Annotated in this window: 193 protein-coding genes, 1 tRNA gene, 2 rRNA genes, 1 other RNA gene, 2 pseudogenes and 3 riboswitches (1 of these 202 only partly in view); of the genes and pseudogenes, 102 read left to right on the forward strand and 97 right to left on the reverse strand. The window is 65.5% G+C overall.

The features are described 5' to 3' along the window. From AC5RWX_RS07620 to AC5RWX_RS07635, 4 genes are all read left to right on the forward strand, one after another. Positions 1–359, forward strand: a 23S ribosomal RNA gene (locus tag AC5RWX_RS07620); the annotation flags it as partial. Between the two features lie 179 nt (positions 360–538). After that, positions 539–655 (forward strand): 5S ribosomal RNA (rrf, locus tag AC5RWX_RS07625). Between the two features lie 108 nt (positions 656–763). Then, positions 764–2,155, forward strand: a complete 1,392-nt coding sequence (locus tag AC5RWX_RS07630) for a pyridoxal phosphate-dependent decarboxylase family protein (RefSeq protein ID WP_494097178.1) — start codon at positions 764–766, stop codon at positions 2,153–2,155. A gap of 192 nt (positions 2,156–2,347) precedes the next feature. Continuing rightward, complete coding sequence (locus tag AC5RWX_RS07635; protein WP_493945287.1) at positions 2,348–3,154, forward strand: carbon-nitrogen hydrolase family protein; 807 nt, start codon at positions 2,348–2,350, stop codon at positions 3,152–3,154. A 107-nt stretch (positions 3,155–3,261) separates the two neighbouring features. Here AC5RWX_RS07635 and AC5RWX_RS07640 read toward each other — a convergent pair whose 3' ends face one another. From AC5RWX_RS07640 to AC5RWX_RS07650, 3 genes are all read right to left on the reverse strand, one after another. Further along, the gene (locus AC5RWX_RS07640; protein ID WP_494097179.1) at positions 3,262–8,823 is read right to left on the reverse strand and encodes an Ig-like domain-containing protein; all 5,562 of its coding nucleotides are present in this window, start codon (positions 8,821–8,823) and stop codon (positions 3,262–3,264) included. Positions 8,824–9,045: 222 nt separating this feature from the next. Next, positions 9,046–9,543: a CoA-binding protein gene (locus tag AC5RWX_RS07645; RefSeq protein WP_493942070.1), complete on the reverse strand. Its 498-nt coding sequence runs from the start codon at positions 9,541–9,543 to the stop codon at positions 9,046–9,048. Beyond that, the gene (locus tag AC5RWX_RS07650) at positions 9,540–11,015 is read right to left on the reverse strand and encodes an O-acetylhomoserine aminocarboxypropyltransferase/cysteine synthase family protein (RefSeq protein WP_493942069.1); all 1,476 of its coding nucleotides are present in this window, start codon (positions 11,013–11,015) and stop codon (positions 9,540–9,542) included. Before AC5RWX_RS07650 ends, AC5RWX_RS07645 begins: the two co-directional genes overlap by 4 nt. 97 nt (positions 11,016–11,112) lie before the next feature. Beyond that, positions 11,113–11,205, reverse strand: a riboswitch (SAM riboswitch). A 263-nt stretch (positions 11,206–11,468) separates the two neighbouring features. Between AC5RWX_RS07650 and AC5RWX_RS07655 the strand changes: the two genes are divergently transcribed. Next, positions 11,469–11,810, forward strand: a complete 342-nt coding sequence (locus tag AC5RWX_RS07655) for a ParB N-terminal domain-containing protein (protein WP_494097180.1) — start codon at positions 11,469–11,471, stop codon at positions 11,808–11,810. A gap of 104 nt (positions 11,811–11,914) precedes the next feature. Further along, positions 11,915–14,029: a 4-alpha-glucanotransferase gene (malQ, locus tag AC5RWX_RS07660; protein ID WP_494097181.1), complete on the forward strand. Its 2,115-nt coding sequence runs from the start codon at positions 11,915–11,917 to the stop codon at positions 14,027–14,029. 42 nt (positions 14,030–14,071) lie between these two features. On the opposite strand, the gene AC5RWX_RS07665 is transcribed toward malQ, so the two are convergent. After that, on the reverse strand, positions 14,072–15,061 hold the full coding sequence (locus tag AC5RWX_RS07665) for an ArsR/SmtB family transcription factor (RefSeq protein WP_494097182.1): 990 nt from the start codon (positions 15,059–15,061) through the stop codon (positions 14,072–14,074). Positions 15,062–15,270: 209 nt separating this feature from the next. Here AC5RWX_RS07665 and AC5RWX_RS07670 point away from each other — a divergent pair, with 209 nt between their 5' ends. Together AC5RWX_RS07670 and AC5RWX_RS07675 are read left to right on the forward strand one after the other, a co-directional pair. Continuing rightward, on the forward strand, positions 15,271–15,591 hold the full coding sequence (locus AC5RWX_RS07670; RefSeq protein WP_493942065.1) for a hypothetical protein: 321 nt from the start codon (positions 15,271–15,273) through the stop codon (positions 15,589–15,591). Between the two features lie 153 nt (positions 15,592–15,744). Next, positions 15,745–16,572 (forward strand): endonuclease domain-containing protein, encoded by an 828-nt coding sequence (locus AC5RWX_RS07675; protein WP_494097183.1) that lies wholly within the window; start codon positions 15,745–15,747, stop codon positions 16,570–16,572. Between the two features lie 157 nt (positions 16,573–16,729). Here the strand turns inward: AC5RWX_RS07675 and acs are convergent, their stop codons facing one another. From acs to AC5RWX_RS07695, 4 genes are all read right to left on the reverse strand, one after another. Further along, positions 16,730–18,793, reverse strand: a complete 2,064-nt coding sequence (acs, locus tag AC5RWX_RS07680) for an acetate--CoA ligase (protein ID WP_494097184.1) — start codon at positions 18,791–18,793, stop codon at positions 16,730–16,732. Next, positions 18,769–19,695 carry an ABC transporter permease gene (locus tag AC5RWX_RS07685; RefSeq protein WP_494097185.1) on the reverse strand — a complete coding sequence of 309 codons (927 nt, stop codon included), beginning with the start codon at positions 19,693–19,695 and terminating at the stop codon, positions 18,769–18,771. The genes acs and AC5RWX_RS07685 overlap by 25 nt, the downstream gene beginning before the upstream one ends. Beyond that, positions 19,695–20,738 (reverse strand): aliphatic sulfonate ABC transporter substrate-binding protein, encoded by a 1,044-nt coding sequence (locus AC5RWX_RS07690; RefSeq protein ID WP_494097186.1) that lies wholly within the window; start codon positions 20,736–20,738, stop codon positions 19,695–19,697. The genes AC5RWX_RS07685 and AC5RWX_RS07690 overlap by 1 nt, the downstream gene beginning before the upstream one ends. A 102-nt stretch (positions 20,739–20,840) precedes the next feature. Further along, positions 20,841–21,680, reverse strand: coding sequence for an ABC transporter ATP-binding protein (locus tag AC5RWX_RS07695; RefSeq protein WP_494097187.1), 840 nt, complete (start codon positions 21,678–21,680; stop codon positions 20,841–20,843). Between the two features lie 325 nt (positions 21,681–22,005). Between AC5RWX_RS07695 and AC5RWX_RS07700 the strand changes: the two genes are divergently transcribed. Continuing rightward, on the forward strand, positions 22,006–22,374 hold the full coding sequence (locus AC5RWX_RS07700) for a VOC family protein (RefSeq protein WP_494097188.1): 369 nt from the start codon (positions 22,006–22,008) through the stop codon (positions 22,372–22,374). A gap of 159 nt (positions 22,375–22,533) precedes the next feature. On the opposite strand, the gene AC5RWX_RS07705 is transcribed toward AC5RWX_RS07700, so the two are convergent. Further along, complete coding sequence (locus AC5RWX_RS07705; RefSeq protein WP_494097189.1) at positions 22,534–23,076, reverse strand: helix-turn-helix domain-containing protein; 543 nt, start codon at positions 23,074–23,076, stop codon at positions 22,534–22,536. A gap of 120 nt (positions 23,077–23,196) precedes the next feature. Here AC5RWX_RS07705 and AC5RWX_RS07710 point away from each other — a divergent pair, with 120 nt between their 5' ends. Together AC5RWX_RS07710 and AC5RWX_RS07715 are read left to right on the forward strand one after the other, a co-directional pair. Then, complete coding sequence (locus tag AC5RWX_RS07710; RefSeq protein WP_494097190.1) at positions 23,197–24,516, forward strand: alpha/beta hydrolase; 1,320 nt, start codon at positions 23,197–23,199, stop codon at positions 24,514–24,516. Positions 24,517–24,661: 145 nt separating this feature from the next. Then, positions 24,662–25,078 (forward strand): CoA-binding protein, encoded by a 417-nt coding sequence (locus AC5RWX_RS07715; RefSeq protein WP_493941913.1) that lies wholly within the window; start codon positions 24,662–24,664, stop codon positions 25,076–25,078. A 95-nt stretch (positions 25,079–25,173) separates the two neighbouring features. Here the strand turns inward: AC5RWX_RS07715 and AC5RWX_RS07720 are convergent, their stop codons facing one another. After that, a complete protein-coding gene (locus AC5RWX_RS07720; protein ID WP_493941912.1) occupies positions 25,174–26,130 on the reverse strand; it encodes a zinc-binding dehydrogenase in 957 nt (318 codons plus the stop codon). A 295-nt stretch (positions 26,131–26,425) separates the two neighbouring features. Next, positions 26,426–26,541, forward strand: a riboswitch (SAM riboswitch). 72 nt (positions 26,542–26,613) lie between these two features. Here AC5RWX_RS07720 and AC5RWX_RS07725 point away from each other — a divergent pair. The 4 genes from AC5RWX_RS07725 to AC5RWX_RS07740 all read left to right on the forward strand — a co-directional run bounded on the left by AC5RWX_RS07725 (position 26,614) and on the right by AC5RWX_RS07740 (position 32,380). Beyond that, positions 26,614–27,852: an acyl-CoA dehydrogenase family protein gene (locus tag AC5RWX_RS07725; protein ID WP_494097191.1), complete on the forward strand. Its 1,239-nt coding sequence runs from the start codon at positions 26,614–26,616 to the stop codon at positions 27,850–27,852. A 66-nt stretch (positions 27,853–27,918) separates the two neighbouring features. Continuing rightward, positions 27,919–29,211 carry an acyl-CoA dehydrogenase family protein gene (locus AC5RWX_RS07730; protein WP_494097192.1) on the forward strand — a complete coding sequence of 431 codons (1,293 nt, stop codon included), beginning with the start codon at positions 27,919–27,921 and terminating at the stop codon, positions 29,209–29,211. 14 nt (positions 29,212–29,225) lie between these two features. After that, complete coding sequence (locus AC5RWX_RS07735) at positions 29,226–30,710, forward strand: APC family permease (protein WP_494097193.1); 1,485 nt, start codon at positions 29,226–29,228, stop codon at positions 30,708–30,710. Positions 30,711–30,797: 87 nt separating this feature from the next. After that, a riboswitch (SAM riboswitch) is annotated at positions 30,798–30,889 on the forward strand. Positions 30,890–30,976: 87 nt separating this feature from the next. After that, on the forward strand, positions 30,977–32,380 hold the full coding sequence (locus tag AC5RWX_RS07740) for an LLM class flavin-dependent oxidoreductase (RefSeq protein ID WP_494097194.1): 1,404 nt from the start codon (positions 30,977–30,979) through the stop codon (positions 32,378–32,380). A 176-nt stretch (positions 32,381–32,556) separates the two neighbouring features. Here AC5RWX_RS07740 and AC5RWX_RS07745 read toward each other — a convergent pair whose 3' ends face one another. Next, positions 32,557–33,402: a DUF1206 domain-containing protein gene (locus AC5RWX_RS07745; RefSeq protein ID WP_494077500.1), complete on the reverse strand. Its 846-nt coding sequence runs from the start codon at positions 33,400–33,402 to the stop codon at positions 32,557–32,559. Between the two features lie 202 nt (positions 33,403–33,604). Here AC5RWX_RS07745 and AC5RWX_RS07750 point away from each other — a divergent pair, with 202 nt between their 5' ends. After that, positions 33,605–33,853, forward strand: coding sequence for a hypothetical protein (locus tag AC5RWX_RS07750; protein WP_494077501.1), 249 nt, complete (start codon positions 33,605–33,607; stop codon positions 33,851–33,853). 240 nt (positions 33,854–34,093) lie between these two features. Here AC5RWX_RS07750 and AC5RWX_RS07755 read toward each other — a convergent pair whose 3' ends face one another. From AC5RWX_RS07755 to AC5RWX_RS07765, 3 genes are all read right to left on the reverse strand, one after another. Beyond that, the gene (locus tag AC5RWX_RS07755; RefSeq protein WP_494077502.1) at positions 34,094–36,013 is read right to left on the reverse strand and encodes an FAD-binding monooxygenase; all 1,920 of its coding nucleotides are present in this window, start codon (positions 36,011–36,013) and stop codon (positions 34,094–34,096) included. A gap of 112 nt (positions 36,014–36,125) precedes the next feature. After that, positions 36,126–36,914 (reverse strand): IclR family transcriptional regulator, encoded by a 789-nt coding sequence (locus AC5RWX_RS07760; protein WP_494077733.1) that lies wholly within the window; start codon positions 36,912–36,914, stop codon positions 36,126–36,128. Positions 36,915–37,050: 136 nt separating this feature from the next. Then, positions 37,051–37,365: a hypothetical protein gene (locus AC5RWX_RS07765; RefSeq protein ID WP_494077503.1), complete on the reverse strand. Its 315-nt coding sequence runs from the start codon at positions 37,363–37,365 to the stop codon at positions 37,051–37,053. Positions 37,366–37,775: 410 nt separating this feature from the next. Between AC5RWX_RS07765 and AC5RWX_RS07770 the strand changes: the two genes are divergently transcribed. From AC5RWX_RS07770 to AC5RWX_RS07790, 5 genes are all read left to right on the forward strand, one after another. Then, entirely contained in the window at positions 37,776–38,180 is a 405-nt protein-coding gene (locus tag AC5RWX_RS07770; RefSeq protein WP_494077504.1) for an MmcQ/YjbR family DNA-binding protein, read from the forward strand. Positions 38,181–38,184: 4 nt separating this feature from the next. After that, entirely contained in the window at positions 38,185–38,721 is a 537-nt protein-coding gene (locus tag AC5RWX_RS07775; protein WP_494077505.1) for a DUF1990 domain-containing protein, read from the forward strand. Between the two features lie 115 nt (positions 38,722–38,836). Continuing rightward, the gene (locus tag AC5RWX_RS07780) at positions 38,837–39,157 is read left to right on the forward strand and encodes a putative quinol monooxygenase (RefSeq protein WP_494077506.1); all 321 of its coding nucleotides are present in this window, start codon (positions 38,837–38,839) and stop codon (positions 39,155–39,157) included. Between the two features lie 87 nt (positions 39,158–39,244). After that, entirely contained in the window at positions 39,245–40,048 is an 804-nt protein-coding gene (locus AC5RWX_RS07785; protein WP_494097195.1) for a phosphotransferase, read from the forward strand. 133 nt (positions 40,049–40,181) lie between these two features. Further along, positions 40,182–40,982 carry an SDR family oxidoreductase gene (locus AC5RWX_RS07790; protein WP_493957599.1) on the forward strand — a complete coding sequence of 267 codons (801 nt, stop codon included), beginning with the start codon at positions 40,182–40,184 and terminating at the stop codon, positions 40,980–40,982. A gap of 74 nt (positions 40,983–41,056) precedes the next feature. Here AC5RWX_RS07790 and AC5RWX_RS07795 read toward each other — a convergent pair whose 3' ends face one another. Continuing rightward, positions 41,057–42,049 (reverse strand): LacI family DNA-binding transcriptional regulator, encoded by a 993-nt coding sequence (locus tag AC5RWX_RS07795; RefSeq protein WP_494077734.1) that lies wholly within the window; start codon positions 42,047–42,049, stop codon positions 41,057–41,059. A gap of 214 nt (positions 42,050–42,263) precedes the next feature. Between AC5RWX_RS07795 and uriH the strand changes: the two genes are divergently transcribed. Genes uriH through AC5RWX_RS07810 form a run of 3 tightly spaced genes read left to right on the forward strand, consistent with a single transcriptional unit; the run spans position 42,264 to position 45,687 of the window. Beyond that, positions 42,264–43,310: a uridine-preferring nucleoside hydrolase UriH gene (gene uriH, locus AC5RWX_RS07800; RefSeq protein WP_494077508.1), complete on the forward strand. Its 1,047-nt coding sequence runs from the start codon at positions 42,264–42,266 to the stop codon at positions 43,308–43,310. Continuing rightward, a complete protein-coding gene (gene uriT / locus AC5RWX_RS07805) occupies positions 43,307–44,731 on the forward strand; it encodes a uridine transporter UriT (RefSeq protein ID WP_494077509.1) in 1,425 nt (474 codons plus the stop codon). Before uriH ends, uriT begins: the two co-directional genes overlap by 4 nt. Further along, a complete protein-coding gene (locus AC5RWX_RS07810; protein ID WP_494077510.1) occupies positions 44,728–45,687 on the forward strand; it encodes a ribokinase in 960 nt (319 codons plus the stop codon). The genes uriT and AC5RWX_RS07810 overlap by 4 nt, the downstream gene beginning before the upstream one ends. A 163-nt stretch (positions 45,688–45,850) precedes the next feature. On the opposite strand, the gene AC5RWX_RS07815 is transcribed toward AC5RWX_RS07810, so the two are convergent. Genes AC5RWX_RS07815 through AC5RWX_RS07825 form a run of 3 tightly spaced genes read right to left on the reverse strand, consistent with a single transcriptional unit; the run spans position 45,851 to position 49,736 of the window. Continuing rightward, entirely contained in the window at positions 45,851–47,932 is a 2,082-nt protein-coding gene (locus tag AC5RWX_RS07815) for a xanthine dehydrogenase family protein molybdopterin-binding subunit (RefSeq protein ID WP_493957596.1), read from the reverse strand. Continuing rightward, on the reverse strand, positions 47,929–49,062 hold the full coding sequence (locus tag AC5RWX_RS07820) for an FAD binding domain-containing protein (RefSeq protein ID WP_493957595.1): 1,134 nt from the start codon (positions 49,060–49,062) through the stop codon (positions 47,929–47,931). The genes AC5RWX_RS07815 and AC5RWX_RS07820 overlap by 4 nt, the downstream gene beginning before the upstream one ends. After that, positions 49,059–49,736: a (2Fe-2S)-binding protein gene (locus tag AC5RWX_RS07825; RefSeq protein WP_493942386.1), complete on the reverse strand. Its 678-nt coding sequence runs from the start codon at positions 49,734–49,736 to the stop codon at positions 49,059–49,061. The genes AC5RWX_RS07820 and AC5RWX_RS07825 overlap by 4 nt, the downstream gene beginning before the upstream one ends. Before the next feature lie 746 nt (positions 49,737–50,482). Between AC5RWX_RS07825 and AC5RWX_RS07830 the strand changes: the two genes are divergently transcribed. Further along, entirely contained in the window at positions 50,483–51,055 is a 573-nt protein-coding gene (locus AC5RWX_RS07830; protein WP_493957594.1) for a putative endonuclease domain-containing protein, read from the forward strand. A gap of 137 nt (positions 51,056–51,192) precedes the next feature. Here AC5RWX_RS07830 and purL read toward each other — a convergent pair whose 3' ends face one another. From purL to purS, 3 genes are read right to left on the reverse strand one after another with little or no spacing between them, the layout of a single operon-like run. Next, a complete protein-coding gene (gene purL, locus AC5RWX_RS07835) occupies positions 51,193–53,637 on the reverse strand; it encodes a phosphoribosylformylglycinamidine synthase subunit PurL (RefSeq protein ID WP_494097196.1) in 2,445 nt (814 codons plus the stop codon). Next, positions 53,637–54,434 (reverse strand): phosphoribosylformylglycinamidine synthase subunit PurQ, encoded by a 798-nt coding sequence (gene purQ, locus AC5RWX_RS07840; RefSeq protein WP_494097197.1) that lies wholly within the window; start codon positions 54,432–54,434, stop codon positions 53,637–53,639. The genes purL and purQ overlap by 1 nt, the downstream gene beginning before the upstream one ends. 5 nt (positions 54,435–54,439) lie before the next feature. Beyond that, positions 54,440–54,712, reverse strand: a complete 273-nt coding sequence (purS, locus tag AC5RWX_RS07845) for a phosphoribosylformylglycinamidine synthase subunit PurS (RefSeq protein ID WP_493942420.1) — start codon at positions 54,710–54,712, stop codon at positions 54,440–54,442. A 223-nt stretch (positions 54,713–54,935) separates the two neighbouring features. On the opposite strand from purS, the gene AC5RWX_RS07850 reads away from it, so the two are divergent. Beyond that, on the forward strand, positions 54,936–55,103 hold the full coding sequence (locus tag AC5RWX_RS07850) for a hypothetical protein (RefSeq protein ID WP_493942659.1): 168 nt from the start codon (positions 54,936–54,938) through the stop codon (positions 55,101–55,103). 34 nt (positions 55,104–55,137) lie between these two features. Here the strand turns inward: AC5RWX_RS07850 and AC5RWX_RS07855 are convergent, their stop codons facing one another. The 3 genes from AC5RWX_RS07855 to AC5RWX_RS07865 all read right to left on the reverse strand — a co-directional run bounded on the left by AC5RWX_RS07855 (position 55,138) and on the right by AC5RWX_RS07865 (position 57,403). Beyond that, complete coding sequence (locus AC5RWX_RS07855) at positions 55,138–55,665, reverse strand: DUF3237 domain-containing protein (protein ID WP_493942660.1); 528 nt, start codon at positions 55,663–55,665, stop codon at positions 55,138–55,140. A 119-nt stretch (positions 55,666–55,784) separates the two neighbouring features. Beyond that, positions 55,785–56,126 carry an SSI family serine proteinase inhibitor gene (locus tag AC5RWX_RS07860; protein ID WP_493945266.1) on the reverse strand — a complete coding sequence of 114 codons (342 nt, stop codon included), beginning with the start codon at positions 56,124–56,126 and terminating at the stop codon, positions 55,785–55,787. A gap of 248 nt (positions 56,127–56,374) precedes the next feature. Continuing rightward, positions 56,375–57,403 (reverse strand): 3-methyladenine DNA glycosylase, encoded by a 1,029-nt coding sequence (locus AC5RWX_RS07865; RefSeq protein WP_494097198.1) that lies wholly within the window; start codon positions 57,401–57,403, stop codon positions 56,375–56,377. A 335-nt stretch (positions 57,404–57,738) separates the two neighbouring features. Here AC5RWX_RS07865 and AC5RWX_RS07870 point away from each other — a divergent pair, with 335 nt between their 5' ends. Continuing rightward, positions 57,739–60,918 carry a S8 family serine peptidase gene (locus tag AC5RWX_RS07870; RefSeq protein WP_494097199.1) on the forward strand — a complete coding sequence of 1,060 codons (3,180 nt, stop codon included), beginning with the start codon at positions 57,739–57,741 and terminating at the stop codon, positions 60,916–60,918. A 113-nt stretch (positions 60,919–61,031) separates the two neighbouring features. Here AC5RWX_RS07870 and AC5RWX_RS07875 read toward each other — a convergent pair whose 3' ends face one another. After that, positions 61,032–61,523 carry a MarR family winged helix-turn-helix transcriptional regulator gene (locus AC5RWX_RS07875; protein ID WP_494097200.1) on the reverse strand — a complete coding sequence of 164 codons (492 nt, stop codon included), beginning with the start codon at positions 61,521–61,523 and terminating at the stop codon, positions 61,032–61,034. A 101-nt stretch (positions 61,524–61,624) separates the two neighbouring features. Here AC5RWX_RS07875 and AC5RWX_RS07880 point away from each other — a divergent pair, with 101 nt between their 5' ends. After that, positions 61,625–61,837, forward strand: coding sequence for a hypothetical protein (locus AC5RWX_RS07880; protein WP_493942324.1), 213 nt, complete (start codon positions 61,625–61,627; stop codon positions 61,835–61,837). A gap of 150 nt (positions 61,838–61,987) precedes the next feature. Beyond that, a complete protein-coding gene (locus tag AC5RWX_RS07885) occupies positions 61,988–62,170 on the forward strand; it encodes a hypothetical protein (RefSeq protein WP_493942325.1) in 183 nt (60 codons plus the stop codon). 302 nt (positions 62,171–62,472) lie between these two features. Here the strand turns inward: AC5RWX_RS07885 and AC5RWX_RS07890 are convergent, their stop codons facing one another. From AC5RWX_RS07890 to AC5RWX_RS07910, 5 genes are all read right to left on the reverse strand, one after another. Next, positions 62,473–63,759, reverse strand: coding sequence for an aspartate kinase (locus AC5RWX_RS07890; RefSeq protein WP_493942326.1), 1,287 nt, complete (start codon positions 63,757–63,759; stop codon positions 62,473–62,475). 300 nt (positions 63,760–64,059) lie between these two features. Then, a complete protein-coding gene (recR, locus tag AC5RWX_RS07895; RefSeq protein ID WP_494097201.1) occupies positions 64,060–64,656 on the reverse strand; it encodes a recombination mediator RecR in 597 nt (198 codons plus the stop codon). A 24-nt stretch (positions 64,657–64,680) separates the two neighbouring features. Beyond that, positions 64,681–68,124, reverse strand: coding sequence for a DNA polymerase III subunit gamma and tau (locus AC5RWX_RS07900; protein ID WP_494097202.1), 3,444 nt, complete (start codon positions 68,122–68,124; stop codon positions 64,681–64,683). Between the two features lie 75 nt (positions 68,125–68,199). Next, positions 68,200–68,295, reverse strand: an RNA gene (gene ffs / locus AC5RWX_RS07905) — signal recognition particle sRNA small type. 7 nt (positions 68,296–68,302) lie between these two features. Continuing rightward, positions 68,303–69,307 (reverse strand): prenyltransferase/squalene oxidase repeat-containing protein, encoded by a 1,005-nt coding sequence (locus AC5RWX_RS07910; RefSeq protein WP_493945261.1) that lies wholly within the window; start codon positions 69,305–69,307, stop codon positions 68,303–68,305. A 315-nt stretch (positions 69,308–69,622) separates the two neighbouring features. Between AC5RWX_RS07910 and AC5RWX_RS07915 the strand changes: the two genes are divergently transcribed. Beyond that, positions 69,623–69,710, forward strand: a tRNA-Ser gene (locus tag AC5RWX_RS07915). Between the two features lie 465 nt (positions 69,711–70,175). On the opposite strand, the gene AC5RWX_RS07920 is transcribed toward AC5RWX_RS07915, so the two are convergent. The 3 genes from AC5RWX_RS07920 to AC5RWX_RS07930 form a co-directional block, all read right to left on the reverse strand. Next, on the reverse strand, positions 70,176–71,081 hold the full coding sequence (locus AC5RWX_RS07920) for an oxygenase MpaB family protein (RefSeq protein WP_494097203.1): 906 nt from the start codon (positions 71,079–71,081) through the stop codon (positions 70,176–70,178). Between the two features lie 192 nt (positions 71,082–71,273). Further along, on the reverse strand, positions 71,274–72,305 hold the full coding sequence (locus tag AC5RWX_RS07925) for an isopenicillin N synthase family dioxygenase (RefSeq protein WP_493944677.1): 1,032 nt from the start codon (positions 72,303–72,305) through the stop codon (positions 71,274–71,276). A gap of 122 nt (positions 72,306–72,427) precedes the next feature. After that, entirely contained in the window at positions 72,428–73,339 is a 912-nt protein-coding gene (locus AC5RWX_RS07930; protein ID WP_493942189.1) for a hypothetical protein, read from the reverse strand. Positions 73,340–73,450: 111 nt separating this feature from the next. On the opposite strand from AC5RWX_RS07930, the gene AC5RWX_RS07935 reads away from it, so the two are divergent. The 5 genes from AC5RWX_RS07935 (at position 73,451) to AC5RWX_RS07955 (ending at position 78,280) form a co-directional block, all read left to right on the forward strand. Beyond that, complete coding sequence (locus AC5RWX_RS07935) at positions 73,451–74,143, forward strand: DUF4352 domain-containing protein (protein ID WP_493944676.1); 693 nt, start codon at positions 73,451–73,453, stop codon at positions 74,141–74,143. Next, complete coding sequence (locus AC5RWX_RS07940) at positions 74,136–75,632, forward strand: multicopper oxidase domain-containing protein (RefSeq protein WP_493957582.1); 1,497 nt, start codon at positions 74,136–74,138, stop codon at positions 75,630–75,632. Before AC5RWX_RS07935 ends, AC5RWX_RS07940 begins: the two co-directional genes overlap by 8 nt. Next, a complete protein-coding gene (locus AC5RWX_RS07945; protein WP_493957581.1) occupies positions 75,629–77,188 on the forward strand; it encodes a PT domain-containing protein in 1,560 nt (519 codons plus the stop codon). Before AC5RWX_RS07940 ends, AC5RWX_RS07945 begins: the two co-directional genes overlap by 4 nt. A gap of 125 nt (positions 77,189–77,313) precedes the next feature. Next, entirely contained in the window at positions 77,314–77,613 is a 300-nt protein-coding gene (locus tag AC5RWX_RS07950) for a type II toxin-antitoxin system VapB family antitoxin (RefSeq protein ID WP_127514137.1), read from the forward strand. Then, a complete protein-coding gene (locus AC5RWX_RS07955; protein ID WP_493957580.1) occupies positions 77,606–78,280 on the forward strand; it encodes a LytR C-terminal domain-containing protein in 675 nt (224 codons plus the stop codon). The genes AC5RWX_RS07950 and AC5RWX_RS07955 overlap by 8 nt, the downstream gene beginning before the upstream one ends. Before the next feature lie 4 nt (positions 78,281–78,284). Here AC5RWX_RS07955 and AC5RWX_RS07960 read toward each other — a convergent pair whose 3' ends face one another. After that, positions 78,285–79,469: an MFS transporter gene (locus AC5RWX_RS07960; protein ID WP_493957579.1), complete on the reverse strand. Its 1,185-nt coding sequence runs from the start codon at positions 79,467–79,469 to the stop codon at positions 78,285–78,287. Positions 79,470–79,882: 413 nt separating this feature from the next. Here AC5RWX_RS07960 and AC5RWX_RS07965 point away from each other — a divergent pair, with 413 nt between their 5' ends. Beyond that, complete coding sequence (locus AC5RWX_RS07965) at positions 79,883–80,530, forward strand: dihydrofolate reductase family protein (RefSeq protein ID WP_493957578.1); 648 nt, start codon at positions 79,883–79,885, stop codon at positions 80,528–80,530. A 61-nt stretch (positions 80,531–80,591) separates the two neighbouring features. Here AC5RWX_RS07965 and AC5RWX_RS07970 read toward each other — a convergent pair whose 3' ends face one another. Further along, complete coding sequence (locus tag AC5RWX_RS07970) at positions 80,592–81,296, reverse strand: DsbA family oxidoreductase (RefSeq protein ID WP_493957577.1); 705 nt, start codon at positions 81,294–81,296, stop codon at positions 80,592–80,594. Between the two features lie 171 nt (positions 81,297–81,467). Here AC5RWX_RS07970 and AC5RWX_RS07975 point away from each other — a divergent pair, with 171 nt between their 5' ends. Continuing rightward, complete coding sequence (locus tag AC5RWX_RS07975) at positions 81,468–82,121, forward strand: SGNH/GDSL hydrolase family protein (protein WP_493957576.1); 654 nt, start codon at positions 81,468–81,470, stop codon at positions 82,119–82,121. Positions 82,122–82,142: 21 nt separating this feature from the next. Here AC5RWX_RS07975 and AC5RWX_RS07980 read toward each other — a convergent pair whose 3' ends face one another. Then, a complete protein-coding gene (locus AC5RWX_RS07980) occupies positions 82,143–83,579 on the reverse strand; it encodes an amino acid permease (protein ID WP_493957575.1) in 1,437 nt (478 codons plus the stop codon). Positions 83,580–83,887: 308 nt separating this feature from the next. Between AC5RWX_RS07980 and AC5RWX_RS07985 the strand changes: the two genes are divergently transcribed. The 5 genes from AC5RWX_RS07985 to AC5RWX_RS08005 all read left to right on the forward strand — a co-directional run bounded on the left by AC5RWX_RS07985 (position 83,888) and on the right by AC5RWX_RS08005 (position 88,280). Continuing rightward, positions 83,888–85,234: a hemolysin family protein gene (locus AC5RWX_RS07985; RefSeq protein ID WP_493957574.1), complete on the forward strand. Its 1,347-nt coding sequence runs from the start codon at positions 83,888–83,890 to the stop codon at positions 85,232–85,234. Then, positions 85,235–86,281 carry a hemolysin family protein gene (locus AC5RWX_RS07990; RefSeq protein ID WP_494097204.1) on the forward strand — a complete coding sequence of 349 codons (1,047 nt, stop codon included), beginning with the start codon at positions 85,235–85,237 and terminating at the stop codon, positions 86,279–86,281. A gap of 117 nt (positions 86,282–86,398) precedes the next feature. Next, on the forward strand, positions 86,399–86,728 hold the full coding sequence (locus AC5RWX_RS07995; RefSeq protein ID WP_493957568.1) for an ArsR/SmtB family transcription factor: 330 nt from the start codon (positions 86,399–86,401) through the stop codon (positions 86,726–86,728). 14 nt (positions 86,729–86,742) lie between these two features. Beyond that, positions 86,743–87,240 carry an SRPBCC family protein gene (locus tag AC5RWX_RS08000; protein WP_493941330.1) on the forward strand — a complete coding sequence of 166 codons (498 nt, stop codon included), beginning with the start codon at positions 86,743–86,745 and terminating at the stop codon, positions 87,238–87,240. Between the two features lie 137 nt (positions 87,241–87,377). Further along, positions 87,378–88,280, forward strand: coding sequence for a diacylglycerol/lipid kinase family protein (locus tag AC5RWX_RS08005; protein ID WP_494097205.1), 903 nt, complete (start codon positions 87,378–87,380; stop codon positions 88,278–88,280). Here the strand turns inward: AC5RWX_RS08005 and AC5RWX_RS08010 are convergent. Beyond that, positions 88,237–89,277, reverse strand: coding sequence for a GlxA family transcriptional regulator (locus AC5RWX_RS08010; RefSeq protein WP_494097206.1), 1,041 nt, complete (start codon positions 89,275–89,277; stop codon positions 88,237–88,239). The two genes, AC5RWX_RS08005 and AC5RWX_RS08010, sit on opposite strands and share 44 nt — an antisense overlap. A gap of 98 nt (positions 89,278–89,375) precedes the next feature. Between AC5RWX_RS08010 and AC5RWX_RS08015 the strand changes: the two genes are divergently transcribed. The 4 genes from AC5RWX_RS08015 to AC5RWX_RS08030 all read left to right on the forward strand — a co-directional run bounded on the left by AC5RWX_RS08015 (position 89,376) and on the right by AC5RWX_RS08030 (position 93,038). After that, a complete protein-coding gene (locus AC5RWX_RS08015) occupies positions 89,376–90,014 on the forward strand; it encodes an HD domain-containing protein (RefSeq protein ID WP_494077538.1) in 639 nt (212 codons plus the stop codon). Between the two features lie 61 nt (positions 90,015–90,075). After that, entirely contained in the window at positions 90,076–91,029 is a 954-nt protein-coding gene (locus tag AC5RWX_RS08020) for an acyl-CoA thioesterase (protein ID WP_494077539.1), read from the forward strand. A 54-nt stretch (positions 91,030–91,083) separates the two neighbouring features. Beyond that, the gene (locus AC5RWX_RS08025; RefSeq protein WP_494077540.1) at positions 91,084–91,713 is read left to right on the forward strand and encodes a CG0192-related protein; all 630 of its coding nucleotides are present in this window, start codon (positions 91,084–91,086) and stop codon (positions 91,711–91,713) included. Continuing rightward, positions 91,710–93,038, forward strand: a complete 1,329-nt coding sequence (locus AC5RWX_RS08030; protein ID WP_494077541.1) for a DUF2254 domain-containing protein — start codon at positions 91,710–91,712, stop codon at positions 93,036–93,038. Before AC5RWX_RS08025 ends, AC5RWX_RS08030 begins: the two co-directional genes overlap by 4 nt. 29 nt (positions 93,039–93,067) lie before the next feature. Here the strand turns inward: AC5RWX_RS08030 and AC5RWX_RS08035 are convergent, their stop codons facing one another. Then, positions 93,068–95,077 carry a vWA domain-containing protein gene (locus tag AC5RWX_RS08035; protein WP_494077542.1) on the reverse strand — a complete coding sequence of 670 codons (2,010 nt, stop codon included), beginning with the start codon at positions 95,075–95,077 and terminating at the stop codon, positions 93,068–93,070. Between the two features lie 329 nt (positions 95,078–95,406). Here AC5RWX_RS08035 and cycA point away from each other — a divergent pair, with 329 nt between their 5' ends. The 3 genes from cycA (at position 95,407) to AC5RWX_RS08050 (ending at position 98,507) form a co-directional block, all read left to right on the forward strand. Next, complete coding sequence (cycA, locus tag AC5RWX_RS08040; protein ID WP_494097207.1) at positions 95,407–96,864, forward strand: D-serine/D-alanine/glycine transporter; 1,458 nt, start codon at positions 95,407–95,409, stop codon at positions 96,862–96,864. Positions 96,865–97,040: 176 nt separating this feature from the next. After that, positions 97,041–97,478: a VOC family protein gene (locus tag AC5RWX_RS08045; RefSeq protein WP_493944654.1), complete on the forward strand. Its 438-nt coding sequence runs from the start codon at positions 97,041–97,043 to the stop codon at positions 97,476–97,478. 6 nt (positions 97,479–97,484) lie between these two features. Further along, entirely contained in the window at positions 97,485–98,507 is a 1,023-nt protein-coding gene (locus AC5RWX_RS08050; protein WP_494097208.1) for a 1-aminocyclopropane-1-carboxylate deaminase, read from the forward strand. Positions 98,508–98,594: 87 nt separating this feature from the next. On the opposite strand, the gene AC5RWX_RS08055 is transcribed toward AC5RWX_RS08050, so the two are convergent. From AC5RWX_RS08055 to AC5RWX_RS08065, 3 genes are all read right to left on the reverse strand, one after another. Then, positions 98,595–99,167 carry an MOSC domain-containing protein gene (locus AC5RWX_RS08055; protein WP_494097209.1) on the reverse strand — a complete coding sequence of 191 codons (573 nt, stop codon included), beginning with the start codon at positions 99,165–99,167 and terminating at the stop codon, positions 98,595–98,597. Between the two features lie 64 nt (positions 99,168–99,231). Beyond that, positions 99,232–99,561, reverse strand: coding sequence for a hypothetical protein (locus AC5RWX_RS08060; protein ID WP_494097210.1), 330 nt, complete (start codon positions 99,559–99,561; stop codon positions 99,232–99,234). Between the two features lie 48 nt (positions 99,562–99,609). Further along, positions 99,610–100,122 (reverse strand): hypothetical protein, encoded by a 513-nt coding sequence (locus AC5RWX_RS08065; protein ID WP_494097211.1) that lies wholly within the window; start codon positions 100,120–100,122, stop codon positions 99,610–99,612. 136 nt (positions 100,123–100,258) lie between these two features. On the opposite strand from AC5RWX_RS08065, the gene AC5RWX_RS08070 reads away from it, so the two are divergent. Beyond that, a complete protein-coding gene (locus tag AC5RWX_RS08070) occupies positions 100,259–100,573 on the forward strand; it encodes a hypothetical protein (protein WP_494097212.1) in 315 nt (104 codons plus the stop codon). A 14-nt stretch (positions 100,574–100,587) separates the two neighbouring features. On the opposite strand, the gene AC5RWX_RS08075 is transcribed toward AC5RWX_RS08070, so the two are convergent. Beyond that, a complete protein-coding gene (locus AC5RWX_RS08075; RefSeq protein ID WP_494097213.1) occupies positions 100,588–100,914 on the reverse strand; it encodes a 2Fe-2S iron-sulfur cluster-binding protein in 327 nt (108 codons plus the stop codon). Between the two features lie 12 nt (positions 100,915–100,926). Then, on the reverse strand, positions 100,927–102,249 hold the full coding sequence (locus AC5RWX_RS08080; protein ID WP_494097214.1) for a cytochrome P450: 1,323 nt from the start codon (positions 102,247–102,249) through the stop codon (positions 100,927–100,929). A 109-nt stretch (positions 102,250–102,358) separates the two neighbouring features. Here AC5RWX_RS08080 and AC5RWX_RS08085 point away from each other — a divergent pair, with 109 nt between their 5' ends. Then, complete coding sequence (locus AC5RWX_RS08085) at positions 102,359–103,273, forward strand: LysR substrate-binding domain-containing protein (RefSeq protein WP_494097215.1); 915 nt, start codon at positions 102,359–102,361, stop codon at positions 103,271–103,273. Between the two features lie 216 nt (positions 103,274–103,489). On the opposite strand, the gene AC5RWX_RS08090 is transcribed toward AC5RWX_RS08085, so the two are convergent. Continuing rightward, positions 103,490–103,657: a hypothetical protein gene (locus AC5RWX_RS08090; protein ID WP_494097290.1), complete on the reverse strand. Its 168-nt coding sequence runs from the start codon at positions 103,655–103,657 to the stop codon at positions 103,490–103,492. Here AC5RWX_RS08090 and AC5RWX_RS08095 point away from each other — a divergent pair. Beyond that, positions 103,620–103,961: a YciI family protein gene (locus tag AC5RWX_RS08095; RefSeq protein WP_494097216.1), complete on the forward strand. Its 342-nt coding sequence runs from the start codon at positions 103,620–103,622 to the stop codon at positions 103,959–103,961. The genes AC5RWX_RS08090 and AC5RWX_RS08095 overlap by 38 nt on opposite strands. 97 nt (positions 103,962–104,058) lie before the next feature. On the opposite strand, the gene mtr is transcribed toward AC5RWX_RS08095, so the two are convergent. The 4 genes from mtr to aceA all read right to left on the reverse strand — a co-directional run bounded on the left by mtr (position 104,059) and on the right by aceA (position 109,618). Continuing rightward, positions 104,059–105,468 (reverse strand): mycothione reductase, encoded by a 1,410-nt coding sequence (gene mtr / locus AC5RWX_RS08100; protein ID WP_494097217.1) that lies wholly within the window; start codon positions 105,466–105,468, stop codon positions 104,059–104,061. A gap of 93 nt (positions 105,469–105,561) precedes the next feature. Further along, positions 105,562–106,038, reverse strand: a complete 477-nt coding sequence (locus AC5RWX_RS08105; protein WP_494097218.1) for a MarR family winged helix-turn-helix transcriptional regulator — start codon at positions 106,036–106,038, stop codon at positions 105,562–105,564. A 403-nt stretch (positions 106,039–106,441) separates the two neighbouring features. Further along, the gene (gene aceB, locus AC5RWX_RS08110; protein WP_494097219.1) at positions 106,442–108,082 is read right to left on the reverse strand and encodes a malate synthase A; all 1,641 of its coding nucleotides are present in this window, start codon (positions 108,080–108,082) and stop codon (positions 106,442–106,444) included. A gap of 219 nt (positions 108,083–108,301) precedes the next feature. Further along, positions 108,302–109,618 (reverse strand): isocitrate lyase, encoded by a 1,317-nt coding sequence (gene aceA / locus AC5RWX_RS08115; protein WP_127514291.1) that lies wholly within the window; start codon positions 109,616–109,618, stop codon positions 108,302–108,304. 91 nt (positions 109,619–109,709) lie between these two features. On the opposite strand from aceA, the gene AC5RWX_RS08120 reads away from it, so the two are divergent. Continuing rightward, complete coding sequence (locus AC5RWX_RS08120) at positions 109,710–111,224, forward strand: helix-turn-helix domain-containing protein (RefSeq protein WP_494097220.1); 1,515 nt, start codon at positions 109,710–109,712, stop codon at positions 111,222–111,224. Positions 111,225–111,323: 99 nt separating this feature from the next. On the opposite strand, the gene AC5RWX_RS08125 is transcribed toward AC5RWX_RS08120, so the two are convergent. Continuing rightward, positions 111,324–111,995, reverse strand: coding sequence for a hypothetical protein (locus tag AC5RWX_RS08125; protein WP_494097221.1), 672 nt, complete (start codon positions 111,993–111,995; stop codon positions 111,324–111,326). A 300-nt stretch (positions 111,996–112,295) separates the two neighbouring features. Between AC5RWX_RS08125 and AC5RWX_RS08130 the strand changes: the two genes are divergently transcribed. Continuing rightward, positions 112,296–113,108 (forward strand): FRG domain-containing protein, encoded by an 813-nt coding sequence (locus tag AC5RWX_RS08130; RefSeq protein WP_494097222.1) that lies wholly within the window; start codon positions 112,296–112,298, stop codon positions 113,106–113,108. Between the two features lie 291 nt (positions 113,109–113,399). Here AC5RWX_RS08130 and dbpB (AC5RWX_RS08135) read toward each other — a convergent pair whose 3' ends face one another. The 4 genes from dbpB (AC5RWX_RS08135) to AC5RWX_RS08150 are packed head-to-tail and all read right to left on the reverse strand — an operon-like array spanning position 113,400 to position 117,397. Continuing rightward, the gene (gene dbpB / locus AC5RWX_RS08135; protein WP_494097223.1) at positions 113,400–114,506 is read right to left on the reverse strand and encodes a DGQHR domain-containing protein DpdB; all 1,107 of its coding nucleotides are present in this window, start codon (positions 114,504–114,506) and stop codon (positions 113,400–113,402) included. Continuing rightward, a complete protein-coding gene (gene dpdA, locus AC5RWX_RS08140) occupies positions 114,499–115,761 on the reverse strand; it encodes a tRNA-guanine transglycosylase DpdA (RefSeq protein WP_494097224.1) in 1,263 nt (420 codons plus the stop codon). The genes dbpB (AC5RWX_RS08135) and dpdA overlap by 8 nt, the downstream gene beginning before the upstream one ends. Then, a complete protein-coding gene (dbpB, locus tag AC5RWX_RS08145; protein ID WP_494097225.1) occupies positions 115,758–116,891 on the reverse strand; it encodes a DGQHR domain-containing protein DpdB in 1,134 nt (377 codons plus the stop codon). The genes dpdA and dbpB (AC5RWX_RS08145) overlap by 4 nt, the downstream gene beginning before the upstream one ends. Then, on the reverse strand, positions 116,888–117,397 hold the full coding sequence (locus AC5RWX_RS08150) for a hypothetical protein (RefSeq protein WP_494097226.1): 510 nt from the start codon (positions 117,395–117,397) through the stop codon (positions 116,888–116,890). Before AC5RWX_RS08150 ends, dbpB (AC5RWX_RS08145) begins: the two co-directional genes overlap by 4 nt. A gap of 489 nt (positions 117,398–117,886) precedes the next feature. Between AC5RWX_RS08150 and queC the strand changes: the two genes are divergently transcribed. The 13 genes from queC (at position 117,887) to AC5RWX_RS08215 (ending at position 138,809) form a co-directional block, all read left to right on the forward strand. Then, positions 117,887–118,576, forward strand: coding sequence for a 7-cyano-7-deazaguanine synthase QueC (queC, locus tag AC5RWX_RS08155; protein WP_494097227.1), 690 nt, complete (start codon positions 117,887–117,889; stop codon positions 118,574–118,576). 1 nt (position 118,577) lies between these two features. Next, on the forward strand, positions 118,578–119,213 hold the full coding sequence (gene queE / locus AC5RWX_RS08160; protein WP_494097228.1) for a 7-carboxy-7-deazaguanine synthase: 636 nt from the start codon (positions 118,578–118,580) through the stop codon (positions 119,211–119,213). Beyond that, the gene (queD, locus tag AC5RWX_RS08165; RefSeq protein ID WP_494097229.1) at positions 119,210–119,578 is read left to right on the forward strand and encodes a 6-carboxytetrahydropterin synthase QueD; all 369 of its coding nucleotides are present in this window, start codon (positions 119,210–119,212) and stop codon (positions 119,576–119,578) included. The genes queE and queD overlap by 4 nt, the downstream gene beginning before the upstream one ends. A 333-nt stretch (positions 119,579–119,911) precedes the next feature. After that, on the forward strand, positions 119,912–123,112 hold the full coding sequence (gene dpdE / locus AC5RWX_RS08170) for a protein DpdE (protein WP_494097230.1): 3,201 nt from the start codon (positions 119,912–119,914) through the stop codon (positions 123,110–123,112). Then, positions 123,105–125,684 (forward strand): protein DpdF, encoded by a 2,580-nt coding sequence (gene dpdF, locus AC5RWX_RS08175; protein ID WP_494097231.1) that lies wholly within the window; start codon positions 123,105–123,107, stop codon positions 125,682–125,684. Before dpdE ends, dpdF begins: the two co-directional genes overlap by 8 nt. Beyond that, positions 125,684–126,514 (forward strand): protein DpdG, encoded by an 831-nt coding sequence (dpdG, locus tag AC5RWX_RS08180; RefSeq protein ID WP_494097232.1) that lies wholly within the window; start codon positions 125,684–125,686, stop codon positions 126,512–126,514. The genes dpdF and dpdG overlap by 1 nt, the downstream gene beginning before the upstream one ends. Then, positions 126,514–129,531: a protein DpdH gene (gene dpdH, locus AC5RWX_RS08185; protein ID WP_494097233.1), complete on the forward strand. Its 3,018-nt coding sequence runs from the start codon at positions 126,514–126,516 to the stop codon at positions 129,529–129,531. Before dpdG ends, dpdH begins: the two co-directional genes overlap by 1 nt. Next, positions 129,521–130,198, forward strand: a complete 678-nt coding sequence (locus AC5RWX_RS08190; RefSeq protein ID WP_494097234.1) for a hypothetical protein — start codon at positions 129,521–129,523, stop codon at positions 130,196–130,198. The genes dpdH and AC5RWX_RS08190 overlap by 11 nt, the downstream gene beginning before the upstream one ends. Further along, positions 130,195–134,595: a protein DpdJ gene (gene dpdJ, locus AC5RWX_RS08195; RefSeq protein WP_494097235.1), complete on the forward strand. Its 4,401-nt coding sequence runs from the start codon at positions 130,195–130,197 to the stop codon at positions 134,593–134,595. The genes AC5RWX_RS08190 and dpdJ overlap by 4 nt, the downstream gene beginning before the upstream one ends. Then, positions 134,592–135,113, forward strand: coding sequence for a phospholipase D-like domain-containing protein DpdK (gene dpdK / locus AC5RWX_RS08200; protein WP_494097236.1), 522 nt, complete (start codon positions 134,592–134,594; stop codon positions 135,111–135,113). Before dpdJ ends, dpdK begins: the two co-directional genes overlap by 4 nt. Beyond that, positions 135,110–137,131, forward strand: coding sequence for a protein DpdD (gene dpdD, locus AC5RWX_RS08205; protein WP_494097237.1), 2,022 nt, complete (start codon positions 135,110–135,112; stop codon positions 137,129–137,131). Before dpdK ends, dpdD begins: the two co-directional genes overlap by 4 nt. A 149-nt stretch (positions 137,132–137,280) precedes the next feature. Continuing rightward, positions 137,281–137,838, forward strand: coding sequence for a VUT family protein (locus AC5RWX_RS08210; RefSeq protein WP_494097238.1), 558 nt, complete (start codon positions 137,281–137,283; stop codon positions 137,836–137,838). A gap of 152 nt (positions 137,839–137,990) precedes the next feature. Beyond that, positions 137,991–138,809, forward strand: coding sequence for a hypothetical protein (locus AC5RWX_RS08215; protein ID WP_494097239.1), 819 nt, complete (start codon positions 137,991–137,993; stop codon positions 138,807–138,809). A 266-nt stretch (positions 138,810–139,075) separates the two neighbouring features. Here AC5RWX_RS08215 and AC5RWX_RS08220 read toward each other — a convergent pair whose 3' ends face one another. After that, positions 139,076–139,999, reverse strand: a complete 924-nt coding sequence (locus AC5RWX_RS08220) for an Lrp/AsnC family transcriptional regulator (RefSeq protein ID WP_494097240.1) — start codon at positions 139,997–139,999, stop codon at positions 139,076–139,078. Between the two features lie 190 nt (positions 140,000–140,189). On the opposite strand from AC5RWX_RS08220, the gene AC5RWX_RS08225 reads away from it, so the two are divergent. The 4 genes from AC5RWX_RS08225 (at position 140,190) to AC5RWX_RS08240 (ending at position 146,731) form a co-directional block, all read left to right on the forward strand. Further along, on the forward strand, positions 140,190–141,551 hold the full coding sequence (locus AC5RWX_RS08225; RefSeq protein WP_494097241.1) for an MFS transporter: 1,362 nt from the start codon (positions 140,190–140,192) through the stop codon (positions 141,549–141,551). Beyond that, positions 141,551–143,269, forward strand: a complete 1,719-nt coding sequence (locus AC5RWX_RS08230) for an amidohydrolase (protein WP_494097242.1) — start codon at positions 141,551–141,553, stop codon at positions 143,267–143,269. The genes AC5RWX_RS08225 and AC5RWX_RS08230 overlap by 1 nt, the downstream gene beginning before the upstream one ends. Next, on the forward strand, positions 143,262–144,989 hold the full coding sequence (locus tag AC5RWX_RS08235) for a thiamine pyrophosphate-binding protein (protein ID WP_494097243.1): 1,728 nt from the start codon (positions 143,262–143,264) through the stop codon (positions 144,987–144,989). Before AC5RWX_RS08230 ends, AC5RWX_RS08235 begins: the two co-directional genes overlap by 8 nt. Positions 144,990–145,093: 104 nt before the next feature. Then, positions 145,094–146,731: a zinc-binding metallopeptidase family protein gene (locus AC5RWX_RS08240; RefSeq protein ID WP_494097244.1), complete on the forward strand. Its 1,638-nt coding sequence runs from the start codon at positions 145,094–145,096 to the stop codon at positions 146,729–146,731. A gap of 64 nt (positions 146,732–146,795) precedes the next feature. On the opposite strand, the gene AC5RWX_RS08245 is transcribed toward AC5RWX_RS08240, so the two are convergent. After that, positions 146,796–147,281 carry a hypothetical protein gene (locus tag AC5RWX_RS08245; RefSeq protein WP_494097245.1) on the reverse strand — a complete coding sequence of 162 codons (486 nt, stop codon included), beginning with the start codon at positions 147,279–147,281 and terminating at the stop codon, positions 146,796–146,798. A 592-nt stretch (positions 147,282–147,873) separates the two neighbouring features. Between AC5RWX_RS08245 and AC5RWX_RS08250 the strand changes: the two genes are divergently transcribed. Then, the gene (locus tag AC5RWX_RS08250; RefSeq protein WP_494097246.1) at positions 147,874–149,139 is read left to right on the forward strand and encodes a glycoside hydrolase family 26 protein; all 1,266 of its coding nucleotides are present in this window, start codon (positions 147,874–147,876) and stop codon (positions 149,137–149,139) included. Positions 149,140–149,206: 67 nt separating this feature from the next. Here AC5RWX_RS08250 and bioD read toward each other — a convergent pair whose 3' ends face one another. Genes bioD through bioB form a run of 5 tightly spaced genes read right to left on the reverse strand, consistent with a single transcriptional unit; the run spans position 149,207 to position 154,601 of the window. Beyond that, entirely contained in the window at positions 149,207–149,980 is a 774-nt protein-coding gene (gene bioD, locus AC5RWX_RS08255) for a dethiobiotin synthase (RefSeq protein ID WP_494097247.1), read from the reverse strand. After that, positions 149,977–151,068, reverse strand: a complete 1,092-nt coding sequence (locus AC5RWX_RS08260) for a cytochrome P450 (RefSeq protein WP_494097248.1) — start codon at positions 151,066–151,068, stop codon at positions 149,977–149,979. The genes bioD and AC5RWX_RS08260 overlap by 4 nt, the downstream gene beginning before the upstream one ends. Continuing rightward, entirely contained in the window at positions 151,065–152,195 is a 1,131-nt protein-coding gene (locus tag AC5RWX_RS08265) for an 8-amino-7-oxononanoate synthase (RefSeq protein WP_494097249.1), read from the reverse strand. The genes AC5RWX_RS08260 and AC5RWX_RS08265 overlap by 4 nt, the downstream gene beginning before the upstream one ends. Then, entirely contained in the window at positions 152,195–153,529 is a 1,335-nt protein-coding gene (locus tag AC5RWX_RS08270) for an adenosylmethionine--8-amino-7-oxononanoate transaminase (RefSeq protein ID WP_494097250.1), read from the reverse strand. The genes AC5RWX_RS08265 and AC5RWX_RS08270 overlap by 1 nt, the downstream gene beginning before the upstream one ends. Next, on the reverse strand, positions 153,522–154,601 hold the full coding sequence (gene bioB, locus AC5RWX_RS08275; protein WP_494097251.1) for a biotin synthase BioB: 1,080 nt from the start codon (positions 154,599–154,601) through the stop codon (positions 153,522–153,524). The genes AC5RWX_RS08270 and bioB overlap by 8 nt, the downstream gene beginning before the upstream one ends. Positions 154,602–154,662: 61 nt before the next feature. Between bioB and AC5RWX_RS08280 the strand changes: the two genes are divergently transcribed. Further along, positions 154,663–155,262 carry a TetR/AcrR family transcriptional regulator C-terminal domain-containing protein gene (locus AC5RWX_RS08280; protein ID WP_494097252.1) on the forward strand — a complete coding sequence of 200 codons (600 nt, stop codon included), beginning with the start codon at positions 154,663–154,665 and terminating at the stop codon, positions 155,260–155,262. A 215-nt stretch (positions 155,263–155,477) separates the two neighbouring features. Here AC5RWX_RS08280 and AC5RWX_RS08285 read toward each other — a convergent pair. Continuing rightward, positions 155,478–155,819, reverse strand: a pseudogene (locus AC5RWX_RS08285) (biotin transporter BioY); the annotation flags it as partial. 111 nt (positions 155,820–155,930) lie between these two features. Between AC5RWX_RS08285 and AC5RWX_RS08290 the strand changes: the two are divergent. Together AC5RWX_RS08290 and AC5RWX_RS08295 are read left to right on the forward strand one after the other, a co-directional pair. Next, positions 155,931–156,260, forward strand: coding sequence for a cupin domain-containing protein (locus AC5RWX_RS08290; protein WP_494097253.1), 330 nt, complete (start codon positions 155,931–155,933; stop codon positions 156,258–156,260). Positions 156,261–156,413: 153 nt separating this feature from the next. Beyond that, the gene (locus tag AC5RWX_RS08295; protein ID WP_494097254.1) at positions 156,414–156,710 is read left to right on the forward strand and encodes an antibiotic biosynthesis monooxygenase family protein; all 297 of its coding nucleotides are present in this window, start codon (positions 156,414–156,416) and stop codon (positions 156,708–156,710) included. On the opposite strand, the gene AC5RWX_RS08300 is transcribed toward AC5RWX_RS08295, so the two are convergent. Then, positions 156,707–157,939 carry an MFS transporter gene (locus AC5RWX_RS08300; RefSeq protein WP_494097255.1) on the reverse strand — a complete coding sequence of 411 codons (1,233 nt, stop codon included), beginning with the start codon at positions 157,937–157,939 and terminating at the stop codon, positions 156,707–156,709. The two genes, AC5RWX_RS08295 and AC5RWX_RS08300, sit on opposite strands and share 4 nt — an antisense overlap. Before the next feature lie 55 nt (positions 157,940–157,994). Between AC5RWX_RS08300 and AC5RWX_RS08305 the strand changes: the two genes are divergently transcribed. Further along, complete coding sequence (locus AC5RWX_RS08305) at positions 157,995–158,591, forward strand: TetR/AcrR family transcriptional regulator (RefSeq protein ID WP_494097256.1); 597 nt, start codon at positions 157,995–157,997, stop codon at positions 158,589–158,591. 76 nt (positions 158,592–158,667) lie between these two features. Here AC5RWX_RS08305 and AC5RWX_RS08310 read toward each other — a convergent pair whose 3' ends face one another. Then, positions 158,668–159,243: a hypothetical protein gene (locus AC5RWX_RS08310; protein ID WP_494097257.1), complete on the reverse strand. Its 576-nt coding sequence runs from the start codon at positions 159,241–159,243 to the stop codon at positions 158,668–158,670. A 15-nt stretch (positions 159,244–159,258) separates the two neighbouring features. Continuing rightward, on the reverse strand, positions 159,259–160,407 hold the full coding sequence (locus AC5RWX_RS08315; protein WP_494097258.1) for a zinc-dependent alcohol dehydrogenase: 1,149 nt from the start codon (positions 160,405–160,407) through the stop codon (positions 159,259–159,261). 313 nt (positions 160,408–160,720) lie between these two features. Between AC5RWX_RS08315 and AC5RWX_RS08320 the strand changes: the two genes are divergently transcribed. Continuing rightward, a complete protein-coding gene (locus AC5RWX_RS08320) occupies positions 160,721–160,978 on the forward strand; it encodes a glycerate kinase (protein WP_493964496.1) in 258 nt (85 codons plus the stop codon). Positions 160,979–161,453: 475 nt separating this feature from the next. Here AC5RWX_RS08320 and AC5RWX_RS08325 read toward each other — a convergent pair whose 3' ends face one another. The 3 genes from AC5RWX_RS08325 to AC5RWX_RS08335 all read right to left on the reverse strand — a co-directional run bounded on the left by AC5RWX_RS08325 (position 161,454) and on the right by AC5RWX_RS08335 (position 164,206). After that, complete coding sequence (locus tag AC5RWX_RS08325; RefSeq protein ID WP_493964418.1) at positions 161,454–162,278, reverse strand: CPBP family intramembrane glutamic endopeptidase; 825 nt, start codon at positions 162,276–162,278, stop codon at positions 161,454–161,456. Positions 162,279–162,845: 567 nt separating this feature from the next. After that, positions 162,846–164,015, reverse strand: a complete 1,170-nt coding sequence (locus tag AC5RWX_RS08330; protein ID WP_494097259.1) for an NAD(P)/FAD-dependent oxidoreductase — start codon at positions 164,013–164,015, stop codon at positions 162,846–162,848. Positions 164,016–164,017: 2 nt separating this feature from the next. Continuing rightward, positions 164,018–164,206: a ferredoxin gene (locus tag AC5RWX_RS08335; protein ID WP_494097260.1), complete on the reverse strand. Its 189-nt coding sequence runs from the start codon at positions 164,204–164,206 to the stop codon at positions 164,018–164,020. A 179-nt stretch (positions 164,207–164,385) separates the two neighbouring features. Here AC5RWX_RS08335 and AC5RWX_RS08340 point away from each other — a divergent pair, with 179 nt between their 5' ends. After that, a complete protein-coding gene (locus AC5RWX_RS08340) occupies positions 164,386–165,360 on the forward strand; it encodes a LysR family transcriptional regulator (RefSeq protein WP_494097261.1) in 975 nt (324 codons plus the stop codon). A gap of 116 nt (positions 165,361–165,476) precedes the next feature. Here the strand turns inward: AC5RWX_RS08340 and AC5RWX_RS08345 are convergent, their stop codons facing one another. Beyond that, a complete protein-coding gene (locus AC5RWX_RS08345) occupies positions 165,477–167,195 on the reverse strand; it encodes a CocE/NonD family hydrolase (protein ID WP_494097262.1) in 1,719 nt (572 codons plus the stop codon). 174 nt (positions 167,196–167,369) lie between these two features. On the opposite strand from AC5RWX_RS08345, the gene AC5RWX_RS08350 reads away from it, so the two are divergent. Further along, positions 167,370–168,311, forward strand: coding sequence for an MBL fold metallo-hydrolase (locus AC5RWX_RS08350; protein ID WP_494097263.1), 942 nt, complete (start codon positions 167,370–167,372; stop codon positions 168,309–168,311). Between the two features lie 296 nt (positions 168,312–168,607). Here the strand turns inward: AC5RWX_RS08350 and AC5RWX_RS08355 are convergent, their stop codons facing one another. The 10 genes from AC5RWX_RS08355 to betT form a co-directional block, all read right to left on the reverse strand. Further along, the gene (locus tag AC5RWX_RS08355) at positions 168,608–169,963 is read right to left on the reverse strand and encodes an MFS transporter (RefSeq protein ID WP_494062716.1); all 1,356 of its coding nucleotides are present in this window, start codon (positions 169,961–169,963) and stop codon (positions 168,608–168,610) included. 121 nt (positions 169,964–170,084) lie between these two features. Next, entirely contained in the window at positions 170,085–171,011 is a 927-nt protein-coding gene (locus tag AC5RWX_RS08360; RefSeq protein WP_494062717.1) for an alpha/beta hydrolase, read from the reverse strand. Then, a complete protein-coding gene (locus AC5RWX_RS08365) occupies positions 171,008–172,129 on the reverse strand; it encodes an FAD-dependent oxidoreductase (protein ID WP_494062718.1) in 1,122 nt (373 codons plus the stop codon). Before AC5RWX_RS08365 ends, AC5RWX_RS08360 begins: the two co-directional genes overlap by 4 nt. Positions 172,130–172,238: 109 nt before the next feature. Beyond that, complete coding sequence (locus tag AC5RWX_RS08370; RefSeq protein ID WP_494062719.1) at positions 172,239–173,201, reverse strand: phosphotriesterase family protein; 963 nt, start codon at positions 173,199–173,201, stop codon at positions 172,239–172,241. A 55-nt stretch (positions 173,202–173,256) separates the two neighbouring features. Next, the gene (locus AC5RWX_RS08375; protein WP_494062720.1) at positions 173,257–174,240 is read right to left on the reverse strand and encodes a phosphotriesterase family protein; all 984 of its coding nucleotides are present in this window, start codon (positions 174,238–174,240) and stop codon (positions 173,257–173,259) included. Between the two features lie 277 nt (positions 174,241–174,517). Next, a complete protein-coding gene (locus AC5RWX_RS08380) occupies positions 174,518–175,255 on the reverse strand; it encodes a GntR family transcriptional regulator (RefSeq protein ID WP_494062721.1) in 738 nt (245 codons plus the stop codon). 88 nt (positions 175,256–175,343) lie between these two features. After that, complete coding sequence (locus AC5RWX_RS08385; protein ID WP_494062722.1) at positions 175,344–177,371, reverse strand: transglycosylase domain-containing protein; 2,028 nt, start codon at positions 177,369–177,371, stop codon at positions 175,344–175,346. A gap of 404 nt (positions 177,372–177,775) precedes the next feature. Further along, a complete protein-coding gene (locus AC5RWX_RS08390) occupies positions 177,776–179,410 on the reverse strand; it encodes a GMC family oxidoreductase (protein WP_494062723.1) in 1,635 nt (544 codons plus the stop codon). Continuing rightward, positions 179,411–180,907, reverse strand: coding sequence for an aldehyde dehydrogenase family protein (locus AC5RWX_RS08395; protein ID WP_494062724.1), 1,497 nt, complete (start codon positions 180,905–180,907; stop codon positions 179,411–179,413). Continuing rightward, positions 180,904–183,111, reverse strand: coding sequence for a choline BCCT transporter BetT (gene betT, locus AC5RWX_RS08400; protein ID WP_494062725.1), 2,208 nt, complete (start codon positions 183,109–183,111; stop codon positions 180,904–180,906). The genes AC5RWX_RS08395 and betT overlap by 4 nt, the downstream gene beginning before the upstream one ends. A gap of 281 nt (positions 183,112–183,392) precedes the next feature. Between betT and AC5RWX_RS08405 the strand changes: the two genes are divergently transcribed. After that, positions 183,393–184,274, forward strand: a complete 882-nt coding sequence (locus AC5RWX_RS08405; RefSeq protein WP_494062726.1) for a DNA-formamidopyrimidine glycosylase family protein — start codon at positions 183,393–183,395, stop codon at positions 184,272–184,274. A gap of 108 nt (positions 184,275–184,382) precedes the next feature. Here the strand turns inward: AC5RWX_RS08405 and AC5RWX_RS08410 are convergent, their stop codons facing one another. Then, positions 184,383–185,168, reverse strand: a complete 786-nt coding sequence (locus tag AC5RWX_RS08410) for an acetoin reductase (RefSeq protein ID WP_494062727.1) — start codon at positions 185,166–185,168, stop codon at positions 184,383–184,385. Between the two features lie 185 nt (positions 185,169–185,353). Here AC5RWX_RS08410 and AC5RWX_RS08415 point away from each other — a divergent pair. Then, positions 185,354–185,701 (forward strand): annotated as a pseudogene (locus AC5RWX_RS08415) (zinc finger domain-containing protein); the annotation flags it as partial. A 163-nt stretch (positions 185,702–185,864) separates the two neighbouring features. Here AC5RWX_RS08415 and AC5RWX_RS08420 read toward each other — a convergent pair. Further along, positions 185,865–187,163, reverse strand: a complete 1,299-nt coding sequence (locus AC5RWX_RS08420; RefSeq protein WP_493939460.1) for an MFS transporter — start codon at positions 187,161–187,163, stop codon at positions 185,865–185,867. Between the two features lie 110 nt (positions 187,164–187,273). After that, a complete protein-coding gene (locus AC5RWX_RS08425) occupies positions 187,274–188,191 on the reverse strand; it encodes a LysR family transcriptional regulator (RefSeq protein WP_493939459.1) in 918 nt (305 codons plus the stop codon). Positions 188,192–188,314: 123 nt separating this feature from the next. Between AC5RWX_RS08425 and AC5RWX_RS08430 the strand changes: the two genes are divergently transcribed. The 8 genes from AC5RWX_RS08430 (at position 188,315) to AC5RWX_RS08465 (ending at position 196,679) form a co-directional block, all read left to right on the forward strand. Further along, positions 188,315–189,190 (forward strand): ABC transporter permease, encoded by an 876-nt coding sequence (locus AC5RWX_RS08430; protein ID WP_494062728.1) that lies wholly within the window; start codon positions 188,315–188,317, stop codon positions 189,188–189,190. Beyond that, positions 189,187–189,972, forward strand: coding sequence for an ABC transporter permease (locus AC5RWX_RS08435; protein WP_493939457.1), 786 nt, complete (start codon positions 189,187–189,189; stop codon positions 189,970–189,972). Before AC5RWX_RS08430 ends, AC5RWX_RS08435 begins: the two co-directional genes overlap by 4 nt. Position 189,973: 1 nt before the next feature. Continuing rightward, entirely contained in the window at positions 189,974–190,819 is an 846-nt protein-coding gene (locus tag AC5RWX_RS08440) for an ABC transporter ATP-binding protein (protein WP_493939456.1), read from the forward strand. 33 nt (positions 190,820–190,852) lie between these two features. Continuing rightward, positions 190,853–191,839 carry an ABC transporter substrate-binding protein gene (locus AC5RWX_RS08445; protein ID WP_493939455.1) on the forward strand — a complete coding sequence of 329 codons (987 nt, stop codon included), beginning with the start codon at positions 190,853–190,855 and terminating at the stop codon, positions 191,837–191,839. 89 nt (positions 191,840–191,928) lie between these two features. Beyond that, positions 191,929–192,723, forward strand: coding sequence for an IclR family transcriptional regulator (locus AC5RWX_RS08450; RefSeq protein WP_493939454.1), 795 nt, complete (start codon positions 191,929–191,931; stop codon positions 192,721–192,723). A gap of 151 nt (positions 192,724–192,874) precedes the next feature. Then, entirely contained in the window at positions 192,875–193,855 is a 981-nt protein-coding gene (locus AC5RWX_RS08455; protein WP_493939453.1) for a PDR/VanB family oxidoreductase, read from the forward strand. 17 nt (positions 193,856–193,872) lie between these two features. After that, on the forward strand, positions 193,873–195,072 hold the full coding sequence (locus AC5RWX_RS08460; protein WP_493939452.1) for a cytochrome P450: 1,200 nt from the start codon (positions 193,873–193,875) through the stop codon (positions 195,070–195,072). Between the two features lie 221 nt (positions 195,073–195,293). Beyond that, positions 195,294–196,679: an MFS transporter gene (locus AC5RWX_RS08465; protein WP_493939451.1), complete on the forward strand. Its 1,386-nt coding sequence runs from the start codon at positions 195,294–195,296 to the stop codon at positions 196,677–196,679. Between the two features lie 141 nt (positions 196,680–196,820). On the opposite strand, the gene AC5RWX_RS08470 is transcribed toward AC5RWX_RS08465, so the two are convergent. Beyond that, on the reverse strand, positions 196,821–197,762 hold the full coding sequence (locus tag AC5RWX_RS08470; protein WP_493939450.1) for an MBL fold metallo-hydrolase: 942 nt from the start codon (positions 197,760–197,762) through the stop codon (positions 196,821–196,823). A 28-nt stretch (positions 197,763–197,790) separates the two neighbouring features. Further along, positions 197,791–199,170 carry an aldehyde dehydrogenase family protein gene (locus AC5RWX_RS08475; RefSeq protein ID WP_494097264.1) on the reverse strand — a complete coding sequence of 460 codons (1,380 nt, stop codon included), beginning with the start codon at positions 199,168–199,170 and terminating at the stop codon, positions 197,791–197,793. Positions 199,171–199,347: 177 nt separating this feature from the next. On the opposite strand from AC5RWX_RS08475, the gene AC5RWX_RS08480 reads away from it, so the two are divergent. Then, complete coding sequence (locus AC5RWX_RS08480) at positions 199,348–200,145, forward strand: SDR family oxidoreductase (RefSeq protein ID WP_493939448.1); 798 nt, start codon at positions 199,348–199,350, stop codon at positions 200,143–200,145. A 152-nt stretch (positions 200,146–200,297) separates the two neighbouring features. Here the strand turns inward: AC5RWX_RS08480 and AC5RWX_RS08485 are convergent, their stop codons facing one another. The 6 genes from AC5RWX_RS08485 to AC5RWX_RS08510 form a co-directional block, all read right to left on the reverse strand. After that, entirely contained in the window at positions 200,298–200,801 is a 504-nt protein-coding gene (locus AC5RWX_RS08485) for a hypothetical protein (RefSeq protein ID WP_493939447.1), read from the reverse strand. Positions 200,802–200,944: 143 nt separating this feature from the next. Continuing rightward, complete coding sequence (locus AC5RWX_RS08490) at positions 200,945–202,933, reverse strand: alpha/beta hydrolase (RefSeq protein ID WP_493939446.1); 1,989 nt, start codon at positions 202,931–202,933, stop codon at positions 200,945–200,947. Continuing rightward, positions 202,930–203,298 carry a hypothetical protein gene (locus tag AC5RWX_RS08495; protein ID WP_493939445.1) on the reverse strand — a complete coding sequence of 123 codons (369 nt, stop codon included), beginning with the start codon at positions 203,296–203,298 and terminating at the stop codon, positions 202,930–202,932. Before AC5RWX_RS08495 ends, AC5RWX_RS08490 begins: the two co-directional genes overlap by 4 nt. Positions 203,299–203,514: 216 nt before the next feature. Continuing rightward, on the reverse strand, positions 203,515–204,123 hold the full coding sequence (locus AC5RWX_RS08500) for a dTMP kinase (protein ID WP_493939444.1): 609 nt from the start codon (positions 204,121–204,123) through the stop codon (positions 203,515–203,517). A 221-nt stretch (positions 204,124–204,344) separates the two neighbouring features. After that, the gene (locus AC5RWX_RS08505; RefSeq protein ID WP_493939443.1) at positions 204,345–205,487 is read right to left on the reverse strand and encodes a N(5)-(carboxyethyl)ornithine synthase; all 1,143 of its coding nucleotides are present in this window, start codon (positions 205,485–205,487) and stop codon (positions 204,345–204,347) included. A gap of 5 nt (positions 205,488–205,492) precedes the next feature. Further along, a complete protein-coding gene (locus tag AC5RWX_RS08510) occupies positions 205,493–205,627 on the reverse strand; it encodes a hypothetical protein (RefSeq protein WP_277883565.1) in 135 nt (44 codons plus the stop codon). 254 nt (positions 205,628–205,881) lie between these two features. On the opposite strand from AC5RWX_RS08510, the gene AC5RWX_RS08515 reads away from it, so the two are divergent. Both AC5RWX_RS08515 and AC5RWX_RS08520 read left to right on the forward strand, forming a co-directional pair. Continuing rightward, on the forward strand, positions 205,882–206,544 hold the full coding sequence (locus tag AC5RWX_RS08515; protein ID WP_493939442.1) for a DNA alkylation repair protein: 663 nt from the start codon (positions 205,882–205,884) through the stop codon (positions 206,542–206,544). Positions 206,545–206,636: 92 nt separating this feature from the next. After that, positions 206,637–207,209, forward strand: coding sequence for a GNAT family N-acetyltransferase (locus tag AC5RWX_RS08520; protein WP_493939441.1), 573 nt, complete (start codon positions 206,637–206,639; stop codon positions 207,207–207,209). Between the two features lie 229 nt (positions 207,210–207,438). On the opposite strand, the gene AC5RWX_RS08525 is transcribed toward AC5RWX_RS08520, so the two are convergent. Next, positions 207,439–208,194, reverse strand: a complete 756-nt coding sequence (locus AC5RWX_RS08525; RefSeq protein WP_493939440.1) for a FadR/GntR family transcriptional regulator — start codon at positions 208,192–208,194, stop codon at positions 207,439–207,441. Positions 208,195–208,389: 195 nt separating this feature from the next. Here AC5RWX_RS08525 and eat point away from each other — a divergent pair, with 195 nt between their 5' ends. From eat to AC5RWX_RS08550, 5 genes are all read left to right on the forward strand, one after another. Continuing rightward, a complete protein-coding gene (eat, locus tag AC5RWX_RS08530) occupies positions 208,390–209,826 on the forward strand; it encodes an ethanolamine permease (protein ID WP_493939439.1) in 1,437 nt (478 codons plus the stop codon). 41 nt (positions 209,827–209,867) lie between these two features. Next, positions 209,868–211,241, forward strand: a complete 1,374-nt coding sequence (locus tag AC5RWX_RS08535; RefSeq protein ID WP_493939438.1) for a glutamine synthetase family protein — start codon at positions 209,868–209,870, stop codon at positions 211,239–211,241. Beyond that, complete coding sequence (locus tag AC5RWX_RS08540; RefSeq protein ID WP_493939437.1) at positions 211,241–211,999, forward strand: gamma-glutamyl-gamma-aminobutyrate hydrolase family protein; 759 nt, start codon at positions 211,241–211,243, stop codon at positions 211,997–211,999. Before AC5RWX_RS08535 ends, AC5RWX_RS08540 begins: the two co-directional genes overlap by 1 nt. Continuing rightward, positions 211,978–213,354: an aldehyde dehydrogenase family protein gene (locus AC5RWX_RS08545; protein WP_493939436.1), complete on the forward strand. Its 1,377-nt coding sequence runs from the start codon at positions 211,978–211,980 to the stop codon at positions 213,352–213,354. Before AC5RWX_RS08540 ends, AC5RWX_RS08545 begins: the two co-directional genes overlap by 22 nt. Before the next feature lie 104 nt (positions 213,355–213,458). Continuing rightward, the gene (locus tag AC5RWX_RS08550; protein WP_493939435.1) at positions 213,459–214,265 is read left to right on the forward strand and encodes a 3-oxoacyl-ACP reductase; all 807 of its coding nucleotides are present in this window, start codon (positions 213,459–213,461) and stop codon (positions 214,263–214,265) included. A gap of 280 nt (positions 214,266–214,545) precedes the next feature. Here AC5RWX_RS08550 and AC5RWX_RS08555 read toward each other — a convergent pair whose 3' ends face one another. Then, a complete protein-coding gene (locus tag AC5RWX_RS08555) occupies positions 214,546–216,444 on the reverse strand; it encodes an FAD-binding monooxygenase (protein WP_493939434.1) in 1,899 nt (632 codons plus the stop codon). 420 nt (positions 216,445–216,864) lie between these two features. Between AC5RWX_RS08555 and AC5RWX_RS08560 the strand changes: the two genes are divergently transcribed. Then, positions 216,865–217,830 carry an ornithine cyclodeaminase family protein gene (locus tag AC5RWX_RS08560; RefSeq protein WP_494097265.1) on the forward strand — a complete coding sequence of 322 codons (966 nt, stop codon included), beginning with the start codon at positions 216,865–216,867 and terminating at the stop codon, positions 217,828–217,830. A gap of 352 nt (positions 217,831–218,182) precedes the next feature. Here the strand turns inward: AC5RWX_RS08560 and AC5RWX_RS08565 are convergent, their stop codons facing one another. From AC5RWX_RS08565 to AC5RWX_RS08575, 3 genes are all read right to left on the reverse strand, one after another. Next, positions 218,183–219,418 carry an MFS transporter gene (locus AC5RWX_RS08565; protein ID WP_494097266.1) on the reverse strand — a complete coding sequence of 412 codons (1,236 nt, stop codon included), beginning with the start codon at positions 219,416–219,418 and terminating at the stop codon, positions 218,183–218,185. A gap of 146 nt (positions 219,419–219,564) precedes the next feature. Next, entirely contained in the window at positions 219,565–220,263 is a 699-nt protein-coding gene (locus AC5RWX_RS08570) for a matrixin family metalloprotease (RefSeq protein WP_493939431.1), read from the reverse strand. Between the two features lie 426 nt (positions 220,264–220,689). After that, the gene (locus AC5RWX_RS08575) at positions 220,690–221,979 is read right to left on the reverse strand and encodes an MFS transporter (protein ID WP_493939430.1); all 1,290 of its coding nucleotides are present in this window, start codon (positions 221,977–221,979) and stop codon (positions 220,690–220,692) included. 302 nt (positions 221,980–222,281) lie between these two features. Between AC5RWX_RS08575 and AC5RWX_RS08580 the strand changes: the two genes are divergently transcribed. After that, positions 222,282–223,955 (forward strand): ribonuclease J, encoded by a 1,674-nt coding sequence (locus AC5RWX_RS08580; RefSeq protein WP_493939429.1) that lies wholly within the window; start codon positions 222,282–222,284, stop codon positions 223,953–223,955. 67 nt (positions 223,956–224,022) lie between these two features. Here the strand turns inward: AC5RWX_RS08580 and AC5RWX_RS08585 are convergent, their stop codons facing one another. Both AC5RWX_RS08585 and AC5RWX_RS08590 read right to left on the reverse strand, forming a co-directional pair. Next, entirely contained in the window at positions 224,023–225,219 is a 1,197-nt protein-coding gene (locus AC5RWX_RS08585; RefSeq protein WP_493939428.1) for a M14 family zinc carboxypeptidase, read from the reverse strand. A 186-nt stretch (positions 225,220–225,405) separates the two neighbouring features. Continuing rightward, positions 225,406–226,134 carry a TMEM175 family protein gene (locus AC5RWX_RS08590; protein ID WP_494097267.1) on the reverse strand — a complete coding sequence of 243 codons (729 nt, stop codon included), beginning with the start codon at positions 226,132–226,134 and terminating at the stop codon, positions 225,406–225,408. A 113-nt stretch (positions 226,135–226,247) separates the two neighbouring features. Here AC5RWX_RS08590 and AC5RWX_RS08595 point away from each other — a divergent pair, with 113 nt between their 5' ends. Continuing rightward, positions 226,248–226,688: a helix-turn-helix transcriptional regulator gene (locus AC5RWX_RS08595; RefSeq protein WP_493939426.1), complete on the forward strand. Its 441-nt coding sequence runs from the start codon at positions 226,248–226,250 to the stop codon at positions 226,686–226,688. 9 nt (positions 226,689–226,697) lie between these two features. Continuing rightward, a complete protein-coding gene (locus tag AC5RWX_RS08600) occupies positions 226,698–227,102 on the forward strand; it encodes a VOC family protein (RefSeq protein ID WP_493939425.1) in 405 nt (134 codons plus the stop codon). Positions 227,103–227,254: 152 nt separating this feature from the next. On the opposite strand, the gene AC5RWX_RS08605 is transcribed toward AC5RWX_RS08600, so the two are convergent. After that, complete coding sequence (locus tag AC5RWX_RS08605) at positions 227,255–228,310, reverse strand: LacI family DNA-binding transcriptional regulator (RefSeq protein ID WP_494097268.1); 1,056 nt, start codon at positions 228,308–228,310, stop codon at positions 227,255–227,257. 110 nt (positions 228,311–228,420) lie between these two features. Here AC5RWX_RS08605 and AC5RWX_RS08610 point away from each other — a divergent pair, with 110 nt between their 5' ends. Next, on the forward strand, positions 228,421–229,287 hold the 5' portion of the coding sequence (locus AC5RWX_RS08610) for an ABC transporter substrate-binding protein (protein ID WP_494097269.1). It continues 33 nt past the right edge of the window; the window shows 867 of its 900 coding nt (coding positions 1–867); the start codon lies at positions 228,421–228,423; its stop codon lies off the right edge, out of view.

A 229,287-nucleotide genomic window follows, 5' to 3' on the forward strand; every position in this document is an offset into this window, starting at 1 on the left:
GGGCTGTTCGCCCATTAAAGCGGTACGCGAGCTGGGTTTAGAACGTCGTGAGACAGTTCGGTCCCTATCCGCTGCGCGCGCAGGAAATTTGAGAAGGTCTGTCCTTAGTACGAGAGGACCGGGACGGACGAACCTCTGGTGTGTCAGTTGTACTGCCAAGTGCACCGCTGATTAGCTACGTTCGGATTGGATAACCGCTGAAAGCATCTAAGCGGGAAGCCGGCTTCAAGATGAGATTTCCATCCCCCTCGGGGGGAGAGGACCCCAGCCAGACCACTGGGTTGATAGGCCGGATGTGGAAGCGAGGACGAAAGACTCGTGAAGCTGACCGGTACTAATAGTCCGACAACTTACACCACACCACCCCTAAGGGGTGGGTGATCAAAACGAAGCTACGCGTCCGCTATGTGGTTCCCAGACAACAACCCTTTGTCCCGGGAACAAACAATTGAATACAGTTCCAAGCACAAGCTTGTAACCACCAGATTTGCCGCCCAGGCAACCCTCTCAACCGGGGGCCGGGGCGTGCACGAAGGGTTACGGCGGTCATAGCGTGGGGGAAACGCCCGGTCCCATTCCGAACCCGGAAGCTAAGGCCCACAGCGCCGATGGTACTGCACTCGGGAGGGTGTGGGAGAGTAGGTCACCGCCGGACACTCATTAAAGGGAAGGCCCCGCCAACGACGGCGGGGCCTTCCCCGTTTAACCACCAAAACACTACGCCCCTGTCGCAGGCATGGCCCGCGGGCGTAGCATGCACGTCATGGGCGACGACGAACTGCTCCGCCGCACGGCCGAACTTGCCGCGGACTACCTGCGGTCGCTGCCGGAACGCCCGGTCAAAACGGGCATGGACGTTGCCGGGCTGCGGCAGGAACTGGTCGGCCAACTGCCGCAACGGGGCGAGGACCCGCGGAAAGTCCTTGAGCAGCTGGCCGACGTCGGCGGGCGGGCCGCCGTGGCGATGGCCGGGCCGCGCTACTTCGGCTTCGTGATTGGCGGTGCCCAGCCTGCAGCCCTAGCCGCCGACTGGCTGACGTCCACGTGGGATCAGAACGCCGGACTGTACGTGGCCGGCCCGGCCGCCTCGGTGGTGGAAGAGGCTGTGGGCCAGTGGCTGCTGGACCTGTTCGGACTGCCGTCGGATTGCGGCTTCGGGCTGGTTACCGGGTGCCAGATGGCCCACTTCACGTGCCTGGCGGCGGCGCGCACGGCCGTCCTGGAACGTGCTAGCTGGGATGTGGTCAGCGACGGGCTCTTTGGCGCACCGGAGATCGCCGTCGTCGTCGGAGAAGAAGCCCACAGCACAGTGTTGTCGGCCCTGCAGTATCTGGGACTTGGGCGCCGCCGCATCCACTTGGCCGACACGGACGAGCAGGGCCGGATCACCCTGGAATCACTCGACGCGGTGCTGGAACGGATCCCCGAGAGTGTGCCACTGATTGTGAACCTGCAGGCTGGCAACGTGAACACCGGCTCCTTTGATCCCCTCCGGGCGGCGGTGGAACGCGTGCGACGGCGGGAGGGCGCCTGGGTGCACGTGGACGGGGCCTTCGGGCTGTGGGCCGCGGCCAGCCCAGAGTTCCGGCATCTGCTGGACGGTGTTGAACTGGCGGACTCGTGGGCCACCGACGCGCACAAGTGGCTCAACGTCCCCTACGACTCCGGGATCGCTATTGTCCGCGACTCCGATGTGCACCAGCGCACCATGTCCCCGCCACACGCCGCCTACCTGGAGTACGGGCAGGAGCGGGACGAGGTGGCCTGGGTGCCGGAGTTCTCCCGGCGGGCCCGTGGTTTCCCGGCCTACGCCGCGCTGCGGACGCTTGGTCGCGACGGAGTGGCGGACCTGGTCGGGCGGTGCTGCGCGCTGGCTCAACGGATGGCCGGACAACTGGCCGACGCCGAGGGCGTCCAGATCCTGAACGATGTGGTGCTCAACCAAGTCCTGGTCCGGTTCACGCCGGAAGACGGCTCCGATCCGGACGAATACACCCGGGGACTGGTTCACCGGGTACAGGACGAGGGCACGCTGTGGCTGTCCGGGACCACCTGGCACGGGCAGTCCGCGATGCGTATCAGTGTCAGTAACTGGTCCACCACTGAAGAAGACGCCGACCGTAGCGTGGAGGCCATCCTGCGCTGTGCCCGGTGAGGGTCGCCGCGGCGTTAGAGATCAGCCCGAGCCGGCATACCGCCGTCGTACCGGCGGAATCCGCGAGATGGCCACCGCACGTGAGCCGGCGCACCGGCGTCGTACTCTGAATGCAACGTTCCCACCTGCGCCGATGAGTTGACGTTAGGTAGGCTGGAAGTACACACGCCGCCAGCAAGACGGGAGCGCATCATGAAGATCAGCGTCGGACAGCTCAACCCGAGCGGTGACGTGTCGGAGAACCTCGCGACGGCGCGATCGCTTGCGGAAGAGGCCAAGGCCGACGGCGCGGAACTGCTCGTCCTGCCGGAAGAGTCGATGTTCACCGTGCGGCACGTGGAGGGCGATCTGGCCGCAGCGGTGGACTCCAACTGGACCACGTTCGTTCAGCAGTTGTCCTTCATTGCCGCCGAAGTCGGGATCGCGATCATCGCCGGCGGCTACGAATCCAGCGGCGAGGAGCGGCCGTACAACACGCTGGTGATCGTCGATTCCAGCGGCCGGATTGTGGACACCTACCGCAAGCTGCACCTGTACGACGCGTTCTCCTACCAGGAGTCCAAACGCATCAAGCCCGGCGACGGCGGCCTCAAGCTCGTGCAGATGGGGGAGCTGAACATCGGCGTGCTCACTTGCTACGACCTGCGCTTCCCCGAGTTGGCGCGGGCACTGGCCTCGCAGGGGGCGGACCTGCTGTGCGTGCCGGCCGCCTGGTTCAAGGGCGACCACAAGATCGAGCACTGGGAAACGCTGCTGCGTGCCCGCGCCATCGAGAACACCTGCTGGGTGGCTGCGGCCGGGACGTCGAGCACCAACACCGTGGGGCATTCGGCGATCCTGGATCCGATGGGGATTCCGGTGGCTTACCTGGACGACGAGCTGCGCGGCGTGGTCACCGTTGACGTGACCCGGCGACGGATCGACGAGGTGCGCGAGTTCCTGCCCGTGTTGAAAAACCGGCGGCTCGCCAGCACGGTGGAGATCGTCGCGGCGCACTGACGCCGAAGGACTGCACACCTTCCAACGGTGGGCAGTTCCCTGGCACGAGAAGAGCCCAGGCCCCGGATTTCTCCGGGGCCTGGGCTCTTTCTGGTTGAGGCGGCTATTTACCGTCCGGTCCGGAAGGACCAGCTGGTTGCAGACAGCCCGTTACCGGAGGCATCCTTGATGCTGCTGCTGAGCCGTACCTTATAGGTGGCGTTAGCCTTCAACTTGCTCGACGGATTCAGGGTCGCCGTCTTGGTGCGCGAGTTGTAGCTGACCTTGGCCGAAACCGTCTTGCCGTTGCTGTCGACCAGCTTGAAGCTGGACCGGCTGACTCCGGAGACTGCTTCGCTGAACTTCACGTAGACGTTGCCGCTCCGGCTGACCGACTTGGCTCCGGCTGCGGGGGTCCGCTTGGACACCGTGGGCCGGCTCTCCGTCTTGAAGCTCCAGCTGGAAGCTGTCAGGCGGTTGCCGTTGACGTCGGTGATGCCATTGCTGAGGCGCACCGTGAAGCGGGTGCTGCTCGGCAGGATCGCCTTCGGGTCCACCGTGGCCGTGCGCTTCGCAGCGTCGTACTTGACGGTGGCCGGTACCAGCTTGCCCGCGGAGGTCTTCAGCGTCACTGTGCTGGCGCTGACGCCCTTGACCGGTTCGCTGAACTTCACCGTCAGGTCCCGGTTGGTGGCCACGTTGGTGCCGTTCACCGCCGGGGTCCGCCCGGTGATGGCCGGTGGGACTTCGGTGGTGAAGTTCCAGGTGGTTGCTGGAAGGGCGTTGCCCTGCAGATCCCGGATGCCATTGGTCAACGTCACGGTGTACGTGCGGCCGGCCAACAGGTTGGCGTTCGGGTTGAGCGTGGCCGTCCGGGTTGTGGCGTCGTAGCTGACGACTGCGATTACTGCCGTGCCGGCCGAGTTGGTTACCCGGAACGTGGTGCCGCTGACGCCGGTGACTGGTTCGCTGAACGTAGCGGTGATGTTGCTGTTGGTGGCCACGTTGCTGGCGTTCGCCGCCGGGGTACGTCCAGTGACCGACGGAGCGGGTCCGGCAGTGGTGAAGTTCCAGGTGGTGGCCGGAAGGGCGTTGCCCTGCAGGTCCCGGATGCCGTTGGTCAACGTCACGGTGTACGTGCGGTCGGCCAGCAGGTTGGCGTTCGGGTTGAGCGTGGCCGTCCGGGTTGTGGCGTTGTAGCTGACGATTGCGCTTACTGCCGTGCCGGCCGAGTTGGTTACCCGGAACGTGGTGCCGTCGACGCCGGTGACCGGCTCGCTGAACGTAGCGGTGATGTTGCTGTTGGTGGCCACGTTCCTGGCGTTCGCCGCCGGGGTACGTCCAATCACCGACGGAGCGGGTCCGGTAGTAGTGAACGTCCACGTGGTAGGTGCGAGTGTGTTGATCGATCTGTCCCGGATGCCGTTGGTCAACGTCACGGTGTACGTGCGGTCGGCCAGCAGGTTGGCGTTCGGGTTGAGCGTGGCCGTCCGGGTTGTGGCGTCGTAGCTAACGACTGCGTTTACTGCCGTGCCGGCCGAGTTGGTTACCCGGAACGTGGTGCCGCTGACGCCGATGACCGGTTCGCTGAACGTAGCGGTGATGTTGCTGTTGGTGGCCACGTTGGTCGCCCCGGCAGCAGGAGCGCGGTCAGTCACCGTGGGTGCCGTGGTGTCCGTCAGGTCAACGGTCTGGTCGGTGAACCGGAGCTGCTCGACGTTGGTGATGGTGTCCGTGCCGTCGTCCCCGGTACCGCGGGTGTGGGCGACAGTAGTGACTCCCTTGGTGGTGGTGATGTCGTATTCATCCCGTGCGCCTGAGAAGTTGGCGGTATCGATGTCAGTCGACGCCGCGCTGTTGAGGATTTCCCTGACGATGACAACGTTGCCCGGGTCAATCTTGCCGGCCATGATGTCGGCCTGGATGTCCTTCAGGGTGGTGACGGACTTGATTTCCGTACCCTGAGCGTCGCGGACGCTCAGACGGACGTTCAGCCATTTGTCGCCATCGATGATGTCATCCGCGCCGTTGCCCCAGATCTGGTCGCTGCCGGATCCGCCGATGATGATGTTGCCTTCGCCGAAATCGGTGGCACCGGCGGGGAGCAGATCGGCCAAACCGGCAATCCGCTTGATTCCCTCAGCATCGAGCGTATTGCTCAGGCCGGGTACGGCGACCTCGTTGTCGGGGTCGGATGGAGCAACGTCATCACCGCGCAGGACGTCGTCCTTGTTCCAGCCGGAGAGGGCTTCGACCAGCAGGAACCTGTCTTTGAGGGCGTTGGGTCCTTCGACAACGATCATGCGCATGTCGGAGTCCGCGGCTTCGACGGACCGTGCATGGGTCACCCAGTCGAAGCCGTACACGCCGTGGTTGCGTTCAATGCCAGGACCGGCGACCATGATGTCGTCGCCGCCCTCGGCGTCGTAGTCGTCCTCGCCGCTGTCGCCAATGAGGACGTCGTGGCCGGGGTTGTTGATGTCGTCGAAGAACGGAGCACCGCTGTCGCCCTGAAGCAGGTCGTTGGCGTTGCCACCTTCCTGCCAGTCATCGCCGCCGCCGCCGAATACCGTGTCCGGGCCGTCGCCGGCAATGACCAGGTCGTCGCCCTCGCCGGCGAACGTCTGGTTGCCGTTGAGACCGCCGTTGGAGAAGTCGTCGCCGTCGCCGGACATGACGACATCCAGTCCGGGACCGGCGTCGATCGCGTCGTTCCCGGGCCCGCCCTTGAGCACGTCGTCCCCGTGGGAGTCGGTGATCCGGTCGTTGCCGGCGCCGCCAAGGATGGTGTCTGCGCCGTCGTTGCCTTCGATCACGTCGTCGCCGCCGTTGCCCCAGACGGTGTCATTGTCGATGCCGCCCCAGATCCGGTCGCTCCCGTCGGCGCCGTCGGCGTCGTCCTTGCCGTTGTAGGTCGCCTGGGCGTTGAGGCCCGGACGGTCCACGCTGTTGGAGACGCGGTAGCGGATGGTGCCGTCGGCCATGCGGAGCAGCAGCGCTGACTCGTCACAGGCGGAGGTGGGGTCATCGGCCACGTTGTTGCCCGAGGTGTGGACTATATTGCCCATCTCGAACTCGCAGTCCGCGACGCCGAAGACATCCGCCTTGAGAGCGGCGGCATCGGTATTGCGCATCACCAGCTCGGCCATGGAGTTGCCTTCAAGCTGGGTCCGCAGGTTCAGGCCGGAAGTGCGGGACAGGTAGTAGAGCCGGTCGCCGTCCTGCAGGTCCGTCATCTGGCGTTCGAAGATGTAGTTGAAGGTGGAACCGAGCAGGCCGCCGAAGAGGTTCTGCGCCTCGGCGAGGCCGCCCACCCACAGATCAACCGTGTCCAGGCCGGTCTTGGAAGCGGCGCCGTTGTTCTCCCATTCGCCGTTGCTGTTGACGAAGTCATAGGCATCGTCCGGGGTTTCCGCCGCCGGATCCGGGTTCATGTCGAAGAGCTTCTGCGCGGCCGCGCGCTTGGCGTCAATCGTCGTGGCCCCGGTGATGCTGGGGTGTGTGCCATAAGCGGCCATGAAGTTGACCACCGAATCCGGGTGCTTCAGCGCCTGTCCAAAGTCGACCCAGCTGCTGTAGGGCTTCAGCGACGACTCGCTTGTTTTCGCGTACAGGTCCTTGCGGAAATTGTTCAGCGAGGGAACGCCGGTGTCCCGTCCGCGGGCGATGTTGAGCGCAGCCAGGTCGAGAGGCAGGCCGAGCACGCTGTTGCGCAGCGTGTCGGTGACGAACTCGTCGAGCTCTGCGCCCACCTGGTCTGTCATGCCCATGGCAATCGCGCCGGCGGCCTGCTCTGGCGTCATCGTGCTCTCGCCGTTGGCGTAGTAGGCCGGCGGATTAAGGAAGGCGTCCAGCAGCGGGAGGCCAATATCGGCGCCGTTGTTGGTCTTCCGGTCCACCGTGTCAGTCAGCATTGAGTGTCCGAAACGGTAGGTCGCATGCGCGAACTCCGCATGGATCGCCGGGTCGATGCCGGTGTCGGACTGGGTGAAGACGTTGAACGGATTGATGCCGGGCTGGATCTTCCGAGCGAAGTCCTCGAAGACGATGTGCTGATATTCCATCTCCGTGACGAACCGGGCGGCCTGGAAGAGACGCTCACCGTTCCATTCACCGTTGGGCAGCTTCCACTCGTTCAGGTCCAGGTTCAGGGAGGTCAGCAGGTCTTCCATGTAGGTAACCAGTCGGTTGTGCTCCGAATGGAAGACCTGGTGGACGGCGGTGAGTCCGATGTTCTCGTTCACGCGTCCGTCACCGGCGATGAAGTGCGCGTTGAGCATTTCGTCGTCATAGGTGCCGGCGGCCTGCGTGCCGCTCGTGGGGGTGATGTCGGTGTCGCCGTCGGCAGACAGGGCCCCACCTCGTGAGTCGAACGGGGCCGCGTTGTGCGAAATGTCGTCCAAGAACGCAATGCCAATCCGCTGGACATTGGTTGGCGGCGCCACGGGAACTTCCAGATTTCCTTCTACGAACTGCTTGTCCTGGGTGATGTACTGCGGCAAGCCGTTAGGGCCACGCAGGAAGCGCCCGTACTGGTCAGTGGCCAGCATCGGGATGTTCACGACGTCCTTGTCGGAGAGCTTCAGGCCGAGCAGGGACGCGGCCTGGTCCTTGATATCTGCCCAGGTCGCCATACCGCCGGGGCCGCCCTCAAGCAGTTCGCCGGTCGAGACCGGGTCACCGTTTTCGTTCAGGTCGTACTCGCGCAGGAAAACGTGGTGAGAGGGGTTCGAGGAGTACGTCTGGCTCTGGTCAACCCACGGGGAATCCGTGTTTGTGGCTTCCTGGATATCGTCCGGCGTGCCGAGCACGCCGTCGGGCCCGGGCTGGTTCTCCGCCCGGTTGAGCATCATGAAATTCGGGCTTCCTGGTGCCGGGTTGTACAACGGATCGCCAGGTAGCAGGGGCATCATCACGACGTTGCTCGTCTTCTTGGTGAAATCGATGCCGTGGTCGAAGAACTGGCCGAACAGGGCAAAGAAGCCGTTGTATGGCGGCGAAAGCCCAAAGTCGGTGGTGACATTCGGGATGTCGAGTGTCTCGCCCTCGGGCACGCAGCCTTGGGGCAGGTTATCGGCTTCGCAGGGAACCGCCGTCGGACCGTCGTTCACCGTCCGGTGCGCCTTGCCGGCAGCAGCGATCGCGGCCGGGTTGCTGGAGGTCTGGTCAACGATGACATTGCTGATGAAGCGGGGGTCGGAGTCCTGCATCAGCGGCACGTTGACCGACTTGTACGACTTTCCCCCGGAAGCGGTCCGCCACTCCGGTTCTGCCAGCCGCGGGAACGGCAGGCTGGAGGAACCGTAGTGCCCCTGATTGGGCACCAGGTTGTTATCAGTTCCGTCCACGGTGCGCAGCCCATAAGGCAACAGGGGATTGGCGATCTGGTTGGGCCCGGGGCCGAGGAGCGGCTGGCCCGCCACGGGCTTACCCTCGGCATCTTCTTTGGTGGCGTGGTTCTCCGCGATCTTGATTTGCTTCAGGATGAACCGCATGTCCCCTGCATTGAGGGTCAGGCCCTGGCCCACCGGCGCTGCCAACGCGGCGGGAGCCAAGGCCGAGGGCAGCACGCCCGCGCCCAGCACCAGCGCAGCCAGCCCGGCTGTGACTTTTTGGGGGACGGATGGCTTCCCCCTTTGGGCACGTTCGGTGCCCCTCCTGTGTTTTGGATGGGCGGATTTCTTGAACATCATGACTCCCCTAGTCGTGTTGTGTGGCTGGCCACAGCATCTGACGAGGACCTTGGGGAAATCCTTGGAGGCGTCTACAGTCACCCCGGGGCAGGAATCAGGGCAGCAAAAAGCCCGCCTCAGGCCTCCGCTCTCCGACTGGAGGGCGGGGGACCAGGGGCGGGCTTTCAGCTGCCGGCGGCGGCGTGATTGCTGACCGGCGTGGCCTCAGACGAGCGTCCTCTAAGCGGTCAACTGCCGCTTGGAGGAGATGACGCCGGTGTCGAACCCAGCCAGATGCAGGCCGCCATGGAAGCGGGCGTGCTCAATCTTCACGCAACGGTCCATCACTACGTTCAGGCCGGCGGCCTCGGCCTTGGCCGCAACCTCCTCGTGCCAGGAGCCCAGCTGCAGCCAGATGGTCTTGGCACCGACGGCCAGGGTTTCCTCCAGCACGGTGGGCAGGTCATCGTGCTTACGGAACACGTCCACCAGGTCGGGCACCTCCGGCAGATCGGCCAGCGACTTGTACACCGGCTGGCCCAGGATCTCCTTGGCCACCGGGTTCACAAAGTAGACCTTGTACGGCGAGCTGGAGAGCAGGTAGGTGGAGACGAAGTAGCTGGCCCGGCTGGGCTTGTCCGAGGCGCCGACGATGGCGATCGACTTCGTGTTGCGCAGGATGTTCAGCCGTTCGGGGGCAGACGGTCCCACCCAGGTCCGTTCTGAGGTCGCGGTCACTTGGCGGCTCCTTCTTCGGCTTCAATCAGTTCTTCCACGGACTCAACTACGCGCGTTCCAGGTTCTGTCCGGGCGGCTCGCGCTGCCGGAATCGTGCAGGACTCACCGGCATAGCTGGGCGAGGCGAACTCGGAGGTGTCGAACGCGTCGTCCTCATGGTCGCGGCTGGGGCCGTGCTCGGTGCCGGCCTGCTGCGATGCCGTCAGCGCTTGGTCGAGGTCCCAGAGGATATCGTCCACGTCTTCCAGCCCCACGGAGATGCGGATCAAGTCCTCGGGCACGCCGGCGGCAACGAGCTGGTCGGCGGTGAGCTGCTGGTGCGTGGTTGATCCGGGGTGCAGCACCAGAGTGCGGGCATCGCCGATGTTGGCCAGGTGGCTGGCCAGCTGCAGCGACTCGATGAACTTCTGACCTGCCTCGCGGCCGCCCTTGACGCCGAAGCTGAACACGGAGCCCACGCCCTTGGGCAGGTACTTCCGGCCGCGCTCGTAGTGCGGGTGCGCGGGCAGGCCTGCGTAGCTGACCCAGGAGACCCGCTCGTCGGCTTCCAGCCACTCGGCCACCTTGCGGGCGTTGGCCAGGTGCTCGTCCATCCGCTGCGCCAGCGTTTCCACGCCCTGCAATAGCTGGAACGCGGACTGCGCGGACAGCGACGGTCCGATGTCGCGCAGCTGCTCGGAGCGCAGTTTGGTGAGGAATCCGTACTCGCCGAAGTTGCCCCACCAGGACACATTGCCGTAGCTGGGCACCGGCTCGGTCATCTGCGGGAACTTGCCGTTGCCCCAGTTGAAGCGACCGGATTCGACGACGACGCCGCCCAGCGTGGTGCCGTGCCCGCCCAGGAACTTGGTGGCGGAGTGGATCACGATGTCCGCGCCGTGCTCGATCGGCCGGATCAGGTAGGGAGTGCTCAAGGTGGCGTCCACCACCAGGGGGATGCCGGCGTCGTGCGCCACCGCCGCCAGGCCGGCCAGATCGGCGATGTCGCCGGACGGGTTCGCCACGATCTCGGTGTAGACCGCCTTGGTGTTCTCTCCGATGGCCGCGGCGAAGTCGGCCGGGTCGGTGGAGTCGACGAACGTGGTTTCCACGCCAAACCGGCGCAGCGTCACGTCCAGCTGGGTGATGGTGCCGCCGTAGAGCTTGGACGAGGCCACAATGTGGTCGCCCGCGCCGGCCAACGCCGCGAAGGTGATGAACTCGGCGGCCATGCCCGACGCTGTCGCCACTGCACCGATGCCGCCCTCGAGCGAGGCAATGCGCTCCTCGAACGCGGCCACCGTGGGGTTGCCGATGCGCGAGTAGATGTTGCCGTACTTCTGCAGCGCGAAGAGGTTCGCGGCGTCGTCGGTGTCCTTGAACACGAACGACGTGCTCTGGTAGATCGGTACGGCCCGGGCGCCGTGCTCGGCGTCGGGCGTGCCGCCGGCGTGCAGGGCACGGGTGCGGAAACCGAATGTGCGTTCAGCCATCAGGCAGCTCCTTCAAACTTAGGTTCCCGAGGCAATGACGGTCCTGCGGCGCGACCAGATGCGGCGGCGCCATCCGGATCAAAGATTGCTTGCGCTCTCTCCATCGCTTCTGGCGGTAGCACCTTTCCGGCGGGCCGGATGGTTGCTGCGGTGTCAAAGAGCCAGATCTCTCAACCGCTCGGGATGGTCCCGTCCATTCTCGCAACTTCCGCAGCCGCGGCCAAAATTGTTGAGCCGCGTTGCGTGCCGCCTTGCATTCCCAGTACGACGGCGGTGCGAGTGCCCGGTGGTCGACCAAGCGAGCGCCAGCGAGCGCGTGGAGACCCGGGTGCTGACCGGCCGAGCCTTGATGCTGGCCCCCTTCGTCGGTCTCCGGCGGTGCGCGGAACGGGCGCGCGAAGGACGCTGTGCCCTTTGATGGACGGCTGTGGGCGCCGACTGCATACTAACCTCATGGCAGTCATGGACGTTCCGGTTGCCGCCCTCGCTCAAGAATCCATAGAACGAGGCCGTCCGCATCTCGACCCTGACCGGGTGGCGTACTACCTCGAGCATCTCGATGAAGCCACGCCTGTTGTCATCTTTGATGTCGACGGAGTCCTGCTGCTCGCGGACGGGCACCATCGCGTTGCTGCCGCCCGGCAGTTGGGCCGATCGACGGTGAAAGCCGACGTGCGAAAGGGGCTGCGCGGCGAGGCCATGGAGTACGCCATCACCGTGGCGCAACGGCAACGCGGGCTCACGCGGCAGCAAGTGCTGGACGCCATTGCACGGCGTGTGCGCCCAGGGCAATGACCGCCGTCGCGGCTTCCGGCGAGTCCGCCACAACCGAGCCCGCGCGATCGACCGGTCTCGGCCGCGGCCCCACCGCCCAGCCCGGTCTCACGTAGATTGGAGTTATGGCTGACCTTACGGCGCTGCAGCGCCTCGCACAGGAACACGGCGTAGGCATTACCTTCCGCGGTTGGGACGGCGGCGAGAAGGAAGTCAGCCCTGCGACGCTGGTTTCCGTCCTCACCGCGCTGGGCGTTCCCTGCGCAACGGACGACGACGTCACTGCCTCCTTGCTGGCCGCGGAACTGGCTCCGTCACAGGCCACGCTGCCGCCCGCCGTCGTCATTCGCCGAGGTACTGCCACCGAGGTTCCGGTCAATGTCCGTGCCGGTGGCCGCCCGCAGGTGTGGGTTTTGTTGGAGGACGGATCGCGGCGCGCGGTGCAGGTGGTGGCCGCCGGGTCGGAGGACGAGCAAGGTGACCCGCATCTTCGTCTGGCCGCCGTTGTGCCGGCTGACCTCCCGCTGGGCTGGCACACTCTGGAACTGGCCCTGGATGTGGACGAGCAGGGCGCTGGCGGCGAGGTCGCGGAATCCTCCGGCAACTGGACGCGGTGCGCGCTCGTGGTCACTCCGCCGCGGCTCACCACCGCCGACCGGCTTCCCCGGACGTGGGGCGTGATGGCTCAGCTGTACTCCGTTCGCTCGCGGTCGTCTTGGGGCGTCGGCGACTTGGACGACCTCGCCCGCCTTGCCGAAACGGCCGCCGCCCAGGGTGCCGGCTTCGTGCTGATCAATCCGCTGCACGCAGCACAACCGAAGCCGCCGGTGGAGCCCTCGCCCTACCTGCCCGCGACGCGCCGGTTCTTCAATCCGCTGTATCTGCGGGTGGAGGACGTTCCCGAAGCCCGCGACGTCCCCTTGGTCAACATGTTCCAGGACGCCAACCTGGACGCCGGCATTCTGGACCGTGACCCCATTTTTGCCGCGAAGCTGCAAGCGCTGGAAGTGGTCTTCGCGGTGCCCAGATCCCGTGAACGGCAACAGCTATTCGAAGCCTTCCGCGCGCGGGAAGGCGACGGGCTGGAGCGCTTTGCCTTGTGGTGTGCCCTCACCGAGACTCTGCCGGCCGGCGCGCCCGAGTGGTCCGACCCGGCGTTCATCGAATCGCAGCGCACCGCGCTGAAAGACCGCATCGAGTTCCACCAGTGGCTGCAGTGGCTGTGCGACGAGCAACTCGAGACCGCGCAGCGCCGGGCCATCGACGCGGGAATGAACATCGGCATCGTGCATGATCTCGCGGTCGGCGTCCACCCCGCGGGGGCCGACGCATGGTACTTGCAGGATGTCTTGGCGCCCGGTGTATCGGTGGGCGCGCCGCCGGACATGTTCAACCAGCAGGGCCAGAATTGGTCCCAGCCGCCCTGGCATCCCCGCCGCCTCGCCGAAACCGGCTACGCCGCCTACCGGGACATGCTGCGGACCATCCTGCGGCACGCCGGAGGCATCCGCATAGACCACATCCTCGGGCTGTTCCGGCTGTGGTGGATTCCCGTCGGCGGCACGCCCGGCGAAGGCGCCTACGTCTATTACGACCACGAAGCTCTGATCGGCATCCTGGCGCTGGAAGCCGAACGGGCCGGCGTCGTCGTTGTTGGCGAAGACCTTGGTGTTTTCGAACCCGGGGTACAGGACTACCTGGCCGAGCGAGGCATCCTGGGCACCTCCATTCTGTGGTTCGAGTACGACGGCATCAGCCCGCGCCCGCCGGAGAGCTACCGCCGCTTCTGCCTCACCAGCGTCACCACCCACGACCTGCCGCCCACAGCCGGCTACCTCGCGGGCGAGCATGTGGCGCTGCGCGAATCACTGGGCCTGCTGAACCGGCCGGTGGAGGAGGAGCGCGCCCTGGACCAGGCAGCGCAGGACTCCGTGCTCTCGCTGGTGCGCTCGCGGGTTCCGGCTGCTGCAGGGAATGACGGCGGCGCCGGCAGCGCAGGCGTGCAACGCACCGTTGAGGCGCTGCACGAGTTCATCGCGCAGACCCCGTCGGTGTTGCTGGGAGTTGCCCTCACGGATGCAGTGGGGGAGCGGCGAACCCAGAACCAGCCGGGCACCGCCGACGAATACCCCAACTGGCGCATTCCGCTGGCCGGACCGAATGGCGAGCCCATCCTGATCGAGGACCTGGCCGGCAACCAGCGGTTCCAGTCGCTGGCCCGTATCATGCGGGAACTGTAGGCGGGCCGGCGCGCGGCGTGCAGGCGGGCTCAGCGCGCGCCGTCACAACCTTGCGAGCAGCGCCTCGCCGGTTTCGGCCCTTCGGTAGAACACTTCGCGGCCGGACCGCATGGTGGCCGCCAGACCGCTCTCGGACATCACCTTCAGATGCTCGTTGACCGTCCCGGCGGCGAGGTCCAAGCAGCGGGCGAGCTGCGTCGTCGTCATCGGTACATCAAGTTGCGCGAGGATCTGCGCGCGGGTCTTGCCGAGCAGCCGTGCGACCGGACTGTGCGTTGCCTCGCGGCTGGCTTCCCAGAGCCGGCCGACGCCGCGCGGCGCGTAGGTCAGCGTGGGCACGAACGGCCGGACGTTGAGCACCAACGTGTTGGGCCAGACGAACGCGTTCGGCACCAGCAGCAGCCCGCCGCCGGGTTCGGGCACGTCGTCCGCGTCGCAGCCGCGCATGATTTCCAGACCGGTGGGCGTGGGGCGGACGCTGGGGTGCAGGCTCTTGAACACCTCGAGGATGCCGTCGCGCGCCAGCTGGGCCAGGCGGCTGTCGATGTCCGCCAGCAGCAGGGAGCGCAGGCGCGGCCATACGGGTTCGATGGCGGTGCGCCAGTACCACTCGAGGGCGGTAGTGATGCGCGGGATGCCGGCGTCGATGTCTTCGGCGAGCCGCTGCAGTTCCTCGCGGGCGTAGTCGGCCGGGCTTTGGCTCAACAGGTGGGTGACATCGCGCTGCCACACCTCGGGTGGCACATTGGCGACGGCGGCGAGGCCCTCGGCGAACGTGCCTTGGTACTTCGGGGTAGGAGTGATGGAGTCAGCCAGGAAGCCCTTCGGAGGGACCAGCGCGGTGAGCAGGCGCAGGTGGTCGCGGGCCTGCGGGTCGGCCGACTCGGCGATGCGGCGCTTGGTAACCTCGATCCAAGGCCGGTGGATGGGCGTCCCAACCTGCAGCGCTCGCAGGCTGGCGACTGTTTCGCCCAGCGGCGCCGCCTCGAACCGGACCTTGGTCAGGTCCTCGCTGCTGAGCGTGATGTGCATGGGAACAGCGTAAGGTTGCCGGTCAGGTCCGTCGAGGATTCGGGGTGGACCGAATCGTGGTGGCGGCGGGTTTCGGGAAGTGCGCCGTCCGTCTTCCACATGGGGCTTATCCGAAGCTGGTCCGGTTCTTCACTGGGCGTCGGGTTTATTCCCGATTCGGGTTCTGCCGAATCGTGGCCCTTGTCAGCCAGTGCGCGGACTCTGAAGCCATGACTACTTCAACGCAAACCCGCCACCAGCTCGACGTCGCTGACCGTGCATACCGGTCCGGGGAGTCCTTGATCGGCGCATCCGTGCACCCGGCCAACGCAAGCTTGCGGTCGACCTCGCCGGCGCCGGCTAACGCACCTGGCGGCCCCGATGTCTTAAGCGGGATCCGTCGCGCGGCAAATGCCATGTTCCGTGTGCTTGCGGAAACGTCCCGCAGGCTCAACGCATCGTGGCAAGCCGGCGCCGCCAAAGACGCCCTGATTGAGGAGCACCGCGACAAGGTCCGTTCACAGATCCATCTCTTCGGCGGACGCTACTAACGCAGACCCTAAGGGTCCTTGCGTGCAAGGGCGCCCACAATGGCACGCTCGCTTTTCGTGATTTCTCATGGCCTGCCCCAGGCACTACGCACATTGTCCACAGGGACTGCGACAATCTAGAGATCTGCGTCCGGAGCCTTCATGCTCGTGGCTATGGACGAGGCGATAGCCGGGTACATTGAACGGCGCGGCGGAACGCTCCACATTAGCGAGCTGGCCAAATGCGGTTTTAGTCGAGACCAGCTCCAGTCGGCCATCAAGAGCGGCGCGATCACTGTGCTTCGTCAAGGTGTTGTCGGCACGGAGAACGCGGATGCGAACCTTCGTGTAGCGGTACTGGCCAACGGGTTGATCACCTGCGTCTCAGCGGCTCAGGAACTTGGGCTCTGGACGATCAAAGACCCGGATCGACTGCACCTGTGGACCCTTCATAGCCGGCAGCCTCCGTCCACCATCAAACACCGAGGGGATTTGGTGGGGCGACATCGGTCAGGGAATTACGTGAGCATCCTGGACTGCGTGCTGCATGCCATCCGATGCCGGCCCAGACTGGAGGCCTTGGTCATGGCGGAATCTGCGGTGCGAAGGCGTTCGGTCAACCAAGCCGAACTGCTGGAGTTGCTGCCGGGCAAGCGGAACGGTATTCGACGGGAAGTCGTATGGAGCATCGGCCACGACGCCGATTCACCGCTCGAGATTATCGCCCGTGACATGTTCCGTTCCGTCGGCCTGAAGGTGGAGACCCAGGTACATATTCAGGGGCTGGGGCGGGTGGACATGGTGGTGGAAGGACGGATCATCATAGAACTCGATGGGTTTGACTTCCACTGGAACCGGGAGACTTTCAAGAAAGACCGCAAAAGGAACAACGCCGCCATGCTTAGCGGGTTTCCGACCTTGCGCTACGTCTACGAGGATCTCGTCTTCACGCCCCACAACGTGGTCGCCGAGGTCATGACGATGCTGCGGCGGGTTGCCTGAGCGCCCAAAGTTTACCCCCGGGAGTGGCGCAGCCGGCCGGCTGTCCAAGTTCTGCAGGAACTGTCCATGTTTTGGGAAGGCGTCTGGCGCTGACTAGGGCAAACGCTTAGCGCTCCCCCAAAACATGGACAGCCCGGCTGGTGAAGGCAGTAGGTTCTTACCGTGGCTCGCAGATGGCCTGGATCTCCGCGATGCACGGCTCGTTCTGCAGGGAGGTGGTGTCGCCCAGCGTCGTCCCCTCAAACAACTGGGTCAGCAGTCGCCGCATGATCTTGCCACTCCGGGTCTTGGGCACGTCCGGCACAAAGACCACGTCCCGCGGCTTGGCAATCGGCCCGATCTGCGTGGCCACGTGCTCGCGCAGCGCGGCAACCGCGGCGGCCTGCGCCGGCCCCGCGTCCCCGATCAGCGACTTGTCGCGCGGCACCACAAACGCAGTTGCCGCGTGCCCGGTCTTCGCGTCGTACGTCGGGCACACCCCGGCTTCCACCACGGCCGGGTGCGAGACCAGCGCGGATTCGATCTCGATCGTGGACAGCCGGTGGCCCGAGATGTTGATGACGTCGTCGGTCCGGCCCAGGATCCACGTGTCGCCGTCGGCGTCGAACCGGGCGCCGTCGCCGGCCAGGAACCAGCCCTGCGCCGCGTACTTCTCCCAGTAGGAGCTGAAGTAGCGCTCCGGGTTTCCCCACACAGTCCGGGCCATCGACGGTCCGGTCTTGGTGACCACAATGTTGCCCTGCTGTTCGGCACCCACCCGGGCACCGCCGTCGTCCACAATGTCGGTGGCCAGCCCCGGCAGCGCGCGGGTGGCGCAGCCGGGCTTGAAGGACTCATCCGTCTGCCGCGGCGAGAGCACGGTGGCGCCGGTTTCGGACTGCCACCAGGTATCCACCATGGGAATGCCTGACGACGGGTCCCCGGCAACCAGCGAATCGCGGCCCACCTGGCTGCGCAGCCAGCGCCACGCCTCCGGGTTCACCGCCTCGCCCACGGTGCCGGCCAGGCGGATGGAGGACAGGTCGTATTCGACAGGAATGCCGTCCGGGAACCAGCCCATCAGCGAACGGACCAGCGTGGGCGCGGTGTAGTAGCTGGTCACGCCGTAGCGCTGGATGACCTCGAAGTGCCGGCCGGGGTGCGGGGCGTTCGGCACGCCCTCGTAGATCACCTGGCTGACGCCGTTGCTCAGCGGTCCGTAGATCTCGTAGGTGTGCGCGGTGACCCAGGCCAGGTCCGCGGTGCACCAGTGCACATCGTCGGCGCGCGCCTCCGGATCCGGGTTGCTGAACAGATACGAGTGGCTGAACGACGCCTGCGTCAGATACCCGCCGGTGGTGTGGACCAGGCCCTTGGGCTGGCCGGTGGTGCCGGAGGTGTACATGATGAACAGCGGCGTCTCGGCATCGAACGCCTCCGCCTGATGCTCGCGCGGCTGTGACTCCACCACGTCGTGCCACCAGACGTCGCGGCCTTCCACCCAGTTGATGTCCGTGTGGCCGGTCCGGTTGATCACCAGCACGTGCTCGATCGCGTTGTCGCCAGAAACGGCCTCGTCCGCATTGGCCTTGACTGGGACGGCGGTGCCGCGGCGGTACTGGCCGTCGGTGGTGACCAGCAGCTTGGCGCGCGTGTCCTCCACCCGGAACTTCAGCGCCTCCGCGGAGAAGCCGCCAAACACCAGCGAATGCACCGCGCCGATCCGCGCGCACGCCAGCGTGATGACGATGGTCTCCACCAACACCGGCAGGTAGATGACCACCCGGTCGCCTTTGCCCACGCCCAGCGCCAGCAGCGCGTTGGCGGCCTGTGAGACCAATTCCTGCAGCTCGCGGTAAGTCACGGTGCGGCGGTCGCCGGGTTCGCCCTCGAAGTGCAGCGCCACCTTGTCGCCCAGGCCGGCGGCCACGTGCCGGTCCGCGCAGTTGACCGCAGCGTTGAGCTTGCCGCCGTCGAACCAGCGCAGTTCGGGGCCGCGGCGCGCCTCGGTGTCCACCGGGGTGGCCGAGTGCGCAGTGTGCCACGGCTCGGCCCACTCCAGACGGGCGGCGGCGCGCTCCCAGAACGCAATCCGTTCGGCCTCGGTCTGCGGCTCCGGCCAGGCAGTGACATGGTCGCGGTACGGTGCCGTGCCTTCTTCAAGCACGACGGCGGTGCCTCCGGCGGTGGTCCGGCCGGCGGCGGTTTCGGCTACTTCTATGCCCATCTCTTGACTGCCCATTTCTCCGCGACGCCCAGGAGCGCGTCGGTGATTTTGCCGATGATGGCCAGCAGGACGATGGCCAGCAGCAGCCTGTCCGTGCGGCCGTTGTTCTGCGAGTCCGTGAGCAGGAAGCCCAGACCCATGGAGGAGGCGATCAGTTCCGCCGCGACCAGAAACAGCCAGGCCTGGGCCAGTGCCAGCCGCAGTCCGGAAAACACGGCGGGAACCACGGCCGGCAGCTGCACGGTGGTCAGCAGTTTGACGCCCTTCAGCCCGAATGCGCGGCCGGCTTCAACCAGGTTCTTGTCCACGTGGCGCAGCGCCAGCGAGACCGTGGTGAACACCGGGAAGAACGCGCCGATCATGATCAGCGTGACCTTGGAGTCCTCGCCGATCTTCATCCACAGGATCAGCAGCGGGACCCAGGCCAGCGACGGCACGGCACGCAGCGCGCCAATGGTGGGGGAGAGCAGCACATCGGCAACCTTGGACAGGCCGATCAGCGCGCCGAAGACCAGCCCGAGGGCCGCGCCGAAGGCGAAGCCGAGCAGCACGCGCTGGGTGGAGATGGCCACGTGCTGCGCCAGCTCGCCGCGCTGGAGCAGGTCAACCGCGGCCTCGATGACCGCCCCGGGCGCCGGCAGTTGGACGGAGCTGAACAGGCCGGCCGAGGTGCTCCACTGCCAGGCTGCCAGCACGGCGGCCGGCAGCAGCAGGCCCAGCAGCAGGCGGCTCCAGCCGTTGCCGAGGAGCCCGCCAGCCGCGGACCGGCCGCTGGTCGGGCGCTGGTCCGGCGAGGGATCATTCTGGTGCGGCCGGTCTGCCTCTGCCGTCTTGAGGACGCCGGAGGCTGCCAGGCCTTCCGGGCCGGTGGCGTCAATGCTGTTGCCGGTTGCGCCGGGGTTGCCGAGGTGCGTCATCAGGATTCCTTGATGGCCGACGGATCGGCCTTCTTCACCAGCGAGTCGTCCAGCAGGGTGGCCAGAGCGTCGTCAATGGCGGCCTGGCTCTTCACATCACCGGTCTCGACGAACGCCGGGCCGACCTTCTCCAGCACGGCGCGCTGCTTCTCGCCCGGAGCCGCTTCCACGTCCAGGTTGCTGCGCTCGGAGATCACCTTGGTGGCGACTTCGAGGTCCAGGCCGGCGACGTCGGCCAGAATCTGAGCGGTTTCCTCCGGGTTTTCGGCGGCCCAGGCGCGGGCCTTCTCGTAGGCGTTCACCACGGCCTGGGCGAGCTCCGGCTCTTCCTCCAGGAAGGACTCGGTGGCGTTCAGGAAGCCGTAGGTGCTGAAGTCAAGGTTCCGGTAGAACAGCTCGGCGCCGTCCTTCTCGGCACCGGCCATGATCGGGTCCAGGCCCGACCAGGCGTCGACCGAGCCCTGCTTCAGCGCGGTCAAGCCGTCCGCGTGCTGCAAGTTCTCCACGGTGACGTCGTCAGTGGAGAGGCCTGCTTCTTCCAGCGACTGCAGCAGGAAGAAGTAGGGGTCGGTGCCCTTGGTTGCGGCCACGGACTTGCCCTTGAGGTCCTCGACGGAGTCGATGCCGGAGTCGGGCAGCGAGACCAGTGCGGCCCATTCCGGCTGCGAGTAGAGGCTGATGGTCTTGATCGGCGAACCGTTGGCGCGGGCCAGCAGCGCGGCGGAACCGGCGGTGGAACCGACGTCGACGGCGCCCGAGCGCAGTGCCTCGTTGGCCTTGTTGGAACCAGCCGACTGCAGCCAGTTCACCTCGACGCCGTCGTCGGCCAAGGTAGCTTCCAACCAGCCCTTTTCCTTGATGATCAGGCTCAGCGGGTTGTACGTGGCGAAGTCGATGTTGAGCACACCGTCGCCGGTGCCCTCAGCCGCGCTGGCTTCGGAATCTTCGCCCGCAACGCAACCGGTCAGGGCCAGCGAGGCGGCGACGGCGACGGCGGCCGCGCCGAGGATCGAGCGGCGGGAGAAGCGGCTGGCTATAGACATGATGGTCCCTTCGAACGGTGCGCGGGAACAGGAGAAGCTCCGCGCTTACGGTGGTTACGGGCGCAGGCGGCCCGGGAAATGCTTGAGGGTGGAGACGCGGCCCTAATGGCCGTCGACGCCGAGGCTTTCGAGCAGCGAGCGGCGCATGCGGGCCAACTCCACCGAACCGCGGTCGCGCGGGCGGCTGCCGGGAACGTCCACGGTGCGCACAATCGTGGCGCCGTCGTGCTCACGGCCTTGCTCCTGGCCCAGCAGGATGATCCGGTCCGCCAGCTGCAGGGCTTCGTCCACATCATGGGTCACCAGCAGCACGGTGGTGGGTTCGGCTTGGTGGATGTCCAGCAGCAAATCCTGCATCTTGATCCGGGTCAGCGCATCCAGCGCACCGAACGGTTCGTCCAGCAGGAGTACCCCCGGGTTGCGGGCCAGAGCGCGTGCCAGCGAGGCGCGCTGTGCCATGCCGCCGGAGACTTCGCGCGGACGGTGCTTGGCAAAGGTAGCCAGGCCCACCAGTTCCAGCAGCCGGGCGACCTTGGACTTGCCCTGTTTGGCGCTGGAGGTCTTGGGCAGGCCGATGGCAACGTTGGCCTGCAGGGTGTGCCAGGGCAGCAGCCGCGGTTCCTGGAACGCGACGGCGCAGCGGGAGTCAATGCCCTGGACGGGAGTGCCGTCGATCTCCACGCTGCCGGCGCTGGGTGCGTCGAGCCCGGCGGTGGCCCGCAACAAGGTGGACTTGCCGCAGCCGGAGGGGCCCAGGATGGCGAGCACTTCGCCGGGGCGGACCTCGAAGTTCACGTCGCGGAGCACGGTGTGGACGTTCGCGCCGGTACCGAAGGTGCGGTTCAGCCCGCGGAAGGAGACCGCCAGGGCGGAACCGGATGCTGCTGAGGGTGCGGCGGAAGCGGGTGCCGTGTGGCGGGTCGACGACAGTACTGCAGTCATGGGATCACTCCATCGATCCTGGCAGTAGCACCCTACGGTTCAAGCCGTGCGACCGGCTTCCGCCGGCCGTACCCGTGGCTTGTCACCTCGTTATCACCGGCAGTCTGGGATGGCTTCCGGTGACCAGGGTTGCTGCGGCGTCGTCGATCCAGGTCTCTCGGCCGCTCGGGATGGTCACGACTAACTAAACGGCACTCCCGGCATCCGCGGCAAACGGCCCGTAATAATGGGGCGTAACAAACGGTGGCACAAAGATCGGACCGCGCGGACCGCCGGAGCGCGCGAATCCGTAGACGCTGAACTGTGCCGATGGCAGGATGGCCGCATGAAAATCAACCGGCACATCATCGTGTTCGACGCCGCCGACCTCGACGCGGAGAGCAGCTTCTGGGCAGGCCTGCTGGACGGGACGGTCAAGGCCGAGGACGACTGGCATACCGTTTCCGTAAACGGGGAGCCGCGGCTGGCATTCCAGCTGGCACCCGACCACACGCCGCCCGAATGGCCCCAGGGCGAGCCGCAGCAGATCCATCTGGACCTCTACATCGATGACTTGGCCGAGGCGCATGAGCAGGCAACGTCGCTCGGCGCCAAACTGCTGAAACCCGCCGACGACGCCGCGGCCGAGTCCGGATTCCAGGTTTACGCGGATCCGGCGGGCCACCCGTTCTGCTTGTGCTGGGGTGCCGGGTAGCGCTGGCCGGGTCCCTTGAAGCGCCGGTGTCGCCAAACGGCAGGCGGAACCGGCATCGCCCAACCGAAGGCGGCAGGGCGCACCGCCGTCGTGCTTCCGGAAGTGGGGCAAGAGGCTCCTTGCGCGCACTGAGGAGGCAGCGGCGTCGTTCTGGGGCCGTCAGGCGGGCGGATCCGCCGGGATCAGGACCGTGGAGAAGAGGCGGCGGTGCCGGCCTTCGCCGGGGCCGTTCGCCACTGCCTTCTCAGCGGCAGCCCGGATGGCGGCGCTGAACTCCGCCAGCTCCTCGTCCGTCATCCAGAGTGCGATCTGCCGGTAACCGGCGCCGTCGCGGAGGAGATCCAGGTCCCCCCGGCCGGTGTACTGGTCGAAGGCCTCCAGCAGTCCGGCAGCGAATGCCATAAAACCGCGTCGGTGATCCTCTGCCGTCATGGACGCCAGCTCGTCGCCGCTCACCGAACTCTTGGTGGCGTCCAGCCGGTAGGTGCGCTCCGTGGTGCCGCGGACCGGCCGCTCCTGAGCCACGGTCAGCACTCCGGCCTTGGCCAGCGTTCCGATGTGCCGATAGAGCGTCGCGGTCGGGATTTCCGGGAGTTCGGCGGAGATCTCTGCTGTGGTCAGTTCCCGCCCGCCCAGCAGCGCCTGCACAATGCGTAGCCGTACCGGGTGCAGGATCAGATCGGCGCTCGGTGAAGGGGACATGCCTCTATATTCTCATAGTTGACATTGTTCGCACAACTGAGAATAATGATTCTTGTCCGGCGCAGGTGCCGGAGTCGAACCGACTTACTGACAAGCAATAACGATCCGAGGGGAGGCGCAATGGCGGCGATACGGGTAGGGAACAACGAGGTTCTGCTGGAGTTGGACCGGATGGAGAAGTTGGCTGGGCTGATCGGCAATCAGGCGTTCCCGCTCTCGGCCGTGACGTCGGTCGAGTTGCTGGCGGATGCTTTCGACGGCGTGCACGGCCTGCGTTCTCCCGGTCTGGCGATTCCAGGCCGGACGCGCATCGGAACTTGGCGCGGCCGCGGCAAAACCCTCGCCGTCGCCCGCCAGGGGACTCCCGCCGTGCAGCTGGACCTGTCCGGCCAGAAGTACGCCCGGGTGGTCGTCTCGCTGCCGGACGCCGAGGACGTCGCGGTGCAGATCCGCGCGGCTGCGGGCCTGCCTGCCGAGCAGCAGGTCACCGAGGAAGAGGTCCGCTTCTCCTCCGGGACCGTGCAGCTGGTGGGCACCTGGGCCAAGCCGGCCGGAACGGTTCGCGGAGCTGCGCTGATCCTGCCCGGTTCCGGTCCCGTTGACCGCAACGCCGACCACAAGCGGATGCCGCTGGGCATCAGCCGCGACCTGGCCCGCGAGCTCGCCGACCATGGCATCGCCTCGCTGCGCTACGACAAACGGGGCACCGGCGCCTCGGACGGCACCTTCCTGGCGGCCGGCTTCCGGCAGAACACCGACGACGCCGCTGCCGCCCTGCGCTGGATGGTCGCCCAGAAAGCCGCCGGCCTGCCGGTGTTCCTGGTCGGCCACAGTGAGGGCAGTTATCACGCGGCTACCCTGGCAGCAGATCCCGGCACGCGGGTAGATGGCACCGTGCTGCTTTCAGCCTCGGCACAGACCGGCTTTGAGACAGGCAGATGGCAGACCGCCCAGATCAAGGACTCGCTGCCCGCCTTCCCTCGCTTGCTGCTCAAACTCTTCCGCCAGGACCTAGTCAAGCTGCAGGCAAAGTCGGTGGAAAAAATCCGGACTACCACCAAGGACATGGTGCGCATGCAGGGCCGCAAAGTGAACGCGCTTTGGCTGCGGGAGTTCATCGACTTCGACCCGGTTCCGTACCTGGAGCGCTTGCAGATGCCGGTGCTGGCCATCACCGGCACCAAGGACGTCCAGGTGAACCCAGAGGACCTGGACATCATTGCGGCCACCGTGCCGGGCCCAGTCACCACGCGGACAATCGAGGACCTCTCGCACCTGCTGCGCCGGGACCCGAAGGCTCCGTCCTTGTCCGACTACAAGCGGCAGATCCGCGAGCCCGTGGATGCCGAACTGCTGGAACTGGTAGGCAGCTGGGTGGAAGCACACGCCAACTCCGCCGGGGCTTCCGGAACGTCCGACACCCAGCAGCTGGCCCGCTAGCCTTACTGACCCTCCTCATTCACTGTTCAGATAACGCCCTTAAACCGCGGTTTAAGGGCGTTATCTGAATCCTCGATGGGGCTGCTGGCTGGGGGACCAGCAAGCGAAGGTACCGGTAGAGGGAACTCATGGGTAGGGTGGCGCCATGGCACACCAGAATGATCCTGAAGTGGTCAGCCGCCTGCTGAGCACGCCCGCCCGCTGGGCCGTCGTCGGCCTGTCCAAAAACCCGCACCGGGTCGCCATGCGCATTTCCCGATACCTGATGGACCAGCTGGACATGGAGGTGGTCCCGGTCAACCTGCGGGGCGAAGACGTCCACGGCCTGAAAGGCTATCGAAAGCTTGCGGACATTCCGGGCGAGGTCGACGTGGTGGACTGCTTCGTCAACTCGCAGAAAGTGGGCCCGGTGGTGGACCAGGCCATTGAAATCGGCGCGAAGGCGGTCTGGCTTCAGCTGGGCGTTGTCGACGAAGCCGCGGCGGAGCGGGCCAAGGCGGCCGGTCTCGACGTCGTCATGGACACCTGCCCGGCCATCGAAGCCCCGCACTTCGGCCTGTAGCTGCCGCTCGTGAGAGCGCTTGATCCCAGCCCGGTTTGTCAGGCGGTGGGCGGTCTTTCGGCGGATGAGCGGGCCGGAAGGCAGGGGCCAACGCATTATTCGTACATCGCGATAAAGCGGCCAACGACACCTCCGGCGCGCAGCTTGTCGATCGCGCTGGGGATGTCGGCATGCTTGATGTGGTTCATCGGTGGGTTGAGCTGACCGGTCTTCATGAGGTCGTAGATGCCGGCCAGATCCTCCTTGGTGCCGGACTTCGAGCCCCTGATGGTGAGCTGGTTGATGATGAGCGGGTAGGTGTTGATGGTTGATTCCAGCCGGCCCATGCCCACCTGAACCAGGGTGCCGAACTCACCGAGGGTCTCGATGGCGGCCGAGGTGGTGGTGCCGAAACCTGCGTAGTCGACGATTAGTTCCAGGTTCTTGTCCTTGAACTCTTCGATCGAGGCGGCCACGCCGGCCAATCCGATCTCGTCGGCCAGCTTCTGGGTTTCCGGATTGACCTCTGCGCCGTACACCTCGGCACCGACCAACGCAGCGGAGCGTGCGCCGATGTAGCCGAGGCCGCCGAGGCCGATGACACCGACCTTCATGCCATCCTTGGCGCCGCCGACCGCCATCATGGCATGGTAGGCGGTGAGGCCGGCATCGGTCGCCATCGCGCCGAGATCGAACGGCACTTCATCGGGCAGGGCGACGAGATTGTCGTCGGTCGCGCGAAGCTTGGCAGCAAAGCCTCCATCCCACTTGCCGTAACCCAGTGCGTCCCCGTCGGACATCACCGGAGACAGGCCCACGCGGTCGCCAACCTTCCAATGGTCCATGCCTTCGCCGACCTCACTGATGACGCCGGCGGATTCGTGGCCCATGGTGCGGGGCAGACCGTGCTGGAACAGCGCCATCCATCCTGCATCGTCGAGCGTCGTGACGTCCGAGTGACAAACACCGGAGGCCTTGACGTCGACAACTACCTCGCCGGGGCCAGCGTGCGGCTCCTCAACCTCGTTGAGCTCCAGGGGCTTGTTCGTTCCGACAAATTGCCATGCCTTCATGATGAACCTTCCGTGCGCCGACCACCTGGACGGTGCCCGCCCCGGCTTGGCCGATATTGGCAGTGCAACTCCACGGTAGTCCCGTCACTGTCACAGCAGTAGGGGTAGTCCGTTGGGATCGCGCACCCGGCTCAAAAGGCTGGGCCAACGCTTGGCGGGATGACTCCGCGGGGGGCGGGTTGGGGCGACCGGCCGCCGTCGAAATAAGACCCTCTCCGTAACAATCAGCAGCGTTACGTCATGGCCAGTCACATGCTTCACAGCGCCGGATTCTGCCCGGCAGACTCTTCCCCAAGATCAAGAGTCCCAACGACAAGCTCTGGCTGGTTGGGCGGCAACCCTCTTCCGTAGTGGGGTGCCCCAGATGAGGATCCGGCCGCGCACAGATCCCGTGCCCGGCAAGTACGGCCCCCTCCAGGCTGCGTCGTCGACCGTGATGGTTGCTGCGCGCCGCAGGCGGGAGCCCCACCCCGAGGAGGCGCCATGACCGCCGTCGTCATTGAAGAACACCAGCAGACCCGCCGTTCCCCGTGGACCGGACAGGCCAGCCGCGAAGAACTCGCCCATTGGCAGCAGGTCGCCGAGGGCGTGGCCGCCGTGCTGGGCGCGGACGTGCTGGAGCGCGACCGCCGGAACGCGGATCCCCTGGCCGAAGTGGAGCTGCTGCGCAGTTCCGGCCTGCTCAACCTGATCATCCCCAGCGAGTGGGGCGGCGAGGGCGGCCACTGGGAAAGCGCGCTGCACGCGGTGCGGATCCTGGCCCGCACGGACGCCTCGATCGCGCAGATCCTGGCCTACCACTACGCCAACCTCGGCGCCGTGGTCTTCTACGGCAACGCGGAAGTCCAGGAACGCTTGCTCCGCCGGTCGGCCCAGGGCCGCTGGTCCTGGGGCGACTCGGTCAACCCGGTGGACCCGAACCTGGAACTGATCCCGGACGGTGACGGCTTCCGGCTGACCGGCATCAAACACTTTTCCACCGGGGCGTCCGTGGGCGACGCGATCTTGGTCAACGCCGCGATCACGGCCGGTCCCGACCAGGGCACGTTCCTGGCCTTGGCCCTGGAACACGACAGCGCCGGGATTTCCTTCCTAGGCGACTGGGACGCGCTGGGCCAGCGCCTCTCCGCGAGTGGCTCGGTGAAGTACGACGGCGTGCTGGTCACCGCCGACGACATCATCGGCGAAGTGGGGGAGGAGCCTTTCTCCAGCCTAGTGACGCCGTACATCCAGTTGGCGTTCGGCAACCTCTACCTGGGCATCGCGCAGGGTGCGCTGGAACGCGGACGCCAGATCACCCTGGCACGCAAGAACTCCTGGTTCCTCAGCAGCGCCGAGACCTACGCCCAGGATCCGCTGACCCAGCGGGTCTACGGGGAACTGGCCTCCCGCGTGGCAGCCGTGGAAGCGCTGGCGGACCGGACCAACGAGCGCTTCGACGCCGCCATCGCCGCCGGCGGAGAACTCACGGCCGAGGCACGCGCTGACATCGAGATCGAGATCGCCCGGCTCAAAGTCGTCTCCACCGAGGTGGGCGTGGATGTGGCCAACCGCATCTTCGAAGTGACCGGTTCCTCCTCCGCGAGAAGCGAGGTCGGACTGGACATCTTCTGGCGCAATGTCCGCACGCACACGCTGCACGACCCGGTGGACTACAAGAAGGTCGAAGTCGGCGCCAACTTCCTGCTGGGCGAAATCCAGCCCATCTCGCTCTACACCTGATCCGCTCAAACAGCCCTACCCGTCCCGACATCGGCCGTGCATGGCCGAGACCCCAGGAGCACCACCATGACTGAAACCCTTGACCACGCAACGACGACCTTCCACGCCACCCCTTCCGTCCACGCAACGCCGGCCTTCGAAGCGGCGGCCGCGAAGTACCGGCCGATCTTCCAGCGCATCGCCGCAGGAGCGCTGGACCGCGAACTGGCCCGCGAGCTGCCGTTTGAGCAAATCGGCTGGCTGAAAGACGCCGGCTTCGGCGCCGCGCGGATCCCCGCCGACCTCGGCGGCGACGGGCTGGACTGGGAGGAGTTCACCGAACTGCTGATCGAACTGGCCGCCGCGGACAGCAACATCCCGCAAGCGCTGCGCTCGCACATAGCGCTGGTGGAGGAGAACCTGTACCAGCACGGCCGCAACGGGGACCGCAGCGTTTGGCTGCAGCGTTTCGCCTCCGGTCAGCAGGCCGGGAACGCGTGGACCGAACCGGGCGCCGGCGGAACCGCCACCGTGCTCTCCGAATCCGGCGGCAAGCTGGTGCTGAACGGACGCAAGTTCTACACCACGGGCACCATTTTCGCCGACTGGATCGACGTCACCGCGAAGCGGCCCGACGGCTCGGATGTCTCGGTGATCATCTCCACCCAGACACCCGGCGTGGAAACCTACAACGACTGGGACGGCTTCGGCCAGCGGCTCACCGGCAGCGGCACCACGGTGTTTACCGACGCCGAGGTGGACCCGGCGAACGTGTCCGCGTTCGCCGACCGCTTCCCGTACCAGACCGCGCTCTACCAGCACATCCTGCTGGTGGCCTTGGCCGGTATCGCTCAGGCGGCCGCCACCGACGCCGCCACCAACGTGCGGGAGCGCAAGCGGGTGTTCGGCCACGGCAACGCACCGCTGGTCCGACACGACGCGCAGATCCTGCAAGTGGTCGGCGGCATTAGCGCCAAGGCCTACGCCGCCAAGTCAACCACCCTAAGCGTGGCCCGCGCCCTGGACCGGGTCTTCGCGTCGCGACAGGGAGCCGCCGATGTGGAGAAGGAGGCCAACATCGCCGTCGAGCTGGAATCCGGCCAGGCACAGATTGTGCTCAGCACGCTGGTGCCGGAGGCGGCCGGCGAGCTGTTCAACACCCTCGGCGCCTCCTCCACCAGCACCGGCAAGGCACTGGACCGGCACTGGCGCAATGCCCGCACGGTGGCCACGCACAACCCGTACATCTACAAGGCCCGGATCGTGGGCGACTGGGAAGTCAACGCCGCCGAACCTCCGTTCGTCTGGACGATTGGCGAGGCCAATGCCGACGCCGGCCGCAAGCCACGCATCCCCGCCGCCGGTTCCGCGGCCGTCTAGGAAGAAGGCAAACCATGTCAGTTTCCAACCTCCAAACTCTCGCCGCGCCGCCAGCCGCCGCTCCCGCGGCCGGAACCGCGCCGCGGCTCTCCGGCCGGCTGGGCGTCGCCAGCATCGTGCTGATCGTGGTGGCCGCTGCGTCACCGCTGGGCGTAATCGGCGGAACGGTCCCGCTGGCCATCGCCAGCGGGAACGGCGCCGGCCTCCCGTTCATCTACCTGCTGGCCACAGCAATCCTGTTGCTGTTCGCCGTCGGCTTCACCACCATGACGCCGCATGTGCCGTCGGCGGGCGCGTTCTACAGCTACGTGGACAAGGGCCTGGGCCGGCGGGCTGGACTGGGGGCCGCCTTCGCGGCCTTGCTCTCCTACCTGGCGCTGGAAGCCGGCGTCTACGGGCTCTTTGCCCCGGCGGTCGATGAAGTGGTCCGCGCTTACGGCGGCCCCGCGCTGCCTTGGTGGGTGTGGGCGGCGGCGGCGCTGGTTGCCGTGGCATGGCTGGGTCACCGCAACATCGAGCTGTCCGGCAAGGTGCTGGCCGTGCTGCTGGTAGCCGAAGTACTGATCGTGCTGATCCTGGACGCCGCCATCGTCTTTGGCGGCGGCGGGTCCGAGGGGCTCTCCGCCGGGTTCCTTACCCCGTCCACCGTGCTGTCCGGGGCACCCGGGATCGCGTTGCTGTTCGCCATCCTGAGCTTCATCGGCTTCGAAGCCACCGCCGTGTTCCGGGACGAGGCCCGCGACCCGGACAAGACGATCCCGCGTGCCACCTACCTGGCCCTCCTGGTGGTGGGCGGCTTCTACGCCCTCTCCAGCTGGCTGCTGATCAGCGTCTGGGGCGACGGCGGGATAGTGCAAAAGGCCACTGACGCGCCCGGCACCCTGCTCTCCGAGACCACCGCGCTCTACCTGGGCACGGCCGGCAGCCACATTGTCCAGGTTCTGCTCGCCTCCAGCCTGTTCGCCTGCATCCTGTCCTTCCACAACATCAGCTCGCGCTATTTCTTCCAGCTGTCGGGGCAGGGCATCTTCCCCGCCAAGCTGGCCGGCACCCACACCCGGCACCGCTCTCCGCATTTGGCCTCCGCAGCGGCCACGGCCGTGGTGGCTCTGTTCCTGCTGGTCGCCGTGGTGGCCGGATGGGACCCTGTGGTGCAGTTCTACACGTGGTTCGCCGGATTCTCCTCCCTGGGCGTGGTGGTGCTGATGACGCTCACCAGCGTCGCCGTGTTGGTGTTCTTCCGCCGGCAGGGAGCGCCGGCCCGCAGCTGGAAGCGCTCCGTGGCCCCGGCGCTTGGACTCCTCGGGCTGCTGGGAATCCTGGGCCTGATCTTGCAGAACCTGCCCACATTGGTCGGCAACAGCGTACCGCTGGCCATCGCGGTCGTGGTGCTGATCCTGGCCAGCTTCGGCGCCGGAGCAGTGGTCGCCTCGAGGCGGCCGCAGACCAAAGTTGGTCCCGCGCCGTCGGCGTCAACCGGGGCCGCGCCGTCGTCGTAATTCCTCCCCCGCGTGGCGCGCAAGATTCTTACCCCGCGTGACGCGCACCATTTCCCTCCCGGCGCCTGCGGGTGTCCAATGGAGGGGTACCCATCCAGAGCGGCCGAGAGACCTGGCTTGTTGACGCCGCAGCAACCCCCTCCTTGTGAGGAAGGTGCTACCGCCAGGACCGATGGAGAAGCTCGATCTCTCGTTGGTTCCTCAGGGCCACTGCATGCCCGCCGGGGGACCGGCGCGGGCTCTTCTCATCAGTAAAGGAGCCTGACATGACCGTAAAAGACCCGCAGCGCCACGTCCGCCTCAACGCGTTCGACATGAACTGCGTTGTCCACCAGTCCCCGGGACTGTGGCGCCATCCGAAGGACCAGGCGGACCGCTACAACGATCTGGAGTACTGGACCCACCTGGCCCAGGTGCTGGAGAAGGGCAAGTTCGACAGCCTCTTCATCGCCGACGTGCTGGGCACCTACGACGTGTTCGGCAGCACGAACGAAATCCCGCTGTCGGCCGGCGCGCAGGTGCCGGTGAACGACCCGATCCTGCTGGTGTCCGCGATGGCCGCCGTGACCAAGAACCTGGGCTTCGGCATCACCGCCGGCACGGCCTATGAGCACCCGTACCCGTTCGCCCGCCGGCTGGCCACGCTGGACCACCTCACGAAGGGCCGTGTGGGCTGGAACGTGGTGACCGGCTACCTGCCCTCCGCGGCGCGGAACATGGGCCAGGAAGACCAACTGGAACACGACGAGCGCTACAACCACGCGGACGAATACCTCGAGGTGGTCTACAAGCTGCTGGAGGGCTCGTGGGAGGACGACGCCGTGGTCAAGGACCGCGCCTCCGGCGTGTACACCGACCCGGCGAAGGTCCACGAGATCCGTCACGAGGGCCAGCACTTCAAGGTGCCGGGCATCGCGATCACCGAGCCCAGCCCGCAGCGCACCCCGGTGATCTTCCAGGCCGGTGCCTCGGCCCGCGGCATGCGCTTTGCCGCCGAGAACGCCGAGGCCGTCTTCGTGAGCTCCCCGACCAAGGAAATCCTCACGTCCACCGTGGCCAAGATCCGCGACGCAGCCGAGGCTGCCGGCCGGGGCCGCTACGACATCCGCATCTACGCCATGCAGACGGTCATCACGGCAGCCACCACGGAGGAAGCGCGGGCCAAGTACCAGGACTACGCCTCCTACACGGACATCAACGGCGCGCTCGCGCTGCTCTCCGGCTGGACCGGCATCGACATGTCCCAGTTCGACCTGGACGACGTGATCGGCGAGGACGTAAAGTCCAACGCCATCCAGTCCTCGGTGGAGAACTTCAAGAAGGCCTCCGGCGACGCGGACAAGCCGTGGACCATCCGCCAGATGGCGCAGTGGATCGGCGTCGGCGGCTTCGGCCCGGTCACCGTCGGCTCCGGCGCCGAGGTGGCGGACAAGCTGATCGAGTGGGTGGACGACACCGATGTGGACGGCTTTAACCTGGCCTACGCCATCACCCCGGGCTCGTTCGAGGACGTCGTCGAGTTCGTGGTGCCGGAGCTGCAGGCCCGCGGTTCCTACCCCACCGACTACGCGCCGGGCACGCTGCGCAACAAGCTCTTTGGGCGCGGCGACAAGCTGCCGGAGAACCACAAGGCTGCCGGCTTTCGGCTGCAGAACTCCCTGATCCACTGACCCCGGCCTTTTCTGTCAGCCAGCGAACCACGGCACCAGCTGAACCACGACGGCGGTGCGACGCCCCTTCAAAGGGGCAGCGCGCCGCCGTCGCACTTTCCATTAACGGTACCGAAAACGCCCCTCCCCGCGGAGGGAAGGGGTGTTGCCGGGACAGTCGATGGAGGAGGCGTTAGCTACATCTTCGCGTAACGTGCCCGGGCCCCCAGATAGAGCCCGTAGCAAATCAGCCCGACGGCCACCACGGCCAGCGCCGCCGGCCCGAACGGTTGCTCGCGCAGCGCCTTGAGCGCGCCGTCGAGGCCTTTCACGTCCTGCGGGTCGTTCTGCACCGCGGCGACCGCCAGCAGCAGCCCGAGCACAAACAAGGCCAGCCCCTTGCCGACAAAGCCGACGATGCCCACCCACGTTACGGCGGTGCGGACGCCGCCGGGGGGCAGCGGCTTGAGGTCGGCGAGGAAGTTCCGGAACAGTCCTTTGACCACGTAGTAGATTCCGGCGCCGATGATCACCGCGCCGATCAGGAACAGCACCACGGCTCCGCCCGGCCACTGCATCAGCTTGGTGCTGGCGTCCTGCGATTTCTCGCTGCTGTTGCTGCCGGAGCCCAGGGCAAAGCTGCCGAAGCTCACCGCTATCGCTCCGTACACGATGGCCAGGCCCACGCACTTCGCCCGGTAGCCCCACTTTTTCTTCTTCTCCAGGCCACGGCCGCCGAACACCGCTTGGCTGATCTGCCACAGGGCCAGGGCGGCAGCGCCCAGCATGCCCGCCCAGAGCAGGAACAGTCCGCCCGGGTGCTTCGCCAGGCTGGAGGCTGCTCCAGACTGGTCCGCCTCGCCGCCTCCACCGAAGGCCAGCCGCAGCGCGATTGCGCCGATCAGCACGTGCAGCAGCCCGCTGGCCACGAAACCGCTGCGTGCCACCCATTCGAACTGCTTGGACTCCGCCGCCCGTTCTGTCTTGTCCACAGCCCTGTCGGCCGCTGGCTGCGGGTGCGGTTGCGTGCCGCCGTCTGTCATGGTGCTCCTCTCATGGGCGGGGCCCCATTGAACGCTCGACGGCACGCACATACCGCCGTCGTTCCCCGTGAAACATAAGTGAAACCATCCTCCCACCGAAGTCAGCGCCATGCACCGGGCGGCACCCTGATCGCCCGGGCCCAGCGGGAGGTCTCCGTGGTCGTGCTGAGGGCGCATCAGGCCGCATCAGGCCGGTCCTGCTGTGGCCCTCTCAGACGGGATTGGGGCTCCCCATCCCGATACGGCGTCGTGGTTCTGGCGAGCTTGCTGCACTGCTGCTGACACTGCTGAGGGCACGCAGGCGCTGGGCAGCGGGTTCTCGCTCGCGTACATCGTCTGCGCCCTGGCCGCGCTGGCGGCGGCCCTGTTGAGCCTCATCGGACTGCACGGCATCCGCGAAGAACACGACCACGCCGAGGAACCGGAGACCGGGGCTCTCGAACCTGCCTAAAGACAGACGAAACCGAAAGGGAGAGTTGACCGCCAGTCGAATCTCCCTTTCGGCTGATGAGCCCAAGCGGGGTGAACCCGACCGGCGCGGTCGGGAAAGCACGAGTATGACTAGTCACCGGAAGGGTGCTATTTCGCTCAGCAGGGTAAGGGTCTAGAAAACCCAACATTTCCCGGCTCAGAGAGCCCTTTCCTAATCTAAAACACACGCTTCTAGCGCCTCACTCATGAATACCCCGGGCTAGCCGAGCATGACCCCGGCGAAGAAGTCTGCCAGTTCTCGATGCGCGTCGAGCGGCAGCACGTGGGCGACGTACTGGTCCGGGCGGACCACCACCAGGGCACCCTGCAAGCGGTCGATGCCGCGCAGGTCGAAGATGTCCTGCCCGGATTTAAGGTCGGGAGTGAAGACCTTCTCGTAGTCCTTCAGTCCAAACGGAGCCTTCTGCGGGAACAGGAACGAGGGAACGTCGGTGACGTCCAGTTCCCGGTGGCCCTGCTGGAAGACGGCGCGGACGTCGAAGACCGCGTCGGCGTCGGCACCGGCGGGAGTGTAGCGCCGGACCGGTGACTCTTCGGCTTCGGCCAGGAACCGGCACAGTGCGGCCAGCCGGGAGTCTGCCGCACCCGGGTGGGCGGAGTCGGCGAAGGCGTAGAGCCGCCAGCGGCCGTCCGCCTGTGCAACGTGGCCCAACCCCACCGGTTTGGCGTCGGCCAGACGGACAACCGGGGCCGAGTAGAACCGCTCGCCGATCGGGAACCCCTTGGCCAGATGCTGGTGCGTGTCCTCACCGATGATCATCGACGGAGAGTAGTCGGTGGCGAAGCCGGCGGTAAAGCGGCCGGCCTCCACGAATTGCCGTTCCAGTTCGGCCGGTTCCAGGCCTTCGTCGTCGGGCCGGTTCGGGTCCTTCGGGCGGGAACTCACGGTCTTGGACCAGCGGATGTCGAAGTCGATCAGTTCTTGGGCGACGGCGTGGCGCTCGCCCGAGTACGTGTCCAGAAGGGATTCGGGGCTTCGGCCTTCCAAGACGGCCGCAAGCTTCCAGCCGAGGTTGAAACCGTCCTGCATGGAGACGTTCATGCCCTGGCCAGCCTTGGCACTGTGCGTGTGGCAGGCGTCGCCGGCAATGAAGACGCGCGGGGTGCGCCGGCCGCGCTCCTCCGGCGCGACGTCGTCGAAGCGGTCGGCAATGCGCTGGCCGACTTCGTAGACCGACCACCAGGCGACGTCCTTGACCTCCAGGGTGTACGGATGCAGGATTCGCTGGGCCGCCTCGATGATCATGTCTGAGGTGAACCGCTGCCGGGCCCCGCGGTCGGCAGGGTCAAGGTCGCCGAGGTCCACGTAGAGCCGGATCAGGTAGCCGCCTTCACGCGGGATCAGCAGGATGTTGCCATCCTGTGCCGACTGGATGGCTGCCTTAAAGCGGACGTCGGGGAAATCCGTGACGGCCAGAACGTCCGCCACTCCCCAAGCATGGTTGCGGGCGTCGCCGCGCAGTTCCAAGCCGATGGACCGGCGGACGCTGCTGCGGGCGCCGTCGCATCCCACCACGTACCGGGCGCGGACGGTTACCTCTTCCGACGGGTCGTCGGCGCCGGTCCGGCGCAGGGTCACCCGGACCGGGTGGTCACCGGAATCCTCGACCTCAACGCCGGTGACTTCCAGGCCGTAGTCCGGTTCCAGCCGACTGGGGGACTTGCGCATGCACTCCAGCAGGTAGTCCTGCATCCGGGCCTGGTTGACGATTACGTGCGGGTACTCGGACAGCCCGTCCGCCACGTCCTGAACCCGCCCGCTGCGGACGATCCGTGAGCGGTCCTTGTCATCGGGCCGCCAGAACACGGTTTCGTTGACCCAGTACCCTTCGCGGACCAGGCGCTCGGCCAGACCGAAGGCGTTGAACATTTCGACTGTCCGGCAGGCCACGCCGTCGGCCTGACCCAGCGCCAGCGGGCCTTCCCTCCGTTCGACCACGCGCGTGGTGATCCCTGGGAATTCGGCCAGCTGGGCGGCCAGCACAACACCGGCCGGTCCGGTGCCCACCACCAGAACATCCACTTCTTCCGGCAAGTCGCCTTGGCTGTCCGGGCGGCCAGCCGCGGCCCGCCGGAGCTCCGGATCGCCTGGATGGTAGCCGTCTAGATAAAACTGCATAATGCTCCTGGTCGTTTTCTTAGGCCGCGGTCCGGGCCGGGGCGCGTCTCGTCGCTCCACATCGTAGTGATCGGCGCCACGCGTCCGCTAAGACATTCTGACCAGCAGAAAACTAGGCGGAAGGCAGCACGCCTTCCGTCTGGAGGTCCCGCAAAACTGCTTCACAGGTGGCGTGCAGGGCCTGGATGACTGCAGGCTGCTGGATGGTCGCCGCCCGCGACAGCGGCGAGGTGATCGATACGGCCAGAGCCGCTGGCCTGTCCGCAGTAGCCAGAGGTGCGCCGACGGCCGCGAGATCAGTTTCGGTGCGCCCAAGGTTGACGGCATATCCCCGCGCGCGTGCTTCCGCCAGTTCGCGCTGCAGGTTTTTCAATTCCTCCCCGGCCAGGTTGTTGCCGCTCTGTTGTGCCGGCCGGCCCGTATAGAGTTGCGCGACCGACGGCTCCGGAAGCGTGGCCAGAATGGCCTTGCCGCCGGAGGAGAGGTGCGCGGGTAGAACCGTGCCAGTGCGGTTGCCGACGCGGAGCAACTGCGGGCCCTCGGCCGTGAACAAGTAGCGGGCCGTGACGCCGACACGTTCAACGAGGTTGACGGTCTCGCGCACGGCGAGGGCCAAGGCTTCAAGGTGCGGACGGGCGATCGAGACTGCGGCCCGCCCAGGATGGGCGGAGGCATCGGCGCTCAGCGCGGGGCCGACACAGTAGCGCCGCTGGTCATCCTGCAGGGCAAAACCCCGGTACACCAGCATGGCCATGAGCCTGTGGGCCGTGGACGGGGCGACGTCCAGCGCGTTGGCCGCATCGGTGATCCGCAGCCAATCCCGCTCCTGGAGAAGCATGATCAGCTGCAGCGCCCGGTCGACGGAATCCACGGCATAGTCCGGCTTCTTAACGATGCTCATGTTCTGCACAGCAGAAGTCTAGTGTGGTCCCGGCCGACAACGTTTAACTTCAGGGCTGCACAACTTTTAAGGAGTCACTGCCGCTCACGCTCGGGTACTGAATGCCGCATCCTCGGCACAGCGACTAGGTTCCTAATCAGGCCGGCCCCCGCTGAAGCCCGAGCACCAACAGGTTGGGATGCAAAAGCTCCCAACCATTGGCCATCTCACTGGTTGCGTCGTAACCGTCTCGGGTCAGCTTTGCCGAAACGCTGCTAGGGCCGCGAACGTTGACGATTGGGCTGAGCCCTGATCCTTTCAGATCGCTCGGCGGGGGCCCTCCGCAGCCTACAACCCAGTCAGATTCTTCTACCGTGCTGACGACAACGGCGCAAGCGCCGCCGCTTACTTCATCAGCGGCGTAGAAGGCGTATCCGCTCTTCTCAGCGAGGAGGACGATGTTGTTGCCCATTACCTCCGGTTTAATAACGTGGGCCGGCAGTTGCGCCGGGGCTGCGGGAGGCTTGGACAGCGCAGAAATTCCGGCTGGCCCCGGGGCGCAGCCAACCAGCGGCATCAACAGTGTCGCCCCGAGAACCGTCTTCGACCAAGCCCGCATGATTCCCCCGTCGGCAGTTGATCTCACGCTACCCCGCCTCCGTTGGGTGGGAACGAAAGGAAGGTTGCGAAGCTATAACTTCAGGACTTGATCGACGCACTGCAGCCGGTGCCGGCAACCGGGTGGCCGGGAGCGGCTGTGACCGCCGCAGGACGATGCGCGGGAGGATGTCCGTGAGCGGGCGGCGCGGTCCTGTGTGGGTCGGACTCCGGTCCCGTCCTGGCCCCGTGACCGAGCCCGCGGGTAGCAGTAGGCTCGTTCCTATGGACGCGACCGCGCTGCGTGAATTCTGCCTCTCTCTGCCCGGGGCGTTCGAGGATTTTCCGTTCGGTCCGGAGGCCTCGGTGTTCAAGGTCCGGGCGCCCGGGCGGGCAGCCAAAATGTTCGCGTTGTCGGAGCTGCAGGCGCCGCGGCTGAGCATCAGCCTTAAGTGCGAACCGGTGCTGGCCCAGCAGTTGCGGGCGGCGCACCCGGAGATTACCGGCGCCTATCACATGAACAAAACGCACTGGAACGGGGTGCGCTGCGACGGCGAGCTGCCCGACGACATGCTGCGCGACATGATCGAGGACTCGTACGACCTGGTGGTGGCGTCGCTGCCGCGCCGGGACCGCGAGTCGCTGGGCTGGATGGGCCTGGCCCGCGGCGACGACGTGCGGCAGGGCTAAAGCGGTGCAGGCCAAGGATCTTAGCGGTGCCGCTCTGACGTACGACGGCGTGGGGCTGGCCCGGGAGCGCAGCTCGCCGCCGGGCTACCGAACCACCGATGCACGAACTGCTGTTGGCGTCGGAGAGGACGCGTTCCGCCGGCTGGCCGAGGGCCTGATGGGCTGGGAGCTGCACCGGTTGACCGGCCTGCGGGTCGATGCCTCTACGCCCGCGGCCGCTGAGGGCGTGGACGTTGTGCCCGGTTTCGGAATCGGGCCGCTGCGGTTGTCCGCGCCCTGCCGAGTGGTGTGGACGGAGCGGAGCTCAACCCGGACGGGTTTTGGCTACGGCACGTTGCCGGGACATCCGGAGTCAGGCGAAGAGGGCTTCGTGGCGTCGCTGGAGGAGAACGGGTTGGTGGTCTTCGACCTGTTTGCGTTCAGCCGGCACTCCAACTGGTTTTACCGGGCCGGCGGGCCGGTGGCGGAAGCCGCCCAGCGGCTGGTCACCCGACGGTATATTGCGGCCGCCAAGGCGCTGGCCGGCGGCCTGGCCGGGTGACCTCTCCATCGACTGTTCAACAGGCGGCCTCTTCAAGGGTCAGAACGCCGCCTGTTGAGTAGTCGATTTTGCCCATGACAGGATTGATGGACACCGAGAGAAAGGCTGAATCCGCGTGATTTTTATTGTGGTCAAGTTCAAGGTCAAGAGCGAGCACGCCGATAACTTCCCCGAACTGGTGAGGGAGTTCACCGAAGCAACCCGGGCCGAGCCGGGCAACCTGTGGTTCGACTGGTCGCGCAGCGTGGAGGATCCAAACGAGTACGTCCTGGTGGAAGCCTTCAAGGATGACGCCGCCGAAGCGCACGTGAAGAGCGAGCACTTCAAGAAGGCCATGCAGGAGCAGCCGCAGTATTTGCAGGAGACTCCGCGCATCATCAGCCGCCAGATTAATGGCGACGGCTGGGACGAGATGGGCGAAATGACCGTCGCGTAGCAGTCCAGGTGGGGCAGGCAGCGGCCTGCCCTTCCCGCCTTTAAACCGCCCGTCCCAGCGACGCCTGCCCGCGGTAGGGTATGGCCCATGAACGACGGCGAGGCGCTAGCCGGCGGTGTGGCCAACGCCGGGGCGGTCATCAGAATTGGCGATGAGGTTCGCCGTCCCTCCTCGGCTCAGACGGACCTGGTTTTTAGCCTGCTTGACCATGCAAGGTCCAGGGGTTTTACCGGAGTTCCGGAACCCCTGGGGCGTGATGAACAAGGTAGGGAGCGGTTGCGCTACATTCCGGGAGAAGTGGCCCTTCCCCCTTTTCCTCGATGGTCGCTTGCCGGGGGACTGTTGGCCTCAGTTGCCCGCCTGCTGCGCGCGTTCCATGACGCCGTCGCCGACTTCGTTCCACCTGCGACCGCCAGCTGGAACACCGAGCTGGCCCATCCCGGCGGCGGCCGAATCATCGGGCACAACGACGTGTGTTTGGAGAACGTCATTGTGCGCCGGGGCCGTGCAGTGGCCCTGATCGACTTCGAATTCGCGGCCCCGACCCACCCCCTGCACGATCTCGCGGTCCTGGCCCGGCACTGGGTTCCGCTTGAAACCCCGGAGGACGCGGCGCGCGACGGCCGCTCGGGCCTCGACGTCGCCTCGCGGCTGCGGAATGTGGCCGACGCCTACGGGGTCCCTTTCGGCGCGCAGCGCGAAGAGTTCTTGGACTACATCGTCGCGGGCATCCACCGTTCAGGCCCCTTTGTTCTGGCTCGCATCGCGCGCGGAGAACAAGCTTTCATCGACATGTGGGAACGCAGCGGCGGACAGGACCGGATAGCACGGCGGATAGCCTGGATCGACTCGGTCCGACCCGAGCTGGCCGCGGCGCTCAACGCTGCCTAGCACTTGCCGCGGGCTGTCCGGCTCGGCTCGCAGGAAGCCACCGGATCTGGCACGCAAATTTTCCTGCGCCCCTCGGCCCGGAGCGGATCACGCAGGGGTGGCAATCGTCCGGTTCTTCGCCACAATGGGGCGCATGGAACAATTCACGCCACGCACCGCCATCGTTACAGGTTCCGATTCGGGCATCGGCCGGGCCACCGCGGTCGCCCTGGCGCAGGCCGGAATGGATGTGGGGATCACCTGGCATTCCGACCGGGACGGAGCGGAGGACACGGCGAAGGAAGTCCGCGCGCTCGGCCGCCATGCCGCCGTCGAGCAATTGGACACCACGGATCTGCCCGGTTGCGGGGACGTGGTCGATGCGCTGGCGGAGCAGCTCGGCGGGCTGGACGTGTTCGTCAACAACTCCGGTACCGGGGCCATGGAACCGTTTCTGGATCTGGACTATGAGACGTGGCGGAACGTGGTTGCCACCGATCTGGACGGCGCATTTGTCTGCATGCAGCGTGCGGCCCGGAAGATGGCGGCAGCAGGCACCGGCGGCCGGATTATCGCGGTGACCAGCGTGCATGAGCACCAGCCGATGGTCGGTGCCGCCCCGTACGACGCCGCCAAGCACGGGCTCGGCGGACTGGTGAAAAACATGGCGCTGGAGCTCGGCAGGCACGGCATCACGGTGAACGCCGTCGCGCCGGGTGAGATTGCCACCGCCATGACCGGCAACGAGGACCAGGACCCGCAGGGTATCGACCGGCCCGGCATCCCCCTGGCCCGGCCCGGCGATGCCCGGGAGGTGGCTGCCGTGATCGCCTTCCTGGCGTCCGCGGAGGCCGGCTACGTGACCGGGGCCTCCTGGGCGGTGGACGGCGGGATGCTGCAGATGGGGCCGCAGGCGGGGGCAGCCGTTACCGGCCACGATTGGCGCGAGGTGTAACGCTGGGCAACGCCCCGGGTGGGCAGGCAAGCCCAGGTGACGTTCGCCGATAAGGCGCGTGCCGCCGTCGTTAGTTAACTGGCGGCGGTGCGGTCCGTGGAGCCGCGCACAATCAGCGAGCTCTCCAAAGTGAGCTGGGGCTGCTCGAGGTCGCGGCCTTCGATCAGGCCGCGCAGCTGTTCTCCGGCCTTGAGGCCCAGTTGGGTGGCGGGAAGGTGGACGCTGGTGAGGCCGGGGTTACTAGTGGCGGAGTAGGGCAGGTCGTCGAAGCCGGCGACGGCGAGTTCGTCCGGGATCGGCACGCCATCAATGCGCGCTTGCTGCAGCGCGCCGTACGCCTGGGTGTCGGTGGCGCACACGACGGCGGTGACACCCGCCTGCTGCCACTGGGGCCACGCGGTGGCAAACGCCTCGGCCGACGCGCCGACGTCGATCGTGGTGCTGATCAGGTGGGCCGGGTCCACGCTCATGCCGCGCCCGGCCGCCTCCTCCAGGAAAGCCGTTCGGCGGATGGTGAAGGTGGCTGTGCCGGTCACGCTGTCCAGGTATGCCACTCGCCGGTGGCCGGAGGCGGCCAGATGCGCCGCGAGTTCGCGGGCGCCGTGGGCCACGTCGAGGTTGACGGACGGCGCATAAGCCTCCAGCCCGGGCGCGTCGAGCAGCACCAGGGGGCCGGTGGTTGAGAGGTCCTCGAGGAACGCGGCATCGGGGGCATCCACCAACAAACCTGCCGGGCGCAGGGCGAGGATTCGGCGGATGTCATCGGCGCGGGGAAATTCGCCGGCCTCGGTGACGGAGAGCAGCAGTTGGAAGTCCGCGCCGAGGGACTCTCGGACGCCGGCAACGACCTTGGCGAAGAACGGGTTGGAAATGTCCGGCGCCACCAGGACCACAATGGAGCTGACTCCCTTGGCCAGCGAACTGCCCACGCTGTCCACCACGTATCCGAGTTCGGCGATGGCCCGGCTGACTCGTGAGATGTTGTCCGCGGACACGCGCCCGCGCGTCTTGCCGTTGGCCACCAAAGAAACCGTCGCCGTGGAAACGCCGGCCCGTGCCGCCACCATCGCCGCGGTCACCCGCCCGCCGGGGCGCGGCGGGTGCGGTTGGGGAGGGCGGGTGGAATCCATGAGCCCCATAATAAGCATTCACAGCGACCACAAGGCATCAAGCGCTTGACGGCCTTTACGTCAAGCGTTTGACGTTGACCGGAAAGGGGTGTCAAACTTCCTGAGAATGAATCCCGCTACGGGCGGGCCCCCGATGACGTGGAGAGAAAACATGGACGCCACTTCCGCGACGCCTGGACCGAAGAAAATCATCCTGGACTGCGATCCGGGGCACGACGACGCCGTGGCGCTGCTCCTGGCACACGGCAATCCGGACATCGAGCTGCTCGCCGTGACTACCGTTGTCGGCAACCAGACCCTGGCTAAGGTCACCAAGAACGCTCTGGCCGTGGGGACCATCGCCGGCATCACCGGTGTCCCGTTCGCCGCCGGCTGCGACCGCCCGCTGGTGCGCACCATCGAAACCGCGCCGGACATCCACGGCGAGTCCGGTATGGACGGCCCCGCGCAGCCGGCGTCCGCCATCGAACTGGACCCGCGCCACGCCGTTGATCTCATCATCGACACGATCATGGCGCACGACCCCGGCACCGTGACCTTGGTCCCCACCGGCGGCCTGACCAACATCGCGATGGCCGCCCGCAAGGAGCCGCGCATCGTCGAGCGGGTCAAGGAAGTCGTGCTGATGGGCGGCGGCTACCACGTGGGCAACTGGTCGGCCGTGGCCGAATTCAACATCATGATCGACCCCGAGGCCGCCCACATCGTCTTCAACGAGAAGTGGCCCTTGGTCATGGTGGGACTGGACCTCACGCATCAGGCGCTGGCCACCCCCGAAGTTGTGAAGCAGATCGAAGCCGTCGGCACCGGTCCGGCCCGCTTTGTCCGCGAACTGATGGACTTCTTCGCCCAAACCTACAAGGACGCACAGGGCTTCGACTACCCGCCGGTCCACGATCCATGCGCCGTCGCCTACGTCATCGACCCCACCGTCATGACAACCCGCAAGGTCCCTGTCGACATCGAACTGCAGGGCAAGCTGACGCTCGGCATGACCGTGGCTGACTTCCGCGCCCCCGCACCGGCCGACTGCCACACCTCTGTGGCCGTGGATCTTGACCGCACCAAGTTCTGGAACCTGGTGACCGATGCGCTGGTCCGGATCGGCGAGGTAGACCTTGGAACCGCCGCGACCGCAACAACGACGGCGGCACCCGCCTCCGCGTCGCCCGAGACCTCAGGGAAGGCAACGAAATGAGCGCGGTTCTCGACGAAACCAAGGCAACCCGCGGCGGCACCACCGCCCTGATGGTTGCCCTGCTGACGGCCTGCGTGGCCTTCCAGCTCAATGCCTCCATGCTCAGCCCCGCCCTGGTCACCATGGGCGAGGAACTGCAGACCGACCAGGCCTCGATCGGCCTGTCCCAGACGTGGTTCTTCACCACCGCCGCGCTGTTTTCCCTGTTCCTGCCCCGGCTGAGCGATATTGTCGGCCGCAAGCGGATCCTCGTCGGCATGATGCTGCTGACGGCCGTCGGCTCTGTGATCGCGGCGCTGGCCCCGGACGTTACGTGGCTCTTCGTGGGCCGGATCATCCAGGGCGTCAGCGGCCCCACCGTGCCGCTGTGCCTGATCATGCTGCGCACCGCCGTGCCCAACCCGCGCACGTACGGCACGCTGATGGGCGTCATCCTCGCGGTCAACGGCGGCGTGGCCGGTGTCGATGCCTTCCTCGGCGGCTACATGGCCGAGCACTACGGCTTCCGCAGCATCTTCTGGTTCATGGTGGTGCTCGCCGTGATCGCCGCGGTTCTTGTCGCCGTCCTGACGCCCGAGAGCAAACCGCAGGCCGGGACGCGGATGGACTGGACCGGCGTCGTCTTTATTGTTGTCGCAGTCGGTGCCCTGCTCACCGCGCTGAACGAGGCCGCCAAGCTGGTCGGCGCGTTCTCCATGGAAACCCTGATCCTCTCGCTGGTGTTGATCGCCGTGGCTGCCGCAGCGTTCGCCGCCTTCTGGGTCACCGAAAAGCGTACGAAGCAGCCGATGGTCGAGATTGTCCATCTGCGCCAGCGCTCCACGTGGGCGCCGCTGCTGACCACAATCCTGACCATGACCGGCATCTTCGCCGTGATCAACGGGATTGTCCCCGCCTACGTACAGGCCGCCGCACCCGGCTTCGGTCTCGGCCCCACCGAAACGGCGCTGCTTATCCTGACCCCCTACGCGCTGCTGGGCTGGGTCTTCGGCCCGATCAGCGGGCGGCTCGCCCCGGTACTGGGCTACACCAATGTCCTGCGCATCGGCATGATCGGCAGCATCGTCTCCCTGGTGATCATTGCGCTGTTCGGCCTGAACAGCCTGCCGGTGATGGTCGCCGCCACTGCTCTGCTCGGCATCATGTACGCCGGCACCGCGAACATCATGCTCAACGGGCTCGGCGTGGTGCTCTCGCCCCCGGGCAACCCCGGCTTCCTGCCGGGCATGAACGCCGGAGCCTTCAACCTGGGCGCCGGACTGAGCTTCCTGGTGCTGCCGGCGGTGCTCGTGGGCACCTCGGCGCTGGGCGACCGCGGCTCTTACCTCACGGTGATCGTGGTCGGCCTGGTCATCACGGTCGCGGCCTTCGCCGCCTCGCTGCTGATCCCTAAGCCCGTTGAGGCCGAGGTGGAAAAGTGAGCCCGCAGGCCGGCCGCATCGTCGTCGTTGGTTCGCTGAACGCGGACCTGACCATCTACACCGAACGGCTGCCCAACCCGGGCGAAACCCTGCACGGCGAAGGCTTCGCCGTGAACCCGGGCGGCAAGAGCGCCAACCAAGCCGTGGCCGCTGGCCGGCTGGGCGGCAACGTCGCCCTGATCGGCGCCGTGGGCGAGGACTCCAACGGGGACATGCTGCTGGCCTCCGTTGCAGGGGCCGGCGTGGACGTTTCCCGCGTGCGCCGCGCCGCCGACGTCGAGACCGGCGTCGCCGTCATTACCGTTGACGCTGCGGGGGAGAACAGCATCGTTATTTCCCCTGGCGCTAACGGCACCGTAGTTCCGCACGACGTAGTCGCAGCCAGGGACACATTCGATGGTGCCGCCGTGGTTTGCCTTTGCCTCGAGGTCGGCCTGGACGCCGTGGAGGCGGCAGCAAGAACAGGGCACGACGCCGGAGCAACAGTGCTGCTCAACCTCTCGCCTTACGCGCCCGTGCAGCAAAGCCTGGCCGAACTCGTCGACGTCCTGCTGGTCAACGCGCACGAGGCTTCGCAGTTCCTCGGCGGCGCCGACATGCCCGGCGCCAATGCCGCCGTTGCCGACTGGGAGAAGGTGCGCTTGCAGTTTGCGGCCCAGGGGCTGGACCGCGCCGTCGTCACCCTGGGGGCCGACGGCTCCATCGTCCTCGATTCGCTTGCCGAGGAGGGGAGCCGGATCACCCCGATCGCACCCACCAAGGTTGACGCCGTGGACACCACGGGCGCCGGCGACGCCTTCACCGGGGCCATCGCGGCACGGCTTGCGGCAGGGGAGACCCTGGCCGAGGCGGCGGCGTTCGCTTCGGTCGCTGCCGCTCTAGCTGCCACGAAGAAGGGAACCCAGGCCGCGTATCCGCGGCGGGCTGACGTGGAGCGCCTGCGGCCGGGCGCCTGACGTTCAGGGGCCGGGTCTCAATGCGGCTGGGTCTCCGTGCGGCCGCAAGCGGCCTTAGTCGACCACCGAGGCGCGGGCGGGCTTAGTCGACGACCGAGGGCGCGGGCGGCCTTAGTCGACCAACCGAGGCGCAAGCGGCCTTAGTCGACCACCGGGGCGGCGACTAGACCAGGAACTTGTCCGCGGTCAGCGGCAGGTCCCGGACGCGGATGCCGGTGGCGTTGTAGGCCGCATTGGCGATCGCTGCGGCCGCCCCAACAATGCCGATCTCGCCGATCCCGCGGGCCCCCAGCGGGCCGGCGTGCTCGTCGACTTCCTCCAGCCAGAAGGCCTCGAGTTGCCGGATGTCCGCGTTGGACGGCACGTGGTACTCGGCGAAGTCGTGATTCACGATCATCCCGAACCGCTCGTCCATCACGCTCTGCTCGTGCAGCGCCATCCCGATGCCCATGGTCATGCCGCCAAGGAACTGGGACCGCGCGGTCCGCGGATTGATGATCCGGCCGGCGGAGTAGACCCCCAGCATCCGCGACACCCGGACCTCGCCGGTTTCCGCGTGCACCTGGACCTCGGCGAACTGGGCGCCAAAGGAATGCAGCGCGTAATTCTTGCTGGCGGGGTTTTTTTCGCCGTCGCCCTCCGACGTGTCCTCGGCGGCAGGAAATCCGCCGTGCTCCTTGCGAAACATCTGGGCCGCGCCGATGATCGCCGAGCCCCAACTGGCCGTTCCGGAGGAGCCGCCGGCAACCGTGGCCACCGGCAGGTCCGTGTCGCCGATCTGCAGCCGGACCTGTTCCGGGCCGCATTCCAGCGCCTCGGCAGCAATTTGGGTCAGCGCCGTCCACGCACCGGTGCCCAGGTCCACGGCACCGATCTGCACCTCGTAGAACCCGTCGCCGGTGAAACGGATGCGGGCGGTGTTCGCCGGCTGCCGCCGCGCCGGGTAGGTGGATGCTGCCACGCCCATCCCGGTCCGCCAGCCGTCCGCCAGCGACGTTCCCGGGTGCGGGTTGCGCCGCTCCCAGCCGAACCGGCGGGCCCCCTCGCGCAGGCACGCCAATAGGTGCCGGCTGGCGAACGGCTTGCCCGTCTCCGGATCGATGGCCGGTTCGTTCCGCACGCGCAGCTCGATCGGGTCAATCCCGCATGCCTCCGCCAGCTCGTCCATGGCCACTTCCAGGCCGAACGAGCCAGGGCACTCACCCGGCGCCCGCATCCAGGACGGGATCGGAACATCCAGCGATGCCAGCCGGTGGGTGGTGCGCCGGTGCTCGGCCGCGTACATCATCCGCGAGATCCCGGCGGTCTGCTCGGCGAATTCCTTGATCGCCGACGTCTGCTCCACGACGTCGTGCGTCAGCACGGAAATCCGCCCGTCCGGACTGGCGCCCAGCTGCAGCCGCTGGATGGTCGGCGTGCGGTAGCCGGCCAGGAAGAACATCTGTTGCCGGGTCAGCGCGTACTTGACCGGCCGACCGCCGGTCACTTTCGCGGCCAACGCGGTCAGCACAACGTGCGCATGTGGCAGCCCCTTGGAGCCGAAGCCACCGCCCACATGCGGCGCCACCACGCGGATCTGCTCCACCTCCATATCGAAGAGCGGCGCCAGCGTCTTGCGCGCGTTGTGCACTGCCTGCGTGGAGTCGAACACCAGCAGCCGGTCGCCGTCCCATTGCGCCACCGTGGTGTGCGGCTCCATCGGATTGTTGTGCTCGGCCGGGGTTGTGTAGGTGCGGTCAACAACGACGGCGGCGCTCGCCAGGGCGGCGTCCGGATCTCCCGTCTGGGTGTCGGTCTCGAGCCCGGCGTTGATCACTTCCGGTTTGTAAAGGTCATCGTCGTCCGCGCGAAGCGCTGCGTGGTGCTGCTCCCGGTGGTACTGCACGTGCACGTGGGCTGCCGCTTCGCGCGCCGCTTCCGGTGAGTTTGCCACCACGGCCGCAATGAACTGCCCGCGGAAGCCCACTTCGTCGGATTGCAGCACGGCCAGTTCCTTGTCCTCGGTGTTGGCCAGCCGCGGAGCATTCAGGTGCGTCAGCACCGCGACCACGCCGTCCATCGTTTCGGCCGCGGCGGTGTCGATGGCCGCGATCCGGCCGCGGGCAATGGTGGATTGTACGGGGTACAGATAGGTGGGGTTGTCCGTCGGGTGCTCATAGGCATAGGGGGCCAGACCGAGGACCTTGGCCCGTCCGTCGACCCGTTCCAGGTCCAGTCCGGTTGCCGCGGGCTGCCGCACGCTCATGGTCGGTCCTCTCGGCCGGATGCCGGGCTCCGCGTCCGGCTGCCGTCTCGGCCGCCGCTCTGGTCGCCTTGGCCGGTACTCGCGTCTCCAGTCCGGCCGCCGCCCTCGTCCAGGCCGCACAGATCCCGCAGCACGGACACCACGGTGTTGCGGACCATCGGCACCTTGAAGGCGTTGTCCGGCAGCGGGACCGCGTGCTGCAGTTCGGCGTCAATGGCCCGGCGGAACTTTGCCTCGGTGGCCGGCTGTCCGCGCAGCGCCTCCTCGGCGAAGGTGGCACGCCAGGGTTTGTGTGCGACCCCGCCCAACGCGAGCCGCACGTCGGCGACCGTCGGCGGGGAAGCCGGAGCGCCGCCGTCGTCCGTGTCCGTGGGATCTTCCAGCCGCACCACCGCGGCCACGGACACCAGGGCGAAGGCGTAGGACGCACGGTCGCGGACCTTGCGGTAGGCCGAGCGCGTCCCTTCCGGCAGCGCGGGCAGCACCACCGCGGTGATCAGCTCGCCGTGCTGCAGAATCGTGTCTCGCTGCGGCTGATCTTCGGGAAGCCGGTGGAAGGAGTGCAGGCCTACGGTGCGGTTGCCGGACGGCCCCAGGATCTCCACCCGGGCATTCAGCGCCGCCATCGCCACCGCCATGTCCGAAGGGTTTACGGCCACGCAGTCCAGCGAGGCGCCGAGGATGGCGTGGTAGTGAGTGTAGCCCTCCAGCGCCGAGCAGCCGGAACCGGGGTTGCGCTTGTTGCACGGGGTGGTGACGTCCTGGAAGTAGACGCAGCGGGTGCGCTGGAGCAGGTTGCCGCCGGTGGTCGCCGCATTGCGCAGCTGGCCCGAGGCACCGGAGAGCAGCGCCTGCGAGAGCACCGGGTAGTGCTGCCGGACCAGCGGGTGGGCGGCGAGGTTGCTGTTCGGGACGGTCGCGCCCAGCCGGAGGCCGCCGTCGTCGGTCTTTTCGATCATGTCCAGCGGCAGCTGCGAGATGTCCACCAATTGCTCAGGCGCGGCGACGCCCAGCTTCATGTGGTCCACCAGGTTGGTGCCGCCGGCCAGGAAGGCTGCTCTTGGATTGTTGGCGACGGCGGCGACCGCCTCGGGCGCGCTGGCGGCGCGGGCGTAGTCGAAGGGCTTCATCCGGGCTGCCCCGTTTCATCGGCACGCTGGCTCATTCCGTTGCCGGGTTGCGGAATGGCCGATTCGGTAGCGGGGCGGACGGAGTGGCCACCGACCTGGTCGCCTTCAAGGGCCTGGCGGATGGCGGCCACGATGTTGACGTAAGCCCCGCAGCGGCACAGGTTCCCGCTCATTCGCTCGCGGATCTCGTCGTCGGGCAGTTCGGGGGCCTCAGTGGGCTGGTAGCCGTTCGTCCGCCCGTCTGCACTGGCCTCCGGGCTCCCGGGCGGGATGGATCCATCAGTCAGGCCGGGGGTGACGAAGCTGGGATCACCGCGCGCGGCCTCGTCCAACATGCCGACGGCGGAGCAGATCTGTCCCGGGGTGCAGTAGCCGCACTGGAACCCGTCTTGGTCCAGGAACGCCTGCTGGACCGGATGCAGTTCGCCCTCCGAGGCGAGCCCGGCGGCGGTGACCACGCTTGCCCCGTCCTGAGCCACCGCGAAGACCAGGCAGGAGTTGATCCGCCGCCCGTTGAGCAGCACCGTGCAGGCCCCGCACTGGCCGTGATCGCAGCCCTTTTTGGGCGAGTAGTTGCCCAGCCGGTCGCGCAGTGCATCGAGCAGCGTGGTGCGCGTGTCCAGCGTGACCGTGGTGGCGCGGCCGTCCACCTGCAGTGAGATTTCGGCGTCCATCCGCTACCTCCGGCGTCCGGGACCTGCATCCGAATCCTGCTGCTCACCGGCATCGATTGTTCAACAGGCGGCGTTTCCAGCTCCCAGGAGGCCGCCTGTTGAGTAGTCGATTTTGAGAAGCAGGCCTTGCTGCTGGCAACTTATAAGAGTCCATCCCGTGCCACAACCCCTCGCCGCCCGCCGAGGATGGACGCAACGCGAATCTCCGCAGCCGGCTCATGGCGTTCAAGCGGTCCTGGCAATGACTTCGCAGATATGGCCCCTGTTCTGGCGGAAAGTGGGCCAGATCTGCGAAGTCGTTTGGTCCGAAGGAAAGTCCGGCGGTCACGGCCGGTGCTGTGGACAAGTACCCACAGGACAGCGGCAGGTCGGCCAAGATAAGGCATGGCCAATCCCCATCCACTGCCGCGCCGCCTCACCGGGTCATCATTCCTCAGGGACGAGGGACTGTCTGCTGGGCTGAGCCTTAAACAACTTCGAGGTAAACGCTTTGATGGGCCCAGCCGAGGCATTCGAATACCCGCTGTGGAAGGAATGACCCAGGCCAACGTGTCCGTGCCGTCTCGCTGATAACGGATGGCTCCGCGGTATCGCACGTCACCGCTGCAAGGCTGTGGGGGTTTCCATTGCCGTGGCACATGCAGGCTGACGAATCCGTCCATGTCACGCGTCCGGCAACCTCAACCGCTGTCCGCCGGAAGGGAGTAATCGGCCATAGCGCGGTGCTGGTGCCGGGTGAGGTGGTCATGCTCGACGGCGTCCGGCTCACCTCACGCGTCAAAACGTGGTTCGACCTGGCAGCCGAAACTTCCGTGGAGGACCTTGTAGTGATCGGCCATCATTTGGTCCGCGTTCCACGGCCGAAATTTGAATCGCGCTTTGAGGCCTATGCTCAAATCAGCGACTTGCGCGACATCATCACGGAGCACAAGGGCAAGCGCGGGATTGCACATGCCCGAGAAGCGGTTGAACTGATACGAGTCGGAGCAGATTCTGCACCTGAGACCCGTTTGCGGCTTGCGCTCCTCGGCGCTGGTCTGCCCGAACCTGAGTTGAACCAGCCGCTGATGGATGACCACGGCATAGCCTGGCACGAACCGGACATGCAGTACCGCCGGTACAAGATTGCGATTGAGTACGAGGGCGACCATCACCGCACGGCCGAGCAGTTGGCTAGTGATATCCGACGGGCAGAGAACGCGGCAGCTCTCGGCTGGCTTGAGCGGAGAGTGTCAAAGGCGGATATGCGCGATGGCGCGAAGGCGGCCATCGCCAAGGTTCGCCAAGCTTTGCTGGAGCGGGGCTGGGGCAAGGAATAGGGCACACCGAACAGGTAACTCCCACGTCCGCTCTCAACGATGACGCAGATATGGCCCCTCATCGGCGCGGGGAGGGGCCATATCTGCACAGCGGATTCAAAAGGGGGGCGAAGCGCCGCCTGGGAAGCGTGAGGGAATTACCCGAAGTACTTCGGCAGTGTTCCTTCGTGCGCTTCCTTCAGTTCGGCCAGCGGCACGGAGAATTCGCTCTGAAAGTCCAGTGCGCCGTTCTCGGCATCCACCACGCCGATGCGCATGAACGGGAAGCCGCGCGCGCCGCACATGTCCTTGAAACGGACCTCTTCGCTGCGCGCCACCGAGACAACGGCGCGCGCCTGGGACTCGCTGAAGAGCATCGTGAACAGGTCCACGCCGTCGCGCTCGCAGACCTCGCCGAGGCCGATTCGCGCACCGACGCCGAAGCGCAGGGCCATCTCGGACAGGGCAGCGGCCAGGCCGCCTTCGGAGACGTCATGCGCGGCGTCGATCATGCCGTCGCGGGAGGCGTTGATCAGCAGTTCACCCAACAGCTTCTCCGCCGCCAGGTCCACTGCCGGCGGCTTGCCGCCCAGGTGTCCGCGCAGGTTGGCCCATTCGGAGCCGTCCAGCTCGTCGCGGGTGGTGCCCATCAGGTAGATCGCCTGGCCGTCCTCGCGCCAGCCCGACGGCGTGCGGCGGGCGACGTCGTCGAACTTGCCGAGCATGGCGACCACCGGCGTCGGGTGGATCGGCGTGGAGCCGGTCTGGTTGTAGAGGGACACGTTGCCGCCGGTGACCGGGACGCCCAGTTCCATGCAGCCGTCGGAGAGGCCGCGGATCGCTTCGGCCAGCTGCCACATAACGTCCGGGTCTTCCGGGGAGCCGAAGTTCAGGCAGTCAGACACGGCCATCGGCACGGCACCCGTTGTGGCGACGTTCCGGTAGGCCTCGGCCAAGGCCAACTGCGCGCCCTGGTAGGGATCCAGGTAGGTGTAGCGGCCGTTCGCGTCGGTGGCCAGGGCGACCCCGAGGCCGGTCTGCTCGTCCACCCGGACCACGCCGGCGTCGTCGGGCATGGCCAGGGCGGTGTTGCCGCCCACGTAGCGGTCGTACTGGTTGGTCACCCAGTCCTTTGAGCACATGTTCGGCGAGGCCATCAGCTCCAGCACGGCTGCCTTCAGGTCCTCGGCGCTGGCCGGCAGGCCGGCACCGGCGGCGGAGGCCCGGAAGCTGTCTGCCTGGAGCTGGTCTTGCCATTCCGGCCGGGCGTAGGGGCGGTTGTAGACCGGGCCGTCGTGGGCGACGGTGCGCGGGTCGACGTCGACAATGGTTTCGCCGTCCCACTTGATCACCAGGCGGCCGGTGTCGGTGACCTCGCCGAGCCAGGAGTATTCCACGGCCCACTTGGCCATGACCGCCTCGAAGGCTTCGACGTTCTCGGGGGAGACCACGGCCATCATGCGTTCCTGCGACTCGGACATCAGGATTTCGCCCGGGGTCAGGGTCGGATCGCGCAGCAGCACCGAAGTCAGCTCAACGTCCATGCCGCCGTCGCCGTTGGAGGCAAGTTCCGAGGTGGCGCAGGAGATGCCGGCCGCGCCCAGGTCCTGGATGCCCTCGACCAGGGAATCCTTGAACAGCTCCAGGCAGCACTCGATCAGCACCTTCTCCGCGAACGGGTCGCCGACCTGGACAGCGGGGCGCTTGGAGGGCTTGGTGTCGTCGAAGGATTCCGAGGACAGGATGGAGGCTCCGCCGATGCCGTCGCCGCCGGTGCGTGCGCCGAACAGCACCACCTTGTTGCCCTTGCCGGAGGCGTTGGCCAGCCGGATGTCCTCGTGGCGCATGACGCCCACGGCCAGAGCGTTCACCAGCGGGTTGCCCTGATAGACGGAGTCGAAAACCACCTCGCCGCCGATGTTCGGCAGGCCCAGCGAGTTGCCGTAGCCGCCGATGCCGGCGACCGCCCCATGGACCACACGGGCGGTGTCCGGATGGTCGATCGCGCCGAAGCGCAGCGGGTCCATCACGGCCACCGGACGCGCGCCCATGGAAATGATGTCGCGCACGATGCCGCCGATGCCGGTCGCGGCACCCTGATAGGGCTCCACCATGGTCGGGGAGTTGTGCGACTCGATCTTGAAGGTCACGGCCCAGCCGTCACCCAAGTCGGTCACGCCGGCGTTCTCGCCGATGCCTACCAGCATGTGCTTCTTCATGTCCTCGGTGACCTTGTCGCCGAACTGGCGCAGGTGGACCTTCGAGGACTTGTAGGAGCAGTGCTCGGACCACATCACCGAGTACATGGCCAGCTCGGCCGCGGTCGGACGGCGGCCCAGCACCTTGACGACCTCGTCGAACTCGTTGCGCTTCAGACCTAGCTCGGCCCAGGGCATCTCCGTGTCAGGGGTCTGCGCGGCGTGCTCCACGGTGTCAATGTTGAACTGGCGACCCTCGACGCGTTCGACGGCGTCGGCTGCCTGGCCGAAGCTTTGGACGTGTTCATTGCGGGCCTCGGCCGGAGTCTCCAGCCTGGTGGCGGCGCCGGTCTCCACTCGCTCGCTGGCGCTCGCTTGGTCGACCACCGGGTTGTTGTTAGTCATTACTTGGCACCTGCAACAATCTTCGTCAAAACTGAGGTGAAAATTCCGAGGCCGTCGGTGCCGCCGCGCAGTGCGACGTCGCCGAAAGCGGAGGAATCGGGGCCGAAGCCGGCTTCCACGGCGTGCTCGGGGTGCGGCATCAGGCCCACCACGTTGCCGGCAGCGTTGCTGATGCCGGCAATGTCGCGCCGCGAGCCGTTCGGGTTCACGTCCACGTAGCGGAACACCACGCGGTTCTCCGCTTCCAGCTCGTCCAGTGTCTTCTCGTCCGCGACGTACTGGCCGTCCTGGTTCTTCAGCGGCACCACGATCTCGGCGCCGGCTTCATACTCGCTGGTCCAGGCGGTGGCGTTGTTTTCCACCCGCAGCCGCTGGTCGCGGCAGAGGAAATGCAGGTGGTTGTTCTTGATCATCGAGCCGGGCAGCAGGTGCGCCTCGGTCAACACCTGGAAGCCGTTGCAGATGCCCAGCACCGGCAGGCCGCCGTTGGCGCCGTCGATAATCTGGTCCATCAGCGGCGCGAAGCGGGAGATGGCGCCGGCGCGCAGGTAGTCGCCGTATGAGAAGCCACCGGGGATGATCACGCCGTCCACGCCCTGCAGGTCATGGTCGCCGTGCCACAGGCTGACGGCGGTGCCGCCGGCAATCCGAACCGCACGGGCCGCATCGCGGTCGTCCAGGGTGCCGGGGAAGGTCACGACGCCGATGCGCGCACCGGAGAGCCCGGCGTCCGGCGCCGGGGAAAAGTCGCCGATCAGGGGAGTCTCCGCGCGCTCGTTCCTCGCTTGGTCGACCACCGGTTTCATTCAGAGGCCCCGATGGTCGCCTCGGTAATGACCTCCACCCGCGTGACGTCTTCGATCACGGGGTTGGAGAGCAGCGTGGTGGCGGCGTGACGGGCCTGGTCCAGGATTTCCTGGGTGACTTCGCCGTCGACCACCAGTTCGAAGCGCTTGCCTTGGCGGACCTCGCTGAACCCGGTTTGGCCCAGGCGGTTTAATGCGCCGACAATGGCTTTGCCCTGCGGATCAAGGATTTCGGGCTTGGGCATGACATCAACAACGATCCGGGGCATCCGGCCACTCCTGTGCTTGGATTGTGCTCTTCAAACGAAGCGAGGCGCGCGGAATCTAGTGCAGTATCAGTCCAACAATTGGTGCCGTCTCACGCTGACCAGCGCTCCGCGAGCTTGCGGGATCCATTCTACCGGCATTCGCGGGCGCAAATTTTATGCGACGACGACGGCGAATGCGGCCAACACCGTGCCGTTGTTCCGCCGGACTCGTAGCATGAAAGACATGACTGACAAGCCGCAGTCCATGCTGTTGCCCATCCTGGCCGGCGTCGTGCTGGCCGGCCTGGGTCGGATGGTGATCCAGAAGGTCCGCCAGGACCGGCAGGCGGCGGGTGTCGCGCACGAGGACCTGAGCCGCAGAGTGAGCGACGTCATGCGCGGCCGCCGCTGACCAAGTATCCGGGGCCTGGTCGGCAACCAAGCGCCTAGTCGACTACCCAGATGTCCAGCCGGACCTGGGCGGGCAGTCTGGTGCCGCTGCCCACGAGGATCCTGGACGACAGCCAGCTCCATTCCGGCCCGCCGGCCAACGCACGGGGCGAGCAGCGGAAGTAAATGCGCTCCGGCGGGACGGGCTCATTGCGCACCAGCGCTGCGATGTCTTCGGGCGAACCGGTCCGGATGCCGAAGTTGTTGATGTAGATCCGTTCGCCGGAGTCGGTCTCGATGGCGTATTTTGCTTCGAGCTCGGTCATGGTGGGCGAGCGCAGCAGCTGGAAGTCGGCGCCGCCGGCCAGCACCCGACCGTTGAGCTTGGGGCCGGAAACGGTGCCGCCGGTGATCGGGATGATGCGGCGGGTGCCTTCGGCCGTGTCACCGACTTCTATCGGTTCGGATACTTCTACGGCAACGCTGGCTAGGAACGTCAGGCCCGGGGCGGACGGTACTGCCGGCGAGGCATCGGAGGCCGCGGCGGCGGGCACGACGGCGGGTCCGGACGGTTGCGTGATCATGGTCCGAGACTACCCCGTCCACTATTCAGTACCCTCCCTTTTCAGCGCTGAGAAGGCCGGGTGCTGAATAGCGGACGCAGGGGAAGAGGGGCGGGCGGGGCGGGAGCGGATCCCGCCGGTCAGGCCTCGCCGGCGCGGCTGCCGAGCAGGGCGTGCATGCTGTTCCACTCCGAGATCTTGCAGCCGTCCGTCAAGGAGAATTGCTTGTCCACCTGACGGCCGCTGATCGTGCCGGTGACCCGGGCCTGTTGGGGCCCGCCGTATTGCTGGGTGCAAATGCGGTTGCGGTCCGGCAGTTCGAAGAAGACCTTCTCGCCGAATTTGGCCAGCGCGGCGCACGCCGCCTCGGCGTCGCGGACGGTAGAGCCCTCGACTGGCTGGCTATCCTTGCAGACCAGCTTCCGCTCCAGCTTGGAATCGCTGCCGGCGGAGGTCAGCACGATGGTCAGATCGGCATCCACGGACGTTCCTTCCTTGGTGTTCGGCGCGGTCGACCCTGAGGGGGCAGGCCTGCCGGTCTCGGTGGCAGGGCCTCCGGGGGAACCAGTCCCGGGGGAAGCAGGAGTCGTTACCTCGGGTGAGGGAGCCGGTTGGTTGCCCTGGTTGCAGGCCGCGAGCGACGGTACAGCGAGCAGGCCGATGATGAGCGCGGCAGTTTGAAGCCCTGTGGCCCGCCGCGGAGCCGAACGTCTTGCTCTGACCGCCATGATCATTCCTCCGCTCTGATGTTCCCAGTGTCGCAGGCCCCATCATGGTGCTCCCCGTTACCCGCGTCCGCCCCGCCGGACCGCTCCACGAAACCCGCGTCCCCGCCGTCGAACAGGTCCAGCGCCGCCAGCAGCCTGCCGCGCAGCACCTGTGCCTCGGCGGCAAAGGCCCGCTGGGCTGCCACATACTGCGCCCGGCCTTCGGTAGTCTCGATCCGGACCGGCTCGTAGCCCCAGCCGGATAGGTCGTACGGGGAGGCCTTCATGTCCAGTTCGCGGATCCGCCAGGACAGCTCGAAGCAGTCCATCACCAGCTCGCTGGGCAGTGCGGGGGCCAGTTTGTACGCCCACTTGTACAGGTCCATGTTGGCGTGCAGGCAGCCGGGCTGTTCCAGTTGCCGCTGGTTCTCGCGGGTGGGCCGCAGCGTGTTCAGCGGAACGGCCTGCGGTGTGTAGAACCGGAAGGCGTCAAAGTGCGAGCAGTTGATTCGGCTGCCCTCCACCACGTGGTCCGTTCCCTCGGCGCCGAGCCGCAGTTCCAGATAGTCGTGCCGGACGCCGTTGACCCGCGACTTGTAGGCCATCGCCCACTCGTGCAGCCCGAAGCAGCCGAACCGCGCCGGCCGCGCTGCGGCACCGGCCAGGATCTCCCGCGAGAACGCCACCGCGGTTCCCCGCGCCGTAAGGAAAGAGTCCGCGTCGAAGGTGACGGCACCGCCGTCGTACTGCAAGCCTGCCAAGCGGCACTCGGCGGCGGTCAGTTCACGGTAGAACTTCCAGCCCCGGCGCTCGCCGGCTTCGGCGCCGGTCAACACCACGCCCGCCCCCGGATGCCAGCGCAGCAGTTGGCCCGGCTTGAGGCTGTAGTAGGTGAACAGGAAGTCTTCCACCGGGTGTTTCAGCCCGGCGGAGCGGCGCTGCAGGTACGGCTCGGTGAAACGCGAGGCCCGCTCGGCATGGGCCCGGGCGCGCGGCAGCCAGTGCTCCGGTGCAAGAACCCGGGGCCGGTCAAGGAGGACCTGCTGCGCCATGGCTCCATTGTCCCAGCAGCGGCGGCAGTTTGGCACCGGTTGAAGGGCCACCCCTTATAGCACTGCCGGCTGCTGCCGAAAAGCCCCGGCGACGCTATCGGACAAGGCGCACCCAAAAAAGTTGAAACAGTTCTTTCAGATCAGCGCTTGCGGTACTTTTAGTTTCACAGGTGCACCAAATGTGGCTGTTGTCACAGTTGGGGGAGGGGGCTGGCTTCGCACGCCGGTTCGTCCAATATCCTGCGCGGCCGTTCACCGCGCCGGGTACGGCATTCGGTTGCGCCTGGGGTTGGACCAAAGCGGTCGGGCTCACCGGATGAAAGGCTTTACCTCTCATGACCAAGCAAAGCAGCAGCTTTGTGCGCCGGCAGGGAATGCGATCTGCCGCAGCACTCGCACTGGGGATACCGTTGATACTCTCCGGGCTGGCCGGCCCGGCGGCGGCCGGACCCGCCAATCTCCCGCGCACCATCACGTCGAACCCCGATGGACAGCAGGCCATCTATGAGGACGGCCGCTACATTGTGATGCTGGATTCCGCTCCGCTGGCGACCTATGAAGGCGGCGTGGCCGGCATCGGAGCCACCAAGCCCGGCAAAGGCGAGAAGCTGGACGACAGCACCGCCCACGCCAAGAAGTACCGCGCGCACCTGACCACCAAGCAGGACGACGTCGCTGCCTCCGAGGGTGTGAAAATCCAGAAGAGCTTCACGACGGCGGTAAACGGCTTCGTGGCCGAGCTGACCGGACTGCAAGCGGCGGAGCTGGCCAAGAAGCCCGGCGTCGTGGCAGTGGCTCCGGACGAGCAGCACCACCCCGACTACTCCAGCACCGATTTCCTGAACCTGCCCGGCCCCGACGGCGTCTGGGCCAAGCAGTATGGTGGCGCCGAAAACGCCGGCAAGGGCACCGTGGTCGGCGTGATCGACACCGGCTACTACCCGGAGAGCGATTTCCTGGCCGGCGAGAAGGTCAAGCCGCTGCGCGGCAAGGCCAAGGTCGGCGAGCCGTACCTGACCGCCGACGGCAAGATCGCCATGCTTAAAGCAGACGGCAGCACCTTCCTGGGTGAGTGCCAGCCGGGCCAGGAGGGCTCCGGCTTCGACGGCACCGAATGCAACTCCAAGGTGCTCAGCGCCCGCTACTACGCCGATGACTTCCTGCGGACCGTTCCGGCAGAAAACCGGAACGCGAAGGAGTCCATCTCCCCGCTGGACATCGCCAGCCACGGCACCCACACCGCCAGCACCGCCGCCGGCAACACCGGCGTGACGCAGACGGTGGCCGGCCGCGACTTTGGCACCGGCAACGGCGTGGCGCCGGCCGCCAAGGTGGCCGTCTACAAGATCTGCTGGGAGGACAACGACGAGGCCACCGGCGGCTGCTACACCTCCGCCTCGGTGGACGCGATCGAACAGGCCATTAAGGACGGCGTGGACGTCCTTAACTACTCCATCTCCGGCAACAACAACTCGGTGCTGGACCCGGTGTCCGTGGCGTTCCTGAGCGCGGCCGAGGTGGGCATCTTCGTGGCCGCCTCCGCCGGCAACACCGGCCCGGCCGCCGCCACCGTCAACCACAGCGCGCCGTGGGTGACCACGGTGGCCGCCAGCACGTTCTCGAACGAACTGCAGGGCACGGTGGAACTTTCCGACGGCACCAAGTACCGCGGCACGTCCATCATGAACCGCGAGGTTCCGCAGACCAGCCTGGTCCTGTCCGCCGTCGCCGGCGCGGCAGGCGCCACCGCCGACGAGGCGAGGCTGTGCTACCCGGGCAAGCTCGATCCGACCAAGGTTGAAGGCAAGATCGTGGTCTGCGACCGCGGTATGAACCCGCGCGCCGAGAAGTCCGTGGCAGTGAAGCAGGCCGGCGGCGTCGGCATGGTGTTGGTCAACGTGGTGCCCGGATCGCTCGATCTGGACCTGCACGCGGTGCCCACCGTCCACATCGACGACCCGTCCATCAAGGACAAGGTGGCTGCCGATCCGGCGCTGACCGCTGCGCTGCGCAACAAGGACACCACCGGCCTGGCCCAGAGCCCGGTCCCGCAGGTCGCCGCGTTCTCCTCGCGTGGTCCGTCCATGGCGGTGGACTCGAACCTGCTCAAGCCGGACCTCGCCGCCCCGGGCGTGAATGTCCTGGCCGGGGTTTCCCCGGTCCTTGGCGGCGAGACCACCGGCTTCATGTCCGGTACCTCGATGGCCGCCCCGCACGTCGCCGGTCTCGGCGCGCTGCTGCTGGCCGAGAACCCCCAGTGGTCCCCGGCCACGGTGAAGTCGGCAATGATGACCACCGCCGGCGAGCTGGTGAACGAGGACGGCTCGGTGAACAAAGACCGTTTCGCCACCGGCGCCGGCCACGTGGACACAGCCCGGATGGGCGACCCGGGCCTGGCCTACGACGCCGGCGTCAAGGACTGGCTGGGCTTCATCCAGGGCACCGGGCTGGACCTGGGGCTGAAGAAAAAGGACAGCATCCAGTCCAAGGACCTTAACGTTCCGTCCTTCGCGCTCGGGAAACTGGCCGGCAAGGTCACCGTCGAGCGCACGCTCACCGCGCTGGAGCCGGGCACCTACACGGTTGATGTCGACCTGCCGGGTGTGGCCGTCAAGGTCTCGCCGCAGAAGCTGACCTTCACGAAGCCCGGCCAGGAACGCGAGTTCAAGGTCAGCTTCCGGAACGTGAATGCCCCGCTGGATGAATTCGCCATGGGCACGCTGGTCTGGACGGAAGAGGGCAAGCGCGGCAACGGCAAGGGCAGCGGCCGCAGCCAGCATGCGGTTGCATCACCCATCGCCGTCCGGCCGGTTACTGCGCTGGCCCCGGCCAGCGTGGCCTTCACGTCCGACGCCGGCGAAGGCACCGGCTCGTTCAAGGTCACCTCGGGCACCGACTCGCCTATTGAACTGGGGGTTGAGGGCCTGGCCAAGGCCAACGCCAGCCAGTTGGAGAAGACCCCCGGCCAGCCGGCGGTACTCGGTTCCAACGCCAGCACCGGCTTCGCCCCGCAGAACGTGCCCGAAGGGGCAACGCTGGCGCAGTTCGCCATCAACGCGGCGGACTCCGGAGCGGATTGGGATCTGCACGTCTTCACTCCTGCCGGCGAGGTGATCTCTGCCGCCACGGCTTCGGCCAGCGAGTCGTTGGTGATCAACAATCCGGCGCCGGGCACGTACTACGCGATTGCGCACCTGTACTCCAGCCCGGACGGCAAGGCCAGCAAGGGAACCATCAACACGGTGGCGCTCAGCGGTGATGCCGGCAACCTCACGGTCAGCCCGGATCCGCTGAAGCTGCGCAATGGCAACACTGGCACGGTGCAGGCAAGCTGGTCCGCTTTGGAGCCAGGCAGCTGGGTGGGCCTGGTGAAGTTCAGCGACGGCGCCTCCACCGCGGTAACCGTCAACGTCTCCGGCGACGGCGCCGTGACGCAGACTCCTGCGGCTGAAGTCGGCGCGGTGATTGTCGACGGCGGTGCCTCACCGCAGCCGGAGCAGCGGTCCGGACGGTAGGCCCAAAGGTTCCGCGCAACGGGCCCTGAGCAGATGAAGAAGGCGGCCGGTGGGCTAAACCACCGGCCGCCTTCGCTGTCAGCGGCGGGGGCACATCCGTTCGCCCCGGGCCTTCAGGCCTGGTCCTGGCCGGCGACGGCCTGCTGCTCGAGCGGCGCGACTCCGGCTTTGTGCGCCGCCGCGATCAGGGCATGCATCGAGGCGTTCAGTTCCCGCAGCTGCTCCCGTTCCAGACCCAGCCGCGAAAGCATGGTTCCCGGCACGGACAGTGCTTGCTCCCGCAGCGCAACACCGGCATCGGTCAGGCCCACGGCCAGCGCCCGCTCGTTGCCTTCCGCCCGCTCCCGGGTCACCAGCCCGGCTTGCTCCAGCCGCTTGAGCATGGGGGAGAGCGTGGCCGGGTCCTGCTGCAGCGCTTCGGACAGATCCTTGACCATCCGCGGACTCTGCTCCCACAGTGCCAGCATCACCAGGTACTGCGGGTGGGTGATGCCCAGCTTCTCGAGCACGGGCTTGTAAGAAGCCACCACGCTCCGCGAGGCTACCGACAGTGCGAAGCACAGCTGGTGTTCCAGCAGCAGGTCTTCAGTTGTTCCCGCTGTCACGGCTATCACTCCCGGTCGGTTAGTGCACTAATTGTTCGTCCCCTATTATGGATACGAACGCCCGCGGAGTCCATCGGGCACCGGAAGAAGGAACAACGCACATGGCCGAAAAGAAGTCCCGCGTCAACGCGTTCATGCGGGCCACCGGCAAGTTCCGCTGGGTCTTCGGCCCGGCGCAGAAGAGCGGCGTGGACCATCCCATGACCGAGGAAAACAAGGCCCTGCTCAAGCAGCGCGAGGCCGAAGCAGCCCAGTGGGAAACAGTCACCCGGGCCGACGGCAGCACCTACATCGTGCCGAAGAAACAGTCCTAGGAATCCGGCCTCCCGGGCAGGCCCAGGGCGGGTGTTCTCCTGCCCAAAACCCTGTTTTTCCGTACCGCTCCTCGTTACACTGATGCCACGGATTCTTCTGAGCAAGAGGTGATTCAGATGGCTGGGAATTCGCGCTTTATGAACCGATTCATGCGAGCCACGGAGAAGGCGGCAAAGGTGTGGGGCCCGGCGGACCGGATCGATTCGGATTCCCCGGTTGTCCACCGGCACGACGCCTCGGAGAAGGCGTCGGAGGAGCAACTGTCGCAGATCGAAGTGGAGCGGGGGGAAGCCGGTCACTCGTACGCGTACCGGCGGCCTCATAAGGCCTGACGCCGATCTGTCGTTGTCGGAAACGGCGCCCCGCACAATCCATCGCCCGAACGGGCGACGTGCCGACGGCGGGGTGCGCACCGCCGTCGTGCCTTTCAGCAGCGGGCGAAAGCAGCCTGCTGTGCCCCGCAGACCGCTGCCGGCGCCCACCACGCCCCCTCGCGCCATGTCCGATGCCCCGTTTCCATCGAAAAATCAGCAGGCGCCCTTCCCAAGGCCGGGAAGGGCGCCTGCTGATCAGTCGATGAGTGAGTCAGTCGATCCGCGGCTCAGTAGACCCGCGGTCAACCGGCAAGAGGCCGTCAGCGGCCGGTGCCGCCGTAGACCGTGGCTTCCTCGTCCGTGTCCAGGCCGAATGCGGCGTGGACCGCGCGGACGGCGGTGTCCAGCAGATCGGCGTGCGTGACAATCGAGATGCGGATCTCGGAGGTGGAGATCATGTCCACGTTCACGCCGGCCTTGTGCAGCGCTTCGAAGAACTTGTAGGAGACGCCCGGATTGGAGCGCATGCCCGCGCCGATCAGCGAGAGCTTGCCAACGTTCTCGTTGTAGAGGATGCCCTCGAAGCCCACCACGTCCTGGGCCGCCTTGAGCGCGTCCAGGGCCTCCTTGCCTTCCACCATGGGAAGCGTGAAGGAAATGTCCGTCTTGCCGGTGCCGCGGGTGGAGATGTTCTGCACGATCATGTCGATGTTCGAGTGCGCGCCGGCGACGATGCCGAAGATTTCCGCGGCCTTGCCGGGAATGTCCGGCACGCCGAGGATGGTGACCTTGGCTTCAGAGCGGTCGTGGGCGACGCCGGAGATGATGGGCTGTTCCAAGGGTTCTCCCTCTTGAATCTTGATCTTGTCATCGGGGCTGGGCAGCACCCATGTTCCTTCGTTGGTGCTGAAGGACGAGCGCACATGCAGCTTCACACCGAAGCGACGAGCGTACTCGACGCAGCGCAGGTGCAGGATCTTGGAGCCGGAAGCAGCCATCTCCAGCATCTCTTCGCTGGAGATGGTGTCGATCTTCTTGGCGGTGTGCACCACGCGCGGATCAGCGGTGTAAATGCCGTCCACGTCAGTGTAGATCTCGCAGACGTCGGCGCCTAGGGCCGCCGCCAGCGCCACTGCGGTGGTGTCGGAACCGCCGCGGCCCAGCGTGGTGATGTCGTTGCTCTCCCGGCTGATGCCCTGGAAGCCGGCCACAATGGCGATCTCACCGCGTTCGATGGTGGTCAGCACCCGGTGCGGCGAGACGTCGATGATCCGCGCCCTGCCATGGATGGCATCGGTGACCATGCCGGCCTGGCTGCCGGTGAAGGACTGCGCCCTGGAGCCGAACTCCTGGATCGCCATGGCCAGCAGGGACATGGAGATGCGTTCGCCGGCGGAGAGCAGCATGTCCATTTCGCGGGCGCTGCTGTGCGAGGACACTTGGTTGGCCAGGTCAAGCAGTTCGTCGGTGGTATCCCCCATCGCGGACACGACGACCACCACTTGGTTGCCAGCGGCCTGGGTATCGACCACGCGTTGGGCCACGCGCTTGATCCCCTCGGCGTCCGAGACTGAGGAACCGCCAAACTTCTGCACTATCAGGCTCATGTGGGCTCTAAACAACTCCTGGTTTGGGGCCCGGGCCGTGCCCCGCGAGGCGGGCGGCCGGGCTGATGGAATGCTGCCGCGGGCCCTGGCTGCGGACACGGCGCGGCAAGGGCAATTCTAACGCCGCAACAGGGGCGGCGGAGAATGCGGCCAGCCAGTGTGACTGGCCATGGTCATAACGACGCCGGTGCCGCACCAAAGTGCCACTTGGCACCGGCGGTGGATGTCCGCTTCCGGTTCCGTGCAGATCGAGCGTGCTGGAGCCGACGGCCGAACCAGATTCAGCGTCGGCCGCAGGCATCAAGTCAGGATGCGGCGGCCTTCAAACGCGCGGCCCAGCGTGACTTCGTCCGCGTACTCCAGGTCCCCGCCTACGGGCAGGCCCGAGGCCAGCCGGCTCACGGGGATGCCGATGGCCTTGAGCATGCGAGCCAGGTAGGTGGCGGTGGCTTCGCCTTCCAGGTTGGGATCCGTGGCGATAATGATTTCTTCGATCTGCTTGTCCAAAAGCCGGTTCAGCAGTTCCTTGATGCGAAGCTGCTCCGGGCCGACGCCGCCAATCGGGTTAATCGCGCCGCCGAGCACGTGGTAGCGGCCCTTGAAGGAACGGGTCCGTTCGATCGCAATGACGTCCTTGGACTCTTCCACCACGCAGATGGCCGTCGGGTCCCGGCGCGGGTCGCGGCAGATGTTGCAGGTCTCCTGTTCGGAGACGTTTCCGCAAATGGAGCAGAACTTCACCCGTTCTTTGACGTTGGTCACGGCGTCAACCAACCGCTTCATGTCGGCCGGATCGGCGTCCAGAATATGGAACGCGATCCGCTGGGCGGACTTCGGGCCGATTCCAGGCAAGCGGCCGAGCTCGTCGATCAGCTCCTGGACAGCACCTTCGTACACTGAACCTTCATTCTCCGCGTTCGGTTAGGAACCGTCGTGGCTTCGTTCTTCAATCAGGCGTCCGCCGAGCAAACGTTCGATGGCTGCTCGGCCCACAAGCCCGGAGTCCTCGATGGACTCGTCGTCGTCGCTGGGGATGTCCTCGACGTACTTCAAGTTTAGGTTACTGCCGGACGGGGACGGCGTTGCCGGAGTTGCCGCTGCCTGCGTCGCCTTCGCCTGATCCAACAGCTGCTGGTAGCGGCTACGCTTCTGGCCGGGCACTTGCCGATCCGGCGTCGTTTCCCACTCTTCAGCGGGCGGTTCGTCGTTGGCGTAGGGGATGTCGTCGTACGGCGAGGCCGGGGCCGACGGCGCTGGAGCGCCTTGGCCTGAAGCCGGGGCGCCGTGGAACTGCCTGGTGGGCTGGGCAGCTTCAGGGTCGCTTGGAGCCGGAGCGTCCGCACCCGCCACCGACTGGTTGGGATCCGACTTCAGGGCGACTGCGCCAGGGGCCCCGGTGACAGCAGCGGGCGACACCGAAGACATCCGCTCGGCCAGCTGCGCGAACACCGGCTTCTCGCCAGGCAGGGCGGGAGGCCGCTGGCCGTTGCCGGAAGCGCTGTTCGGTGAATCGGCCGACGGCGCAGAGGCCGCAGTGGCCCCGGACATCCCGCTGGCTGCTGACGCCCCCGATGCCGCGGAGAAGCCGGAAGCTGCTGAGATGCCGGAGGCTGCGGAGAAGCCGGTGTCCGCGGTAGCGGCCGTGGGCCCGGACATCCCGCTGGACGCGGAGTAGCCAGAAGCTGCCGAAGCACCGGATAAGGGGGATGGGCTCGAGATGCCGGACGGTGCCGAGACAGCCGACGGTGCCGAGACGGCAGACGACGCCGAACCGGCCGACGAACCCGACGTGGCCGACGAACCCGACGGAGCCGAGGGCTCGGAAGGTGCCGGGCCGGGGTTAGGCGTGAAGCCGACCGGCGGCACATGAGTCGCGGTGGTCGGCGCAGCACTCGGCGGAGTGTTGTACGCAGCGGGCTCCGGGACAGGCGCGGGCGCGTTTACCGTAGCGGTGTTGGCGGGCCATCCACCGTCTGCCGGCTGCTGCCGGCTAGTGGGTACTTTTGGGCTGGACTCACCCGCTGTCACCGAAGCATCTTCCACGGTAAGGATCCGCAGGTCCAGGCCGAGCACCTGCTGGATGGCCTGCCGCAGGTTCTCCGCGTGGTCGCCGTTGCCGAAGTTGGTTGCAGACCCCTGGTTCTTGAAACCAAGGGTGAGCGCTGTGCCGTCGAGGCTGAGCGGCGAGGCATTGGCGCTGACATTCATCCACGTCACCTTGCGGATGCCGCTGAGGGTGCTCAGAATCTCCGGCCAGGCACGGCGGATCATCTCGATCTGGCCGGATGCCTGGGGGGCAGGCTGGCTCGGCCGCGGAGCCGAGGCCTGCGGCGCTGTCTGGTCCTGGCGCGAAGGCTGCACCTGTGCTGCCGTCGGTTCCGGACGGGAAGGCTGCTGCTGGACCGGTGCTGCAGGCGCGGGCTGCTGAGCGATGGGCTGTCCCGGCGCTTGCGGCTGCCGCTGGCCGCGCGCATCGGCGGCTTGCGGAGCTCCGGACTGCTGGGCCGGCTGCTGGGCAGCAGGCGGCGCCGCCTGGTTCATCGGCGCCTGAGCAGGCGCCGGGGCAGTGGTCTTCTCCGGGGCCAGCGCCGGTTCCGGCATGGCGCCCCAGGTGCCGCCCCAGTCGGCCGATGTTCCAGCCACCGGGCTGGCGGCAGGTTCCTCCGGTCGGCCAGTGTTGGCCGTTCCCTTCACGCCAGCGTCCTGTCGGCCGGCATCCTGCGGGTTTCCGAAAACTGACGACGGAACGGCGGGGCCGGGTTCGACGTTCGCGGCGGAGCCGGCGGGAGCGTCAGCTGCCGGGGCCACAGGCGCCGGGGCAGCAGACGCAGCGGCACCGAATCCACCGGTGGCGTCTGAATCCGGAGTTCCGGAGCTTCCCGGAGCCACAGGCGCCATTTGACCGGAAGTGGCGGGAGCTCCGCCGTCGTGCTGTGGGGCAGGCTGCGCCACGGGCCGGGAAGCGGTGGCCGACCCCTGCTGGTCCTCGCGCGGCCAATCGGCGGTGCTCACTCGCGGGGGAGTGATGCGCTCGGGGTCCTGACGCGAAGTTTCTGCCGCGGCCGCGGCCGGGGCCTGCGCCTGGGCATTGGCTCCGCGGAGCGCCGCGCGCGCAGCCGCAGCGCCGGTGAGCGCCGGTTCAGCGGCAGCGTGGGCGACGGGCGCCTGGCCTTGGTCGAGCGGAGCGGACACCGGGGCTCCGCCGTAGCTGAGCCGGCGCTCGATGCGATCCACCCGGGCCGCGACGCCCTGCTCGCCCTGGTCGGCGGCGGGCAGCAGGATGCGCGCGCAGAGCAGTTCCAGATGCAGGCGCGGTGACGTTGCACCGGTCATCTCGGTCAGCGCCTGGTTGGTGATGTCCGCGGCGCGGGAGAGTTCGGAGGCGCCCAGCTGGTTGGCCTGTGTCTGCATCCGCGCGATCTGGTCCTCCGGCACGCCGCGCAGGATGGCGTGCGCGCTTTCCGGCATCGCCCGCACAATGATCAGGTCGCGGAAACGCTCCAGCAGGTCCTCGACGAAGCGGCGCGGGTCGTGGCCGGTCTGCACCACGCGGTCCACTGCGCTGAACACGGTGGACGCATCGGCCGCGGCGAAGGCGTCGACGACGTCGTCCAGCAGCGAAGCGTGGGTGTAGCCGAGCAGGGAAACGGCCAGTTCGTAATCCAGGCCGTTGGGGCCGGCACCGGCCATCAGCTGGTCCAGCACGGACAGCGAGTCGCGGACGGAACCGCCGCCGGCGCGGACCACCAGCGAGAGGACGCCCGGGGCCACCGGCACGTTCTCCTGCCGGCAGAGCAGCTCCAGGTACTGCATCAGCGGTTCCGGCGGGACCAGCCGGAACGGGTAGTGGTGGGTGCGCGAGCGGATGGTGCCGATGACCTTGTCAGGCTCCGTGGTGGCGAAAATGAACTTGATGTGTTCCGGCGGCTCTTCGACGATCTTCAGCAGCGCGTTGAAGCCGGCGGACGTGACCATGTGGGCCTCGTCGATGATGAAGATTTTGTAGCGGTCGCGGACCGGGGCGAAGGTGGCCCGTTCGCGGAGGTCGCGGGCGTCGTCCACACCGCCGTGGGAGGCGGCGTCGATCTCGATGACGTCCAAGCTGCCGGGACCGCCGCGGCCCAGTTCAACGCAGGAGTCGCACTTGCCGCATGGGGTGGGCGTGGGGCCTTCGGCGCAGTTCAGGCAGCGGGCCAGGATCCGGGCTGAGGTGGTCTTACCGCAGCCGCGCGGGCCCGAGAACAGGTAGGCGTGGTTGACACGGTTCTTCTGCAGCGCCGCCATCAGCGGATGGGTGACGTGTTCCTGCCCGATAACGTCCGCGAAAGTGTCCGGGCGGTAGCGACGGTAAAGGGCTGTACTCACGATGAAACCCTATCGGTTGGAACTGGGCCCGCGCACGCCGGAGCGCTCGGGCTGGGGATAGCCTGCAGGGGGTTAAGTAAAGACCCCTCATGCACCTGCCAGAGCCCGCTTACCCTTGCTACCTTCCGGTCCTGGGGGAGTTCACAGGATGACACCGCATGAGGGGCCGACGAACAGTCTACCCGACTCCCGACGGCGTGCCGAAATCACCGGCGGCGCTGCCGGCGGCCCCCCACCAGCGCAGCACGCGGGCGCAGCGGAGGGTGGCCCAGCGGCTGATGTCCTCGGGCGTCCAGCGGAACCACATCCGACCCGGGTACGGCCGATAGCCGCCCCAGTTGCCCGGGGTGCGCCGATGGGAGGCGATCGCCTTGACGGCCATCGACATCCGGTCATCCCGCGGGCAGTCCTCGGCGCGGAAGTACTCCAGCCCGCGCAGGATGTCGAAGTGCCACTGCGGCGGGAACCGGAACTGGGCCAGCGTCGGATGGGCGACGCCGCCGGTGCGGTGCGAGCGGTAGAGCGAATGCATCAGCAGGAATTCGCGGCCGCGGGCCTCGGCGGCGGCAACCGGGAGCGGTCCGCCGCTGTGTCGGTAGGCGGCCAGCGCCTCCAGCGTGCTGATGGTGGTGTGGAAAGAGCCATGCTTGTCCGGCGAGGTATGCGGCTCGCAGTTCCAGCCGCCGTCGTCCAGTTCTTCGGCAAGCAGCCAGGCCACCGCGTCGTCGATTCGGGAATCGCCGTCGAGCCGCTGGCCCAGCTCCGAACTGACCAGCACGGTCATTGCGGTGACGCAGTTTTCGGCCCGCTTCGGATGCCGCCCATAATCGATGCCGCCGTCGAAGTACTCCGCTCCGTCCAGCAGCCGCCGGCAGCCGGCCACTGCCTGCGGGTGCCCGGCCGGCAGGCCGAGCCAGTGCAGCAGCAGCAGGGTGAACATGGTGGAGGTCCACTTGGGGTTGTAGAGCCCGCCGTCCCAGCCGCCGTCCGGGTCTTGCGCCTCGAGCAGCAGCGCCCCCCAACCGCTGACCGGAATTTTGGCCTGCGCTTTGGCCACCTCAGGGTCGGGCGCGTCGCAGAGGTCGCGCAAGGTCTGGAACTGGATGGATGGGTCGCCGGCCAGCAGCCAGTCCACTATGCGCGCCGATGGAGCGCTGCCTTCTGCGGGCGGATCGCTGGCCACGGCGCATCATTCCCCTCGGGTGAAGGCTTCCCCTGAGCACTCCACCTTTTCTATGGCGACATTTTGCCACTGCCGGATTCGCGCTTCCAGAGCGGACGGTCCGATGCGTCCGGCCGGCGGGGAATTCGTTCCGGCGGGTCCCACCCCGCCCGTTCCGACGCCTGCGGATGCTGCCCGGACTCTCTGCGACGAGCACGTTAGCCTCCTACGGATGGTGCCCGGAACTCTCCGCCCCGAGCCCGTTGGCCTCCTGCCCGATTCGGCAGATCGGCCCGGTTCGGGTACTCTGGTATCTGCTCTTGTGAGCAAACATTTGGAGGATTCGCCTAGCGGCCTATGGCGCACGCCTGGAACGCGTGTTGGGTTCACGCCCTCGGGGGTTCAAATCCCCCATCCTCCGCCAAGAAACAGCGGCCCCGATCTGCACTGCAGACCGGGGCCGCTGTTTCTTTTAACGACGGCGACGGCGACGGCGACGGCGACGACGACGGCGGTGGCGAGCTGCTTGGGCGGACGGACCATGCCTAACGTCGACGATGGCGGTGGCGAGCTGCTTGGGTGGACGGACCACACCTGACGACGACGATGCCGGGCTGCGTGCGCCGGCGGACCACGCCTGGCGACGGTGGTGCCCGGCGCCGCCTAGGTAGCCTGTGGCGCGCAACCTTCCGCCGTAACTTCCCACGTATAGCAGTAACTTCCCACGTCTTGGAGGAGAAAAAGCCCCTGACCTGCGCGTTTATTTCAGTGAACGTTGAAACATGGGAAGTTGCGTCAGGAGTTCCGTCCGCGGCGGTGTACTGCAATCGGGCCTGCTGGCCGAGCCGGGCCGTCAGCCTGCTGGCGGCCCGCAGAGCCCGTGGAGCCCTCAGGCCTGCTGCCGGAGCCGGGCCAGGCGGCGGCGGGCAGCGGATTCGCTGGGACCGGTCTTGCTCAGGCCCAGCCGGACGACGCCGAGCACGATCTTGGTCGCGGGCTTGACCAGGATCCGCAGCGGCAGCGGAGTACTGGGCCGCAGCCCCAGCAGCCGGCGGTAGTCCGCGGGGAGGGTTTCGACCGCGGCGGCGAAAAGGATGCGGTAACCCAGCCGTTGGGACCGGGGCAGCGGCGGGTGGCGGACGAACGAGACCGTCTCGGCCGTGGCGGGCGAGGCCGCCAGCTCCGGCCCGAAGCTGGCCAGTTGGCTGCGCAGTTCCGCGTAACTCCGAGGCGGGTCGGCGATCTGCATGAGTTCACCGGCCTTGGCCCATTCGGCGACGTAACGGTCCGGCCCGCCGGGCAGTGGCCTGCCGTAGGTGAGATAGGACGTCACAAAAGCATCGGTGAACGTCAGGTGCACCCACCGCAGGAGATGCGGATCATTGGCGTAGTACGACTGCTGCTCGCCGGCCGCATTGGTGTACGTGCCGCGGACTCGTTCGTGCAGTTGCAGCACCATGTCGCAGGCGGACTTGGCCGCGGTGGTATCGCCGTAGGTAACGGTGAAGATCCAGCGGATGGTGTTGGCCAGCCGGGCCAGCGGAGCCTCGCGGTACGCGGAGAAGTCATCCACACCGGCCAGCGCCCCAGGGTGCAGTGTTTGCGTGAGCAAGGAACGGATGCCTGCCACCAGTGTGGTCATCGAGCGGTGGACCTCCCAGACCGCGGAATCCGGCGCGAAGTAGCCCTCGTCGTCGCCGTTCTCTAACTCCAGTTCCCAGTGCGGGACTGTCTTGCTCTGTCCGGAGAAGGTGCCGCGCAGTTCATCGCGCCAGCGGATCAGGATGTTGCCCACACAGCCATTATGAGTGTGCTGGCGGAGGTTGTGCAGGGGAGATGTGGTCTCCGCGCGTTCGCTGGGGCTCGCTTGGTTGACCACCGGGGCAGACCGCTGGCGCGGGTCTCCACGCGCTCGCTGGCGCTCGCTTGGTCGACCACCCACCGGCGTCGACCGGCCGCGCAACCGACCGCCGGTGGTCGGGCGCTGCTAGTTCTTGGCGAGCAGCTCCGGGTAGTACTTCTCGGTCACGTCCGGGTGGGCACGCAGCCGGCCCTTGAGCATATTGGCGCCGAAGCTGGAGAGCATCGGGTTGGTCGGGTCGTCGGTGCGACCGCGGGACTCGGCCTTGAGCTCGTCCGGCAGCGGGACCGGATCGATCACGGCGTCCAGGCGCGGCGACCAGAAGAACGGCACCGAGTAGCGGTCCACGCCGGGCGGCGGAGCCTGCACGCGGTGGATGGTGGCGGTGATGTAGCCGTCGGTGGCCACCTCCAGCATTTCGCCCAGGTTCACCACCAGGGCGCCCTCGATCGGCTCCACCGGCAGCCATTCCTCTGACTCCGGCGGCCGGACCTCCAGACCGCCGACCATGTCCTGCAGCAGCAGGGTGACAAAACCGTAGTCGGCGTGGACGCCCACTCCCTGGTCGCCGGCTTCTTCCACGACGCCGCCCACGTAATGCACCAGCTTGCCCATCCAGTGCGGGGTATCCGCGAACGGCTCGTCGAAGTAATCCTCCGGCAGGCCCAGCCCGACGCCGATGGCGGACAGCAAATCGTGTCCCACCGAGGACATCAGCTCGGCCCAGGCCATCGCCTTCTCGCGCAGGTCCGGCTGCACAGCGTCCGGCCACTGGTTCGGGCCGCGCAGCAGCCAGTACTTCTGGTCCTCGGAGTAGTCCGTAACCGGCTCACTCTCCGGCGAGTAGTCCAGCTGCTCGCGGGCATCGGCCCGGCCCTGGGTCCGCTCGGTGCCCATCCGGGTGTAGCCGCGGAAGTGCGGGGAATTCCGGTTGTCCAGCTTGAGCCGCTCCTCCAGTGGCAGCTCGAAGAAGCGCTTGATCGCGTCGAAGAGCTCGGCCACCTGGCCGTCGGCCGCGCCGTAGCCGACAATCTGGAAGAAACCGACGCGGTGCGCGGCGTCGCGCAGCTGGTCGATGAAGTCCGGATTGAAGCTGCCGTCCGCGAGCCGGGCGGTGCTCATGTCGAGTACTGGAATGGATCCCTCGAAAGCGTTCATGCTGGCAGGCTAGCACCGGCTCCGCTGTCAATTATTACGGACGTTACGATTTGCTGCGCCGGCAAAGTTTTCCTTGACTCCCGGGAGAATCAGGCGTGGAATACGCCCCGGGTTACGGCGTGTTACAGCGTCTGCGCAATCGCGGCCCAAGTCCGCAGGAACGCCGCGCCGGCCTCCTCGTGCACGGCCTTCGGGAAGCCCAGATGGGCCGCGGTCAGCACCGGATAGGGCTTCTGCGGCACGCCCTCCGCCGGCCGTACATCCACGTGCAGCACGGCATGGCCGTTGTGGTGCAGCAGGTCGGACATGGCATAGTCCGTGCGCGAATCGCCCATGGTCCGCCAGGCATGCGGCACCACGCCGTCGGCGGCCAGCATCTCCAGCGCCCGCTGCGCGCCCAGGTCCTTGCCCAGCTGCACCGATTCGATGTCCGTGGCGATAATGTTCGGATCCACCCGGTAGTCAATCCGGTCGTCGCTGTTCGGCAGGTGCTGATCCAGCCGGGTGGCACCCATGTCGAACCTGGCCATCAAAGCCAGGACCTCGGCGTCGAACTTTTCCTGCACCCGGCGGTACTCCCGGTTCTCGGTGCCCACCACCTGCTCCACGGACACCATGGCCTTTTTGGTTTCGTCGAAGAACATGAGGCTGGAGTAGCCCGAGCTGACCAGCTTGCGCACCTCGGCGGCGAACTCCTGCGGCGGGGCCAGCGAGTGGTCCACGTGGATGGTGCCGGGGCCTTCCGCGGTGAAGCTGAACCAGACGGCGCCCTTTTCGCAGACCGCATAGCAGCGCACCCCTGCGGGCATCCCCGCGGCCAGCATCGGCTCCATGACCTGCTCCCGGATGAAATGGTCCGAGCGGCCGGTGTTGAACACGATCGGCCAGCCTCGCTTGGCCATCACCAGCAGCGAGTAAATGATCTCCGGCGGAACCGTGCGCGTCACCGGGGAGGAAACCGGGCCGTCCACGTCCAGCAGCAGCCCGATGGGCGGCTGCTCGGGGCGGACGGGTGCACCGGCTGTGAGGGTCATGATCCCAGTATGGTCGCGTGCCCGGACGGTTGGCACCCCTTCAGTTTTTCCCAAGCCCGCCCGGCAAGGATGAGTCTGCAAGATCCATTGGGGAATGGAAGCGGTACCGCAATGACAACGCTAATTGGGGATAGCGCGGTCGCCTCGGAAGCGGAGGGCAGCGCGAGCCTGCCGTCCGGTCTTTCGCGCCGTGTTTTTGGAGTTCTGATTGGCGCCGGCGTCGCCGGCGTGGTGGGCGGCGCCGGTCTGCTCACGGCCAGCCATCAGCGGGCAGGCGGCCCGGGCGGCCTGGAAACCTCCTTCGGGAGCGTGCGGCTGGTGTCCGCGGAGCGCCAGCATCGGTTGGCGTACGACGGCGGTGTTCCCGCCGTGGGCACGGAATCCTCCGCTGCGGCGGGGCCAGCTGGATCCGGCGGGACGTCGGCCGGGTCGGGACACGCAGGCCACGGCACCATCCTGGCGACGGCGCCGCAGCCGGCGAACATGACCTGGGGCGACCACTTGCTGGTGGAGCTGGAGGTGCACAACGCCTCGGACGGCCACGTGCTGTTCGCGCCCGGACAGCTGCGGCTGAAGGTCGGCGACGGCGGTCCGACGGTGACCAACCGGGACTCGGGGGAAGCCGTGGTGCTGGCACCTGGGAGTACCGAACGTTTCTGGATCAGCTTCCTGGTGCCGGCGGATGCGCAGGGTTTCTCCGCGGAGTTCACCGATCCGTGGCAGCATTCCGCGCCGCTGCAGCTCCAGCTGCCGCAGGTGGCGCTGCGGCCCGGCTGGCTGGACGAAGGCGGCCACCATGACTGAACAAGTTCCGGAACCGGAGCACGGCGCCGCGGGCGTCACGGCCAGGGCCAGCGCTGCCGGTGCGGAATCCGGACTGCCGGAGGACCCGCCGGACGCAGCCAGTGTGGGGCGCTGGAACTTCCTCAAATACGGGGCCGCCGCCGGACTCGGCGCGCTGGCCCTGGGCGGACTGGGTGGCGCGGCACCGGCCCAGGCAAGGGCGCCTGGACTCAGGAACCCCGCCCAGTCCGCCACCCGGGCCTCCGCCGTCGTTCCCATCCCGGGCGTGCTGGACCTGTACATCAACGAGGGCTACCTGAAGATGGTGGACGACTCGCTGGTCTACCACCGGGGTTTCGGCGACCGGCCCACCGGGCTGCGCGATGGGTCGCCCAGCCTGGCGGTGGTGCCCAAGGTGTTTACCGCGGACGGCCGGCTGGTGGAATCGCGGACCTATCCGCTCGGTGCCGCGCTGCCTCCGCGCGGCACGCCGCTGCCGTACGGCCCGGATCCGGCGAACCCGGGTCAGTACTTCATCCGGCGCAACCACTGGGCCAGCTACTTCCCGGCGCGCACCATCATTGCCGAGGTCGGCTCGACGCTGCGCTTCCGGGTGCACAACCGGCTGGCCAAGGACCATGAGTTCGTCCTGCACGACGTCGGACCAGACCACGCGGACGCAGGCACCGGTCCGATTGCGCCGGGGGAGAGCGCCCTGCTGGAACTGCCCTGCCCGCCGGCCGGCACCTACATCTATTCCGACCCGACGAACGCGCCGGTGGAGCGGACGCTGGGGCTGTTCGGCGCGCTGGTGGTGATGGACCCGGTGCACCAGTGGGACATCACGCCCGGCAGGGCCAGCTTCGAACGGCAGTGGGTGTGGATCTGCCATGCGGTGGAGTCGAACTGGGCGGCGATCGAAGCCGCCGGCGGCACCGTCGACCCGCTGCAAACCAAGGCGGTGCCGCGGTACTTCACGTTGAACGGGCGCAGCGGCTACGAGTCGCTGGCGATGACCCGGAACGAGGCGCTGAACCTGGCCAGCGACGAGGAAACCCTCGTCTCCGGGTATCCGCGGCAGCTCGATGTGCGCCAGTTCGGCGAAGGCACCACCGCCGGCACGCTGCGCGGCGGCCAGTTGGTGCGGTTGATCAACCCCGGCATCGTTTACCACCAGATCCACTTCCACGGGAACCACCTCTGGACCGTGCGGCGGAACAACTACCACTGGCCGCGGAGTGAAGGTTACGTGGACAAGGAGGGCCACGTGGTGCTGCAGCAGTGGGAGGACGTAATGGAACTGAAGCCGATGGACCGCAAGGACTGCATCATCCCGGTCAAGCGGCCGCCGGACGCGCTGGACCCGGTCTGGTACGCCCGGACCACCGACTGGGAGTACCCGATGCACTGCCACGCCGAGCCGTCGCAAACCGCCGCGGGCGGCATGTACCCGGGCGGCCTGGTGGCGCACTGGAACCTGAAGGCACCGATTCCCGGGGAGGGAGCATGAGTCACGCGACCGTGCCGCTGCGGCGCGACCCGGACGAGAAGCGGGAGGCCGAAGACCGCAGGAAGAAGGAGGCGGAGGCCCGCAAGCGCGCCGAGGCCGAGGCACGCAAGCGGAAAGAGGCCGAAGACCGCAAGAAGAAGGAGGCGGAGGCCCGCAAGAAGAAGGACGACGACCGGAAGGGCCGCGGCAAGCCGACAACTGCTCCGGCACCGAAGCCGACGCCGACGCCGAAACCTAGCGCGACGCCTAAACCCAGCGCGACGCCTAAACCGACGGCAACCCCGAAGCCCACCGCGACGGCAGCGCCCACGGCTGCTCCGACCAGCTCGCCGACCAACAATCCCACCGTCGGCCCGACGCCGGAGCCGACGCATCAGCCCACGGAGGCACCGACGTCGTCCCCCACCCCCACCCAGCAGCCGACGCAGAGCCCGCGGCCGGACGACGATGACCGCCCGCGGCACAGGTTCCGCAGCCAGGTGGACTTCAGCTCCGACCAGCTGGACCTGGACCGCCCGGTCACGGAGTTCAAGCAGACGCCGCACTCGTCTGTCTACCTCGAGGTCTTCAACCGGGACCTCCGGTTCGACGACGGCGCGGAGTTCGAAATGTGGAGCTTCGACTCGCCGCAGTCCGGCCGCGGCTTCCCCGGCCCGCTGATCCGGCCGCTGGAAGGGCAGATCTTCCACGCCACCGTGCACCCGTCCATGGGGCCGCACACCATCCACTGGCACGGGCTGGAGCCGGACCCGCGCAACGACGGCGTGGGGCACACCTCGTTCGAGATCGGCGGCACCTACACGTACCAGTGGGCGCCGGAACCGGGCCGGCCGGGAGATCCCAACTACGGCGCGGCCGGCACCTACTTCTACCACTGCCACGTCAACACCGTGCTGCACGCGCAGATGGGCATGTTCGGCCCGGTGATCGTGGACCCGGTGGTCCACCCCGACTATCCCGTGACGCCGGGAGCGCGGCGGGCATTCGTCGACGGGCCGGAGTATGACATCGACACCGAATCGATCTTGATTCCGTACTCGCTGGATCCGCGCTGGCATGAAATGCACCACGCGGCCGGGCTGTCCGGCGAAGACGTGGGGCTGAACCGCTTCGAGCCCAAGCACTTCTACCTGATGGGCGGGGAACTGGCGCGCCGGCCCTCCGGCGACAACCGGGTGTGGAGTCTCTCGGCGTTGCGGGCCAACGTGGCCGGCGGCGCAAAGAAGCCCACGCTGCTGCGCATCCTGAACGCCAACTACCTGCCCAACCACATGCACTTCACGACGGCGGACGGCGAACCAATCCGGATGGCGGAGCTGATCGCCCATGACGGCCGGCCGTTCCGGGACACCTCCGTTCCGGGAGCGCCGTCGCCCACCTGCCGGGAAGCCGGCTACCCGCTGATGACCGACGTGCTGGCCTTCGGCGCCGCCGAGCGGTTCGACGTGATGCTGCATCCGCCGGAGCCAGGGAAGTACCGGCTGCGGGTCGAATGGGAGGACTGGATCACCGGCGAGATCGTGGGCGTCCGCGAAGTGCCGATCACCGCGGCCTGAAACACAGAAACGCCGCGGCATCCGGGCGGAGGCGACGGCGCCCCGCAGCGTAACCATTTGGCTACGGTCGGCGGCTCGCTGCGGTTTGCGTTTCATTCAGCGGCGGAGTTCCTTAGGCTGAGTCCGTGATCTTCAAAGCCGTCGGCGACCATCGTCCCTATCCCGAACATGGCCACGTCAGCCCCAAGGACTGGGCCGGCGTGCCGCCGCGGCAGGTGCGGCTCGACGAGCTGATCACCACCAAGTCCACGCTGGACCTGGATGCCCTGCTGGCCGAGGACTCAACGTTCTTCGGCGACTTGTTCCCGCATGTGGTGCAGTGGAAGGGCAACCTTTATCTGGAAGACGGACTGCACCGCGCGGTCCGCACGGCGCTCCACCAGAGGGCCGTCTTGCACGCCCGGGTCCTGGTGGTCGATGACTGATACCAGCCTCCCGCCGCCACCCCAACGCCAGCCCAAGGAGCCCTTGGACTGGCAGGGCCGCCGTGTCATCACCGAAGACGATCTGGATGTTGCCTTCGAAGACGACGGCAATGTGGAGAAGCCCCACGTTTACCACCGCCGAATCCTGCACGGTGTGGTGCTGGTGCTGCTGGTGGGCCTGGTCATCGCGGCGGGGCTGGCGGCGATGGCTGTGGCCCGCGGCGACCTAAAGATTCCCGGCTGGGGCCCGCCGCCCCCGCCCGAGCCCATCACGTGCCCGGCCGGCACCTACGACTATCCGGACAACGGTTCCTTCCGGCTCAACGTCTACAACGGCACGCAACTGGAGGGGCTGGGCAGCAAATTGGCCTCCCAACTGGCCGACCGCGGCTACGACATCGGCTCGGTGGGCAACAAGACGTTGAGCTTCTACGGGATGAGCGCCGTGGTCGTTTCCGGCAAGGCCGGCGAGGCCAACGCCTTTAACCTGCAGCGGAACATTCCGGACACGGAATATGTAGCTGACGACCGCGCCGACGACAGCGTGGATGTGGTGGTCGGCGCCGGTTACAAGGAACTGGTCCCCGCCAAGCGGGTGGACCAAACGCCCGGCCAGCTCAGCTGCCCGCGGCTCTCGCCCCCGCCCACCGACGAACCGGCAGAATAGCTGCTTAGGCGCGGACGGCGCGGCCACCGTTCCGGCCGTGCGCGAAAAAGTACAGCAGCGTGGCCAGCACCATGACCACGGCCAGCATCAGGTACATGCCCGGATAATCGAGCACCGGAATGAGTGCGCCCAGAACGATGGGTCCAAGCCCGCCGCCCACGTCCAGCATCAGGAAGAACGTGGAGGTGGCGGTGCCGATTCGCAGGGACGGCGACTCCTTGACCGCGATCGCCTGCGCGCCGGACAGCACGGTGCCGAAGCCGATGCCGCTGAAGATCGCCGATCCCACAATGGTCAGGATGGTGGGCTCCGGAATCAGCAGCAGCAGGCCCAGCACAAACGAGATCAGCGTGGGATACATGACGCTGTTGTCGCCCCGCCGGTCCTGGATCCGGCCGGCAAACAGGCGGGAGACCAGCACGGCCCCCGCGTAGACCATGAAGAACACGCTGGCCGCCGCCGCGGAGCCGCGTGTCTCCGCATAAGAGGTGAGGAAGGTGAGGATGCCGGAGTAGGCGACTCCCGCCAGCAGGATGACGCAGGAGATCGGCAGGGCGGCCGTCTCGAAGATATCGCTCAAGGTCATCCGGAACCGGCCGGGGCGTTTAGCGGCCGGCAGCTCCGGCACCCGCAGGAACAGCGCCACCACCAACGCGGCCACGGAAGCTGCGGCGCAGAAGTAGAACATGGCGTGGTAGTTGCCCAGCCCGGCCAGCAGCACCCCCACAAACGGGCCCACCGCCGTCGAAAGCGTGGTGGACAAGCCGAAGTATCCGGTTCCCTCGCCGCGCCGGGTGTGCGGGATCAGGGTCTGCGCCGAAGCGGCCACGGCGGTGGTGCCGGCACCAAAGGCCATCCCGTGCACAATGCGGAGCACCAGCAGCCCGGCCAGCGACCCGGTGGGGATGTAGAGCAGCGAGGCGACCACGAAGACGGCCATGGTCACCAGGATCAGCCTGCGGCGGCCGACAAGGTCCAGCAGCCGACCCGCGAAAATCCTGGCAATGACCGAGCCAAGCACGAACGCACTGGAGGCGAAACCGGCGGCGGTGTCGGACGCCTGGAACCTGGCCACGGCGTAGAGCGCCATGGTGGTCATCAGCAGGTAGAAAACCATCGAGATGAAGAGGTTGACGACGATCGCCAGGATGAAGTTCTTCGTCCAGAGTTTCGCCGGTTGCTGATCCATCCCGCTATCAGTCCTCTTCAAAGTCGGGCCGAAACGCCGGCCGTTGCCAATACGTACACGCGCAGTCATGCGGAATTGAACCGCACAGTCGCATTCGGGGTGCTTCGCCGCCCTCGCTCGGGGGACAGCGCACGATACCCCTCAGGGGAAGCAGTCCTCGCAGGACGCAGCAAAGCCGTCGGCGCAATGCACCGGGTCTGTGGCACCAGTCCTCCGCCATGAGGAGCGCCAAGCCTTTTCACTCTACTGGTGTGCGCACGTTCACCGGGTGGGCCGCACTATGAGCTTCGACACCGGCGCAGCATCTGGTTTGAGCGCCTTCGCACCCTTCAACAACCTATCGCCTCGGGGGTAGCATGTCGGCCAAGCGCCGCCGAAGAGCCCGGCGGCTGACGCAGATCGAGGAGAAGGCGATGGGCGAGGCGACTGCGGAAACGCCGTCAGCGGATCTGCTGGTGGACCTGATCATCTCCCTGGACGGGTATGCCTCGGCCGAGGGCTGGCCCGGCTGGTGGGGTTTGGAGGGGCCGGAATACCTGGCCTGGCTCGATCAGGAGGGGCAAAAGGACTACACCCTCCTGATGGGGGCGAACACCTACCGGCTGATGTCCGGCATGTCGCAGGAAGCTGCGGCACAGGACTCCGGCTTCTCCGCCGAGGAAGAGGCAAGCTTGAGCGGCCTCGCCGCCGTGCCGAAGGTGGTGTTTTCCTCCACCGTGAAGGAGCCCCTGGCGTGGCCGAACACGGAACTGGTCGCCGGGGACGCCGTCGAGGCCGTGCGGGAGATGAAACGGACCAGAACAGGGACCCTGAGCACGCTCGGCAGCCTCAGCCTCACCCGTTCGCTGCTGATTGCGGGCCTGGTGGACCGGTTCCGGCTGGTCGTCTTCCCGGTGATCACGGGCAAAACGGGATCCGAGCGGATCTATGACGGCTACCCCGACGTCGCACTGGAAATGGTGGACAGCAGGACCTTCGACGGCCGGCTCCAGCTGCTCGAGTATGTCCCCACCCTGCTCACGGCCCGCCGGTCCGCGGCCCGCAGTAAGTCGGGGAGCTAAGTGGTTTAACGGCAAACCGGCAGGCCGCCCGAAAGCGTCCTGCCGGTGCCGGTCGGAAAAGTCAGTTGCAGCCGTCCGGGCCGCACACCGCGCCGTCGGCGCTGGCCGACTGCGGCAGCACGGTCAGCGGGCTGCGCTCGTTCCATGCCTGCCGGATCGCCTGCGCGAACGCCTCGGCCGGCTGCGCGCCGGAGATCCCGTACTTGCGGTCCAGCACAAAGAACGGCACCCCGTTGACACCCAGCGCGCGGGCCTCGGCAATGTCGGCGCGGACCTCCGCGGCAAAGCGGTCGCCGGCCAGCGTTTCGCGGACCTCTTCTTCGGGCATCCCCAGCACGACGCCGGTGCTCACCAGGTACTCCACGTCGCCAATGTCCTTGCCCTGCTCGAAATGACCGGAGAGCAGGGCTTCCTTGGCCTGGTCCATCAGGCCGTGTTCCTTGGCCAGGTGCAGGAAGCGGTGCGCGGTGAAGCTGTTGGCCACCACGATCTTGTCGAAGTCGTAGTTCAGGCCCTCGCCCGCGGCCTGCGCGGTTACATGGCCGAACATCTGCTTGACCTGCTCCTGCGGCATGCCCTTGATCCGGGACAAGTATTCGGTCTCGGTGCCGTCGTAGTGCTCCGGCAGCGTGGGATCCAGCTGGTAGCTGCGCCACTCCACGTCAATCTGGTCCTTGTGCTCGAAGCCATCCAAGGCTGTCTCAAAGCGGCGCTTGCCAATGAAGCACCAGGGGCACGCAATGTCTGACCAGATCTCAATCTTCATGTTCGTTTCCAACAGCAACCGTCCTGAGGCTATTCCCCGCGAACCCGGGAGCGGACGCTGGGAGAACGGCACCCAGCCGCCCGTGCGCGCCACATGCATTCAACGCAAACCCTTCGGCCCGGACCGATCGGCGGTAGGGTGTGCTCACCGATCCATGCACTGGAGGCTGACATGGCAGTCGACCCACCACGCCCTGCTGGCCACGTTGTGCTGCTCGGCGATTCGGTGTTCGACAACGCTGCCTACGTCGCCGGAGGCCCCGACGTCGTGACGCAGCTTCGACGGCAGCTCCCGTCCGGGTGGCGGGCCACGCTCCTGGCCGTGGACGGCGGCGTCATCTCCGGCGTCGCTGGTCAGCTCCGCTCGCTGCCGGCAGACGCGACGCACCTTGTGGTCAGCGTCGGCGGGAACGATGCCTTGGGATTCGCTTACCTGCTTGATAACCCGGTCAAATCAGCGGCTCAGGCCTTCGCCACCTTCGCCGATGCCCAGGACAGCTTCGCGGCTGGCTACGGGGCGATGCTGGAAGCGGTGGCAGCGAAAGGCCTGCCCGCCGCCGCCTGCACCATCTACGACACCCCGCCGTCCGCCCCCAACCAGCGCGTCATCAAGGCAGCAGCGGCGCTTTTCAACGACCGTATCAGTCGCGAAGTCTTCGCCCGGGGGCTGTCGCTGCTGGACCTGCGGCTCGTCTGTTCCGAGGACGGCGACTATGCCAACCCGATTGAACCCTCTGTTCAAGGCGGCCAGAAGATTGCGCAGGCCATCTGCGCCTTCGTGTTCCCCAACACCGCTGCACCGCGCTCCACGGTCATCGGTGCCTGAAGGGTGCCGGTGCCTTCGAAGTTACCGGCCCGACGGCGTCTGTGCAGGTTCCGTTGGCGCGGCGACGCCGGTCTCGTCCGCCAGTTCCGCGCGGCGGCGGCCGGCGCCCTTGACGCCGAAGCGGTAGGCCAGGAACAGCAGCGCGATCCAGGCGCAGCCCACGATCAGCGCCACCCGGGTGTCCGGCATGATGCCCAGCAGCACCACAATGAACACCATGAACGCCAGCGCCAGATAGGACGCGACCGGCCAGAACGGCACCGGGAATTCCGACGCCGGCAGCGCCTTCCGCGCGATCTCCCGCTTCATCGCGATGTGCGAGAGCAGGATCATCAGCCACACCCAGACGGTGGCGAACGTGGCGATCGAGGCAACGATCAAGAACAGCGACTCGGGCAGCAGCGCATTGAGCACGACGCCGGCCAGCAGCACCGCGGCCATGGTCGCGACCGTCATCCACGGCACACCGTGGCGGGAGATCTTCGCGAAAGCCTTCGGCGCGTGGCCCTGCTCGGCCAGCCCGTACATCATCCGGCCCGCGCCGAAGGTGTCCGAGTTGATGGCGGAGATGGCGGCCGTGATCACCACGGCGTTGAGGATGTGCGCGGCCGCCGGGATGCCCAGCATGTCGAAGATCTGCACGAACGGACTGGTGGAACCATCGATCCGGTCCCACGGCGAGATCATCATCAGCACGGCCAGCGTGCACACGTAGAACAGCAGGATCCGCAGCGGCACGGTGTTGATCGCGCCCGGAATCGCCTTCTTCGGGTTCTCCGCCTCGCCGGCCGTGATGCCGATCGTCTCAATCCCGCCAAAGGCGAACATCACGATCGAGAAGGAGGCCAGCAGCCCCCAGAACCCGTTGGCGAAAAAGCCACCCGAGCCCAGCATGGTTTCCAGTCCGGGGTTGGACCCGGCGGGCAATCCGAAGCCGAAGATGATGATCGCCGCGCCTCCCAGAATCATGGCGATGATCGCCAGGACCTTGACCAGCGACAGCCAGAACTCGGTCTCGCCGAAGACCTTGACCTTGACCAGATTGATCGCGGCAATAAAGAAGACGACGGCGAGAATCCAGATCCAGCGCGGCACGTCGGGGAACCAAAAGCCCATGTAAATGCCGAACGCGGTCACGTCCGCTATTGCCACGATGGCCATCTCGAACGCGAACGTCCAGCCGGTGATGAAGCCGGCGAACGGGCCCAGATAGCGGCTGGCATACTGGCCGAACGAGCCGGAGACCGGGTGCCGCACCGCCATCTCGCCCAGCGCGCGCATCACCAGGAACACCGCGGCGCCGCCGATCGCATAGGCCAGCAGGACGGCCGGTCCGGCGGCCTGGATCGCGGCGGCCGAACCGTAGAACAGCCCGGTGCCGATGGCGGAGCCGAGGGCCATGAACCGGATGTGGCGTACGGTCAGGCCCCGCGCGAGCGCGGAAGCAAATTGCGGCATGGAAGAACAACCTTGCTGGAGGGGAAGCGGCGGCGCTGAAAATGCGGCCAATCAATTCTACGCCCCGCCGGCAATTTGCCCGTCCGCGCCGCTTCCCGGAACGGTCACCGGCGTCGTCCTGTCTTTTGCCGCCGACAGGGACGGAATGGCAGAATTAACGTGTCCACGGCGATCAGGCCGCGGGCTTTTTCTGTCTTTTGATCTTGAGAGGATCTGATGTCCACTCCCGGTGACAGTCCGGGGCATAGTCCATGCCCCCTGCTGATGCTCGAACACGCTCCGAGAAACGCAGCAGGGGGTGCCCCTAGGTGGAAGTAATCTCGATCCTCGGCGGCTTGCTGCTGGTCGCAGGCTGCGGCTTGTTCGTTGCGGCCGAGTTCTCCCTCATCACCGTCAACCGCAACGCGGTCAGGGATGCAGCCGATGCCGGCGACAAGAAGGCCGTCGGCGTCCTCAAGGCGATGAACTCGCTCTCCACCCAGCTGTCCGGCGCCCAATTGGGCATCACGCTGACCAATCTGGGCATCGGCTTCCTCGCCGAACCGGCGATCGCCGCGCTGGTACTGGGCCCGCTGCTGGATGCAGGGCTGGCCGAGCCGGCTGCCCGCTCGGTGTCCATCACGATCGCCTTGGTCCTGGCAACGGTGTTGACCATGGTCTTCGGCGAACTGGTCCCGAAGAACCTGGCCATCGCCAGACCGCTGGGCACCGCACGAGCCGTATCAGGCTTCCAGCGCGGATTCAGCGCTGTCACCAAACCACTGCTCGTGTTCTTCAATGGCACGGCCAACAAACTGGTTCGGGCCATGGGCATTGAGCCGCAGGAAGAGCTCGCGTCCGCCCGGTCCGCCGAGGAGCTGACCGTTCTGGTCCGGCATTCGGCCCGGCAGGGCGTGCTGGCAGAGGAGACCGCGGAACTGGTCCGCCGGTCGTTCGCGTTTGGCACCCGCCGCGGCCACGACGCGATGACCGCCCGGACCCGGATGGTTTCTGTCGCCCCCGGCCAGAGCGTCCAGGAGATGCTCGACACGGCCGCGGCCAGCGGCCACTCCCGCTTCCCGGTGATGGAACCGGGCGCCCATCAGGTGCTGGGCATCGTGCACATCCGCCGCGGTCTGGCCGTGCCCTTTGCCGACCGCCGCCTCCGCACCGTCACCGAGATCATGGATCCCCCGACGCTCATCCCGGACACCGTCGAACTCGACGACCTGATGGACACGCTGCGGGCCGGCGGTCTGCAGATGGCTGTCCTGATCGACGAAACCGGCGACGTCGCTGGCCTGATCACCTTGGAGGACCTTGTCGAGGAGCTCGTGGGTGAAGTGCTGGACGAACACGACCCCGATGACGGCAGCAGCGAACGTCTGCCGTTCGGTGTGTGGCGTCTGGACGGGGCACTGCGTCCCGACGAGGCGACCGAGATCCTGGGACATGCCGTTCCGGAGGGCACCGAGTACGACACCCTCGCAGGTCTGGTCACCCTCCGTTTGGGCCGCATCGCCGAACCCGGAGACGCCGTCGAACTGGTGACGGAGCATTCGCACGGCCACCCGGCTGCCAACGTGGAGCTGTGCGTCGAGGAGATGGACGGCGCTCGGATTGCAAAGATCCTGGCCACCGCCACGCCCCTCGTCACCGAAGAAGAGGTGCGCTAAATGGACGCCGCCGGAATCATCCTGACCATCGTCCTGCTCGCCGCGAACTTCTTCTTCGTGGGCGCTGAATTCTCCCTCATCGCCGCACGGCGAAGCATCGTCGAACCCCGGGCGGAGCAAGGCGGACGGGCCGCCAAAATGACCCTCTGGGCCATCGAAAACGTCTCGCTGATGATGGCCGGCGCGCAGCTGGGCATCACCGTGTGTTCGCTGGCGCTGGGTTACGTCACCAAACCCATGGTGGTCTACGCCTTGGAAGGACCCTTCAACGCGTGGGGAGTCCCCGCAGCGCTGGTCGACCCGATCGCCTACGCCGTTGCCTTGAGCGTGGTGACGTTTCTGCACGTGGTGCTCGGCGAGATGGTGCCGAAGAACATCGCCTTGGCAGGACCGGAGCGGATGGCCTTCATCCTGGGGCCAGTGCTGGTGGTGGTTGTCCGCATTCTGGAACCGCTGCTGTGGTGCATGAACGCCATCGGCAACAGCATCCTGCGCCTGTTCAAGGTCGAACCTAAAAACGAGGTCGCGAGCACCTTTACCCGGAACGAGGTGGCAGGGCTGGTCGAGGAATCACGCGAAGGCGGGTTGCTGGACAAGCAGGATGAACAGCTCCTGCTCGGCGCCCTGACCTTCGAGGAGCGGTCAGTCGAAAGCATCGTGATCCCGCTCAGCAGGGTCACCACGCTGCCGTCCGGATGCACTCCGGAGCAAATCGAACAGGTAGCCGCCAACGGGTTCTCCCGCTTCCCGGTTCAGTCCGCCGCCAGCGGAAGGTTGGATGGCTATGTCCACGTCAAGGACCTGCTTGGACTTGATGCCGCAGCCCGGGACCAGCCCGTGCCGGCCAGCCTTATCCGCGACCTGCCGCAGGTGAGCCTGACCGCCGCGCTGCGGTCCTCCTTGTACCGGATGCAACGCGAAGGGGCGCATCTGGCACTTGTCGTCGACGACGCCGGCCATCCGTACGGAATCGTGACGCTCGAGGACATGCTGGAAGAGCTCGTCGGCCAGATCCGCGACGACAGTCGAAGCACCAGCCGGGTTTAAGGGCTCTTCTCCAACTGAAGCCATGCTCGACGGCGGCGCCCCACCCGGGGCACCGCCGTCGAGCATTTTCGGAAAGCTCTTGACCACCTGCCCAGGCGAGGACTAATCTACAACCAAATGGTTGTAGATCAAGTTAGCGATACCGAGTTGGACCGCCTGTTCCAGGCGCTCGCCGATGCCACCCGGCGCGACATCGTGGTGAAGGTGCTCACCGGGGAGTTCTCGGTATCGGGGCTGGCAGAGGGCTACGCCATGAGTTTCGCCGCCGTGCAGAAACATGTGGCGGTGTTGGAGCGGGCTTCCCTGGTAGTTAAGGAGAAGCGCGGCAGGGAGCAGATGGTGCGGCCTCATCTTGAGGGAGTGCGGAGAGCGCGTCGGCTGCTCGATCAATACGAGGTGCTCTGGCAACAACGTATTGCGCGGATCCAGGACATTCTCGACGAATAGAAAAGGACGCCATCATGCCGGTTATCGATGTCATCAAGGACGAGGACGCGCTGAGGTTCACGATCGTGGCCGAGTTCGACGCCCCTGTGGAACGGGTGTGGCAGATCTGGGAAGACCCGCGCCAGCTTGAACGCTGGTGGGGCCCGCCCACCTGGCCCGCCACTTTCGACAAGCACGAATTCAGGCCGGGCGGCAAGGCCAGCTACTACATGACCGGGCCGGACGGCGAGAAGGCAGCCGGTTGGTGGAAGTTCACCTCCATCGAAGCGCCCAACCGGCTTTCCTTCGAGGACGGATTTGCCGACGACGACGGCGAGCCCGTGGCGGACATGGGCACCACCCATGCCACGGTGACGCTGGAGTCCGTCGACGGCCGTACCCGAATGACCACCGAGTCGCGGTTTGAATCCGCCGACCAGTTGCAGAAAATGCTGGAGATGGGCATGGCCGAAGGCATGCAGGAAGCCATGGGGCAGATTGACGCCATCCTCGCGGAAACCGCAGCGGTCTGACGGGAAACCGTCACCAAGTGGGGAAGTGAGGCGTCCCCCGATCAGCGCCCACTCCCGCCTGATCCGGTGGTTTCACCAGTCCGGGTGTTCGGTCAAGGGCCCATGACCGGCGGACTTTCTGGCTGCATACTGGGTGCATGAGCGATACCACGCGGACCTTCGCCGCGATTGTCATCATCTACAATCCCAACAGCACCGGTAACGCACCGAAGCTTGCTGAGGAGCTCCGCGACGAGCTGCAGGGCTTGCTTCCCGACGGACCAGAGATCGAACTGCAACCGACCGGCCATGCCGGCCACGCGGTGATGCTGGCCCGTGACGCGGCGGCCAATACCCGCGACGTTCTCATCGTGTCGGTCAGCGGCGACGGCGGGTATAACGAAGTAGTCAACGGCGTGATGCAAAGCGGCAACCGGAACGCCGTGTGCGCCGTCATGGCGGCAGGGAATGCGAACGACCACAGGCGGACCACGGGTACGATGCCGCTGGCTGAAGCCATCTCCTTGGGGCGGACGAGGCATATCGACTTGCTGCGCATCCACACCGGCCAGGGACCGGAAGCACCTGGAGAATACGCGCACTCCTATGTCGGATTCGGCCTGACGCCGGTGGTGGCAATTGACCTGGAAAAGGGGAGCAAAGGCGCGCTCAAGGAGATGATCTCCGTGGCGCGGACGTTTTCAAAGTTTCAGCCCTTCGAGATACGTCAAAGCGACGGAAAGCGCCGCAAATTTGACAGCATCGTCTTCGCCAACATTGCCGAGATGGCGAAGTACGCCACGCTCAGCGAGGCCGATGACAAACTTGCGGATGGAAAATTCGAAGTGGTGATCTTCCCCCACATGTCCAAGTGGCGGGTATTGCTGAAGGCTCTACGCGCCACCACCCAAGGGCTGGGGGACCAGCCAAGCGTGAGCAGCTACGAGTTCACCACGCTTAAGCCCCTGCCGTACCAGATCGACGGCGAGGTGAAATCTGTTGACGCAGGGACATTCGTCAAGGTCGAGAGCGCCCCGGCCGCCCTGCAGACTCTCGGCTGAGCCTTGATGGCCTCTCGCCCGGCCCTTTCTGCTTCAGGCGGGCGGGCGCGGGCTGGGTGGTTGTGAACCGCTGGCGGTACTCGGTGGGCGTGATGCCCAGATGACGGGCGAAAACGCGGCGAAGGGTCTCGTCGCTGCCGAACCCGCTGCACTGGGCGGCAGTCGTAATGCTGCAACCGTCGACCAAAAGTTGCTGCGCACGGTCCAGCCGCACCCGTTCCACCCAGCGGGCGGGCGTGGTGTTCAGTTCGGCTTGGAACAGACGGGTCAGGTGCCGGGGACTGACCGCCGCGGCCGCCGCCATCGAGGGAAGGCTGTACTCTGCCGTCGGGTCGGCTAGGATCGAGGCGGTCAGTGCCTCCAGCACGCTGTTCCGGGACGGCAGCGCCGGGAGGGTGGAGAACTGCGACTGCCCGCCGGGGCGCTGCATGAACACCACCAGTTCGCGGGCGATCGCGCGCGCCGCTGCCGGCCCATGGTCGTCCTCCACCAAGGACAGGGTGAGGTCGATGCCCGCGCTGATTCCGGCGGAGGTAATGTACCGGCCGTCGTGTACGTGGATGACATCCGGCTCCACCCGAACCTTCGGGTAGCGCAGGGCAAGGGTCTCGGCATGGCGCCAATGGGTGGTGGCCCTGCGTCCGTCCAGCAAACCGAGCTCGGCGAGCACAAAGGCTCCCGTGCACACGGAGGCGATCCGCTCCGCCCGCTTGGCGAGCGCGGCAACTGGGGCGAGCAGCCCGACGTCGAGCGGGTGCTGCGCGAGCAGGTCCCCGCCGGCCACGATCACTGTGTCGAGCGGTGCCGCGTCGGCCGCCGCCGTCGTGCCGGAGAGGGCCAGCCCGGAAGAGGTGGCGACCGTGCCGCCGGAGGGGGAGACCAGAACGGGTTCGTACGGGTGGCCGGCCAGCGCCGCTTGGTGCAGCACTTCCCCGGGGCCGGTCACATCGAGCATGGTCACCCCGTCGAAAACGATGATGCCGACCCGGTGCGTCATGGCCGGATCTGTGGTTTTCGTGGCTGAACAGACATGGCACCAGCGTACGCGACCGGGTGAGGATGGAAGGAACAATACCGAGAGAAAGGGTTACACCTATGGCTGAATCAATTGCCGGCGTGCAGATTCCGGACAGCGCCCTCGCCCGCGAGGCCACCGAACTGGTGCGCGAGGCCGCCTCCCCGCTGATCTTTGACCACTCCCGGCGCGTGTTCGTCTTCGGTGCCCTGCGCGGACGTGAGCAGGGCCTGGAGTTCGACCCGGAACTGCTCTATATCGGGGCCATGTTCCACGACCTGGGCCTGACTGAGCGCTTCCGCCGCACGGATCAGCGCTTCGAGATCGACGGCGCCGACGAGGCCCGCCGCTTCCTGCTGGCCCACGGCGTCACCGGGGAGTCCGCCGACCGGGTGTGGAACGCCATCGCGCTGCACACCACCCCGGAGATTCCGCTGCACATGGCGCCGGAGGTCGCCCTGGTCACACGCGGCGTGGAACTGGACGTGCTGGGCATCGGCTACAACGCCGTCACCGACGAACAGCGGGCCGCTGTGGTTGCCGCGCACCCGCGGCCCGACTTCAAGAACCAGATCCTCGCCGCTTTCACCGACGGGATCAAGGACCGCCCGGAGACCACGTTCGGCAACGTGAAGGCTGACGTCCTGGCCCACTTTGTGCCGGGCTTCCAGCGCGGCGACTTCGTCGAGGTCATCAAAAACAACGACTGGTCGGAGTAGGCACGGCGTCGCCGGGCCGCGCCGCGGCGCTCGCCCGCCGGCATCAGGCTACGATGCACCCATGAACGACCGGATCACCCTGCGCTTCCTGGCCTCCCCCACCGACGTATCGGAGGATGGCAGCACCGTGCAGGCCGGCCGGGTGCTGGAGTGGATCGATAAGGCGGGGTACGCCTGCGCCACCGGCTACAGCGGCACCTACTGCGTCACCGCCTACGTGGGCAACGTGCACTTCACCCGGCCCATCCGCAACGGCGACTTGATCGAGGTGGACGCCCGCATCGTCCACACCGGTCGGTCCAGCATGCAGGTGGTGGTGACCGTGGACGCGGCGGACGTCCGCGAGCGCGAGTTCCGGCCGGCGATGGACTGCATCCTGGTGTTCGTGGCAATGGGCGAGGACGGGCGCCCGAAACCGATCCCGCAGTGGTCGCCCGCGGATGACGAATCGGCCCGGCTGGCCGAAGGTGCCGCCGGCCGCGTCGCCGCCCGGGCGGAAATCCGGGATGCGATGCGCGCCCAGGCCTACACGGACGCCAGCACCACCCCACGGGAGCAGTTCCGCTTCCTGGCCGCGCCCTCGGACGTGAATTGGGGCGGCAACGCGCACGGCGGGATCGTGATGCGCTGGATCGACGAGGTCGCCCGCGCCTGCGCCATGTCCTGGTGCGGCCGGGACTCGGTGGCCGTCTACTCCGGCGGCATCCACTTCCTGAACCCCATCCACATCGGCGACCTGGTGGAACTTCAGGCCCGGCTCATCCACACCGGCCCGCACAGCATGCACATTGCCGTCCATGTGCGCGCCCGCGATCCCCGCGGCGGCGAGTGGCGGCCCACCACCCAGTGCATGACCATTTTCGTGACCCGCGGCGACGGCGGCCACGCCGCGGAAGTGCCGCAGCTGATGCTTCGCACCGATGAGGACCGCCGGCTCGATGAGCACGCCAAGGACCTGATGCGCCGGCGGGCCCAGCTGCCTCCGCTGCAGTTCGCCGCGGAACGGAAGTACTGACCCGCGCGCCAGCTTGCCCGCGCTTTGGCCGGGTTCAAGCCGTAGGCTACAGCCATGGCCATTATTTACGACGCTGTGCTGAATCCCTCCAAACAGGATCTTCTGAAGACGTGGCTGCCGAAGCAACCGTGGTTCCAGGAACTAGGAGTCGACGCGGCCGACCTGGAGCACCTTGGCGCCTTCCGCTTCGATGACCCGGCGGGCGAGGTCGGGATGGAAACCCACCTGCTTTCGGCCGGCGAGCAGATTGTGCATGTGCCGCTGACCTATCGCGGGGCGCCGCTGCCGGAGGCCGAGGACTTCCTCGCCGGAACCATGGAGCACTCGGTGCTCGGCGACCGCTGGGTCTACGACGCGTGCGCCGACCCCGTCTACGCCACCGCGCTCGCCACCGCCATCGTCCAGGGCGGCACCGGCGCCGACCTGTTCAAAGACGTGGACGGCAAGCTCGAACCCCTGCCGCACGGCCTCCCGGTGCGCGGCAGCGGCGGCTCCGGCGGCATCGTCCCCCAGATAACGACGGCGGTGCCCACCACCGCCGGTAGCGTCACCACCATCGACGCCAGTCCGCTCACGCTGACGGTCTACCGCGTCCTTGACCCCAATGAGCAGCCCGGCACGGCCCTGAAACTCACCTGCTCCCTTCCCGGCCAGCCCGCGCTGATCCTCGCCTCGGCCTGGTGAGTAGCGCCCGGGGGCAGGCAGTGGGCCTGCGTGTTGCAGCCTGGCGCTACCGCTTTAAGGAAAGTCTCTTCCTCTTCCCGGCGGTGGTGATGCTGGGCGGCATCGCGCTGGCCATCGCTGCCACCGCGGTCGACAACGCCCTCGGCCATGATGCTGCTATACCGCTCACGCTGGCGATGAGCAGCAATGCCGCCACCTGGCTGCTGTCTACCGTTGCCGGTGCCATGATCACCACCGTCGGCGTCGTTTTCTCGCTCACCGTGGTCAGCCTGCAGTTGGCCAGCGATCAGTTCTCGCCGCGTGTGATGCGCTCGTTCATCCGCGACCGACTGAGCCAAGTCGTCATCGGACTGCTGGTTGCCACGTTCTTCTACTGCGTCCTCATCCTGCCGAGCCTGAGCGGGGAACCCACCGATCCCGCGCCGCGCGTGTCCCTGACCGTCGCCGTCGTCCTTACCCTGGTGACCGTGGTGGGGATCATCGTCCATCTGGACCACCTCGCCCGCGGACTGCAGGTCGGCAACGTTGCCCGAGTCATCGCCGCGGAGGGCCAATCAGTCGTAGCCGCCCTTGACCGGGTGCCCGCTGGCCTGCAGCGCGTGGACTCCGAACACTCCCATGCCCCCAAGGACGCCGCCATCATCCGCTCCCCAACCAGCGGATGGATCAGCCAGATGGACAGCGGCCAGCTTCTGGGAGCCGTCCCCGCCGGAACGACGGTTCGCGTGGAGACCCGCGTGGGTGCTTACATCCACGCAGGCGAACCAATGGTCACGGCGTGGCCGCCACCGCCGGAGCGCAGCCGGGAGAGGCTTGCCGGCGCGATTGCCATAGCCGACTCGCGGACCATGCTGCAGGATGTCGACTTCGCTATCCGTCAGCTCGTTGACATAGGCCTGCGGGCCCTGAGCCCGGCCATCAATGACCCCACGACCGCCGTGGAGGTCATCCTGAGGCTAGGCAGCCTGCTGCGGACGGTCCTTGCCGCCCCGCTTGCTCCCGAAGCGCTGAAGGACGAAGCCGACCGGGTGCTGGTGCAGCCTTGGAACCTTGACCATCACGAATACGTCGACCATGCCTTCGACCAGCTCCGTCAGACGTGCCTGGACCAGCCGGAGGTGGTCGCCGCGCTTCTGCGAGTCCTGCGCATGCTCATCGCCCACGTTCACGCCGAGGGCCACCCCGAGCACGCGGCGCCCCTGCACCGGCAAATGCAATTACTCCTGGAGGCGATGCGGGACCAGCCCGGCCTGCACCCGGAGGATCTCCGGCGCCTGCAGTTGCTTTCCTCGGACGAGACGGACCCCGCCGACCACAGCCGGTAGGGCCCACAGCCACCTCTTGCCTTCTGCGGCTACGGCTGCCGCGCGCCGCGTTTCTTTCGCAGGATGAGCGCGACGGCGACTCCGGCGGCGATGACCAGGACCGAGCCGATACCCCAGGCGAGGGCCGGCGCCGGGCCGGAGCCGCCGTCGTCGTCCGCCACTGCCACCATGGTTGGCGCTGCCGCCTGGTTGTCCGCCGGTGCGGCCACCGCGGATCCGGTGGCCGCGGCCGTTGCCTTGGCCGTGCCGGGGCCGGGCTCGACGTCGCCGACCAGGTCCAGGGTCAGCGTGTAGGGGATCTCCGTTTCCTTCGCGTCCTCGAAGTTGAGCGGGTCCACCGCGACCTGCACGTAGTAATCGCCGGCCAGGTAGAGCGTGCGCACGTCGTGGATGCCCTCGGCGGCGTTACGGTAGCGTACCGGCGAGGTAAAGTTCGCCGCCACCTGGGTACCCGGATCGGCCATGGACGTCATACCGTAGGCCCCCGTGGAGGTGCCGTCGGTGATGCTCACCAGCTGCCGCAGCGGATTGGCAACGCCCACCTGCAGGTAGGACGGATTGTAGATGTCCTTTTTGTAGTCGCCGAGTTTGGCGACGGCGCGCAGTTGCTGCCCGTAGTCCACCGGGATCTTGTAGAAGTGCACCTCGCCCGGAATGAGCGTGGCCTTGTAGCTGCCCGCGGCCAGTTCGGGGGCGGAGTTGAAGCTGTTGCCCGGGGCAGTCTCCTGCGGCTTGGTGCCCGGTTTCAGCAGATCGAGCTTGGTCACGGCGTCGTAGGCCTCGGGCAGGCCGGTGGTGTCCGCCACCGGCTCGGTCAGGAAGAGCAGCTCCATGGGCAGCGGGTCCTTTTCCCAGCCGGGCCCGCTGCGGGTCACGCTGACCACCAGCTCGCCGCCGCCGGAGGGCTTCAGGCACTCCTTGTCGCCGCTGCCCATGGCGCCGGTGGAGAGCACCGCGGTGACCGGGCCGTCGGAGAGCCGGGCCTCGTCGCGGGATTCGCGGACCGAGGTCAGGCATTCCTGCCCGTCCGGACCGAGGACCTCCAGCTCCAGGCTGCTGTAGGTGGACATGCTGCCGGACCGGATCGGCATCACCATGGAGGCGCTGACGTGCAGTCGCTCGCCGTCGTCCACGTGCACCTTGTAGAACTTGCGCGTGCCGCCGTCGTAAATCCTGTTGCTGCCGGTGGCGAAGGTGTCCAAGTATTGGCCGGTGGACACGTCCGCGGCGCTGGCCGCACTCTTGCCGCCGGTCACCGGGATGCCGGCGAAGTCGTAGGGGTTCAGCGCGCGGACGGTCTTGATCACCATCTGCTCGCGCAGCGTGTCCGCGTTGTCCGCGTCGGCGTAGGTGCCGCCGGAGGCCTTGGCGATGCATTCGAGTTCCTTGCGTGCCTGTGCATCCACCTTGAACCCGATGGTGTGCATGGCCAGGTCCACGCCGTCCTTGGCCAGGTCCTTGGCGACCTCGCACGGCGGCGGCGGCGAGCAGGTGTCGATGCCGTCGGACACCAGCACAATGCTGCGCGGGCCGTCGTGGGGAAGTTCGGCGGCGGCCCGGCGCAGCGCCTCGCCCACCGGGGTGTAGCCGGCGGCCTTGATCTTGTCGATTTGGCCGAGCAGCTTGCCGGGATCGGCGGTGCCCAGTTCGGACAACACAGTCACGTCCTTGCAGCCCTCGGCGCGGGCCTCCGGGGAGCTGTCCGTGTTGGTGCCGTAGACCATCAGGCCCAGCTGCGACCCCGCCGGCAGGGTTTCCACCAGCTCTCTGGCCGCGGCTTTGGCGGCGTCCATCCGCAGCGTGCCCTTGGCGTCGGCGTCGGGGTTGAGCATGGAACCGGAAGCGTCCAGGATCAGCATCACCGGCGCTGCCTCTTCGGATCCGGCGGCGGGCGCCTGCGGAACCGAAACGTGCGCGACCGGCGCCTGCGGGACGGGCACGGCGGGCGCCTGCGAAACGGGCACATGCTGCGGCAGGAACACGCTCAGCGCGGCGGCAAGGCCCAGTGCGCTCTTCAGGACCATGGTGCTCGCAACCATGATCTACCCCCCGGATTTCCCTCGGTGAAACGTTGGTTTGTTCGACTATATCCAGCTTCAGGAACTTCCAGCGGAGCCCGCCCCGGCGTCGTTCCGTGTTCGCCAAAGTTCCCGAAGGCAACAGAAACCCGCACGCCTGCCCCCTTCTCGATTTGACCCGCGGGAGCCGAGGCAGATAAGTTTTCGTGGCGTAGGTCACCAGCCGGCCCCTCCGGGGCGAGCGGCGGGGGCTTGCAATCCTTTTGGTCGGATGGGCAATGGTGCCCTGTGTCCGGCCTGTTCGAACGGAAACTCCCGCAGCTACGCAGTCCCACCCCTAAGGAACATGCATGAGCACCACCAGTACCGAACCCCATCTGCGGCGGGCTCTGTCCAGCCGCCACATCCAGCTCATTGCCATCGGCGGGGCCATCGGCACCGGCCTCTTCATGGGCTCCGGCAAAACCATCTCCGTGGCCGGCCCGTCCGTCATCTTCGTCTACATGATCATCGGCTTCATGCTGTTCTTCGTCATGCGGGCGATGGGCGAGCTGCTGCTGAGCAACACCGAATACAAGAACTTCAGTGACTTTGCCGGCGACATCCTCGGCCCGTGGGCGGCCTTCTTCACCGGCTGGACCTACTGGTTCTGCTGGGTGGTCACCGGCATTGCGGACGTGGTGGCGATTGCGCACTACGTGGCCTTCTGGTGGCCGGACCTGCCGCTGTGGGTCCCGGCGCTGGCCTGCATCCTGCTGCTGCTGGCGCTGAACCTGCCCACCGTGCGGGCGTTCGGCGAGACCGAGTTCTGGTTTGCGCTGATCAAGATCGTGGCCATCGTGGCGCTGATCGTGGTCGGCCTGGTCATGATCATCACCGGTTTCGAGCACGACGGCGCCCGCGCCTCCTTCAGCAACCTGTGGGAGCACGGCGGCATGTTCCCCACCGGCTTCATGGGCTTCGTGGCCGGCTTCCAGATCGCAGTGTTCGCCTTCGTGGGCATCGAACTGGTGGGCACCACCGCCGCCGAGACCAAGGACCCGGAGAAGAACCTGCCGCGCGCGGTGAACTCCATCCCGATCCGCATCCTGATCTTCTACGTAGGCGCTCTGATCGTGCTGATGGCCGTGGAACCGTGGACGGCGTTCAGCGCCGACGCCTCGCCGTTCGTCGGGATGTTCGCCCTGGCCGGGCTGGTGGGTGCGGCCGGCGTGGTGAACTTCGTGGTGCTGACCTCGGCAACCTCGTCCGCGAACTCCGGAATCTACTCCACCTCGCGCATGATCTACGGACTGTCGCAGGAGGGCGACGCGCCGAAGCGGTTCGGCAAACTCTCGGGGCGCGGCGTCCCGCGCAACGCCCTGCTGTTCTCCTGCATGTTCCTGCTGGCCGGCGTCGTGCTGCTCTACGCCGAGGGCAGCGTGTCCGAGGCCTTCACCCTGGTCACCACCATCTCCGCGCTGTGCTTCATGTTCGTCTGGACCATCATCCTGCTCAGCTACGTGGTGTACCGCCGCCGCCGGCCGCAGCTGCACGAGGCCAGCAAGTTCAAGATGCCCGGCGGCTCCTTCATGCCCTACGTGGTCATGGCCTTCTTCGCCTTCATCCTCTGGGCCCTGACCACCCAGTCCGACACGCTGACGGCCCTGCTGTTCACCCCGCTTTGGTTCGTCGGGCTCGGCATCGGCTACCTGGTGCTGCGCCGCAACCCGGAGCACGCCCGGATCCGCGCCGCCCACGACGCCAAGGTGGCCGAGGAGAAAGCCGACCGCGACGGCCGTGAACGGGAGACCGTCGGCCAGCGGTAGAAGCTGCTCCACCATGGACCGAAAACGTCCGTTCCCCGGCTCCGGGGAACGGACGTTTCTCGTCTTCCGGGCCACCTTGCCGGAACGTCTTGCCGGTGCCTCTTCCCGCCCGCGCCCGAACACGCAAGAATGAACGCGGATCGGACCGAGCCGCATCCACGACGGAAGGCAAACCCATGGCACTGGACCTCAACCCGTACTTGCAGTTCAGCGGCAACGCCGCGGAGGCGATGGATTTCTACCACTCCGTGTTCGGCGGCGAGCTGAACAAGATGACCTACGCGGAGGGAATGAACGATGACAACCCCGAGACCGGAGCGAACATCATGCACTCCTCAGTCTCCGTGGACCGCGGCTTCCTGCTGATGGCCTCGGACGTGCCGTCCGGGATGTCCCCGGCCGCCAACGGCTACATCTGCCTCAGCTCCAGCGGCGAGGACCAGTCCGAGAACGACAAGCTGCGCAGCTACTGGGAGGGCCTGAGCGACGGCGCGAACATCAACCAGCCACTGGAACAGGCGCCCTGGGGCGACTACTTCGGCCAGCTGACGGACCGGTTCGGTGTGAACTGGATGGTCAACATCACCGGGCAGCAGAATAGCGGCGGGCAGTAGCACGGCATGGCCATCACGGACTTCGAGCGCTACCCGCTGACCTTCGGACCCAGCCCGGTCCACCACCTGCCCCGGCTCAGCCAGTACTTGGGCGGCGCGCAACTCTGGGCCAAGCGGGAGGACGTGAACTCCGGCCTGGCCTTCGGCGGCAACAAAACCCGCAAGCTGGAGTACATTGTCCCGGACATCCTCGCCGAGGGCGCGGACACCATCGTCTCGATAGGTGGCTTCCAGTCCAACCACACCCGGCAGGTGGCGGCCGTGGCCGCCAAGCTCGGGCTGAAGGCCCTGCTGGTGCAGGAGAGCTGGGTGGACTGGCCGGACCCGCTCAACGATCGGGTGGGCAACATCTTGCTCTCCCGGCTGATGGGCGCCGACGTGCGGCTGGACCCGTCCGGCTTCGACATCGGCATCCGCGACTCCTGGCAGAACGCCATCGCGGAGGTGGAGTCGGCCGGCGGCAAGCCCTACCCCATCCCGGCCGGCGCCTCGGAGCACAGGCTCGGCGGACTGGGTTTCGCCAACTGGGCCTACGAGGTGCAGCAGCAGGAGCAGGAGCTCGGCGTCTTCTTCGACACCATCGTGGTCTGCACCGTCACCGGCTCCACCCACGCCGGCATGATCGCCGGTTTCGCCGCGCTGGAGGACGCCGGCGGTCGTCCGCGCCGCGTGATCGGCATCGACGCCTCCGCCACCCTCGCCAAGACCCGCGAGCAGGTCGGCCGGATCGCCCGCAACACCGCCAAGCTCATCGGCCTCGAGCGGGACCTGCGCGACGACGAGATCACCGTGCTGGAAGGCTGGGCCGGCGACCTCTACGGCATCCCGGTCGACTCCACCCTGGAAGCCATGCGGCTCAGCGCGTCGCTCGAAGCGATGATCACCGACCCGGTCTACGAGGGCAAGTCCATGGCGGGCACGATCGACCTGGTCAGCAGCAAGCAGATCCCCGTCGACAGCAACGTGCTCTACGCCCACCTCGGCGGCCAACCCGCCCTCAACGCCTACAGCGGCCTGTTCCGGAGCTAGAAAACAACGACGGCGGTGCTCGCTTGTGCACCGCCGGCTTCGGAATCCGGGTGGCTGGCAGACCCGCGGACATCCATTGTCCCTTGGTTACGGCAGCCGCCCGGGTCTGGGCCGGACGGCCGCCCCGGCGTCTTCGGGCCTGAGCTCTACTGGGCTGAGCAGTACCGCGGGTCCGCGGTGCAAAAACCCGTCCGACAGCGGCTGGCAGCGTAAACCTCCGCGTCCGCGCATGGCGGCGTGGGCGCCGGGTGCGAGCATCCGGTCCATCCAGACGCAGGGGTGGGCGTGCCGGCCTCCGCGGAAGCGCGCCTGTTGGCCGCGGGATTCCACCGCGAACTCTTCTCCGATGAGTGGCGCCAGCTGGGCCCCCCGGAGCACCACGTTCCGCCGCGCCAGCAGCGGATTAAACGGTGGAACGTCCAAGTCCCGGGCGATGGCCTCGAGGGACTCCACGGCCATGAACGTCACCGCCGCGTCCATGTGCGCCGCCTTGCCGAAGAACCTGTCGCCCACGATGCCCTTGCCGGCCACCACCTCGGCCCGGTCGCGGTCCTCCGTGGGCACGTCCGCCGCACCATCCTTGGCCCGGCCAAAGTAGGCATGCCCCGGCGACACCAACAGGTGAAGGATTTCGACGGGATAGCTGTACGTAGTGCTCACGTCACCAGCATTCCGTTAATCGAGGATCGCCAGGTCCTCGGCGCTCTATTGAGAACGGCTACTTTCAGCGGGTCAGCTGGATCAAGCTGATGAAAAGAACGGTCACCGCCAGGACGGCCAGTCCCTGCCACAGCACCACGCTTTTCCGGGCAGCGGGCCTTCGGTGCACTTCGTGCTGGTACTCAACCGCATCCAGGGCCAGGCCGATGAGGACGGCCCCGCCGAGGTTGATCCACAGCCCGTTGCCGCCGAAATCGAAAAGAGTGATGAACAGAAAAATGAAGGCGGTCCAGAGCACGTCCCGGAAGACTTTACCGGCGCCGGAAAACTTCCACTGCAGGTAGTTTTTCGGCTTTTGCTGCGTTTCGGCGATGGTCTGGTCATTGGTGGTCATGCATTTTCCTCCGGGCTTGGCTTGCCGTCATTGTGCCACGGCCGTGGCTCACGTTGATGTTCGGGCGAGCTCTACGATCCATCCGGGTGTCCGGCGCCCTAGCTTTTGGTCTGTTACGGTGCGCAGCCTGGCTGCTTGCACCCTGATGATCTCCTGCTGGGAGGCCTCGGTAGCTCTGCTGGAGGGCCGCCCGGCCTCCACATCCTCAAGAATCGTGACCGGCTGGACCAAGTTGTCGTTCGAGGCGACCTGCAGGATCCGGGCCTCTTCTTCACCGGCCAGGTTGCTCTCGGCGAGAAGGGCCAGCACCCCAAGCCCGATCACTCTGCGATCCACGCTGGAGGACATGGCGGCATCCAGCGCCCATTCGGCCCGCTCCCACCATTGGGAACGGCGATGAGCCTCCGCCTGCGTCTGCATGCTGCGCCAACCAATGAAGGCAGCAATCAGCGCCGCCAAGAGGATGGCAAGCGGACCCAGCGAGGCCAGAACGTCCCACCCATCAGGGCCATCGCTGCGGACCACAACCTCCAGCGGATCGGGAACCTGCTGCGCAACCATGGCTACAATCTAGGCCACGCGTCGGCCATGAGGCAGGAACAGGACGGTGTCGGGGGACTCCGTCTACACAATTGCCCAACGGGACGCCCCGGCGGCGGGGAGTAGACTCCTGCGCGAAAGCTGGGATGATCGGGCCATGAGCAACAACCCACTGATGATTACCTCGGATCTGGCCCGCGCAGCACGTGCCCTCACTCAGGTTTCCGCAAAGGTCATTGCGAAGAACGCGGGCCTGGATAAACAGCAGGTGCGCGACTTCGAGAAGGGCAACCTCCCGTTGACGCCCGAAGAAAATCAGCAGCTGCGCCGGGCCCTGGGACAGTTCGGCGTGGTCTTCATCGAGGACGACGACCACGGCGGCTACGGCGTCCGCCGCAAGTTCAACGCCACCAAGGTCAAGCGCCTCGAGACCTGGGAAGGCGAAGGCGGAGCCGCCTCCGAGGACATCTAAGGCACTCCGCCTTTCTAGATCTGGTCGTCAGGGACGTCGACTTCGATCTGCTCCAGTCCGTCGCCGACCGTGATTTGGCAGCCGAGCCGGCTGCGGGCCTCGTCGCGGGGGCCGGCGGTGCACTCGAGCATTTCTTCTTCGTCGTCGCCGATTTCCGGCAGTCCGTCGAGGTATTCGGGCCGCACGTAGACGTGGCAGGTGGCGCACATCGCCTGGCCGCCGCATTCGCCGATGATACCGTCGACGCCGTTGGTGACCGCCGCCCGCATCAGCGAGGTGCCGGGGTCGACGTCCAGGACGTCAACGTTGCCGTCGGAGTGGTGGAAACTGATCTTTGCCATGGTTCTTCTTTCCTAGTTCCAAGTGACGGGGAGGCTGGTGATGCCGCGGAAGACCCAGCCGTCCCAGGTCTCGGCCCGGGTGTCGTCGGCGCGCAGCCCCGGGAAGCGCTTGTAAGCCAGCGGGACGGCGATCTGCCCGATCGAGCTCTTGGCTGCCCAGTGCCCTGCGCAGAGGTGGACGCCACTGCCGAAGGCCAGGTGGGATGTCTTCGGGCGGAAGATGTTGAACTCATCGGCCGTAGGCCCGAAGTGCGCCACATCCCGGTTGGCGGATCCCACCACAACACCGAGCCCCGCCCCGGCAGGCAGGCTGACACCTTCCAACGTGGTCTCCCGGGTGGTTTCCCGCGGGTACATGCCGATGGGGGACTGCCACCGCACGGTTTCGTCGAACACGGCGGGCCACAACGCATCGTCCTGGAGCACCTTCTCGAGCTGTTCGGGATGCTGGCTCAGGGCCCACACGATGTTGGTGACCATGTGCTGCGGTTCATTCATGCCGCCGGAGATGGTGAGCTTGATGTTGGCGGCCACGTTGTCGAAGGGGAGCCCGCTGTTGGCCAGTGCCGACGTCATCGAAGCGTCGGGATGCCGCTGGTAGAACGGGATGAGTTCGTCGAGGATGGCATCCAGTTCCGCCTGCGAGGCGTCGCAGCGGTCCCAGATGGCCTGGTCGTCCAGCACGTTTCCGGAGCCGGCAATGAAGTCGTGGGACCAGCGGCGCATCTGCTCTACGTGTACGTCCTTGAGGCCGAGCAGGTCGATCAGGTTCTGTGAGGCTACCGGTGCGGCGTAGTCACGGTTGAGGTCGGCATGTTGCGGTCCCTTGTCCGCCAGGACATCCAGATAGATGTTCGCGTTGCGTTCGAAAACCGGCGCCCAGGCCTCTTTGATGTTTTTCGGGCGGAGCACCGGGTTGATGGGGGCGCGGTCGGCGGCGTGTTCCGGATCGTCCTTGCGCAGCATCGGCTGCGCGCCCAGCGCCCGATTCATCGCGGCTCCGCTGACGTTGGCGCTAAAGATTTCTTGATCCATTTCGACGGCGTGGCAGCCGGCGTAGTTGGTCACCAGGAACTTCTTGATCGCCGGCACCCAAGCAACCGGTGACTCGCGGCGCAGACGCTCATACGTCGGGTACGGATTGGCCATGAGGGCCACCGGGTCCACCCAGTCCGCTACCGGGTAGGGAGTCGTCTCCGCTTCAGCAGCCGGCCGTGCTTCCGTGGCGGCTGCCGCCGCCGTTGGCGTTGCGGCAGCCAGCACTGTCATGGCGCTGGCGCCTGGAGACTCTGAACCGAAGCCGTAGGGGCACTGACCTTCGAGGGAGGCAGACATGTGTACTCGTACTCCTAAATCAATGAGACATCGTGACTAGTCTCACCCGCTTTCTTCTCCTAGTAAACTGTGGATATCCGCACAACTTCTTCGACTGAGTAAGGTTTAGATGCCTAAGTTCACGCTGCGCCAATTGGAGCTCTTCGCTGCCCTGCCTGATCACCTCACATTGAGCTCCGCGGCGGCGGAGCTGCATATCTCGGAGTCGGCGTTGTCCCATGCCATCAGCGAGTTGGAGGCAGCAGTGGGGGAGCAGTTGTGCGTACGGCGCAAGGCACGGGGCATGCGCCTCACCCAGGCGGGACAGTACCTTGCCGGCCGGGCGCGGACCATCCTGAAGGAAACCGACGGCCTGGTCAGTGAGCTTGCCGGCGTCGGAGGAGAGCTGCGAGGACCCGTAGCGCTGGGCTGCTACATCGGGCTGGCCAGCAACGTACTGCCGTCGGTAATGGAAGGCTTCGGGAAACTGCACCCCGGGGTGGACATCGGCATCACGGTGGGCGACCACGGCGACCTGCTGCCGAAGCTGGAAACAGGGGCCTTGGATGCGGCGATCGTCTATGGCATCGGCATGACCGCTGGACTGCAGCAGAAGGAAATCTACAAGACAGAAGTGATGGCCATACTCGCGGAGTCGCACCCGCTGGCCGCGAAGCCGGACGTCGACCTGGCAGAGCTCGCACCTGAACCGCTGATCATGCTTGAGTCGCAGCCCAGCACCGGTTACACCCAATTGATGTTCGACGAACGTGGACTCACTCCGACCTATGCGGCGCGCGTGCCGCAGATCGACCTGGTCCGCGCGCTGGTGGGCCGTGGCCTTGGCTACAGCCTGCTCATGTCACGCCCCAACCAGATCCCCGTGACCACCGAGGGGTTGCCCATTGTCTCCAGACCATTACGTCCCCGGGCGGGCCTAACCTCAGTTGTCGCTGTCTGGCCCGACGGAGTGGCCCTCAGCGCCCGAGCACATGCGGTCATGGACTACGCGGCTGAGGTTCTGGAAGGCGCCGAAGCGGTCTGATCCTCAGAGGCTGCCGGCGCCGCTTTGAACCAGCAGCGCAGTCTTCGACTGTTGCCTACAAATGAGGACTCGAGCCAGCGGTGACCCCCAATGGGCGGCGCACAGCTGCCTGAGGTCCGGTCCCGGAAACGACGACGGCGGTGCCCTGCTCTGCGGGAAGGTGCAGCAGCACTCTGTCTACTGGCACTCTCTTCAGAAGCCAGGAAGTAGCGCTTCCTACGGGAGAAGATCGAGCCGGGATACGCCATGGCTTTCGCAGCCTCGGAACCGGCCGAGACCCTTGCGCAGCGCGATGGCATCCGCAAGGATGCAGGTGGTCCCGGACCGCGAAGAAGGAGCCGACGCGATGACAAAGTATTTGATCTCGTTTCCGAGTGCCGCCATGGCCGTTTCTGAAGAGGAACTGCCAGCCGTTTCCGATGCGGCGCACGCGGTGGTGCAGGAGGCGAAGGACGCCGGAGTGTGGGTGTTCGGCGGCGGCATCGATGAGAGCATCCCGCCGGTGATGGTCGAGGGCGATGGAACCGTGAGCGAGGGAACTTACCCGCAGACCAAGCAGCTTGAAGGCGGCTACTCGGTGCTGGAGCTGCCCTCGTACGATGCGGCGTTGGAGTGGGCCGCTAAGATCGCTGTCGCCTGCCGATGCGCCCAGGAAGTGAGGGCCTTCGGGATCGACGCCGCCAGCTAGGTCCCGGCGGGGCGATTGGCCTCAGAACATGCAACGAACAGTGCCGGGTGCGGCTCTTGAGGTAGAGCCGCACCCATGAGGAAAGCTTTTCCTCGTTCTAATTGAACTCAAGGCCGAGTAGCGCGTTCTCGGTGACCTCGGGCAGCGCCGGATGAATCCAGTACTGCTTGGCCGCGAATTCGCGGAGGTCCAGGTCAAAGGCGAGGACGGTGATCATCTGCTGGATCAGGGTCGAGGCTTGCGGGCCCATGTAGTGCGCACCGAGCAGTTTCCCGGTATCGCGATCCGCAATCAGTTTGCAGATTCCCGTGGTGTCTTCCATTGCCCAGCCGTAGGCGACATCCCCGTACTTCTGCACCTTGACTGTGAGATTGTGGCCCTGTTCTCGGGCCTGGTCCTCGGTCAGCCCGACGGTGGCGACCTGCGGGTAGGTGAAGGTGGCGGAGGGAACGTGGTCGTGCGGCATTTTTTGCAGATTGTCCGGGTGGAGCAGGTTGTGGCGCACGGCGCGCATCTCCGCGTTGGCCACGTGCTTGAGCATGTAGGGCGAGGAGACGTCGCCAAGGGCCCAGACCCCCTTGGCGGTGGTCGAACGACCGTATTCGTCGACGCGGACACGTCCGTCGTCGGTCATTTCGATCCCGGCAGAGGCCAAGTCCAGTTGGTCTCCATTGGGTAGGCGCCCGGTGGCCACCAGCAGTACTTCCGCGGTGACGGAGGTGCCGTCGTCGAGCCTGACAGTCACTCCCTCGGTTGTCTCCTCGGCGCCGATGGCGGTTCGGCCGGACAGAAGCTCGTACCGCTGGGCGGCGATAGCGTTGAACTGCTCGCCCAGCTCGGTGTCCAGGCTGCGCAGCAGCGAAGAGCGAGAGATGATCGTTACCTCGGTGCCGAGGGCCTCAAAGACGTGGGCGAATTCCATGGCGATGAAGCCTCCACCGATGATCACCATGGACTTTGGCTGCTCCGGCAGGCGCATGATGTCCTCGTTGGTGTAGTACCGCACTCCGGAGGCAGCGATGGGGTTGGGAATGAAGGGGCGGGAGCCGGCGGCGATTACGATCTGGTCACCGGAAATGATCTTCTGCTGCTGGTCTTGGCCGGTGCGCAGCGTGCGTTCGCCGACGAAGACAGCATGCTGGTCGTAGACGTCGATGTTGGGAGTCTGCGGACCGCGGCGGTACGCTTCACCCCCGCCGGCGATCGGATCGATGCGGTTTTCGAAGATGCGGGTGACCATTCCAGACCAGTCCACGGAGTTGACGCGGGCATTCACGCCCAGCCGCCCTGCCTGGGCGGTCTCCAACGCTGCATCGGCTGCATAGACGTACATCTTCGTGGGGATGCAGCCGACATTGAGGCAGGTGCCGCCGAACGTCCCCTTCTCGATGATCGCAATTGATTTGTCCTCGAACTCCGGCCCGGGGATGGAGTTTCCGGATCCGGTGCCGATGATGATCAGGTCGTAGTGCGCATCGACAGCGATATCGCTGGCAGGGGTATCCATGGCAAGTCCTCACTAGGGGGTCGTTTTGGGGTGGGGGCGCGGAAAGGGGCGGGCCGGGCAGTGGGAGGCGGCCGGCTGGAGAGGCGGGTCGGGTTATTCGGCGGTGGCGATCTTCCACAGCAGGGTGCGCAGTTGCCGGACGTCGTCCTCGCCGAAGCCGGCAAGCGTCTGCTCGACTACCTGGTCGCGCGCGGCAAGGGCGCGGTTCAGCACCGCCTGGCCTTCGTCGGTGGTGCGTGGAATGCGGATGCGCCGGTTCGCAGGATCGGCGTCCCGCACCACGTAGCCCTGCTTTTCGAGCCGGTCGATAACCGACATCAGCGTGGACTTGTCGAAACCGAGCGTGGTGGCGATCTCGATCTGGGTGCGCGGCGTGCCATCTCCGGCCACCGCCAGCACCAGCGTGTCACGCATGTCGTGCAAACCGTTGTCCCGGCAAGCAGCGTCGAAGTTCCCGGTCAGCACTCCGACGGCACGATGCATCAGCCACGTCAGGTCGCTGGTGAAAGGACTGTCCACCGTCGCACACGGTTTGAGCGACGGGGTGTCGAGATTGACGTTCGGCAGCACGCTCCCATGCTATCGACGGACCCCAGATAGTCCAATTTCGGATAATCTTGCCTCAGACGATCTGCCTTGGAGAGAGCGAGTGGTCGAAGCTGTGCAGGTCGTCTGCTCCCTGTCGGTTCTGGGCGGGGGACCGATTTCGCGACAAAGAAACGCTGGGTGCAACTCCACGTGGAGTTGCACCCAGCGTTCGTTTCAAGTGTTTCCGCAGGACCGGCCCGGGCCGCCCGGCTTTCGGGCTGCCTGTGGCGAACGGCGTGGACCGGGCGGTCCCGCGGAGTGGGTGGTTTCCGATCGTTACACGGAAACCGAGGTGCGCCGGTGATTGGCACCGGCACGTGGTCCCGGCGGCGGGCCAGGGGCTGGCTATAGAACCCCGGCCCGCCGCCGGACGGATGGTGGCACCTTAGGCCGCGGCCACTACCTTGAGAGGCGACTTCTCCAGCAGGTAGTTCTGGTAGGCGGGGATGGTCAGGAAGGCCGGGAACTCTTCGCCGAGGGCACACTCTTCGAAGATCTCGCGGGCGTCGTCGAACCGGTCGCCGTCGAACCGCGGCAGGCCGGCGAACTCTTCCTCCAGCAGTTCGCGCACCCATTCGCGGGTGACAATCTCGCCGTCGTCGGTCAGGGCGTGGGCGTGGATCCACTGCCAGATCTGCGAGCGGGAGATCTCCGCGGTGGCGGCGTCTTCCATCAGGTTGTGGATGGCCACCGCGCCGTTGCCGCGCAGCCAGGACTCGATGTACTGGATGCCGACTTCCAGGTTGGTGCGGATGCCGGTCTCGGTGATGGTCCCTTCGGTGCCGGCGATGTTGAGGAGGGCACCGTCGTCGGGCATAACATCCTCGCGCTGGCGGTCCAGCTGGTTGGTCCGGTCACCCAGCACCGAGTCGAACACCTCGCGGCAGACCGGCACCAGGTCCGGGTGCGCCACCCAGGAGCCGTCGAACCCGTCGGAGGCCTCGCGGGTCTTGTCCGCGTGCACCTTCTCCATGGCGATGGCGTTGGCCTCCGGGTCGCGGCGGCTGGGGATGAACGCGGCCATCCCGCCGATGGCCATGGCGCCGCGGCGGTGGCAGGCGCGGACCAGCTGCTCGGTGTAGGAGCGCATGAACGGCGCGGTCATGGTCACCTGCGTCCGGTCCGGCAGCACGAACCGCGGTCCGCGGGCGCGGAAGTTCTTGATCACCGAGAAGATGTAGTCCCAGCGGCCGGCGTTCAGCCCGGAGGCGTGCTCGCGCAGCTCGTACAGGATCTCCTCCATCTCGAACGCGGCCGTGATGGTCTCGATCAGCACGGTGGCGCGGATGGTGCCCTGCGGGATGCCCAGCAGGTCCTGCGCCAGGATGAACACGTCGTTCCACAGCCGGGCTTCCAGGTGCGACTCGATCTTCGGCAGGTAGAAGTACGGTCCGCGGCCCTGGGCGATCAGCCGCTGGGCGTTGTGGAAGAAGTACAGGCCGAAGTCCACGATGCCGCCGGCCACCGGTTCGCCGCCGATCAGCATGTGCTTCTCCGGCAGGTGCCAGCCGCGGGGCCGGACCACGATGGTGGGCAGGTCGGTCAGCGTCTCACCCGTCAGCTTGTATTCCTTGCCGGTCTCCGAGGTGAAGTCGATCCGCCGCTCCAGCACATCGGTCAGGTTCAGCTGCCCGTTGATCACGTTGGACCAGCTGGGCGTGGAGGAGTCCTCCATGTCAGCCAGCCACACCTTGGCGCCGGAGTTCAGCGCGTTGATGGTCATCTTCTTCTCCACCGGCCCGGTGATCTCCACCCGGCGGTCCTCCAACCCGGGCGCCGGCGGAGCCACGCGCCAGCTGGAGTCCTCGCGGATGTTCCGGGTGCCGGGCAGGAATTTCGGATCATGCCCGCGGGCGATCGAGCGCCGCCGGTTTTCCCGCTGCACCAGCAGCTCGCGCCGCCGGTCGGCCGTGGCCTTGTGCAGCCTGGCCACGAACTCCAGCGCCTGCGGCGTCAGCACTTCCTCCTGCCGGCACACCGGCGGGGCCGTCAACGTAATCCCGTTCAAGGTAATCGGATCGTTCATCGCTCATTCACTCCTCAAGAAAACTTTTGTAGGTACGACGGGGGCGCCCGGCCTGGGTGCCAAAGGTGACCTTCGGATGAGGTGAGGTTCGGATGGAGCCGATTGGGGGTCCGGAAAGCGGCTAATAGATTCCGTAAGGCCGCCCACGGCCGTCGGAATGTCGTGCCGCGGCGGACCCCCAATCGGCGAAGCCGAGCACCGCCGTCGTGATCAAGCTGGTTAGTGGAACTGGCCCTCTTCGGTGGAGCCGACCAGTGCCAGGGTGCTGCCGTTGGGGTTGAGGGCAGTGGAGATGGTGTCGAAGTAGCCGGTGCCCACTTCGCGCTGGTGCTTGGTTGCGGTGTAGCCGCGGTCTTCGGCGCCGAACTCGCGCTCCTGCAGTTCCACGTAGGCGCTCATCCCGTCCCGGGCGTAGCCGTGGGCCAGGTCGAACATCGAGTAGTTCAGGGCGTGGAAGCCGGCCAGGGTGATGAACTGGAAGGTGAAGCCCATCGCCCCGAGCTCGCGCTGGAACTTGGCGATGGTCGCGTCGTCCAGGTGCTTCTTCCAGTTGAAGGACGGCGAGCAGTTGTAGGAGAGCATCTGGTCCGGGAACTCGGCCTTGACCGCCTCGGCGAACTTGCGGGCCAGCTCCAGGTCCGGGGTGCCGGTCTCCATCCAGATCAGGTCCGAGTACGGGGCGTAGGCCTTGGCCCGGGCGATGCACGGCTCAATCCCGTTGCGGACCTTGTAGAAGCCCTCGGGGGTGCGCTCGCCGGTGATGAACTCGCGGTCGCGCTCGTCCACGTCCGAGGTGATCAGCGTGGCGGCCTCGGCGTCGGTCCGGGCGATGATCACGCTCGGCGTGCCGGCGACGTCGGCGGCCAGCCGCGCCGCGTTCAGCGTGCGGATGTGCTGCGCGGTGGGGATCAGCACCTTGCCGCCCAGGTGGCCGCACTTCTTCTCCGAGGCCAGCTGGTCCTCCCAGTGCACGCCCGAGGCGCCGGAAGCGATCATCGACTTCATCAGCTCGTACGCATTCAGCGGCCCGCCGAAGCCGGCCTCGGCGTCGGCCACAATCGGCACCAGCCAGTCCTCAACGGTCTGGATGCCCTCGGAGAACTCGATCTGGTCGGCCCGCAGCAGCGCGTTGTTGATCCGGCGGACCACCTGCGGCACCGAGTTCGCCGGGTACAGCGACTGGTCCGGGTAAGTGTGGCCGGAGAGGTTGGCATCCGCGGCCACCTGCCAGCCGGAGAGGTAGATGGCGCGCAGCCCCGCCTTGACCTGCTGCACCGCCTGGTTGCCGGTCAGTGCGCCGAGCGCGTTGGTGTAGCGGCCCTCGGCGGCTTCCTCGGTGAGCTGCTTCCACAGCTTCTGCGCGCCGCGCTTGGCCAGCGTGTGCTCTTCCTGGACCCGGCCGCGGAGGCGGACGACATCCGCTGCGGTGTAGTCGCGAGTGATGCCCTCCCAGCGGGAATCGGCGGCCCACTCGAGCTCCAGTGCCTTGGCCGCTTCTTCAGCGTTCATCGGGGCCGGCTCAAATGATGCAGTCATTGCTGTTCTCCTTGGTAGCGGTCGAACTTCTTCGTGAAATCGACTATTCCGCAGGTCACAACAGGTAATCCATAAAAATTGCTGGAAAGATTTGCAGTTCTTCTCGTATCCTCAAGAAATGACAACCACCAGCTGGAATCGTCCCGCCAAGCACGACGACGGTGCCTCCTCAGAGCCCGAAGTCGACGTCATCAGCTTGGGCCGGCGGGTGCGGCACCTGCGGAAGGCCCAGGGCATGACGTTGGACGATCTCGGTGCCGCCGTCGGTGCCGCGCCGTCGCAGCTCTCGCTGATCGAGAACGGCAAGCGCGAGCCCAAGCTCGGCATGCTGCAGGCACTGGGCAAAGCCTTGGGTGTGGGCATCGACCAGCTGCTCGGGGCCGAGCCGCCCAGCCGCCGTGCAGCGCTGGAGATCGAGCTGGAACGCTACCAGCGCGGTCCGCTGTACGAATCGCTCGGACTGCCCAAAGTCCGCGTCACCTCGCGGCTTTCCATCGACGTGCTCGAGTCATTGGTAGGCCTGCAGCACGAGCTGGAACGCCGGCTGGACGAGCAGGCCGCCACACCGGAGGAGGCCCGCCGCGCCAACACCGAACTGCGGGCGGAAATGCGCGCCCGGAACAACCACTATGAAGACATTGAGGCGCAGGCCCAGGAGCTGCTCAAAGCGGTCGGCTTCAAGGGTGGCCCGCTGTCCCACCACGTGGCTGCTGACATCGCTGAGCACCTAGGTTTCAGCCTGCAGTACGTCAGTGACCTGCCGCATTCCACCCGGTCGGTGACGGATTTGAAGAACAACAGAATTTACCTGACTCAGGGGCACCGGTCCGAACACGACCCCCGCTCGGTACTGCTGCAGGCCGTAGGGCACTACGTCCTGGGGCACCAGACGCCCACGGACTACGCCGACTTCCTCCGTCAACGCGTCTACACCAACTACTTCGCCGCAGCCCTGCTGATGCCCGAGCACGCCACCGTCGATTTCCTGCAGAAAGCCAAGGCCGCCAAGGAACTGGCCATCGAAGACCTGCGCGACGCGTTTAGCGTCTCCTACGAGACCGCAGCCCACCGCTTCACCAACCTGGCCACACATCATCTGGGCATCCCGTGCCACTTCCAGAAGGTGCACGTCTCCGGCATCATCCACAAGGCCTACGAAAACGACGGCGTGAACTTCCCCGCCGACCACACCGGCGCCATCGAGGGCCAGCCGGTCTGCCGCAACTGGACCTCACGGGCAGTGTTCGACGTGCCGGACAAGTTCCGCGCCTTCAACCAGTACACGGACACGAAGGCCGGGACCTTCTGGTGCACCGCCATCACGGAGCGGCATTCGTCGGGGGAGTACTCGCTGAGCATCGGCATTCCCTACAAAGAGGTGAAGTGGTTCCGCGGCCGCGATACTCCCGAACGCTCCGTCTCCAACTGCCCCGACGAGTCCTGCTGCCGCCGCCCACCCGCCGACCTCGCCGCCCAGTGGGCCGGCAACGCGTGGCCCAGCGCCCGCGCCAACTCGCACCTCCTCGCAGCCCTCCCACCGGGCGCCTTCCCAGGGGTGGACGAGACGGAGGTTTACCAGTTCCTGGCCGCGCATGCGAGTTCGTGAACCTCGCCTCCGGTGACTTGACGACTCTTACATGCGCTGTTAACCGCGATTCGCGCGGAAGGATCCTCTCCCTGTTCCGCCGCGTGCACGAGACCCGTCTTAGCGGGCACCGAAGAGCTGATCGCTGTGTGCAGGGAGATTATTTGCGATGGAATGAAGCACCTCAGTCAGGTTCCGCGCTGCATAGACGTAGTCGAGGACCACGTCAGGCTCGACGATGAAATTCTCCTCATGAGCTGCCTGATTGCGGAGTTGTCGTAGTTTCGCGGCCGATGAAGCGACGTCCATATCGACGGAAGATATTCTACGGAGTGCCGGGATGGGATTACGGAGCATCATTTGGAGGTCTTTTCGATTACCTCCGGATCTTTCAACTAGATCGTAAGCGGCTTTCTCCAAAGGAATGTACGCCTCTAGAACTGCGTGGCGCGGAAATGTGTAAACCATTGATTCTGCAGCATTTGCCGTCCGATCCTGTTTTGAATCGTATCTCAAAGAATCGCTGGCCTGAGTTGGAACTTCTAGCTTGGAGGCAATTTCGGTGACTTCCCTGACTCGTTCTCCAAACTTCGCGTTGACGCTTCCTGGACCAGAAAACTCAGTCATATCTGCCATTCGCTGAGCGAGCGCGCCGATGACTTTACTGAGTTTCTTCCGGAACATCAGTGCCAGCGCCACCACTGCCGCCGGCCAGACTATCGACGAAATTAAGCTCGCAATAAACTCCAGCAGGTCCAAGCCGTACCTCTCACGTTGGGTAGCTAGTTTCACTAGCTAAGTCTTCCCTCGTCAAGATTAGTCTATGGACCAGAGTGTCCTTAAAGGCGCAAGTGATAGACGAGAGTACGGATAACCAAAAGTTCGAGCAGTTGATTGGTCACTTGCTGTCTTCGATCGGCTAAACAACTTAACCAGAAGGGGCTAACCGGCAGACCAACCCGAAAATTTACCTGTGGTGTCCCCGGAACATCACTCCTGCGCGGAAACTAGCATGACTGATTGCATACTCACCGACGTGGATGACCACGCTGTTAGCAGATGAACAGGAGTCGGACGGCTAAAGTGGTAGCCATGACGGAGACTACTCAAGTGCATTCGGTTGGCGAACTGGTCGAAGCCATTGAACGTATTAGAGTGGATCGCTCAGTTCCTCTGTGGTACCGCGGACAGCGGAATGCGTCTTGGACTGTTCAACCCGCGCTCTGGAGATCGGGCCCCCAGGGCAGCTATACCGGGCAAGACGAGCGGAACTTGACTCACAGATTTCGTACGCGTGCGGCAGTTCGATACCCGAGCACTCCGGCCTACGACGATCATTCTGCATGGTTAAGCCTGATGCAGCATTACGGTCTACCGACTCGCCTTCTCGATTGGAGTCGCTCACCGCTCGTGGCCGCATATTTCGCTGTTGAGACTTATCTCGACCGAACGGTCGAACCCGAGGATGCAGCGATCTGGGTCCTCTCACCGCATGAGTTGAACCGCCGCCATGCCTCCATCGATGTCACCCCGGCTATCAACTCCCGTGAATGCGACCATTTAGTTGAACCGGCATTCCGTAATCCGCGCAGAACGGGGCGACTGCGCGGTCAAATCATCGCAGCGATGGCGACAGAACTAGATTTGCGCATGTTCGTGCAACAAGGATGCTTCACTGTGCATTCTCCTGAGGCCCCTCCACTCGAGGTCCCTGAGTTCTCCAAGGACCTCTTGTGGCGCGTGGTCATACCAAGGGTTGCGGTGCAACGAATTGCGCAGCAAATGAATAATTTAGGCTTCCGTGGCGGTGATTTGTTCCCAGACTTGCAGAACCTTGCGATGGAGTTGACCCGTTCCTATCCTGCAGGATCAGTGGGGCCAATGAAGGGACAGCATGACTACTGAGGCTCAAATGGTACGACATGGCTGCGCTTCCATCCGGTCTTTGTCGCGGACAACAAACACTTCAATTCTCCACTGGCAGGCATGGAGTGACTTGTCAAACGCCGTGCTCCAACTAGTGGCTTCCTCAGCGATGCGACGCGGTCAGAGCCCAACTGCAAAAAGGAAGTTTCAGTGAAGTGAGTCCAGTTTGCGAAACATCAAATGAACGGGGTGCGGGTGATCACGTGAGGCCCCTCAGAACTGCCGAATCGCTAACTAAAGGGTATATGGGCCCGCACCCCAGGAGTTCTCCTAATGTCGAAGGACGCGCAACAGGTGGTTGGTCAGCAAACGTACATCTGAGGGGGTGTTCTGAAGTCCGTTCCAGCGCCGGGTATCGTCCGGTCCGAAGTTCCAGTTGCCGCTCGTCCAGGCTACTTCAGACTTGAGCTTGTCGATCTCCTTCTCAAGTCTGAGGCCTGGCAGCTCGGCTGCCGGCACACCTTCAGTAAGTGAATCCATCACGTACCCAAGAGATTGGATACCCACGCCGTGGGTCAGGCGGGACTTCAGCGGTGGCAGTTCCCATGCCTCTGGGAACGTACGCTGCACTAGGGCCCAGAAAAGATTGAGGTGCAGAAGGATCTGGTCGATGTCGCCCGTTCCGTCTGCGGGATCACGGTATTGATACAGCGCACCGTCGTAAAGGCTGTTCTCGATCATCTTCAGGACGCTGTTGTCCTTGATATAGCCATCCGGATTAGTAGGAGTGGCGATCCGACCGCCGAACGGCCTCTCAAACTGTTGGGCGCCGGCGTTGAGCCTCATCATGATTGAGGCGGGCAACTGCTTGCGGGCGTAGATTGCCGGCAAATGCCCGGCTGTGTCGGGCAGAAGTTCGTGGATGAGTCCCTTAGGCAAGGGTTTCGTATTGTTCACGAGGATGAACTGCGAACGTTGCTCGGCCTCCCCGCGGGCAATAAAGCCGACGGCTGCGATAGGGAACTCCGCCAAGTCCGCGTCCCGGATGGCAGCGCTTCGCTGCTGACCGTCGACTAACCAAGCCGGTTTCTGTTCTTCAGGCAAGGACTCGTCTATGGGAATGACGAGTTCGCCAACGGTCGAGTAGTCGATCTCCCCCACTGGAGTGGCCGGTACAAACGTCACCCGTTCGTCGAAGGCAAGAACTATCGCGTTCGGCAGCATTGGTGATTCCGACTCAAGGTACCGGCGAATGGCTCGAATATGGCTCAAGACTTCGGGGCGTTGGTATCCCTGCAGGGAGTCATCGTCGCGGTGAACACGTGAAACTGCCGCAAAGTCATGGATGCGTTTGCCGTCCACGCCAAAACAGAAAATGTACTGCTTTCCCTGCTGAAGCCGGATGGCTGGCAACCTCAACTCGTATTGGTCAGCCATGGTTACTCCTTGTCGTGGATGTGAGACTCTTGCTATTGATCTTCTTCATCTTGCTGGCGAGCACTGACATGTTGTGGAAGCCTCGACGCTTGTTCCGTTCAGTGCCACGGAAGATCGCGATTTCGATGCCGTGTTCCCGGCAGAGCGAGCATGGGCATGTATTCCACGGGGCGGCATCGAGGGTCCGCTCATACTCGGCTTTGTAGCTCTTCTTTTTGCTTTGGTTTTTGCCCTGACTGATTATTTCGTAGGCTTCGAGTTCCTCAAGAACTCTTTGGGTCGACTTGCCGCTGCCATCGTGTTCACGGAGGGCTCGCAGGCAGGCCCTTTCCTGTCTGATCGCGTCTTGCTGCGACACCTGGCCTGACAGTATCGCTCGTTTCAACGTTGGATTGCCGTCTACCTGTGGCACTCGTAGAGCAGCAAACGAGTTGTCCTCAGTGTGGAAGTTATTCCGATCATCCATGAAGGCCTGCCGGAAGGCGGAGGTGCTGTCGAAACTCGTTACGCCATAGTCGCCGAAGGTCTCCATAGATTCCACCCGGGTGATGCCCAGTAGGTGAAGTTCCGTACTAGGACGACGGACGGCGTCGATCGCTACGAGGCAGTCGAGGATGTCTTTGGTCTTCAAAGGAACCATACCGCCGAGCGCAATGCGCACATAGCCCATGTCCTGCAGTTGCCGCACGCTGTCCGCGAAGCTAGCCGGACTCCAGCCTTGAGCTGCTCCGACAGGTTGGAGGTTCAGACCCTGGTCCCTGACGTGCGAGATGAATTCCTCGGCGAGTCGCAGCGTGATCCGTCGACGTTCTGCCCAGGCCGGATCAACTTCCTTCTCTGTTGCCAGCGGTTCGTAGCCGAAGATAATGTGATCGACGCTAATGCCCGCGTCAAAACCGCAGTCCTCATAGAACGCCAAAGTCTCTTGTACGGTTACTGGCGGGATAAGTTCATCGACGTAATTAAACGCTCCATTATCGCCAAGCGTTTCAACCACGGCGGGGAGACGAAAGAATTTGCGGACTCCCAGTCTGTACAGTCGCGCCCGCTGCGCTCCTGTGTATTTTCCAGCTCCCTTCAATGTCCCGTCGACAATTGCCTTGCTTACGAGTATGCCGTTGTACGGTGCAGGACTGAGCACTTCATGTGCATAGAGATCGTCCCTCTGACGGACGCGCAGAGGCGAATACTCGTCGCGCAGAAAGTCATAGGTTGGGCTGACCAGATCTTGGCTGTCTGGGAAGAAGAACTTCACCTCATCGCCGCCCGGTTGGTCACGTATGTCCTCGCAAGGTAGTTGGAAAGGGCACTGATGTGTCTCGGTGTGTTCTGGAGTTCATCCCAGGGCAGGCCAAGTTCAGGCCACACGCCTTGAGTCCAGAAGCAGGCGCCCGAGATAGACGCGAGTTCCAATTCAGCGTCGCGGACAGCATCAGGACTTCCGACGTCAACGTGCGCCATGACCCTTTCCATCAGGCGCCCCATGCCCCTAATGCCGACCCCGCCCATCAATCGAGACTTGGTAGGAGGGAGCCCCCAGGCTTCCGGAAAGGTATTCTTCACGGCTGTCCAATATGTCAATAGAACCTCTCGGATGCCTTCCGTGTCAGTCGTGCCTGTAGCGATATTCCGGTAGGGAAACAGAACTCCCGACGGCGATTCCAGAGACTCCTTGAGTGCCTCTACAAGACCTGTGTCCGTCACGATCGCGGCCTTCTTCGCCTCCTCAGCCGTCGACGCACGTTTGATCATGCCCGCAAACGGAGACGCAGGGTCTTGGTTCAACATGTCAACCAAAGCCGACGGCAGTTTTCGCGTTGGCATCCGTCCGGATGGAATGCGCGTTATGTCCGGAAGAAGTTCTGTAACGAGGTTTACCGGCAACGGTTGGACGGTGTTCACCCTCAAAAACTGTTCCCGTTGAAGCTCGACCGTGTCTGCAACGAATCCTGCAATGGGCACAGGCAGGCGCCGGTTCTTGGTGCGGGATAAGGCCAAGCTGCGTTGCTGACCATCAACGATCCATGCGGGCCGTGGTCCGTCCGGACCGGTGCTGAGGGGAATTTCCAGAGTTCCGGCAACCACCAATCCGTCGTTGGTGGACGGTCCGCGGCTGGACCTGAAACGTACTTCAGGCGGAAGCGCGAGTATTAGACCATTGGGAAAGAGTACGTCTGCGCTGTCGAGATAGTCCTGAATCTGCTTGACATGCTTCTTTTTTTCAGGCCGTTGGTATCCGATCAGTTTGCCGGCTTCGTCACGCCCGATCCTTGCGACAGCGGCGATTAGGTCGACTTCCTCTGCGGCCAGGGCGAACAGGTATAGGGGTATGTCGTTATTCTGGAGCACCTTGAGGGCACGACGTTCCAACCACTGCTCACTCATGCCATCTCCACGGGTACCTGATTGAATAGTTCGCCAAATCGCTTCTGCTCGCAGGCTAGGCCCGAGTCCCGAAGCGCGCGCAGAGCCCGACTTTTCGAGATGTCTGGATGTGTTTCGCGCAGAACTCGAACAAAACTGAAGACCGCCTCGTCCGTAAGCGGGGTGCGTTTGGGCGGGGCCGGTGTTCGGGATCGTTCCACCCAGTCGTTCCAAGCTTGGTTGTCAAGGGCGCCTGCGATTTTAGGGACGTCCAGGTGCTCGATCCATCTGATTGCGGTCCGGAGATTGAGGCTGGTTGCCGTTCCTCCAAGAGCGTTCATCAAACTCCGGTCCGCAGGAATACGTATCTGCGCGGGTACGTGCTTTGAACCTCCGAAAACCACGACGTCATCACGGTCTTCGAGGTCGGCCAAGTCCGCAGACATCGCCGTGGCATAGGGCTCTGAGAGAACGAACAGCGTGGGCCCATTCAGTTGCTGATCAAGTGTTTCTTGATCCTCAGTCATAAGGTGCCACCAGGCCTTGATTTCGGCAGAGTCGTTGCTGATGGAGTCTGCATGTCGGGGCGAGAACGTGGCGGCGTAAGCTGGCCACTTTGTGTCTACGGAGACGAGACCGAGTCCAGCAGAAGCTACGAGTAGGTTGGGCTCGAAACCAGCGCGACGCGCTGCCGCCTCCAAACGTAAGGCTTGAGTCCATGCATCACCTCGGTATAGCTCTCGTAAGGGCCTCCGTTCGTCCGCCCCGTGAAGGGCGCGACGCCAATGGACTGCTCGTTTCTTCAACGGGCCGGGCGTCAGATGTCGAATTCGCAGTGCGTCGATGGGTTGCGACGACTTCCGTTCGGTGCAGGTGACAACCAACGTCAGTTTCTCCGTCATGCCTGTTGCCCTTGTCCTCGAAACTGTCCGTGTATCGCATCTACTGTATCGTGTAGTTTCAAACCGGCGCATCTCTAGGCGCCGAAATGTAAATTTCATGGGAGACGAGGACGCATGACACGCAAGGCAGTTGTTCTACTAAGCGGCGGACTGGACTCAACTACCGTACTCGCGCATGCAAAGAGTGAAGGCTTTGAACCCTACGCACTTAGCTTCCGCTATGGGCAACGGCACGCTGTAGAACTGGAGGCGGCAAAGCGGGTGGCCGCAGCGCAGGGCGTCGAAGGTCACGTCGTCTGCGACATCGACCTGCGTGTCTTCGGGGGGTCAGCCCTTACATCCGAAGTGGACGTCCCGAAGCATGAGTCCGTCGACCAGGTTGAAGAGAACATCCCGGTGACGTATGTGCCGGCACGTAACACGGTGTTCCTGTCCTTCGCTTTGGCCTATGCGGAATCAATCGAGGCAACCGACATTTTTATCGGTGTAAGCGCGCTTGACTACTCCGGATATCCGGATTGCCGCCCCGAGTACATCGAGGCGTTCGAGAACATGGCAAACCTGGCAACTCGGATCGGCGTCGAGGGTACGAGAATAAACATCCATGCGCCGCTCATCGACAAGACCAAAGCTGAGACAGTGAGAATGGGCCTCGCTCTTGGTGTGGACTACAGTCTGACATCTTCGTGCTACGACCCCGATGAAGCGGGCCGCTCATGCGGCCATTGCGACTCCTGCCTCCTGCGACTCAAAGGCTTTGCCGAGGCCGGCAGTCACGACCCCATCCCGTACCAGGAAGTTTGACTTGACATACAAGATCAAAGAAATCTTCTACACCCTGCAGGGCGAAGGTACTCATGCCGGACGCCCGGCGGTGTTCTGCCGGTTCAGTCTCTGCAATTTGTGGACCGGCCGGGAGCAAGACAGGGCCCGTGCTGTTTGTCAGTTCTGTGACACCGACTTCGTCGGAACGGATGGTGAAGGCGGCGGACGGTTTGAAACAGCAGAGGAACTGGCAGACGCTGTGGAGGCAGCCTGGCCGACAGATTGGCCTGAAAACCGCATGGTGGTCTGTACCGGAGGCGAACCATTGCTGCAGTTGGATGTCGCCGCAGTCGCAGCTCTCAAGAGCCGGGGTTTCTATGTGGCCGTCGAGACTAATGGAACCAGGACTCCTCCGGAGGGTATCGATTGGTTGTGCGTAAGTCCCAAGGTAGGTGCTGCACTTGCCGTCTCGGGTGGCAATGAGTTGAAGTTCGTCTTCCCACAGGGCGGTGTTGACCCCAGAGAGTTTGAGTTGTTGGACTTCGATTCTTACCGCGTGCAACCCATGGACGGGCCAGACATTGCTGAAAACACTGCACTCGCTGTGCGATTCTGCCTGGAGCACCCCAAATGGCAACTGAGTATGCAAACCCACAAGTACCTAGGGATTCCATGACGTTTACCGCAGAAATCTACCGCGAGTTCACCTTCGAGGCCGCCCACCGTCTTCCGTTCGTTCCCGATGGACACAAATGCAGTCGACTTCATGGGCATTCGTACCGCGTGCAAGTGCATGTGGCAGGAACTGTGGCTGACGACTCGGGATGGGTGCAGGACTTCGGCGACATTAAGGCCGCGTTCAAGCCCCTCGAGGAGCAACTGGACCACTACTATCTCAACGATATCCAGGGACTCGAGAACCCAACGAGTGAAGTCCTCGCCAGGTGGATTTGGCAGCGCCTTGAGAAGCAGTTGCCGTTGTTGGCAGCGGTCCAAGTTCGTGAAACCTGCACTTCTGGTTGTGTATACCGGGGCGAGTAGACGGACCTTCCTGATTCCCGTGAGCGCATCGTGCACGGGTACTCCAATGACTTCGCAGCGCGACCACTTGTCTTGATTGCATTTCCGAACGTGGAAGCGCACTAGATCGCAGAGGTTCGAGAGTCACGATGGCAGATGCATGGTTGCAAAATACGGGATGTGGATCGACCGGCGAGCATCGACGAATGTGAGTCAACCAGTCCTTACCAAATCCTATTGGCTGCCGATAGTGATGTGGGAAGGGTGCATCGTTTAGTGTCTAGCGCACCTTCGAGTATCCGGTCTGGGACCGCCGCGATGTGGGGTGTGAGCTTGTTTTCCGATCAACTGTCAGTGGGGGACTTCGTCACGTACGAAGGGGCCCCGGGCATCGGCCGGATTGTTGACTTCCACGAAGAGGCAACGGTTGAGTTCTTCGAGTCGGTCGCCGAAATCTCTGTAGGCCTTGCTGTTGTCCCGCGCCGTTCCTTGAAGCGCGTCTCCCTTGGACGTGAGAGCCGTGTCTTCTTCCAGGATAAAAACCTCGTGTGGCGTGCGGGTCGCGTAATTGCTCCGGCCACCGACTCGGAGGGAAGAGCAGCGTACTGGGTCCGATTACCCAATACGTTTCAAGACACTCTCGTGCCTGCTTCGAGCGTTCGCGTGCGGTGGGATAAACCGCCGCGAGACCCACTCCAGATTCTCTTAGCCGGGGGAAACGAGACGCCCAGATTCCGAGATGCTCGTCAGTCCGTGCGCGCACTGCTTCTTGAAGATCGCGCCTCCGCTGCGTCTGCGACCGGCATCGCATCTGCCGGTGTCCAGATGCACACGCATCAGGTTGCGGCTGCGTTCCGGATCCTCCGCGACCCCATCCAACGATATCTCTTGGCAGACGAAGTCGGCATGGGGAAGACGATCGAAGCGGGTTTTGTCATCCGACAGACGCTTATAGACGATCCGAGCCGCAAGGTGGGTATCATCTGCCCCGACGCGCTCGTGGAACAGTGGAGAGCAGAACTCCGCGACAAGTTCTTCATCGGCGATTTCGGCAGACGTGTGAAAGTTGTCAGCCATTCCGACACTCAAGGGTGGAGAAGCCTTGAAAGCGTCGACCTCCTAGTCGTAGACGAAGCGCATCTTCTGACTAGGGTCACTTCACCGGATGAACCTGCATACACCTTGCTGACGAGGATCGCTCACGGTTCGCCGAGATTGCTATTGCTTTCAGCGACACCGTTCGGACAGAAAAGCACGACGCACCTTGCGTTACTACACCTGCTGGATAGCCAACTCTTCACGTGGGATCGCCAGCAAGAGTTTGAGGAGCTCCTAGAGGCGCGAAGAGAACTCGCATACGCCGTTTACGTTCTCGACGAGGAACCTGATCCGGAGAATCCGGAATACCTCCAGTATCAACTTGAAGAACTCAAGGAAAAAATCCCGGTCGACGAACTGCTTGAGGCACGAATCGCAGCCGTGATGTCCACGTTCGAAGCTGAGTCGGTGGACGTCGACCTGTTGAATCGGCGTGTAGCGTCAGTCAGAGCACACATCTCGGAAACTTACCGTCTTCACCAACGAGTGATCCGGAACCGGCGTCACAATATCCAGCACGAGAGACTGGATGACGAAGGCATCATGACGCCTTTCTCCTTCACCGGCCGTGGGAAGCCGAAACTAGTTCGACTTCCCTCCAGCGAACTGGAAGATGCTGCGAACCTCGTCGAAGAGTGGCTCGCCGCCTGTAGCGCGTACCTCTTGGATAACGGTCTCGACTCGCGCCCTTACGGAGCGCTCGCTGGAGTCCTCACGTCCCGAATTGGCGGTCCAATGGCAGACCTCTTAGGGATCATTCGGTATCGCGTCGGACTATCAGAGGAACCACCTTCGCTGTCGCCTGAAGAGAGGGTGATAGTTGAATCGACACCGACTGTTCAATTTGAACACAGCATCCTGGAGAAGGTCGGAGAGGTTGAACATGATGCTGTCTCCTCACTTGCGGAACTTATCATCGCGCAATCTGCACCGGGCGAGAAGGTAATCGTCTTTTGTGGCCACGGTTCATTTGCGCTCGCCTTGAAAAAAGCCCTTCAAAATTCCATCCGCGGAAGGAAGTCAGCGTTCGCCCATTTCGTCACGCAATCGGACAGCGAACGGGAAGAGTCGGTCCGGGAATGGCGGAAGCGCGGCGGCGTTCTAGTCGCCGATGAATCAGGAGACGTCGGGCGCAACCTGCAGGACGCAAATTTGACTGTCCACGGGCGGCTTCCCTGGAATCCGAATCACTTGGAGCAGCGAATTGGCCGTGTCGATCGCTATGGATGGTCTGCGTCGTCGCGAGGAATTGTGGTCGTGGACACCAATTCATACGGCCTCCTTACCGCCTGGGCCAGGTTGTTGTCGCGCGGATTCGGTGTTTTCGAGCGCTCGATCTCGGCTGAGCAGGACGCCGTCGAGCAACTCGCCGAAGCTTCATGGGACGCGTTGGTGCGCGAGGGGGTCGAGGTGTTCGAATTGCGCGCTGAATTGACGAGCAAGGCAATCGCTGAAGAGACACGTCGCATCAACGAATTAGACGCGCTCGAGTCAAGTTGGGAAGTGACCGAGGAGTTAGGGTCACTAGCTGAGAGCATCTCGAAGTACGACGATCGCCACCAGAAAATTGGGCGCTACTTCCGTTCGTTAATAACGGGCGCGGAGGGTTTCAAATTCGAGGAGAAACCGTGGGATGGGTGCTTAAGATTTGCGGTTGACGAAAAACAAGATCCTCTCCTCAGCCCACAGTTGATTAAGCTCCTTCAGGTTAACGAGAAGGCACGAATCGGCAACTTCGACCGATGGAACGTACTTCCTGGCAAACGGTTGTTCCGACGGGGGAACCCCTTCATTGACGCAGTGGAGCGCGTTCTGGAACTTGATGATCGGGGGCAGGCCAGTGCGAGTTGGAGGTTAGATCCGGGTTGGTCTGGCGATGCCCTTGTGTACTTCGGCTTCGATATTGTCGTCGAAGCTGACCCGGGCCCACTAAGCCGGTTACTAGGAAGCGATAAGGGGAATATGGCGACGGCGATCCGTCGCTGCGATTGGGCTCTCCCTCCGTTCGCACGGCGCGTATGGGTAGCCACCAATAGTATGACAGCAGTGACGAGCGAGGCGGACCTTAAGTTCTTAAATGCACCGTTCAATGAAGTCAGGGACAGAAATTTGAATCCGTCAAGAATTGTTGCTCTGCATAACGTAGTCGGTTCCGGGAACTTGGAGTCTGTCGCCAAGACGGCGGCGAAGACTGCGCACGAGAAGCTATTGCAGACCACTGCGCTGAAAGAGGCATGTGCACGCGCGTCTGCCAGGGTTGTGGCTGAGACAGACGTGCTTATTGCCCGAAGCAACGCGAGGTCGTCGGCCATCAAGATGGTCGCTGATCCTGAGTCCCTTGCGATGGAAATTGAGATCGGACGGGCCGTGCAAACTGGAGTGGAGAACCCTATCGTGCGTGAAGTCGCAGTAGCGTGCCTAGTTCGCTCGGCGGAGGGATGGGAACAGTTTGTATAGCAAAGACTTGGTAACCGCCCAAGCGGCCATCGAAGCGTGGCCTGATGCCGCCGTCTCAGCCTTCTCGGTCGGAGATGCCTGCCGCAGACTCATCGACGCGTTGGCGGGTTTTGGAGTTAGACGCGCGGGTTCCGGTTGGCGGGATATCGCCGCCCTAGTTCGCCAAGTTCTTCTTGTCGACCGCTTCTCCTTTGAAGGATCGCCCGAACTGGTGGTGCCGGCCGCCTATCCTTGGCCAACAGCGTCTCAGTGGCAGGATCTGCATTGTCGGGTGTTCGCTGTTGACCAAGGGCGTTTCCGAGTAACGGCGACGCGTTGGGAGCCGAGTATTGGGGAAAGTTCTCTCGCGTCGGACATCGCACAGGTTAAACTCGCCGAGGTGTTCAGGGGCGATACCACTTATAACCCGCCGAGTATTCCCGCGGACCCATTCTGGGCTCAGGCCCATGAGTATTCGACATATCGTGGTGTCGCACAGCAGCAGGCGGCCCGCGCAGCCGTGATGAACGATGGAAATCCGTTGCTCGTCTCGCTTCCGACCGGTCGTGGAAAGACCGCCGTTGCATGGTCGAAAGCGCTCCTTTCTCACGAAGGTGTGACGGTTGTAATCGTTCCTACCATCGTGCTGGCGCTCGACATGGAGCGGAGGACACGAGAGCAGGCGCAGGCCAAGAAGAAGCAACTTAGTCCACTCGACCGCTACGCATACACCGGAAGTCTTAACGGCGAGGTAAAACGAGCCTTGAGACGTGGTGTTCGTGCCGGGACACAACGAATAATTTACACCAGTCCCGAGGCATTCGTATCGGGCCTCAGCGGTGCAGTTCTTGATTGCGCCCGGGCGGGTCTCCTCCAACAGATCGTCGTTGACGAAGCGCATCTGGTTGACCAGTGGGGAGATGACTTCCGACCCGAGTTTCAACTACTGCCAGGCTTGGCTCATGAGGCTTACGAGATCGCCCCTCGCGACCGCAAGCCGTCCATCCTGTTGATGAGCGCCACGATTGCGCAGAGGCAGGTCGACAAGTTGACTCGTCTCTTCTCGTCCGACCGCTCAGACGTAAATCTCCTCTGGGGCTCGGCGCTACGGACAGAACCGGCGTACTTCGCGCATCAGTTCGATGATGATCCCGCAAGGCGGGCTGCGGTGATTGACGCCGTTTCTATGCTGCCGAAACCCCTCATCCTATACACGACTACCGTAAGTGACGCCGATGAATGGGTAGACGAGCTTAGATCGCTGGGCATGTTCCGAGTCGGCGCCGTAACAGGCAAGTCGTCTGATGAAGATCGACAGTCCGCAGTGGAACGTTGGAGAGGACTTACCGCCAATGGAGCAACTGCTCCGACTCAATTTGACGTGATTGTCGGAACCTCTGCATTCGGACTCGGCATCGACGTCCCCAATGTGCGTAGTGTCGTGCACGCCTGCATGCCTGAATCCGTCGACCGGTACTATCAGGAAGTTGGACGAGCCGGACGAGACGGGCAAGCGACGGTGGCGGTTCTCTATTCAGGGCCTCGAGACAAACGCTTAGCAGTAAGTCTGGCAAGTGCGACCTTTATCGGTGCCGAGAAGGGCTGGACTCGTTGGAAAGCGCTTCTTGAAGCCGCCGAGGAAGTTGAGGGGCCAAGCAACCTGCGCTTCCGCGTTAAAAGGAGCACTCTGCCCACATATATGGATCGAGGGTATGGGCAGAGCGCACAGTGGAACATCAGGACCCTAACCCTTATGGCGCAAGCGGGCATCATCAAACTCCGAATACCGACTTGGCATGCGCCAGAGGGCGCGACTTCAGGGCAGATCCAAGCTCAGCGAGATGACTTTCTTGAACAGGCTCACGACCTCATCGACTTTGAGTTGGTCAATGGCTCGCTATTGTCCCAAGAGGGGTGGACTGAAGTCCTGGAAGCGGAGCGTGCACGTGCGCGCGTCGAAGCGGACGCCTCCCTTACTACCGTTTATAAGTTCATTACGGGCAGACACTGCGTTGGAGGACTTCTGGCGGCGCACTACCAAGTGCGAACCAAGGATGGCGGGCGTCTGACCACCTACCCGGTCTGCAGAAGTTGCCCATCATGCCGAGCCAATCCGAACAGCGCTACAGGGGTTGCGGACGATGAGTTCTGCTACCCACGCCTTCCAAGCCGGCCTGCACAAGTGGACCCACTCCGGCGGTGGAGAGGGAAGTCATCGGCGCTCTTCATCACCCTTTCGGAGGGTGATGATCCTTTTCCACTTCTGCGTAAATTGGCCGGGATCGGTGTTGAAGTGTACACCGGCGTCACCTTTGAGGAGGGATTGCGCCTGCAAAAAGCCGCTGGGAGTCGTCCGATTATCATCGACAATGATGGCGCAGACGACTTGCCTCTGGCCTACGTTTTAGAGGACAGCATGGTGGTCGTGCTCGGTGACACCGTCCCAGAGTTCGTTTCGCAACGGGTTGAACTCGGGTTGCCGACTTACTTGGTCGGAGCCCAACGCCTCAAAGATCCCGTACGTTCTGACTGGAAGTATGCCGCCCTGCAGGACGCGGTAATTGATGCCGGTGCCCTTCTGAAAGAGTTGTGATGGAATTACTAAACATCAGTCCCGTCCCGCTCCTGCCGCGAACTATGTGGGTGGCTTACCGCGCACTCCATGCGACACCGGGACTCACTCAACGTGAACTCGAGGACGTAGTGTGCCCCCCTGCGATGAGGGACGAGACGCCAGGAAAAGGCGCCCACGTTAGACGGGCAGTCGATGCGCTCATCAAATTCGGACTGGTCGACGTCGATGGTACGTCAGGGGCGGATGGGCCAGCTTTGTTCGCAAAGGGCGATTCTCCGTTGGAATCGTTTAGGAGGAATTTGCGGGATTGCGTCCTCAGTTCGGAAGTAGCTGAGGAATTGATGCCGCAGGATCTAAATCGGGCGGTTGTGTGGTTGCTTGCACAATCGCCATTGGAAGCATATGACCGTGTGCGGGCCGACAAGGAACTGGGCGGATTCTTCCTTAACGACACTCGATGGAACACGTTCAGGTATTGGGCCACCTTCCTTGGGTTCGGTCGTGAATGGCCGCTGGAAGAGGGAGGCCTAGCGGTTGACCCTACGGCAGCAGTGCAGGACGCGATCGACCACCCGAAGCTCAGCGATTTGGTGATCGGTACCTCTATTGAACTGCAGCAACTTGTGAGACACGTTCAGGCGGAGATCCCTGTGTTCTCCTTCGTTGAAACCAATCCAAGTGACGCCGCCCCAGCGTCTCTAGCGTATGCCTTCCAGTCGCTGCGTGACAGAGGTCGACTCAAACTTGAAAGCCGCTCTGATTCCCGATCATTTGTTCGATTCCCGGCCGGCTCGGGAGCCGCCAGCGATGTTTTGTTCTCGCACGTAACCATCGAGGCAGGAAAATGATGACCATTTCGATGAATCAGTATGTGTGCTGGCGACCGGAGGATGTCGCAAATACCATTCCGACCGAGGCCGCCAGCCCCTCTAAGGCGGTACTCCTTGCATCCCACACTCCATTGGAGATTCGCAAGGCTGTCCCAGGCGAACTTGGTGAATCAGTAACAGAGGAAGAGTTCCTCCACGAGTTCCTTAATAGCCCTCCCAAGGAAGGCGTCCGAATCACGCCTGTGCTTGGCCAGTCTGGCTCAGGTAAATCGCACCTCGTCCGCTGGGCCGAAGCCCGTATCCAGTCAATTCCAGGTCCCAAGCGGGTCATTTATCTGCCCAAGACCCGTACCAGTCTTCGGGATGTGATCGAGGAACTCCTGCAAGGTCAGACCGGTGGGGCATTTGACGAGATTCGTAGCCAATTAGGTGGCTTGCGAGAATCAGTTGACCCTGAAAAACTCGAGCGGCGAATTCTTGACGAATTGGCCGAGGCAATTCGAGAGGCAAAAGCTGATCACTTCCTTACGAGGGTGCTTGTAGGTGAGCGCGGACTCTATGTCCTGCTCCATGATCCACTCTTCCGCGAGTACCTTCTGCGACCTGGGGCGTTTGTGCCGAGACGAGCGGTGCATGCACTTCGGGGACGAGGTGACGACGAGGAGGACATCCCTCCGGCGTTTACGATCGATGATCTGCCGCTCTCCATCGCCGACATCCGAGATGCGGGTACCGCGGCGCGTACGATGTTTAAGCGTCTCTCAGCGGACACCAAGTTGCAGGCTGCGGCGATTGACATGCTCAATGAGCACCTCGACATTGCTGTGATGAGGGCCGCTGACTTGGGTGTAGGGAGTGTGCAACAAGCTTTCCTGACACTTCGCGAGCAACTCGTTGGGGAAGAAATCATTCTGCTTATTGAGGACTTCGCAGTCATTCAAGGCATCAAGCGTGATCTGCTCGACGCAATCATCGAGGTGGGTACTGTTGATGGGGTAGAAAAGTACGCCACTGTTCGAACGATGATGGCCGTCACGTCTGGTTACTACGACAAGTTGGACGACACCTTTCGTACCCGTGCCGAAGCGAGTTCCTCCAAATACTTCGTGGATGTGAGCATTGACGATTCCGAAGGAGGTGACGCTCAGCTTCTTGATTTTGTGGGACGCTACCTCAATGCGGCACGCCTCGGGAAAGCGAAGATCGAAGCGGCCAGCCCTTCCTTGGTCAATGCTTGTGAAGATTGTCCTTTCCGTGACGAGTGCCATGAGACCTTTGGTGCAACGCGAGATGGTTTCGGCCTTTATCCGTACAATGAACCGGCATTGCGTCGCGCGATCAAGATCACGGCGGACCCCAAGCATCGAAACCTGTTCAATCCACGAACGGTCCTGTCGAAGATGGTTCGTCCCGTACTCACAAACGAGGCGAGCGCAATCCGAGAGGGGCTGTTCCCATCACCGCAATTCCTTCGGGAAGACCTCGCACGCGAGACCAACGAGTCCGCGGCGAATCGTCTTCCGGATCTGCCACTCGCTGTCCGTCACATGCTTGATGAGCGCTATCAAGAGCCGGAGCAGACGAGGTATCGCACGACATTCCAGTTTTGGGGAAACGTCTCAACGAATGTCAATCCAGGGGTCTACACTGCATTTTCACTGCCTCCCGCGGACCTGGAGGCAGTCGAACCGGTGGTCGAACCGCAGCCCGAAGCGGCCCGGACGTCACCCGCCGTGGCCACGCCCCCGATCTCGGCGACGATTTCCGCGACGCTGCGCAGGCACCTCGATGATGTAGACAACTGGTCGAAAGGCAGTCCGCTGACGCAGGCTGCCGGGCGCGAGATTCGCAGCATCGTCCGCGAGGCTCTCGTCGCCGGCCTTGATTGGTCGGATCCAATCATGAAGGACGCGAATAGTTCTGTCCTCGCCAAGGCGGTGCCCGAAAAGCACCAGATCTCTCGGTCAATTTCTATCGAAGACGGTCGAGAGAACCGTGCGGCCGTCGTCGAACCTATCGTGAAATTTGCTCGAACGCCGGGTAACGCACTCCTCTTTCAAACGCTCCTGCAATTCCAGGACAATCCGGCGTCGGCACCTGAGGGCCTCCTGCGTCTCCGCGAACTGGCTGACCGGCACCGAGCCGAGATAATTGAACGAGTCATTGCCGCCAGCGATTTTGGGAAAGAGGAGTTGGTTGCGGTTGCTGCGTCACTGATCTCTGGCGCGGCGCTGTGCGGTCAGTTGCCGGCCAAACCTAAGGTCAGCGACTACGTCGCTGCAGTGCTATGGAGCGGTCGAGGCTACTCGAGAGGCGACGACTCCCGATCCGAATCTTGGCAGAAAGTTGAGACTGCCTACTTGACTGCTCGGAAGGATGCGGTTGAGGGGCTACGGGCTGCTATTGGATCCAGCCAGGGCTCAACAGGCGGGGTTCACGCAGTAGATGACCCGAGGGTTCGAAAACTTGTAGAATCTGCGCGAAAGTACGTTGATCCGCCTGAGCCGGATCAGATGCCGGGTTGGGCATTGGCAGCCGAAAGGGCCCGCAGGAATCTTGAAGCCTATGTTCCGTTTCAACTCGCCGAGTGGCGTAGTGCAGTGGCTGAGATTCGTGAACACGTACCGGACGGCGTTTCTTACTCTGGCACCGTAGAGGCCGTGGCCGCGGCAACCGAGGTGGGCCGAACACAAGGATATGTTAAGGCGATGCTCGCAGAGGTTCAGTCTGCCAACGCTAGCGCTAAGATACTGAACTTTAACTCTGTTGCCCGTCTTGAGGGGGCTCTATTGGAAGCGGACGGAAAGAGCGGACTCTCCTTGGCACTCATCGCAGGTGGGGTTGATGCACGCGATGTGTTTAGCATTCGTAGTTACCTTCGCTTCACAGCGGGGTGGTTGGACGCGGGCCTCTCCGCCGCCGAGTCACAACAGCGAGACAATGCCTTGGATGTTGACGAAGACATTGAAGCGGTACTGCGCAAGTGGGCCGGGGTTCTCGAAGGAGAGGGAGGGGTGGCGCCGGATGCCCACTGATCTTTTGGTTCGGGCGAATCGCCTTGAGAAACTCGCCAAACTAGCCCAGGACGGGGAGGGCAACAAGCAGAACCTCGAGCGGGTGAAACTCGCTGTAGATAAACTTTCCAGCACGCTGGAACAATTGGGGACCATAATGGCTACTCGGCGGGCACTTGATGAACTGCAAGTTCCGCGCGAGATCGAGCCCGATATAAAGACGGTTTACGTATCCCTTCGAGATTTTGTTGGAGTGCGTGGGCGCCCCACACCAGAGCGTCTCCAACGTGCCAATACAATAGTCATGCGGCAGATCGAGGAACTGGAAGTCGATGCCCGGAACCGTTGGATGAAATGGACCACATCCGCGTTAGATAGTCTGCCAGAACACAAGACGGCGGCGCTTTCGCGCCAAGACCAACGACGAGTCGACGGCTTCATCCGTGAACTCAAATCTAATGCGCGCCGTTCGCCAAGTGTTGAACTGGTTAGCACTTTCAAGAGTCTCCTTCGACTCGTCAACGAAGAACTCGGAGAAATCCAACTGAGCGAAGCCATCCTCAGGGTTCTTGAACGTTTTGCTTCCGCAGATGGTGTCTCCTTGAGTGACTTGACGGACGCTGATGTCGCCGCGCTCCGCTCGGATCCGTCCATCGAGGAACAGTTCTTCATCCGGCGGCAGGTTTGACGGGCGATCAATGGGCAGTCGTACCCGAACTGCTCACGGCGCTCGAGGATCTGGAACTTCCTCGTCTCTCTTGGGGCATTGTCGATGGGTTCTTGAGCGAGGTCGAGGTTCGAGAGGTGCTCGACCAACGGGTAATTGAAGATCTTCGTTCGGGAACCTCCGGGCCAACGACCGACGAATACCTGGACCACATGCTGGAGAGCGGCCTCCTGCACCGCGTACAAGGCATTATGCAACCGCGGTACCGCACTCGGCTTGCTGAGGGACTTCGCCTGTTCCGCAGGCTTCGACAACTGTGGGTACCGACTAACAGGGACACGGTCGGATGGTGGCGTTCTCGTTCATCGCTAGTTTCGGACTACCGCCTGCAGGTTGGGCCCCGCCGCTATCCACGCCGTGAGATGTCGGCATTCGATGTCATCGACCGACTTAGGCACACGAAGGATTGGAGCGCTGTTCAGGAGACAGTTGCAAAGGAGATCATCGGTGAGCGGCGGTTGGCGCGCTTCCAGTTCGATGCCTCGTTGAGCGTCGTCGAAGCTTTGCAGGCCGAGCGCTCCGTCGGACGCATCATTACTGCCGGGACCGGTTCAGGCAAGACTCTGGCCTTCTATCTGCCAACTCTACTCAACCTCTCTTCGAGGAGCACGTCTCCCGGCAAGACTCCCCATACGCTGGCCTTATACCCGCGTAACGAACTACTCCGCGACCAGGCGCGCGAGGCTCTTATCCAGTGCCGACGAGCGAACGGTGTTCTGCCGTCGAATTCACGCCCCATCAGGATAGGTCTCCTTTATTCGTCCACGCCGGGTAACGCGGGCGCTTTCCAAGGGAGCCACACCCCACGCGGGTGGCGGCAGACGACGTCGAAGGACGGTTGGGTTGCTCCCTATTTCCCCTGTCCCACAGACGGATGCCAGGGGGATCTCGTCTGGAGCGACGAAGATCGCCTGCGCCAAGTGGAACGGTTGGAGTGCACTAATTGTGGGGCGGTGATTGACGGCACGGAGCTTGCCCTCACGCGCAAGTCAATCACTGCATCACCGCCGGATATTTTGTTCAGCACTACTGAGATGCTCAATCGTAACTCTACAAACGGGGTTCTGGGGCGGGTATTGGGGTGGCGTGGAAGCAGTTCCATCCGCCTTGTCCTCCTGGACGAAGCGCACACCTATTCAGGCGTGCACGGCGCCCAAGTGGCGCTCATGTTGCGTCGCTGGCGTCATGCCAACGGCCAATTCGGGTCACCGGCGCCCGTATTTGTAGGATTGTCTGCGACGCTCAAGGACGCGGGGGAGTATTTCGCCACTTTGATCGGAACCAACCGATCGGATGTGGAGGTCATAGGCCCGAGCGAGAGCGAACTTGTTCCGGTGGGCCGGGAGTACGGTCTCGTGCTCCGCGGGGACCCAACTTCGGGCGCCGCTCTGCTTTCTACAACTATTCAGTCGGTCATGCTCGGTGCCCGACTACTCGATAGAGAGCCAGGGATTTTCGGCGCCTCTGCATTCGTGTTCACTGATGATCTCGACGTCACGAATCGTCTATTCGATGACCTACGGGATGCGGAAGGATACTTCAATGGACGCCCGAACAGTAGACCGCGGCTAGCGGACCTCCGCGTCTCCTCGGACCCGCAGGGGACCTCACGTTACGAGGACGGTCAATCGTGGGATGTGGCAGAGCAACTCGATCGCCTCCCCGGGGGGCTGAGAGTCGGTAGGACTTCGTCGCAGGACAAGGGCGTCGATGCGGCGGCCGACGTGATCGTCGCAACGGCATCGCTTGAGGTCGGCTTCAATGATCCCCGTGTCGGCCTCGTTGTTCAACACAAGGCGCCGCGCAACATGGCTTCCTTCTTGCAGCGTCGGGGCCGCGCCGGTCGCTCCCTGGACATGCGTCCCATCACGGTAGTAGTGCTGTCGGACTATGGCCGTGACCGGGTCCTCTACCAGTCCTACGAGCGACTACTTGACCCGGAAATCGATGCGCAGACGCTGCCGACGCGGAACCGCTTCGTGTCGAAGATTCAAGCCACCCATGCGATGCTTGATTGGCTACATCGCCGACTGGGAACTGACATTCGCTCGTTGCTCACAGCGTCGAGGAACCGGACTTTGGCCGCTTCGGAGTCCCGGGCGCTTTTACGCGAACTGGATTTACTGCTGAGGGATAGTTCAGCACAGGCGTCGCTTCAGGAGTTCATTCAGCGGGCACTGCGTGTGAGTAGGGACGATTCGACAGCAATCCTGTGGGACGAGCCGCGCTCGCTGCTGCTTGCGGCAGTGCCCACAGCTCTAAAACGCATCGAGTCAGGTTGGGTGAGCGCAAGTGGCGAACTCGATCCACCCGCGGAAATCCCGCTCCCGGAGTTCATGACGGGGGCCCTCTTCGAAGCACTTAACAGCCCTGACGTCGGATTCGACCTTCCATCTAATATGACGTCAGACGAGGATCCATCAATGCCAATTCGCCAGGCACTGACTGAGGCAGCGCCTGGGAGAGTCAGTCGCCGATTCGGCCACAAACACGCCTCGCATAGGTCCTGGGTGGCTGTTCCCAGAGAGGGGAGTGGCCTTCCCCTCACCAGTATGGTGTCAAAGGGCCAAAACCTCGGCGAATGGGCAGCGTCTGACGGGTCAACCTACATGGTTGTCCGCCCAATCCGACTCCGGTTGACGGCGCCGCCGGACGATATCCGTGATACGTCGAGTGCCGTACCTGTCTGGCGCAGTTCATTCATCTTCTCAGACGGTGGTATCTCCGAGGCGGACTTCCCCGAGAATACACCTTGGAATTTGCTGGCCGACTCGTGCGGATTTGCGCTCCACAGAGCCGGAAACCCGCTGACAGTTCGTCGACTCGCAATCGGTTCCGAAGGTGAAATCGTTCACACGGATGGAGTCCGCGCAGCCCATTCGACTCGTTTCAGCCATGAGGGGGTGCCTGCGGCTCTAGGATTCGAACTCGAGGTTGATGCGTTCGTCGTTGAGGGCGACCTCAGCAAGGTCCGTGGGGTTGATCTGACGGAGTTTGCCAAGGGGCCAGAGTGGCGCACCCTGGCCTTCAGGACTCGCATCGAGGAAGATAAGCGCCTTGATGGGGTGGCCAACCATTTCATGAGGCAGTGGCTCGCGGAGTTGTATCTGGTCGCTTACGAGCGAAACGGCATGGACGGCGGTGACCGCCATATAGCGCTCCGGGAAACGTTGAAAGGCGGTTGGCGCGCCCACATCGACGACTTTTTCCGCGCGATATACCGCTCTGATGAGGGCGGGCCTGATGCGGCGATGAAACGCGCCGCGGAACTCGAGCAACTGTCTCACAACTCCGAGGTGAACGACGTGCTTGACGAGCACGGGTACCTGCTTGTGGATGCGGACGTTACAACCGTGACAGGGGATCTGTCTACACGCACTGTGTTGGACACCTTTGCAGCCGCGATTCTGGCTGCGGTCCATAGGCGGGTTCCAGATGCCCAGGATGCGGACCTCATTGTCGATGTCGTGGTGGACGAGGTGAAGGGTGGCTTTCGGATCATTGTGTCCGAGACGGAATTGGGCGGCCTTGGCCTGCTCGAGGAGTTCCAACGTGACTACGCTGCTGATCCACGCCGTTTCTGGGAGGTTGTTGCGGAGGTATGCGGCCCGAGTGAGTACGAAGACGTCGATGCCTCTATGCAGTGGGTTGTGGACGAACTGACTCAACATGACTCGGGGCTTAGTGCTGCCGTTGCTCGGTACCGGGCCGCAGCGTCATCTGCGGAACTTGACGAAGCGATCGAAGAGATCCGCGCGACTCTAGACGACAATGATGGTCCGCCGTCCCATCTGCTCATGTCAACGATCGCCACACGTGCACTGCGACCCGGTTCGTCTCGAGCGACGGACATGGCCACGGCTTATCTGGCTCAGAGGTGGCAGGAGATTGAGTCGAACCTTGGCGTCGAGCTCGACGCTCGTGTTATCGCTTTCCATGGCTCCAGAGGAGGCCTTGGCCAGAGCATTGCACCCCTGAACGCAGACTCTGCTTTCGCAGCTCTATGGCTACGGGGAACCACTGCGCGCAACGCGGTGCTGAACGACTGGCAGCCATATGCCACGAACCGTTTGCGTGAGCGTCTCGTTCTAAGCCCTGTTGTCGCCGACAAATCAGTTCTTGTAGACGTGGCATCAAGCGACTGGGAGGCCCGTTATCTTGAGGCGATTGCTCGTGATGGGACGGTCCGGTTGTTGGCTGAGGTCTCTCACCGAGAACAACTCTCACGAGCCCTCAGAACTGTAACGAGCCTGCCGATCGACGCCGGTGCACTTCGCGTCTACGGCCAACTCAGGAAAATCATCCGACAGGGCCGGGAGTTGGTCGCATCCATCACACTCGCGGAGGGAAGCCAATGAGGCGAAGCCGAACAATCCGCACCCGCCCACGTAACGGCATCGCCGTGACCGAAATTCTGAGCACAGTGCTGGTGTCCGAACTTGTGCGACCAAGCAAGGAAATCTGGCTTGTGTCGGGCTGGGTGAGCGACGTCCCCGTGATCAAGAATGATATGGGTGCGTTTGACGCTATCCTTACTGATGCTGCAGGTGGGACGCTCACGTTGAGTGACGTGTTGGCTCGTCTCAGTCGGCTCGGAGCCCACATTAACGTGGCTGTGCGCGATGACCAGCACAATGAGCAGTTTCTAGAGTTGTTGAGACGGCGGTGCGCCTTGAGCCACCTTCACATCCATAAGAGCCCAGACCTTCATGAAAAGATCCTCGCCGGTGACGACTGGCTGCTCAAAGGATCGATGAATTTCACTTGGAACGGCCTTAACGTGCATGAGGAAAGCATGGAATTCGTGGTAGACACGGCCGAAGCTGCAAAGCACCGGCTTGAACTCAATATCCGGTGGGGAGGGACCAGTGCATGACCCTCTCCGACGACGAGTTCCTGGAGACTTTCTTCGCCGCGCCAAACGTAGTTTGGCCTCATCGGAATCCCCACCATCCTACTGCCGCTTACCTGGAAAATTTTCTTCGCGCGCTCCAGCAGAAGGGCGATGTACCGCTTGTGCTACCCCGCAAGGAGACAGGCTGGCCACTGTCCGAGACCTACGTTGTCTGTTGGTCGCGCAGCCACGCGGGTCGCATGCGAATGCTTCTAAGCGCATGGGTTGGGCACAATTGGTGCGAATTTGATGGCCGTCTTGCGCCTCTGCGTAGAGATGACCCCGTTGAATCAGCGATACTCAGTTTCGTTGGACCGGGTACTACTTACCGGCTGCGGCCACCGACTAAACAAGCGAACAATGGGATGTTTCGTGCACTGGGTCGAATGATCAATGCTATGGAGCAACAGCCTTCCCGAGTCACTCAGATGCCGCGGCCCATCGGTCGTTTGCTGCGTGACTTTGAGACCTCCCTCGCCTCCGGTCAGGCACTCACGTCCCTTGAACTACTAGAAACCATTGAGCAGAGTGGCGGAGTATCGCACGAGAACGTTGCATTTCTCCGACTGCGGCGGCTCAGTCAACTCGGATCTGACCAAGAACTGCTTAGCAGCCCTCTCGTGGGTGCCGTCGTCCCTACAGAACCGCCCCGACTCGTCCGAGAAGCGATTCTCGGCGCTTGGTACCGCAGTACACGGGCGAACGTTGCTCATGAGGTGCAATCCTTAATCGACGAGTTGCGTAACTTCGGAGTCGACATCGGGCTTTTGGTGGATGGCACGCTCGCTCGTACCACCGACCCTGACGCATGGGCTGCGAGTGCTATCGTCGCCATTGCCCGAGGTGATGCGGAACTCGCCGGCCTGCTGCTTGAGGCGGAGTTGGAAGTTCCCACGGAATTCCGTCAGGAGTTGGAGGTTCTCGTCCACGAGAGTTCGGTGCCGGCCACCGAAATCGTTGAGGAACCATTCGAGCAGGAGCCAGAACTCAAACCGGAACCGTCCGACGCGCAAGACTCGAACGAAGACGGCCAGGCTCAGGCAGATGCATCGCTGCTAGCGCCGGGCGAGCCAACTTCCTGGACTGAATGGCTCGATTTCATTTCGAAGGGTGACGAGACCGCCCTCCCAGCGGAACTCGTCGAAACATGGACCCCACCAGGTGAATGCGACGCGAAACTCGCGGAATCAATCCAAGGACTCCATGTCTCATTGACCGATCCACTCTTTAACGGGCTCGCAGCCTTCATCGATTCGGATGATCCGTCCAAGCCCGCGTGGCGAACGTCGGCTGAACTCGTCTTGAGACACCTTCTTGACGACCACCTTACGCCAAGCGACCTCGGCGCGATCAGCGCCTTGCTTGCCATCTTCCTGCGCGGTGCGCCCGACGCTGGCGTCTACGAGCAACTTCTCCAGGACCTGTCCGAGTTCAAGGGGCGATGGGCATCGGTCGACACAGCGGCGGCAACTATCGACATCGCTGACCTTGTCGTATGTGCGCCAGCGGCTAGCAACGAAGCCCGCCAAGGATTCGTAGCAAGTACGCTGGAACCGCTGTACGCTCTGCGCCATCGACTGTCGGAACCGCTCCGCATCGTGGCGGCCCTTGCCACCGCCGACCTCGACTTGGGCTGGGACTGGGCTGTCCCTGGAGCACAGCAGTTTGAAGTGATTGAGCCACCTTCGGTGTTGCCTAAGTCAATTCTTCTGTACAGCCTAGACACGGGAGTTCTAGCTCGGGCAAAGTCGGCTCTCGCTAGACTCCATCCTTCCGTCACGGTTAACGTGTCCGATGCCAAGGTTGGAAGTGATGCCCTGCGCACGCACGCACGTGCCGCAGAACTTATTGTTCTTGCAACCCGGAGGGCAACGCACGCGGCTACCCAGTTCATTCAAGCCCATGCCCCTGCGGGGGCTCGGGTGCGGTACGCCGACGGTTGCGGTTCTGGTTCCATGATGCGCGCGATAGAGGATGGCGTCAGGACGTTCAGTGCATAGCACTCGATATCAAGTTTGGCGAAACGGCTGAGTTCACTGTCGCTAAGCCTAGACTGCAGAGTTCGATGCGGTTCATGTCAGTGCGTGGTTGTAAAGTCGAGCAGTGCCGTCGGCAGCCCCATCGGCCGTGGCTTGTATAGGAGACACCCATGACCTTGACCCTTAACCACCAGGCTCGCTCTCGCAGCAGAAGGAACTTGATAGTGGCCTTCAGTTCGGCGGTTGGCCTGCTCGCTTGCATTCTGGCGGCGAATTTCGTGACCTCGCGATACGGTGTGGTTCCTGTCGGCTTCGGCTTGGTAGCAACCGCCGGTACCTACTTCGCCGGGCTTACATTCGTTTTGCGCGACGCCTTACAGGACTCTGCTGGCAAGATCTGGACGCTAGGCCTGATAGTTATGGGTGCCGTCCTGTCCCTCCTGCTGTCCGAGCCACTCATTGCCATCGCATCCGCCGTCGCTTTCTTGACGTCTGAGGTCGCAGATCTGGCCGTTTATACGCCTCTCAGGAAACGCGGCTACATCCGCGCTGCAGTTGCCTCTAATATCGTGGGATCATTCGTTGACACCATAATCTTCTTGACTATTGCGGGTTTTTCCGTGAGCCAGGCACTGGCGGGACAAATGGTTGGCAAGTTAGTGGTGACGGTTCTTGCGGTCGTTCTAGTTGTAGCTTTTCGTGCGTGGCGCAAAGCACGAATGGCGTGACCGACAGTGGAGTGGAGCGCTACACGTAACAGGACCGGTAAGCCGATAAATGATAGAGGAGGGCTAAGCTAATGCGCGCCTCAGGGTCGCCGAGCACCAATAGGGCTGCGTCCCTTGCTGACTTTAGCAGTGGGTCCAAATAGCATCCTCACATGAGCCAGGAACAGACCCGTCATCCAGCAGGTTATTCCGCGGAAGGTGTGTGCGTGCCGCCACTCTGGATCTTGTCGCTTCCGGTAGTCCAACTTTCAGAAGCGAAATCCTCAACTCCGCAGGCGTTTTCGATTGAGACCTACGAGACCCTGAGGGGCCGGGAAGAGCAGAAGTTCTTCGAGTGGTCCATCGGGATTTTGGAGGACGCTGGCATTGTCGGCATTTTGAAGAATGACTATGTCTATCAAGCAACGACCCTCCAGGGAGAGATCCACACCGGTGGAAGACCATGCTCGGTCACGCTCTCTAGGACTTCGATCGAGTTTGACGACGGAGAAACTGCTGGGGGACCTATCCAGTTCACGGATGGCGTGCTCGAAACTGATGGAGAGGAACTCGAAGCATCGCAAGTCGGTCTTGCGTACGATTCAGCCCGCAGACATTTCGCGTTACGGCGGGCGTGGGAAGAGTGCACAATGATGAGAAGCCGCCATGCAGTTGTGTTCAAAGACCTGCGTATCCTCTATTACTATCCAGAGTTCGCTCTGGACTTACTGACCGAGACAGCGGAGTACACTGTAGCCATACGCCGAACTCCCACCCCTAGTGTCTTCCGGTACTGGCTCACGGATGCGGCCACTTCAATCGTGCACAGTCCTCGGGTAGCTGACGCACTACTTTGCGATGCTGCCGAAGAGGCCAGCGGAGTTCCCGAACCGGCTACGATCCTCAATGCCATAATCGGTGCCACCGAACTGGCTCAAAGGGATCCTGAATGGCTCGCCATAGAGGCTCGGCGCCGACCGGGTCAGGTTTAGGGCAGGACTGTTCGACTGGATGTTGGGGTTTCCGCTAGTTGCGGATTCGCCATTGGGTTCCCTGCCGCTCGTGTCGCGTTGCGTCGTGTACTCATAATTGGTCCAAACTAGGTCTCGCCAAATGACGACTGGGTTCGACACGCTCGCCGGTGGCCTGCTGATCTGGGCATCCCTAGATATAAGGGCCAGCGCACATTCTCCCGCTAAGTCGGGATCAGGGTGAATGGTGATCGCTGAGGGTTGTACTTGCCTAAGGGATGCCAGTACTAAGAAATGCGTCGGGCATAGTCTTCCTTGATGACTTCGAGGTGGAGCCAGGAGTCGGTGCGGCGGACGCCGGGGAGGCTGCGGATTTCTTCGAGCTGGGCGAGGAGGTCGCGGGGGGACTGGGCGGCGAGGGTGGCGATGGCGTCGAAGCGGCCGACGGTCTGGGCGACGAACTCCACGTGGGATGAGGTGCGGAGGAGTTCGAGGACGGCGTCGTTGTCGCCGGACAGATTAAGGCCAACGCCCATGGAGAGCTGCCGGCCGCCGGCGCCGCGGGATTCCACCGCGCTGATCCGGATGATCCCTGCGTCCAGCAGCCGCTGCACCCGGGACCGAACGGCGGTGGGCGTGAGCCCCACGGCGGCGGCGAGGTCCCGGTAGCTGGTCCGGCCATCCTGCTGCAGGATCTCGATGAGCTGGGTGTCCACGTGGTCGATGGTGACCTCGCCGGCGTACTGCGAGAGGAAGAAGCCCTTGACCAGGCGGGTGTAGACCAGCGTGTCGATGTAGGCGACGTTGGGGTGTTCGCGGAGCTGGGTCAGCACGCCGTGCAGTTCGTCGTGCGTGGAAACGCGGATTTCGGCGACCAAGTCGTGCATGCCGCCTACCGCGGAGACCAGCACAGCCTCGGGCCATTCGGCCAGCCGCTCGGCGATCTGGCGGACCGGGCCGGACGCCACCACGGAGACGTGGGCGATCACGTGCTGGCCGAGGAACGCCGGGTCCACGGCGGCCACCACCCGCACGGTATAGGTGTCCAGCAGCTCCCGCAGCCGGGCGGAGACCGTGGCCCGGGGCAAGCCCAGGTCACGCGCCAGGTCCTGATAGCTGGCCCGGCCCTCCTGCTGGAGAGCGCGGACCAGCTTTGTGTCGATCGTTTCGCCGTTGTCCGCCAAAGTTTCCTTAACCTCCCAAGTGAGCACCGCCGTCGTCAATTATCCAGTGATCCAGCCCACATACAAGTGCTTCCGGAAAATACTGCGCGAGAACCTGCGCAAAACTGAATTCAACCGTCCGTAACGCAAAGTTTCTGCTCTTGTTGGATTGTGATTTGGGCCCTATGGTCGCATAGATCACAACGGCACTCATGCCCACACCTTAAGGTGGAAGACCATGTCACACACGTCAGCAACCCGGCCGCAGTTCAGCCACGCCCGGGCCCGCCGCGCGGGATTCGCGGCCTTCGTCGGCACCGCCATCGAGTGGTACGACTTCTACATCTACGCCACGGCCGCCGCCCTGGTGTTCGGCCCCATCTTCTTCCCGGAGGCGGACCGGCTGGCCGGCATCGCCGCGGCCTTCGCCACCTACGCGGTGGGCTTCCTGGTCCGGCCGCTGGGCGGCGTCATCTTCGGGCACATCGGCGACAAGTTCGGCCGGCGCCCGTCGCTGGTGATCACGCTGCTGGTGATGGGCCTGTCCACCGTGTTCGTGGGCCTGCTGCCCACCTACGAGAACATCGGTGCGCTGGCCCCCGTGCTGCTGGTGGTGCTGCGCGTGCTGCAGGGCCTGGCCGTGGGCGGCGAGTGGGGAGGCGCCGTGCTGATGGCGGTGGAGCACTCGCCGGAGAAGTACAAGACGTTCTACGGCGGCTTCGCGCAGCTGGGCAACCCGGCCGGCGCGCTGGGCGCCACGCTGATCTTCGGCATCCTGTCCGCGCAGGGCGAGACGTTCCTGGTGGACGGCGGCTGGCGCATCCCGTTCCTGCTCTCCGTGGTGCTGATCGCCGTGGGCTTCTGGGTCCGCTACCGGGTGGAGGAATCCCCGGTCTTCGAGGACAAGGTGGAAGGCAAGGAGCAGTCCGTCCCGATCAAGTACGCGCTGCGCAACAACTGGAAGCCGATCCTGATCGGCATCGGCCTGCTGCCCATCTCCACCGGCGGCTACTACCTGGCCACCACGTTCGCCACCGCCTACGGAACCGACCCGTCGGTGGGCCTGAACGAGACGCTGATCCTGAACGCCATGTCCGTGGCGGCCTTCTGCGAGCTGGTCACCTGTTTGGGCATCGCCTGGCTGGGCGACAAGTGGGGCCGCAAGCGCGTCATGGCCATCGGTCTGGTCGGCTCCGTGGTGTTCGTTGTACCGCAGTTTCTGCTGATGTCCACCGGACCGGAATGGCTGATCTTCGTGGCCTTCGCCGTGGTCCGCGTGGCGATGAACTTCACCTACGCCCCGGTGGCCACCATCCTGTCCCAGCTGTTCAAGCCGCAGGCGCGCTACACCTCCATCTCGCTCTCCTACGGCCTGGCCGCCGCCCTCTGGGCCGGCCTGTCCCCGCTGGCCGCCACGCTGCTGTGGGACGCGACCGGCACGGTGTGGTCGGTGATCGGGCTGTTCGCCGCGATGGGCGCGCTGGGCCTCGTCTGCCTGGCGATCGCGCCGCAGCACGTTGACGACGACGTGTACGGCGATGCTGCCGGGCCTGCTGGGACCGGCACCGAAGGTATGTGGAAGAAAGAGAGCTTTAAGTAATGCGCAAGCTGAAGACGTTCGACGACGGCGCCGATTTCCAGCCGCTGCTGGTCACCGCCGGCACCATCCACACCCTTGTTCCGTCCGGTAAGGGCGCGACGGCGATGCTGCTCGCCGCCGGGCGGGTGGCGGCCGTGGGCACCGAGGCCGAATGCCGCCAGACCGCTGCCGGGCTGGGGCTGCGCGAGCCGGAGCACCGGGACTTGGGCGACGCCGTCGTGGTGCCCGGGTTCGTGGACCCGCACGCGCACCCGCTGATGTACGGGCAGATGAAGACCTGGGTGGACTGCGGGCCGGATAAGGCCGGCAGCATCCCGGAGATCGTGGCGCTGCTGCGTGCGGCTGCGGAGACCGCGCCGGCCGGGCAGCCGGTGCGCGGCTACGGCTACGAGCACCGCAACCTGGCCGAGGGCCGGCACCCCACCCGGCAGGAGCTGGACCAGGTGGCCGCGGACCGCGAGGTCTACCTGATGAACGCCTCCGGCCACGGCGGCGTGGTCAACAGCTACACGCTGGAGCTCAACGGCATCACCCGGGACACCCCCAACCCGGCAGGCGGGGAGTTCTTCCGCGACGCCGACGGCGAGCTGACCGGCGAGCTCTCCGACGCGGCCTGCAACATCCTTACCGGACTGGGCGGCGTGAAGGTGGGCCACCACGGGCCCAACTTCCACCTGGCCGACGCGCCGGACGAGCACCTGCGCCAGCTGGCCGCGGCGCAGCAGGACTTCCTGGCCGGCGGCGTGACCACGGTGGGCGACGCCCAGGTCTCCCGCCGCGAGTTCGACATGTACCTGCGGCTGGCCGAGGCCGACCAGCTGAAGATCCGCTACAGCATGTACTTCCTCTCCCACCTGCTGGAGGAGGGGCTGGAGATCGGCATGACCGGGGCGTTCGGCAACGCGCACCTGAGCTTCGCCGGCTTCAAGTTCTACGCGGACGGCACGCTGGGCGGCTGGACCGCGTACTTCCCGGACGGCTACGTGGGCGACCCGTGCCGCACCGGCCAGCTGTACCACGACCCGGCCGACTACGCCGCGCTGATCCTGAAGGCGCACGCGGCCGGGCTGCAGACCGCCACGCATGCCCAGTCTCCCACCGCGCTGGAGATGGTGATCTCCGCGATCGAGGCCGCGCAGGCCGAGCACCCTGACTCCGACGCCCGGCACCGGATCGAGCACTGCGGGCTGCCCACGCCGGAGCAGATCCGTCGGATGGCCGACGCCGGCATCTTCCCGGTGAACCAGCCGCAGCACTACTACAACTGGGGCGAAGGCGTGACCGCCGCGGTCGGAACCCCGGGGGAGCGGTTCAACCCGCTGGGCGAGTTCATCAACGCCGGCGTGCCGGTGACCCTGAGCTCCGACGCACCGGTGGCCGAGCCGCGTCCGCTGGAAGCGATCCAGGCCGCGGTCACCCGCGTGACCCGGCGCGGCCACAAGCTGGGGCCGGACACGCTGAAGATCACCGCCGCGGAGGCGCTGGAGGGGCATACGCTCAACGGCGCCCGCGCGCTGGGCCGGGAGGACGACCTCGGCTCGCTGGCGGTGGGCAAGCGCGCGGACTTCGCCGTGCTCTCCGCCGACCCGCTGGCCGTGGATCCGGAGACCATCGCGCAGATTCAGGTGCTGCAGACCTGGGTGGGCGGCAAGGCTCAGTTTAAGGCCGAGCCCGGCAGGACCAGCGAACCGGCGCTCGCCGGAGGCGGCCATGTCTGAGCAGGCGCTGTCTGAACAAGCCGGATCGCTGCCGACCCAAGACGCAGCCGGGCCGGGCACCCAGCCCGCCCACGCCGTCGAACTTCCCGACGGCGTTGTGGCCGACAACGTGGGCCTGAGCCTGATGACGCTGCTACGCAACTACGGGATCGACGCGGTGTTCGGCATCCCCGGCACGCACAACCTGGAGTTCTACCGGCACTTGGTGCCGCTGGGCATCCGCGCTGTGACCAGCCGGCATGAACAAGGTGCCGGGTATGGCGCCGACGGCTGGTCGCAGCAGACCGGGCTGCCCGGCGTCGTGATCACCACCTCCGGGCCGGGCCTGCTCAACGCGCTCTCCGCAGCCGGCACCGCCTACTGCGAGTCGCGGCCGCTGATCATCCTGTCCCCGGGCGTGCCCGAGGGCGAGGAGTTCGCTGACGTCGGCGCGCTGCACGAAACCAAGGACGCCACCGGGGCCGCCGGCGCGATCGTGGAGTGGTCGCGCCGCGTCCACTCCGGGACCGAGGCCGCGCAGGCCATCCACGACGCGTTCGAGCTGTTCCGCTACGGGAGGCCGCGGCCGGTGCACATCGAGGTTCCGCTCAACGTGCTCGAAGGCCCGAGCGACTGCCCGGCGGACCTGCTGGAGGCGAAGCCGTCGCATGATCCGGTGGGCGCCTCGGCGCAGGCCATCTGCAATGCCGCCCAGCTGCTCGCGGAGGCGCGCCGCCCGGTGCTGCTGGCCGGCGGCGGTTCGCTGCGCGCCGGTAACGCGTTGCTGCAGTTGGCTGAAGCGCTGGATGCCCCCGTGCTGACCACGCTCAACGGCAAGGGCGCGGTGCCCGAATCGCATCCGCTGGCGCTGGGTTCGGACATCCGGCTGCCCGCCGCGCAGCAGCTCTGCGAGGAGGCCGACGTGCTGCTGGTCATCGGCTCCAAGGTGGGCGAGGCCGAACTCTGGTTCAACCAGCTGCAGCCGCGCGGCACGGTGGTCCGGGTGGACATCCTGCCCGGCCAGATGGCCAAGAACATCGCCGCTGACGTCCCGCTGGTCGGCGACAGCGCCGCCGTCGTGCCCCAATTGCTCGCCGCACTGCAGGAAAATTACGACGGCGGTGTCCCGCCGCGGGCGGAGAGCGGCGCCGACCGTGTGGCCCGGCTGCGTCCGGTGCTGCGCGAGGCCGCGCGCGAGCTGGCCCCGCCGCTGGCCGCGCTCGCCGAGCAGGTTGCCTCGGTGCTGCCGGCCGACGCCATCCTCGGCGGCGACTCCTCGCAGGTGACGTACTTTGGCACCGCCAGCTTTGTGCCGCAGGAGCGGGCCCACTCGTTCCTGTACACGCCCGCCTACGCCACGCTGGGCTACGGCCTGCCGGCGTCGATCGGCGCCAAGTTAGCCGCGCCGGACCGGTCGGTGGTCTGCGTGCTCGGCGACGGCGCGCTGATGTTCGCCGTCCAGGAGCTGGCCACCGCGGTGGAGCAGCGGCTGGACCTGGTGGTGGTCTGCGCGGACAACGGCGGCTACGGCGAGATCCGGCAGAACGAACTGGACCGCGGGATCGCGCCGGTGGGCGTGGACCTGGTCCAGCCCGACTGGGCCGCCCTGGCCACCGCCTTCGGCGGCCACGGCGAACGGATCTCTTCCGCCGAGGAGTTCGCGCCGGCGCTCGCGGCCGCCATCGACGCCGGGGGAGTACGGCTCCTGCACGTCCCCACGCACCTGTTCGAAGCTGCCTGACACCACCCATGCCACGACGGCGGTGCCGGCCTTCCCCCAGCCGAGCACCGCCGTCGTACTTTTCTCTGCACCTTATTAACAGCACCACCCGAAAGGACCTACCCGTGAGCACCACCCCGGAAGTCACCGCAACCGTCCCCGCAGGCCTCGCCGCCGAAGCCAAGGCGACGGCGCGGGAGTGGATTGACGCCAACATGGACCGGCTCTCCGACTGGCACCGTCACATCTGGGAGCTCGCCGAGCCGGCCTGGCGCGAATACCGCTCGGCCGCCTGGTACGTGGAGCGGCTGCGCGCCGAGGGTTTCGACGTGGAAGAGTGCAGCGGCGGCATGCCCACCGCGTTCAAGGCCGATTGGACGCAGGGCAGCGGCGGGCCGGTGCTGCTGACCTACGCCGAGTACGACGCGGTGCCCGGCAACTGCCAGGCCGCGACCACCGAGGAGACCCCGCGCGACGGGCTGAGCGCCTTCGCCCCGGGCCACACCGACCCGCACTCGGCGCTGGGCATCTCCACGCTGGCCGGCTTGCTCGGCACCAAGCACGCCATGGAGGTGCACGGGATCGCCGGCACTCTGCGCTACACCGGCGAACCGGCGGAGAAGGTGCAGGGCTCCAAGGTGGTGCACGGGCTGCGCGGCTACTACGACGGCGTGGACGCGATTGTCAGCTTCCACCCGTTCTACATGCTGCCGCTGTGCAACACCGCCCGCTGGGACACCCAGTGCGGCTCCTACTACTCCAAGGTCTACTCGTTCATCTGCGACGAGCCGGAGACCTGGCAGCTCTCGGCCAACCCGAACTCGCCGATCCCGGCGTCGCACTCGGCCGCCCGGGCCCCGGGGGCGAACGTGGCGCTGATGCAGATGTACACCAGCTCGCGGGTGATGCAGGACGCCATGCTGCCCAGCTTCGGCGGCTGGAGCCTCTCCGACGCGATCCTCGGCTCCGGGCAGGCGACCGCGGACAACCTGCCGGCGCGGATCGCGCAGATCCAGTACTCCTGGCGCTGCCCCACGCTGGAGATGGCCGAGCACGTGCTGGCCGTGCTGGATCGCAACGCCGAACACGCCGCCGCGATGGCACACTGCCGGGTGGAGACCACCTGGGTGGCCCGCAACCGCCCCGGCATTACCAACCATGTGCTGGCGCAGGCGCTGTACAACAACCTTGAGGAAGTCGGCGCTCCCTCATATGACGACGACGCCGTGGCCGCCGCGCGTGAGATCCAGTCAGGACTCGGGATCGAGCCGATGGAGAAGCCGTTCCTGGACGAGTGCGAATCGCTGATCTCCCCGCAGGACGCCGAGTCCGCGCTCCGCGAGCACCTGGCCCCGTGGCAGAAGAACTGGACCAGCGACGACTACGTGGAGATGACGCACTACGCCCCGACCGTCCGGTTCTACATCTCCCGGCCCGCGTTGAAGCCCGCCCCCGGCAAGGGCGCCTACCCCGGCTGGGTCATGAACGCCCTCGGCGGCATCCCCGCCGCCATCGACCCGACCATCGAAGTGGCCGGCAAGACCATCGCCGGCACCTTCGTGGACATGCTCACCTCGCCGGACTTGTTGGCCTCGGCCGCGGAGGAGTTCAAGCAGCGCAAGGCCGAGGACCCCACCGAAGCCCTGCTCCCCGCCGACTTCATGCCACCCACCGGCCTCGCCTGGCCCGATTACGCCCCGGCCGAGGGCACCGGCTTCGGCGCCGGCACTGGCCAAAGGACCTGGCACCCGCAATCGCTGTAGCATCCTGAAAAACATGAGGGGTGCCGCCCCCGGTGGGACGGCACCCCTCATGACTGTTCGCAGGTTATACGGCAGGTTCTTCGACGATGGGCTCTTCGATAACCGGCTGCGTGGCGGCGAGCTGCGCCTCGTAAGCGTCGGCAACGGACTGGAAGGCAGTACGGGCTTCGTTGACGATCACGCGGTTCTTGACGCGGAGGTCCTTCAGAGCAGCGGTCTGTGCCGCGCGCAGGTTCTTCACTTCCAGCTGGGCGGCTTTCACGACCTTACCCTTGGCGAGCTTCGCCTTTTTGGACACGGACTTCAGCTCGGCAGCCGCAGTGGCGCGGGCCTGCTGTTCGGTGGTGCGGGCATTATTCTGCGCTGCTTTGAACGCGGCCTTGGCGGCTTTGACATCGGCCTCGGTCACGGCCGGCTCGGCGCTGACGGGTGCGGTGATGACCGGGTCGGTGACGGGCTCAAGGTCAGCGGCGGACGCGGCGGTGGCGCTTCCGCCGGCCAGGAGGGCGGCTGCGAGGAAGCCAGCGGCGATCTTGCGGATTGCAGTCATGTGTACTCCTGTTTGGGTAGGGTGGCCGGCCCAGTGCCTGCCACCTCTCGAAACTAACGAGCGGCCCCGCCGCAAACGCCTGCCTTGCGGATAACCTGCCGAAAGCCTGTCGCAGCTTTCCAAAAGCTGCGTCTTTGCCGGTGCGAGACGTGTCAGGCAGTGCCTGAAGCCGCGGATTGATGGAGGTGGGCACCGCCGTCGTCCATCTTGTGGAGCACTATGAACACGTGGGGCGGACTGCACTGAGGATGCTTGCGGAGGAGGGCAGCTAGGAATTCACGCGCCGCATCACAGGGGGAGGGGCATGCCCTGCACCGGCGGTGGTGTAGCCCTCCCGCCGGAGGAGCTAGTTGACCGTGCCATTGCCTACGCCGGCATGAAGGGGCATGAGGACAACACAACCGTCGTCGCGCTCCGGCGCGAGTGAGAGGATGCCCGGCGGGGAATTCCACAGCCCGGATCGTCTCGACTTATGTGCCGTGAGTTGCATTTGTTCTGCTCTGACGATTCGGATAGCGTTGCGCCGCACCTGCGGATGCAAACCGCGCAGTTGCTCCCCCTTCTTCTTATTCCTGCACTGGAGAGTCCCCGCATGCGCCTGAGGGTAAACGTTCTAATAGTTCCGGTCCTGGTGGCACTCGCGCTGCTGACGGGAGGCATTGCCCCCGCGCATGCAGCCACAGCCGCCATAACACTCAGCCCCTCATCGGGGCCGGCAGGAACCTCGGTCACGGTTACTGGCACAGGCTTCCCCAAGAAGTCTTCCGGAACTCTCACCGGCGGAACTGAACCGGTGAAGTTTGTTGCCAGTGCCTCCGGATACTTCCAGACGACGCTGGTCATACCTCAGGCCGAGCAGGCAACTGTCTTGATCGAAGCCAGGGCAGCCACCGTCCGCGCATCGGCTCCCTTCACGCTCACCTACAGCAGCCCCTCGGTGACACAGGAGGAACCGGTACAGACCCAGTCATCTCCTGCCCCTTCGGCGCCTTCGATCAGCAAAGCGCCGCTTCGCTTCGGCCTGGGAACGCCGGGTGGCCCGTTGGCTTCGGCCGAACTCGACGCAGCCGCCGCTTTGGTCGGCGAAGCGCCATCGATCATCCTCTCCTACAAAGACTTCAACCAGGCCCCGCCGATCACCGAACTGGAAGCGGTCCGCTCCCGAGGCGCGGTCACCCTGCTCACCTGGGAGCCGTGGACCTGGGGCGGAGGCACCGAACAGCCCGGTTTCTCTTTGGACCGGATCACCGCCGGAGACTTTGACCCCTACCTTCGCGAGTGGGGCACAGAACTGGCCCGCTGGGGCCACCCGGTGATGCTGCGCTTCGGCCATGAGATGAACGGCAACTGGTACCCCTGGTCGGAAGGAATCAACGGCAATACCGCCGGCGACTATGCGGCGGCGTGGAGGCACGTTCACGACGTGGTCTCGTCCACCGGCGCCCGGAACATCACCTGGGTTTGGAACCCGAACGTGCCCTACGCCGGATCAACGCTGCTGGACGGACTTTACCCCGGCGCGGATTTCGTCGATGCGGTTGCCCTGGACGGCTACAACTGGGGAACCTCCGCCGCGTGGAGCACCTGGACCCCGCCGTGGGCGCTCTTCGCCGACGGGCTCGGGCAACTCCGCTCGCTGGCCCCGGGGAAACCGATCCTCATCGCCGAAACATCCTCCGCCGAAGCGGGCGGCTCCAAGGCGGCCTGGAACAAGGATCTGGTCTACTACCTGGCCCAGCAGCCCGACATCACCGCCCTGGTCTGGTTCCACTTCAACAAGGAAACCGACTGGCGCATCGACAGCAGCAAAGCCTCCGCCACGGCGCTCGCCGAAGCCCTCGCAGCCCGACCCAAATAACCGGCAACCGCCCTCTGGACGAACGGGGGGGGCGGGGTGGCTGAACACGCGAGCACTGCCACCGTGTTCAGCCCTCGTCGGATCCGCCGAACCATTCGGAAGCCAGGACGCGGAATTCTGCCGGAGGCAGCGTCGAGGCATCTGCAGGGATCATCCCCAGGAACGGAACGGGAAGGTCGCTCAGGTAGTGCTGGTTGTCCAGCTCAATGTCGGTGGGCTCCTGTGGCCAGGCGCCGACCACCAGCCCAGCGACCGGAAGTGACCGGCGCTGGAGTGCCTCCAGCGTGAGCAGGGTGTGGTTCAACGTCCCGAGCCCGCTGCGGCACACGACGACGATACCCGCCGGGTGCCCACTGTTGCCGCCGGCGCCCGCCGTCTTTGTCTCCTCGACGAGGTCAGCAGCCAGATCCGCGAGGCAATATCCCGGCTCGAGTTCGACGAGCAGCCCGCCGGCCCCCTCCACCAGCACGTGGTCAAAACCCTCGGCGAGCGTCCGGATGGTCTCGGCATGCTCAGCCCGCACTGGCAGGGAAGCGCCCTCGCGGGCGGCTGCGGGGACCGGGGCCATCGGTAACCGGAGCCGGGCGCCTTCGAGGACGTCGTCGATCCCGGCCAGCCGGCGGACCTCCTCGATGTCCCCGGCCTCCTCAGCCAGAACGCCGGTTTGGACGGGCTTGTAGACCGCGACCGAACGACGGCTGCTCAGGGAAGCCGCGCGGGAGCCCGCCGACAGCGCCGCGGCAAGCGCCGCCGTCGTCATGGTCTTGCCCACGCCGGTGTCCGTGCCGGTCACGAACAGGACCCGGGGCAGGGCGGGCAGGCCCGCGCCAGGGGGCCTCACCGGTTGCTCCCTTCCGGTGCCGCCGCTTCCACGGTGACGGACAGCGGCGCCTGGAAGGACAGCAGCCGCAGCCAGTCAGGTTCCGGCCCGCTCAGCCGTATGTTGGGCAGGGCGCGGGCTGTTTCCTCCAGGGCCAGGACGGTTTCTAGTTCGGCCAGCCTCGCGCCCAGGCAGCGATGCAGCCCGTAGCCGAAGGACAGCGAGTACGCCGTGGGGCCGGCATCGGGCGGGTGGTGGCCGGCCAGTTCCAGCAGGATTTCGGATCCCGCGGGCAGCGCCGTGCCGTCCAGGACGGTGTCGCGGGGGACGGCCCGGCGCCAGGTGTGCACGGACGGTTCCTCGGCCAGCACCCTGCGCACCAGCGATGTTCCGGAGCCGCCGGAGGCCAGCGACTGCCAGCCAACGGGATCCTGCAGCGCCCGGTACAGGGCGGTGCCGACCAGCAGCGCGGTCGTTTCCTGCCCGGCGATGAGTAGGAAGTAGCCCAGCGAGCAGACCTCGGCGGTCCGGAGCCCGGCCGTGTGCAGTGCGCCGAAGAGGTTGTCGCGTCCGTGGCTGGCGGTGACCTCCGCCCGCAGCCAGGTGTAGAACTCGGCGGCGGTTTCGGCGAGTTCCACCTGACGCTGCGGATCCGGCCAGCCCCAGAAAAGTTCTAGCGAATCCCGGCTCCAGCGCTTGAGCACTTCCGGGTCCGGCAGCTCGAAGCCGGTCAGTTCCTGCATGATCACCGGCGGGATGTGGGCGCCAACAGCCTGGGCAAGGTCCACCGGGCCGTGCGTAAGCTCCGCGGCGGCGGCTTCGGCATGTTTGCGGGTTAGTTCGCGCACCCGCGGGCCGATGGCGGCGACCTTGGCGGGGGTGAAGAAGCCCGCCACGACCGAACGCACCGTCCGGTGCAGCTCCCCGGTGGCCGAGGCCAGCACCGGCGGCAGGGCGAAGCGGCTGCGGCTCAGGATCCGCAGGGCCGCCGGACTCAGCGGCACCACCGAGGTCAGTGCGTTGGTGGGCAGGAAATCGTCCACCCGGCGCAGCACCTGCCGGACCTGTTCGGGGTCGCTGATGACCTGATAGCTCGTGCCCTGGCTCACGCGGGCACCTCCGTTCGGAAAAGCAGAGTATTGATGAGGCCAAAGGCGTAGCGCAGCTGCTCGGGGGCCAGATCCGCGCGGGCGGTTAGCCGCAGCCGCGAGATCCCGTCCGGCACACTCGGCGGACGGAAGCAGCCCACCAGTACACCGGCGTCCTCCAAACTGGCGGCCAGTTCCGCGGCGCGCTGCGGCGAACCGACGGGCACCGACTGCACAGCGCCCGCAGCCTGCTCGATGCCCAGGCCGGCGGCGATCAGCGCCGCGTTGCGTCCGACGGCGGCCACGCGCTCCGGCTCGTCGGCAATGATGCGGCAGGCCTGCGCGGCAGCAGCGGCCGCGGCCGGGGCCAGCCCGGTGTCGAAAATGAAGCTCCGCGCGGTATTGACCAGGTGCTCGCGCAGCGCGGGGGAGCCGAGCACGGCCCCGCCCTGGCTGCCCAAGGCCTTGGACAGCGTGGCGGTCACCGCCACATGCTCCGCTCCGGCCAGCCCCGCGGCGTAGACGGCGCCGCGGCCGTGGCCGGCAACGCCGATCCCGTGCGCCTCGTCCACCACCAGCAGCGCGTCGTGTTCGGCGCACAGCCGCGCAGCGGCGGACACATTCGCGGCGTCACCCAGCACCGAGTAGATCGATTCGATGACGACGACGGCGCGCGGCTGGCTGCGCGCGGCCAGCCGCCGCTCCAAGGCATCCAGGTCGCCGTGCGGGAAGACCTCGACTGGGGAGCGGGAGAGCCGGGCGGCGTCGATCAGCGAGGCGTGGATGTGCTCGTCGGTCAGCATCAGGGTGCCGGGGCCGCCGAGAGCGGTGAGGATGCCCAGGTTCGCCGCGTAGCCGCTGGAGAAGGCCAGCGCCGCGGGCGGGCCGGTGAGCGCGCACAGTTCGGCCTCGAGTTCCTCGTGCACCGCTTGCGTGCCGGTGACCACGCGGGAAGCGCGGGCGCCGGTGCCGTGATGTTCGATGGCGGCGACGGCGGCGGCCCGCAGCCGGGGGTCCGCGGCTAGGCCCAGATAATCATTGGAGGCCAGGTCCAGCACGGCGCCGGTCCGCGGTACCGTATGCCGGGTGATGCCGCGCCGCGCGCGCACCTTGGCCTGCTCTGTGAGCCAGTCCTGCATGGAACCCATCAGCCGTGCACCTCTTTAACGGCGGCACTGATGCCGGCGCCGATCGCCGCCACGTCAGCCGGCGTAGAGACGTACGGCGGCATGGTGTAAACGAGGTTGCGGAACGGGCGCACCCAGACCCCGTGCGCCAGGGCCGCGCGGGTGACCGCCGGGACGTCCACCGCATCGTGGAGTTCGACGACGCCGACGGCGCCGAGCACCCGCACGTCCCGGACGGATCCGAGTCCGGACGTCGGGGCCAGGGACGCGTGCAGGCCGGCTTCGACGCCGCGCACCTGCTCCTGCCAGCCGGCGGTTTCCAGCAGCTGCAGTGAGGCCGAGGCCACCGCGCAGGCCAACGGGTTGGCCATGAAGGTCGGCCCGTGCAGGAGGGCCCGGAATTCGGAGGTTGTGATGACGTCCGCGACCGTCGTCGAACACAGCACCGCGGCCAGGGTCAGGTAGCCGCCGGTCAGGGACTTGCCCACGCACATGACGTCCGGGACCACTCCTGCCCATTCGCCGGCGAAGAGCTTGCCGGTGCGGCCGAAGCCGGTAGCGATTTCATCGAAGATGAGCAGTAGCCCGTGCGCGTCGGCCACCCGGCGCAGGGCCTGCAGGCATTCGGGCGAGTAGGCGTGCATTCCGCCGGCGCCCTGCAGCACCGGTTCCACAATGATCCCGGCCAGCTCGTGTCCGTGGCGGGCGACGGCGGCCTCCAGCTCCGCGGTCCAGGCGGCAACCGCTGCGCCGTCGGAGACCAGGCTGCCGCCGTCGTCCAGCCGCGTGGCCGGCGGCCGGGGGAGGAAATGCTGGACCGGCAGGGAGGGGAAGGCCGAGTGCATGCCGTCCACCGGATCGCACACGCTCATCGCACCGAAGGTGTCCCCGTGATAGCCGCCGCGCAGCGCCAGGAACGCGTGCCGGCCCTGCCGTCCGGCTGCGGCCTGGTACTGGATGGCCAGCTTCAGCGCGACCTCCACGGAGACCGAACCGGAGTCCGCGAAGAACACGTGCCGCAGCGGGTCCGGGGCCAACTCCGCCAACTGCTCGGCCAGCCGGACGGCAGGCTCGTGCGTGAGCCCGCCGAACATCACGTGGCTGAACCGCTCCACTTGGCGGCCTATCGCATCGTCAAGAACGGGATGCCGGTAGCCGTGGATTGTGGACCACCAGGAGCTCATGGCGTCCACCGCCTCGAAACGCGCCCCGTCCGCGGCTTCCAACTGCAGCCGCACGCCGTCCGCTGCGGTAACCGCGTAGGGTGCCGGCCCATCCAGCGGGGCGTACGGATGCCAGAGCAGGCCACGGTCGCGCGCAAGCAGCACTGTGCCGGACAGCACTGCCTCAGGCATTGGGGGCAAGCTCCGTCCCGGCGCCGCGGCGCCGGATGGAAATCGGTGACGGTGCGCCGTCGTCGTCCGCGGCCGCAGAAGTTACCGGGCCGGCGGGCGCCAGGACGGTGAAGCCAGCGTCGGCAATCATCTCCAGGTCCGCCTTCGCGGCCTGGCCCTCGCTGGTCAGGTAGTCGCCGAGGAAGAGCGAGTTGGCCACGTGCAGGGCCAGCGGCTGCAGAGAGCGCAGGTGCATCTCGCGGCCGCCGGCCATCCGCAGTTCGGTGGAAGGGCAGGCGAAGCGCACCAGCGCCAGGATCCGCAGGCAGTGCGCCGGGGTGAGCAGCCAGGTGTCCTCCAGCGGGGTGCCCTCGAAGGGCATCAGGAAGTTGACCGGGATCGAGTCAGTCTCCAGCTCGCGCAGGGCGAAGACCGCGTCGATCAGCTCTTCGTCGCTCTCGCCCATGCCGACGATCAGGCCCGAGCAGGGGGAGAGGCCGGCGTCCTTGGCGTGGTTGACGGTGCGCACGCGGTCCGTGTATTCGTGGGTGGTGCAGATGTCGGCGTAGTTGGATTCGCTGGTGTTGAGATTGTGGTTGTAGGCGTCCACGCCGGCGGTCTTGAGCTTTTCCGCCTGCCCGTCCTTGAGGATGCCCAGGCAGGCGCAGACCTCCACCTGCGGGTGCTCGTCCTTGAGCCCGGCGACCATGGTGGCCACCCGATCCACGTCCCGGTCCGTGGGGCCCTTGCCGCTGGCCACCAGGCAGACCCGGGAGGCGCCGGCGCGAATTCCGCTGGCGGCCTGTTCGGCGGCCTCTTCCGGTTTGAGCCAGGTGTACTTAAGGATTTCGGCGGCCGAACCGAGGCGCTGCGAGCAGTAGGTGCAGTCCTCCGGGCAGAGGCCCGACTTGAGGTTCACCAGGTAGTTCACCTTGACGGAATTGCCGAAGTGGGCCCGCCGCAGCGTTGCTGCTGCCGCCGTTAGCTCCAGCAGCTGTGAGTCGTCGGAAGCGAGGATGGCACGCGCATCCTCGCGGGTCAGGGTGCCGCCGGCCAGCTGCCGGTCGGCCAGATCGTGGAAGGAATTGAACACCGTTCAATAGTCGGTGGGCCCGGAGTGCTTGTCAAGGATGGTGCATGATGGACGCGGTAACGTGACATCGCGGGAGACGGAGAGGACGGAGGTCGACGTGGCCCTGACGCGCCAGATTATCGTTGATACGGCCTTGGAGATCTTGCGCTCGTATGGTCTGGCCGACCTCTCGATGCGCAGGCTTGCGCGGGACCTCGGCGTTCAGCCCGGTGCGCTGTATTGGCATGTAAAGAACAAGCAGGAACTGCTGGTGGTGCTGGCTGAGCGAATCCTGGAGCCCGTGAAAGTGGGCGACGCCGGCGGCGACCCATCCGGCGCCGTGCGGCGGTCCGCCCAGAATCTGCGCGATGCGCTGCTTGCCGTACGCGACGGCGCGGACGTCGTTTCCCTCGCGCAGGCACTGGCGCCGGAGTCCCTCACCCCGCTCTATGGAATGACCGCGCTCTTGGCTGAGACTGGACTGAGCGAGCTGCACGCGCGCTGGGGGGCGAAGAGCCTGACGCACTACATTCTCGGCGCGGTGGCAGAGGAACAGACCCGGGCCGAGCTTGCCGGATCCGGCCTGCTGGAACCACACCCTGATCCTGACACCGATGGCGAAGCGTTCCTCTTCGGCGTCGATACGCTGCTTGAAGGGCTGCGGATGCACCGGGCGCGGTGATCCGCATCGAGGCAGCCGGCAAGTGCATAAGGTCTGCTATTGAGGTCGGGTGTCAAGACGATGGACAGATGGAAACCGGGTAGTACGAAAGCCACTGTGGGGTGATGGCTGAGCTTGCATCCCTTAGCGCGGCCGGTGGAGTCCTTGGGCAGCCGGGCGGCCAGCTTCCACGCGGCGGGCATGGCGGCTGCCGCGATCAGGGACTTCACGATGCCGCCGATGATGAACGGGTACAGGCCCCACTCGAGCGTCTGCTGCAGATCAGCGCCCAGCGAGATGGACAGCCACACCATGCCGAAGGCGAAAGTGATCACGGTGCCTGCGAGGAAGGAAACCGTGCGCCCAGGAACTTCTTGTCCCAGTTGCGCTTGGCCAGCCAGCCGGCAGGCCGCGGCGGCGACGAAGCCCACCAGGTAACCGCCGGTCGGGCCGACGGCAGCGGCCAGGCCAGAGGAGGCCTCGGAGAACACCGGCACGCCGGCGACACCGGCAACCCAATACAGCGCCATCGCCAGCATCCCGCGCACCGGGCCGAGGGTGCTGCCGACCAGCACCACGGCCAGGGTCTGGCCGGTGACCGGGACCGGCCAGAGCGGCCCGGCCAGGCACCGCCGTCGACGAACCGAATATTGTGGTCCACACGGCAAATACTTACCTGAAGGAGAAGCATGCAACGTGAGGAGCAGGCGGGTTTAGACAACCAAACAACAGGCGCGACACGCCCTGCCGCAACGCCTACCGTGCAGATAGACAACGAACGGGTGAAGGTTACCGAGTGGCGCTTTCCTCCGGGCTCGGAAACCGGTTGGCACCTGCATCCCATGGACTACGTTGTAGTACCAATGACCACCGGTGCACTGACCCTACAAACCCGAGACGGGGTCTCGGCCAGTGATCTGGTCGCCGGTGCGTCGTACACCCGCGAGGCGGGCAACGAACACAACGTTGTCAACGAATCCGCTGACGTCTTTGTATTCGTTGAGATCGAGCTGAAGTAGATCGGCCGATACCCTTGCAAGCCCGTGTAAGACCGCCCGGTGTAAGACCGCCCGGTTTTGAAAAGCATGAAGGTGGGTGCGTCTGCTCGCGATGCCACGGTAGCGTGGGAGCGTAGCCTGCGGGGGTGTTCCGGGGCTGAAAGGAGATGCATCGTGTCTATCGTCGTCATTAACGCGCTGAAGGTCCCGGAGGGTTCGGGTACGGAGTTGGAGTCCCGGTTCGCCGCCCGCAAGCATGCGGTTGATTCCGCTCCGGGCTTCGAGGGCTTCCAGCTGCTGCGTCCCGTCGCCGGCGAGGACCGCTACTTTGTGTACACGCAGTGGGCCACGCGCGAGGACTTTGAGAACTGGCGCGACAACCGGGCGCCGCGGGACCACAACAGTGTGCAGCAACCGGTCGCCAGCGGCGCGGAGCTGCTTGAGTTCGAGGTTGTCGAACTCGCAGACTAGGCGGCGGGCCGCCGTCGACGGATCAGCCCGATAAGGCCGCCGAGGACGAGGATGCCGGCGGCCAGAGTCGCGAGGGCAAAGGATGACGCGGCCCCGCGGGCCATCCCGAAGCCTGCCGACCCCAGCGCCTGGCCCGTTGCCAGCGCGATGAACAGCATGGAAGTGCCGGCTCCCGCGCTGCCAGGCCACACGTTGCGGGCCCAAAGGATGAGCACGCCGGAGAGGCCCATGTAGCCGGCGCCGAAGACGGCCATGCTGGCGTAAGCGATCCAAGCGCTGCCTGTCAGCACGGACACTGCGACGCCTGTGCTGGCGAGGGCCAATACGCCGGCGAAGAAGCACCATCCGCCCCGCGTGCCGAGGTGTTGGACGAGTGCTCCGGTGAGGACACCAAGGAAACCGCCCAAGCCTAGGGCGATCCACAGCCACCCTGCTCGCTCGGGCGCGACGGCTCCCGCTTCGGTGAGCAGCAGCGGTCCGAACGTCCAGACCAAGGCTGAACCGACACCGGCAATGACTGCTGCCACGCCGGGGACCGTCAGGAGACGCCACGTCCCGCTGCTGGCTTGGAGTATCGGCGCCGGTTCCCTGTCCCTGCTGGCCGGGAGCCTCGATGCCGGTCCTGCAGCAGCGCGGGCAGAGAGCCCAAGATCCGCGCGTGCCCGTGCGGAGTACCAGGCTGCCACCGCCGTCGTCGCGCAGATCACCGCCATGAACACCCAGGCCGAACCGACCGACGCGGCTGCCGAGGCCACCACTCCGGCGCCAATAACGCCGACCGCTGTGCCAGAGTTCACCAGCGACTGCGCCGTCGCGGAGGTGCTAGGTGGGACCGCCGCGTCAATCACAGGGACCAAGGCCGGAGAGGCGAAGCCCCCGCCCATTCCGCCGATAAAGACGGCCAGCACGAACATGGAGGGTGATGACGCCGCCGCGACCCCCACGCATCCAAGGGCAGCGGTGGCCCCGGCGAGCAGCAGGCCGGCACGAGGCGCGCGATCAACGAACCGCGCGGCGGCCAATGCAGCCAGTGAAAACGAGGAAAATTGTGCCGCGGCCGCCCATCCGAGGACCTCGGCTAGTTCCGGCCGCTGCACTGCCAAGAGCGGCGCGAAGAGGCCGACCCCAAAGCGGGCCATGCCGTAGGTTGCAGCGATCAACAGCATCCCGGCGAACGCCACCACGAGCCCGGGCGTCCGGGTCTTGCGACCGATAGTGTCCCTGCTCATCGAGCCTCCGAATGCATAACGACCGTTACACCATAACGAGCGTTATACTAGTCCCATGGCTGCCCCTTTGAATACCCGCGACCGCATCCTGAATGCGGCCGAGGAGTTGTTCTTCCAACAAGGAATCAGCGTGACCGGCGTGGACCGGGTGGCGGCAACGGCCGGAGTGGCGATCGTGACGCTCTACAAGCACTTCGGCTCCAAGGACAACCTGCTGCGCGAAGTACTCGCACGGCGGCTGGACAACTGGACCCAGCACTGGGACGACGCGATCGCGCGCGCCACCACCCCGGAGGAGCGGCTGCTGGCGGTCTTCGATGCCGTTGATACCTTCCGGGCCTCGGCCAATCCGACCCAATGGTGCAGCTTCCTGGCCACTGCTTCGGAGCGCCCCGCGCCGACGGACGGCCAAGATGACCCGGTGTTCGAGCTGATCGGTCAGGACACGCAGATGATCACCGAGCGGCTGGCGAGGCTGGCGAAGGAGGCAGGCTGCCCGGATGTGGCCTCCGTTGCCGCGGTCCTGCTGCTGCTCTACAACGGCGTGCTCGGCAGCCTGCTCCGCGGCGAACCCAGCAGCCCTGTGGAGCACGCGCGCAAGGCGGCACGCTTCATCATCCGGGCCGGCTCCGGCCAGCCACATCAGGTCTAGCCGCCCGCAAAAAACCGACGCCAAAGCGGCCCGAAAGCCAACAAGGTGACCGACGAGCCAGGGTGAGAACGACCGGCTACTTCCGGGACTTTGCTAGCGCGCGCAGGGCCACCGCGGCCGCGGCGCCGCCGGCGAGCAGCCAGGGGCCCGCGACGATCACTGGGTCCAGCCATTGGTGCTTGACGTCGGCGCGGTTGCGGCCGAAGCGCGAGCTGAAGGCTTTGCTCCCGATTTCGCCAAATACGCCGGTCTCGGTGACCGGGTTGTCCGGACGGAGCGAGGCGAAGGAGCGGAGGTGGCTTTCCCAGGCATCCACCCGGTCGGCCGCGAGCAGGATCAGCCAATGGGCGGCGCGGGCTTCGCTGAACCGGCGGTAGGCATATTTCCGCATCGCCCCGGAGAGGAGCTTCGGGGGAGCGGAGGTGCCGAACGCCGGAGTCAGCTGCTGGTGTTCGATGGAGCGCTCGCGCGGCCATTTCTCCGGCTGCCGCTCCGGGAAGTCCCAGTGCGCGCCGGAAGCGCCCGGGTCGAACCGCTCTCGGGGCACGGCCGGCCGGTCCTTGGGGTCCAGGTCGGCGCCCCAGCCGGGGATGCGGGCGCGGAGTTCTTCGCTGCTGGGCCGGGTGCCGGGTTTCTCGGCGCGGTAAGGCATCGCGTCTTCCTTTCCTTAGCCCGCGTTCGGGACGATGACGGGTTTGATGCAGTTATCCAGCTTGGCGGAGAAGATGTGGTATCCCTCGGCGATATGTTCCAGCGGGATGCGGTGCGTGATGATGTCGCTGGGCTTGAGGTAGCCGTTCCGGATGTGCTCGAGCAGCCGGGGCCACTGGCGTTTCACCGGGGCCTGGTTCATCCGCAGCGTCAGCCCCTTGTTGAACGCGTCGCCGAACTTCACCGCGCTGAACATGGGACCGTAGGCGCCCATGACGGAAACGGTGCCGCCCTTCCGCACCGAGTCGATGGCCCAGTTCAGCGCGATGGGCGAGCCGCCCTGCAGTTTCAGCTTGGCCGACGTGACGTGCTGGAGGAAGTTGCCGTCCGACTCCGCCCCCACGGCGTCGATCACCACGTCCGCGCCGAGGTAGTCGGTGGTCTTTTTCATGTGTACGACGACGTCGTCATGCTCGGCGAAGTTGACCGTCTCGGCCTGGGCAAAAGTTTTCGCCTTCTCCAGCCGGTAGTCCAAGTGGTCGATCACGATGACCCGCCCGGCGCCCATCAGCCAGGCCGACTTGGCCGCGAACAGACCCACCGGTCCGGCGCCGAAGACCGCCACGGTGTCGCCCTCCGCAATGTCGCCGAGCTGGGCACCGAAGTAGCCGGTGGCCAGCGCATCGGTCATCAGCAGGGCATCCTCGTCGTCGAGCCCTTCGGGGATAATGGAGGGCCCGACGTCAGCGAAGGGCACGCGCACAAACTCGGCCTGGCCGCCGTCGTACCCGCCGCAGGTATGGGAGTAGCCGTAGATTCCGCCCACGGCGGTGGCGTTCGGGTTGACGTTGTGGCAGTTGGAGTAGAGGCCGCGGGCACAGAAATAGCAGGATCCGCAGTACACGTTGAAGGGCACCATCACCCGGTCCCCGGCCTTGAGGTTCTGTACCGATGGGCCCACCTGCTCCACCTCGCCGATGAACTCGTGCCCGAATGTCATCCCCACCCGGGTGTCCGGCATCATGCCGTGGTAGAGGTGCAGGTCCGACCCGCAAATCGCCGCCCGCTGGACCCGCACGATCGCATCGTTTGGATGCTCGATCGCGGGCATGTCCTTCTCTTCGACGCGGACCTTATACGGGCCGCGGTACACCATCGCTTTCACTATCGCCGCCTAGGAGTGGGTTGCCGGTGACGGCAGGCCCTGCGGCAGATTCCCTCTGCCCGGCCTGCATGCCCTAAATACTAAGCATGCTTGCCTCTTGCCGTCGAGGCTTGAGGGGCCGAGGGGCGGGTGCGGCCGTCAACAGGTGAGGAGCCGGGGTTTGCGGTTCGCAGACAGGCGGGCGACTGGACGAGGGATGGGGAGCGCGGCCAACGCCCGTCGAAGGCTACGTCTACGAATGTCGTAAGCCGCCGGTCAGCGACTTAGGGCCCGGCAGCCACCTGCCGGTCGCGCAGGCAATCTGGGCGCCAACATCCTTGACGCGGTCGGCTTTGACCAACTCGCCGCCGAAGCGGACGCGATCATCGTGGGCGAAGGCCAGTTGGACTCGCAGACCGGACAGGGCAAGATCATCTCCGCCATCCTGGCCCGCAACCTTGGCAAGCCGGTGCATGCGGTGGTGGGCTCGGTCAGCCCGGATCTGGGCAGCTACTCGGAGAACTTCGCCAGCATCGTTGTTGCTTCTGACTCGGATGCCATGCGCGTGGCCCGAGCGGCATCGGCTTCGTGAACTTCGGCGCCATCGACCTGCTCGAGGTCAGGGACACCATCCGCACCACAGGCAAGGGCGCGAGAGGGTTCAACCTCTTCGATGGGTCGCTGCGCGAGGCCCGCTTCGCCTCGATCGAAACTACCGGCGACGGGTCGGTCGGCGTCCAGGTCAGTAAGCCGCTCGGATCCCTCAGTATCTCCGGTGACGTGACCACGACCGGGGGAGCGGGTATGAGTCTGGTCAAGGGAGTCCAGCTGCCGCTCAAGGCCGTCGCGCTGAGCATCAAGGCCGGCGGCAAGGTGGAGCGCATCGAGGTCGGCGGGAAGCTGGCCACGCAGGGCGATAACGTCACCACCCTCGAAGTCGAAGGAGAGCTCTCAGCGCTCCGGGTAGCGGGCTGGATCCATGCGGCCGGGCGCGGCTCGGATGCCGCCCGGGTGGCTGGCGGGCCGCTCGACGCTACGGATGCCGCCCATGGTGAAGTCATCCGTCTTCAGCTGCGGCGTTCAGGGGCCGCAGTCTCTGGAGGCGTGGAACGTGGGAGGTGTTCCTTAATTGGTTCCCGAGTCTTCCCACTTATACGTGAGGTCAAGGCGAGCACCAGCAGCAGCAGGACCGCATTGCCTGCGACGCCGACCCAACTGCTCCACCCACCCCAGCCCTCGGGGAGCGGACCCGTGAGCCGCAGCAGCGTAGGCTCGCCCTCACGGAGCAGATAGGCACCGGCATTCCATCCGGCGTGCAGTCCCAGCCCCAGCCACAACGAGCCGGTGCGCACGTAGGCGATGGCGAAGGCCAGCCCCGCCAACACCAGGTGCAGCGCGTACGGACCGCTCGCCAGTTCCTGCCACCGAGGGGCATGGAAGAGCACGAACACCCCGGTGGAAACGACGACCGCCGTCCGGATGGGCACGGACCGGGGCAACAGAGTGAAGACTGCCCCGCGGAAGACAACCTCCTCGGAGAATGCCTGGTATCCGGCGACGAGCAGGGCGGTCGCCACGACGAGGGGCACATCGGCGCCGTGCACTCCGGCCGCGAGTCCGCCCCCGCCCAGCCAACGGACGCTGAAAACGGCCAGATAGGTCAGCGAACCGGCAGCGAAACCGGTCAGAAGCAGGCGGCCCGCGGGGCGGGCCAGGGACAACCCCCACGAGGACCGGCGGTCCGGTGGTGTCCGCCGGACCGCCCAACACAACACGGCAATGAAAAGCACCACCCCGGCAACCGTTGCGGCCGGGCCGCCCGCCAGGCCTGCGAGCATCCACGGGGCCCACTGCGTGACGGCCAGCGCCGCGAAGAGGATGAGGCGTTGCACGCTGCCGGTCTCCGTTCGAATCGTCCTGCTGCGGTGCAGCCGCCGACCTGCGCATTTGAGGTTCCGAAGGGGACGGGTCTGCTTGACTGTTGGTGCTTGTTCTCACCGAGGGGAGGGCCGGTGCCTGGGCGGGACGGCGGGGTGTCCGTCCTTGCCTGGGCAGTGGGAAGGCAGAGGTGGAAGCCTGCCTGGAACGGTGCCGCTGAACCGTACCGCTGGCGAGATCGGCGGTACGGTCATTCCGGCAAAGAGTCATGACGGATGGTGCATTTTTTCAACCTTAGTACACCGGCAGCATCGGCTACGCGAAGGCATGCCCGGTCCCGAGACGGACTCCCGCCCATGTTCACTCTTTCAAACTTTGCACGCCGCGAAGACACGGGCGGGGCAGTGGCGCAGACGCACCGGCTTCACGGGTGGGGGGAGCGGTCGCGGGCCGGGTGGTTCACGCCGGCTACGAAAGAATTGCGGAAGGAGCGTGCTGGGGCAGCCGGCGCCTGTCAGGCGCAGGTCGTTGGCTTCGCCGGCCTCCAGCCGATGGTTGGGTTGTATCCGCCAAGCCGGCGGTCACGCGGGCGACGGTACCTGGGCGGGGGCTGGGTTGGCCAAGCGGCGCAGTTTGGGGATGGGGATGCGGTAATTGAGCGCGACGGCGGTGCCGGTGCCGTCCGGGTGCGTCCAGCGCATGAGCGCGGGGCCGCCGTCGGGGCCGCCTTCAAGGTACTCGGGTACGCCCTCGAGGGGGAGGTGGCCGATGGCTTTGAGGCTGAGCCCGAACTGCTCGGTCCAGAAGTAGGGGTTGAAGTTGAGTTCGGGGGCGTCGTCGCCGTTGAGCAGGGCGAGGGCGGCGGCTTTGCTTTGCTCGATGGCGCTGGTCCAGAGCGGGATCCGGGCGATGCCGCGGGAGGTGGGGAAGGCGGCCACGTCGCCGGCGGCAACGATGTCCGGGCGCAGGCGGCCATGGCTGTCGACTTCCAGCCGGCCGCCGGTCAGGAGTCCGCTGTCCGCCAGCCACTCGGTGTTCGGGATGTCGCCAATGGCGCTGACCACCAGGTCGGCGGCAAGCGTGGAACCGTCCGCCAGCTCCACCGACGGATGCCCGTCCGCTTCGCTCAGGCCCACGGCCCGGGACGGGGCGAGCTTGAGTCCGTGGCTCAGGCCGGCGCCGAGGAAGACCTCGGAAAGATAAGGGCCCAGTTGCTGGGACATCGGCTGGTGGTGCGAGGCGAGCGTGACGTCGCAGCCCACGGCCAGGCAGCCGGAGGCGACCTCCATGCCGAGGGCGCCGCCGCCGACGACTACAACCGCCGGCCGGTCGGCGATTCGACGCCGCAGTTCCAGTGCGTCCTCCAGCGTGCGCAGGGTCAGCTCATGCTTGCGGGCGGCCGGGTCGGCGCCGGCCAGGCGGCGTGCCCGTGATCCGCTGGCGATGACCAGACCGTCGTACGGAAGGATGCTGCCGTCGTCGAGCACTACGGTTTTGAGGTCCGGGTCCAGCTGCAGGGCCCGGCGGCCCAGGAGTTCGCGGGCCTCGTGGGTGGAAGCGGGCAGCTGGTGGGAGGTCATCTCCTCCGCGTCCAGCAGCGCTGCCTTGGAGAGCGCCGGCCGGCTGTAGGGTGCGTGGTGCTCGTCGCCGACAATGGTCAGCTCGCCGTCGAACCCCGCGGCGCGCAGGGAGTCGCTGGCCGTCAGGCCGGCAATGCCGTTGCCGACGACGACGATGCGTTCCAGCTGCACGGTCACGCCAAGCGGAGCGCGGCGACGGGGCAGACCCGGGCGGCTTGCTTGGCCGCCTCGAGCTGGTCCTCGTTGACGTGCACCACGTCCAGCACCAGTTCGCCTTCATCGTCCAGGTGCATCAGCTGCGGTGCGACTTCCTCGCACAGTCCGTGCCCTTCGCAGCGCGGCCGATCCAGGATGATTTCCATTGTGTCCTCCACTCGAATCTGTGTGGCTTGCTTCACAAACCGGGTTATTGAAAGCTTGGCAGCCCCGCTAGTGTTCGGCAAATGAATAGTTTTCATCCGTGGTGTGCATCGTGTGAATAGATGGCTAGACTGGTGAGACAGCGCCGGATGTGCCCGCGCTCACCCCTAAGGAGGTGGCGATGTCCTCACTCGATCTGTCGGCGGATCCCAGGCCGGAGACTGCGATGGATGCGGATCTGGCGCGGCTGGCCTCCATTGACCTGAACCTGCTGGTGCCGCTGCTGGCGCTGCTGGAGGAGCGGTCCGTCACCAAGGCCGCCGGCAAGGTGGGGCTGTCCCAGCCGGCGATGAGCCACGGGCTGAACCGGACCCGGCGCCTGCTCAACGACGAACTTCTGGTCCGCCAGGGCCGGGGGATGGTGCTCACGCCGCGCGCCGCGGAACTGATCGCACCGCTGCGGCAGGCGCTGCACCAGGCGGCGCGGATTGTCAGCGCCTCTTCCTTCGACCCCGCTGTTGATACCCGGCTGATTACGGTGGCGATGACCAACAGCACCGCCTTCGTGATCGGCAGCGAACTCAGCCGGCTGTTGGCGGAACGAGCGCCGAACACCGTGCTGCAACTCCGCACCACCAGCGTGGCCACCAGTGCGCCGTTTGTGGAAGACGCGGCCGACGTGGTGCTGTTGCCCGAGGCGTTTCCCTCGCCCCATCCCCGGGAGCGCCTGTACGACGACCGGTGGGTGGTGGTGGCGTCGTGGAACGAGCCCCGGGACGCCGACGCCCTGCAGCTGCTGGAGCAGGTGCCCCATGTGTTTCCCGACTCGCCCTCCGAGCGGCTGCGCCCGTACGAAATCCTGGACGAGAAGAGCATCCCCTACCGGGTGCGCCAGCGGGTGTCCGACCACCTGTTCGTGCCGCACCTGATCGCCCAGTCCGGCCGCGGCGTGGCGATCCACCGGTACCAGGTGGGGCTGGAGTTCGAGGGCCGATTCGACCTGCGGGTGGAGGAGTTCCCGTTCCCGGTGGAGCCGCTGGGCATCGACATGGTCTGGAACCCGTGGCTTGCCGACGGCGCCTTCAAGACCTGGCTGCGGGAAATCTTGCTCGAGGCGGCCGAGCCGCTGCGGGCCCGGTACCGGTTACCCAGCTAGCCCCTTCCGTCCCCGGGGCGCACGGACAACGACGACGGCGGTGCCCACCCGGGTGCGCAGAAACGGACGACGGCGATGCCCGCCAGGCGAGCACCGCCGTCGTAATCTCTGTGGGGTTAGCGCGTGGTTAAGGGCAGCACCAGCCGGGACTGGTGCTCGGCGTCGCGGTAGATCTTGTGCGTGACCGGGCGGCCCACCGGCAGGTGGAAGGCATCCGGCGGGAGCAGCGCGTTGTGCTCGTCTGCCAGCGGTTCGGCGTTGGACAGTTCCACGGTCAGCTTGTGGCCCGGCTTGAACGTGTTGGCGAACGGGTAGAGGCGCACCACGTACTCCTCGATGGTACCCGGTTCCACCGGCACGGAGCGGGTGTGCGGGTGGTACGGGTTGCCCTCGGTGGTCCGCTGCTCGTCCAGCTCGCGGTGCGAGGCCTTGAGGTAGCCGCTGGTGATCAGCTGGCGCTTGCCGTTGGGGGCGTAGTCCCAGAGGCGCAGGATGAAGTTGGTGTCCGGCTGGTCGATCTCGGCGAAGATGTGCGCGGCGCCGGTGCCGATCATTTCCGTGGCCTCTTCGAAGGTGTCGGTGCTCCAGTTGATGATCTGGACCTTGTCCGTCACCGTCAGCGGGGCCTGGTAGAAGCCGTCCGGGGCAGCGTACTCGGCGCCCATCAGCTCCGGCTCGGTGGAGAGCTTGTGGCGCGGGCGCAGGTACAGGGACTTGTACTCGATCTCCTTCGGCGGCCACGCCTCGGCGGTCACCACTTCGCGGGAGCCCTCGACGAAGACGCTCACCGCGGGCTCGTCCATCACGCCGTTGTCGATGCCCTTGATCCAATAGTCGTACCAGCGGAACATCTTGTCGTGTTCCTCGATGAACGGGCGCGACTGCATGGGCGGGTAGGGGCCGATGTCCAGCTTCTTGGGGCCCTTGAGCGCGTTGTAGAGCTCGATGGTGCCGTCCAGGGTCCAGCCGCGGCCCTGGTCCAACTGCAGCCAGACCGGGATGTCGATGTTCGGCGCCAGCGTGATCGGGTTGCGCTCCTCGTACCACTCCCCGTCCAGCTCGTTCATCACGATGTCGAACCAGGCCTCGTGGTTCTTCGGGTAGTTCAGCACGTGCACCAGGTTGGGCCAGGCGGCCACGTCCGGATCCTGCAGGCGCTGGGCGACGAGCTTCTTCAGTTCCTCGGGGGAGTACTTTTCGATCATCCGGGACTTCACGCCGTCGGTGAAGGCCCAGCCGGAGTCGCCGCCGCGGCCTTCGCGGGCGGCCCGCGGCATGAACCACATGACGCCGCCGTGGTAGGTGGTCTCGTAGAAGTCGTAGTGGCCGCCGGAGACGAAGATGGCCTTCAGATGCGGCGGGCGCTCGGCCGCGGCCAGCACCTGCATGGAGCCGAAGTAGGAGATGCCCACCATGCCGACGTTGCCGTCGCACCACGGCTGCTCGGCGACCCACTCGATGAAGTCGTAGGCATCCTGGCCCAGCGAGACGCCGCCGGCGTTGTAGTTGCCGATGTGCTCGCCGCCGGAATCGCCGGAACCGCGCAAGTCGCCGATGACGTGGACGTAGTCTTCCTTGACGATGCGGGCGATGTCACCGGCCTCGATGCAGCCGTCCCACATGGGGCTGGGGCGGCGCTGCGGCGGGGTGGTCAGCGCCAGCGCCTGCAGCTCCTTGCCGTAGGGGCTCAGCGCGACGAGCGCCGGGCGCGGCTTCTCGTCGATGCCCTGGTAGGCGTCCGCGGCGAGCTCAACGCCGTCGCGCATCGGGATCCGCAGGTCCTTGCGGATGGCGATCTTTTCCCCACCGGCATTCCACGTCGTGAAATCAGTCATGTGTGCAACTCCTTGTCAGCGGCCGAGTGCCCTCAAGACTCTTCGGGCGGGCATTCGCTCTAATCATATTATTATAATAAACTGGTTGTGGGCAAGGCCATATGCCTAGGGCACCCGGTTCACGGCCCACAATGGTTGAGAACCACAGCCGGTTTCGGAGTTGAGGAGATCAAGTTGACTAACGAAGTAAAGGTCCATCCGCTGGTGTCGCCGTGGGGGCGGTTCGGTCTCTACAGCTTCTTCATCGACGCCCCCGAGCCGGCTATTGTGGACACCGGGATCGCCTCGTCCCCGGTAGAGGGCATGATCCCCGAGCTCGAGAAGCTGGGGCGGCGGATCGAGGACGTGCGCTGGATCCTGCTGACCCACGGCCACATCGACCATTTGGGCGGGGCCCAGGCGCTGTGGGAGCTGACCGGACGCAAGGCCCAAGTAGTGATCCACGACGGCGACGCTCCGCTGCTGCGCTCCCGACGGGCACACGTGGACAACTACGTCCAGGTGCGCCAGCAGTACCTGGACAACCCGAATGCCGTCGAGGAGCAGACCCAGGCGGCCGAAAAGGTCATCTCCGGCGAGATGGAGCCGACGCTGCTAGTCAAAGGCGGTGAGAAGCTGGACCTCGGCGGCGGTGTGACCGTTTCCGTGCACCACATTCCCGGCCACACCGCCGGCTCGGTGGCCTATGTGATCGACGGGCAGAACGACGTCTTCGTGGGCGACGCGGTGCAGGCCCACGGTGCAGCCAACGGTTTCCCGGGCTACGAGGAGCCGGCCGCCTACCGGAAGAGCCTGGAGTACCTGCGCGATGAGGTCCGGCCCAACCGCCTCTTCCTGGGCCACCCGTACCGCGACGCGAACGGTGAGCCCTACGAGATCGGCCTCGACGCCGAGCGCGCCCGGGAGGCTCTGCAGTTCAGCATCGATCTGGAATCCCGCATCGCCGGCGCCGCCCTGGACTGCCTGCAGGCCGGGCTGCAGACAACCGACTCCGCGTACTCGCCGTTCCAGCCGGTGGCCGAAGCGATCGGCTACACCGGGAATCCGGCGCTGGAGCCCTCTCCGTTCTTCACCACCCTGCACGGCTACCGCCGGGAGTTCGAAGCGGCCCGCTGACCGTGTGGGTGCGGGGGATCCTGCTCCAGCTTCCACGCTCCGCCCCGCTCCCACCTCCCGCTCCCACGTCCCCACCTCCATCCAAAGCACTCCGCGGATATGGCCCCTTTTCACGTCGGTGAGGGGCCATATCCGCGGAGTCGTTTCGGCAGAGGGATGGCGATGAGGAGGGCGACGGCGGCGCCCACGACGGCGCGACGACGGTGCGACCACTGCGGGCGCGCACCCTTTGCGGGGCGCGCGCCGCTTTGGTGCGGCGCCCACAAGGGCGGGCACCGCCGTCGTACTTCTTATGGTCAGGAAGCGGAGGCTTTGGTTTCCTCTGGTGCAGCTTCGCCGCCCGCATCCTGGCGCTTCTTGGCGGCCAGCGGGACGAACAGGAACGCCAGCGCCGCGATGACGCCCGGAATGGCGAAGAACAGGAAGTTCATCTGCACCGGGAGGCTGAGCGTGAGCAGGATGCCGCCGAACGTCGGGCCGACAATGGCGCCCATCCGGCCGACGCCCGAAGCCAGGCCAATGGCCGTGGAGCGCATGAACGACGGGTAGTACTGGGACACGAAGGCGTAGGAAATGTTCTGCGCTCCCATGGTGGTGGCGCCGGTAATGGCCACCAGCACCAGCAGGATCGTCATGTTGTTGCCGAAGCCCAGCAGTGTCAGCGAGACCGCGGAGATCACGAACATGGGAACCAGCACCCGCTTCACGCCCCACTTGTCGGACAGCTTGCCCAACACCAGCGTGCCGATGATGGCGCCGACGTTGAGCACGATCATGAAGGTCAGGCTGGAGCCCAGCGGGTAGCCGGCCTCGACCATGAGTTTCGGCAGCCAGATGGTCAGGCCGTTGATCATCAACAGGCACATGAAGAAGGCCACCCAGATCATCAGCGTGCCAAGCGCCCGCCGGTTCTTGAACAGGGCGCCGACCGGGCTGCCCGCTTCCTGCTCCTGGATCCCGGTGAACTGGGTTCCGGCGGGGAGGTCCGCTGCGCTGTTCACCCTGGCCAGCACCGCGCGCAGGGCATCGAACTGCTTCTTTTCCAGCAGCGACTCCGGAGAGTCCACGAAGTACTTCACCATGAACGGCAGGAACAGCAGCGGCAGCACGGCCACCAGATAGACACTTTGCCAGCCGAACGCCGGCAGCAGGATCATGGCGACGAAGGCGGCCAGGATGCCGCCGACCGAGAAGAAGCACATCACGACGGCCACCAGGGTGTTGGCCCGGTTCTTCGGCGCATAGTCGGTCAGCATGGCGATCACGCTGGGCAGAATGCCGCCGATGCCCAGGCCGGCCAGCCCGCGGAGAACGGAAAAGACCACCGGCCCCGGAGCGACGGCGCAGAGGGCGGTGGCGGCGCTGAAGAGGATGATGCTGAGGATGAGCATCCGCTTGCGGCCGAACCGGTCGGCCAGGATGCCGAACAGAATGGCGCCGACCATCATGCCGACCAGCCCGTAGCTGCCGATGGCTCCTGCCTCGACCGGTCCCAGCGACCATTCCTGCATGAGGACGGGAAGGACGGAGCCGTAGACCACAAGGTCGTACATGTCGAAAGTGATGATGAAGCAAGCCCAGAACAACATGCCGGCGTGGAAGCGGCTGAAGCCGGCCTCGCTGACGAAGTCCTTGATGTTGATTGTTGGCATAGCGTTCGTTCCTGTATGGCCCGCGGGCGGGCGTGTGCAGATAAAGTGCCCGGACAGCAAACGGCGGCACCGTCCGAAGACGCGTGCCGCCGCTGACGTGCCGGAGGAGTCCCGAGCGGGCTTAGCCCTGGTTCAGGAACTCCGCTGTCTCCTGGAAGGCCCGGTAGAACTCCGGGATCCAGAAGAAGTTTTGGACGAAGCCGTGGTTGGCCCCTGCGTAGCGGCTGATCGTGGTGTCCACGCCGGCGTCCTGCAGGCGCTGGCCGTAGAGCTCGCCCTCGTCGCGCAGCGGATCGTACTCCGCGGTGATGACCAGGGCCTTCGGCAGGCCGGACAGGTCCTCGCGCTTGATCGGCGAGACCAACGGATCGGCCGGGTCCGCGCCGCTCTCGATGTAGAACGAGTTCCACGGTTTCAACGCCGGCGTCTCCAGGCCGTAGCCGGTGGCGTTCTCCCACAGCGAGTCGTAACGGTCCTCGTCGAAGTCCAGATCCACGGACGGGTAGTACAGGACCTGGTGCGTGATCCGGTGGAAGCCCTCGTCGTGCGCCATGGCCGTTACGGCTGCCACGAAGTTGGCCCCGGAGCTGTCACCGGCTAGAGCCAGGTTCTTGCCGTCCCAAGCCAGGTCCCCGCCCTGCTCGGCGGCCCAGCGGACCACGCCGTAGCACTCCTGCAGGCTGGTAGGGAAGGGCGCCTCCGGAGCCAACTGGAAGCCCACGGAGATGACCTTGTGGCCGGTCTCCTTGGCCAGCGCACGCGCCACGTGGTCGTGCGTCTCCAGGCTGCCGGAGAAGAACGCGCCGCCGTGGAAGTACACCAGCAGGCCGTAGGACTCCGCCTCGGCCGGGGTGTAGATCCGCACCGGAACGTCGCCCGCCGGGGTGGCGGCAACCGTGTCCTCGACTGAGTGCAGCGGCAGCCGGTCTTCCGGCGGGGCGACGAACTGCAGGTCACCCGCGCGCTTGCCTTCCGGGTCCGGCCGCGTGCTGTGGTCGAACGGCGGCAGCGTGGCGAGGAGTTTGCCGATCTCGGGGTGGATGGTCACTCGACACCCGCTCCCTTCTCGAAGGACGTGGTCTCCGGGAAGGAGTCGCCGATGTCGAACGGCTTGCGGGAGATGTCCTGCAGCACGTCGGTGATCGGCTTGCGCTTGGCCTGGTAGGTGCGCAGGGCATCCTGCAGATCGGCGCCGTCCTTGATGGCGTCGGCCAGCCAGGCGGCGTCCTGCATGGCGGAGTTGGCGCCCTGGCCCTGGTGGTGCAGCATGGCGTGCGCGGCGTCGCCGACCAGGGCAACGCTGTTGGTGTGCCAGTTCGGCTGCTTGTCGATGTCGTAGACGCCGCGGTTGGTCATCGCGGCGATGTCCAGCTCCTGGCCGATCTTCTGCAGCCGCTCATCGAAGCCTTCCAGCAGCTGGCCGATGTACTCGTGCGTGACCTCCGGCGCCCAAGCGGTGTCATCGCTGGGGGCGGTGATGTCGAAGGACACCTGGTTGCGGTGGCGCAGCGGCAGGAAGTACACGGTGGTGCCGTTCTGGCCCACGTAGACCCGGAAGTTATCGTTCTCCACCAGGCCGTAGGCGTCATCGGCGGAGATGACCGCACGCATGGCGATGGTGTGGCTGAACACCGGCTGGACCTCGCCGAAGATCTGGTTGCGGACGCTGGAGCGGATGCCGTCGGCGCCCAGCACCAGATCCGCCGTGACCTCGACGCCGTTCTCGAACTTCACGGTGGCGGAGTCGCCGTTGTCGGTGACGGTGATCATCTTGTGGCCGATGTGCACGCGCTCGGCCGGCAGCAGCCGCAGCAGGGTCTCGATGACGTCCCCGCGGTGCACCATGCGGCAGTGGTTGACCTGCTCGTACTCATTGATGCCCGGCCACGGATCGCGGGCGATCAGTTCGCCGTTGGCTTGGTAGACCTCGATGGCGTCGGAGGGCGCGGAGACCTTGGCGAACTCTTCGAACACGCCCCACTTGCGCAGCACCTCGACCGTCGGCGGGCGCAGGCCGATGCCGGCCCCGACTTCGCCAAGCTCGGGGGCCTGCTCGTAGACGTGCACGTCGGCGCCGAGCTGGAGCAGGGCCAGGGCGGCGGAAGCGCCGGCGTAGCCGCCACCAATGACGGCGACCTTCAGGTTCTGGATGTCGGAAGTCTTCATGATTCTGTTCCTTCGCTGGACGCCGCGCGGGCGACCTCGGGCTGAAATGGTTGGTGGCCCCGCCGCCGTCGTCCGTGGCGGGGCGGGGGTGCGGATGAATGGCTAGGGCTTAGGCCTTGATGGACAGGAAGTCGGCCGGGTTCGTTTCCAGCAGGAGCTTGATGGTTGCGTCGTCGATGCCGGCGGCGCGCATGTCGGGCAGCATGTCCTCGAAGATGTAGTTGATGGTGTGGCCCTTCACGCCCGGCCAGCCCAGCGGGCTGCAGTTGGCGTCGGCCGAAACCAGCAGCTTGTCCGCGTAGCCCTTGCTCACCAGGTTGACGAAGTGCTCCATCCGCTCGGCGCGCTTGCGGCCCCAGAACGGCGGATCGGGAAGCTCCAGGTCGTAGCCAAAGGTGTCGAAGCCAATCCGGCCGCCCTGCTCGTAGATCCAGTCGTGCGGGGTGATCGGTGCGTTCAGGCCGTCGTCGGCGTGGCCGAAGAGCACGCGGTCCAGGTCCAGGCCCTCTTCGTTGAAGATGTTCACGGCGGGCTCGGGGTCGATCGCCAGGTGGGTCAGGATCGGAACGCCGGTGAGGACGGCCGCGCGGGCGGCGGCGCGGTAGATCCGCTTGTCCAGCTCGGTCATCTTGCCGCCGCGGCTGACGCCCACCTTGATGACGCCGGCCTTGGCGCCGGTGTCGCCGATGCCCACGGTGATCTCGTGGATGAACACCTTGGCCAGGTAGTCCACCGACGCCCGGGAGAAGTGCGGCAGGGCGGTGTCGCCGCCGACAAAACCGGTGCAGGCCACAATGTGGACGCCGGTCTTCCGGGACAGCGACCGGTAGTAGTCGATGTCGCGGCCGTTGCAGATGCCGGTGGCGTCCACGAAGGTGCCGCCGCCGTACTCGCGGAACTTCCGCAGCTTGGGCACGGTTTCCTCGTAGGCCTGCTCCGGCGACTTCCACCACTTGGTGTCCAGCTCGGAGCCGGGCATGCCGTAGCCGATGTGTTCGTGGACCGCCACGATTTCCAGTTCTTCAGCCGGGATGGTCCCCAGCACGGTGTTTACTTTGGTCAAGACCTTCACCTCGTGATTAGAAAAGCTTCGTTGATGGACGACGGCGGTGCGCGCCTGAAGGCGGTCAGCGCACCGTCAGCAGGCGGCGCGGGTTGTCCACCAGAATGCGCTGCGCGTCGTCGTCGCTCAGGCCTTGGTCCTTGAGGAACGGCACGAAGGCGGCCAGCACGTGGCTGTACGGCAGGTTGTACTCCGGCAGCCCCTTGGCCACGCCGATCGAATTGCCGGAGAGAAGGATCTTGTCCGCATGGCCGGCCTTGACGAGTTCAAGCACCAGCTCGGCGCGCTCGCGGTCGGTGAGGTAGTCCTCGTCGTCGTCCAGACCAACGTGGTCGATGCCGAGGAAGGCTCCGCGGCCCGCGACCTCAAGCGCGAACTTGGCAGCGTCCTTCCGGTCCAGATCGCCGACCAGCACACGGTCGGCGCCGATCTGCTCGTCGAGGACCACGTCCAGATCGTGCAGGACGTCGGCGCCGAACCGGATGGAGACCGGCACGCCGGTGTTCTTGGCGGCGCGGGCGGAGCCGCGGAACAGGCTTTCCTCGGTGGGAGTCATGCCGGCACGGTCAGCCATGGTGGTGACGATCCCGGCCGCAGCGCGGCGTTCGACTCGGGGGACCACCATGCCTTCGGTGACCTCCTTGCCGAAAAGGTCCGCGAACTTCTCGGCCGGCCACGGCGTGGGCGGGTTGGTCTGCGGCGTCAGGAAGTAGCCGCCCAGTTCCTCCTCGGGGCCCAGGCCGGTGGAGGCGATGATGTGTACGCCGGTGGAACGGGACAGCGCCTCGTAGAGCTTAAGGTCGCGGCCGTGGAACATCCCGGTGCTGTCCACGATGGTCTTGCCGCCCTTGTCGCGGAAGTCGGTGAGTTTCGCGGCCAGCGCCTCGAAAATTTCGGCCCGGTCCATGGAGATGTCCGGGGCGTACTGCGCGCCCGGGAGGACGGAGAGCAGTGCTTCGTGGACCGCGGCCACGCCCAACTCGTGAGCGGGAACGGGGCCAAGGACCGTGTTGACGGTTTCGGTGGGAGAAGTCGTTGTATCCGTCATCGGCACAACCTTTCGTTCTACGTCACGCCTCAGGCGCCACGCGTTGGGAAGGATCATGCACCGCGACCTCTGGAGTAATTCCTCGCCGAACTCGGTGCAGGCGTCGGTAAGCGAAGGAAGCGGGCGCTCTCGGTTGGAGGCCGACTGCCCGTGGATGTGACTCCGATTACCTGTAAACTAGGTTTACACGATGTCGAGTGAAAGTCAATGGGATTACCGACCGGTTGTTCTGGGACAGGCGCACCCGCAAGCCGGGGCAGAAGGGCCCGGCGGAAAGCTACTGCGTGAAGCGGTACTTGAAGTTTTCGGCGTGGTGCAGGGCCGAACGCCAGCCGATCGGGCGCCCGCCGGCGGTGCGGAAGATGGTGTCGATGACCAGCAGGGGGCTTCCCACGCTGACACCCAGCGTTGCAGCGTGGTCGGCGGTTGCCGCCGTGGCCCAGGCTTCGTGTTCCGAGCGGCCCAGCGTGATGCCGTAGCCCTGCTCCAGCAGTTCGAAGGCCGAGCCGCTCTCTTCTAACTCCTGCGCCGTGGGGTTGAAGTCCCGGGGCGCACGGATGTACACGTTCGCCTCGGCCAGCGGCGCGCCCTCAACGGAAATCAGCCGGGTGAAATGCAGGAGCCGCTCGTGCTCTTCCGTGCCCAGCAACTGGCCGACTTCGACCGGCGGTTCCACCCATTCAGGTGCGGAGACTTTCGACGACGGGTGCATCCCGCTGTCCACCAGGAACTGATAAAAACGTCCGGACCTGACATCGGCCGGCCGGTGTACCCGCAGCCCGCGGGCGGGGAAGGTTCCTTTGCCCTGCTTGCGGTAGACGTACCCGTCATTGGTTAATTCCTGCAGCGCCTGCCGGATGGGCGCCCGGCTGACCTCGAACCGGCTGAGCAGTTGCGCCTCGGTGATCGGTTTCTGCAGGTCCACGATGCCCTCGGCGACCTCCCGGCGCAGGATCTCCTTGATCTGCCGGTACAGCGGGACCCCGGACGAGTAGTCGAGTTCGCCAGAAGCCATCGGTGGTCGGTCCTCCAGTTCATATGGGTCTCAAGCAACCCTATGCGGTGGACCGGCCAAAAGGCGCAACTTCGGCAGGCGGCGGTGTCTATTTGGTAAGCGAGCGGCTGGCTTCGGGCAACTGCACCTTCTTCTCACCCTTGAGCGCGCCGTCCATGGTTTCCTTCCACACCGGGGCTGCGACTTCGGAACCGGTCAGGTCTCTGTAGGTCTTGCCGTAGGCAGTGAGTTTGGTCAGCGGGTACTGGGCCCCGCCGCGGGGGTCACCCAGCCACACGGCGGTCATGAGCTGGGGCGTTCCGCCGACAATCCAGTTGGCTGTGAAGTCGTTGGTGGTTCCGGTCTTGGCTCCGGCCTCCCGGTTGCCCTTGAGTTCGATCCGCGGTCCCAAGGTTCCTCTGGGATTGAACGGTTCCTTGAGCACGGCGGCGACGGTGTCCGCGACAGCGGGTTTGATGGCGCGGTGGCAATCGGGGTCCGGAACGGGCAGCTTCTTTTGTGTGTCGGTAGCGACCGCCTTGATGACCATGACCGGTTTGCATACCGTGCCGTTGCTCATGAACGCGGCGTAGGCGCTGGCCATTTGCAGCGGCGTGACTTCGTAGGCGCCAAGGGCGAGGGATCCTTCCCTGCCGCTCAGCTTGTCGGGGTCGATGGAGGTAATGCCCAGCTTGTTGGCCATTTTCGCGGCATTGATGACACCGACGCGTTCCACAAGTTTGATGAAATAGATATTCACCGAGGCGCGGATGGCCTCCTTCGCGTTGATGACTCCATAGTCGACGTTGTCGTAGTTGATGTAGCCGCCCTTTGGATTGTCCAGTTTCGGTGAGCGGTAGGGGCCGTCGGCACGGAACTCCGTGGAGGTATGGATGCCCTGCGTAAGCGCCGTGGCCAGCACGATCGGCTTCATCGCCGAGCCGACCTGGAACGCATGGCGGACGTAGACGACCTGGGTCTTGCCTTCGCCCTTGCCCCAGGCGCGGTTCTGCGCGATGGCGGCCACGTGCCCGGTTCCCGGCACCACGACGGCGGTGCCAAGCGCGGCGCGATTGCCGTTGCCGAGCGCTCTCTCAACCGCTTTTTGTGCTGCGTCGGCCGCCTTCCGGTCCAGGGCGGTGGTCAGGGTCAGCCCGCCCTCATTGAAGCGCTGCTCTCGGATTTTTGCGGTTTTCCCGAAAGCCGGGTTGGCCAGTAGTTCTTCCCGGACCGCCTCACAGTAGAACGGATACTTGGACCCGGCGCAGCCGGACTGTTCGGAACCGCGCTTCACACCAAGCGGGGCCTCGCGGGCGGCCTGCGCCTTGTCCGCCGGCAAGACCCCCTGCCTTTCCAGCACATCCAGCACGGTGTTGCGCCGTTCCGTGGCGGCGTCCGGGTGGGCGAACGGGTCGAAGGCGGTCGGGGCCTTGAGCAGGCCGACCAGCAGGGCCGACTGTTCATAGTTGAGTTTCGCCGCCGAGGTGCTGAAGTAGAAGCGGGCCGCGGCCTCCACCCCATAGGCGCGGTTCCCGAAATAGACAGCGTTCATGTAGCGCCGCAGGATCTCATCCTTGGGCAGCTGTTTTTCCAGAGCGACGGCGTACTTCATCTCGCGGATTTTGGCGTTGTAGGTGTTGCCGACAGCCACCTTGTCTTCCTCTGCGTTCCGCGCATGGTTGACCAGGATGTTCTGGACCAGTTGCTGGGTGAGGGTGGATGCTCCTTGAACATCACTGCTGGTGATGTTGTGGAAGAGGGCCCGGGTGACGCCGAGCGGGTCGACGCCGCCGTGTTCGTAGAAGCGGGCGTCCTCGGTGCTGATCAGCGTCTTCTTGAAGGCCTCCGACACCTGGTTCAGCTCAACATCGACCCGGTTCTCGCTGTAGAACCGGGCGAATTCCTTGCCGTCCTTGTCAAGGAGGACGGTGTGCTGCGCCAGTGGGCGATTCACCGGCAGATCAGTGGGCAGGTTTTGCCACATGTCCAAGACGGAGTTTCCGACGACGGAGACCCCCACCGCCGCCGGTGCCACGAGTGCGCCCGCGGCAAAGGCCGCGACTGCCACGCTGACCAGCCACAAGTCGAGGCGACGACGGCGCCGGAGCTTTTGTTTCGGCCGCCGGGCAGTCGCCATCAGCTCATCAAACTCAACCTCTTCAGGGCTGGTGCGTCGAAAGGGCCACATGATTCGTTGTGCGGAAACGGCCGACGGATTCGTGTGAAATCCCTCCGGCGGAGCGTCGGGCAGGCATGCCAGACGCCGGCGGTTCCCACACCCCTCCTTCCACACAGACGGAGCAGTAAAGAAAAGCGTAGAAGCCTTCGGCGCCCCGCGGTAGGGGTTCGGGCACCCTGATTTTCCCAACCGGATCCCCTCCCTGAAGCCCCCGGGTCCGGCGGTCGAAAGCCGGCGCGGGCAGGGGGCCAAGCGCCGCCGTCGTGCTCCGCGCAGCAGGCAAAAGGCGGGGTGCCGTCATCCGACGACACCCCGCCTTCCGGCCAACAGGTGACTGCCAACAGGCAGCTAGCCGCAGGTAACTAGCCGCGCACCGAGCCTGCCGCCGCCGTCGCCGGCTCACCGGCCCGGCGGCCGCGGATCAGGTCCGCGCAGCGCTCGCCGATCATCATCACGGTGAGGTTGGGGTTGACGGTCACATGCTCGGGCATGACCGAGGCGTCGGCAACCCGGAGGCCGGTGACGCCCTTGACCCGCAGCTCGGGGTCCAGTGGCGACATCACGTCGTCCACCGGGCCCATCCGGACGGTACCGACCGGGTGGTAGACGGTGTTGTGCGTTTTGCGGATGTAGTCCTGCAACTCCTCGTCCGTCTGCGCCTCGATGCCCGGGGACAGCTCGCGCCCGGCCCATTCGGCCATCGCCGGCTGGGCGGCGATTTCGCGGGCCTTGCGGATGCCGGCCACCATCACGCGCATGTCGTGGCCCTCCGGATCGGTGAAGTACCGAGGGTCAACCATCGGCTTGTCCCGGAAGTCGCGGCTGCGCAGCCGGACGGTGCCGCGCGAGCGGGCGTGCGTGACGTTGGGCGTGAGGCTGAAGCCGTTCTCGGTGGTGGGGTAGCCGTGCCGGAGCGTGTTCATGTCGAACGGCACCGAGCCGTAGTGCATCATCAGGTCCGGGCGGTCCAGCCCCTCCTCGGTGGGCGTGAAGATGCCGATCTCCCACCACTGGGTGGATTCGGTGACCATCGGCTGCTTCGCCTCGAACTGGACCAGGCCCTCGGGGTGGTCCTGCAGGTGCTCGCCGACGCCGGGGGAGTCCACCACCACGTCAATGCCGTGCTCGGCCAGGTGCGCGGCCGGGCCGATGCCGGAGAGCATCAGCAGTTTCGGCGAATCGATCGCTCCGGTGGACAGCACCACCTCACGCCGGGCGGAGAGCGTGTGCGTGCGGCCGAAGGCGTTGTCCACGATCTCGACGCCGGTGCAGCGCTTGTCCGCGTCGAACACCAGCCGGCGGGCGCGCAGCCCGGTCAGCAGGGTGAAGTTCTCCCGCTCGATGATCGGGTGGATGTAGGAGACGGAGCTGGAGGAGCGGGTGCCGTCGGCGCGCCGGTTGATCTGGAAGAAGTTGGCGCCGTTGACCACGGTGCTGCCGTCGTTGAACTTGGCGCGCGGAATGCCCACCTGCTCGCAGGCATCCAGCAGTGCGACGCCGGTCGGGTCCACCGGGGGAACGTTCATCACGTGGACCGGGCCGGAGTCGCCGTGGTGCGGGGCGTCCGGGCCGGCATCTTCGTTGGTCTCCAGCCGCTGGTACAGCGGCCAAGCGGCCTCGGCGTTCCAGCCGGTGGCGCCGTGCTTGGACTCCCATTCGTCCAGGTCCTCGCGCGGGGCCCAGAAGGCGATGCAGGAGTTGTGGCTGGAGCAGCCGCCCATCACCTTGGCGCGGGAGTGGCGCATGAAGGAGTTGCCGTTCTCCTGCGGCTCAATCGGGTAGTCCCAGTCGTAGCCGGACTCCAAGAGTTCCATCCAGCGGTCCAGCTGCAGCACTTCGGGCACGCCGCGGTCGTCCGGGCCGGCCTCCACCAGTGCCACGGAGACGGCGGGGTCTTCGCTCAGCCGGGCGGCGACGGCGGCCCCGGCGGAACCGCCGCCAACCACAATGTAGTCAAACTCCCGGTCGGTCAGGTTCTCGATGTTGTCGGTGTGCATTCAGTTCTCCTTGCCGCGGTCAGCGAACCAGCCGGTTACCTGCGGGCTGGTGTTCTGGTAGATGTGCTTGGCCTCCTGGTACTCGGCCAGGCCGGTGGGGCCGAGCTCGCGGCCGACGCCGGACTGGCCGAAGCCGCCCCATTCGGCCTGCGGGAGGTAGGGATGGAAGTCGTTGATCCACACGGTGCCGTGCCGCAGCCGGCCCGCCACCCGCTGCGCCTTGCCGGCGTCCTGGGTCCAGACCGCTCCGGCCAGGCCGTAGACCGTGTCGTTGGCGGTGGCCACTGCCTCGTCCTCGGTGCGGAAGGTTTCCACCGTCACCACCGGGCCGAAGGCTTCGTCCACCACCACGGACATGCCGCGTTCGACGCGGTCCAGCACGGTCGGCAGGTAGTAGAAGCCGTCGTCGTACTCAGCGCCTTCCGGTGCGGAGCCGCCGCAGCGCAACCGTGCGCCCTCCTGCACGCCGCGCTGGACGTAGTCGTCCACCTTCTTCCGGTGCGCCTCGGAGATCAGCGGGCCGGTTTCCGCGGCCTCGTCGAAGGGGCCGCCCAGGCGGATGCCTTCGGCGCGGCGGACCAGTTCGTCGACGAAGCGTTCCGCGATGGACTCCTCGACCACCAGCCGTGCGCCGGCGGAGCAGACCTGGCCCGAGTGGACAAAGGCGCCGTTTAGCGCGTTGTCGACGGCGGCGTCGAAGTCCGCGTCGGCGAACACCACGTTGGGGTTCTTGCCGCCGAGTTCCAGCGCCACCTTCTTCACGGTGCCGGCAGCGGCCGCCGCGACCACCCGGCCGGTGACCAGTCCGCCGGTGAAGGAGACCAGGTCGACGTCGGGGTGCTCGGAGAGCGGTGCGCCCGCCTCCGCGCCGGGGCCGGTGACCAGGTTGGCGACGCCGTCGGGCAGGCCCAGTTCCTGGAGCAGCTTCATGGTCAGGATGGCCGTGGAGGGGGTCAGCTCGGCGGGCTTGAGCACAAAGGTGCAGCCGGCGGCCAGCGCGGGCGCGATCTTCCAGGCCGCCTGCAGCAGCGGGTAGTTCCAGGGCGTGATCATGCCGCAGACGCCCACCGGCTCATGCACAATGCGGCTGACGACGGCGGGGTCGCCAGCGTCGACCATCCGGCCTGCCTGCTGCCCGGCGATCTTGCCGAAGTAGTCGAAGCAAGCGGCGATGTCGTCCATGTCCATCCGGCTTTCGACCAGCCGCTTGCCGGTGTCCAGCGACTCGGCGCGGGCGAATTCTTCGCGGCGCTCGCGCAGCCCGGCGGCCACCTTGAGCAGGAAGTCGCCGCGCTCGGGCGCCGGGACGGAGGCCCAGATGCCGGAGTCGAAGGCAGCGCGGGCGGCGGCGATGGCCCGTTCGGTGTCCGAGCGGCCGGCCTCGGACACGGTGGCGACCAGCTCGCCGTCGGCCGGGTTGCGGATCTCGCGCACGTCGCCGGACGCGGCCGGCTCCCAGGCGCCGTTGATGAACAGGGTGGAGGCGGTGGGGGTCATGGTGTCTCCTTCGGAAGTGCGGCGACGGGTTCGTCGACCGTGTCGTAGTCGGTGTCCCAGTCCGCCTTGGCCGGGACGCTTTCGGCGGCCGTGGTGTACGGCAGGGTGGCGCGGTGCTGGTGCAGGAACTCCAGATGCACCTCGTAGTGGTCCAGCACGTCGGCGATGACCTCGTCCTTGCTGTACCCCATCAGGTCGTAGCCGTGGCTGCCCTCCAGCGAGAACACCTCGATCCGGTAGTACTTCCCGGCGGCCGCGGAGGAGCGGGCGTAGGACGGCACGTCGTTCTGTACCGGGAAGACCTGGTACTTGAAGGTCCGTTCGCCGTCGAGCTCCACGCAGAGGTCGGCGCTGTCGATGCCGAAGGCCTCGACGGTGGTGGTCTTCAAGGTGGCCTCCAGCCCGCGGGCGGCCAGGTCGGCGCGCACGTCGGACAGTGCGGGAACGGCGACCTCGGTCACGAAGCGCTGGGCCTGCCGGCGGCCCGGGTAGTTCATCGCCCGGGACAGGCGTTGGCGCCAGCCGCGGCGGCTGTCCGCGCCTGCCGGCACATTGGTGCGGGAGTTGAGCACGGCGTGCAGGCCGGCCTGGTAACTGTCCGCCAGGGCGGTCTCCAGCCGCAGCGCCTTGTAGAGGCCCAGCATGATGAAGACCAGCACCACCGAGAACGGCAGGCCCATGATGACGGTGGCGCTCTGCAGCGTGGGCACGCCGCCGACGAGCAGCATGCCAAGCGTCAGCAGGCCGGTGGCGACCGACCAGAAGACGCGCAGCCACTTGGGGCCGTCCGAGTCGGCGTCCTTGAGGTAGGAGGTGAAGTTGCTCATCACCAGGGCGCCGGAGTCGGCGCTGGTGACGTAGAACAGCAGGCCGGTGAAGGTGGCGATGGCGGCGCTGAGCGGGGCCATCGGGTACTGCTCCAGCAGCCCGTAGAAGGCGCGTTCCGGCTGGCTCATCGCCACTTCGCCGAAGGCCGCGTTGCCGCTCATCACGATTTCGAGCGCGCTGTTGCCGAAGATCGAGATCCACAGCAGGATGAACGCGAAGGGCACCACCAGCACGCCGATGACGAACTCGCGCAATGTGCGTCCCCGCGAGATGCGTGCCAGGAACAGGCCCACGAAGGGCGCCCAGGCGATCCACCAAGCCCAGAAGAACAGGGTCCAGCCGTTGAGCCAGTCGTCGGGCCGGTCGTAGGCGAAGGTGTCCAGCGCCATGGACGGGAAGCGGGAGAGCGTGTCGCCGATGTTGGTCACGATCCCGTCCAGCAGGAACCGGGTGGATCCGGTGATCAGGACGAAGACCATCAGGGAGATCGCCAGGACCACGTTGAGTTCGGAGAGCCGGCGGATGCCCTTCTCGACGCCGGTGAGCACCGAGATGGTCGCCATCACCACGGCAACGGCGATCAGCGCGATCTGCACCACCGTGTTCTCCGGGATGCCGAACTGGAAGCTCAGCCCGTAGTTGAGTTGCGCGACGCCGATGCCGAGGCTGGTCGCGATGCCGAAGATGGTGCCCAGCATGGCCGCGATGTCGACGGCGTGCCCCAGTGGCCCGTGGATCCGCTTGCCCAGGATCGGGTACAACGCCGAGCGGATGCTCAGCGGCAGGTTGTGCCGGAAGGCGAAGTAGCCCAGGGCCATGCCCATCAGGGCGTAGAGGCCCCAGCCGAGAATGCCGTAGTGGAACAGGGTCCAGACCATGGCCTGCCGCGCGGCCTCCACGGTGGAGCCGTCGCCGGTGGGCGGTGCCAGATACTGGGTCACCGGCTCCGCCACCGAGAAGAACATCAGGTCGATGCCGATACCGGCGGCAAACAGCATCGCGGTCCAGGTGAAAATGTTGAACGCGGGACGCGAATGGTCCGGCCCCAGCCGGGTCTTGCCTACTCGGGAGACAGCCACGAAGAGGACGAAGACGAGGACCGAGACGACAATCAGCGAGTACCACCAGCCGAAGGTCGACCCCACCCAGGTGACGGCGGCACCGATGACGGCGTCCGCCGATTCCCGGTCGAGAATGGCCCATAAGGCGATGCCCAGCACGCCAACAGCGGAGCCGATGAAAACGGTCTTGTTGACTCTGGTGCGCGGCTCCGGCTCGGGTGGGACCTCGCCCGTGGGCAGGACGGTCTCCGGCTCCGGGTGCCGGATGTTCCCGCTGTCGGGCCCGGGCGTGACGGGCTTGGGCGGCGTGCTCATATCGGTCTCGTACCTCGCATCGATGGTTCTGCTGGTCGCGGTCTCGCTGGTTGCAACGGCCCCTCGGGGCCAACCCTCGACGCTAGCAACGTCAGGAATTAACTCAACTTCGCGCGAGTAACACACTTATTAAGTGGGTGAGATCACGCGTGTCTTTGAGCAGCATCACCATGGAAAATCCTTGACGCGTGGTTGAATACCGGGTCGCGGTGGAGCAGGACGGAAAGAAAGCAGAGCGGTTTCCGGGCCCGGAACGGCCTTTTTTGCGTTACCGTGAGGGCATGCCGGAGATGCCTGAGGTGCAGGGACTGGTTGATTTCCTGCGGTCCAAGCTGCTGCCGCCGGACGGGCCGGCGGCCCGGATCGCCGACGTCGAGGTGCTCTCGTTCTCGGTCCTGAAGACCGCAGACCTTCCGCTCGACGTTCTGGGGGCCGAACCGGTGTCCGGAGTGGCCCGTTATGGCAAGTTCATCGCCATCAGCGCCGGCAGTGCGCACTTGGTGATGCATCTGGCCAAGGCCGGCTGGCTCCGCTGGTCCGATGCGCTCAAACCCGGCCGGCTCCGTCCCGGCAAGGGGGCGATGGCGCTGCGGGTCCGGTTCGCGGCCGACGACGAAGCGGCGCCCGGCTTCGACCTGACCGAGGCCGGGACCAAGAAGTCGCTGGCGGTCTATGTGGTTAAGGATCCCCTCGATGTGCCGGGCATCGCCCGGCTGGGACCTGACGCGCTCGACGTCGATGCGGCCGCTTTCGCGCACATCGTCGCCTCGCATAACGGCCAGATCAAGGGACTGCTGCGCGACCAGTCGGCAATTGCCGGCATCGGCAACGCCTACAGCGACGAAATCCTGCACGCGGCGAAACTTTCCCCCTTTGCCAACGCCGCCAAACTGGCCCCCGAGGACGTCGACCGGCTGTACTGGGCGATGCACCAGGTGCTTGAGTCCGCCATTGCCGCAGCCTCCGGCCGTCCGGCCAAGGAACTGAAGGACTCCAAGCGCAAAGCCATGCACGTGCACGGCCGCACCGGCGAAACCTGCCCTGTCTGCGGGGACACCGTCCGCGAAGTCTCCTTCGCCGACTCCTCGCTCCAGTACTGCCCCACCTGCCAAACCGGCGGCAAGCTGCTGGCGGACCGGAGGATGTCCCGCTTACTTAAGTAATCGATCTGGCTCCCGGTGACTCCGGCGGGCCGGTGCTTTCGCCGTGAACGGGGACGGCGTCCCTCCCGCGGAGGGGGAGGGACGCCGTCGTTGTTGAAGAAAGCGGTATTAGTTGTAAAGCATCCCGCCGTCGACCAGCAGGACCTGGCCGGTGACGTAGTCGGAGTCTGGGCCGGCGAAGAAGGAGACGATCTTGGCGACGTCTTCCGGGGTCTCGATCCGGCCGAGCGCGATCCCCTCGACGTTCTCCTTGAGGTTCTGGCCGATCGGCTTGCCGTTGATCTTGCTGAGCTCCTTGTCGATGAGCTCCCACATGCCGGTGCCGACGATGCCGGGGGCGTAGGCGTTGACGGTGATGCCCTTGGGTGCCAGTTCCTGGGCGGCGGCTTGGGTGAAACCGCGCACGGCGAACTTGGAGGCCGAGTAGGCGCTGAGGATCGGGAAGCCTTGAATGGCAGCGATCGATGCGGCGGAGATGATCTTGCCGCCGTGGCCGAGTTCGTCAAACTTGGCGGCCGCTGCCTGGATACCCCAGACAACGCTGTTGGCGTTCACGCTGAAGATTTGGTTGAGCTCTTCCTCGGTAATCTCCAGGACGGGCTTGATCTGCGCAATGCCGGCGTTGTTCACGATCACGTCAAAGCCACCTAGGGCTTCTGCGGCGGTGTCGACGGCTGCGACAACCTGGTCCTTCTTGGACACGTCGGCCGCCACGAAAACCGACTTGCGGCCGAGGGCTTGGATCTCGGCGGCGACTGCTTCGCCCTTCTCACGCTGCGGCTCGATGTCCGCAATGGCGACGTTGAAGCCGTCGTTGGCCAATCGAAGAGCGATGGCCCGGCCGATGCCCTGGCCTGCGCCGGTAACGAGTGCGACCTTGTCCTGAACAGTCATGTGTTGTCTCCTTTTCACTGCTCCAGCGGTCCGGGCCCGGTTCGATGGGCGCCATGGACCGCCTGTTTGTACACCGGCCCTCGTAGGGGTGTCACTTACTGGAACACCTCGGAGTCAGGTTTCATTCCTTTGCATATAAGTGGCCGGGGATGGAGCCTTCGCGGATCAGCAACCTCAGGCGGTTCGCCGGTCACGGCAACGCCTACAGCGACGAAATCCTGCACGCTGCCAAGCTCTCCCCCTTTGCCAACGCCGCCAGACTGGCCCCCGAGGACGTGGACCGGCTGTACTGGGCGATGCACCAGGTGCTTGAGTCCGCGGTTGCCGCAGCCTCCGGCCGTCCGGCCAAGGAACTGAAGGACTCCAAGCGCAAGGCCATGCACGTGCACGGCCGCACCGGCGAGACCTGCCCTGTCTGCGGGGACACCGTCCGCGAAGTCTCCTTCGCCGACTCCTCGCTCCAGTACTGCCCCACCTGCCAAACCGGCGGCAAGCTGCTGGCGGACCGGAGGATGTCCAAGTTCCTCAAGTGAGCTAAAGGAAACGTGGTGGAAGCAGTCGCCGCTACCGCCACCCAATCCGACCTGTCAGTCGGTAGCTACGCGGGAGTCATCCGCTCACGCCGTGGAATTATTGGCGCATCCCTCGTGGAGTGATACAGCGTTCGCCGGTGCTCGGACGATTCCCTCGTGCCCTCTAACAGCTACCGGGCGAGGCAGGGTCGCGTTTCCTCGATCGGTGGCTCGCGTTTCGTGTCAATTTGAGGGTCAGGATGGCGCCGAGCAGCCCGAAAGCGCATGTCATCCACCACGTTGAATTCCATCCTCCGGAGAGTGTGGCTATCCACGCCATGAGCGGCGGACCCGCGAAGTTGCCGACGTTGAAAATTTGCTGCATTAGACCGATAACGGTGGGAACAGATCCATCGGGCGGCGCCAGCCCCACCGCTACGCGCGTCAGGATGGCCGGGGCCATGCCACCGAACAACGAGAAGATCATGGCGAAAGTGAATTGCCCAGCGAGACCAGGAGCAACAGGTGGCCAAGGCACGGCAAAGATGGCCACGGAGGTGAACGCCATGGTTCCGAAAGTAACCATCAGCAGCCCTCTGGGACGGTATCCGCGTTGCATAAGCAGTCCTGAAGCCAGCGCGCCGATGGCGTTGACACCTCCCACTGCCGCAGACAGCAGGCCGGGCCATGGCATGTCGAGACCGGCCGCGCTGTAGACCGAGGGGAGGAACCCCATAATCGCCATCCACTGGATTGTGTAGCAAGCGAATACGGCTCCCGCCGTCCATGGGGCTGAATGACGCAAGGTAGCGCGCATTCGTCGGCCTGTTGCAGGAATGCTGCCCGCCGTCATTACGGTACGTGGATCCGCTGGAACCCAACGCAGCACCGGGAACACCGGTGCCAAGGCCAGGGCCGCCATGACAATCCACCACGCGCGCCAATCCATGACTTGCAGGGCCAGCGCAGCGGTGGAAAAGCCGAGCAACGCAGCGGTGCCCTGAAACGCACCCCAGCTTGCCATGGCGATATTCGTGCGTTCCGCGGCGCAAGAACGTTGGATCAGAGGAGGCGCCAATACCGTGCAGAGCAGGAACCCGACGCCTTCGACGGTTCGCGAGACCATGAGAACCGCGGCGCTGGGCGCCGCCGCACCGAGCAGGGAACCGCCGGCCAAGAGCAGGAGGCCGAGGATCAGCAGACGTCGCAGCCCGAAAACCTCGCCCGACCAGGCTACGAGAAGGCCCCCGAGCATGCTTGCCACCTGAATGATTCCGATCAGCACGCCAGCGAAGACGAGCGAAATGCCAAGTTCCGCTTGTATGGAAGCTAAGGCATTTGGCAGCTTCCAAATATGGGTAGCAGCCGCAATACCAGCCAGAACAATAACGATCCAGCCAAGGTTGCTTTCGGGGCGGACGTTCCCACCCACAGCTTGGCCGGAAGCCTGCAGTTGACCTGCTGGTACGGGCGGCTGCGGCACGTTGGAGCTCCTTGTGTGGTTTCGCACCAGTTTGCCGCAGGAGGAGCGACACCAGCCGCCGTTTTCCGTCCAATGGAAGGCGTCGTGGCGGCCTGGGCGGTGAAGCCGGGTCAGCTGCCGGTGCCGAGTCCTCCCTCGCGCAGGATGCTCACGAGCAATTCCACAACATGGCTGGGCTGGCGTTCGCTGGACCAGAGCGCGGCGGCCTGTAACGGGGGGATATCGTCTGACAACTCCCGGAGGACGACCGGCGTCGTGCCCATGCCGCGAACCGAATCGGGTACCAGGGACACGCCCAGGCCGGATGCCACCAAGGGAATGGCCGTCTGAAGCGTAGCCACCCTGCGCATCTGCGGCGGGGTCAGGCCCGCCCGGTCCCACAGCGTGTCGAAGAGTTCCGGTAATCCGCGGATCCGGAGCGACCTGCGCGGCATGATCCAGGTCTGGCCGTGCAGTTCGGCGAGACCAAGCCGCTTTGGCGCGTCCGAGAACGATGGCGGCAGGGCCAACAGCATCGGAAGATCTCCGGCGTGCAGAACGTGCAGCGACGAGCGATAGGACTCTTGCAATTGCTCACAGCTGAGCGTTGCGATCAGGCCGACGTCCGCCTCGTTGGACAGCACCATCTCGAGAACTCTGGCAGGTGGTGGATCTGCCACGGTGATGTCGGTGGTGGGGGAGTCTGCGACGAATTTGCGAAGCAGACGCGGCAGAAGGAACCACGTGATGGTGGGGACTGAAGCGATGGACAGTCGGCCACTCGTGCCGATGACTCCATTGCGCATGTCGTCCCGTAATTGGTACAGGTCCTGAAGAATTCGCTCGGCCTGCTCCGCGAAGTGGGAGCCCGCTTCCGTCAAGCGGACCCCTCTGGACTCGCGGGCCAGTAGCGGGCGGGTTAACTCTGCCTCCAGCTTGGCGATTGAAATGGACAGGGGCGGCTGGGTCATGTGAAGGGACTCGGCGGCGCGGGAGATCGATCCCTCGGTGGCGACCCGTAGGAAGTACTCAAGCTGGCGCAGTTCCATATACAAAATATATAACGCCCCGGCACAAAAAATATTAGACGAATGTTTGAGTGGCGAATCACACTTGGATTTGCAAGTCTCTGGAACTCTTGGGTTCCTTTCTTTGATCCTTAAGGACATGCCGTGACATTCTCAGTTGTCGACGCTTCCACGCGGCATCCGGCGAAAGGCCAGGCGGCCGGTGGACCGGAATCGGCCAAGCGCCGGCCGCGCATACTGCGGGGATCCTCCCGCCGAGTGCCGTGGCGCGGCGCCGCCACCGTTGCCGCCCTCCTCCTGGTTTGGGAGGTGGCTTCCCGCACCGGACTGATGCCGGCGACTTCGCTCCCGCCGGCCAGTGAAGTGCTGGCTGCCTGGCCGGTGCTCGCCGCCGCGCCCGCCTTTTGGGCGGCCGTAGGCCACACCCTGGCCAGCGCCCTCGGCGGATTGGGGATAGTGGTCCTCATTGCGGTGCCGCTCGCATTGGCCATTGGCCTCAGCCGCTTAGCGCGGGAATCGACCTGGCTCGTGATCGAGTTCTTAAAACCCATACCGCCCGTCGCGATGATCCCGCTGGGGCTGCTGCTCTGGGGGCCGTCGGAGACGATGAAGCTCACCCTCATTTGCTTCGGTGCGCTGTGGCCGTTCCTGACCCAGATGGTCTACGGCATCGGACAGGTCGACCACGTCGCGCTGGATATGGCCCGCAGTTACCGGCTGAAGGCATGGTTGACCACCAGCCGAATCGTAATTCCGAGCCTGCTGCCTTTCGCGGCCACCGGGTTGCGCGTTTCCGCTTCCATCGCCGTCGTGGTCTCGGTCGTGACTGAGTTGATCGGCGGCGCGGCCGGCCTCGGCCGCGACATCATGATCGCCCAATCCTCCGGAAGCCTGCCAGCCATGTATGCCCTCATCCTGACCACTGGCCTGCTCGGTTTGCTCATCAACTTCGCCTTCGCCGCGGCAGAACGTCCACTGCTCTTTTGGCACCCCTCCCAGCGAAAGGACGGCGAGCGATGAATCGCACCCTTCCAGTCCTGCGCACCGCCGCCCTGCGGCTGTGGCTCCCCATCCTGCTCCTTGCCGCGTGGTGGTTCACCTCTGCGGGCAGTCAGAACATCTATTTCCCGCCGTTGGCCACCATCATGGAGACCTTTGCCTATGACTGGCTGGGCAGCCGCGTCACCACCGATCTGTTGCCGTCGTTGGGAAAGTTCGGCTTGGGATTTCTGATTTCGGCGTTGGGCGGTGTTGCGCTGGGGACTTGGTTGGGCCTGTCGCCGGCGGCGCGTGAAGCCGCCGAACCCGTCGTCCAGTTCCTTCGATCGCTTCCGCCACCTGTCCTCCTGCCGATCGGACTGTTGTTCTTCGGCATTACCGGGACCATGAACGTTGCCATCATCGTCATGGGTGCCATCTGGCCCACGGTACTCAATACGGCCGACGGTGTCCGCAGCCTGGACGGCCAGATGGCGGACATGGCGCGCAGCTACCGGCTCACTTTCACGCAGCGGCTGCTGTCCGTGGTGCTTCCCAACGCTGCCCCGCAAATCTTTGCCGGGCTACGCACCACGCTTCAGCTTTCGATCATCCTCATCGTGGTCAGCGAGATGGTCGCGGCCGTCAGCGGAGTGGGCTATTACGTGCTCAATTCACAACAGACCTTTGCCGTGGCACAAACGTGGGCAGGCACCCTGGTTCTAGGCGTTATCGGCTACCTTTCCACCCTCGTATTTCTCGCAGTCGAGAAACGCGTTCTGAGCTGGCAGCACGGCATGCGCCGTGCCGCAGGAGGAGAATGAAATGCAACACGCAACCACTGACGCATCCATGGAGGTCGAGGGCCCGGCGGGGCAGGCCGTCGTCGAACTCCGCGACCTGCGTAAGTCCTACGGCTCGGGCAACGCGGCCGTCCCCATTCTCGACGGAGTCAACTTCGAGGTCCGCCGTGGCGAGTTTGTCTGCGTTGTCGGCCCGTCCGGTTCCGGCAAAACAACGCTGCTCAAATGCATTGCCGGCCTCCTTAAGCCCACCGCGGGCAGCACCGTCTTTGAGGGCGAAGAGGTCGTTGAACCGCCGGCCAAGCTCGCCGTCGTCTTCCAGGACTACAGTCGAAGCCTGCTGCCGTGGATGACCATTCGCCGCAACATTGCCTTGCCGCTGCGTAACAAGTTCCCGAAAGGGGAACGGGATGCCCGCATCGAGGAGGCGCTCGAAAGTGTGGGGCTGGCAGGCAAGGGCCACCTCTACCCGTGGCAGATGTCCGGCGGCATGCAGCAACGTGCAGCCATTGCACGCGGGCTCGCCTACCAGCCGGACGTGCTGCTGATGGACGAACCGTTCGCGGCGGTTGACGCCCAAACGCGGATCGACCTGGAAGACCTGGTCTTGGAGATCCGTGCTAAGTACAACACCACAGTCCTGTTTGTCACGCACGATATCGACGAGGCGGTCTACCTGGCGGACCGCGTCATCATCCTGTCGGGAGCCCCGACGAGTGTCAGCCACAACATAGCCGTCGATTTGCCCCGGCCCCGTCATCAGGTGGAGACGAAGAGGGAACCGCGCTTCGCAGAGCTTCGCTCCTTCGTCTTCGAACAAATCCAGGCCGCGAAGTCCAACGCCGTGCGCAACCGCGCCGACGCTTAGCGCCCATCCCACATCACGAGAGGATTTCATTCCATGCGAGTAACCAAGACATCCATCGCCGCGACATCCGCCGCGGCAGCCCTGGCACTGTTCCTGACTGGCTGTGGGGGTTCGGCACCAGCCGGCGGTTCCAGTGCAGCCGGGGAACCTACTGCCGCCGAGATCAAGGTCGGGCTGATTCCGGTCGCCGAATTTTTCCCGGTCTATGTTGCAGAAGACCAAGGGTTCTTCGATGAGGCAGGGCTGGACGTCAGCATCGAATCAATGTCGAATGCTGCCTCCATCGTTCCTTCTGTTCTCAACGGGCAGTTGAACATCGGAACTGCCGCTACGCCGCCCTTCCTCACCGCGATCGAGAAGAACATTCCCGTTACCGCCGTCGCCAACGCCGGCAACACGACGTCGGTAGCGGGCGAAGACACCGGGGCGTTCGTGGTGGGGGCCGACAGCGCCATCACGTCTCCGAGCGACCTCGAAGGCAAGACGGTCGCTGTGAATGCGCTGAGCTCGCTGCCTCACGTCGCCGCGGCCGCCCGTATCGCGGCCGACGGCGGGAACGTGGATGCGGTGAAGTTCGTCGCCATGCCGTTCACCGACATGCTGGCCGCACTGGAGCAGAAGAGGGTGGATGCCATCCTTCCGGTAGAGCCCTTTATGTCCCAGAGCCTCGAGGCCGGGGGTAAGAGCATCTCGCCCCTGTACACGGATGTTTACCCGGCTGGAACAACCCACACACTGTACTTTGCCTCCAAGCAATTCGCCGCGGAGAACGCCGAGGCCCTGACCGGCTTCCGGGAGGCTGTAGCCAAGGCAAACGACCTGATCTCCCAGGACGCGTCGGTACTCCGTGCCGCTCTGGTAAAGCACGGGGGCATGGCCGAGGCCATGGCGGAAACCGTCAATCTTCCCGCGTACGAGACGGACTTCAACATCGAAGGCATGAAGGTCTTGGCGGCTAAGATGAAGGAGAACGGCTTCCTGACCACCGACGTGGATGTCGAGGGTTCGATCCTGAAGTAAATCCGGTACTTTCCCGGCCGGGCGCCAGCGGCGCCCGGCCGGTGTGTGTTCGGGCCTTGATCGCAGGGACGCCGCCGGAGGAGGAGTTCTTGGCTAATCCATATCCGCGCAGGCCGAAGTCGGCGGAAGCCGAAGCGCCAGCGCAGCAAAATACGGTGACGGCCAAGGCCTTGTCGCTGCTGGCTACCTTCGACCCCGAAAACAGCCGGCATTCGCTGAGCGAGATGGCCCGACGTGCCGGCCTGCCGGTGGCTACCGCGCACCGGCTGGCGAACGAACTGGTCGCTTGGGGGGCGCTGGAACGAGTCGGCGGCGCGTATGTCGTCGGGCACCGCATCTGGAGGCTGGGCCTGCTGGCGCCGGTAAGGCAAAACATTACCGAATTGGCTTCCCCCTACATGCAGGATGTCCTGTTCGTCACCCAAAACGTGGTCAATCTCTTCATCCTCGACGGCGAAGAGGCGTTGCTCCTGGAGCGGATCTCGGGAACGAGGGCGGGTCTGCCTTTCCGCAGGGTCGGGGCTCGCATGCCGCTACATGCCAGCGCCGCGGGCAAGGTTTTTCTGGCCTTCGGACCCGAGCATGTACGGGAGATACCCAGCCGCCGCTTGGAGGCCCAGACCGCACACACCATCACCGATCCGATGGCGCTGAAAGCCGAAGTGGAACGGGTGCGCTCCCGCGGCTTCGCCACCACTAACGAAGAAGCCGGCCTGGATAACTATGCCGTGGCCGTTCCGGTCCTGATGTCCAATGGCACGTGCACCGCGGCCCTGGGCGTGGTCGCCCAGGGAGGACCGCCGTCGGTCGGATCCGTGGTTCCGGTGCTTCGGATCGCGGCGCGGAGCATCGCCCGTCGGCTTGCTGTCGGCAGCGGGTACTGACAGGCGCTTGCTGCCGCCTACTGCTCCAGGTTTTTCCATTGGCCGGAAAGGGCGCGGGGGACTGTGGCGCCGCGCACCTAGCATGGTGATCACTGCCTCACCCGCACAGCCGGGCCGGCGCGAATTACCAAAGATCTAGGAGCGGTACAGGATGACAACCACTGCCCCAGTGATGGCTCCAGCGGTCATTAACACCACCATAGAGGCCGTGGAACACGTTGCCGACGGCGTTGCCTCCTTGGTGCTGCGCCGCGCCGACGGCCAGCCCTTCTCCCCTTGGGAACCAGGAGCTCACATTGACGTGTATCTGGAGGAGGGGCTGATCCGGCAATACTCGCTGTGCTCCACACCGAACGACCTCAACACCCTGCGCATCGGAGTGCTCCGAGTGCCGAACTCCAGGGGTGGCTCACAGCATGTGCACGAAAAGCTCGTTCCCGGGGCACCGTTGGCCATCTCTGCCCCGCGCAACAATTTTCCCTTGGCAGATTCGCGCAAGTACTTGTTTCTCGCTGGCGGCATTGGCATCACACCCATCATCCCGATGATCGAGGCAGCAGAGGCTGCTGGCAGGGAATGGGTGCTCTACTACGGAGGGCGCAGCCGGGACACTATGGCCTTTGCCGACGGCTTGGTCGCTCAATACGGTGAGGAGCGCGTCCGCATAGTAGCCGAGGACACTGAAGGCCGCATGGACCTGCAGAAGATCCTGGGAATGCCGCGGGCCCACATGCTCGTCTACGCCTGCGGTCCCGGGGGGATGCTCACCGCGGTTGAAGACTTCTGCATGGGCTGGCCGCCGGGGGCACTGCACACCGAACGGTTTGTCGCGGATTCCCTCGGCGCCGGCGCCAACGCCGAGCCGTTCGACGTTGAGCTGGCCCGCAGCGGCGGTACCGTGACCGTCGCGGCCAACCAGACGATTCTGGAGGCAGTGGAGGAGGCCGGTGCCCGAGTGCTCTCGAGCTGCCGCGCGGGCTTATGCGGAACCTGCGAAACCCGGATCCTCTCCGGCGAGCCGGAGCACCGCGATGCCGTTCTCACCCAGGAAGACAAGGACGCCGGCGAGATCATGCTGGTTTGCGTCTCCCGTGCAGCAGCCGGCTGTAACCGGCTCGTCCTCGACCTCTGACCGATCCAGGAGCAAACATGACCATCACATCGCACGAACCTGCAGTCATCACTGAGGATCCGTTCAGCCCGGCAGTCATCACTGATCCGTACCCTTTCCTTGCCCGCCTGCGCGATGCCGGGGCAGTTACCTGGCTTGAGTCCGCCGGAAGCTACGCGGTCGCCGGCTACGAGGAGGTGTACGAGGTCCTCACCGATTTCGAGACGTACTGCTCCTCCGGAGGCCTCGGTCCGCGCGACATTCGCAAGGACGATGGGTGGCGCCCACCGAGCATTCTCGAGTCGGACCCGCCGATCCACACCGTGATGCGACGGGCGCTGACCGGCGTCATTAACCCCGGCACCGTGCGGGCGCTGCGCGCTCCCTTCACGCCCCCGGCAGAGGAGTTGGCCTCCGACCTGGCCCGGCGCCCGGGTTTCGATATTGTGAAGGATCTCGCCGAAAAGTACCCGTTGCGGGTTTTCCCCGACGCGGTCGGCATCCCGGAGGAAGGCCGTGAGCACCTGCTGCCATACGGCAACATGGTGTTCAACGCCTTTGGACCGGAAAACTACATCTTCCAGCAGGCATTTGCCCACGGTGACGAGCACGCGGCGGCCGTGATGAAGAACTGTGCTCGGGAATCCCTCGACGATGTTGGTTTCGGCGCCCGCATTTGGGACAAGGTCGGCGAAGGGCTGATCACAGAACAGCAAGCAACGCTGTTGGTGCGCGCACTCTTGTCCGCCGGAGTGGACACAACGGTGTTCGGCATCGGCAACACTCTGTCCGTACTGGCACGCAGCCCCGAGGTGTGGGCGAAGCTGCGCGAGAACCCGACGATGGCCAAGTTCGCCGTCGACGAAGCGCTGCGGCTGGAATCGCCATTCCAGAAGTTCCATCGAACCGTCACCGTGGACACCACGCTGGGCGGTGTGCGTATCCCGGCAGGTTCCAAGGTCCTGGTCTTCATTGGGGCAGCCAACCGAGACCCGCGTAAGTGGGGGGACGACGCCGACTCGTTCAGTTTCGAACGCAGTTCGTCCGGACACGTCGCTTTCGGCATGGGCCTGCACCAGTGCGTCGGCCAGCCGATTGCCCGGCTCGAGATGGAGATCGTCCTGCAGGAACTGCTCCAGCGGATTGCCACGATCGAACCGGCAGGAGCGCCGGTACCCATCGTGCACAACGTGCTCCGCGGCTTCGAGTCCTTGCCCGTGAGCATCACCGCGGCCTGACTCTGTCGCGCCGCGGCGGGCTGCCGCGGCCGCATGGCCGGCACAGTTTGCCAACGCCGGGCGCCCTGCCACTCCCTAGAGCGGGGCGTCCCGCCGCTCCCTACCCGCGGCGCGCCCCGCCGCTGACCAGACCCGGCGTGCCGCAACTTCCTGCTACCGGGAGCCCTCGCGAACACGTTCAGGCATCCCACGCGATTCCGTTCTTCCCAGAAGGAGCCACTATGGCTATCGATACATCAGCGCCGTCCGACGCAGCCGTCATGGACCAGCGGGACCCGGCCCGCTGGAGCCCACGGAAACGCACTGCATACGGTTGGATCGTTACCGGCATGCTGCTGGTGCTGATGATGATCAGTTGGGCCGATAAGGCGATTCTCGGCATCGTTGCGGTGCCCTTGATGACGGACCTCAATCTGACAACGGAGCAGTTCGGCCTGCTGGGCAGCGCCGTTTTTATGCTGTTCGGCGTGGCGCAGCTGATCGCCGCCCCGATCGCGAACCGGGTGAAGTCCAAGTGGATTCTGCTGGTCCTGTGCCTGACCTGGTCGGTGGCCCAAGTGCCGATCTTCGTTTTCGCCTCGCTGCCCGCCTTGTGGTTTAGTCGGCTGCTGCTAGGGCTGGGCGAGGGACCGTTGGCGCCGATCTCAATGCACGCCACCTACAAATGGTTTCCAGCGGCGCGCAGCGCCGCGCCTGCCGCTGTTACGGCTTCTGGGGTCACCCTGGGCATCGTTGCCTTCGCGCCGGTCCTGGCATGGATCGCGGCCGAATTCGGCTGGAAAGCCACGTTCGTCTTTCTGGCACTCATTGGCGTGGTGTGGGCGGCGGCGTGGACGCTGGTGGGCAAGGAAGGCCCCTATGTCTCCGCCCAAGCCGAACGAGAGATCGACGGCGGCGGCCAAGGGACCGACGACGACACCTCCGCTGCGGCTGCGGCCGCGGCCGACACTAAGGTTTCCTATCGTCGGTCCTTCGTGACGCCGACATGGCTGCTCGCGGTGCTCTGCTCCTTCCTCGGGTACTGGACCTTCACGGTGGCCACCACGTGGCTCCCGGCATACTTCGAAACAGTCCATGGTGCCAGCACGCAGGAGGCCGGTTCCCTCATCACGCTGCCGGCGCTTTGGGGCACGATCGCAACGATCGGGCTGGGTGTGCTGCCCCAAAGGTTGGCCGCCCGAGGCATTCCGACCAGGCGGTCGCGCGGGGTCGTCCTGGGTTGCGCTGCGGCTTTTGCCGGGACAATGGTGGTCTTTGGGACATTGGCTCCAGTCGCCTGGCTTGCGGTTCTCTGCTTCACGTTCGGATTCGGGACCGCTCCTGCCCTCTTTGCTCTGACCTACCTTGTCGCGTCCGAGACGACAACCGTCGGGCAGCGCGGCGCGGTGCTTCAGGTGACGAACGCGGTGCTGACTGCCGGCGGTCTCTTTGCCCCCGCCGTCGTGGGTTTCATTATCGGACGCGCGGCCAGCGCCCCGGTCGGATATGCCAACGCCTTCCTTCTCACAGGAGCAATGCTGGCCGCCGCGGGCATCCTCGGAGCCGTTTTCATTAATCAACAGCGTGACCGCCGCCGTCTGGGGCTGGACATCACCCAACCAGCCTGACCTCAAGGCTCCTCCTGACTGAAATCGGACAGCGCCGCCGCCCATAAGGGTGGCGGCGCTGTCTTTTTCGCAGCCTCCAGGCCCTGCCGGGAAGCGAAAGGGCCAACCCCGAAGGGTTGGCCCGGCCAGCGCACGGCTGAGTTAGTTCGCGGCCCGCGCCAAGGCGGGCGCCAGGGTGAAACGATCGCCGCTGGCCGCCACGTCCACCGGCCCGGCGAAGGTGCTGCGGGCGCGACGTTCCCATTCCTCGGCGCTGGCGACCCCCGCCAGGTGTGACAGCACCAGACGCTTGGCTCCCGACTCGGACGCGATGCGACCTGCACCTTCGGGGGAAGTATGCGACACCTTCTGGTGATTGAGGAAAGCCGGATCGAATCCCCGCCGGGCGAAGAAGTCAAGGTTAACCGCCTCATGCACCAGGAGGTCCGTACCCTCGGCCAGGCGGGCCAGCGCGGCGCACTCCGCGGTATCGCCTGAGAAGGTGATGGAACCTGCTGCGGTGTCGAAACGGAAGGCGAGGGCGGGCCGCACCGGAGGGTGGTCCACGAGGACCGCGCTGACCCGGACCAAGTGGTCCTCATAGACCGGAAACGGCGCCCCGGCTTCGACCGAGTCGTAGGCCGGGGTTTCGATTTCGGTGGCCTTGACCAAGCGTTTCAAATTCGGACGTGCCTCATCCGTCTCGCGGATGTCGACATCGTAGGAGAACGCCTCAAGCGTATGCTGCACCAATTCGCTGGTGCCCGCCAAACGGTGACCGTCGGGATGCGTGGCATCCCGGCCCGGACCGAATAATCCGATCTCGCGAGTAAACCCCTCCACGGGCTCGCCCCAGTTCCACAGGAGGAAACCGGGCAGCTCCACCACATGGTCGGAGTGCAGGTGGGTTATGAAGCCTGCAACGAAATCACGGCCGCGCAGCCCCGCCTGATGAGCTGCCCGGACACAGCCCAGGCCAAAATCCACCATGTAGAAAGAATCCCCGACGACGACGGCGCTGGCGATACCGTTTTCCGGGCCGCGGATTGCGGGCCCGGCCGCGGTGCCCAGCGTGACGAGTTCGGTGGTGGGAATGGATGTCATGGACTTTCCTTCGTCGTGTGCAGGATGGCTAAGCGTGGGGACGCATGTTGAGGGTGCGGGTCTCCAGATATTCGTTGAGGCCCCAGCGACCCCGTTCCCGGCCCACTCCTGACGCCTTCCAGCCGCCGAACGGTGCATCCGGTTCGACGACCGTGTGTTGGTTGATCCAAACAGTGCCGGCCTCGAGCCGGGAGGCTATGCCGTGGGCGCGGGCCGTGTCCGGTGACCACACCGAAGCACCCAGGCCGAATTCCCCGGCGTTGGCCGAGTCCACCGTGGCGTCTAGATCGTCATAGGCAATGATCGGAAGCGCGCTGCCGAACTGTTCCTCATCCACAAGGCGCATGCCGGGCTCGGCGTCAGTGACGACCGTGGGCGACAGGAAGTAGCCGGGGAGGTCACAGCCCCGGGAGCCGCCGGCGGCGATCCGGGCACCGGAGGCAACGGCTTCCTCCACCAGAGCGTGGACGGTCTGCAGTTGTGAAGCGTTGTGCATGGGGCCCATCGTCGTACCTTCGGCAACTCCGCGTCCGAGCACATGTTCCGACGCCACGGCGACGACTGCCTCGGTGAACTCGCTGGCGCGACTGCGCGGCACGTAGACGCGCTTCACTGCCATGCAGACCTGGCCGGCGTTGCGGAAGGCGCTGCCGACGATGCCGCGGGCCGTGGTCTCTGCATCGGCGTCGTCGAGGACGATGGCCGGATCGTTGCCGCCGAGTTCCAAAGTCACGCGCTTGACCGTGGCCGCCGCCTGCGCTGCGACGGAGGTGCCGACGTCCGTGGAACCCGTGAAGGAGATTTTCCGGACGCCGGGCAGGGAGCTGAGTGCCACGTTGACCGTGCGCCGGCTGCTCGTGCGCACCTGCAGTACACCCGCCGGGAGGACCGTGTTAAGGACCTCGGCGAGCGCCAAAGTCGAGAGGGGAGTGCTGGCCGAGGGTTTCGAGATGACCGTGCAGCCCGCGAGCAGCGCGGGGGCAAGTTTCACACAGAGAAGCGAGATCGGGAAGTTCCACGGTGTGATGGTTCCGACCAGCCCGACAGGGCGGTAATGGACTTCGAGCGAGCGGTCGCCGCGCGGTGGCAGCGGCTCCACCTCGTCCCACTGCAAGTCGGCGTAGTAGTCGAAGAGGCTAGCTGCGACGCGGAATTCTCCCACTGCTTCGGCCAGCACTTTGCCCTGTTCCAAGGACAGGATTCGTCCCAGGCGGTCTGCGTCCGCGCGGATGAGCTCGGCGATTCGCCGGATCGCTGTGCGCCGTGCGTCGCGGTCGGCGGCCCAGCTCGCGGCGGCCGACTGGGCCGTTTCGATGGCCTCTCGGACGTCGGCCTCTGAATGCTCCGGGGCTTGGCCCACGACTTCCAGGGTCGCGGGATCGAGGACGTCGTAGACGGCGTGCGGCATGGTGGTCCTTCCGTGTCGGGCATGCTTCCTCACAGCATCCCGCCCGGCGGCGCAACACGTATCCCAGGCTTCCATTGGGCGGAAAGAAGGTGTGGGCCGCCTCGTGAAGGGATGCACGATAGGAGCGAAGAGGAAACTAGCCGACGCGCCCCCACGGGGTTGAAGGAGTGGGATGAGATGGCCACTAATTTGCCGATCGCCGTCACCGGAGTTGCCTCCGGCATCGGTGCAGCCACCGCAAGACTGCTAAGCGAACAGGGTGCCACGCTGATCGGTATCGACAGGGCAGTGCCGACGTCGTTTGAGGGCCGCTTTATTCAGGCAGATCTCTCATCGCCGGAGGGAGCCCGCGAAGCCGCCGCACAAGTGTCAGCGGCAGCACCCGACGGAGTCCAGGGGCTGGCCAATATCGCCGGCGTTCCGGGAACCGCCCCGTGGCGCACAGTTCTCGGCGTGAACGTCTTCGGACTTCGTGAGCTGACACGGGGTCTGGCGCCCGCCCTCGTTGAGTGTGCCAGCGTTGTTAACCTGGCCTCGTCCGTGGCATTCCAGTGGCGCAGCCTGATCGACTCCTGTGCCCGCTTTGCCCTTGCCGCGGACACCGAGGCTGCCCTTGAAGCCGTCGCGGACGACCCACACGCCACCGGGGAGTCCTACCTCTTCTCGAAGCAGTGCGTCCGCTTCCTTACCGAGCAGCTCTCGGCCGAGCTGATGCCGCGCCGCATCCGGGTGAACTCGGTCAGCCCGGGTCCGGTGCAGACGCCCATTTTGGAGGACTTCAAGAACGACCACGGGCGGGACAAAGTCGAGGGGGCGGCCAAGCTCTTGGGCAGGTTCGGCGAGCCCGACGACATCGCGGCCGTTGTGGCCTTCCTTCTCTCAAGCGACGCAACTTGGGTCAATGGAGCCGATATTCGGGTCGACGGCGGGCTAACCGCATACCGTGCTTCGTCTGCTGCTAGCGCAGGAGTCTGACGGCGGCGATAAGCGGCCGAGCCGAAGGGGGACAAGCCAACGAAATGGCTTGTCCCCCTTTGCATCGCTGCCAAATGGGCCACTCGGTGAGTGGCTCCGCAGGGTAATTGGCTGGGCCCAAAGCCGCCCCTGCCGACCGCCCTTCCTGAGTCCTAGGCGCCGTCGTCGTAGTACTGGCTGTTCATCCCGAACTCAGGGTCCTGTTGGGAGCGGACCATGCGGTGGTCCTCGGGGTGGTCCAGGCAGGGGCTGCTGAAGGAGAGGACGACGGCGTTAACGCCGCCGGCGACGTGATGGGCGGCGGTGGCGCCGAGCTCGCCGTTGCGGAAGTAGAGGGTGCGGACGTTGCCTGTTGGGGCGGTGGCCTCGTTCTTTTGCTCCCAGCCCGATCCGGTCAGGTAGTCGGCAGTGGCGTCGAGGGCGGCGTTCGCCTGGTCAACGTCGGCGACTTTGCCGGTGGCACGGCCGATCCAGGCCGTCTGGGTCTGCGGTTGTTCGTCCTCGGGGCGCAGGCAGGTTTCCTCGCGGAGCAGGTCCACCGTCAGGTCGGCGGCGGAGGACGCCTCCGCTATCGCCTGGGGCAGCAGCTGCTCGAGCTGGCGGCCGTAGTCCTGCGATACCGATTGGTTCTCTTGCGGCTGGTTCTCCTGCGACACGGCGCAGCCTCCTAGGGTGGTGATGGCCAAAGCGGCAGCGGCGGTGAGCCGAGCAGCGTAGCCGCGCCTCCGCCGTCGTACTGTTCGGCGGTGCGGATGCGGAGCGCCTGCGGCGGGACGAAAGCGGAGCCGGGCCCGCACGCTCATTTCTCCAGACTTTCCACCGTCACGGTTTCCAGATTGCCATAGGCGTAGTCCTCGGGATTCTGCTCGAGCGGGCTGACGATGCGCGGGCCATAGGGGGAGTAGGTCTGGTGGACCTGGTCCTCGACGTACGGACTGACCTCGGTGCCTTCGATAACACCTTGGATGTTGGTGGCGGCGGTGGAATCCTGCCGGAAGTAGTCGGTGTGCCCGCCCATCAGCGAGTCGGGATCAGCGGCGGAGAGGAAACCGGTCTCCAGTCGGACCGGATTCATCACCGTGGGACTGCCGCCGCGCCAGAACGAGGGCCCGTGGTAGCCGCCGCCGAGGAGTTGCGCGGCAGAGATCGGGTCGTCGCGGGTCTGCAGCCAGTAGCGGTGGGCGTTGGGGTTGGCGGTGTCCTCGGGACTGCCGACATTGTGCCCGGTGCCGGCGGGAGCCACGTAGACGATGTTGGTGGAATCCAGGCCTTCGCGCTCGCCGGTGCCCAGCAGCGAGCCGCCGGCGCTGTAGCCGATGTAGGTGGTGCGGGCATCGGGCCTGACTTCCAGGTCCAGGGCATGGTCGAACGCCGCGAGCAGGGGACCGCCGTTTTCGTTGAACGAGGTGGTGATGTTGTCGCTGATCTCATCCGGCAGGTCGGTGCCTTGCCAGTAGAAAGAGACCGCGTTCGTGGCGGGCTCGCCGTTCACCGCGTCCAGCCGGCGCGTGTACGCTTCCAGCTGGCCCAGGTCCGCGCCGGTGCCCGGCACCAGCGTGGCGATGGTCCGGGTGCCCGGGCCCAGCGCGCCGTCCATGGTGACAATCCGGCCGTCGCCGTCCAGGCTGAGCATCACCACCTGCAGAGGATGCTCGACGGCGAAGTCCAGTCCCGTGCGCAGCGTCGCCAGCCGGTTGTGCTCGGCCTGCCATATTTCCAGGTCCTCGGTGTACTCCAGGTAGGCCCGCTGGTACTCCGCGCGGTGCTGGTTCCGGCCGGAGGACAGGTAGTCGTTGAGGACCGGCTCCGCGCCGAGCCGCTCCTGCTGGCTGGCCACCGTTTCGCGGTAGCCGGCGGCGGTGATGGTGTTGGCACGCACCCGGCCGGCAAACGGGATACCGTTCAGGGCACCGAACACCGCCGGATAGAGCAGCAGCAGGCGTTCCTGGTCTCCCGGCGCCAGCCCCTTCCAGGTGTCCCGGATGTTGCTGATCCCGGCTTCGGTCAGCGCGGCGTCGTTGGCCATCGCCCGCGCCATCACTGCCTCGGCGGAGCCGGGCATCCGCCAGGCCGGCAGCTTGTTGGCGGCCAGCACGGCCGCGCCTTCGGGGTTGGCCGCCGCCCACTCGCGCAGTTCCTGGTCGGTGAGCCCGGTGAGCGAGGCCAGGTACGCCTCAGGGGTCAGCGGACCGAAGCGCTCGTTCAAGCCAGTGGTGAAGCCGGCCCACGGCGGCGCGGCCGGGAGCGCTGCCGATGCGGCCAGCAGCGGGGTGGCCGGCAGCGAGTCGAGGGTGCCGCCGCTGATAGCCTGGAGCGCGGCCGCGGTTTCGGAGCTCAGCGCCTGCCAGTCCGCCCGCAGCGACGCTACCCGGCCGTTGAAGGCTTCGGCCCGGCGGATGGCACGCTCCGCTTGATTGTCGTCCAGCGGTTCGGCGCCGCCCAGCGCGGCGTTCAGAGCCGCCGCCAGGCCGGGCCGTGCCGCACGGAGTTCTTCCGCCTCCGCTTGGAGCGGCTGGCCTGCGGCGACGAAGGCTGCCACGGCATCGCGAGCGGCGGCCAGAGCCGCGGTCCATTCCTGCATCGGGCCGTCCAGCTCATCCAGCGCGGCGTGGACTTCCAGCTCGGTCTCCGGCTGCCGGTACGCGTCTTTCAGTCCCGACCACGCGGCTTGGGCATCCGACAGGTAGCTGGCCGTGGCAGCAGCTCGGCGCGACATTTCCTCCACCGCGTCCGACAGCTGGTCCCAGGGCACATCGAGCTCCGGGACACTGGCCAACCTGACGGTCACGGCTGCGGCACCGGGCCGAAACCGCGCGCTGCGAGGACCGGCGCGTCACCGGCGTTCAGGGTCTCGGCGAAGTCAGCGGCGGCAGCGGACATCTCCCCGTCCGCGTCGATGAACAGCTCGGCCGTCTCGGCGACCACCCGGGACTTGCCGTACACCAGTCCGGCGATCCGCTGGCCGACGTCGCTCCTCGGCGACCAGAACCCGACGAACGCCTCCGCCACATCGGCGGCGCTGCCAAACAACGACGACGCCGCCTCACCGGCCGCTGCCGCGTCGCCTGCGGCCTTGTCCAGCGATTGGCCGTCCGCGGCCACATCCACCAGTACCGCATGGAGCTGCCTGGGACTGATCCGCCAGCTACCCATGCCCGCCCCGCCTTCCGTGGTTAACCGTTCCTTGGGCTACTGTCCCACGGGAAGCTGCGGAACTGTATGGGGAGCACTCCCCATCGGGAGGCGGCTCGCTAGTCACTCCTCATCGCAGGAATGCTCGCTAGTCAGCCAATCGCAGGAGTGCTCGCTAATTACTCCCGATCTGAGGGCTGCTCCACAGCATTCCCTATGGGGACGAGGACGGCGCCGCTAGCTGGCCGGCGGCGAGGCGGCAGCCAGGATGCGGTGCAGCACGTCGCTGCGGGACCCGTCCGCGTCGATGACCTGCCAGTTCAACGACCCGGCCATTCGCAGGTAGGCGCAGCGGGCCGCCCGGAGATAGTCCACGGACTCGGAATCCTCGCCCCGCGCCGTAATCCGGGCGTGCGCCGTCTCCGCCGGAACATCCAGCAGCACCACCGCGTCGGGTCTCGGCAGGATGCGGACCAGCCAGGGCAGGACGCGTCCCGGCGGCAGGCCGCGCACAGTGCGGAGGACCTGCTGGCAGTGCAGGTGCCGGTCCATCACCGTGGTCCCGTGGAAGGTGGCGGCACGGATTTGGGACACCAACACGTTGAGGGTGCGCACAGTCGACTCGAACCGGTCGGCCCAGCGCGGTGTCACAGTGATGCCAAGGCGTGCACTGGCCCGGGCCAGCCAGCGCCGCCCGGCCGGATTGCGCAGCACCCGCGCCGGACGGCCCGCTGCCCGCTCGGCGGCGACCAGCGACGCGGCTGCCGTCGTCTTCCCGGCCCCGTCGATGCCGAGGACGAGGACAGTGCGCCCCGCTTTCGGCCGCGGGCGGGTCTCAGTGGACAAGGTTTCCTGCTCTCGGTCGGTGATCTCGCTTGGCACAACGAACACCAGGCCCGAATCGGTGCCCCGGTTCAGCTGTGATTTTGCTGAACTACGACCGCTATCCTTGCGGTGCCTTGCCCGCCCGGATCCGGCAGCAGCTCCCCATGCTTGCCAAACAGAAGGACGACGGCCGCCCGTAGGCAGTCGTCGCCCTTCCTCTGCAGCGGTAGGTGCCGCGACTCTCAAACAGCCGCGTGCGGATACTCTGCCGAGCGGTGCTGGAACGCAAGGACCGCCGGATTGACGATGACGCCGTCACGGATTTCGATGGCCCGGCTGATCGTGTCGTCCGCGCTCCAACTGCCGGGTCCGCTCATGACAGTGCGCAGGAACGGGATCAGGGCCGTGCTGATTTCCCAGGTCGCGGAATTCCACAGGTAGGACGGCGTGTGGTCCACCGCGTAGTAGCTCACGTGGTCGCCCACCTCGAAGGTGGGCTCGGCGAAGGTCGTCATCTTCGCCCAGCTGAAGCCCATGCCTTCATCGCAGGAGACATCGACGATCAGGCTGCCCGGCCGAAAGCCGTCCAGGTCAGCTTCGTCCAGGTAGATCAACGGGTTGTTCGGATCCTGCAACGTGCAGTTGACCACAATGTCGCGCTCCGCGAGGAACGGCGCCAGCGGCACCCGTCCGTCGTCGGTGATGACATGGCTGAGATGCGGGGCCGCAGCGTCGTGATCGAACTGAGTGATGCGCGCGGAGTGGATCGGCGATCCCACGGCGGCCGCCGCGCGGTTGGTCAGCACCTGAACATCATGGATGCCATGCGCGTTCAGGGCCGTGACTGCGCCGCGGGCGGTGGCGCCGAAACCAATGACGACGGCGGTGAGCGGGCGGCCGTAGTCGCCGGTAGATCCTGCCAGTTCCAGCGCATGCAGCACTGAACAGTAGCCTGCCATCTCGTTGTTCTTGTGGAAAACGTGGAGTGCGAATCTGCCGTCCTCAGCCCAATGGTTCATGGCTTCGAAGGCGATCAGGGTCAGCCGCTTGTCGATGGCCAATTGGGTAATGGCACGGTCCTGGACACAGTGCGGCCAACCCCAGAGGATTTGGCCGTCCCGGAACTCGGCAAGGTCTTCCGGCTGTGGCTTCGGCAGCAGCACCATATCCGCTGCTTCAATGAGCTCCTGGCGCGAGGCGATCCGCCCCACCAGTTGCGCCAGGTGCTCGTCGGACACACCGAAGCGCTCGCCGTAACCCTGCTCAAGGATGATCCGCTCGCGGAGGTCGGCGTCAAGGCGCTCGATGTGCGCAGGATGAATGGCCAGCCTGCGCTCATCGGCCTTGCGCGTCGTCGCCAGGACTCCGAGCGACAGCAGCGTCAAGCGGCTCAGCGCTTCTTAATGGTGGTCAGTGTCTCCGAGGCTGCCGCGCCGGCCGCCTTGGCCTTCTTGTCGCTGCGCTTTTCCTTGATGGACTTGCCCGATTTCTTGGATGCAGATTGTCGGGGAGATTTGTCGGCCATGAGTGCCTCCTCAGCGCCAGCAGAGAATGCTGCGCTTTAACGGGAACAAAAGATTTTGTTCCGTACCCCTGACCATACGGCATGGCACCTCCGCCGGGACATTGCGTCCGGCAAACAGTGCGGATGGTTAATTCGCACCACAAGCAGAGGGCCGCCAGGACGACGACGGGTGAGCGCCGCCGTCGTCGTTCTCTTAACCAGTCCGGGGCGACCCATATGCTGGAGGCTGACGTGTGAATGACCGGGAGGGTGAGATGGCGACGGTGGCCGAGGTGATGGCCGAACTGGCCGGGCTTGAGGATCCGAAGGTGCGCGAGGCGAACGAGAAGCGCGGCGACGACCACGGCGTGAACCTGTCCAAGCTGCGCGCGGTTGCGAAGCGGCTGAAGACCCAGCAGGAATTGGCGCGCGAGCTGTGGGCAACAGGCGATACGGCGGCGCGGCTGCTGGCACTGCTGATCTGCCGTCCGAAGGCCTTCGGACGCGACGAATTGGACACCATGCTGCGCGAGTCGCGGGCGCCCAAGGTGCACGACTGGCTGGTGAACTACGTGGTCAAGAAGAGCCCGCATGCCGAGGAGCTGCGCGTGGCCTGGACCGCGGATGCCGATCCGGTGGTGGCCAGTGCCGGCTGGGCGCTGACCACCGAACGGGTGGCGAAGAAGCCCGAGGGGCTGGACCTGCCGGGGCTGCTGGACACCGTCGAGGCGGAGATGAAACACGCGCCGGACCGGTTGCAGTGGGCGATGAACCACACCCTGGCCCAGATCGGGATTGAGCATGCCGAGCACCGCGCCCGCGCAATCGACATCGGCGAACGCCTGGAAGTGCTCAAGGACTACCCCACACCGCCGAACTGCACCTCGCCGTTCGCGCCCATCTGGATCAACGAAATGGTGAGCCGGCAGGGCGGTTAGCGCGCGCCCCGCCGGGGCCCGCCCGGGAGCCCCAGCAGGCCCGGCAGTCAACACCCATTGCAAGGGCCCGGTGATGCTGCCAGTGTGGGTGCATGGCGGTGGAGGTCCGGGCAGCAGACGTCTTCGAGGACGTGAAGGCAATCGTGGGGCCGAAGCGTGCCGACGCGACCGTCTGTTGGTGCCTGAGCTATCGCCTCCCGTCGAAAGACAACGTGGCCCTGCGCGGGACGGAGCGCGGCGAGATGGTGCAGCGCCTGTGCCGGCAGGATCCGCCACCCGGGGTGCTCGCCTACGACGGCGAGGAGGTGGTGGGCTGGGCGGCAGTGCACCCGCGGGCCGACACCAGCTTTGCCACCAGCCGGAAAATCCCGCAGGTTGACGACCTCGACGTGTGGTCGGTGTGGTGCATCCGGGTGCGGCCCGGGCACCGCGGCCAGGGCATCTCGCACCAGCTGCTGGCTGGCGCGGTGGAGTTCGCGCGCGGGTACGGCGCTCCCGCTGTCGAGGGTTACCCGGTGGACAACCGCGGCGAGAAGGTGGATCTCACCATGGCCTATGTGGGCACGCGGAGACTTTTCGAGCGGGCCGGCTTCAGCAAAGCGGCGGACACCGGCTCGGTGCTGAACGGATTTCCCCGCGTCCTCATGCGGCTGGATCTGCGCTGACCGCTCGATGCGATAAAGAGGAGGACGACGGCGGTGCTTGCGCGCCGCCGTCGTCCTCCTGATCCGCTGGTTAGTGCTGCGGCTGGCGGGCCGGCAGCAGCGGGGCGAAGAACTCTGCGAGTTCAGCGGTCGCGGTCAGCGGGACGTTGGCCACGTACTGGTCGACCATTCCTAGCCGAAGTCGATGAGGTTCTTCGCCACAGCCGGCTAATCAAGGCCTGATGTCGGGCTATGACCCACCGCCGACGTCCTGCCTTGACAGGAAGCCGCGGAGGAGCGAGGCCGTGCCCTCCAAGTGCTCGGTCATGAGATCGCGTGCGCGCGTCGGATTACCAGCAAGAATCGCGTCGATGATGGCCTGGTGTTGAATGTCTGAATGCTCGATGTTCGGCGTCAGGAAGGGAATTCTATCCAACAGGTCGCTCGTTGCCGCGCGGGCCTCTGCCACCGACGCGGTGAGCCGCGGGGATGGCGAAAGTCCAGCGATGGTGATGTGCAGTCGTGCATCCAGCGGGCGGTACTGCCCGGGATCCGCCGTACTGACGGCGCGTAGGGCATCCAGCAACCTTGTGCGTTGCGTCGCGGTCAGGGTCGCTGCCGCCGCAAGGGCTGCGGCGGCAGGCTCTACCACGGCTCGAAACGTGAGGACGTCCTCGACCATGTCCTGGTCCTCTTTGCTCAGAGCCGTTTCGCTCGTGGGCAACTCGGGCGCGACCACAGCGCCGCCATAACGGCCGCGCTGGATGGTGAGGTACCCCGCCCTCTGTAGCTCTGCTAGGGCATCGCGCAATGTTGCACGTGAGACCCCCAGTGCCTCGGCCAGTTCCCGTTCGGGCGGAAGCCGTCCGCCGGGAGGGAAAATCCCATTTTTAAAGCCGCGTAACAGATGTTCGACGGTCTCCTCGAAAGCGTTGCCCTTTCGAGCCCTGCCCAGCAGTTGATAAGTGGCGGGGGGCTGCGCCTCACGCTTGGCGGCCATGTCCATTGGACCAGCATGCCATGTCGGTAACTAATGCTCCATTGGGTCGGAAAGTGACCCTTGATCAAAGATTTCCTTTTCGCACTATTGACGTGACAACGTGTGGTGGCCCACAGTGAGAGACGTTAATGGACTAAAAATGCTCCATTGAATATTTCGGCCTTCCGAGCTACATCCTTCACAGACCAGCGAGGCGATCCCATGGCGCGAAAATCCCACATCGATTACGGAGTGGTGGACAAGGACTATCTCAAACACCGTCAACTGAAGCCCGGGGCGGCCGGCTGGGTGCTCCTTGCCGGCCTTGGCATCGCGTATGTCATCTCTGGGGACTTTTCCGGCTGGAATCTTGGCCTGGCTGTCGGGGGTTGGGGTGGTCTGCTCATTGCCTTTGTGCTCATGGGCCTGATGTATACCTGCATGGTGTTCGGACTGGCCGAAATGTCGTCGACGCTCCCGACCGCTGGAGCGGGCTATGGCTTCGCCCGCCGTGCTCTGGGGCCCTTGGGCGGCTTCGCCACCGGCATGGCGGTCCTGATTGAATACGCGGTGGCCCCGGCCGCGATCGCGACCTTCATTGGCGGCTACATCGAGGCGCTGGGGCTCTTCGGGCTGACCAACTCGTGGCCGGTCTACCTCGTCACGTACCTCGTCTTCATCGGCATCCACATGTGGGGTGTCGGCGAGGCCTTGAAGCTCATGTTCGCTATCACGGCCATCGCCATCGCGGCCTTGGTCATCACAGTCATAGCACTCATCCCGCACTTCGATGCTGCCAAGCTTTTCGACATCGTCCCCGACGGTTCGACAGGCTCCAGCGCATTCCTGCCCTTCGGAATCCCTGGCGTTCTCGCGGCGCTGGTGTTCGGCATTTGGTTCTTCCTCGCCGTAGAAGGCGTTCCACTGGCCGCCGAGGAAACGGCCGACCCCAAAAAGGACATGCCGCGCGGCATTATTTTCGCGGTGATGTTCCTCGTGGCTTCCGGCGCGGCCATGCTCATCCTGGTTCCAGGAACGGCGGGCGCGAGCGCCATGGGCGTTTCAGAGTCGCCGCTTCCCGAAGCGCTACGTGCCGCCTACGGCGAGAACGCACTGGTCGCCGACATCGTAAACTACGCCGGACTTGCCGGACTCGTCGCGAGCTTCTTCTCAATTGTCTACGCCTACTCGCGCCAACTCTTCGCCCTTTCACGGGCGGGTTATCTCCCGCGTTTCCTCTCCGTCACCTCAAATCGACACACTCCCTGGGTGGCACTCCTGGTCCCGGGCAGCATCGGGTTCATTCTGGCCGCCGTCACAGGTAATGGCGGACTGCTGATTAATATCGCTGTCTTCGGGGCGACACTCTCCTACGTGTTGTTGAACTTGAGCCACATCATGCTGCGGATCAAGGAACCGGACCTGCCCCGCGGCTACCGGACTCCGGGCGGCATTGCGACCACAGGCATTGCCCTCGTCCTTGCCGTCGTTGCACTCATCGCCACTTTCGTTCTGGATGCCGTGGCCGCCGGCGTCACCGCCGGAGTCTTCCTCGTCGCGATTGCCTACTTCTGGTTCTACAGCCGCCACCGGCTTGTGGCGAGTGCCCCCGAAGAGGAATTTGCCATGCTGGAGAACTCTGAGAAGGCCCTCAAATGAACCCCATCCGGACTTCCGACTCCACCGAGGAAAGCAGAGCCATGACTTCACATCCGCGCAGTGACAGGATGCTCACCGTCGAGCAGTTGCGGGAGACGATCAAGACCGGGGAGATCGACAGCGTCATCGTCGCATTCACCGACATGCAGGGGCGGCTGCAGGGCAAGGTCATCCATGGCGGGTTCTTCCTGGACTCCGCGCTTGAGGACGGTTCCGAAGCCTGCAACTACCTACTGGCGGTGGACACCGAAATGAGCACGGTGGGCGGCTACTCAATGACCAGCTGGGACAAGGGCTACGGCGACATGGAGTTCGAGCTGGATTTGGATACGATCCGTCGAGTTCCCTACCTGGAAAAAACGGCGATGATTCAGGCCGACCTCAATTACACCACCGGAGAGCCCGTGGCCGTTTCCCCGCGCAGCATCCTGCGTTCGCAGCAGGAGAAGGCGGCAGGGCTTGGCTTCAAGGCCCTTGCGGGCACCGAACTCGAGTTCATGATCTTCAACAACAGTTACGAGGACGCCCAGAACGGGCACTACCTCAACTTGACACCTGCGAACCTGTACAACGTGGACTATTCCATTCTCGGCTCCATGCGCGTGGAGCCCCTGCTGCGCGACATCCGCAACACGATGTTTGAGGCTGGGATGATCGTGGAGTCGGCCAAGGGTGAATGCAACTTCGGTCAGCACGAGATCGCGTTTCGCTACGACGACGTCATTACCACCGCGGACAACCACACCTTTTACAAGCTCTCCGCAAAGCACATGGCGGCCCAGCGTGGCCAGGCCGTGACCTTCATGGCCAAACCCAATGAACGCGATGGATCGTCCTGCCACATCCACATGTCTCTGCGTGGGCTCGACGGCGACCTCGCATTCTGGGACGAGGACCGGGGCGAGCGCAGCGCGCTCTATGACCACTTCATTGCGGGCGTGCTCGCGACCATGCGCGAATTCACCCTGTTCTATGCACCAAACATCAACTCTTACAAGCGATTCGCCAAGGGCTCATTCGCGCCAACCGCCGTCGCCTGGGGGCTGGATAATCGCAGCTGTTCGATACGTCTGGTCGGCAAGGGACGTTCGGCCCGGATGGAAAACCGGCTCCCCGGGGCGGATGCGAACCCGTACCTCGCGCTGTCGGCCATGCTGGCGGGCGGACTCTACGGAATCGAGCACCAGCTCGAGCTTGGGCCGATGACGTCCGGCAACGCGTACGATTCGGATGCGGAACACGTTCCGCACACCATGGCGGAGGCGTGCGAGCTGTTCGCGAACTCCTCGGTAGCTTACAAACTATTCGGCCAAGAGGTCGTGGAACACTACACGCACTACGCCGAAGTGGAAATCGATCAGTACAACGCGGCCGTCACGGACTGGGAAGTCCGCCGCGGATTCGAACGCCACTGATGGGACGCCCTGCACAGGTCAGACCAAGAATAGGCCTGACCACCTATTGGCAGGAGGCGTCCTGGGGTGTCTGGTCCAGTCCTGCCGCAATTGTTCCGGGCAAGTACGTGACAGGCGTCGCCGCCGCAGGTGGCACGCCGCTGCTCTTACCTCCCGTGGGCACCGACGAATCAGTCCTGGAGGTGCTGGATGGCCTCATCGTGATTGGCGGGGTGGACGTCGACCCGGCGATCTACGGGGCCGAGCCGCACCCCAGCACCGCATTCCAACCCGAACGCGACGACCACGACATCCGGCTGACGCGGACGGCACTGGACGCGGGACTGCCGCTGTTCGCGATCTGCCGCGGTGCCCAGATCCTCAATGTCGCCCTCGGCGGGACCCTTTACCAGCACGTTCCCGATCTGCTGCCCAAATCGAGGTACCAGCCCTCACCCGGCATATTCGGCACGGTGGAATTCACCACCGCCCCCGGATCGCTGATCGCGGAACTGCTAGGGGAATCCGCCACCTCACCGTGTTATCACCACCAGTCGGTGGACCGGCTGGGCGAGGGGCTAAAGGCGACCGCCTGGGCCCCGGACGGAACCATCGAGGCCGTCGAGTGCCCGCAGGCACCGGGCTGGGCGCTGGGCGTGCAGTTCCACCCCGAGGAGAACCCCGGCGATGCCCGGTTGTTTGCAGGATTCATCACCGCAGCCGCCACCTACCGGAGAAAACGACAGGAGAGCCACGCATGGGCACCGTCACCGTCCTGAACCCGGCAACCGGCCGGGGGATCCGCGAGGTATCGCTTGCCGAGGTTGGGGAGGCTGACCAGGCAATCGAACGGGCAGCCGCCGCCTTCGAGACCTGGCGCGCCGTGGCCCCGGCCGACCGCGCGCTGCTGCTGCGCCGGTTCGCTGCCGCGGTGGACGCGGATCTGGAGAACCTCGCGCGCCTCGAAGTCGCGAACGCGGGACACACGATCGGGAACGCGCGGTGGGAAGCAGGCAACGTGCGCGATGTCCTGACGTACTACGCCGCGGCGCCGGAACGGCATTTCGGCCAACAAATCCCCGTGGGTGGGGGAGTGAACATCACTTTCCACGAGCCGCTGGGCGTCGTGGGCGTCATTGTTCCGTGGAACTTTCCCATGCCCATCGCGGGTTGGGGGTTCGCGCCTGCCTTGGCAGCCGGAAACACAGTGGTCCTCAAGCCCGCCGAGCTCACCCCGTTGACAGCCATCCGGCTGGGCGAGTTGGCACTGGAAGCGGGGATACCACAAGGCGTCTTCACGGTGATCCCGGGCAAGGGATCGATAGTCGGCGAGCGCTTCGTCACGCATCCTGCGGTCCGCAAGGTTGTCTTCACCGGATCCACACGGGTCGGGAAGGGGGTCATGGCCGGATGCGCCGAGCAGGTCAAACGGGTCACCCTTGAGCTCGGAGGCAAGAGTGCCAATATCGTCTTTGCCGACGCAGACCTGGAACAGGCAGCCGCCAGCGCACCGGGCGGGGTCTTCGACAACGCAGGGCAGGACTGCTGCGCGCGGTCACGCATCCTGATCCAACGCAGTGTCTACGAGAAGTTCCTCGGACTGCTCGAACCTGCAGTGAAGGCTTTCCGGGTCGGAGATCCCGCAGATGAAACCACCGAGATGGGGCCCCTGATTTCCGCCGGACAGCGGGATAGCGTCGCGTCCTTCGTGTACGACGCCGATGGCGTCGCCGGTGCCGAAGTCGCCTTCCAGGGATCGGCGCCGCAGGACGGGGGCTTTTGGTTCCCGCCCACTGTGCTCACGCCCACCGACCCGGGGGCACGTTCCCTGCGGGAGGAAATCTTCGGGCCCGTGGTCGCCGTCGTGCCCTTCGACGACGAGGCGGATGCCATACGGATTGCCAATGATTCCGTATTCGGTCTGTCGGGATCGATCTGGACCTCCAATGTGGGCCGGGCACTGCGAGTCTCACGTGGCGTGGAAGCGGGAAACCTTTCGGTCAATTCCCACTCCTCGGTCCGCTACTCGACACCGTTCGGCGGTTTCAAGCAATCGGGCCTCGGGCGGGAACTGGGCCCGGACGCCTTGGACTCCTTCACCGAAGTGAAAAACGTCTTCATGTCCGCCCAATAGTGCCCTGATATACACCGACGGTGCCTGCCGTCACGTTAGTGCACCACCCGCGCGAAAGATCGCGAGGACTTATCCCAAGCGCGGAACAATCCAAGGAGCATCCCATGTCTGTCACGAACACGGCCCCCTACAACGGGCTTGTCAGCAATCGGCTGGAGGGCCGCAGCGCAGTCATTACCGGAGGAGCGTCAGGCATAGGCTTGGCGGCTGCCAAGCGGCTTGCCCATGAAGGTGCGAATGTGGTTATCGCGGACATCTGCTCCGATGAGGTGGGGACGGCAGCGGCTGAGTCCGTCGGCGGCATGTTCGTGCGCACCGACGTGACGAACGAGGCTGATGTCATCAACGTCTTCAAGACCACCAAAGACGCCCACGGCAGTGTGGACATCGCCTTCAACAACGCCGGCATTTCCCCGGCCGATGACGCTTCCATCCTAGACACCGGCATCGAGGCGTGGCGCAAGGTGCAGGAAGTGAACCTCACATCCGTCTACTACTGCTGCAAGCAGGTCATTCCGTACATGCAAGAGCAGGGCAGAGGCTCGATCATTAACACGGCATCCTTTGTCGCGGTCATGGGTGCCGCCACATCGCAGATTTCCTACTCCGCGTCCAAGGGCGGGGTACTGTCCATGAGCCGGGAACTCGGTGTGCAATTCGCCCGTCAAGGCATCCGTGTAAACGCGTTGTGCCCGGGGCCAGTGAATACCCCGCTACTCAAAGAGCTCTTCGCCAAGGACCCGGAGCGCGCCGCCCGTCGGTTGATTCATGTGCCACTGGGCCGCTTCGCGGAACCCGATGAATTGGCTGCCGCCGTGGCGTTCCTGGCCTCGGATGATTCGTCCTTCATTACGGCCAGCCAGTTTCTGGTAGACGGTGGAATCGCGGGAGCCTACGTCACTCCGCTGTAACGGGCAGAAACCGGTGAATGCTGCCACGGTCTGCTCGCCCAGGGCGGGCATACACCGCAACTTTGAATCGTTCCGCTGCCCGCGACAGTTTCTTCAGCCGCGCCACCGACGCCGCGATGGCCAAGGTTTTGCAGGCCGTCGTGGTGGGTAGCGGGTCAACGTCCGCGACTGCGGGGGTCTCCGGGCGCGGGCTTAGCCACAGTCCCTCCTCGGTCCTAGGATCGTCGACGAAGGACGACGGCGGCGCGTGCGCACCGACGTCGTCCTCCGGATCTGCTGGTTAGTGCTGCGGCTGGCGGGCCGGCAGCAGCGGGGCGAAGAACTCCGCGAGTTCAGCGGTCGCAGTCAGCGGCAGGACGTTGGCAACGTACTGGTCCGGGCGAACCACCACGATGGCGCCGTCGCGGGAGAGGCCGCGGACGTCGAAGATGTCCTCGTCCTTGGCGGTGCCGAAGACCTTCTCGAGGTTGGTCAGCTGGAAGGGGCCGACCTGGGGCTTGAACACGGCGGGCACGGCGTTGATGTCAACGTCCTCGTGGTTCTGCTGGTAGATGACCTTCACATCGAACCATGCGTCCAGGTCAGCGCCCTCCGGGGTGGCGGCCAGCGGCGAATCCTGCGCGGTGGCCAGCCACTCGCCCAGCTCTGCAACGGCGGCGGACTCTCCGGCCTTGGCCTGGTCAGCGAAGACGTAGATGCGCCAGCGGCCGTCGGCCTCGGCGAGGTGCCCCAGATGCAGCGGGTTGGTGTCGCAGACGCGGGAGACCTTGGCGGACTTGAAGCGCTTGCCGACCGGGAAGCCGGTTGCCAGGTCCTGGTGCTTGGCCTCGGCCGTGAGCAGCGAGGAGGTGTACTCGGTCATGAAGCCGGCCGGGAACTCGGCGGTGCGCACGTAAAAGTCCTCGAGTTCGGAGGGGTCGTTGAACTCCTCGGGCTTCTTCGCCATCATCGTCGACCATTCCTTGTCGAAGTCGATGAGGTTCTTGGCCACCACCTGGCGCTCGGCGGAGTAGGTGGAGAGCAGGCTCTCCGGGCTGCGGCCTTCGAGCACGTGGCCCAGCTTCCAGGCGATGTTGAAGCCGTCCTGCATGGAGACGTTCATGCCCTGGCCGGCCTTCGCGCTGTGCGTGTGGCAGGCATCGCCGGTGATGAAGACGCGCGGCGTGCGGGTGCCGACGTCCTCGGGCAGCAGGTCATCGAATCGGTCGGTGAGGCGGTGGCCCACCTCGTACACGCTGTGCCAGGCCACACTGCGCACGTCGACCGTGTACGGGGTCATGATCTCGTTCGCCTTGGCGATGATCTGCTCGATGGACGTCTGGCGGATCTTGCCGTTGTCATCCTCGGGTACCTCGCCGAGGTCCACGTACATGCGGAACAGGTAGCCGCCTTCGCGCGGGATCAGCAGGATGGAGCCGCCGTCGTGCGACTGGATGGCGCACTTGGTGCGGATGTCCGGAAAGTCGGTGTTGGCCAGCACGTCCATGACGCCCCAGGCGTGGTTGGCGCTGTCACCGGCCAGCTTGCTGCCGATCGAGGCGCGGACCTTGCTCCGGGCGCCGTCGCAGCCCACCACGTACTTGGCGTGGACGATGCGTTCGGTGCCTTCATCCGGGCCGGCGCTGCGGACCAGCGTCACCTTCACCGGGTAGTCGCCCTCGTCGGTCACTTCGAGGGTCTTGAATTCCCAGCCGTAGTCGGGCGTCAGACGGGTGGGGGAGTTGGCAGCGACTTCGGCGAAGTAGTCGAGCACGCGGGCCTGGTTGACAATCAGGTGCGGGAACTCGCTGATGCCCATCTCGTCGTCAACGGCACGGCCGCCGCGGACAATGTTCCGGGGGTTCTCGGTGTCCGGGCGCCAGAAGTTCATCTCGGTGAGCCAGAAGGCCTCGGCAGTGATCTGCTCGGCGAAGCCAAAGGCCTGGAAGGTCTCCACACTGCGGGCCTGGATGCCGTCGGCCTGGCCCAGCACCAGCCGGCCGTCCCGGCGCTCCACCAGACGGGTGGTGATGTTCGGGAACTGCGCCAGCTGGGCAGCCGCGAGCATGCCGGCAGGTCCGGAGCCCACGATGAGCACGTCGACTTCGTCCGGAAGCTCCTCGGGGCGGTCGATGCCGACGCCGGCGGCGGGCTTGACCCGGGGGTCGCCTGATACGTAACCGTGGTGGTGGAACTGCACGGGATGTCCTCACTTCGTTGGGCCGTTTGCGGGAGGCCTGTGTTCTATATTTGAACACCGGGTTCGATAACTGAATAACCGGACGGTTTAGCTACTGTACAAGAAACATGACGCAGCTAACAAGTAACGCAAATAACAGCGCGGGGTCCAGCACAGCGGCGAAGATGGGCTCCCGGGGTCTGCCCGGGATGGCGTTCGTCTGCCCGGAAGTGGGGCGGGTCTGCCGGGGTGGCAAGGGCCGGTGGCGCTGGCCGGCCCTGGGTGGCGCTGGTTGCGCCGCGCGGTGCTGATGACGTGGTTCCGGTCACGAAAGCTGAAACCGCGCAAGGATGGACGTAGACTCCGGCCAACTGGCACTCGGGCGGCCCGCCAACGGTTGTCCGCGCACGGGTCCGTTGACCGCCGCTGAAAGGAACCGCTGTGACTATTCCCTATTACGACGCCGGGGCCGTGCGCTCCGCCCTTCCCTTCGGCCGGGCGGTGCGCGCCATCGAGGAGGGCCTGCTGTCCGGCGTTGACCCGGAAATGGACAGCCCGAGGCTGTTCAGCCCCGCCCCGGACGGGGAATTCCTGCTCATGCCGACCGAGGGCGGTGGAGGTTATTCCGGCGTGAAGGTTGCAACGATCGCGCCATCCAACCCGGCCCGCGGACTGGAGAAGATCCAGGGCATCTACGTGCTATTCGATGCCGAGACGCTCGCCCCGCTGGCAACCATGGACGGCGCGGAACTCACGGCCATCCGCACACCGGCCACCACCTTGGCTGCGGTGAAGAACATCGCTGCCGCGGCTCCGGACGGCGAGGGTTTCGGGGACGCTCCGCAGGTGCTGGTCTTCGGTGCCGGAGTGCAGGCCCGGAGTCACATCCGTGCTGCCCGGGCCGTCTTCGCCCAAGCCAGCTTCGCCGTGGTCGGCCAGCGTCCGCACCGGGTGGCGGAACTGGTGGCCGCGCTGGCCGCCGAGGGGATCGCGGTGGCCGACGCGACCGGTGAGCCGGACGCGGCAGTGGCGAGCGCCGACGTCATACTGTGCGTGACGTCCTCGCCGGTGCCGCTGTTCGACGGAAAGCTGCCCAAGGACGGGTCGATCATCGCGTCGGTGGGGCAGCACGGGCTGGATGCCCGCGAGGTGGATGCGGCGCTGGTGCTGCGCAGCGACATTGTGGTGGAAGGCCGCGCGTCCTCGTGGCGGGAGAGCGGGGACCTGATCCCCGCACGCAGCGTGGAGGAGTGGCAGCAGATCCAACCGCCCAACCTGCGCGACCTGATGGAGGGCAAACTGGTCCGGCGGCCGCGCACCTGCTGCTTGTACACCGGCGTGGGCATGGCCTGGGAGGACCTGGTCACGGCCGCCGTGGTGTACGAAGAGGGCCGGCCGGAGCAGTAGCCCGCGGGAGAGGTTCCTTGCGGTGGCAACTGCGCTGCTGATAGACCGGCGGTCGGAGCATCAGGGGCCGTGGGCGGACACCGCCGTACAGTGGGCGCCACATTGGTCCTCCGAGGTGAAGGACTCCTGATGCTGAAGGCGCGGCGTACCTGGTAGTCAAAGGCTGGCAGCAGTCCGGAGGGTCAGCTCTTCTTGGGCTGCGGCAAGCAATGTGGCGCATCCTGTCCGGGGCGCGAGGCGGCAAGAGGTCGCCATCACCGGTCGGTCACAAGGACCACAAGCCGGCGGCAACGGGCGGCCCCGCCCGGCCCCGCCCGGCCCCGCCTCCGCGGCGCCAGTGGCTGGACCAGTGTTACGGCACAGCGACTTTTCGTGCCGCCCGGCCGTGCACCAGGTGATAGAGCGGAATGCAGGCGACCATCAGCCCGCCCAGCCAGACGTACATGCCGTTGAAGCCAGTCAGCGGCACGAGCAGGCCCAGCGCCACCGGGCCCAGACCGGTGCCGATGTCCAGCATCAAGTAATACGTGGCCAGCGCCGTGCCGAACCTGCGCTCCGGAACCAGCCCGACGGTGATGGCCTGGGTCCCGGGCAGCAGGGTGCCGAAGCCCAGTCCGCTCAGCACCGCGGAGGCGAGGACAACCCAGACCGCCGGCCCGAGCGCCAGCAGCGCCAGTCCGGCGGAGAACAGCGCCATGGCCGGGTAGATCACCACGTTGTCGCCCCGGCGGTCCTGGATCCTTCCGGCGGTCAGGCGCGACACCAGCACGGCGGCGGCAAACACGCCAAAGAACAGAGCGGCCGCATCCGCGGCACAGGCCGCGTCCGCGTACGAGGCCAAGAAGGAGAGCACGCCGGAGTAGGCTAGGCCAGCCACCAGCAGCACCGTGGTGATCGGCAGGACCGCCGGCTCGAAGACCTTCGCCAGCAGGCCGCCGGGACTCCGACGCCTCTTCTCCGGCTCGCCGCCGGAGGCGTGGTGATGGACGACGGCGGCGGGCGCTGGCGGTGCCTCGGGCAACCGCAGGATGAGGGTCACCAGCATCGCGGCCACGGAACAGGCCGCGCAGAAGAGGAAGACGCGGTCGTAGTTCCCGCCGACCACCAGCAGCACCGCCATCAGCGGGCCGATCGCGGTGGCCAGCGTGGTGGAGACCGCGAAATAGCCGGTGCCTTCACTGCGCCGGGTGGGCGGGATCAGTGCCTGCGCACCGGCCGTCACCGCAGTGTTGGCCAGGCCGAATGCCACCCCGTGGACCAGCCGCAGCACCAGCAGGACCGTCAGCGAGCCTGCCGGAACGTATAGCAGGGACACGGCCACGAAGGCGGCCAGGCTGATCAGCAGGATCCGCCGTCGGCCCACGTTGTCAATCAGTGGCCCGGCGAAGAACCGCGAGACCAGCGCCCCGACGATGAACGCGCTGGACGCGAAACCGGCCCCGGCGTCGGAAGCCAAGAACCGCTGCGCCGCATAGAGCGCCATGGACGTCATCAGCAGGTAAAACACTATGTAGATGAACAGGTTGGTGCCGATTGCCAGTACAAAGTTCCTGCTCCATAGCTTTTCCTGCACGCGGTCGGCCTCCATGCCTGCTTGGTCCCGGACATCGCAGCCGTGGCCGGACGCCACGGATGACCCTGCGTCCCAGACTATGCCGTGGCGGGGCGGCAGGGGGCGACCCACGACGGGCTGTAGGGCGCCGCCGTAGCTGAAAGAGCCTTCGAAAATGCAGCCTATAGTCCGGGGACGCACGGTCCGGTGCCCAGCTGTGCCAGACCGGCCCGGTCGCCGTCGGCCAGCGAGGTCACGCCGTTTGCCTCGGCATGCATTAATTGCTTCGGGTCATCAACGTGTGCCAGCCCCAGCACGTGCCCGAGCTCGTGAATGATGACGGACCGTACATGCTCTCGCCCGTCTGGATAACCAAGGGTTTTCTGGAGCGCCGGTGCGTCCAAGGCGATCTGGCCGGCAACGAGAACAAACGGAGTTCCGGGGGCACTAACCCAGGAACTGCCGCCCAACCCGGCAATATTTCCCGCCAGCCCGGACACCTCGCTGGGGTCCGACCAGGTGATCAGCACCGGCGCCCACCTCTTGCCGTACCGATCCGGCTGGAAGCGTTCACGTCCTTCCTCGGCGAAAGCCTCGTCGGTGTGGCCGTCATAAACGAATTGGAGTCCGCTGCCAGCCGCGACCTCTGCGATGGCTTCTTCGATCAGCCCCTCGGATCCCGGCGGCGCGTTATCGGGACGGACCACGTAGTGGATCGGGCGGCATGGGTCATAAGCGACGAAGGGCTGCGAAGTCCCCGCCGGTGTTGAGTACAACTGATAGGCATCCGAATCCGGAACGGTGGGCGGGTGGCCGAGCGGCGTCTCAGAGGCTTCGACTCCGCGGGGTGGTACGTCCGCGCCCGGGAGGTAGGGCGCCACCGCGGGCATAATGTGCCTGCTGAATAGGCCCGGGGCAAAGCACAAGGTGATGGCAAAGGCGAAAGCCAGGCCAGTGGAGAGGCGGCCGCGCCAGGGTGAGCGTGTGCGTCGCGGCTTGTTGCTGCGGCGGTTTTTTGCCTTCGGCCGCTGGCTGGATGTGGTGTCGCTTTTGTTAAGCCGCGATGCAGACAACTGCGCAGTAGCTTCGTCTCTGGCCCATTGAGGAATCCGGCCACTTGGAGAACGTTTGATGCTCAGCTCAGCGTGCGGCGTTTGCGCATCAGTAGCCGCTTTGTGTGCGTCTGGCCGGTGCCGCACCTGTTCCCCTCACCGTTCCCATCGAATGGCAACATAATACGTTTCACCAAGTGAGGTTGGTAGGACGCGAGGCTACGCTCGAGCGGCTGCTGGGCACCGCCGTCGTCCTCAGGGGAGTGGGTGTCGCCGCTGGGATGCCTGCACGGCGGACAGACAGGCAACGCCGAACGTCACGGTCAACGCGAGGACCAGGAGCAGGAGAGAGGTCCAGCCGCCGGTCACGGTGTGCAACCACCCGGCCACGGGCGGGGCGCAGGTTGCGGCCAGATATCCGCCGGTCTGGATGCGCGCGGAGGCGGTTGCGGCCTCACGGTCGGTGCGCGCGATGCGGGGAATGACGGAGAAGATCACGGTAAACCCGCCGCCTTGGGCAATGCCGCCCGTGAACGACCACAGGAGGTAGGCGTCGGGAGCCAAAAGGAGGCCGACGGGCAGCGTTAGCCACAGCACGGCAACGCCTGCGGTCGGCACCCAGGACCGGGTGCGCGCCGCCAGGAGCGGCACCCCGAGCGCGCCGACAATCGCCGCGACCTGGAACAGGGAAGCGCTGGCTCCGGAGGCCGTAGGGGAGAGGCCCCGAACATCGGACAGCAGCAGCGGCAGCCAGGTGGTGGTCGCGTAGTAGGCGGCCGACTGTCCGCAGAACGCCACGGTCAGCACGGCAACGATCCACCTGATGCTCCGTCCCCGGAGGGCCTCCGGTGCCCGGACAGGCGGGGTGCCGGGTCCGTCGGCGCTGCGGCCGCCTGCTCCCGATGCGCGGGCGGATGGCTGGTCGGCCGCAGTGCTCCGCTCAGGCCGAAGTGCTGCGCGCTGCCGTCGCGCCGTCGGAAGCCAATAGGCCAAGCCAATAACCACCACGACGCCCCAGGCTGCCAGCGCCCACCGCCACCCGACGAGTGCAGCGAGCGGCGCAGTGCCCAACACCGCTGCCATGGACCCGACGTTCATGATGGCCGAGTATGCGCCGGTGACCGCTGACACCCGGTTCCATGGCACATCGCGGCGGATTAGCACGGGCACCACGATGTTGCCCAGCGTGATGGCGGTAGCGATGATTGCGGTGCCTGCAAAGACCACGGGAGCCGGGCCCAGGGATCGGATGACAGTTCCGGCCAGGACGCCCCACAGGCACAGGAGCACGGTGGCTTCAGGACCCCATCGCCCGATGGTGCGGGTGGCCAACGGGGTGGCCAACGCGAAGATCAGCACCGGAAGGCCTGTGAGCAGCCCCGCGCCGGCGGCGGTCAAACCGATGTCGGCCTGGATGTCGCCGAGGACGGCGGTAGGAGCGATGATCGGGGCGCGCAGGCTCACGGCGAGCATGGCAATGCCCAAAACTACCCACGGCAACGACGGCCGGGAGGCGAATACGCGGTCCGTCGCTGGCTCCTTCACTTCGTTTTCAGGGTGGGCCGAAGTCCGGTAGCCACCTCAGCCACCCTAGCCGACGGACAGTTGGCGTTTCGGACGAAAAGGCGAGCACCGCCGTCGTCGTTAGGGGAGGGCTTGTGGCGCTGCGCCGAGCGGAGCCCGCCCGCGATGGTAAAGTCGGGGCAAGTATGCTTTCCGTCCACAGTGCTGCGCGGAACGCCGTCGAAGCGCCTTGGGTGTATCGGCCAACTAAGACTTCAGTGCCGGCTACTCCGGCGTAGGGCGTCGTAGCCCGCAAATAAATAGCACCAAAGAGATCGGGATCCATGAACACCAAGCCGCTACAAACTCCTCCGAAACTTGCCAAGGGCGCCATGCGCATTGTGCCGCTGGGCGGGCTGGGTGAAATCGGCCGGAACATGACGGTGTTCGAGTACGGCGGCAAGCTGCTGATTGTGGACTGCGGCGTGCTGTTCCCGGAGGAGCAGCACCCGGGCGTGGACCTGATCCTGCCGGACTTCTCCTACATCCGGGAGCGGCTGAACGACGTCGTCGGCATTGTCCTCACCCATGGGCACGAAGACCACATTGGCGGTGTGCCGTACCTGTTGAAGGAGCGCGCCGACATTCCGGTAATCTCGGCGAAGCTGACGCTGGCGTTCGTGAAGACCAAGCTGCAGGAACACCGCCTGAACGCCAAGATGGTGCAGGTCAAGGAAGGCGACCGGAAGAAGTTCGGCCCGTTCGACCTGGAGTTCCTGGCCGTCAACCACTCCATCCCCGACGGCCTGGCTGTGGCCATCCGCAGCGGCGCCGGACTGGTGCTGGCCACCGGCGACTTCAAGATGGACCAGTTCCCGCTGGACCGCCGGATCACCGACCTGGCCGGGTTTGCGCGGCTGGGCGACGAGGGCGTGGATCTGTTCCTGCCCGATTCCACCAACGCCGAAGTTCCCGGTTTCCTCGCCGCCGAGGCCGATCTGGTGCCGGCCATCGACACGGTCATGCGCACCGCCCCGCGCCGCGTGATCGTCTCCAGTTTCGCCAGCCACGTGCACCGCATCCAGCAGGTCATCGACGTGGCCCACAAGTACGGTCGCAAGGTCGCTTTCGTGGGCCGGTCCATGGTGCGCAACATGACGACGGCGCGCGAGCTCGGCTACCTGAACATCCCGCGCAACGTGCTGGTGGACTTCAAGGAACTGGAGAAGCTGCCGCCCACCAAGGCCGTGCTGATCTGTACCGGCTCCCAAGGCGAGCCGATGGCCGCGCTGGCCCGGATGGCCGGCGGCGACCACATGATCGACCTGACCGAGGGCGACACCGTGCTGCTGGCCTCCTCGCTGGTGCCCGGCAACGAATCGTCGATTTACCGGCTGATCAATGACCTGACCAAGCGCGGAGCCAACGTAGTCCACAAGGGCAACGCGAAGGTGCACGTCTCCGGTCACGCCTCGGCCGGCGAGCTGGTCTACTGCTACAACCTGGTCCGCCCGAAGAACGTGCTGCCCGTCCACGGCGAGCACCGGCACCTGAAGGCCAACGCAGAATTGGCCATCCGCACCGGTGTGGACCCGAAGCGCGCGCTGATCGTGGAAGACGGCACCACCATCGACCTGAAGGACGGCGAGGCACGGGTCTCCGGCCAGATCGCGGCGGACTACGTCTACGTGGAGAACATGGTGGCCGGTGCGGCCACCGAAGCCTCCCTGCAGGACCGGCTGCGGCTGGCCGAAGACGGCGCGGTCACCGCCTTGCTGATCGTCAACCCGGACACCGGCCGTTTGGAAGAAGAGCCGGAGTTCTTCCCGGTGGGCTTCGCCCCGGCGGTTGAGCAGCTGGAGAAGGCCACCGGCATCGTGGAGAAGACGCTGATGCAGCTCCGCGGGGACAAGACCGGTCCGGAGGCCGAAAAGGCGATCGCCCAGGCCCTGATCCGCTGGTCCGACCGGGCACTCCGCCGCAAGCCGGTAGTCACGGTCATCATCGTCGAGGCGTAACCCTTTACCTCACACACAGCAGCGCCCCTGCCCGGCCGGGCAGGGGCGCTGCTGTCGCTGCAACTGGTTACGGGACCGGGATGGTCCCCGCGTAGTCGGTGTTGTAGCCGGTGACCGGCTGGTGCGGAATCTCTTCCCAGCGGTCGGCGTCTTCCTGCTGGACTTCGCCGGTGGCCAGGCCCAGCAGCAGTTCCTTCATGGCGAGCAGGTTCTGCTTGATGCTCTTGCCGCGGGCCTTCTGGCCCAGGCTGCCGTCGGAGGTGTTTCCGGAGGTTTCAAAGAAGACCACCGGGTTGGAGTGACCCTCCGGATTCATCCCCTTGTAGTCCAGCCCCAGCATCATCGCCGACACCACGCCGCCCTTGATGTCGATCTCCAGGCCGTTGCCCACCTGGTAGCGGTCCATGTTGATGGATCCGTACTTGGACAGTTCGTCATAGACGTGCACGTGCATCTGGCGGGTCAGCTCGTCGTAGGCGCCGTCCTTGATCCCCGGCAGGGTCGGCCCGCCCGGAGCCAGCGAGATGCCCAGCGACAGCGTGACATCGTCACCGGTGCCCCATTCCTTCTTTAGGCCCTGGTGGTGGATGTCGATTCCGTAGGCCGGCTTCACATCGGTCCAGTATTCGTAGAAGGCCAGTGATTCGTTTGCCGCGAATCCGTTGGGTGTCCAGTCCCGGTTCAGGTCGATTCGCTGCTCACGCCCGTTGGAACCGAACTCCGGCAGGTTGTTGGCCTGGTCCCAGAGGATGGTGTGGCGGATGTTTGCTTCCGCGCCGTCCGGGTTGTACATCGGGATGAAATGGAAGGTGAACTTTTCGCGCAGCAGCTGGTAGTCCGCCGACCCGTTGGTGCCCAGATCCTTCAGCAGCGTGAGGATTGAATCGGTGCCGTAGGGCTCGTTGCCGTGGATGCGGCCCTGGATCCACACGTGTTCGGCGCCGTTGCCGACCGTGGCCACCCAGAGATCGCGGCCCTGTTCCGACTTATTGACCTGCGTGCCCGCTTCTTCCAGCGTGAAGGCGTCTACGCCATAGCGGCTGGTCTTCTCCAGCTTCCGCAATTCCTTCACCACGTCGTCGTAGGTCAGGATGCTGGAGATATTGGTGTTGCCCTCGGTGGAGGGGAAATTGGCGTCGGCCAGCACCGGGGTGGCGGCGCTGAAGGGAATGACGACGGCGAGGGCGGCCGCCGCTGCCAGGCTGCGGTAGCGCTTGGGTTTGGTTGGTAGTGGGTTGGTGCTGCTCTTGGGCTGGTGCTTCACTGCATGTCCTCCAAAGGTTGAGCGATTCATCCCCTAATTCGGCCGGCTGAGACGGCGGCGAGCAAGGGGACCGGCAGCTCGCGCGAGCTGCCGGTAAGCAGAGGCTAGCGGGGCGTGCGGACATTGCCCAGAGCCCGCCGCGGAATGCGGACGAATCATGCGAAAATTTCGCTCAGCCGCGCCGGATCATTGGCCTGTTGTTGATTGCTGGACGCGGGTCGCGAGGATGCCCGAGACGGGTCCTAGCACGATGAGCGCAGCCCAAGTGATCTTCCCCGCCGTGCCGCCGGCGGCCAAAGCGACGGGAATCGACACAGCGAAAACCAAGGGCGGAACGAGGAAATCGAGCACGAAGGCTGTGTGGTGCCGCGGCGTCATCGGGTCGATCTCTAGACCGTGCCGACGGGCGATCTCAAACATCAGCAGTTGGGCCAAGGACGCCAAGATGATGTTCGCGGCGTACAGTACGGTCGTCAGCTCCAGCAAAGATGTTTCCGGGTCGCTCACGCCCTGTGTGGTGAACGGAATCAGGATGACGAACGCGGCGGCCAGGAGGTTGGCCGTCGTCGTGGCCGAGTCGAGTGCGGAGAGCCGTTTGATCAACCGGAGGTTGATCCGCCAGAACACGGCGATCACCGCGAAGCTCAGGGCGAAGCCGGCGAGCTGGTGCACGACGCCTGATTCGAGCAGCGCCCGAGGGTCCTGCCAGGCTTCCGCGGAGGGAGCATCGATGTTCGTGACCAGCAGCGTGATGGCGAATCCGTAAATGACGTCGTAGAAGCTGAGCCCGCGGTCGAACTCGCTGGATTCGCGTGCCAGCACCACGGCGTTGCGCGCCGTAATCCCTGCTTTCGGACGGGAAGCTTCGGGGCCAGCCGCGCGGGCAGCCTGCTGGCCATCAAGTCGCTGTTCCACGTGTTTAGCGTCGCGCAACCGAAGTGGCAGTGCAATGGTTTATGGAAGTTGGCGGATTCAGGGCAGCCTCGGCAGAACTTCCGACAGCTTCGGTAGAGCGGTAACCTCAAGCTGTGAATCCTGAGGAGCTGGCCAACTTGGCCCATCTGCGGCGGGCACGCGACCTGATTGACCGCGATTATGCCCAGCCGCTCGATGTGTCAACGATGGCGGCCAAGGCGCTGATGTCGCCAGCCCACTTCTCCCGCCGGTTCAAGGCAACCTATGGCGAAACGCCCTACAACTACCTGATGACCCGGCGGATCGAGCGGGCCATGGCACTGTTGCGCGCCGGCTGGAGCGTGACGGATGCGTGCATGGAAGTGGGGAGCACCTCGCTGGGCTCCTTCAGCACCCGGTTCACCCAACTGACCGGCGAGAGCCCCAGTTCCTACCGCAGCCGCAGGCATGAGGCGGCCGAAGCGATGCCGCCCTGCATCGCGAAACTGCTGACCCGGCCCATCGATCCGCGATCGAGCAGGAATCGAGAAGCGCCGGCTCCGGCCTCTGCGTAGGTTGGCCGCATGACTATTTCACTCCAGTACTGCAACATCACCGTCAACGACCCTGCCGAATCCATCCCCTTCTACCGGGACGGCCTCGGCTTGGACGTCCGCAACGACGTCGCCAACGGAGGCTTCCACTGGATCACCATGGGCAGCCCCGACCAGCCGGAGCTGGAGTTGGTGCTGTCCGCTCCGCACGCCGGCCGCTCCCAGGCAGACGGCGACCAGCTCCAGGAGTTGCTGGTCAAGGGCGTGCTTCCCATGCTCGTCTTCAGCACCGACGACCTGGACGCCCTCTTCGAGCGGCTGGTCTCCTTTGGCGCGGAAGTCCTGCAGGAACCGATGGACCAGCCGTGGGGCCCGCGCGACTGCGCCGTTCGCGATCCATCAGGCAACATGATCCGGATCAACCAGAACAGGTAACCCCGCCAGAACGACGTCGGCCGCTCACCTCCCAAAGGCGAGCGGCCGACGTCGTCATCGCTTGGTCGCGGCAGTGGGGCGGGATTTTTCCTTGGGCGCTGTCCGGCGACCCAGCAGCCTTCGAATCAGCCACTCCTCCCGTGGCAAAGGCCCTAGCTGTGTGGCGGCATGGTCCATTGTTCCGCGGGCCGCAGCCGGAACACGCGATGGGCATCTTCCCGGACTCCTTTTTCCAGAAAATTGACGAGGAGGCGGACGGCACTTCGCCCGGGGCCCTCGGGGTCTGCAGATTCCATATAGTTGACCCTCGGGTCGTGGATGGCCTGCTCGGAGGTCGCCGCGGAGGAGACGACTACATCCCCGGGGATTCCCACCCCCAGAACTGCTGCGGCTGCGATGATGGCACCGGAGTAACTCTCGTTAAGGCAATAGACCGCATCGGGCCGATCGGTGGACAGCAGCCGGTGGGCGGCCTGCCCCGCGTCTTCGCTGGGTCCCAGAGCCGTGATTCGCGCCTGGACTCCATGTGCCTCGCACCAGGAGGAAAACGCCGCTTCTGTTTCCGCCGTGTAGCGGTCAATGATGGATCCCGTGAAGAGCGCCATGTGGGTTGGGGTACGCCCGGCCACGGCCTGGCTTTGGCGGGCCGTGAGGTCGAGGATGTCATGCACGGAACGACCAACATTGCCCAGGACCGCCATCTGCTGGTCCCCCTTCAAGCCCCTGACGAAGCCGCCGTCGGCGACCAGCGGAATACCCCGGTCGGCGCAGAAGGCGACTATGGGGTCGTTGTCCAGGGGGTCGACCACGATGACTCCGTCTACGAGCGGGAAGGAATCAGCGAGGTCATCCGCCTTCGGTGAGGCAGCGACCACGGAGTAGCCATGGTCCATTGCCTCGATGGCGGCGTCGGAAATAATGCCGCGGTAATAGGGCAGGTACGTGTAGCGCCAGACGGGGGAGTTCCGGTAGCTCACCAGAACGCCTAAGACCCGTGTCTGTCCCATCCGCAACGCTCGGCCAGATGGGTTTGGCTGGTAGCCGAGCCTCTTGCCGGTGGCCAGGACCTTTGCCCGCGTTGACGGGGCCACCTCGCCCTTCTTGTTGTAGACGTTCGAGACAGTTGCTGTCGACACCCCGGCAGCGACAGCAACGTCCTTGATACGAACGCGCGGTGCCGCAGCGCCCCTGCCCGGCCGCTCCATCATGTGGCGTGGATCCCTCTGTTGTGTGATGTGGTTGACACCTTCCATGCATCTGCCCCTACAATTCTAAGCGATCGCCTAAATCGATTTAGGCACGGCCGAAAGGACCTGATATGCGACTCTCCCAAATGGTGGCTACCTCCGGTGCGGTGGCACTGGCGTTTGGCTTGGCGGCGTGCGGAAGCTCAGGGGGCGCCGGTGCTGATTCCGAGGATGCTGCCGCTGACGCGAAGCCGGCGTCCTACGGCGACTGCGCCGTGTCCGGCCCAGGGGGCACGCACGAGCTTGACTTGATTAAGGAGGGGACCATCACGGTGAAGGCAGACCTCCCGTCGCCGGGCTGGTACAACGGCGACACCGTCGAGAGCATCGCAAGCGGCTTTGATTTCTGCTTGCTTGCCAACATCGCGCATCGGGCTGGGGCCGAGAACATCGTCCTGCAGAACACTTCCTTTGACGGTCTCGTCGCAGGAAAGGCGGGCGACTTCGATATGACGCTGAACCAGATCACGATCACCGACGAGCGCAAGCAGGTCATGGAATTCTCCGAACCTTATTTCCAGTCCACGGCTGGCGTGCTGGTCAAAAAGGACTCTTCCGTCAACGAGCAAAACCTTCCCGACTCCCGGATCGGTGTCAAGCAGGGGACTGTGGGGCAGATGCTGGTGGCGGACGTGATCAAGCCCAAGACTGAAGTGGCTGTTTTCCCCGGAGACCCGGAACAGCAGGCTGCCGTCGCAGCAGGCAGGATCGATGCCGGCATTCAGGACCTCAGCATCGTTCTGGGCGCAGCGGCGAAATCCGGCGGCGCGTTGAAGGTGGCGGGCCAAATCCCCACCGACGAATCCTACGGCGTGATGATGCCCAAGGGATCAACCAACGTCGACACCGTCAATGAGATCCTCGCCGAGCTCCGCGCGGACGGCACCCTCGATAAGCTCGGCTCTACTTATCTTGCCGACGCCTACGGAGTAGACCCC

The sequence above is a fragment of the Arthrobacter sp. SPT-J7 genome (assembly GCF_059089965.1).

Excerpts from the sequence above, each read along its gene's own strand:
- dbpB (WP_494097225.1), bottom strand. The coding sequence starts at position 116,891 with ATGAGTGAGCAGTGGTTGGAACGTCGTGCCCTCAAGGTGCTCCAGAAT.
- AC5RWX_RS08520 (WP_493939441.1), top strand. The coding sequence starts at position 206,637 with ATGGCGGTGGAGGTCCGGGCAGCAGACGTCTTCGAGGACGTGAAGGCA.
- AC5RWX_RS08340 (WP_494097261.1), top strand. The coding sequence starts at position 164,386 with ATGTCCTCACTCGATCTGTCGGCGGATCCCAGGCCGGAGACTGCGATG.
- AC5RWX_RS08470 (WP_493939450.1), bottom strand. The coding sequence starts at position 197,762 with ATGACATCCATTCCCACCACCGAACTCGTCACGCTGGGCACCGCGGCC.
- AC5RWX_RS08265 (WP_494097249.1), bottom strand. The coding sequence starts at position 152,195 with ATGGGTTCCATGCAGGACTGGCTCACAGAGCAGGCCAAGGTGCGCGCG.
- AC5RWX_RS08305 (WP_494097256.1), top strand. The coding sequence starts at position 157,995 with ATGGCTGCCCCTTTGAATACCCGCGACCGCATCCTGAATGCGGCCGAG.
- AC5RWX_RS07630 (WP_494097178.1), top strand. The coding sequence starts at position 764 with ATGGGCGACGACGAACTGCTCCGCCGCACGGCCGAACTTGCCGCGGAC.
- AC5RWX_RS07665 (WP_494097182.1), bottom strand. The coding sequence starts at position 15,061 with ATGCACATCACGCTCAGCAGCGAGGACCTGACCAAGGTCCGGTTCGAG.
- AC5RWX_RS08075 (WP_494097213.1), bottom strand. The coding sequence starts at position 100,914 with ATGGCAAAGATCAGTTTCCACCACTCCGACGGCAACGTTGACGTCCTG.
- AC5RWX_RS08445 (WP_493939455.1), top strand. The coding sequence starts at position 190,853 with ATGCGAGTAACCAAGACATCCATCGCCGCGACATCCGCCGCGGCAGCC.
- AC5RWX_RS08545 (WP_493939436.1), top strand. The coding sequence starts at position 211,978 with ATGGGCACCGTCACCGTCCTGAACCCGGCAACCGGCCGGGGGATCCGC.
- AC5RWX_RS08345 (WP_494097262.1), bottom strand. The coding sequence starts at position 167,195 with ATGACTGATTTCACGACGTGGAATGCCGGTGGGGAAAAGATCGCCATC.
- AC5RWX_RS07825 (WP_493942386.1), bottom strand. The coding sequence starts at position 49,736 with ATGGACGCCGAAATCTCACTGCAGGTGGACGGCCGCGCCACCACGGTC.
- AC5RWX_RS08385 (WP_494062722.1), bottom strand. The coding sequence starts at position 177,371 with ATGGCGACTGCCCGGCGGCCGAAACAAAAGCTCCGGCGCCGTCGTCGC.
- AC5RWX_RS07705 (WP_494097189.1), bottom strand. The coding sequence starts at position 23,076 with ATGTCCCCTTCACCGAGCGCCGATCTGATCCTGCACCCGGTACGGCTA.
- AC5RWX_RS08435 (WP_493939457.1), top strand. The coding sequence starts at position 189,187 with ATGAATCGCACCCTTCCAGTCCTGCGCACCGCCGCCCTGCGGCTGTGG.
- AC5RWX_RS07925 (WP_493944677.1), bottom strand. The coding sequence starts at position 72,305 with ATGAACGCTTTCGAGGGATCCATTCCAGTACTCGACATGAGCACCGCC.
- AC5RWX_RS08080 (WP_494097214.1), bottom strand. The coding sequence starts at position 102,249 with ATGTCTGCCTCCCTCGAAGGTCAGTGCCCCTACGGCTTCGGTTCAGAG.
- AC5RWX_RS07885 (WP_493942325.1), top strand. The coding sequence starts at position 61,988 with ATGCGAGCCACGGAGAAGGCGGCAAAGGTGTGGGGCCCGGCGGACCGG.
- AC5RWX_RS07815 (WP_493957596.1), bottom strand. The coding sequence starts at position 47,932 with ATGAGCGTGCGGCAGCCCGCGGCAACCGGACTGGACCTGGAACGGGTC.
- AC5RWX_RS08495 (WP_493939445.1), bottom strand. The coding sequence starts at position 203,298 with ATGGGTAGCTGGCGGATCAGTCCCAGGCAGCTCCATGCGGTACTGGTG.
- acs (WP_494097184.1), bottom strand. The coding sequence starts at position 18,793 with ATGGGCAGTCAAGAGATGGGCATAGAAGTAGCCGAAACCGCCGCCGGC.
- eat (WP_493939439.1), top strand. The coding sequence starts at position 208,390 with ATGGCGCGAAAATCCCACATCGATTACGGAGTGGTGGACAAGGACTAT.
- AC5RWX_RS08515 (WP_493939442.1), top strand. The coding sequence starts at position 205,882 with ATGGCGACGGTGGCCGAGGTGATGGCCGAACTGGCCGGGCTTGAGGAT.
- AC5RWX_RS08390 (WP_494062723.1), bottom strand. The coding sequence starts at position 179,410 with ATGCACACCGACAACATCGAGAACCTGACCGACCGGGAGTTTGACTAC.
- AC5RWX_RS08600 (WP_493939425.1), top strand. The coding sequence starts at position 226,698 with ATGACTATTTCACTCCAGTACTGCAACATCACCGTCAACGACCCTGCC.
- AC5RWX_RS07670 (WP_493942065.1), top strand. The coding sequence starts at position 15,271 with ATGACTACTTCAACGCAAACCCGCCACCAGCTCGACGTCGCTGACCGT.
- queD (WP_494097229.1), top strand. The coding sequence starts at position 119,210 with ATGACGTTTACCGCAGAAATCTACCGCGAGTTCACCTTCGAGGCCGCC.
- AC5RWX_RS08225 (WP_494097241.1), top strand. The coding sequence starts at position 140,190 with ATGTCACACACGTCAGCAACCCGGCCGCAGTTCAGCCACGCCCGGGCC.
- AC5RWX_RS07640 (WP_494097179.1), bottom strand. The coding sequence starts at position 8,823 with ATGTTCAAGAAATCCGCCCATCCAAAACACAGGAGGGGCACCGAACGT.
- AC5RWX_RS08270 (WP_494097250.1), bottom strand. The coding sequence starts at position 153,529 with ATGCCTGAGGCAGTGCTGTCCGGCACAGTGCTGCTTGCGCGCGACCGT.
- AC5RWX_RS08540 (WP_493939437.1), top strand. The coding sequence starts at position 211,241 with ATGGGACGCCCTGCACAGGTCAGACCAAGAATAGGCCTGACCACCTAT.
- AC5RWX_RS07770 (WP_494077504.1), top strand. The coding sequence starts at position 37,776 with ATGGACGCGACCGCGCTGCGTGAATTCTGCCTCTCTCTGCCCGGGGCG.
- AC5RWX_RS08250 (WP_494097246.1), top strand. The coding sequence starts at position 147,874 with ATGCGCCTGAGGGTAAACGTTCTAATAGTTCCGGTCCTGGTGGCACTC.
- AC5RWX_RS07735 (WP_494097193.1), top strand. The coding sequence starts at position 29,226 with ATGTCAGTTTCCAACCTCCAAACTCTCGCCGCGCCGCCAGCCGCCGCT.
- AC5RWX_RS08395 (WP_494062724.1), bottom strand. The coding sequence starts at position 180,907 with ATGACCCCCACCGCCTCCACCCTGTTCATCAACGGCGCCTGGGAGCCG.
- dbpB (WP_494097223.1), bottom strand. The coding sequence starts at position 114,506 with ATGGCTGACCAATACGAGTTGAGGTTGCCAGCCATCCGGCTTCAGCAG.
- AC5RWX_RS07700 (WP_494097188.1), top strand. The coding sequence starts at position 22,006 with ATGAAAATCAACCGGCACATCATCGTGTTCGACGCCGCCGACCTCGAC.
- betT (WP_494062725.1), bottom strand. The coding sequence starts at position 183,111 with ATGAGCACGCCGCCCAAGCCCGTCACGCCCGGGCCCGACAGCGGGAAC.
- AC5RWX_RS07865 (WP_494097198.1), bottom strand. The coding sequence starts at position 57,403 with ATGGCGCAGCAGGTCCTCCTTGACCGGCCCCGGGTTCTTGCACCGGAG.
- AC5RWX_RS07730 (WP_494097192.1), top strand. The coding sequence starts at position 27,919 with ATGACTGAAACCCTTGACCACGCAACGACGACCTTCCACGCCACCCCT.
- AC5RWX_RS08085 (WP_494097215.1), top strand. The coding sequence starts at position 102,359 with ATGCCTAAGTTCACGCTGCGCCAATTGGAGCTCTTCGCTGCCCTGCCT.
- AC5RWX_RS08405 (WP_494062726.1), top strand. The coding sequence starts at position 183,393 with ATGCCGGAGATGCCTGAGGTGCAGGGACTGGTTGATTTCCTGCGGTCC.
- AC5RWX_RS08190 (WP_494097234.1), top strand. The coding sequence starts at position 129,521 with ATGCCCACTGATCTTTTGGTTCGGGCGAATCGCCTTGAGAAACTCGCC.
- AC5RWX_RS07980 (WP_493957575.1), bottom strand. The coding sequence starts at position 83,579 with ATGCCGCAATTTGCTTCCGCGCTCGCGCGGGGCCTGACCGTACGCCAC.
- AC5RWX_RS08050 (WP_494097208.1), top strand. The coding sequence starts at position 97,485 with ATGGCCATCACGGACTTCGAGCGCTACCCGCTGACCTTCGGACCCAGC.
- AC5RWX_RS08215 (WP_494097239.1), top strand. The coding sequence starts at position 137,991 with ATGAGCCAGGAACAGACCCGTCATCCAGCAGGTTATTCCGCGGAAGGT.
- AC5RWX_RS07970 (WP_493957577.1), bottom strand. The coding sequence starts at position 81,296 with ATGAAGATTGAGATCTGGTCAGACATTGCGTGCCCCTGGTGCTTCATT.
- AC5RWX_RS08015 (WP_494077538.1), top strand. The coding sequence starts at position 89,376 with ATGGCTGAATCAATTGCCGGCGTGCAGATTCCGGACAGCGCCCTCGCC.
- cycA (WP_494097207.1), top strand. The coding sequence starts at position 95,407 with ATGAGCACCACCAGTACCGAACCCCATCTGCGGCGGGCTCTGTCCAGC.
- AC5RWX_RS07710 (WP_494097190.1), top strand. The coding sequence starts at position 23,197 with ATGGCGGCGATACGGGTAGGGAACAACGAGGTTCTGCTGGAGTTGGAC.
- AC5RWX_RS07635 (WP_493945287.1), top strand. The coding sequence starts at position 2,348 with ATGAAGATCAGCGTCGGACAGCTCAACCCGAGCGGTGACGTGTCGGAG.
- AC5RWX_RS08070 (WP_494097212.1), top strand. The coding sequence starts at position 100,259 with ATGAGCAACAACCCACTGATGATTACCTCGGATCTGGCCCGCGCAGCA.
- dpdD (WP_494097237.1), top strand. The coding sequence starts at position 135,110 with ATGACCCTCTCCGACGACGAGTTCCTGGAGACTTTCTTCGCCGCGCCA.
- dpdH (WP_494097233.1), top strand. The coding sequence starts at position 126,514 with ATGACCATTTCGATGAATCAGTATGTGTGCTGGCGACCGGAGGATGTC.
- AC5RWX_RS07960 (WP_493957579.1), bottom strand. The coding sequence starts at position 79,469 with ATGGATCAGCAACCGGCGAAACTCTGGACGAAGAACTTCATCCTGGCG.
- AC5RWX_RS07650 (WP_493942069.1), bottom strand. The coding sequence starts at position 11,015 with ATGGCTGAACGCACATTCGGTTTCCGCACCCGTGCCCTGCACGCCGGC.
- AC5RWX_RS07990 (WP_494097204.1), top strand. The coding sequence starts at position 85,235 with ATGGACGCCGCCGGAATCATCCTGACCATCGTCCTGCTCGCCGCGAAC.
- AC5RWX_RS08580 (WP_493939429.1), top strand. The coding sequence starts at position 222,282 with ATGAACACCAAGCCGCTACAAACTCCTCCGAAACTTGCCAAGGGCGCC.
- AC5RWX_RS08065 (WP_494097211.1), bottom strand. The coding sequence starts at position 100,122 with ATGGTTGCGCAGCAGGTTCCCGATCCGCTGGAGGTTGTGGTCCGCAGC.
- AC5RWX_RS08455 (WP_493939453.1), top strand. The coding sequence starts at position 192,875 with ATGACAACCACTGCCCCAGTGATGGCTCCAGCGGTCATTAACACCACC.
- AC5RWX_RS07965 (WP_493957578.1), top strand. The coding sequence starts at position 79,883 with ATGGGCGAGGCGACTGCGGAAACGCCGTCAGCGGATCTGCTGGTGGAC.
- AC5RWX_RS08460 (WP_493939452.1), top strand. The coding sequence starts at position 193,873 with ATGACCATCACATCGCACGAACCTGCAGTCATCACTGAGGATCCGTTC.
- mtr (WP_494097217.1), bottom strand. The coding sequence starts at position 105,468 with ATGGATACCCCTGCCAGCGATATCGCTGTCGATGCGCACTACGACCTG.
- AC5RWX_RS07785 (WP_494097195.1), top strand. The coding sequence starts at position 39,245 with ATGAACGACGGCGAGGCGCTAGCCGGCGGTGTGGCCAACGCCGGGGCG.
- AC5RWX_RS08130 (WP_494097222.1), top strand. The coding sequence starts at position 112,296 with ATGACGGAGACTACTCAAGTGCATTCGGTTGGCGAACTGGTCGAAGCC.
- AC5RWX_RS07655 (WP_494097180.1), top strand. The coding sequence starts at position 11,469 with ATGGCAGTCATGGACGTTCCGGTTGCCGCCCTCGCTCAAGAATCCATA.
- AC5RWX_RS08550 (WP_493939435.1), top strand. The coding sequence starts at position 213,459 with ATGTCTGTCACGAACACGGCCCCCTACAACGGGCTTGTCAGCAATCGG.
- purS (WP_493942420.1), bottom strand. The coding sequence starts at position 54,712 with ATGCCCCGGATCGTTGTTGATGTCATGCCCAAGCCCGAAATCCTTGAT.
- malQ (WP_494097181.1), top strand. The coding sequence starts at position 11,915 with ATGGCTGACCTTACGGCGCTGCAGCGCCTCGCACAGGAACACGGCGTA.
- AC5RWX_RS07830 (WP_493957594.1), top strand. The coding sequence starts at position 50,483 with ATGCTCGACGGCGTCCGGCTCACCTCACGCGTCAAAACGTGGTTCGAC.
- AC5RWX_RS08210 (WP_494097238.1), top strand. The coding sequence starts at position 137,281 with ATGACCTTGACCCTTAACCACCAGGCTCGCTCTCGCAGCAGAAGGAAC.
- AC5RWX_RS08480 (WP_493939448.1), top strand. The coding sequence starts at position 199,348 with ATGGCCACTAATTTGCCGATCGCCGTCACCGGAGTTGCCTCCGGCATC.
- AC5RWX_RS08525 (WP_493939440.1), bottom strand. The coding sequence starts at position 208,194 with ATGGACATGGCCGCCAAGCGTGAGGCGCAGCCCCCCGCCACTTATCAA.
- AC5RWX_RS07760 (WP_494077733.1), bottom strand. The coding sequence starts at position 36,914 with ATGAGCATCGTTAAGAAGCCGGACTATGCCGTGGATTCCGTCGACCGG.
- AC5RWX_RS08510 (WP_277883565.1), bottom strand. The coding sequence starts at position 205,627 with ATGGCCGACAAATCTCCCCGACAATCTGCATCCAAGAAATCGGGCAAG.
- AC5RWX_RS07820 (WP_493957595.1), bottom strand. The coding sequence starts at position 49,062 with ATGAAGCCCTTCGACTACGCCCGCGCCGCCAGCGCGCCCGAGGCGGTC.
- AC5RWX_RS08060 (WP_494097210.1), bottom strand. The coding sequence starts at position 99,561 with ATGACCACCAATGACCAGACCATCGCCGAAACGCAGCAAAAGCCGAAA.
- AC5RWX_RS07850 (WP_493942659.1), top strand. The coding sequence starts at position 54,936 with ATGACTGACAAGCCGCAGTCCATGCTGTTGCCCATCCTGGCCGGCGTC.
- AC5RWX_RS07690 (WP_494097186.1), bottom strand. The coding sequence starts at position 20,738 with ATGTCTATAGCCAGCCGCTTCTCCCGCCGCTCGATCCTCGGCGCGGCC.
- AC5RWX_RS08440 (WP_493939456.1), top strand. The coding sequence starts at position 189,974 with ATGCAACACGCAACCACTGACGCATCCATGGAGGTCGAGGGCCCGGCG.
- queC (WP_494097227.1), top strand. The coding sequence starts at position 117,887 with ATGACACGCAAGGCAGTTGTTCTACTAAGCGGCGGACTGGACTCAACT.
- AC5RWX_RS07725 (WP_494097191.1), top strand. The coding sequence starts at position 26,614 with ATGACCGCCGTCGTCATTGAAGAACACCAGCAGACCCGCCGTTCCCCG.
- AC5RWX_RS08465 (WP_493939451.1), top strand. The coding sequence starts at position 195,294 with ATGGCTATCGATACATCAGCGCCGTCCGACGCAGCCGTCATGGACCAG.
- aceA (WP_127514291.1), bottom strand. The coding sequence starts at position 109,618 with ATGACTGCATCATTTGAGCCGGCCCCGATGAACGCTGAAGAAGCGGCC.
- AC5RWX_RS08005 (WP_494097205.1), top strand. The coding sequence starts at position 87,378 with ATGAGCGATACCACGCGGACCTTCGCCGCGATTGTCATCATCTACAAT.
- purL (WP_494097196.1), bottom strand. The coding sequence starts at position 53,637 with ATGACTAACAACAACCCGGTGGTCGACCAAGCGAGCGCCAGCGAGCGA.
- dpdG (WP_494097232.1), top strand. The coding sequence starts at position 125,684 with ATGGAATTACTAAACATCAGTCCCGTCCCGCTCCTGCCGCGAACTATG.
- AC5RWX_RS08310 (WP_494097257.1), bottom strand. The coding sequence starts at position 159,243 with ATGCCTTACCGCGCCGAGAAACCCGGCACCCGGCCCAGCAGCGAAGAA.
- dpdK (WP_494097236.1), top strand. The coding sequence starts at position 134,592 with ATGAGGCGAAGCCGAACAATCCGCACCCGCCCACGTAACGGCATCGCC.
- AC5RWX_RS08095 (WP_494097216.1), top strand. The coding sequence starts at position 103,620 with ATGACAAAGTATTTGATCTCGTTTCCGAGTGCCGCCATGGCCGTTTCT.
- AC5RWX_RS07935 (WP_493944676.1), top strand. The coding sequence starts at position 73,451 with ATGACAACGCTAATTGGGGATAGCGCGGTCGCCTCGGAAGCGGAGGGC.
- AC5RWX_RS08605 (WP_494097268.1), bottom strand. The coding sequence starts at position 228,310 with ATGATGGAGCGGCCGGGCAGGGGCGCTGCGGCACCGCGCGTTCGTATC.
- AC5RWX_RS08290 (WP_494097253.1), top strand. The coding sequence starts at position 155,931 with ATGCAACGTGAGGAGCAGGCGGGTTTAGACAACCAAACAACAGGCGCG.
- AC5RWX_RS08230 (WP_494097242.1), top strand. The coding sequence starts at position 141,551 with ATGCGCAAGCTGAAGACGTTCGACGACGGCGCCGATTTCCAGCCGCTG.
- aceB (WP_494097219.1), bottom strand. The coding sequence starts at position 108,082 with ATGAACGATCCGATTACCTTGAACGGGATTACGTTGACGGCCCCGCCG.
- AC5RWX_RS07995 (WP_493957568.1), top strand. The coding sequence starts at position 86,399 with ATGGTTGTAGATCAAGTTAGCGATACCGAGTTGGACCGCCTGTTCCAG.
- AC5RWX_RS08410 (WP_494062727.1), bottom strand. The coding sequence starts at position 185,168 with ATGACTGTTCAGGACAAGGTCGCACTCGTTACCGGCGCAGGCCAGGGC.
- AC5RWX_RS07945 (WP_493957581.1), top strand. The coding sequence starts at position 75,629 with ATGAGTCACGCGACCGTGCCGCTGCGGCGCGACCCGGACGAGAAGCGG.
- AC5RWX_RS08245 (WP_494097245.1), bottom strand. The coding sequence starts at position 147,281 with ATGACTGCAATCCGCAAGATCGCCGCTGGCTTCCTCGCAGCCGCCCTC.
- AC5RWX_RS08020 (WP_494077539.1), top strand. The coding sequence starts at position 90,076 with ATGAACGACCGGATCACCCTGCGCTTCCTGGCCTCCCCCACCGACGTA.
- AC5RWX_RS07745 (WP_494077500.1), bottom strand. The coding sequence starts at position 33,402 with ATGACAGACGGCGGCACGCAACCGCACCCGCAGCCAGCGGCCGACAGG.
- AC5RWX_RS08365 (WP_494062718.1), bottom strand. The coding sequence starts at position 172,129 with ATGAAGACTTCCGACATCCAGAACCTGAAGGTCGCCGTCATTGGTGGC.
- AC5RWX_RS07870 (WP_494097199.1), top strand. The coding sequence starts at position 57,739 with ATGACCAAGCAAAGCAGCAGCTTTGTGCGCCGGCAGGGAATGCGATCT.
- AC5RWX_RS07755 (WP_494077502.1), bottom strand. The coding sequence starts at position 36,013 with ATGCAGTTTTATCTAGACGGCTACCATCCAGGCGATCCGGAGCTCCGG.
- AC5RWX_RS08475 (WP_494097264.1), bottom strand. The coding sequence starts at position 199,170 with ATGCCGCACGCCGTCTACGACGTCCTCGATCCCGCGACCCTGGAAGTC.
- AC5RWX_RS08380 (WP_494062721.1), bottom strand. The coding sequence starts at position 175,255 with ATGGCTTCTGGCGAACTCGACTACTCGTCCGGGGTCCCGCTGTACCGG.
- AC5RWX_RS07740 (WP_494097194.1), top strand. The coding sequence starts at position 30,977 with ATGACCGTAAAAGACCCGCAGCGCCACGTCCGCCTCAACGCGTTCGAC.
- AC5RWX_RS08000 (WP_493941330.1), top strand. The coding sequence starts at position 86,743 with ATGCCGGTTATCGATGTCATCAAGGACGAGGACGCGCTGAGGTTCACG.
- AC5RWX_RS07695 (WP_494097187.1), bottom strand. The coding sequence starts at position 21,680 with ATGACTGCAGTACTGTCGTCGACCCGCCACACGGCACCCGCTTCCGCC.
- AC5RWX_RS08035 (WP_494077542.1), bottom strand. The coding sequence starts at position 95,077 with ATGGTTGCGAGCACCATGGTCCTGAAGAGCGCACTGGGCCTTGCCGCC.
- AC5RWX_RS08045 (WP_493944654.1), top strand. The coding sequence starts at position 97,041 with ATGGCACTGGACCTCAACCCGTACTTGCAGTTCAGCGGCAACGCCGCG.
- AC5RWX_RS07685 (WP_494097185.1), bottom strand. The coding sequence starts at position 19,695 with ATGACGCACCTCGGCAACCCCGGCGCAACCGGCAACAGCATTGACGCC.
- AC5RWX_RS07765 (WP_494077503.1), bottom strand. The coding sequence starts at position 37,365 with ATGGGCAACAACATCGTCCTCCTCGCTGAGAAGAGCGGATACGCCTTC.
- AC5RWX_RS07940 (WP_493957582.1), top strand. The coding sequence starts at position 74,136 with ATGACTGAACAAGTTCCGGAACCGGAGCACGGCGCCGCGGGCGTCACG.
- uriH (WP_494077508.1), top strand. The coding sequence starts at position 42,264 with ATGGACGCCACTTCCGCGACGCCTGGACCGAAGAAAATCATCCTGGAC.
- AC5RWX_RS07795 (WP_494077734.1), bottom strand. The coding sequence starts at position 42,049 with ATGGTGGCGGCACGGGCCGGCGTTTCCACGGCGACGGTTTCTTTGGTG.
- AC5RWX_RS07720 (WP_493941912.1), bottom strand. The coding sequence starts at position 26,130 with ATGAAGGCATGGCAATTTGTCGGAACGAACAAGCCCCTGGAGCTCAAC.
- AC5RWX_RS08235 (WP_494097243.1), top strand. The coding sequence starts at position 143,262 with ATGTCTGAGCAGGCGCTGTCTGAACAAGCCGGATCGCTGCCGACCCAA.
- AC5RWX_RS07880 (WP_493942324.1), top strand. The coding sequence starts at position 61,625 with ATGGCCGAAAAGAAGTCCCGCGTCAACGCGTTCATGCGGGCCACCGGC.
- AC5RWX_RS08535 (WP_493939438.1), top strand. The coding sequence starts at position 209,868 with ATGACTTCACATCCGCGCAGTGACAGGATGCTCACCGTCGAGCAGTTG.
- AC5RWX_RS08025 (WP_494077540.1), top strand. The coding sequence starts at position 91,084 with ATGGCCATTATTTACGACGCTGTGCTGAATCCCTCCAAACAGGATCTT.
- AC5RWX_RS08010 (WP_494097206.1), bottom strand. The coding sequence starts at position 89,277 with ATGACGCACCGGGTCGGCATCATCGTTTTCGACGGGGTGACCATGCTC.
- AC5RWX_RS08355 (WP_494062716.1), bottom strand. The coding sequence starts at position 169,963 with ATGCCAACAATCAACATCAAGGACTTCGTCAGCGAGGCCGGCTTCAGC.
- AC5RWX_RS08150 (WP_494097226.1), bottom strand. The coding sequence starts at position 117,397 with ATGACTGAGGATCAAGAAACACTTGATCAGCAACTGAATGGGCCCACG.
- uriT (WP_494077509.1), top strand. The coding sequence starts at position 43,307 with ATGAGCGCGGTTCTCGACGAAACCAAGGCAACCCGCGGCGGCACCACC.
- AC5RWX_RS07675 (WP_494097183.1), top strand. The coding sequence starts at position 15,745 with ATGGACGAGGCGATAGCCGGGTACATTGAACGGCGCGGCGGAACGCTC.
- AC5RWX_RS07715 (WP_493941913.1), top strand. The coding sequence starts at position 24,662 with ATGGCACACCAGAATGATCCTGAAGTGGTCAGCCGCCTGCTGAGCACG.
- AC5RWX_RS07855 (WP_493942660.1), bottom strand. The coding sequence starts at position 55,665 with ATGATCACGCAACCGTCCGGACCCGCCGTCGTGCCCGCCGCCGCGGCC.
- AC5RWX_RS07975 (WP_493957576.1), top strand. The coding sequence starts at position 81,468 with ATGGCAGTCGACCCACCACGCCCTGCTGGCCACGTTGTGCTGCTCGGC.
- AC5RWX_RS08335 (WP_494097260.1), bottom strand. The coding sequence starts at position 164,206 with ATGGAAATCATCCTGGATCGGCCGCGCTGCGAAGGGCACGGACTGTGC.
- AC5RWX_RS07790 (WP_493957599.1), top strand. The coding sequence starts at position 40,182 with ATGGAACAATTCACGCCACGCACCGCCATCGTTACAGGTTCCGATTCG.
- AC5RWX_RS08425 (WP_493939459.1), bottom strand. The coding sequence starts at position 188,191 with ATGGAACTGCGCCAGCTTGAGTACTTCCTACGGGTCGCCACCGAGGGA.
- AC5RWX_RS07890 (WP_493942326.1), bottom strand. The coding sequence starts at position 63,759 with ATGAGCCTGATAGTGCAGAAGTTTGGCGGTTCCTCAGTCTCGGACGCC.
- AC5RWX_RS07930 (WP_493942189.1), bottom strand. The coding sequence starts at position 73,339 with ATGACCCTCACAGCCGGTGCACCCGTCCGCCCCGAGCAGCCGCCCATC.
- AC5RWX_RS08565 (WP_494097266.1), bottom strand. The coding sequence starts at position 219,418 with ATGGAGGCCGACCGCGTGCAGGAAAAGCTATGGAGCAGGAACTTTGTA.
- AC5RWX_RS08090 (WP_494097290.1), bottom strand. The coding sequence starts at position 103,657 with ATGGCGGCACTCGGAAACGAGATCAAATACTTTGTCATCGCGTCGGCT.
- AC5RWX_RS08375 (WP_494062720.1), bottom strand. The coding sequence starts at position 174,240 with ATGACGGATACAACGACTTCTCCCACCGAAACCGTCAACACGGTCCTT.
- AC5RWX_RS07955 (WP_493957580.1), top strand. The coding sequence starts at position 77,606 with ATGACTGATACCAGCCTCCCGCCGCCACCCCAACGCCAGCCCAAGGAG.
- AC5RWX_RS08300 (WP_494097255.1), bottom strand. The coding sequence starts at position 157,939 with ATGAGCAGGGACACTATCGGTCGCAAGACCCGGACGCCCGGGCTCGTG.